207 protein-coding genes, 3 tRNA genes, 8 pseudogenes and 1 riboswitch (2 of these 219 running past the window's edge) are annotated in these 224880 nt (G+C 72.9%); of the genes and pseudogenes, 75 read left to right on the plus strand and 143 right to left on the minus strand.

The annotated features are described in order from the left end of the window. Both ACZ597_RS14400 and ACZ597_RS14405 read left to right on the plus strand, forming a co-directional pair. On the plus strand, positions 1-396 hold the 3' end of the coding sequence (locus ACZ597_RS14400) for a molybdopterin-dependent oxidoreductase (protein WP_471328970.1). Its footprint begins 816 nt before the window's first position; the window shows 396 of its 1212 coding nt (coding positions 817-1212); its start codon lies off the left edge, out of view; the stop codon is at positions 394-396. Then, complete coding sequence (locus ACZ597_RS14405) at positions 393-845, plus strand: hypothetical protein (RefSeq protein ID WP_471328972.1); 453 nt, start codon at positions 393-395, stop codon at positions 843-845. The genes ACZ597_RS14400 and ACZ597_RS14405 overlap by 4 nt, the downstream gene beginning before the upstream one ends. On the opposite strand, the gene ACZ597_RS14410 is transcribed toward ACZ597_RS14405, so the two are convergent. Genes ACZ597_RS14410 through ACZ597_RS14420 form a run of 3 tightly spaced genes read right to left on the minus strand, consistent with a single transcriptional unit; the run spans position 824 to position 2852 of the window. Next, the gene (locus tag ACZ597_RS14410) at positions 824-1525 is read right to left on the minus strand and encodes a class I SAM-dependent methyltransferase (protein WP_471328974.1); all 702 of its coding nucleotides are present in this window, start codon (positions 1523-1525) and stop codon (positions 824-826) included. The two genes, ACZ597_RS14405 and ACZ597_RS14410, sit on opposite strands and share 22 nt — an antisense overlap. Further along, positions 1522-2151: a TIGR04282 family arsenosugar biosynthesis glycosyltransferase gene (locus tag ACZ597_RS14415; RefSeq protein ID WP_471328975.1), complete on the minus strand. Its 630-nt coding sequence runs from the start codon at positions 2149-2151 to the stop codon at positions 1522-1524. Before ACZ597_RS14415 ends, ACZ597_RS14410 begins: the two co-directional genes overlap by 4 nt. Next, positions 2148-2852, minus strand: a complete 705-nt coding sequence (locus ACZ597_RS14420; protein ID WP_471328977.1) for a glycosyltransferase family 2 protein — start codon at positions 2850-2852, stop codon at positions 2148-2150. The genes ACZ597_RS14415 and ACZ597_RS14420 overlap by 4 nt, the downstream gene beginning before the upstream one ends. A gap of 124 nt (positions 2853-2976) precedes the next feature. Here ACZ597_RS14420 and ACZ597_RS14425 point away from each other — a divergent pair, with 124 nt between their 5' ends. Together ACZ597_RS14425 and ACZ597_RS14430 are read left to right on the plus strand one after the other, a co-directional pair. After that, entirely contained in the window at positions 2977-3699 is a 723-nt protein-coding gene (locus ACZ597_RS14425; RefSeq protein ID WP_471328979.1) for a response regulator transcription factor, read from the plus strand. After that, positions 3696-4814: a sensor histidine kinase gene (locus ACZ597_RS14430; protein ID WP_471328981.1), complete on the plus strand. Its 1119-nt coding sequence runs from the start codon at positions 3696-3698 to the stop codon at positions 4812-4814. Before ACZ597_RS14425 ends, ACZ597_RS14430 begins: the two co-directional genes overlap by 4 nt. A gap of 104 nt (positions 4815-4918) precedes the next feature. Here ACZ597_RS14430 and ACZ597_RS14435 read toward each other — a convergent pair whose 3' ends face one another. The 5 genes and pseudogenes from ACZ597_RS14435 to ACZ597_RS14455 all read right to left on the minus strand — a co-directional run bounded on the left by ACZ597_RS14435 (position 4919) and on the right by ACZ597_RS14455 (position 11188). After that, positions 4919-5980 carry an NAD-dependent epimerase/dehydratase family protein gene (locus ACZ597_RS14435; RefSeq protein ID WP_471328983.1) on the minus strand — a complete coding sequence of 354 codons (1062 nt, stop codon included), beginning with the start codon at positions 5978-5980 and terminating at the stop codon, positions 4919-4921. 76 nt (positions 5981-6056) lie between these two features. Next, positions 6057-6768: pseudogene (locus ACZ597_RS14440) on the minus strand (SulP family inorganic anion transporter); the annotation flags it as partial. A gap of 38 nt (positions 6769-6806) precedes the next feature. Continuing rightward, positions 6807-7355, minus strand: coding sequence for a DM13 domain-containing protein (locus ACZ597_RS14445; RefSeq protein WP_471328985.1), 549 nt, complete (start codon positions 7353-7355; stop codon positions 6807-6809). A gap of 123 nt (positions 7356-7478) precedes the next feature. After that, complete coding sequence (zapE, locus tag ACZ597_RS14450; RefSeq protein ID WP_471328987.1) at positions 7479-8564, minus strand: cell division protein ZapE; 1086 nt, start codon at positions 8562-8564, stop codon at positions 7479-7481. A 53-nt stretch (positions 8565-8617) separates the two neighbouring features. Continuing rightward, positions 8618-11188 (minus strand): PEP/pyruvate-binding domain-containing protein, encoded by a 2571-nt coding sequence (locus ACZ597_RS14455; protein WP_471328989.1) that lies wholly within the window; start codon positions 11186-11188, stop codon positions 8618-8620. Positions 11189-11478: 290 nt separating this feature from the next. Here ACZ597_RS14455 and ACZ597_RS14460 point away from each other — a divergent pair, with 290 nt between their 5' ends. From ACZ597_RS14460 to ACZ597_RS14470, 3 genes and pseudogenes are all read left to right on the plus strand, one after another. Then, positions 11479-11856, plus strand: coding sequence for a PadR family transcriptional regulator (locus tag ACZ597_RS14460; protein WP_471328991.1), 378 nt, complete (start codon positions 11479-11481; stop codon positions 11854-11856). 4 nt (positions 11857-11860) lie between these two features. After that, positions 11861-13210: pseudogene (locus ACZ597_RS14465) on the plus strand (PAS domain-containing protein); the annotation flags it as partial. A 410-nt stretch (positions 13211-13620) separates the two neighbouring features. Continuing rightward, positions 13621-13785: a hypothetical protein gene (locus ACZ597_RS14470; protein WP_471328993.1), complete on the plus strand. Its 165-nt coding sequence runs from the start codon at positions 13621-13623 to the stop codon at positions 13783-13785. Between the two features lie 6 nt (positions 13786-13791). Here ACZ597_RS14470 and ACZ597_RS14475 read toward each other — a convergent pair whose 3' ends face one another. Further along, the gene (locus ACZ597_RS14475) at positions 13792-14955 is read right to left on the minus strand and encodes a PP2C family protein-serine/threonine phosphatase (RefSeq protein WP_471328995.1); all 1164 of its coding nucleotides are present in this window, start codon (positions 14953-14955) and stop codon (positions 13792-13794) included. A 196-nt stretch (positions 14956-15151) separates the two neighbouring features. Here ACZ597_RS14475 and ACZ597_RS14480 point away from each other — a divergent pair, with 196 nt between their 5' ends. From ACZ597_RS14480 to ACZ597_RS14490, 3 genes are read left to right on the plus strand one after another with little or no spacing between them, the layout of a single operon-like run. Then, entirely contained in the window at positions 15152-18013 is a 2862-nt protein-coding gene (locus ACZ597_RS14480; RefSeq protein WP_471328997.1) for a peroxidase family protein, read from the plus strand. Positions 18014-18026: 13 nt separating this feature from the next. Further along, positions 18027-19406: a hypothetical protein gene (locus ACZ597_RS14485; protein WP_471328999.1), complete on the plus strand. Its 1380-nt coding sequence runs from the start codon at positions 18027-18029 to the stop codon at positions 19404-19406. A gap of 17 nt (positions 19407-19423) precedes the next feature. Continuing rightward, complete coding sequence (locus ACZ597_RS14490) at positions 19424-21139, plus strand: thiamine pyrophosphate-binding protein (RefSeq protein ID WP_471329001.1); 1716 nt, start codon at positions 19424-19426, stop codon at positions 21137-21139. 6 nt (positions 21140-21145) lie between these two features. Here the strand turns inward: ACZ597_RS14490 and ACZ597_RS14495 are convergent, their stop codons facing one another. Beyond that, complete coding sequence (locus ACZ597_RS14495) at positions 21146-23809, minus strand: DUF6185 family protein (protein ID WP_471329003.1); 2664 nt, start codon at positions 23807-23809, stop codon at positions 21146-21148. Positions 23810-23932: 123 nt separating this feature from the next. On the opposite strand from ACZ597_RS14495, the gene ACZ597_RS14500 reads away from it, so the two are divergent. The 4 genes from ACZ597_RS14500 (at position 23933) to ACZ597_RS14515 (ending at position 27339) form a co-directional block, all read left to right on the plus strand. Next, complete coding sequence (locus ACZ597_RS14500; RefSeq protein ID WP_471329005.1) at positions 23933-24310, plus strand: hypothetical protein; 378 nt, start codon at positions 23933-23935, stop codon at positions 24308-24310. A gap of 73 nt (positions 24311-24383) precedes the next feature. After that, positions 24384-25010 carry a HalD/BesD family halogenase gene (locus ACZ597_RS14505; protein WP_471329006.1) on the plus strand — a complete coding sequence of 209 codons (627 nt, stop codon included), beginning with the start codon at positions 24384-24386 and terminating at the stop codon, positions 25008-25010. A gap of 174 nt (positions 25011-25184) precedes the next feature. After that, on the plus strand, positions 25185-25943 hold the full coding sequence (locus tag ACZ597_RS14510) for a DUF4142 domain-containing protein (RefSeq protein WP_471329008.1): 759 nt from the start codon (positions 25185-25187) through the stop codon (positions 25941-25943). A 4-nt stretch (positions 25944-25947) separates the two neighbouring features. Continuing rightward, a complete protein-coding gene (locus tag ACZ597_RS14515) occupies positions 25948-27339 on the plus strand; it encodes a DUF1996 domain-containing protein (protein WP_471329010.1) in 1392 nt (463 codons plus the stop codon). Positions 27340-27424: 85 nt separating this feature from the next. Here ACZ597_RS14515 and ACZ597_RS14520 read toward each other — a convergent pair whose 3' ends face one another. Further along, complete coding sequence (locus ACZ597_RS14520) at positions 27425-28669, minus strand: PucR family transcriptional regulator (protein WP_471329012.1); 1245 nt, start codon at positions 28667-28669, stop codon at positions 27425-27427. Between the two features lie 455 nt (positions 28670-29124). Here ACZ597_RS14520 and ACZ597_RS14525 point away from each other — a divergent pair, with 455 nt between their 5' ends. From ACZ597_RS14525 to ACZ597_RS14545, 5 genes are all read left to right on the plus strand, one after another. Then, positions 29125-30114: a hypothetical protein gene (locus ACZ597_RS14525; RefSeq protein WP_471329014.1), complete on the plus strand. Its 990-nt coding sequence runs from the start codon at positions 29125-29127 to the stop codon at positions 30112-30114. Continuing rightward, entirely contained in the window at positions 30111-31562 is a 1452-nt protein-coding gene (locus tag ACZ597_RS14530) for an NADH-ubiquinone oxidoreductase-F iron-sulfur binding region domain-containing protein (RefSeq protein ID WP_471329016.1), read from the plus strand. The genes ACZ597_RS14525 and ACZ597_RS14530 overlap by 4 nt, the downstream gene beginning before the upstream one ends. A gap of 154 nt (positions 31563-31716) precedes the next feature. Beyond that, positions 31717-32754, plus strand: coding sequence for an SCO0930 family lipoprotein (locus ACZ597_RS14535; protein ID WP_471330083.1), 1038 nt, complete (start codon positions 31717-31719; stop codon positions 32752-32754). Between the two features lie 99 nt (positions 32755-32853). After that, positions 32854-33300, plus strand: a complete 447-nt coding sequence (locus tag ACZ597_RS14540; RefSeq protein WP_471329017.1) for a hypothetical protein — start codon at positions 32854-32856, stop codon at positions 33298-33300. A 182-nt stretch (positions 33301-33482) separates the two neighbouring features. Then, on the plus strand, positions 33483-35051 hold the full coding sequence (locus ACZ597_RS14545) for an alpha/beta hydrolase (RefSeq protein ID WP_471329019.1): 1569 nt from the start codon (positions 33483-33485) through the stop codon (positions 35049-35051). Positions 35052-35061: 10 nt separating this feature from the next. Here the strand turns inward: ACZ597_RS14545 and ACZ597_RS14550 are convergent, their stop codons facing one another. The 7 genes from ACZ597_RS14550 to ACZ597_RS14580 form a co-directional block, all read right to left on the minus strand. Further along, positions 35062-35475 (minus strand): PaaI family thioesterase, encoded by a 414-nt coding sequence (locus tag ACZ597_RS14550; protein WP_471329021.1) that lies wholly within the window; start codon positions 35473-35475, stop codon positions 35062-35064. Between the two features lie 46 nt (positions 35476-35521). Beyond that, positions 35522-37546, minus strand: coding sequence for an NADPH-dependent 2,4-dienoyl-CoA reductase (locus ACZ597_RS14555; protein WP_471329023.1), 2025 nt, complete (start codon positions 37544-37546; stop codon positions 35522-35524). A 172-nt stretch (positions 37547-37718) separates the two neighbouring features. Then, positions 37719-38084: a hypothetical protein gene (locus ACZ597_RS14560; protein ID WP_471329025.1), complete on the minus strand. Its 366-nt coding sequence runs from the start codon at positions 38082-38084 to the stop codon at positions 37719-37721. 139 nt (positions 38085-38223) lie between these two features. Then, positions 38224-41247, minus strand: coding sequence for an alpha-mannosidase (locus ACZ597_RS14565; RefSeq protein WP_471329027.1), 3024 nt, complete (start codon positions 41245-41247; stop codon positions 38224-38226). A 50-nt stretch (positions 41248-41297) separates the two neighbouring features. Beyond that, positions 41298-42140 carry a carbohydrate ABC transporter permease gene (locus tag ACZ597_RS14570; protein ID WP_471329029.1) on the minus strand — a complete coding sequence of 281 codons (843 nt, stop codon included), beginning with the start codon at positions 42138-42140 and terminating at the stop codon, positions 41298-41300. Continuing rightward, positions 42137-42958, minus strand: coding sequence for a carbohydrate ABC transporter permease (locus ACZ597_RS14575; protein ID WP_471330085.1), 822 nt, complete (start codon positions 42956-42958; stop codon positions 42137-42139). Before ACZ597_RS14575 ends, ACZ597_RS14570 begins: the two co-directional genes overlap by 4 nt. A gap of 149 nt (positions 42959-43107) precedes the next feature. Beyond that, a complete protein-coding gene (locus tag ACZ597_RS14580; protein ID WP_471329031.1) occupies positions 43108-44442 on the minus strand; it encodes an ABC transporter substrate-binding protein in 1335 nt (444 codons plus the stop codon). A 189-nt stretch (positions 44443-44631) separates the two neighbouring features. On the opposite strand from ACZ597_RS14580, the gene ACZ597_RS14585 reads away from it, so the two are divergent. From ACZ597_RS14585 to ACZ597_RS14625, 9 genes are all read left to right on the plus strand, one after another. Beyond that, positions 44632-44706: transfer RNA gene (locus tag ACZ597_RS14585), tRNA-Arg, on the plus strand. Further along, positions 44706-47093 carry a hypothetical protein gene (locus ACZ597_RS14590; RefSeq protein WP_471329033.1) on the plus strand — a complete coding sequence of 796 codons (2388 nt, stop codon included), beginning with the start codon at positions 44706-44708 and terminating at the stop codon, positions 47091-47093. Before ACZ597_RS14585 ends, ACZ597_RS14590 begins: the two co-directional genes overlap by 1 nt. Before the next feature lie 151 nt (positions 47094-47244). Then, positions 47245-48219: a GMC oxidoreductase gene (locus ACZ597_RS14595; RefSeq protein WP_471329034.1), complete on the plus strand. Its 975-nt coding sequence runs from the start codon at positions 47245-47247 to the stop codon at positions 48217-48219. 137 nt (positions 48220-48356) lie between these two features. Continuing rightward, complete coding sequence (gene mdlC, locus ACZ597_RS14600; RefSeq protein WP_471329036.1) at positions 48357-49967, plus strand: benzoylformate decarboxylase; 1611 nt, start codon at positions 48357-48359, stop codon at positions 49965-49967. 55 nt (positions 49968-50022) lie between these two features. Continuing rightward, entirely contained in the window at positions 50023-51438 is a 1416-nt protein-coding gene (locus ACZ597_RS14605; protein WP_471329038.1) for an FAD-binding oxidoreductase, read from the plus strand. Beyond that, positions 51435-52787 carry a cytochrome P450 gene (locus ACZ597_RS14610; protein WP_471329040.1) on the plus strand — a complete coding sequence of 451 codons (1353 nt, stop codon included), beginning with the start codon at positions 51435-51437 and terminating at the stop codon, positions 52785-52787. The genes ACZ597_RS14605 and ACZ597_RS14610 overlap by 4 nt, the downstream gene beginning before the upstream one ends. A gap of 13 nt (positions 52788-52800) precedes the next feature. Then, positions 52801-54165, plus strand: coding sequence for an alpha/beta fold hydrolase (locus tag ACZ597_RS14615; RefSeq protein WP_471329042.1), 1365 nt, complete (start codon positions 52801-52803; stop codon positions 54163-54165). Positions 54166-54174: 9 nt separating this feature from the next. After that, the gene (locus ACZ597_RS14620) at positions 54175-56091 is read left to right on the plus strand and encodes a peroxidase family protein (RefSeq protein WP_471329043.1); all 1917 of its coding nucleotides are present in this window, start codon (positions 54175-54177) and stop codon (positions 56089-56091) included. Then, the gene (locus ACZ597_RS14625; protein WP_470961951.1) at positions 56088-56297 is read left to right on the plus strand and encodes a hypothetical protein; all 210 of its coding nucleotides are present in this window, start codon (positions 56088-56090) and stop codon (positions 56295-56297) included. The genes ACZ597_RS14620 and ACZ597_RS14625 overlap by 4 nt, the downstream gene beginning before the upstream one ends. Positions 56298-56328: 31 nt before the next feature. Here ACZ597_RS14625 and ACZ597_RS14630 read toward each other — a convergent pair whose 3' ends face one another. The 3 genes from ACZ597_RS14630 to ACZ597_RS14640 all read right to left on the minus strand — a co-directional run bounded on the left by ACZ597_RS14630 (position 56329) and on the right by ACZ597_RS14640 (position 58407). Then, positions 56329-56688, minus strand: a complete 360-nt coding sequence (locus ACZ597_RS14630) for a hypothetical protein (protein WP_471329046.1) — start codon at positions 56686-56688, stop codon at positions 56329-56331. 120 nt (positions 56689-56808) lie between these two features. After that, the gene (locus ACZ597_RS14635) at positions 56809-57729 is read right to left on the minus strand and encodes a serine/threonine dehydratase (protein ID WP_471329047.1); all 921 of its coding nucleotides are present in this window, start codon (positions 57727-57729) and stop codon (positions 56809-56811) included. 21 nt (positions 57730-57750) lie between these two features. Beyond that, positions 57751-58407, minus strand: coding sequence for a TetR/AcrR family transcriptional regulator (locus ACZ597_RS14640; protein ID WP_471329049.1), 657 nt, complete (start codon positions 58405-58407; stop codon positions 57751-57753). 191 nt (positions 58408-58598) lie between these two features. Between ACZ597_RS14640 and ACZ597_RS14645 the strand changes: the two genes are divergently transcribed. The 4 genes from ACZ597_RS14645 (at position 58599) to ACZ597_RS14660 (ending at position 63336) form a co-directional block, all read left to right on the plus strand. Next, positions 58599-60284, plus strand: coding sequence for a ricin-type beta-trefoil lectin domain protein (locus ACZ597_RS14645; RefSeq protein ID WP_471329052.1), 1686 nt, complete (start codon positions 58599-58601; stop codon positions 60282-60284). A 179-nt stretch (positions 60285-60463) separates the two neighbouring features. Further along, positions 60464-60643, plus strand: a complete 180-nt coding sequence (locus tag ACZ597_RS14650; protein WP_471329054.1) for a hypothetical protein — start codon at positions 60464-60466, stop codon at positions 60641-60643. Between the two features lie 40 nt (positions 60644-60683). After that, entirely contained in the window at positions 60684-62261 is a 1578-nt protein-coding gene (locus tag ACZ597_RS14655) for a molybdopterin-dependent oxidoreductase (protein ID WP_471329057.1), read from the plus strand. 151 nt (positions 62262-62412) lie between these two features. After that, positions 62413-63336 carry an SDR family oxidoreductase gene (locus ACZ597_RS14660; protein WP_471329060.1) on the plus strand — a complete coding sequence of 308 codons (924 nt, stop codon included), beginning with the start codon at positions 62413-62415 and terminating at the stop codon, positions 63334-63336. On the opposite strand, the gene ACZ597_RS14665 is transcribed toward ACZ597_RS14660, so the two are convergent. Then, on the minus strand, positions 63327-64073 hold the full coding sequence (locus ACZ597_RS14665) for a class I SAM-dependent methyltransferase (RefSeq protein ID WP_471329063.1): 747 nt from the start codon (positions 64071-64073) through the stop codon (positions 63327-63329). The genes ACZ597_RS14660 and ACZ597_RS14665 overlap by 10 nt on opposite strands. A gap of 273 nt (positions 64074-64346) precedes the next feature. On the opposite strand from ACZ597_RS14665, the gene ACZ597_RS14670 reads away from it, so the two are divergent. Beyond that, entirely contained in the window at positions 64347-65093 is a 747-nt protein-coding gene (locus tag ACZ597_RS14670) for a TetR/AcrR family transcriptional regulator (RefSeq protein ID WP_471329066.1), read from the plus strand. A 59-nt stretch (positions 65094-65152) separates the two neighbouring features. On the opposite strand, the gene ACZ597_RS14675 is transcribed toward ACZ597_RS14670, so the two are convergent. From ACZ597_RS14675 to ACZ597_RS14685, 3 genes and pseudogenes are all read right to left on the minus strand, one after another. Continuing rightward, on the minus strand, positions 65153-66217 hold the full coding sequence (locus tag ACZ597_RS14675; RefSeq protein WP_471329069.1) for an enoyl-CoA hydratase/isomerase family protein: 1065 nt from the start codon (positions 66215-66217) through the stop codon (positions 65153-65155). 54 nt (positions 66218-66271) lie between these two features. Continuing rightward, a pseudogene (locus tag ACZ597_RS14680) lies at positions 66272-66472 on the minus strand (helix-turn-helix transcriptional regulator); the annotation flags it as partial. Between the two features lie 45 nt (positions 66473-66517). After that, positions 66518-67075: a DUF6434 domain-containing protein gene (locus tag ACZ597_RS14685; RefSeq protein ID WP_471329071.1), complete on the minus strand. Its 558-nt coding sequence runs from the start codon at positions 67073-67075 to the stop codon at positions 66518-66520. A gap of 83 nt (positions 67076-67158) precedes the next feature. On the opposite strand from ACZ597_RS14685, the gene ACZ597_RS14690 reads away from it, so the two are divergent. Next, positions 67159-67755 carry a hydrolase gene (locus tag ACZ597_RS14690; RefSeq protein ID WP_471329074.1) on the plus strand — a complete coding sequence of 199 codons (597 nt, stop codon included), beginning with the start codon at positions 67159-67161 and terminating at the stop codon, positions 67753-67755. Here ACZ597_RS14690 and ACZ597_RS14695 read toward each other — a convergent pair. Beyond that, a complete protein-coding gene (locus ACZ597_RS14695) occupies positions 67727-68182 on the minus strand; it encodes an ATP-binding protein (RefSeq protein WP_471329077.1) in 456 nt (151 codons plus the stop codon). The two genes, ACZ597_RS14690 and ACZ597_RS14695, sit on opposite strands and share 29 nt — an antisense overlap. Before the next feature lie 77 nt (positions 68183-68259). Further along, positions 68260-68625 (minus strand): STAS domain-containing protein, encoded by a 366-nt coding sequence (locus ACZ597_RS14700; protein ID WP_471329079.1) that lies wholly within the window; start codon positions 68623-68625, stop codon positions 68260-68262. 386 nt (positions 68626-69011) lie between these two features. Between ACZ597_RS14700 and ACZ597_RS14705 the strand changes: the two genes are divergently transcribed. The 4 genes from ACZ597_RS14705 (at position 69012) to ACZ597_RS14720 (ending at position 73235) form a co-directional block, all read left to right on the plus strand. Further along, complete coding sequence (locus ACZ597_RS14705) at positions 69012-69548, plus strand: hypothetical protein (protein WP_471329082.1); 537 nt, start codon at positions 69012-69014, stop codon at positions 69546-69548. Positions 69549-69619: 71 nt separating this feature from the next. Further along, a complete protein-coding gene (locus ACZ597_RS14710) occupies positions 69620-70465 on the plus strand; it encodes a DUF4097 family beta strand repeat-containing protein (protein ID WP_471329085.1) in 846 nt (281 codons plus the stop codon). A 57-nt stretch (positions 70466-70522) separates the two neighbouring features. Then, positions 70523-71572, plus strand: coding sequence for an ABC transporter ATP-binding protein (locus ACZ597_RS14715; RefSeq protein ID WP_471329088.1), 1050 nt, complete (start codon positions 70523-70525; stop codon positions 71570-71572). 193 nt (positions 71573-71765) lie between these two features. Then, positions 71766-73235 (plus strand): amino acid permease, encoded by a 1470-nt coding sequence (locus ACZ597_RS14720; RefSeq protein ID WP_471329091.1) that lies wholly within the window; start codon positions 71766-71768, stop codon positions 73233-73235. Between the two features lie 81 nt (positions 73236-73316). Here the strand turns inward: ACZ597_RS14720 and ACZ597_RS14725 are convergent, their stop codons facing one another. The 5 genes from ACZ597_RS14725 to ACZ597_RS14745 form a co-directional block, all read right to left on the minus strand. Then, complete coding sequence (locus tag ACZ597_RS14725) at positions 73317-74429, minus strand: carboxylate-amine ligase (RefSeq protein ID WP_471329094.1); 1113 nt, start codon at positions 74427-74429, stop codon at positions 73317-73319. Between the two features lie 144 nt (positions 74430-74573). Beyond that, positions 74574-74906, minus strand: a complete 333-nt coding sequence (locus ACZ597_RS14730) for a hypothetical protein (RefSeq protein ID WP_471329097.1) — start codon at positions 74904-74906, stop codon at positions 74574-74576. 82 nt (positions 74907-74988) lie between these two features. Next, a complete protein-coding gene (locus tag ACZ597_RS14735) occupies positions 74989-75663 on the minus strand; it encodes an HAD family hydrolase (protein ID WP_471329100.1) in 675 nt (224 codons plus the stop codon). Between the two features lie 24 nt (positions 75664-75687). Beyond that, the gene (locus ACZ597_RS14740) at positions 75688-76011 is read right to left on the minus strand and encodes a plasmid stabilization protein (RefSeq protein WP_471329103.1); all 324 of its coding nucleotides are present in this window, start codon (positions 76009-76011) and stop codon (positions 75688-75690) included. Further along, positions 75983-77272 carry a cytochrome P450 gene (locus tag ACZ597_RS14745; RefSeq protein ID WP_471329106.1) on the minus strand — a complete coding sequence of 430 codons (1290 nt, stop codon included), beginning with the start codon at positions 77270-77272 and terminating at the stop codon, positions 75983-75985. Before ACZ597_RS14745 ends, ACZ597_RS14740 begins: the two co-directional genes overlap by 29 nt. 82 nt (positions 77273-77354) lie before the next feature. On the opposite strand from ACZ597_RS14745, the gene ACZ597_RS14750 reads away from it, so the two are divergent. From ACZ597_RS14750 to ACZ597_RS14765, 4 genes are all read left to right on the plus strand, one after another. Next, on the plus strand, positions 77355-78083 hold the full coding sequence (locus ACZ597_RS14750; protein WP_471329109.1) for a nucleotidyltransferase family protein: 729 nt from the start codon (positions 77355-77357) through the stop codon (positions 78081-78083). Further along, positions 78080-78334 (plus strand): hypothetical protein, encoded by a 255-nt coding sequence (locus ACZ597_RS14755; RefSeq protein ID WP_471329112.1) that lies wholly within the window; start codon positions 78080-78082, stop codon positions 78332-78334. The genes ACZ597_RS14750 and ACZ597_RS14755 overlap by 4 nt, the downstream gene beginning before the upstream one ends. Next, the gene (locus ACZ597_RS14760) at positions 78331-79113 is read left to right on the plus strand and encodes a metallophosphoesterase family protein (RefSeq protein ID WP_471329115.1); all 783 of its coding nucleotides are present in this window, start codon (positions 78331-78333) and stop codon (positions 79111-79113) included. Before ACZ597_RS14755 ends, ACZ597_RS14760 begins: the two co-directional genes overlap by 4 nt. A gap of 106 nt (positions 79114-79219) precedes the next feature. After that, positions 79220-79768 (plus strand): hypothetical protein, encoded by a 549-nt coding sequence (locus tag ACZ597_RS14765; RefSeq protein WP_471329118.1) that lies wholly within the window; start codon positions 79220-79222, stop codon positions 79766-79768. Here the strand turns inward: ACZ597_RS14765 and ACZ597_RS14770 are convergent. Continuing rightward, on the minus strand, positions 79765-80277 hold the full coding sequence (locus ACZ597_RS14770) for a SixA phosphatase family protein (RefSeq protein WP_471329121.1): 513 nt from the start codon (positions 80275-80277) through the stop codon (positions 79765-79767). The genes ACZ597_RS14765 and ACZ597_RS14770 overlap by 4 nt on opposite strands. A gap of 82 nt (positions 80278-80359) precedes the next feature. On the opposite strand from ACZ597_RS14770, the pseudogene ACZ597_RS14775 reads away from it, so the two are divergent. Further along, positions 80360-80662 (plus strand): annotated as a pseudogene (locus ACZ597_RS14775) (glutathione S-transferase family protein); the annotation flags it as partial. Between the two features lie 4 nt (positions 80663-80666). Here the strand turns inward: ACZ597_RS14775 and ACZ597_RS14780 are convergent. Both ACZ597_RS14780 and ACZ597_RS14785 read right to left on the minus strand, forming a co-directional pair. Further along, positions 80667-81167, minus strand: a complete 501-nt coding sequence (locus ACZ597_RS14780) for a hemerythrin domain-containing protein (protein WP_471329124.1) — start codon at positions 81165-81167, stop codon at positions 80667-80669. A 94-nt stretch (positions 81168-81261) separates the two neighbouring features. Then, the gene (locus ACZ597_RS14785) at positions 81262-81705 is read right to left on the minus strand and encodes a flavin reductase family protein (RefSeq protein WP_471330088.1); all 444 of its coding nucleotides are present in this window, start codon (positions 81703-81705) and stop codon (positions 81262-81264) included. Positions 81706-81924: 219 nt separating this feature from the next. On the opposite strand from ACZ597_RS14785, the gene ACZ597_RS14790 reads away from it, so the two are divergent. Further along, positions 81925-82470 (plus strand): type 1 glutamine amidotransferase domain-containing protein, encoded by a 546-nt coding sequence (locus tag ACZ597_RS14790; protein ID WP_471329127.1) that lies wholly within the window; start codon positions 81925-81927, stop codon positions 82468-82470. Between the two features lie 88 nt (positions 82471-82558). Here ACZ597_RS14790 and ACZ597_RS14795 read toward each other — a convergent pair whose 3' ends face one another. Further along, the gene (locus tag ACZ597_RS14795) at positions 82559-82714 is read right to left on the minus strand and encodes a hydrophobic protein (RefSeq protein WP_470962035.1); all 156 of its coding nucleotides are present in this window, start codon (positions 82712-82714) and stop codon (positions 82559-82561) included. A 115-nt stretch (positions 82715-82829) separates the two neighbouring features. Here ACZ597_RS14795 and ACZ597_RS14800 point away from each other — a divergent pair, with 115 nt between their 5' ends. Beyond that, complete coding sequence (locus ACZ597_RS14800; protein WP_471329130.1) at positions 82830-82994, plus strand: hypothetical protein; 165 nt, start codon at positions 82830-82832, stop codon at positions 82992-82994. 13 nt (positions 82995-83007) lie between these two features. Here ACZ597_RS14800 and ACZ597_RS14805 read toward each other — a convergent pair whose 3' ends face one another. Together ACZ597_RS14805 and ACZ597_RS14810 are read right to left on the minus strand one after the other, a co-directional pair. Beyond that, positions 83008-84381: an esterase/lipase family protein gene (locus ACZ597_RS14805; RefSeq protein WP_471329133.1), complete on the minus strand. Its 1374-nt coding sequence runs from the start codon at positions 84379-84381 to the stop codon at positions 83008-83010. Then, a complete protein-coding gene (locus ACZ597_RS14810) occupies positions 84378-88856 on the minus strand; it encodes an NACHT domain-containing protein (RefSeq protein WP_471329136.1) in 4479 nt (1492 codons plus the stop codon). The genes ACZ597_RS14805 and ACZ597_RS14810 overlap by 4 nt, the downstream gene beginning before the upstream one ends. Before the next feature lie 103 nt (positions 88857-88959). Between ACZ597_RS14810 and ACZ597_RS14815 the strand changes: the two genes are divergently transcribed. Beyond that, positions 88960-89961, plus strand: coding sequence for a translation initiation factor 2 (locus tag ACZ597_RS14815; protein ID WP_471329138.1), 1002 nt, complete (start codon positions 88960-88962; stop codon positions 89959-89961). A 110-nt stretch (positions 89962-90071) separates the two neighbouring features. Here ACZ597_RS14815 and ACZ597_RS14820 read toward each other — a convergent pair whose 3' ends face one another. The 3 genes from ACZ597_RS14820 to ACZ597_RS14830 form a co-directional block, all read right to left on the minus strand. Beyond that, positions 90072-90866: a hypothetical protein gene (locus ACZ597_RS14820; protein WP_471329142.1), complete on the minus strand. Its 795-nt coding sequence runs from the start codon at positions 90864-90866 to the stop codon at positions 90072-90074. A gap of 137 nt (positions 90867-91003) precedes the next feature. Then, a complete protein-coding gene (locus ACZ597_RS14825; RefSeq protein ID WP_471329146.1) occupies positions 91004-91234 on the minus strand; it encodes a hypothetical protein in 231 nt (76 codons plus the stop codon). Positions 91235-91237: 3 nt separating this feature from the next. Then, positions 91238-91633 carry a carboxymuconolactone decarboxylase family protein gene (locus ACZ597_RS14830; protein WP_471329149.1) on the minus strand — a complete coding sequence of 132 codons (396 nt, stop codon included), beginning with the start codon at positions 91631-91633 and terminating at the stop codon, positions 91238-91240. A 401-nt stretch (positions 91634-92034) separates the two neighbouring features. Here ACZ597_RS14830 and ACZ597_RS14835 point away from each other — a divergent pair, with 401 nt between their 5' ends. Beyond that, entirely contained in the window at positions 92035-93243 is a 1209-nt protein-coding gene (locus ACZ597_RS14835; RefSeq protein ID WP_471329152.1) for an NAD(P)/FAD-dependent oxidoreductase, read from the plus strand. A 71-nt stretch (positions 93244-93314) separates the two neighbouring features. Here ACZ597_RS14835 and ACZ597_RS14840 read toward each other — a convergent pair whose 3' ends face one another. The 9 genes and pseudogenes from ACZ597_RS14840 to ACZ597_RS14880 form a co-directional block, all read right to left on the minus strand. Beyond that, positions 93315-93611 (minus strand): hypothetical protein, encoded by a 297-nt coding sequence (locus ACZ597_RS14840; protein ID WP_471329156.1) that lies wholly within the window; start codon positions 93609-93611, stop codon positions 93315-93317. A gap of 467 nt (positions 93612-94078) precedes the next feature. Then, the gene (locus ACZ597_RS14845) at positions 94079-95197 is read right to left on the minus strand and encodes an LLM class flavin-dependent oxidoreductase (protein ID WP_471329159.1); all 1119 of its coding nucleotides are present in this window, start codon (positions 95195-95197) and stop codon (positions 94079-94081) included. A gap of 12 nt (positions 95198-95209) precedes the next feature. After that, positions 95210-96013 (minus strand): annotated as a pseudogene (locus ACZ597_RS14850) (LLM class flavin-dependent oxidoreductase); the annotation flags it as partial. A gap of 14 nt (positions 96014-96027) precedes the next feature. Next, the gene (locus tag ACZ597_RS14855; RefSeq protein WP_471329162.1) at positions 96028-97413 is read right to left on the minus strand and encodes an NtaA/DmoA family FMN-dependent monooxygenase; all 1386 of its coding nucleotides are present in this window, start codon (positions 97411-97413) and stop codon (positions 96028-96030) included. Positions 97414-97440: 27 nt separating this feature from the next. Beyond that, entirely contained in the window at positions 97441-98586 is a 1146-nt protein-coding gene (locus ACZ597_RS14860; protein WP_471329164.1) for an LLM class flavin-dependent oxidoreductase, read from the minus strand. A 126-nt stretch (positions 98587-98712) separates the two neighbouring features. Next, positions 98713-99423 carry a GNAT family N-acetyltransferase gene (locus tag ACZ597_RS14865; RefSeq protein ID WP_471329167.1) on the minus strand — a complete coding sequence of 237 codons (711 nt, stop codon included), beginning with the start codon at positions 99421-99423 and terminating at the stop codon, positions 98713-98715. Between the two features lie 7 nt (positions 99424-99430). Further along, on the minus strand, positions 99431-100456 hold the full coding sequence (locus ACZ597_RS14870; RefSeq protein WP_471329170.1) for an ABC transporter substrate-binding protein: 1026 nt from the start codon (positions 100454-100456) through the stop codon (positions 99431-99433). A 53-nt stretch (positions 100457-100509) separates the two neighbouring features. After that, positions 100510-101295, minus strand: a complete 786-nt coding sequence (locus tag ACZ597_RS14875) for an amino acid ABC transporter ATP-binding protein (protein WP_471329173.1) — start codon at positions 101293-101295, stop codon at positions 100510-100512. After that, positions 101292-102287 (minus strand): amino acid ABC transporter permease, encoded by a 996-nt coding sequence (locus ACZ597_RS14880; RefSeq protein WP_471329176.1) that lies wholly within the window; start codon positions 102285-102287, stop codon positions 101292-101294. The genes ACZ597_RS14875 and ACZ597_RS14880 overlap by 4 nt, the downstream gene beginning before the upstream one ends. 539 nt (positions 102288-102826) lie before the next feature. Here ACZ597_RS14880 and ACZ597_RS14885 point away from each other — a divergent pair. Beyond that, on the plus strand, positions 102827-105067 hold the full coding sequence (locus ACZ597_RS14885; RefSeq protein WP_471329179.1) for a sulfatase-like hydrolase/transferase: 2241 nt from the start codon (positions 102827-102829) through the stop codon (positions 105065-105067). 79 nt (positions 105068-105146) lie between these two features. On the opposite strand, the gene ACZ597_RS14890 is transcribed toward ACZ597_RS14885, so the two are convergent. Next, positions 105147-106046 carry a formylglycine-generating enzyme family protein gene (locus tag ACZ597_RS14890; protein WP_471329182.1) on the minus strand — a complete coding sequence of 300 codons (900 nt, stop codon included), beginning with the start codon at positions 106044-106046 and terminating at the stop codon, positions 105147-105149. Positions 106047-106127: 81 nt separating this feature from the next. Beyond that, the gene (locus ACZ597_RS14895) at positions 106128-107531 is read right to left on the minus strand and encodes a sulfatase family protein (protein ID WP_471329185.1); all 1404 of its coding nucleotides are present in this window, start codon (positions 107529-107531) and stop codon (positions 106128-106130) included. 697 nt (positions 107532-108228) lie between these two features. On the opposite strand from ACZ597_RS14895, the gene ACZ597_RS14900 reads away from it, so the two are divergent. The 3 genes from ACZ597_RS14900 to ACZ597_RS14910 all read left to right on the plus strand — a co-directional run bounded on the left by ACZ597_RS14900 (position 108229) and on the right by ACZ597_RS14910 (position 112092). Continuing rightward, positions 108229-109074 (plus strand): hypothetical protein, encoded by an 846-nt coding sequence (locus ACZ597_RS14900; protein WP_471330090.1) that lies wholly within the window; start codon positions 108229-108231, stop codon positions 109072-109074. Positions 109075-110029: 955 nt separating this feature from the next. After that, a complete protein-coding gene (locus tag ACZ597_RS14905) occupies positions 110030-110653 on the plus strand; it encodes a hypothetical protein (protein WP_453609610.1) in 624 nt (207 codons plus the stop codon). Between the two features lie 17 nt (positions 110654-110670). Further along, positions 110671-112092, plus strand: coding sequence for a hypothetical protein (locus tag ACZ597_RS14910; protein WP_471329188.1), 1422 nt, complete (start codon positions 110671-110673; stop codon positions 112090-112092). 73 nt (positions 112093-112165) lie between these two features. Here ACZ597_RS14910 and ACZ597_RS14915 read toward each other — a convergent pair whose 3' ends face one another. The 4 genes and pseudogenes from ACZ597_RS14915 to ACZ597_RS14930 form a co-directional block, all read right to left on the minus strand. Next, the gene (locus tag ACZ597_RS14915) at positions 112166-112603 is read right to left on the minus strand and encodes a DUF4259 domain-containing protein (RefSeq protein WP_471329191.1); all 438 of its coding nucleotides are present in this window, start codon (positions 112601-112603) and stop codon (positions 112166-112168) included. Between the two features lie 55 nt (positions 112604-112658). Then, positions 112659-113808: pseudogene (locus ACZ597_RS14920) on the minus strand (ISL3 family transposase); the annotation flags it as partial. Between the two features lie 818 nt (positions 113809-114626). Next, positions 114627-115084 (minus strand): annotated as a pseudogene (locus ACZ597_RS14925) (hypothetical protein); the annotation flags it as partial. Positions 115085-115234: 150 nt separating this feature from the next. Further along, positions 115235-115308, minus strand: a tRNA-Pro gene (locus ACZ597_RS14930). A gap of 117 nt (positions 115309-115425) precedes the next feature. On the opposite strand from ACZ597_RS14930, the gene ACZ597_RS14935 reads away from it, so the two are divergent. Beyond that, the gene (locus ACZ597_RS14935; RefSeq protein WP_471329194.1) at positions 115426-115896 is read left to right on the plus strand and encodes a DUF309 domain-containing protein; all 471 of its coding nucleotides are present in this window, start codon (positions 115426-115428) and stop codon (positions 115894-115896) included. 13 nt (positions 115897-115909) lie between these two features. Here the strand turns inward: ACZ597_RS14935 and ACZ597_RS14940 are convergent, their stop codons facing one another. From ACZ597_RS14940 to ACZ597_RS14955, 4 genes and pseudogenes are all read right to left on the minus strand, one after another. Beyond that, entirely contained in the window at positions 115910-116305 is a 396-nt protein-coding gene (locus ACZ597_RS14940; RefSeq protein ID WP_471329197.1) for a VOC family protein, read from the minus strand. A 4-nt stretch (positions 116306-116309) separates the two neighbouring features. Then, entirely contained in the window at positions 116310-116936 is a 627-nt protein-coding gene (locus tag ACZ597_RS14945; protein ID WP_471329199.1) for a LutC/YkgG family protein, read from the minus strand. Further along, entirely contained in the window at positions 116933-118411 is a 1479-nt protein-coding gene (locus tag ACZ597_RS14950; RefSeq protein WP_471329202.1) for a lactate utilization protein B, read from the minus strand. Before ACZ597_RS14950 ends, ACZ597_RS14945 begins: the two co-directional genes overlap by 4 nt. Continuing rightward, a pseudogene (locus tag ACZ597_RS14955) lies at positions 118408-119164 on the minus strand ((Fe-S)-binding protein). Before ACZ597_RS14955 ends, ACZ597_RS14950 begins: the two are co-directional and overlap by 4 nt. Before the next feature lie 18 nt (positions 119165-119182). On the opposite strand from ACZ597_RS14955, the gene cobF reads away from it, so the two are divergent. Further along, positions 119183-119935 carry a precorrin-6A synthase (deacetylating) gene (cobF, locus tag ACZ597_RS14960; protein ID WP_471329205.1) on the plus strand — a complete coding sequence of 251 codons (753 nt, stop codon included), beginning with the start codon at positions 119183-119185 and terminating at the stop codon, positions 119933-119935. Here the strand turns inward: cobF and ACZ597_RS14965 are convergent. Together ACZ597_RS14965 and ACZ597_RS14970 are read right to left on the minus strand one after the other, a co-directional pair. After that, positions 119922-121079, minus strand: a complete 1158-nt coding sequence (locus ACZ597_RS14965) for an aminotransferase class V-fold PLP-dependent enzyme (protein WP_471329209.1) — start codon at positions 121077-121079, stop codon at positions 119922-119924. The genes cobF and ACZ597_RS14965 overlap by 14 nt on opposite strands. Positions 121080-121258: 179 nt before the next feature. Next, positions 121259-122893 (minus strand): glycoside hydrolase family 71 protein, encoded by a 1635-nt coding sequence (locus ACZ597_RS14970; protein WP_471329212.1) that lies wholly within the window; start codon positions 122891-122893, stop codon positions 121259-121261. 241 nt (positions 122894-123134) lie between these two features. On the opposite strand from ACZ597_RS14970, the gene ACZ597_RS14975 reads away from it, so the two are divergent. Beyond that, entirely contained in the window at positions 123135-123611 is a 477-nt protein-coding gene (locus ACZ597_RS14975) for a hypothetical protein (RefSeq protein ID WP_471329215.1), read from the plus strand. Positions 123612-123696: 85 nt separating this feature from the next. Here ACZ597_RS14975 and ACZ597_RS14980 read toward each other — a convergent pair whose 3' ends face one another. The 6 genes from ACZ597_RS14980 to ACZ597_RS15005 form a co-directional block, all read right to left on the minus strand. After that, positions 123697-125916 (minus strand): NADP-dependent isocitrate dehydrogenase, encoded by a 2220-nt coding sequence (locus ACZ597_RS14980; RefSeq protein WP_471329218.1) that lies wholly within the window; start codon positions 125914-125916, stop codon positions 123697-123699. A gap of 183 nt (positions 125917-126099) precedes the next feature. Continuing rightward, a complete protein-coding gene (locus ACZ597_RS14985; protein ID WP_471329221.1) occupies positions 126100-126453 on the minus strand; it encodes a DUF805 domain-containing protein in 354 nt (117 codons plus the stop codon). 166 nt (positions 126454-126619) lie between these two features. Then, positions 126620-127465, minus strand: a complete 846-nt coding sequence (locus ACZ597_RS14990) for a chitosanase (RefSeq protein ID WP_471330092.1) — start codon at positions 127463-127465, stop codon at positions 126620-126622. 153 nt (positions 127466-127618) lie between these two features. Next, on the minus strand, positions 127619-128203 hold the full coding sequence (locus tag ACZ597_RS14995) for a GNAT family N-acetyltransferase (protein WP_471329224.1): 585 nt from the start codon (positions 128201-128203) through the stop codon (positions 127619-127621). Between the two features lie 173 nt (positions 128204-128376). After that, a complete protein-coding gene (corA, locus tag ACZ597_RS15000; protein ID WP_471330095.1) occupies positions 128377-129459 on the minus strand; it encodes a magnesium/cobalt transporter CorA in 1083 nt (360 codons plus the stop codon). 98 nt (positions 129460-129557) lie between these two features. Next, positions 129558-131228: a serine/threonine-protein kinase gene (locus ACZ597_RS15005; protein ID WP_471329227.1), complete on the minus strand. Its 1671-nt coding sequence runs from the start codon at positions 131226-131228 to the stop codon at positions 129558-129560. A gap of 226 nt (positions 131229-131454) precedes the next feature. Between ACZ597_RS15005 and ACZ597_RS15010 the strand changes: the two genes are divergently transcribed. Next, entirely contained in the window at positions 131455-132102 is a 648-nt protein-coding gene (locus ACZ597_RS15010; RefSeq protein WP_471329230.1) for a hypothetical protein, read from the plus strand. A gap of 36 nt (positions 132103-132138) precedes the next feature. Here the strand turns inward: ACZ597_RS15010 and ACZ597_RS15015 are convergent, their stop codons facing one another. After that, the gene (locus ACZ597_RS15015) at positions 132139-132759 is read right to left on the minus strand and encodes a dihydrofolate reductase family protein (protein WP_471329233.1); all 621 of its coding nucleotides are present in this window, start codon (positions 132757-132759) and stop codon (positions 132139-132141) included. A gap of 131 nt (positions 132760-132890) precedes the next feature. Here ACZ597_RS15015 and ACZ597_RS15020 point away from each other — a divergent pair, with 131 nt between their 5' ends. Then, positions 132891-133784 (plus strand): hypothetical protein, encoded by an 894-nt coding sequence (locus ACZ597_RS15020; protein ID WP_471329236.1) that lies wholly within the window; start codon positions 132891-132893, stop codon positions 133782-133784. A gap of 24 nt (positions 133785-133808) precedes the next feature. Further along, entirely contained in the window at positions 133809-134246 is a 438-nt protein-coding gene (locus tag ACZ597_RS15025) for a GNAT family N-acetyltransferase (protein WP_471329238.1), read from the plus strand. Here the strand turns inward: ACZ597_RS15025 and ACZ597_RS15030 are convergent. After that, complete coding sequence (locus tag ACZ597_RS15030) at positions 134243-134581, minus strand: outer membrane protein assembly factor BamB family protein (protein WP_471330098.1); 339 nt, start codon at positions 134579-134581, stop codon at positions 134243-134245. The genes ACZ597_RS15025 and ACZ597_RS15030 overlap by 4 nt on opposite strands. Before the next feature lie 102 nt (positions 134582-134683). After that, entirely contained in the window at positions 134684-134986 is a 303-nt protein-coding gene (locus tag ACZ597_RS15035; RefSeq protein WP_471329240.1) for a hypothetical protein, read from the minus strand. Between the two features lie 61 nt (positions 134987-135047). On the opposite strand from ACZ597_RS15035, the gene ACZ597_RS15040 reads away from it, so the two are divergent. Then, positions 135048-135482 (plus strand): DUF1398 family protein, encoded by a 435-nt coding sequence (locus tag ACZ597_RS15040; RefSeq protein ID WP_471329242.1) that lies wholly within the window; start codon positions 135048-135050, stop codon positions 135480-135482. Here ACZ597_RS15040 and ACZ597_RS15045 read toward each other — a convergent pair. Next, on the minus strand, positions 135479-136384 hold the full coding sequence (locus ACZ597_RS15045; RefSeq protein ID WP_471329245.1) for a LysR family transcriptional regulator ArgP: 906 nt from the start codon (positions 136382-136384) through the stop codon (positions 135479-135481). The genes ACZ597_RS15040 and ACZ597_RS15045 overlap by 4 nt on opposite strands. Positions 136385-136452: 68 nt before the next feature. Between ACZ597_RS15045 and ACZ597_RS15050 the strand changes: the two genes are divergently transcribed. The 4 genes from ACZ597_RS15050 (at position 136453) to ACZ597_RS15065 (ending at position 139471) form a co-directional block, all read left to right on the plus strand. After that, the gene (locus ACZ597_RS15050; RefSeq protein ID WP_471329248.1) at positions 136453-137076 is read left to right on the plus strand and encodes a LysE/ArgO family amino acid transporter; all 624 of its coding nucleotides are present in this window, start codon (positions 136453-136455) and stop codon (positions 137074-137076) included. A gap of 14 nt (positions 137077-137090) precedes the next feature. Then, a complete protein-coding gene (locus ACZ597_RS15055; protein ID WP_471329251.1) occupies positions 137091-138212 on the plus strand; it encodes an NUDIX domain-containing protein in 1122 nt (373 codons plus the stop codon). Between the two features lie 106 nt (positions 138213-138318). Continuing rightward, positions 138319-138741: a DUF6153 family protein gene (locus tag ACZ597_RS15060; RefSeq protein ID WP_471329254.1), complete on the plus strand. Its 423-nt coding sequence runs from the start codon at positions 138319-138321 to the stop codon at positions 138739-138741. Positions 138742-138814: 73 nt separating this feature from the next. After that, on the plus strand, positions 138815-139471 hold the full coding sequence (locus tag ACZ597_RS15065) for a DUF305 domain-containing protein (RefSeq protein WP_471329257.1): 657 nt from the start codon (positions 138815-138817) through the stop codon (positions 139469-139471). Here the strand turns inward: ACZ597_RS15065 and ACZ597_RS15070 are convergent. From ACZ597_RS15070 to ACZ597_RS15095, 6 genes are all read right to left on the minus strand, one after another. Then, positions 139416-140513, minus strand: a complete 1098-nt coding sequence (locus ACZ597_RS15070; RefSeq protein WP_471329260.1) for an NAD(P)-dependent oxidoreductase — start codon at positions 140511-140513, stop codon at positions 139416-139418. The genes ACZ597_RS15065 and ACZ597_RS15070 overlap by 56 nt on opposite strands. A 31-nt stretch (positions 140514-140544) precedes the next feature. Next, complete coding sequence (locus ACZ597_RS15075) at positions 140545-140643, minus strand: DUF1963 domain-containing protein (RefSeq protein ID WP_471329263.1); 99 nt, start codon at positions 140641-140643, stop codon at positions 140545-140547. Further along, the gene (locus ACZ597_RS15080) at positions 140643-140807 is read right to left on the minus strand and encodes a hypothetical protein (protein WP_471329265.1); all 165 of its coding nucleotides are present in this window, start codon (positions 140805-140807) and stop codon (positions 140643-140645) included. The genes ACZ597_RS15075 and ACZ597_RS15080 overlap by 1 nt, the downstream gene beginning before the upstream one ends. A gap of 50 nt (positions 140808-140857) precedes the next feature. After that, positions 140858-142921: a SpoIIE family protein phosphatase gene (locus tag ACZ597_RS15085; RefSeq protein ID WP_471329267.1), complete on the minus strand. Its 2064-nt coding sequence runs from the start codon at positions 142919-142921 to the stop codon at positions 140858-140860. A gap of 617 nt (positions 142922-143538) precedes the next feature. Next, complete coding sequence (locus ACZ597_RS15090; RefSeq protein ID WP_471329270.1) at positions 143539-145368, minus strand: ABC transporter ATP-binding protein; 1830 nt, start codon at positions 145366-145368, stop codon at positions 143539-143541. A 374-nt stretch (positions 145369-145742) separates the two neighbouring features. Further along, positions 145743-146825 (minus strand): hypothetical protein, encoded by a 1083-nt coding sequence (locus ACZ597_RS15095; protein WP_471329272.1) that lies wholly within the window; start codon positions 146823-146825, stop codon positions 145743-145745. Between the two features lie 443 nt (positions 146826-147268). On the opposite strand from ACZ597_RS15095, the gene ACZ597_RS15100 reads away from it, so the two are divergent. Both ACZ597_RS15100 and ACZ597_RS15105 read left to right on the plus strand, forming a co-directional pair. Then, positions 147269-147844 (plus strand): RNA polymerase sigma factor, encoded by a 576-nt coding sequence (locus tag ACZ597_RS15100; RefSeq protein WP_471329275.1) that lies wholly within the window; start codon positions 147269-147271, stop codon positions 147842-147844. Continuing rightward, on the plus strand, positions 147841-148161 hold the full coding sequence (locus tag ACZ597_RS15105; RefSeq protein WP_471329278.1) for a hypothetical protein: 321 nt from the start codon (positions 147841-147843) through the stop codon (positions 148159-148161). Before ACZ597_RS15100 ends, ACZ597_RS15105 begins: the two co-directional genes overlap by 4 nt. Before the next feature lie 54 nt (positions 148162-148215). On the opposite strand, the gene ACZ597_RS15110 is transcribed toward ACZ597_RS15105, so the two are convergent. From ACZ597_RS15110 to ACZ597_RS15285, 36 genes are all read right to left on the minus strand, one after another. Beyond that, complete coding sequence (locus ACZ597_RS15110) at positions 148216-148980, minus strand: tyrosine-protein phosphatase (RefSeq protein WP_471329280.1); 765 nt, start codon at positions 148978-148980, stop codon at positions 148216-148218. Next, on the minus strand, positions 148977-149828 hold the full coding sequence (gene thiD, locus ACZ597_RS15115; RefSeq protein ID WP_471329282.1) for a bifunctional hydroxymethylpyrimidine kinase/phosphomethylpyrimidine kinase: 852 nt from the start codon (positions 149826-149828) through the stop codon (positions 148977-148979). The genes ACZ597_RS15110 and thiD overlap by 4 nt, the downstream gene beginning before the upstream one ends. Next, complete coding sequence (gene thiG / locus ACZ597_RS15120) at positions 149825-150601, minus strand: thiazole synthase (protein WP_471329285.1); 777 nt, start codon at positions 150599-150601, stop codon at positions 149825-149827. The genes thiD and thiG overlap by 4 nt, the downstream gene beginning before the upstream one ends. Continuing rightward, positions 150594-150791 carry a sulfur carrier protein ThiS gene (gene thiS, locus ACZ597_RS15125; RefSeq protein WP_471329288.1) on the minus strand — a complete coding sequence of 66 codons (198 nt, stop codon included), beginning with the start codon at positions 150789-150791 and terminating at the stop codon, positions 150594-150596. Before thiS ends, thiG begins: the two co-directional genes overlap by 8 nt. Next, the gene (gene thiO / locus ACZ597_RS15130; RefSeq protein WP_471329291.1) at positions 150788-151843 is read right to left on the minus strand and encodes a glycine oxidase ThiO; all 1056 of its coding nucleotides are present in this window, start codon (positions 151841-151843) and stop codon (positions 150788-150790) included. Before thiO ends, thiS begins: the two co-directional genes overlap by 4 nt. Next, positions 151840-152319 (minus strand): nucleoside 2-deoxyribosyltransferase, encoded by a 480-nt coding sequence (locus tag ACZ597_RS15135; protein ID WP_471329294.1) that lies wholly within the window; start codon positions 152317-152319, stop codon positions 151840-151842. The genes thiO and ACZ597_RS15135 overlap by 4 nt, the downstream gene beginning before the upstream one ends. Further along, the gene (locus ACZ597_RS15140; RefSeq protein ID WP_471329297.1) at positions 152319-153062 is read right to left on the minus strand and encodes a class I SAM-dependent methyltransferase; all 744 of its coding nucleotides are present in this window, start codon (positions 153060-153062) and stop codon (positions 152319-152321) included. The genes ACZ597_RS15135 and ACZ597_RS15140 overlap by 1 nt, the downstream gene beginning before the upstream one ends. An 11-nt stretch (positions 153063-153073) precedes the next feature. After that, the gene (locus ACZ597_RS15145) at positions 153074-154066 is read right to left on the minus strand and encodes a thymidylate synthase (RefSeq protein ID WP_471329300.1); all 993 of its coding nucleotides are present in this window, start codon (positions 154064-154066) and stop codon (positions 153074-153076) included. Positions 154067-154074: 8 nt separating this feature from the next. Further along, positions 154075-154770, minus strand: coding sequence for a thiamine phosphate synthase (gene thiE / locus ACZ597_RS15150; protein WP_471329302.1), 696 nt, complete (start codon positions 154768-154770; stop codon positions 154075-154077). Positions 154771-154774: 4 nt separating this feature from the next. Beyond that, a complete protein-coding gene (locus tag ACZ597_RS15155; RefSeq protein WP_471329305.1) occupies positions 154775-155278 on the minus strand; it encodes a nuclear transport factor 2 family protein in 504 nt (167 codons plus the stop codon). Between the two features lie 15 nt (positions 155279-155293). Further along, entirely contained in the window at positions 155294-155950 is a 657-nt protein-coding gene (locus ACZ597_RS15160) for a DsbA family oxidoreductase (protein WP_471329308.1), read from the minus strand. Continuing rightward, positions 155947-157179 carry an NAD(P)/FAD-dependent oxidoreductase gene (locus ACZ597_RS15165; RefSeq protein WP_471329311.1) on the minus strand — a complete coding sequence of 411 codons (1233 nt, stop codon included), beginning with the start codon at positions 157177-157179 and terminating at the stop codon, positions 155947-155949. Before ACZ597_RS15165 ends, ACZ597_RS15160 begins: the two co-directional genes overlap by 4 nt. After that, complete coding sequence (locus ACZ597_RS15170; protein ID WP_471329314.1) at positions 157176-157370, minus strand: ferredoxin; 195 nt, start codon at positions 157368-157370, stop codon at positions 157176-157178. Before ACZ597_RS15170 ends, ACZ597_RS15165 begins: the two co-directional genes overlap by 4 nt. A gap of 24 nt (positions 157371-157394) precedes the next feature. Continuing rightward, the gene (locus ACZ597_RS15175) at positions 157395-158576 is read right to left on the minus strand and encodes a cytochrome P450 (RefSeq protein ID WP_471329317.1); all 1182 of its coding nucleotides are present in this window, start codon (positions 158574-158576) and stop codon (positions 157395-157397) included. Between the two features lie 34 nt (positions 158577-158610). Beyond that, entirely contained in the window at positions 158611-159630 is a 1020-nt protein-coding gene (locus ACZ597_RS15180; protein WP_471329320.1) for a methyltransferase, read from the minus strand. Between the two features lie 31 nt (positions 159631-159661). Then, positions 159662-160342 carry an antibiotic biosynthesis monooxygenase family protein gene (locus tag ACZ597_RS15185; protein WP_471329322.1) on the minus strand — a complete coding sequence of 227 codons (681 nt, stop codon included), beginning with the start codon at positions 160340-160342 and terminating at the stop codon, positions 159662-159664. An 83-nt stretch (positions 160343-160425) separates the two neighbouring features. Continuing rightward, a complete protein-coding gene (locus tag ACZ597_RS15190; RefSeq protein ID WP_471329324.1) occupies positions 160426-161910 on the minus strand; it encodes an FAD-dependent monooxygenase in 1485 nt (494 codons plus the stop codon). Positions 161911-161917: 7 nt separating this feature from the next. Beyond that, positions 161918-163432, minus strand: a complete 1515-nt coding sequence (locus ACZ597_RS15195; RefSeq protein WP_471329327.1) for an FAD-dependent monooxygenase — start codon at positions 163430-163432, stop codon at positions 161918-161920. A 2-nt stretch (positions 163433-163434) separates the two neighbouring features. Then, positions 163435-164388 carry an aromatase/cyclase gene (locus ACZ597_RS15200; RefSeq protein WP_471329330.1) on the minus strand — a complete coding sequence of 318 codons (954 nt, stop codon included), beginning with the start codon at positions 164386-164388 and terminating at the stop codon, positions 163435-163437. Between the two features lie 14 nt (positions 164389-164402). Beyond that, positions 164403-165188 (minus strand): 3-oxoacyl-ACP reductase FabG, encoded by a 786-nt coding sequence (gene fabG / locus ACZ597_RS15205; RefSeq protein WP_471329332.1) that lies wholly within the window; start codon positions 165186-165188, stop codon positions 164403-164405. Between the two features lie 44 nt (positions 165189-165232). After that, on the minus strand, positions 165233-165493 hold the full coding sequence (locus ACZ597_RS15210) for a phosphopantetheine-binding protein (protein WP_471329335.1): 261 nt from the start codon (positions 165491-165493) through the stop codon (positions 165233-165235). 10 nt (positions 165494-165503) lie between these two features. Next, positions 165504-166712 (minus strand): ketosynthase chain-length factor, encoded by a 1209-nt coding sequence (locus ACZ597_RS15215; protein WP_471330101.1) that lies wholly within the window; start codon positions 166710-166712, stop codon positions 165504-165506. Between the two features lie 23 nt (positions 166713-166735). After that, a complete protein-coding gene (locus ACZ597_RS15220) occupies positions 166736-168007 on the minus strand; it encodes a beta-ketoacyl-[acyl-carrier-protein] synthase family protein (RefSeq protein ID WP_471329337.1) in 1272 nt (423 codons plus the stop codon). Then, complete coding sequence (locus ACZ597_RS15225; RefSeq protein ID WP_471329340.1) at positions 168004-168333, minus strand: TcmI family type II polyketide cyclase; 330 nt, start codon at positions 168331-168333, stop codon at positions 168004-168006. Before ACZ597_RS15225 ends, ACZ597_RS15220 begins: the two co-directional genes overlap by 4 nt. After that, the gene (locus ACZ597_RS15230) at positions 168318-169079 is read right to left on the minus strand and encodes a 4'-phosphopantetheinyl transferase family protein (RefSeq protein WP_471329342.1); all 762 of its coding nucleotides are present in this window, start codon (positions 169077-169079) and stop codon (positions 168318-168320) included. Before ACZ597_RS15230 ends, ACZ597_RS15225 begins: the two co-directional genes overlap by 16 nt. A 3-nt stretch (positions 169080-169082) precedes the next feature. Further along, positions 169083-169337 (minus strand): acyl carrier protein, encoded by a 255-nt coding sequence (locus tag ACZ597_RS15235; RefSeq protein WP_471329345.1) that lies wholly within the window; start codon positions 169335-169337, stop codon positions 169083-169085. A 72-nt stretch (positions 169338-169409) separates the two neighbouring features. Then, positions 169410-170153: a 3-oxoacyl-ACP reductase FabG gene (fabG, locus tag ACZ597_RS15240; protein ID WP_471329348.1), complete on the minus strand. Its 744-nt coding sequence runs from the start codon at positions 170151-170153 to the stop codon at positions 169410-169412. A gap of 14 nt (positions 170154-170167) precedes the next feature. Then, on the minus strand, positions 170168-171250 hold the full coding sequence (locus ACZ597_RS15245; protein WP_471329351.1) for a beta-ketoacyl synthase N-terminal-like domain-containing protein: 1083 nt from the start codon (positions 171248-171250) through the stop codon (positions 170168-170170). Then, complete coding sequence (locus ACZ597_RS15250; RefSeq protein ID WP_471329353.1) at positions 171247-172497, minus strand: beta-ketoacyl-[acyl-carrier-protein] synthase family protein; 1251 nt, start codon at positions 172495-172497, stop codon at positions 171247-171249. Before ACZ597_RS15250 ends, ACZ597_RS15245 begins: the two co-directional genes overlap by 4 nt. 8 nt (positions 172498-172505) lie before the next feature. Beyond that, positions 172506-173330, minus strand: coding sequence for a hypothetical protein (locus tag ACZ597_RS15255; RefSeq protein ID WP_471329356.1), 825 nt, complete (start codon positions 173328-173330; stop codon positions 172506-172508). Beyond that, positions 173327-174283, minus strand: a complete 957-nt coding sequence (locus ACZ597_RS15260; protein ID WP_471329359.1) for a 3-oxoacyl-[acyl-carrier-protein] synthase III C-terminal domain-containing protein — start codon at positions 174281-174283, stop codon at positions 173327-173329. Before ACZ597_RS15260 ends, ACZ597_RS15255 begins: the two co-directional genes overlap by 4 nt. A 40-nt stretch (positions 174284-174323) precedes the next feature. Continuing rightward, positions 174324-175301, minus strand: coding sequence for an NAD-dependent epimerase/dehydratase family protein (locus ACZ597_RS15265; protein WP_471329362.1), 978 nt, complete (start codon positions 175299-175301; stop codon positions 174324-174326). Beyond that, positions 175298-176632, minus strand: a complete 1335-nt coding sequence (locus tag ACZ597_RS15270; protein WP_471329365.1) for a nucleotide sugar dehydrogenase — start codon at positions 176630-176632, stop codon at positions 175298-175300. The genes ACZ597_RS15265 and ACZ597_RS15270 overlap by 4 nt, the downstream gene beginning before the upstream one ends. Before the next feature lie 29 nt (positions 176633-176661). Continuing rightward, positions 176662-177654 carry a Gfo/Idh/MocA family protein gene (locus tag ACZ597_RS15275; protein WP_471329367.1) on the minus strand — a complete coding sequence of 331 codons (993 nt, stop codon included), beginning with the start codon at positions 177652-177654 and terminating at the stop codon, positions 176662-176664. Then, positions 177651-178997, minus strand: a complete 1347-nt coding sequence (locus ACZ597_RS15280) for an NDP-hexose 2,3-dehydratase family protein (RefSeq protein ID WP_471329370.1) — start codon at positions 178995-178997, stop codon at positions 177651-177653. The genes ACZ597_RS15275 and ACZ597_RS15280 overlap by 4 nt, the downstream gene beginning before the upstream one ends. Positions 178998-179038: 41 nt before the next feature. After that, positions 179039-180100, minus strand: a complete 1062-nt coding sequence (locus ACZ597_RS15285; protein ID WP_471329371.1) for a glucose-1-phosphate thymidylyltransferase — start codon at positions 180098-180100, stop codon at positions 179039-179041. Between the two features lie 459 nt (positions 180101-180559). Between ACZ597_RS15285 and ACZ597_RS15290 the strand changes: the two genes are divergently transcribed. Beyond that, complete coding sequence (locus ACZ597_RS15290) at positions 180560-181207, plus strand: hypothetical protein (RefSeq protein ID WP_471329375.1); 648 nt, start codon at positions 180560-180562, stop codon at positions 181205-181207. A gap of 62 nt (positions 181208-181269) precedes the next feature. On the opposite strand, the gene ACZ597_RS15295 is transcribed toward ACZ597_RS15290, so the two are convergent. Both ACZ597_RS15295 and ACZ597_RS15300 read right to left on the minus strand, forming a co-directional pair. After that, entirely contained in the window at positions 181270-181839 is a 570-nt protein-coding gene (locus ACZ597_RS15295; RefSeq protein WP_471329377.1) for an NADPH-dependent FMN reductase, read from the minus strand. Between the two features lie 79 nt (positions 181840-181918). Next, positions 181919-183055 (minus strand): nucleotide disphospho-sugar-binding domain-containing protein, encoded by a 1137-nt coding sequence (locus tag ACZ597_RS15300; RefSeq protein ID WP_471329380.1) that lies wholly within the window; start codon positions 183053-183055, stop codon positions 181919-181921. Positions 183056-183465: 410 nt separating this feature from the next. Here ACZ597_RS15300 and ACZ597_RS15305 point away from each other — a divergent pair, with 410 nt between their 5' ends. Further along, a complete protein-coding gene (locus ACZ597_RS15305; protein ID WP_471329382.1) occupies positions 183466-184380 on the plus strand; it encodes an alpha/beta hydrolase in 915 nt (304 codons plus the stop codon). 2 nt (positions 184381-184382) lie between these two features. Continuing rightward, on the plus strand, positions 184383-185639 hold the full coding sequence (locus ACZ597_RS15310) for an MFS transporter (RefSeq protein WP_471329385.1): 1257 nt from the start codon (positions 184383-184385) through the stop codon (positions 185637-185639). Between the two features lie 56 nt (positions 185640-185695). On the opposite strand, the gene ACZ597_RS15315 is transcribed toward ACZ597_RS15310, so the two are convergent. The 5 genes from ACZ597_RS15315 to ACZ597_RS15335 all read right to left on the minus strand — a co-directional run bounded on the left by ACZ597_RS15315 (position 185696) and on the right by ACZ597_RS15335 (position 192513). After that, positions 185696-186403, minus strand: a complete 708-nt coding sequence (locus ACZ597_RS15315) for a response regulator transcription factor (RefSeq protein ID WP_471329388.1) — start codon at positions 186401-186403, stop codon at positions 185696-185698. A 6-nt stretch (positions 186404-186409) separates the two neighbouring features. Then, positions 186410-187465 carry a response regulator transcription factor gene (locus ACZ597_RS15320; RefSeq protein ID WP_471329389.1) on the minus strand — a complete coding sequence of 352 codons (1056 nt, stop codon included), beginning with the start codon at positions 187463-187465 and terminating at the stop codon, positions 186410-186412. Positions 187466-187571: 106 nt separating this feature from the next. Further along, positions 187572-188699, minus strand: a complete 1128-nt coding sequence (locus ACZ597_RS15325) for a cytochrome P450 (protein WP_471329392.1) — start codon at positions 188697-188699, stop codon at positions 187572-187574. A gap of 336 nt (positions 188700-189035) precedes the next feature. Further along, a complete protein-coding gene (locus ACZ597_RS15330) occupies positions 189036-189230 on the minus strand; it encodes a ferredoxin (protein WP_471329395.1) in 195 nt (64 codons plus the stop codon). 619 nt (positions 189231-189849) lie between these two features. After that, the gene (locus tag ACZ597_RS15335; RefSeq protein ID WP_471329398.1) at positions 189850-192513 is read right to left on the minus strand and encodes an ATP-binding protein; all 2664 of its coding nucleotides are present in this window, start codon (positions 192511-192513) and stop codon (positions 189850-189852) included. Positions 192514-192626: 113 nt separating this feature from the next. On the opposite strand from ACZ597_RS15335, the gene ACZ597_RS15340 reads away from it, so the two are divergent. The 3 genes from ACZ597_RS15340 to ACZ597_RS15350 all read left to right on the plus strand — a co-directional run bounded on the left by ACZ597_RS15340 (position 192627) and on the right by ACZ597_RS15350 (position 195374). Beyond that, a complete protein-coding gene (locus ACZ597_RS15340; protein WP_471329401.1) occupies positions 192627-193901 on the plus strand; it encodes an FAD-dependent oxidoreductase in 1275 nt (424 codons plus the stop codon). A 160-nt stretch (positions 193902-194061) separates the two neighbouring features. Then, on the plus strand, positions 194062-195078 hold the full coding sequence (locus tag ACZ597_RS15345) for an NAD(P)H-dependent flavin oxidoreductase (RefSeq protein ID WP_471329403.1): 1017 nt from the start codon (positions 194062-194064) through the stop codon (positions 195076-195078). A 20-nt stretch (positions 195079-195098) separates the two neighbouring features. After that, positions 195099-195374, plus strand: coding sequence for a hypothetical protein (locus ACZ597_RS15350; RefSeq protein ID WP_471329406.1), 276 nt, complete (start codon positions 195099-195101; stop codon positions 195372-195374). A 540-nt stretch (positions 195375-195914) separates the two neighbouring features. Here ACZ597_RS15350 and ACZ597_RS15355 read toward each other — a convergent pair. Continuing rightward, positions 195915-195988: transfer RNA gene (locus ACZ597_RS15355), tRNA-Pro, on the minus strand. Positions 195989-196145: 157 nt separating this feature from the next. On the opposite strand from ACZ597_RS15355, the gene ACZ597_RS15360 reads away from it, so the two are divergent. Together ACZ597_RS15360 and ACZ597_RS15365 are read left to right on the plus strand one after the other, a co-directional pair. Beyond that, the gene (locus tag ACZ597_RS15360; protein ID WP_471329408.1) at positions 196146-196847 is read left to right on the plus strand and encodes a transketolase; all 702 of its coding nucleotides are present in this window, start codon (positions 196146-196148) and stop codon (positions 196845-196847) included. A gap of 21 nt (positions 196848-196868) precedes the next feature. Then, positions 196869-197765 carry a transketolase family protein gene (locus ACZ597_RS15365; RefSeq protein WP_471330103.1) on the plus strand — a complete coding sequence of 299 codons (897 nt, stop codon included), beginning with the start codon at positions 196869-196871 and terminating at the stop codon, positions 197763-197765. Here the strand turns inward: ACZ597_RS15365 and ACZ597_RS15370 are convergent, their stop codons facing one another. From ACZ597_RS15370 to ACZ597_RS15390, 5 genes are read right to left on the minus strand one after another with little or no spacing between them, the layout of a single operon-like run. Next, positions 197766-198311, minus strand: coding sequence for a GAF domain-containing protein (locus ACZ597_RS15370; RefSeq protein ID WP_471329410.1), 546 nt, complete (start codon positions 198309-198311; stop codon positions 197766-197768). After that, entirely contained in the window at positions 198308-198928 is a 621-nt protein-coding gene (locus tag ACZ597_RS15375) for a GTP-binding protein (RefSeq protein ID WP_471329413.1), read from the minus strand. Before ACZ597_RS15375 ends, ACZ597_RS15370 begins: the two co-directional genes overlap by 4 nt. Continuing rightward, positions 198906-199343: a DUF742 domain-containing protein gene (locus tag ACZ597_RS15380; protein WP_471329416.1), complete on the minus strand. Its 438-nt coding sequence runs from the start codon at positions 199341-199343 to the stop codon at positions 198906-198908. Before ACZ597_RS15380 ends, ACZ597_RS15375 begins: the two co-directional genes overlap by 23 nt. Beyond that, positions 199340-199771 (minus strand): roadblock/LC7 domain-containing protein, encoded by a 432-nt coding sequence (locus tag ACZ597_RS15385; protein WP_007267614.1) that lies wholly within the window; start codon positions 199769-199771, stop codon positions 199340-199342. Before ACZ597_RS15385 ends, ACZ597_RS15380 begins: the two co-directional genes overlap by 4 nt. 23 nt (positions 199772-199794) lie before the next feature. Then, positions 199795-202293, minus strand: a complete 2499-nt coding sequence (locus tag ACZ597_RS15390) for a sensor histidine kinase (RefSeq protein WP_471329418.1) — start codon at positions 202291-202293, stop codon at positions 199795-199797. 805 nt (positions 202294-203098) lie between these two features. Here ACZ597_RS15390 and ACZ597_RS15395 point away from each other — a divergent pair. Then, positions 203099-204346, plus strand: a complete 1248-nt coding sequence (locus tag ACZ597_RS15395) for a helix-turn-helix domain-containing protein (RefSeq protein WP_471329421.1) — start codon at positions 203099-203101, stop codon at positions 204344-204346. Between the two features lie 15 nt (positions 204347-204361). On the opposite strand, the gene ACZ597_RS15400 is transcribed toward ACZ597_RS15395, so the two are convergent. From ACZ597_RS15400 to ahcY, 12 genes are all read right to left on the minus strand, one after another. After that, positions 204362-205009, minus strand: coding sequence for a hypothetical protein (locus ACZ597_RS15400; RefSeq protein ID WP_471329424.1), 648 nt, complete (start codon positions 205007-205009; stop codon positions 204362-204364). 40 nt (positions 205010-205049) lie between these two features. Beyond that, positions 205050-205901, minus strand: coding sequence for a hypothetical protein (locus ACZ597_RS15405; protein ID WP_471329426.1), 852 nt, complete (start codon positions 205899-205901; stop codon positions 205050-205052). A 52-nt stretch (positions 205902-205953) separates the two neighbouring features. Then, on the minus strand, positions 205954-206787 hold the full coding sequence (locus ACZ597_RS15410) for an ABC transporter permease (RefSeq protein ID WP_471329428.1): 834 nt from the start codon (positions 206785-206787) through the stop codon (positions 205954-205956). 11 nt (positions 206788-206798) lie between these two features. Beyond that, positions 206799-207566 (minus strand): ABC transporter permease, encoded by a 768-nt coding sequence (locus ACZ597_RS15415; protein WP_471329430.1) that lies wholly within the window; start codon positions 207564-207566, stop codon positions 206799-206801. Next, on the minus strand, positions 207563-208522 hold the full coding sequence (locus ACZ597_RS15420; RefSeq protein ID WP_471329432.1) for an ABC transporter ATP-binding protein: 960 nt from the start codon (positions 208520-208522) through the stop codon (positions 207563-207565). Before ACZ597_RS15420 ends, ACZ597_RS15415 begins: the two co-directional genes overlap by 4 nt. Further along, a complete protein-coding gene (locus tag ACZ597_RS15425) occupies positions 208519-209592 on the minus strand; it encodes a nucleotidyltransferase family protein (RefSeq protein WP_471329433.1) in 1074 nt (357 codons plus the stop codon). Before ACZ597_RS15425 ends, ACZ597_RS15420 begins: the two co-directional genes overlap by 4 nt. Further along, on the minus strand, positions 209585-210445 hold the full coding sequence (locus ACZ597_RS15430; RefSeq protein WP_471329436.1) for a hypothetical protein: 861 nt from the start codon (positions 210443-210445) through the stop codon (positions 209585-209587). Before ACZ597_RS15430 ends, ACZ597_RS15425 begins: the two co-directional genes overlap by 8 nt. Continuing rightward, entirely contained in the window at positions 210442-211803 is a 1362-nt protein-coding gene (locus tag ACZ597_RS15435; protein WP_471329438.1) for a M16 family metallopeptidase, read from the minus strand. The genes ACZ597_RS15430 and ACZ597_RS15435 overlap by 4 nt, the downstream gene beginning before the upstream one ends. 123 nt (positions 211804-211926) lie before the next feature. After that, positions 211927-214125, minus strand: a complete 2199-nt coding sequence (locus ACZ597_RS15440) for a hypothetical protein (RefSeq protein ID WP_471329440.1) — start codon at positions 214123-214125, stop codon at positions 211927-211929. After that, positions 214122-215381: an aminotransferase class III-fold pyridoxal phosphate-dependent enzyme gene (locus tag ACZ597_RS15445; RefSeq protein WP_471329441.1), complete on the minus strand. Its 1260-nt coding sequence runs from the start codon at positions 215379-215381 to the stop codon at positions 214122-214124. Before ACZ597_RS15445 ends, ACZ597_RS15440 begins: the two co-directional genes overlap by 4 nt. A gap of 31 nt (positions 215382-215412) precedes the next feature. Next, positions 215413-216384, minus strand: coding sequence for a cupin domain-containing protein (locus tag ACZ597_RS15450; RefSeq protein WP_471329444.1), 972 nt, complete (start codon positions 216382-216384; stop codon positions 215413-215415). Between the two features lie 21 nt (positions 216385-216405). Next, complete coding sequence (gene ahcY / locus ACZ597_RS15455; protein ID WP_471330106.1) at positions 216406-217872, minus strand: adenosylhomocysteinase; 1467 nt, start codon at positions 217870-217872, stop codon at positions 216406-216408. 564 nt (positions 217873-218436) lie between these two features. On the opposite strand from ahcY, the gene ACZ597_RS15460 reads away from it, so the two are divergent. Continuing rightward, the gene (locus ACZ597_RS15460) at positions 218437-219102 is read left to right on the plus strand and encodes a guanylate kinase (RefSeq protein ID WP_471329447.1); all 666 of its coding nucleotides are present in this window, start codon (positions 218437-218439) and stop codon (positions 219100-219102) included. Between the two features lie 255 nt (positions 219103-219357). Here the strand turns inward: ACZ597_RS15460 and ACZ597_RS15465 are convergent, their stop codons facing one another. From ACZ597_RS15465 to ACZ597_RS15475, 3 genes are all read right to left on the minus strand, one after another. Next, positions 219358-220560 carry an MBL fold metallo-hydrolase gene (locus ACZ597_RS15465; protein ID WP_471329449.1) on the minus strand — a complete coding sequence of 401 codons (1203 nt, stop codon included), beginning with the start codon at positions 220558-220560 and terminating at the stop codon, positions 219358-219360. 121 nt (positions 220561-220681) lie between these two features. Then, positions 220682-221467, minus strand: a complete 786-nt coding sequence (locus ACZ597_RS15470) for an SGNH/GDSL hydrolase family protein (protein ID WP_471329452.1) — start codon at positions 221465-221467, stop codon at positions 220682-220684. Positions 221468-221629: 162 nt separating this feature from the next. Next, on the minus strand, positions 221630-222637 hold the full coding sequence (locus ACZ597_RS15475) for a LysM peptidoglycan-binding domain-containing M23 family metallopeptidase (protein WP_471329455.1): 1008 nt from the start codon (positions 222635-222637) through the stop codon (positions 221630-221632). Between the two features lie 4 nt (positions 222638-222641). Continuing rightward, positions 222642-222804: riboswitch (cyclic di-AMP (ydaO/yuaA leader) on the minus strand. A 317-nt stretch (positions 222805-223121) separates the two neighbouring features. Between ACZ597_RS15475 and ACZ597_RS15480 the strand changes: the two genes are divergently transcribed. Further along, the gene (locus ACZ597_RS15480; RefSeq protein WP_471329457.1) at positions 223122-223943 is read left to right on the plus strand and encodes a tyrosine-protein phosphatase; all 822 of its coding nucleotides are present in this window, start codon (positions 223122-223124) and stop codon (positions 223941-223943) included. A 51-nt stretch (positions 223944-223994) separates the two neighbouring features. Here the strand turns inward: ACZ597_RS15480 and ACZ597_RS15485 are convergent, their stop codons facing one another. Then, positions 223995-224880, minus strand: the 3' portion of a protein-coding gene (locus ACZ597_RS15485) for an aspartate aminotransferase family protein (RefSeq protein ID WP_471329460.1). Its footprint extends 542 nt past the window's final position; the window shows 886 of its 1428 coding nt (coding positions 543-1428); its start codon lies off the right edge, out of view — the gene reads right to left on this strand; its stop codon occupies positions 223995-223997.

Genomic DNA, 224880 nt, shown 5'->3' on the forward strand with positions numbered 1-224880 from the left:
CGGGACTGGCACCTGGAGGTGCTGGGGCCGAGGCCGTACCGGCTGTCCCTCGCGGACCTGGGAGCGCTGCCGCAGGCCGGGTCCCGGCTTCCGATCGCGTGCGTGGAGGGCTGGAGCGTGGACGCCCGGTGGAGCGGGGTGCGGATCCGAGACCTGCTGGGGCGGGCAGGGGCCGCGCGCGGCTCCGGGCTGCGGGTGGTGTCGCTGGAGGCGGCCGGGGCGTACCGGGTGATGGAGATGGGCCGGGAGTACGCGGAGGACCCTCTGACCCTGCTGGCGCTCCGGCTGAACGGCGAGGTGCTGTCGATGGACCACGGATACCCGGCGCGGATCATCGCGCCGAACCGGCCCGGTGTGCTGCAGACCAAGTGGGTCACCCGGCTGGAGGTGCTGTGAGCTCCTCGGTGTCCGGGTCCGTCTCCGCGGTGCGGTGGGTCCTGGGTGGGCTCGGCCTGCTCCTGATCGGGATCGGCGCGTGGCAGCTGGCGGCGCAGCCCGACCCGTACGACGCGCTGGTGTGGCTGGCGGGTGCCCTGGTGCTGCACGACGCGGTGCTCGCGCCGCTGGTGCTCGCCGCCGGTCTGCTGGTGGCGGCGGTCCCGGCCCGGCCGGTGGTGCGCGGGACGCTGATCGTCTGCGGGGCGCTGGTGCTGGTCACCCTGCCGCTGCTGCTCCGGCCGGGTGCGCCGCCGAATCCCTCGGCGCTGCCCCTTCCCTACGCGCGCAACCTCCTGGTCGTCCTGGCCGTCGTGACGGCTGCCGCCGTGGTTCTGGCGGTCCTGCCGCGGCTGTGGCGGCGGGCGCGGAGGACCCGGTCGCGGCGTCAGGCCCCGCCCCGGGTCTGAGGTCCGGGAGCGGGGGCGAGTTCGGCGAAGTGCCGGCCGGCGGCCGACCAGGTGTGGCCGAGCCGCCAGCCGGCGGTCCCGGCGTGGCGGGCCAGGGCCCGGGGCCCGACCCGGGCCCAGGGGAAGGCCGTACCGAGTGCGCCGTGTCCGTCGTCGAGGCGTACCTCGCAACGCTCGTCCACGTCGAGCGGTGCGGCCTCCGCGATCAGGCGTCCGCCGGGGGCCAGCAGATCGGCGGTCCGGCGCAGCAGGGCCGCGGGGTCGCCGCCGATGCCGATGTTGCCGTCGACGAGCAGGGCGGTGTTCCAGCGCCCCTCCCCGGGCAGGCGTTCGAACACCGACCGGCACAGGGCGCTGCCGCCCCGGCGCACGGTGCTGGTCACTGCGGCCGGGCTCACGTCGACGCCGAGCGCCCGGTGGCCGCCCCGGGCCAGCGCGGCCACGAGCCGGCCCGGTCCGCATCCGATGTCGAGGACGGCACCCCGGCACCGGTCGAGCACGTTCCTGTCGGCCGCGTCCGCATCGGCGCACCAGCGTTCGACTTCCAGGGGCAGCAGCCGGCCGTCCGCTCGCCGCAGGTAGAGCGGGCCCCGACCGGTGCGCAGGGCGCGGGCGTACGGGTCGTCCCGCCAGGCCCGGCCCGGGGCGGTGCGGGCGTCCGGGACCGCGGACGCGGTCACCGCGCCGCCCGTACGCCGGCGGTGAGGCGCTGGTGCAGCGCCGCGAAGCGTCCCGCCGGGGGCCGGGCCGCCACCTCGGCGGCGTCGGCTGCCGTGTCCACGTCCCGCAGGCACGGCAGCAGGGCCGTCCGCAGCCCGGCCGCGCGCAGCCGTTCGTACTGCACGGCCCCGGTCTCCCGTACGGACATGGGTACGCCCAGCAGCAGGGCGGGGTCGGGTTCGGCGAGGCCCAGGGCCCAGAACCCGCCGTCGGCAGCCGGGCCGAACCAGGCGTCGTACCGGTCGAAGGCGAGGGCGGGCGCCAGGAGGCCGGGGGTGACCTGGGGGGTGTCCATGCCGATGAGCAGGGCCGGGCCGGTACATGCGGCGAAGGCGGCGGCCAGGCGCTCGTCGAGGCCGCCGGTGCACTGGGGCAGGACCTCGAAGCCGGGCGGCAGCCACGGCCCGGGGTCCCCTTCGAGGACCAGGACGTGCCGGTCGGCGGGAGTGGCGGCCGCGGCGTCGAGGGTGTCGGCCAGTGCCGCCTCGGCGAGGGAGGCCGCCTCGTCCGGGGTGAAGGGAGGTGTGAGGCGGGTCTTGACCCGGCCGGGGCGGGGCTGTTTGGCGATCACGAGCAGTGTCGTCATCGGGAACCCCCGTGGGCGGTCGCGTGCGGGGGTTCGGCGAGGACGGCGCGCATGTCGCGGACCGCCTGCCAGGTGCCCCGCCAGGTGCCGGTGACCTTGGACTTCCCGGCCCGGGGGAGGTAGGGCACGTCCTCCTCCCGGATCCGCCATCCTGCGTCGGCGGCCCGCACGACCATCTGGAGCGGGTAGCCGGAGCGCCGGTCGGTGAGGTCCAGGGCGAGGAGCGCCTCGCGCCGCACGGCCCGCAGCGGCCCGAGGTCGTGCAGGCGCAGCCCGGTGCGACGGCGCAGCATCCGGGACAGGGCCAGGTTTCCGGCGCGGGCGTGCGGCGGCCAGGCACCGCGGCCCTGTGGCCGGCGGCGGCCGAGGACGAGGTCCGCCTCGTCCGCGGCGACGGCCCGGACGAACCCGGTGAGCAGGCCGGGGTCGAGGGAGGCGTCGCAGTCGCAGAAGCAGACGAACTCGGCACCGGCGGCGAGCAGTCCGGCGTGGCAGGCGGCGCCGAAGCCGCGCCGGGACTCCGGCACGACGGTGGCGCCGAGGGAACGGGCGATGTCGGCGGAGCCGTCGGTGGACCCGTTGTCCACGACCAGGGCCCGCCAGCCGACGGGGATGCGGGCGAGGACCCAGGGCAGCGCCTCGGCCTCGTTCAGACAGGGAAGGACGACGTCCACGGTGACGTCCAGGGGGCGATCGGTCACGCCTGTCACCGTAGGAACTCCTGGCGGACATGGCGGACATCGACTCCTTACGAAACGCGGACGTCGGCCGTACGGGTACCGCGCGTGAAGACGGGGCCGGGCCGCGGGTGCGAGGCTGGGCACCATGAGTACGCCCCTGCCACCCGCCCGGATCCTCGTCGTCGACGACGACCCGACCGTCGCCGAGGTCGTCGCCGGCTACCTTCACCGGGCGGGCCACGACGTCACCCGGGCGGCCGACGGCCACGCCGCCCTGGACCGGGCCGCCCGCGAGCGCCCCGACCTGGTCGTCCTCGACCTGATGCTGCCGGGCGTCGACGGGCTGGAGGTGTGCCGCCGGCTGCGCGCCGACCGCCCCGTGCCCGTGATCATGCTGACGGCGCGCGGGGACGAGGACGACCGGATCGCGGGCCTGGAACTGGGCGCGGACGACTACGTGACCAAGCCGTTCAGCCCCCGGGAACTCGTCCTGCGGGTCGAGTCCGTGCTGCGCCGCAGCCGCGCCGCGGCGCCGGCGGGCCAGCGGGCGGCGGTCCTGCACGGGGCCGGCATCCGGCTCGATCCGCAGACCCGCCTCGCCACCCGGAACGGCGCTGAACTCACGCTCACGCTGCGGGAGTTCGGCCTGCTCGCGCACTTCCTCGCCCACCCCGGCACGGCGCACGGGCGGGAGCAGCTGATGCGGGAGGTGTGGGGCTGGGACTTCGGGGACCTGTCCACGGTCACCGTCCACGTCCGCCGGCTGCGGGCCAAGATCGAGGACGATCCGGCGGCGCCCCGGCTCATCCGGACGGTCTGGGGTGTCGGCTACCGCTTCGACGTGCCCGCCGAGGGGGAGGCGCGGTGAAGGACGTCCTGCTGATCGCCCTGTTCGCCTTCGGGGGCGCGGCCTGCGCGGGCGTCCTGGGAGCCGTGGCGCTGCGCCTGGTCCGTCACCGGTCGGTCGCTGTGTCCCTGGCCGTCGTCGCCGCGGTCACGGTCACCGCCATGCTCGCCGGCACCCTCGCCGTGGCGTGGGCGATGTTCCTCTCGCCGCACGACCTGACCGTCGTCACCCTCGTCGTGGCCATGGCGGCGGCCGTCTCCCTGGCCGCCGCCCTGCTGCTGGGCCGGTGGGTCGTGGCCCGCAGCCGCGACCTCGCGCGGGCCGCCCGCGATTTCGGCGAGGAGGGCAGCTTCGCCGCCCCGCCCGCCAGGGCGACCGCGGAACTGGCCGAACTGGGCCGTGAACTGGCCGCCACCAACGCCAGACTCGCCGCCTCTCGGGAACGCGAACGCGCCCTGGAGACCTCCCGCCGGGAGCTGGTCGCCTGGATCTCCCACGACCTGCGCACGCCGCTCGCCGGGCTGCGGGCCATGGCCGAGGCCCTGGAGGACGGGGTGGCCGCCGATCCCGGCCGCTACCACCGGCAGATCCGTACGGAGGTGGAGCGCCTCGACACCATGGTCGGCGACCTCTTCGAGCTCTCCCGCGTCCATGCGGGAGCGCTGGGGCTGAGCCCCAGCCGGGTCTCCCTGCGCGACCTGGCGGCCGACGCCCTGCTGGGGGCCGGCCCCGTGGCCCGGGAGCGCGGGGTGCGGCTGCTCGGCGAGGACATCGCCCACGTGCCGGTGGAGGTCGACGGGAAGGAGATGACCCGGGTCCTGGCCAATCTCCTCGTCAACGCCATCCGCCACACTCCGGCCGACGGCAGCGTCGCCGTGGCCGTCGACCGGCGCGCGGACACCGCCGTGCTGTCCGTCACCGACGGGTGCGGCGGCATCCCGGAGGAGGACCTGCCACGGGTGTTCGACACCGGCTGGCGGGGCAACCCGGCCCGCACGCCGCCGTCGGGCGCCGGGCTCGGGCTGGCGATCGTACGCGGCATCGTCGAAGCCCACTCCGGACGGGCGGAGGTCCGCAACGTGCCGGGCGGGTGCCGCTTCGAGGTGACCCTGCCGCTCGCGGCCACGGCCGGCTGACCGGGCGGGCGCGGGCCGTGCATGCCGTGCGCCCCCTCCCGGGCTCCCGGCCCCGCGGGTGGGTCCCGGACGGGAGGGGCGCACGGCCGCGGGACGGTCCGGCGTCACACCGCTCCCGCAGGGGCCCTTTGTGCGGCCCGGGCGAATTCGGCCATCCCTTCGGCGAAGCCGACGGTCGGATGCCACGCCAGGTCACGGCGCAGCCGGGAGGAGTCGGCCGTGATGTGGCGGACGTCGCCGAGCCGGAACTCGCCCGTCACCACCGGCTCCGGGCCGCCGTGCGCCTCCGCGAGCGCGGCCGCCATCTCCCCCACCGTGTGCGGTTCCCCGCTGCCGACGTTGTAGGCGGTGTGCACGCCCACGGCCGATCCCCCGAGTCCGGCCAGCGCGGCCGCGTTCGCCCGCGCGACGTCCCGGACGTGGACGAAGTCCCGCCGCTGGCCGCCGTCCTCGAACACCCGCGGAGCTTCACCGCGAGCCAGCGCCGACCGGAAGAACGACGCCACCCCCGCGTACGGGGTGTCGCGGGGCATCCCGGGCCCGTAGACGTTGTGGTAGCGCAGCGAGACCGCGCGCCCGCCCGCGACCCGTGCCCAGGCGGCGGCCAGGTGCTCCTGTGCCAGCTTGGTCGTCGCGTACGCGTTGCGCGGGTCGGCGGGCGCGTCCTCGGCGACCAGGCCCGGCACCAGGTCGGCCCCGCAGTGCGGGCAGCGCGGCTCGAACCGGCCGGCTTCCAGGTCCTCCACGGCCCTCGGCCCCGGCCGGACCACCCCGTGGGCCGGACACTCGTAGCGCCCTTCCCCGTACACCACCATCGACCCCGCCTGCACGAGGCGCCGCACTCCGGCCTCGGCCATGGCGGCCAGGAGGACGGCCGTGCCCAGGTCGTTGCACGACACGTAGGCGGGGGCGTCCGCGAAGTCCTTCCCGAGGCCCACCATCGCCGCCTGGTGGCACACGGCGTCGATGCCGCGCAGCGCGTGGCGCACGGCGTCCGCGTCCCTGACGTCACCCCGTACGAACTCGGCGTCCGGCAGGTCGGGGGCGGTGGGGTGGGCCGCGGGGAGCAGTGCGTCGAAGAGCACGGGTTCGTGCCCTTCGGCCGCCAGTGCGGCGACCGCGTGCGAGCCGATGAACCCGGCTCCTCCTGTAACGAGTACTCGCATGGCGGGCACGCTACGGACTCCGGCCCGGTGGCGGTCGTTCCCGCACCGGGCCGTAAGGGTTCCGTCATCGCCCGGCTCAGTGGCTGCCGGTGAGTTCACCGCTCGGCTTGCCGTGGATGTGCGCGCTGGGGGGTGTCGGGACCCGTGATCTCGACCGTCTTGCCGCGCTGGGCGTACGTGGTCCCGATGGCGTCGAGGGCTGCGGCGGACGAGGCGTCCCAGACGTGCGCCGCCGACAGGTCGATGACGGCCCTCTTCGGGTCACCCGCGTGGTCGAACCGGCCGGCGGGCTCGTTGGAGGAGGACGAAGAACAGCGCGCCGGTCTCCCGGTGGACGACCGCGGCGCCGTCGGGGTCGGTCGCCGCGGTGACGTCCGCGACGTGGGCGACCCGCTTGGCGAAGATGACCACGGCGGTGACGGAGCCCACGACGACGCCGACCGCGGGGTCGTGGGTGAGGACGACGCGGGCGACGGTGACCGCCATCACGGTGATCTCGCGGGCGGGCATCCGCCGGAGGGTCTTCGGGGCGATCGAGTGCCGGTCGAAGGCCGCGAGCGTGACCATGACCATGACGGCGACCGGCGCGGCCATGGGGATGTCGGAGACGCCCGGGCCGAAGACGATGCAGAGCACCATCAGGAACGCACTGGCCAGGAAGGCCGACAGGCGGGTACGGGCCCCGATACCTTCACGTTGATCATCGTCTGGCCGATCATCGCGCAGCCGCCCGTGCCGTCGAAGAAGCCCGTGACGATGTCGGCGACGCCCTGTCCGGTGGACTCACGCTCGAACGGATGCACGACACTCGCGGTACCCCGGGGCGTCAGGCCGGGGACAGGGCGGCAGCGCCGAAGGAGACGTCGAAGCGGTCGCACCAGATGGTGACACTGGTGTACTCGGCCGGCTCCACGCCGGCCGGGATCGGGTAGTTCTGGTCGCCCTTGTTCCCCTTGAGCTTGCCCAGGCTGACGTACTTGCCGTCGTCGAAGACGCGCCAGCCCGCTGTTCCCTCCTTCACCGGGGCGTCGGTCAGCCACACCCGGAGGTCCGGCCCGTTGCTGGTGTCGAGCCCTTCCAGCCGGAGGGTGTGGGAGCCGTCGGGGAGCCGGACGATCCTCGCGGTGCCGGTGGTGGTGTGCTCGTGGCTGATCAGACTTCCCCGGGCGAGCGTCCGCGGGCCGGCGGGGGCGGACGGCACGGCCGGCGCGGGCACCGACGCGGCCGGCGCGGTGCCGGGCAGTGCCTCGCGGACCGTCTCGTCCTGCCAGAGCTTCCACGGCTCGAACCAGTACAGCCCCACGGCCACCAGCACCGCCACCAGCGCCGCCACACCCGTCACCAGCGGCCCGCGCCGCCTGCCCTCACGCCCCATGACCTGCTCCTTCGTCCTCGCTCTGGACGCATTCAACGGCATGCGGAGCAGCGCGGGCCACAGGTCCGCCCATGACGGAAGTATTACGGCGGGTACGCGTCCGGGCGGCTCCGCACAGGTCTTTCAGGGCCCGCGCCGGCCCTCTGCCCGGGCCGGCCGCCGGAGCATCGCCAGGCGGCTCGCCGTGCGGTCCAGGTCGCGGGTGAGGGCCTGGCCGGCGGGAAGGGTGGTGAGGGGGTCGGAGCCGATGAGGACCAGCCGGACGTCCCGGTCGCAGGCGACGTCCACGAGGTTCGCGAACCGCTGCCGTCCGTCCGCGGAGGCCTCGGCCAGTGGGGGTACGCCGTCCAGGACGAGGGTGGTGAACCGTTCGGCGAGCGCCAGGTAGTCGGGTACCGCCGTCGTGGTCTCGCACAGCGCGTCGAAGCCGAACCAGACGAGGTCGCCGCGCACCGCGCGGGCCGGCAGCCGCCGCAGGTGGGCCTGGACTCCGGCGGCCTCCGCGGGGGCGGGGGCGGTCAGGTCGAGGTCCTCCCCCGCGGTGGCCCCCGGGGCCAGGCACAGGCCCGTCGCGAACCTGCGGCCGCCGCTCGCCGGCCGGGGCGCGTCGACCCGGCGGAAGTCCACCGGCCCCGTGACGTCCAGCACCTCCATCCGCTCCTCTATGAGCCTGATGGTCGGCTCGAACAAGTGGTGGTAGAGCGGGTCCGGCATCAGTCCGGCAGGCGGGTAGTTGGAGGTGGTGACGAGGGTGATCCGGCGGTCCAGCAGCGTGCGGAAGAGGCGTGCGATCAGCATGGCGTCGCCCGCGTCGTGCGCGTGGAACTCGTCGAAGACCAGGACCCGGCTGTCCCCGATGAGGTCGTCGAGAGCGCTGTCGACCGCGCTCTGCCCGTCGCGGCGGGCGGCCGGCCCGGTCACTCCTTCGTGCAGCCGGCGGAAGAAGTCGTGGAAGTGCAGGCGGCGTTTGCGGCCGGTGGGCAGTCCCTCGTAGAAGGTGTCCACCAGCCAGCTCTTGCCGCGTCCCACCGGACCCCAGACGTACAGGTCGCGGGGCCGCCTGGGGAACGTCCAGGCCGGGCGGGCGAGTTCGGCCGCGAGACGGGCCAGCCGCTCGACGGCGGGCTCCTGTTCGGGAGCGACCGTGAATCCGCGCTGTGCCGCGGCCTCGTGGAAGTGGCGGCGCATGGCCTGGTCGTGCTGGTGCACCGGGCAGCTCATCCGTTCGTGGGGTCGATGTCGTCAGGGCGTCGGCGGAGCGGTCAGGCGGGGTCGGAGTCCGCGGCCGCCGGCTCCAGGACGTCCACCGTCCCGCGGCCGCCGTCCACCCGGATCCTGTCCCCCGTCCGGATCCGGGTCGTGGCGTTGCCGCATCCGACCACCGCCGGAATGCCGAGCTCGCGCGCCACGATCGAGGCGTGCGAGAGGTTCGCGCCGACGTCCGTCACGATCGCCGAGATCCGCGTGAACAGGGGTGTCCAGCCGATGTTCGTCACCGTGGTCACCAGGACCTCCCCGGGCCGGATGGCCCCGCCCTCCTCGACGGTCGCCACGACCCGGGCGATGCCCTCGACCACGCCGCCGGACGCGGGCGAGCCCGCGACCGTGTCCCTGGCGGGCGCCGTGTTCTGCGCGTCGAACAGGTCGGCCCGCCGGTTCGGGTCAGCGGCCCACGTGGCCGGGTCGAACTCCCCCCGGATCAGGGTCGGGTAGACGGGGAGCGCGCGGTAGGCGTCGTACGCGGCACGGCGGGCCGGCACCGCGGCGAGCGGGGCCCGGTCGCCGCCGAGCACGACGAGGATCTCCTCGCGGGACAGGAAGAACAGGTCCTCGCCCGCCCCGCTGACCTCGCCGGCGCGCAGGACGAACGTGCGCAGCAGCCAGAAGACGCGGGCGACCTCGGTACGGGCGGCCTCCCGGAGCCGCGCCGAGGCCGCCCAGGCGTCCACCGCGCCGCGTATGCCGGCGACCCGCCGGGGGTGTGCGGCGGCCAGCCGCTCCCATGCCGCCGCGCGCGCGGTGTTCTGCCGTGCGAGCCGCAGGGCCGCGTCCTCCTCGACGGTGCCCAGCGCGGCGAGCTGCCGGTCGATCCACTGCGCGTCCTCGGCGGGCCGCGGGAGGGACACCTCGAACTCGTGCGGGCCCCGGTGGCCGTACGTCCGGGTGTAGGTGTCGCGGTCGGTCTCGCCGCGGGCGAGCCGTTCCAGGCCGAGCAGCGGTCCCATGCTGGCCAGCCGTCCCTCGTCGCCGAGGCCGGTGGTCATCAGGTCGGCGTCCGCTTCGCCCACCAGGGACTCCAGGGTGCCGCGTACCTTGACGAGGGAGTCGCCGCCCTGGCGGGTGGCGGCCTGGAGCATGTGGCAGCAGCGACGGAAGTACGGCGCCACCTGCGACCGCCACAGGGCCGTCAGGTCCTCCGGGGTCGCCGTGGCGGCTACCCGGGCCCGCAGCTCCTCGCAGCGTCCGGGCGCCTCCTCCAGGAACGCGGGCAGCTGCCTGCCGTTCGCGCGGATCCGGCTCATCACCGCGAAGGCCTCGCCGACGGTGTCCCGCCAGACCCTCGGCCTGGACGCGGGGAGCAGCGGGACGACCACGCCTTCCGGGAGGCGCCCGAACACCAGCTCGTTGGCCCGGGCGAACTTCCTGCCCTGCCCGAACGCGGCCGCGAGGGTGGCCGTGACACTGAGGTTCATGTAGAAGCGGCCGCCGATGTTCCCGTACATCGGGCGTCCCTCAAGGCTGGCGGCGACCATGACGTCGCCCATGAACGCCTTGACGAACGACCAGGTCGCGGGCGTCATCACGTCCGGGACGGCCTCGCCCAGGTTGGCGCTCGTCCACAGGGAGTCGGTGCCGGTGCTGTCGTTCCACACCTCCGGCCGGGGCGCCGCGGCCGTGGTGACCGGCCGCGCCTGGAGGATGCGGAAGGAGCCCGCCTCGCGCGCCCATTCGACGTCGCGCGGCTCCCCGTACAACTCCTCGATCGCGAGTCCGAGCCGGGCGAGTTCGGCGGCCTGCGCGGGGGTGAGGACCGGGGCCGCGCGCAGTTCGGCGGGGACCGGCTGCTCGGCGGTGCCGTCGGCGGTCGGTACGGTCATCACCTCCTTCGCGGCGATGCGTTCCTCCACGACGGCCAGGCTCGCCCGGTCGACGACCAGGGTGTCCGGGGTGACCAGTCCGCTGACGACGGCTTCGCCCAGTCCCCAGGCCGCGTTGACCACGAGCCGGTCGGTGCGTCCGCCGAGCGGGTCGACGGTGAACATCACCCCGGCGGCGTCGGCGGCCACCAGTTCCTGCACCACCACGGCCAGCGAGACGTCCTCGTGCGCGATGCCCGCCCTGGCCCGGTACGCGAGGGCGCGGTCGGTCCACAGCGAGGCCCAGCAGCGCCGGACGGCGGCCAGCAGGGCGCTCTCACCGGTGATGTTCAGGTACGTGTCCTGCTGGCCGGCGAAGGACAGCTCCGGCAGGTCCTCCGCCGTGGCCGAGGACCGTACGGCGACGGTCCGCGCGCCGTCGCCGAGTTCCGCGTACGCCTTCGCGACCGCCCGTTCCAGGGCGGAGGGCAGCGGGCCCTCCTCGAACAGTGCCCGGATCCGGGCGCCCGCCCCCGTGCCGGGAGCGCCGTCCGGTCCGGACGCGGCGGTGAGTTCGGCGCGGATGCGGCCGGCCACACCGGTCGAGGTGACGAACTCCTGGTACGCGGCGGTCGTCACGTGGAACCCGCCCGGCACCGGCAGCCCCGCGCGGGCGAGCTCGGACAGGGCCGCTCCCTTGCCCCCCGCGGTCTCCAACGTCGCGGCGGCAGCGTCCAACGACAGCACGAAGTCCATGCCCTGTTCCCCCAACTCGGCGCCTGAGAAGGGATCATGATCGCACCGGGACGGCCGTGTGAACAGATGCCCCACCCGACGCGGCCCCCGCCGGCGAGCGGGCGGGGGCCGCCCGGGGTCGGGTCGGGTCGGTACGGCCGCACCTCGACCCGCTGGCCCCAGACCCTCCGGCTGGTTCACCACGACCGCCCGGGAGTAGAGCGAACTGCCCTTCGCCGTACGTAAGTTCTGGCATTCGGATGCTCCCGCTCAGGTGGACGGCCCGGCTTCTACCTAAGTAGATTTCCGCCATGCCGGACGTGAAGCTGACGTTGCATACGCAGACCCTGCTGCGCACCCTCCTCGGTCAGGGCGTCGACACCGGGCAGCGCTCGGTGGTGCTCGCCGAGGGGTTGTACGGGCTGGAGCTGTCCCGGCGTACCGACCTGCCCAACGGCACGCTGTTCCCCATCCTCGAACGGCTGCGCCAGGCGGGCTGGGTGGAGCGGTACTGGGAACAGGACGACATCGCCGAGGGCGAGGGCCGCCCCCGCCGCCGCTTCTACCGCATCAGCCCCAAGGGAGCCGCCCTCGCCCCGCAGGCCCTCGCCGAGGCGAGCGCCGCGGCGGCGGCGGCCTCGCGGCCGGGCCACGCCCGACCCGGACTGGCCGGAGGCACCGGTGAGTGACCACATGGGCGCCGCGAGCGCCGCACGGCCCGGCGGGCGGGTGGCGCCGGTCCTCCTCTCCGTTGTCTGCGCCGGCTACGCGGCGGGGTCCGCCTGGGGCTGGGGTTCCCGTCAACTCGCCCTGATCATGGGTGATTTCACGTTGAGCGCCGTCGCGGCGACCGCCGCCGCGGCCTGTTTCCGCCAGGGGCGGAGCCGTGACGGCCGTTCCCGGCACGCCTGGCTGCTGGTCGCGCTGTCGTTCACGCCGGCGGCCTTCGGCCACCTGCTCTCGGGCTGGTACGCGACCGCCCCGGGGCCGGGGCCTGCCGGCCCGCTCTTCGTCTGCTTCGCACCGCCCGCCGCCGCGGGACTCCTCCTCCTGGCCAAACGGCCCGTGACCAGGGCCGGCTTCGTCTGCCTGGGACTGGACGTCCTGCTGGTCGGCAGCTCCCTGTTCGCGCTGTACCGGAGCCTGTCCCCGGACGGCACCGTCCATCACACCGTGCTCGCCCCCGTCCGTCCGCTGCCGGACATCGCCCTCGTGTCGCTGGCACTGATCCTGCACTTCCGCCGTTCCGGGGCGGGCCGGCCGGCCGTCGGCCCGGCCGCTGCCGCACTGGCGTCGATCGGGGTGGGCGACCTGCTCGTCACGACGCCCCTCCACGACGCCGCCTGGTTCGGCGGCCCGCTCTTCGTCGCGTACGCGCTCCGGGGCTCCCGGCGGACGGGCCCGTCCGGGGCTCCTCCCCCGCTGCCCGGCGGCCCGACGGACGGCCGCCCGGTCGGTGCATCGCTGCCCGCACTCGCGCCGTTCGCCGCCGCCGCCGCCTGCACCCTCGCGATCCTCTACGACACCTTCGGCGGCCGCCGCGTCGACGGCGCGGTCCTCCTCGCCGGTGCCACCGTCGTCCTCGGCCTCGTGGTCCGGCAGGGGATCACGCTCCTCGACAACATCGCCCTCACCCAGGAACTCGCCCGGAAGGAGCAGCACTTCCGCGCCCTGATCCAGGGCTCCAGCGACGTCATCATGATCGCCGCGCCGAACGGTGTGCTCCGGTACGTCAGCCCCGCCTCCAGCGGGGTCTACGGGCGCGACGCCGAGGAGCTCGTGGGGCAGGAACTGGCCGCACTCGTCCACCCCGAAGACCTCGCCTCCCTGGTCCACGAGGTCCGCCGGTTCCTCGGCCCCGGCGCCGTGGGGGAATCCACCACGCGCATGGAGTACCGCTTCAGGTCCGGCGACGGCAGCTGGCTCGACGTGGAATCGACGGTCAGCCGCCACCAGGGCGGCCTGATCTTCAACAGCCGGGACGTCACCCCCCGCCTCCGGTTCCCGGGCCGCCTCGACCGGCAGGCCGTGGTGGACCTCCCGCCCCCCGCTCCCGGATTCGCGGCCGCCGACCCGCAGAGGGGCGAAGGCGACACCGGCGAGCCGTCGGGCGCGGACGCGCCCCAGGAGGACATGGTCCCCGCAGGGCCCGGGATGCGCACGGACGGCCGGGGACGGCCGGGCGGCCGGGTGCTCCAGCTCGGAGCCCTGCTGCTGCCCACGGAGGAGCGGGCCGAGTGGCTGGAGGAGCAGTCCGGCTACCTGGCCGACCTCCCGGGGCGCGGCGAGCGGTGGAGATGGATCCTCGGCCAGCTCTCCGCCATGCCCAGGTACGCCTACACCGTCCGCAGCGGCCGCGAAAAGGAATCGGCATGACCACTCCGTCGCCTCCTCCCCCGCCCACCCGTCCGGAGCCGGCCCCGGCACCGCCGCCTCCCGACTCGGAGCCCCTGGTGAGCCAGCGGACAGCGCTGGTGCTGCTGACGGCGGCCTTCATCGGCACGGTCGTCGGCGCCCTCACCGCCCTGTCCACGGGCAATGCCGCCGGGGCCCTGCTCGCCGCCCTGACCGGCTTCGGGTCGGCCACCCTGGGTCTGCACAAGCTGATCGGCCGCTGACGGCGCTCACCGCCCCTCCGGTTCGTGGCGGTCCACGACGAGCAGGGCCACGTCGTCCGAGAGGCGGCTGTGCGTGTGGCGCAGGACGGCTTGGCGCACACCCTCCAGGAAGCCCTCGCGCGAGTGGTCGCGCAGGCTCGACATGGTTCCGGCCAGGTCGAAGAAGGCCCTGTCGCGGTCGCGGGCCTCGATGACGCCGTCGGTGTGCAGCAGGAGGCGGTCCCCCGGGGTGAAGGGGTAGCTCTCCGTCCGCGCGGGGGGCCCGGTGAGGAATTCCTCCAGGCCGAGCGGCGGCAGGGGGGCGGCGGGCGCCAGGGAGCGGACCGTACCGTCGTGGAGCAGCAGCGGCGGGGGGTGCCCGCGGTTGACCAGCTCGATGTGGGGGCCGTCGGGAACCTGGGCGACGAGTGCGGTGACGAAGCCCTCCAGGAGGGCGTCCGCGCCGTCGGCGGGATCGGTCTCGGCGTTGACGCTCGTGCTCGCGAGGGCGGCGTCCCGCCGTAGGGCCGCCGCGCAGTGGTTGACGACCTCGACCAGGTCGTCCTCGTAGTGCGCGGACTCCCGGAAGGCGCCCAGGACCACCGCCGCGGCCCGGACGGCGGGCAGGCCCTTGCCCCGGACGTCCCCGACGATCATCCGGACCCCGTACCGGGTCTGGACGGCGTCGTACAGGTCGCCGCCGATCTGGGCGCCCGCCTCGGCCGCCAGGTACATGCTGGCCGCCCGTACGGGCCCCAGCCGGTCCGGCACCGGTCGCAGCAGGACTTCCTGGGCGGCCGCGGCGATCCGGCGGACCTGGTTGAGCTGGGTCTCCCGGCGCGTGCGGGCGGCGCGGCTCGTCGTGAAGCTCGCCGCCGTGACCAGGGACAGGGCGAGCAAGTTGGTGTAGACCTGTTGGCCGCCCCAGGCGTGGTTGTGGGTGGCGGTGATCACGCTGACGACGACGGCCACCCCCGCCGCCGCGAGGGTGCCCCTGGGGCCCGTCGTCACCGCCGCCAGGGCGGGTGTCGCGACCAGCAGGGGCCCGGTGTAGACGACGTGCGCGGGCGTGAGCTCGATCAGGAGCACCAGCAGGGCGATCGCGAAGGGCACGCACTGCGCGAGGGCGAAAAGGACCTGGTGGTGACCGCCGGCTCCCGGTCCCGGGGGCGAGCGCACGGGCGCTCTCATGAGTACAGCCTGCCCCTACCGGACGCGCGGACGCCACTCCGTGCCGCCGGGGCGCCGCCGGGTGGCGCCCCGGCCACCCGAAGGGGCCACGCCGGGAACCCGTCTGCCCCGCTCCGCACGACATCGCCCCGCGGGTGGGGAAACGTCGTGGGGAGCGCAGGAAATCCCCGGAAGCCCCCTTCGTGAAGAGGCACGCATGGACGAGGTCGAGCGGTACGAGCGATACGTCGGCGGCAGCCCGGAGACGGAGCGGCTGGCCTTCGAGCGGCTGGTGAAGGAGCTCCTGCGGGTACAGCTCAAGGTGAAGCGGCGCAGTGGCGCGGCCGCCCTGGAGCGGACGTTCCACGCCAAGGCGGTCCTCGGCGTGGAGAACGGGCGGCTGCGGTTCCGCGACGACCTGCCCGAACCGCTGCGGACCGGGTTCGCCCGGCCCGGCGCCGAGTACCCGGTCACGGTCCGGCTGTCCAACGCCGGCGGGGTCCGGCGCCCCGACTCCACGCCCGATCTGCGCGGGGCGGCGCTGCGCGTCGAGGTGGGGCCGGAGGAGACCCACGACCTGCTGATGACCAGCTTCCCGGTCTCCCACGCCCGCGACGCGCGCGAGTTCGTGGCCTTCGCCAAGGCCATGGCGGGCGCCGAATCCCGGCCCGCCCGGGGGTTCGCCCTGTTCGTCAGGCTCCCCCTGGCGGTCGGCTGGTCCACGGCGGCCCGGATGCGGCGCAACGTGATCGCGGGAACCAGGCGCACCGTGTCCAGCCTGGCGCTGGAAACGTACTGGAGCCGGGGCGCGATCCTGTGGGGCGGCGCGGGGCCGGTGCGCTACCAGCTGCGGCCCGCCCCGGGCACCGCCCCGGCCCCGGCGGGGCCGCCGGCCGGTCCCGACGGCCTGCGGCACGAGCTCGCGCGGAGGCTGGCCGCGGGCGACGTCGTCTTCGAGCTGTGCGTGCAGCGCTACGTGGACCCGCGGCGCACCCCGATCGAGGACGGCGCGGCGGAGTGGAGCGAGCGGGACGCGCCCGTGGTGCCCGTGGCCACGCTGACCGTCCCCCGCCAGGACGTCCACACGGCCGAGGCGCGCGCCGCCGGGGCCCGGGTCGAACTGCTCGCCTTCAACCCCTGGCACACGGCGGAGGCCTTCCGTCCGCTGGGGAACCTCAACCGTGCCCGCAAGCTCGCCTACGAGGCCAGCAGCGCGCACCGCCTGGGCCGCCGCTTCGTGACCGTGGAGCCGCGCCGCAACGCCCTGCTCGGGACCCCGCTGCGGGCCGCCTTCCGCTCCGTGAACCGGGTCGTCCCGTGGCACCGGCTGCCCACGCCGGTCGCGCTGCTGAACCTGATGGCGTTCCGGCAGACGCTGCGCCGGCACAACCTGATCGACACCGAGGTGCACGAGGCGCCGCCCAAGGCGGGCCCGGTGGAACCGCCCGTGGACGAGGAGCTGCTGGTCAGGCGCAGCTACGACGGCAGCCACAACGACCTGTCCGCGCCACGGATGGGCGCCGTCGGCGCGACCTTCGGGCGCTCGATGCCGCCCGACTACCGGCCGGACCGGTTCGACACCCCGAACCCGGTCGTCGTCAGCAGGGAACTGCTGCGGCGCGAGGCCTTCGTACCGGCGAAGTCGCTGAACGTGATCGCGGCGGCCTGGATCCAGTTCCAGGTGCACGACTGGGTCAACCACAAGCGGTTCCCGGTGGGCACCCGGAGCGTCGAGGTGCCCCTGCCGCCCGGCACCGACTGGCGGAACACCCCGGGCGGGCCGCGCGAGAAGGTGATGCGGTTCGGCGACGACGAGCCGCTGGACGCGGCCGGGAGCGGGCGGCCGCCGATCCGGTTCGCCGGCGGCGTGTCGCACTGGTGGGACGGTTCCGAGGTGTACGGCGGCGACCAGGCCGTCGCCGCCTCCCTGCGCGAGCCGGGCGGCGGCGCCGGGCTGCGGCTGGAGCGGGGGCACCTGCCGACGAGCGCGGACGGCCTGCCCGTCACCGGGTTCAGCGACAACTGGTGGCTCGGCCTGAGCGCCGTGCACACGCTCTTCGCCCGCGAGCACAACGCGGTGTGCGAGGCCCTGCGGAACGAGTACCCGCACCTGGACGAGGACCGGGTCTACCACACGGCGCGGCTGGTCGTCTCCGCTCTCATCGCCAAGATCCACACGGTGGAGTGGACCCCCGCGATCCTGGCCACCAGGACGCTCGACATCGGGATGCGGACGAACTGGGAGGGGCCGCCGAAGAAGTGGCTCGACCAGCTGGGCGTCTGGCTGCTGGAGGCGAACGGCAAGGACGGCATCCCCAGGACCCTGCCCGAGCACCACGGGGCCCCGTACGCCCTCACGGAGGAGTTCGTCACGGTCTACCGGATGCACCCGCTGATCCCCGACGACTACGAGTTCGTCGACCACCGCCTCGGCCGCCGGCTCGACACCCTCGGCTTCACCGACCTCCAGGGCGCGGCGGCGGAGCCGCTGATCCGCAAGACCGGTCTGGTGGACTCCCTCTACTCGCTGGGCATCGCCAACCCGGGAGCCATCACCCTCCACAACTTCCCGCGCGCGCTCCAGGCGTTCGAGCGCGACGGGGAGCTGATCGACCTGTCCGTGATCGACCTGGTGCGCACCCGCCGCCGCGGCGTCCCGCGCTACAACGACTTCCGGGCCGGGCTGCACAAGCCGCGGGTCCGGCGGTTCGAGGACCTCTCCGACGATCCGGAGACGGTCGCGCGGCTGCGGGACGTCTACCGTTCCGTCGACGACGTCGACACGGTGGTGGGGCTCTTCGCCGAGAACCCGCCCGCGGGGTTCGGGTTCAGCGACACCGCCTTCCGCGTCTTCATCCTGATGGCGAGCCGGCGGCTGCAGAGCGACCGGTTCCTCACGGTCGACTTCCGCCCCGAGATCTACACGCCGCTCGGCATGGACTGGATCGACCGCAACGGCATGACGAGCGTCATCCTGCGGCACTGCCCCGAGCTGGCGGGCGTCCTGCCGCGCGGGGCGAGCGCCTTCGCGCCCTGGCGCCCGGTCCAGCCGGTCCGCGACCACGACGGCCTCGGCTGAGCGGGGCGGGGCCATGTCCGCAACCGATGGCCGCGGCCGCCGCCACCCCGGCCTGGAGGAACTGCTCGCCCGGCCGCTGCTGGAGACGGTCTTCGGCCGGCGCACCCACCGGGTCAGCCGGGGCGCCTCCGTACCCGCCGGGTCGATGAGCTACAGCTCCCCGCACCGGCCGCGGCCGCTGGACGAGCTGGAGGAGGCCGTACTGATCTCCCTCACCGGCTCCTCGGGGCTCACCATGCCCGACCGGCCCTTCGAGGACCCGCGCGACCACAAACCGATCATGGCGAAGCCGAACCTGAACATGACCGGGCGCACCGCCGGCAGCCCCGACAACGCGCAGGCCACCCACTTCTTCATGATCAACGACAGTGGCACGTACTACCTGCGCAAACTGCCGCCCGCCCCGGAGCCCGCCTTCGACCCGGACACCCTGGTCGAGCGGGCCCGCCGGGCCAAGGTACGGGTACTGGACCACCGGCTGGACGTCGCCGAGGGGATGCGCGACTTCCCCGCCTACCTCGACTCCAACCGGTTCCTGTCCAACCTGCCGGGCACCACCCTGTTCCTGCCGGTGGTCGACCTCTCCCACCAGTACGTCAACGCCCTGATGTACCTGCTCACCCAGCCCGACGGAGCCCGGCCCACCCTCGTCGACGACCGCAACTTCTACCGCCCCGCCGGGGTGCGCGCATGGATCGAGAACGGTTTCCTCAATCCCGAAATCAAGATGCCGCTCGGCGCCCTGGGGCCGATGCGCACCCAGATCGAGGCCGACCTGCTGCTCCAGAACATGATGCTGGTCGCGGACGCGATGGGGCTCGGCGCCTGGATCCACGCCACGATCAGCCCGCAGATCATGCTCGGCGACCCCAAGTTCTCCCGCGCCTACGGCCGGATGCTGGGCTTCGACTTCGTCACCCCGAGGTTCCGCCCCCTCGACGTCCTGCGCTGGCACGTGCCGCTGCCGAAGTACGCGGCCCTGCGCGCCCACCCGGTGGGACTGCGGGCCGGCGGGGAACACCTCATCAAGGCCGCCTGCCCGCCCCACTACCCCTCGATGGCGGAAGCCGTCGACTCCGTCGTCCGGTCCAAGTTCGGCAAGGACGGCGTCTACGGCGACAAGGAGCTCTTCGGCCGCGTCTACAAGGACGACTACGCGCAGCGCTACCTCGCGGAGGCGAGCGAGTACGACCAGCGGGTCATCGACTGCGCACGGGACATCTGCGTGTACATCCACGAGACCCACGGCCGCTTCCCCGCGCACACCGACGCCGTCCACGTGCCCGGCGTCTGGCTGCAGACGCACCACGTCGAATCCGAGTACTACGACCGGTTCTTCCGGGGCGGCCTGACCGACGCGCACCGCCGGCACGCCGCGCACTGGGACGCGTAGGGAGGGAGGAGAGGGCGATGAGGGTCTACGAGGCCATCGTCAAGGGGCTGGAGGGCATCGGGGTGCGGGCGGCCTTCGGCGGTGCCGGGGAGAACGCCGCCGGCCTGATGCTGGCGCTGAAGCACTCGCGGCTGATCCGGCCCGTCATCACGCGCCACGAGCAGGCCGCCTCGTTCATGGCCTGCGGCTACGCCATGTACACCAACCGGCTCGGCTTCTGCTTCGCCACCGCCGGTCCGGGCGCGTTCAACCTGTTCTCGGGGCTGGCCGTGGCCATGTCGGACTCCTATCCCGTCCTCGCCGTCTCGGGGTACGCGTCGATGGAATGGCGCGGATGGGGCTCCCTCAACGAGACCTCGGGCCTGAACCGCACGCCCGACTCCCAGGCCATGTTCGCCGCCACGACCAAGAAGTCCTTCCTGCTCACCGATGCCGCCGACACGTGCGACGTGCTGGAGGAGGCGGTGAACACCGCCTTCGAGGGCAGGCCCGGGCCCGTGCACATCCACGTGCCCGAGAACCTCACGCACCGGGGCGTCGAGGTACGGAACTTCCGGCCGGTCGAACTCGACGTGGCGCCGGTGCTGCCCGATCCCGCGCGGGTGGAGGAGATCGCGGAGGTACTGGCGGACGCCCTCGCGCGGGGCCGGCGGATCGTCGCGCTCGTCGGCTTCGGCGCGGTGCGCAGCGGGGCGGGGCCCGAGGTCAAGCGGCTGATCGAACGCTTCCGGATCCCGCTGCTCACCACCCTGGACGGCAAGGGCATCGTCTCCGAGGGACATCCGCTGTCGGTCGGCGTCTTCGCGGACAGCGGCCACTCCAGTGCGTGGAAGGCCTTCCGCGAGGCGGACGTGGTGCTGTGCGTCGGCAACTCCCTCAACCAGCACGCGACGTTCAACTACCGCCCGGACCTCTTCGAGGGCAAGGTGCTCATCCACGTGAACATCTCCGAGGGCGAGTTCCACAAGGCCTACCCGCCCGACCACGCGCTGCTGTCCGACGCCCGTCCGGCGGTGGCCGCGCTGACCGACGCGCTGGAGCGGCGGGTCGGCGAGGTCCCGCCGGTGCAGGTCGACGGGCGGGACTACGAGGCCCGGCACATCACCCACCTGACGGGAGGGATCCACCCCGGGCAGCTGGCGCAGTCGATCGGCCGGATGCTGCCGCCGCGGGGGGTGCTGCTCGCCGACGCGGGGGCCCATCTGGCGTGGCTCGGGTACTACGTGGAACTGGAGGAGGGGCAGAACTTCCGCAAGGCCGGCTCCTTCGGGCCGATGGCCGGACACGTCAACGGGGCGATCGGGCTGAAGGTCGCCCATCCGGAGCGGGCGGTGGTCGTCGGCTGCGGCGACGGCTGCTATTCGCTGTCCGGCTTCGAGCTGATGACGGCCGTGGAGAACGAGATCCCGGTCATCTGGGTGATCTTCAACGACGGGCAGTTCAAGCTGATCAAGCTCTTCCAGCTGGTCACGTACGGGGAGTCCGCGCTGGTCGAGTTCCGCAACCCGGACTTCGCCGGGTACGCGCGTGCGTGCGGGGCGGAAGGCTACCGGGTGGAGACCCTGTCCGAGTTCGAGGAGGCCTTCCGCGCGGCCCTGGCCTCGGGCCGGCCCGCGCTGATCGACGCCCGGATCACGCGGTGGGCGGTGCCGCACTACAGCCCGTCGCCGGACGGGGTGATCGCGGGGCTGGTGGAGACGGTGGAAGCGCGGTTGCGGGGTGCGGTGGACTGAGCGGCGCTACCGGGGCGCCCGCGAGTCGCTGCCGACCAGGGAGCGCCAGACTCCTGCGACGATCGCCAACTGGGCCGCGAGGTAGGCCACCTGGGTGGACAGCCCGCGCAGCTGGTAGACCGACAGCAGCAGCCCGAGGCGGCTGGGCCAGAACTTCCGCTCCTCGCTGAAGGTCGCCATGTCCATCCAGATGCTGGTGAGGGTCAGGACCAGCAGCATGAGCGCGACGTGCAGGAAGACGTACCCCAGCGCTGTGTCGGTGACCTGGGAGAGCAGGGCTCCCGCACAGACGGGGATGGCGTAGGCGGCGGTCAGGCTCAGTGCACGCAGGGGACTGCGGCGCCCGGGCAGCACCCGCCACAGCGCTCCCAGGGCCAAGCCGGCCCCGGCCCATGCCACCTGCCACACGAAGCACTTCGCCACGATCTCCGGCAGGGCGATGAGGCTCTGCAGCGTGGCGAACTGGGTTCGGGGATCCTTGAGGTAGCTCATCCAGACCAGAGCGACGCTGGCCGGGATCCCGAAGCAGAAGGCCAGGCGAGCGGCGTGCCGGGCGTTCCCCCACCAGTCCGCGCCCGGTCCCCAGCAGAGGGCGGTGTCGAGCACGGAGATCTGCGGGCGGGGGCGGCGCCTGTCCCATCCGTCGAACAGCCAATCGTAGAGCCCCTCCAGTTTGTCTTCCAGGTCCTCACGGGTCACTCCGGCCTCTGCACGGCCCCGGTCCAACGAGTACAGCTTGTGATGCAGGTTGCGGAATTCGTGCGCCTTGGCCAGCAGCGCGCGGCGGCGGCGCCTCGTACCCAGCCGCCGCGTGCAGAACTCCTCTCCTGCGCGGCCCAGCAGGGAGAACCGATGGCCAATGGTGACGACGGCGTACATGGAGGCCATCACCAGCAACAGCCAGACACCGAACAGGAGGTTGTACCGCGCGAAATCGACCTGCCGGAATCCCACCGCCATGACGAAGACCGCGACCGTCAACAGGAGATCGGCGCCGACCGGTCCCAACGAGACCTCTTCACCCCTCTCCGAGTAGTGGGCCCGCCGGGTCTTGACGCGGATGTGCAGCAGCGCGATGAGAGCGAGGCCCGAAAGCATCCAGGCATAGGAGTAGACCCACGTGAGGCCGGAGAAGGCGGAAAGCGACAAGAACCTGCGCCACTCGAGAGGGGGGACGTTCTCGGTCGGGCCGATGAGCCAGAAGGTGCGCTTCCAGAAGCGCTCACGCGTCCACCAGAGCGAGGCGAACAGGGCCCCTGCGGCCACCCCCAGTACGGCTCCGACCAGCAGGGTGCAGCGGACCGGACACCTGTCCCACGCCGCGCTCCAGGACCTCCGGACCAATTCCCCCGCCCGCCCGAAGCGCCACCCCCATGCCAGCATCGCGGCCAGCCACAACCACAGCGTCGCCAGCGCCAGCAGCCTGAGCCCGACGACACTGAGGGTGTCCTGCGACCCGTCCCATGTCAGCCCCACCGTCAGGCCGAAGAGGCGATGCGCCACGACCGGCAGGAGCGCGAGCACGGCCACGGCCGCGGCCGTCACGGTGACGGCACGGGCCTGACGGCGTCGGGCACCCTCGACGCCGGCGTCCCGCTCCGTTCCGGTCTCCCGTGCGACGGGACAGGGCTGGATGCGGCTCCACGGCCGTGCGGCGAGCACCAGGACCAGACCCAGTGCGATGATGACGGCATAGCGCCATGCCAGACTGACGGATCGCGGCGGATCCAGGACGAACAGGCGCAGCGTCACCGCCACCCCCAAGCCGAGTCCGGCCCATAGCCGGATCGTCCGCTTGAGGTCGTCCCATCCCGGCGCATCGGGGCAGCACGCTTCCTGTGCCCGCACCGCACGGTGAAGGGCCACGAGGGTCAGTACCGAGGTGAACAGCCACCACGAGCCGACGCCCGCCCAGCTGAGGGACCGCCACCCGTCGGGCAGGTTGAAGGAGCGCTGCCACGGTGGATCCACGTCGAATTCCAGTGTCTTGGCGCTGGGTTTGTACCACACGTAGCGGTCCGGGTCGGAAGACGTCGGCCTGGGTTCGGTGTCGGTGGCTTCGAGTCCGTTCAATCGGACTTCGACCTGTCCCCAGGTGGAATTCCTCAGCGCCTTCGGCAACTGGAGGGAGACGTGCCAGATCTTGCCGTTGCCATCGACCTTGATCGCCCATGGTCCGAGCTCGAACGGGCGCGTGTGCTCGATCCATCCGATCGCCTCGTAATCCACCGTGACCAGATCGTCCCGTACGGTCACCAGCGGGTCTCGGAAGCGCCACTCGCGGCTTCGCGGGAAGCCGTCACCGCCGCGCAGGAGGCACGCCATGGCCGTCCGGTATTTGGGGGACTTCTCGCTGAGCACCAGATCCGCCGCCTTCGACCACTCCTTGGTCGAAACAATGACAGTGAGGTTCGAGACCAACTGGGTGTATTCGCGGTCGTGGTGGTCGAAATCGAGCTTCGCGGTCACATTGCGGGCCTTCAGCATGCCCGCCTCGCAGACGTCCGCGTCCGCTCCGTACGCCCGAGCCTCCCCTCCCCACCCCACGAGCGCGGGCAGGAGCAGGAAGACCAGACACCACCACCGGGTTTTCACGATCGCGCCCCGTCCGCACCGTCTCGTACAGCACCCCGTCCAGGGACCCTTAACACGCACCGTGACCCGCCGCACCGGGACACGCGGCCGCGGACCCGGCTCTCACCCTCCCGGCCGCCGCCGACCGGATTGCCGCGGGCCCGACTGCGGCCGATGATGGGACCGGGGGTTCCTGCCCGCATCTCCACGGGACGTGCCATGACCCAGCCCCAGGAAGCCACCACGCGCAAGCCCCTCCCCCGCTTCGAGGAAGCCGAAGGGCTCGGACCCTCGGACGCCGCCTTCGTGCGGGACCTCGTCGAGGTCCTCGACAAGCACGGGAACCTGGACCGCTTCGGCCTGTGCCTACTGCACGACCACTTCCCGCTCGCCCCCGACGAGGTCATGGTCGAGACGAACGACCCCGCCGCGCGCACCCTGCACGCCCGCGTGGAGAAACGGGACGGGACGCGCCACGTCAAGCCCTCCCAGTGGCGGTTCGCGCCCCACGGCGCGGAGCGCCCGGAGGGTGGCCCGTACCAGGTCGTCATGCTGTGCGACCCGCTCGACCTGTGCCCGGGGTGTGAGAACCACTGACCCCCTGCGGCCGACCGGATGGCCTTGACCGGCGGGCCGTCTGGGGCCGCTCGGCGCGGGGTAGTACCGGATCGTGCTGCTTCTCCCTGCCGACCACCGCGGCCTGCGCGAGCGCTTCGCCGCCGAGGGCTACGTTCCGCTCCCCGGGCTCGTACCGCCCGACCGGCTCGTGCTGCTCCGCCGCGAGGTCCGGCGCCTCGAATCGATGGCGGAGCACCAGGACCGCGGGGGGCCCCGCCCCATGACCACCCTCGGCGGGGGGATCATCGCCGAGGAGTCCGATCTGATCCCGCGCGTCTACCACGACCCCGCGCTGATCGAGCTGGTGCGCGCGATCTCCCAGCTGGAGGCCGTGCCCGTCGCCGACCCGCTGGAACGGCACGTGATCGACATCCTGCACCGGCACGACGACGCCCACGGCGAGCACACCCACGGCCACCCGCTGGCCCTCGTGGTCTTCTCCGAGGCGCCCGATTCGGCCCGGGACGGCGGGCTGCTCCAGTACGGGCCCAGGGGTACGGCCCTGCCCGCGGCGGCGGACGAGGTCGCGCGCCGGGCCCACCACCGGCCCGGGGACGGCTATCTGCTGCGCGCCGACACCACCGCCCACCAGGTGACCGGGCTGCGGCGGCCGGGGCTGCGGCGGGTCGCGCTGAACTTCGCGTACACCACGCCCGACCGGCAGCCCGCGGCAAGATAGCAGCCCTCCGAGGGCCCGCCCGGATGTTTGTCCGATGGTGATGGTCCTTCCGCAGCGGCCCCGCACGGGGCACTAGCGTCCCGTGGCACCCCAGGAGTTCGGGTGCGCACCGCAGGGCGCCTGCCGCCGCTGCCGCCCCGCTCCTCCTGCCGGCCCACGGAGCGAGGAGGCACTGTGCTGTCATTGCGACGGCGATCCGTCAGCGGCTTGTCGGTGGCCACGAGGTACACGATCGGGAGCGGTCTGGTCATCACCGCCCTGGCCGTCACGCTCATGGCGCTGCTGATACCCGTGTCGAAGTTCGGCGACCGGGCCTCGGCCACCGCGGCGGGAACGGCCGCGCGTCCGGGTACCGATGACGACGGCGCCGGGACCATGAGCACGGCGTACGGCCCCCTGTCCGCCGCCGACCGGGACTTCGTCCGCAAGGTGCGGCTCGCCGGGCTGTGGGAGCTGCCCGCCGGGCGGCAGGCGCTTCAGCGCGGGACCCGGCCCTCGGTGCGCACCGCCGGGATGCACCTGGTGGAGGGGCACACCGAGCTGGACCGGCAGGTGCTCCAGGTGGGCCAGGCCCTCGGCATGGACCTGCCCGACCAGCCCAGCGCCCAGCAGCAGGACTGGCTGAACCAGCTGACGAACGCCCCCAACGCCGAGTACGAGCGGCTGTTCATCCAGTTGCTGCGGCGCGCGCACGGCAAGGTGTTCGGCCTGCTGGCGCAGATCCGGGCGCAGACCCGCAACTCGATGGTGCGCTCCCTCGCCACCTCGGCCAACGCCACCGTGCTGGACCACATCACGGTCCTGGAGGAGAGCGGGCTGGTCGACTTCGACTCCGTCTCCGACGCGAGCCCCGCGCCGGCCTCCCCCACTCCGGTCCACCACCAGGGGGCCGCGCCCCCTCAGATGTCCGACCGACGAAACGAAGTGAAGTGATCGCATGAGTCACAAGGGCCACAGGCGCCCCCGGTTCAAGCTCCTCGCGGCGGTCTCCGCCCTGGTGCTGGGCGGTGGCGGGGTCGCCGTCGTCGCCGGCAACGCGAGCGCCGGGCAGGACGGCCGTTCGGGACAGGTCACGGCCACCATCGACTGCCCGGACGTGGGCGACCGGCTCACCTCGGTCCCCGACCGGGCCAGGGGCGAGGTCGACGAGAACCTCGCCCAGCTGGACGTCCAGGTGGCCGACGCCTACCGTCAGCTGGCGTCCGGGCAGGTGCAGGGCAAGACGCAGAAGGACGCCCTCCTCGGCCGGCTGCGGGACCAGCGCGCGACGACCATCAGCCGGGTGTCCGACGCGATAGGCCGCTCCTCCGGTAGCCCGGAGGAGCTGGACAAGCTCAGCGGGTGCGAGATGAAGGAGGCGCCCGCGGCGCAGGACGAGGCCGCTCCCGACGCCGCCGCGGCCGCGGCTTCGGGTGGGGACGCCGCGGCCCGGAGCATCGGACAGAAGGGCGGTCCGGCCAAGAGCGACTTCGTCGACATCACCAAGGTGAAGCCGAACGTACGGACCCCCGCGCCCTCGGGGGGCGCGTCCAAGGGCTCCTTCAGCTCCGAGTGCGGCCGCAACGAGAACGGCCACTTCAACCCCGACAACGTCATCGTGGCGCCGGGCGTCTCCAACGGCGCGCACCACATGCACGACTACGTGGGCAACAAGACCACCGACGCCTTCTCCACCAACGACAGCCTCGCCGCCTCCGGGACCACCTGCGGCAACGGCGACCAGTCCACGTACTACTGGCCGGTGCTGCGGCTGCGCGACGGCCGGGCGGAGAAGGACGCCAAGGCGCCGGGCGGCGGTCAGGACGCCAACGTGGGCACGATCCTGCGGCCCAAGCAGGTGACGATCAGCTTCAAGGGCAGTCCCGTGGGCCAGGTGAAGGCGATGCCCCGGTTCCTGCGGATCATCACGGGTGACGCCAAGGCCTTCAGCAACGGCACGGCGAACGCCAACGCCTCCTGGAGCTGCACCGGCTTCGAGGACCGCCAGCTGAAGGACAAGTACCCGGTGTGCCCGAAGGGCAGCGACGTGGTGCGCACCTTCACCTTCCAGAGCTGCTGGGACGGCCGCAACACCGACAGCGCCAACCACCGCACCCATGTGGCCTTCGCGGACCGGAACGGCCGCTGCAAGAAGGGCTTCACGGCCATTCCCCAGCTGGTGCAGCGGATCACGTACGGGGTCTCGCCGGGTGCGCGCATCGCCGTGGACAGCTTCCCGGAGCAGCTGCACAAGCCGGTGACCGATCACGGTGACTTCATCAACGTCATGTCGAACGGCCTGATGGCCAGGGCCGTGAGCTGCATCAACAGCGGCCGCACCTGCCGCTGAGACGGGCCGGCAAAGGCGGTGGCCCGGAGCCGGGGGGCTCCGGGCCACCGCCCTTCGCGTGCTCGCGGGGGACGCGGCGCGCGGGTCACAGTCCGTTGACGCGGGCCATCCGTCCGACGACCAGGGGGGTGAAGTCGGCGGTGACCACCCGTCCGTTCCTGCGGCCGGTACGCGAGTTCAGGCGGCGGACCTGGGCCATCAGCCGGCGGCTGCGCAGGGCCATCTCCAGTTCGAAGCGGGTCCGCGGGTCGCGCAGTCCCGGCCCGAAGAGCTTCTCCAGCTGCCGCATCCGGTAGCGCACCGTCTGCGGGTGCACGCTCAGGGCCTTGGCCGCCTCCGGGGCGCCGCCGCCCTCCAGCCAGGCGAGCAGCGTGACCTCCAGCCGCTCGCTCTGACGGGGGGTGAGGTCGGCGAGCGGCTTGAGCCAGCGGGCGGCCAGGGCGTGGGCGAGGGGTTCGTCCTGGAGGAGCAGGAGGGTCGAGAGGTGGTCGTCGACGAAGACGGCGCGGGCGTCCGGGGCGCCCCGGTTGGGGGTCAGGGTCAGCAGGCGCAGCGCCCAGCGCAACGAGGAGGCCGTGTCGCGCGGGGCGACGGCGTGGCCGACGGCCGCGAACCTCCCGCGGAGGGGGAGTTCGAGGGCGGCGCGGGCGTCGGGGTCGGGGCTGGGGAGCAGCAGGCAGGGCCGGCCGGCGAACATGCCGGCGAGGGCGTCGTCGAGCACGGCCGCCAGCTGCTGCGTCTCGCCGGGGGTGGCCAGGGCGACGGCCCGTACCGCGGGCGGGAGGGGCCAGTGGGCCGCTTCGGCGAGTTCGGCGAGGGAGCCCTCGCACGCGGTGCGGTCGTCGGTGAGGGCCCTGAAGAGTTCCTGCCGGGCCCGGTCCGGCGGGGCGGCGGGCACCTGCCGGAGCGGGTGGCCCGCGCCGTGGCCGCCGTCGGTCCGGTCGTGCTCGCGCGCGGGTTCGCGTACGTGTTCCCGTACGGCGCCCGCCGGTTCCTCGACGCGGCCGTCGTGGCGGTCCTCGTCCGGTGCCGGGCCGGTGCGGACCGGGGGCCCGGGGGTGCCGGTGGCGTCCTCCGCGGGGTCCGCGCAGTGCGGGTCGCGGTCGCCGCCGTCCTGGTAGCCGAGGGCGGAGAGAAGGGCCTCTTCCACCCTCAGCCTGAGCAGATCGTCATCGATGGCATCGTTGTCATCGACAAGGGCGGAAAATTCCGGAATTCCATGCAGAAGCTCCTCCACTATCTCCGCGGCCAGCGCGGGGAGTTCCCTGCGCAGGACGCGGGTCCACTCTCCGCGCGGGCGGGACCAGATGCGGTTCAGAAGTTCGCACATCGTTTCCTCGTTCTTGCCGGGGTGAGGCCTGTCCGGTGCAGGGGTGACAGGCCCGCCAGGGTTGTCCGTCTCGCCAACAGCCCTGTCTGCCAAGAGAGTTGCAGCCACCGCGTCCCCTTCTGGAGGGTTCCGGCCACTTTCGGGTCCACGGATTTGCCTTGTTTTTGCCGCCGGGACCGCATGGATGGCCGACGAGGCGGTGGCCTGTCGCAACCTCCACTGGAGGGGAATCTTCCGGGGTTGTTCGATGCGCTGTAGACGCGGTGCGAGAAATTATCACGTTTCGATAAATCCTGTGGAGATGCTGCGTAGCTCCACGATGCTGCTGCACTCCGGCCCCCGAGCCCCTCGGCCGGCGCGGGAATTCGCAGCGCTGCCGGCCGTCACCGTCCCCCAACCCCCGGGTGCCGAGCGCGAGGTGGACCGCTCGGAGCCCGGGTGCTCAGGAGAACCGCATGCCCCTGCCCCAGCCGCACATACCCCGCTCCCACAGGGCACGACGCAGGAGTCGCCACGCGGCGGAGGCCGCCGCGGCTCCGGCCGCCGGGCGGCGGGCCGTCCGGCGGCCCTCACTGCTGCCCGCCGCCGGAAGACTGCGCCCCAGCGCGCTGTGCGCCGCCGGCGCCACGCTCGTCTCGCTCCTCGTGGCGGCCCGCGCGGGGGCCCTGACCCGCCTGTGGGAGTTCCTCGACTTCGGCGCGGGCGTGCTCTCGCTCGTCTGCCTGACCTCCACCGTCCTGTGGGGGCTGGTGGCCACCGACCGGGTGCTGCTCGGGTCGGGCCACCGGCTGCTGGCCCAGGGCGTGCACCGGGGCCTCGCCGTTGCGGGGCTGGGCTTCCTCGGCCTGCACATCTGGGTCAAGGTGGCAGAGAAGCAGGCGGACGCCGCCGCTGCCGCGGTGCCGTTCGCGGACACGGACCGGCCCGTCGTCATCGGCCTGGGCACCCTGGCCGGATATCTCTTCGTGGCCGTGGCGGCCTCCGGCGCCCTGCGTAGTGTGTTCGCCACCAAGAGCCGCTCCCTGTGGTGGCGGGCCCTGCACATCGGCGCGTACCCGGCGTGGGGCGCGTCGCTGCTGCACGGACTGAAGGCCGGCCGCGCCGCCGACACCTGGGTGACGGCGGCCTACGGGCTGTGCCTGGCCGGGGTCATCGCCCTGCTCGCCTTCCGCCTCAGGGCCCGCGGGCTCGGCGCCGCCTGGCAGCCGTCCGTCCCGCAGAACACCGCCGCCGGGGAGGCGCCCGCCCAACCCCCGCGCGTACGCCCGTTCTTCATCCAGGACGTGCCGCTCGCGGACCTGCTGGTGCGGCCCCGCAGGAGCCCGGCCACCGAACCTGCGGCGGGGCCGCCGAGGACCGGGCGCGCGCCCTACGCGGCCGCCGCGGCGGGCCCGGGCGCCGACCGGCGGTCCGGGCCGCGCGGCGGCGGGGAGCGGTGGTCGTGAGCGGACCCGCGCGCCCCGGCCTCGGCTGCGTGGGCACCCCCCGGCTGCTGGCCGGGCTCGACCGGGACCCGCGGCTCGACCGCGACGCCCATCAGGCGGCGCACGGCCCGCTGCCGCGCTACGCCCCGGACGAACTCGTCGACCTGGCCGCGGACATCGACCTGCGGGGCCGCGGCGGGGCCGGTTTCCCTTTCGCCCGTAAGCTGCGCGCCGTCATCGCGTCCGCCCGGGAGCGGGAGGGGCCGACGGCCGTGGTGGTCAACGGCAGTGAGGGGGAGCCCAGTTGCCTCAAGGACACCGCCCTGCTGCTGCACGCCCCGCACCTGGTGCTCGACGGTGCCCTGCTGGCCGCCGCCGCGGTCGCCGCGGAGGAGGTGATGGTGGCCGTCACCCGGGCGGACGTGGAGCGCTCGGTACGGGACGCGGTGGCGGAACGCGGCCCGGGCGGACGCCGGGTGCGCGTCTCCCGGCTCCCCGAGCGCTTCGTCACGGGCGAGGGAACGGCCCTGGTCGGCGGGCTGAACGGGGGCGCGGCACTGCCGTCCGGCCGACGGGTGCGGACCAGCGAACGGGGGCTGGGCGGGGTGCCCACGCTGCTGTCGAACACCGAGACCTACGCGCAGCTCGCCGTCGCCGCCCGGATGGGCGCCCCCGACTACCGGGCGGCCGGCCTGGCCTCCGAGCCGGGCACCGTGCTGCTGACCGTCGCCGGGCACACGGTGGTGGAGACCCCGACGGGGACCTCGCTGGCCTACATCCTCGACCTGTGCGGGACCCGTACCGGGCAGGGGGTGCTGGTCGGCGGGTACCACGGCCGCTGGCTCGATCCGGGGGCGGCCCGCTCGGCGGACGTGTCCCGGGGGTCGCTGTCCGCCTTCGGGGCGGTGCTGGGGGCGGGGGCGGTGCTGCCGCTGCCCGAGGACACCTGCCCGGCCGGCGAGGTCGCGCGGGTGACGCGCTGGATGGCGAAGGAGTCGGCCGGGCAGTGCGGGCCCTGCGTACGCGGACTGCCCGGGCTGGCCGACGTACTGGAGGACGCCGTGCGGGGCGGGGGCCGCGGCGCCCTCGACGCGGTGGAGGCGCGGCTGAGGGCCGTCCGGGGCCGGGGTGCGTGCAGCCATCCCGACGGCACCTCGCACTTCGTGGCCTCCGCGCTCGCGGCGTTCCCCGACGAGTTCCGCGACCACGCCCTCGGCAGCGGCTGCGGGCGGCGGATCGTGGGGGCGCTGCCGCTGCCCCAGGACGAGAGCCCGCCGGAGCGGCTGGTGGTGGACTGGACCCTGTGCAAGGGGCACGGGCTGTGCGTGGACGTCCTCCCCGATGTCGTACGGCTCGACGCCGACGGCTACCCGGCGGAGGCGTCCATGCCGGTGCCGGGCCACCTGCGGCCCAAGGCGCTGCGGGCCGTGCGGCGCTGCCCGGCCCTCGCGCTGCGCATCCAGGAATGAGCGGGCGCACGTGTGCGGGACGCCCCCGAGTTCATTCTTGGCGCGATCTGACAAATTCCCGTGGATATCCGCTTCGGCCGCTGTTCTCCCCGTATCAATGACCGCAGGCAAAGAGCAGGACGGCACAGAATCCCAAGGAGAGATCGTGAAGACAATGCGCCGGGAGATAATCGCCGGGTCGGCGGTCGCGGTACTGCTGCTGACGGCCGGTTGCGGTGCCGCCGAAAAACCCTCTTCGAAGGCGGACGCGGTCCAGCCGGCGGGTTCCGGGAAACAGCTCGGCGCATACGGCTCCGACGGGGGTTCGGGATACGGGGCGGGATCCGGATCGGGTTACGGCGAGGGCTCCGGAGCCAATCCGGCGGGCGGCGCGGGGCAGAGCGGGCCGGCCGGGATGCTCCAGGTGCGGGAGATGGCGAACGTGGGCTCCGGCGTCGCCGACGGCGACGGGTTCACGCTCTACCGCTTCGACAAGGACACCGCCAAGCCGCCCAAGTCCAACTGTGAGGGCGACTGCGCCAAGGCCTGGCCAGTGGTACCGGCGGACGGGGCCGCGGCGGGGGCGGGCATCGACGCGGCCCTGCTCGGTTCGGTCACCCGGGCCGACGGCAGCAAGCAGCTGACGGTCGGGGGCTGGCCGGTGTACCGCTACGCCAAGGACACCAAGGCGGGCGACGCCCTCGGCGAGGGCGTCGGCGGCACCTGGCACGTCCTGGGCCCCGACGGGAAATGGGCCGCCGCCGGAAAGGGGACGGGAATGCAGGGACACGGGACGGAGCAGGAAGGAGGAGCGAAGGAAGGGGCGAAGGATACGGCGAAGGAGCCGTCGAAGGTCGCGCTCTCGGTCCGGCAGAACGCCCAGCTCGGAAATATCGTCCAGAATTCGGAGGGATGGACCCTCTACCGGTTCGACAAGGACAGCGCCTGGCCGATGAAAATCGGCTGCGTGGATTCCTGCACGGACACCTGGAAGCCCGCCGAGCCCGTCGACAAGACGCAGGTCTCGGGAATCGACCCCAAATTGGTCGGCACGGTGAAAAGGCCCGACGGCACGGAGCAGTTGACCATCGACTGCTGGCCGGTCTACACGTTCACCGGTGACAAGGCGCCCGGCGACGTCAACGGGCAGGGCAAGCAGAACCTCTGGTGGGCCGTCACCGACAAGGGCAAGAAGGCGAAGGCGGCCGGCTGAGCCGGCCGGGACGCCCATGAGCCGTGGTGCCCGGCCCCCCTCCCCTCCCCGCCGGGCACCACACCCCTTCTCCCTCCGATCCCTTCCAGTGAGGTCCCCATGCCCCCGTCCTACCGCCGAAGCCGCCGCGCCCTCGCGGCCGGTGCCGTGCTGTGCGGCACCCTGCTGGCCGGCGGCTGCGCCGCGGATCCGCCCGCGCAGGGCGGTGCGACCGCCCACGCGGCACACGCGGCGGGGAGCCCCGCCGGGAGGAGCGCCGCGGTGGAGGAACTCGCCTCCGCCCTGGGCTGCACCGCCGAGGTGAGCACGGAGGCCGACGAACTGCGCCAGGGAGCCTGTACGACCGGGCAGGGCGCCTACCGGCTGACGACCTTCGCCGCCGAAGAGGGCCTGCGCTCCTGGCTGGCGGAGACCCGGGTGTACGGCGGGGTCTACCTGGTCGGAGACCGCTGGGTGGTCACCGCCCAGTCTCCGGAGGCCCTGACCGCGCTCCGCGAACGCCTCGGCGGCACGCTGGAGACCGGCACGGAGCACACCGGGCACTGATCCCGGCGGCGGCCCCGCTGCCGCCCCAACAGACGCGGCGCGTCGGCCAGTTGTCCGGAACCTCCCTCATTCGCGAGGTGTACGAAGCAGCACGAGAGCCGCCCTGAGGGAGGATTCGCCCCGCCGCGCGCGTCATCCAAGGTGGGCACGGAATCGCCCCTCTCCGAAAGGAACGGCTCTTCGTGCGCATGAAACGCCTCGCGCCCCTGCTCGCCACCGCCGGCCTCCTCGCGACCTCCCTCCCCCTGCTCGCCGCCACCCAGGCGGCGGCGTCCCCCGCTCCCTCGGACTACCAGCCGCAGCAGCCCTCCTGGCACCGCTGCAGCCCGGACCAGCCGGCCTCGTACGAGTGCGCCACCATCAAGGTGCCGCTCGACTACCAGCGGCCCCGCGGCAGGACCATCGACCTCGCCATATCCCGGATCAAGAGCCAGGACCCGGCCAAGCGGCACGGGATCATGCTCCTCAACCCCGGCGGACCCGGCGGCTCGGGGCTCGACCTGCCGCTCATGATGGACGAGGCCATGCCGAAGGAGGTCAGGGAGCGGTACGACCTGATCGGCTTCGACCCGCGGGGCGTCGGGGCCAGCAGCCCGATCAGCTGCGGGCTGAACGAGGCGGAGCAGAACTTCGACCGCCCCTACCGCCCCGAGACCTTCCCCTCCGACGTCGCCTGGGCGCGCACCGTCGCGGACAAGTGCCGGGAGAAGGCCGGTTCGGTCCTCCCGTACATCACCACCCGCAACACCGCCCGCGACATGGACGCGATCCGCGCCGCCCTGGGCGAGCGCAAGATCTCCTACGTGGGCTACTCGTACGGGACGTACCTCGGCGCGGTCTACACGCAGATGTTCCCGTCCCGTACCGACCGCTTCGTGCTGGACAGCGGGGTCGACCCGCAGCTGCTCTGGCGCGGGATGATCCAGGTGTGGGCCACGGAGGCCGAGCCGGCCTTCGCCCGGTGGGCGCGGTGGACGGCGGAGCGCGACGGCGAGTACCGGCTCGGCGCGACGCCGGAGGCGGTGTCGGCGGCGTTCTGGGGGCTGGTGGCCCGGGCCGACCGCGAGCCGATCGAGTTCCAGGGCATGAAGCTGACGGGCGATGACATCCGGACCGCGCGCGCCCTGTTCTTCTACCCGCAACAGGCCGCGCCGCTCGTCGCCGCGCTGAAGGCGGCCGCCGAGGGCGCCCCGCAGCCCGCCGGCCCGGCCGTGCCGGACCTGAAGAAGCTGCTCCGCGCGTCGGCGCCGGCGTCCGACAACGGCACGGCCGTCTTCTGGTCCGTGCTGTGCGGGGACACCGGCGCCTGGCCGCGGGATCCCGGCCAGTACGCGCGGGACGCGGCCCGGGACAAGGCCCGCTACCCGCTGTACGGGGACTTCGCCTCCAACATCAAGCCCTGTGCCTTCTGGCAGCGGCCCGCCGAGGCGGCCACCCCGATGAAGACCCGGGCGAACGTGCTGACCGTGCAGAACGAGTGGGATTCCCAGACCCCGCTCGTGAGCGGGCAGGGGCTGCACCGGGCCCTGAAGGGTTCGCGGATGGTGCTCGCGATGGGCGGGGAGGGCCACGGCGTGTACCTGGCCGACCCCAACTCCTGCGCCAACGCCCCGGTCAACTCCTACCTGGCGACGGGCCGGCTGCCCGCCCGGGACGTGACCTGCCGGGCGGCTCCGGCTCCGGCCCAGCGGCAGGACGTGCTGCCGGCGCCGAAGCCGCTGCCGTTCCCGGCCGGCCCGCTGCGGTTCTGACGCCGCCGGGTCAGCCGAGCAGGGCGTAGACCGTGGAGGCCTTCGCCGCCGGATCCGCGGCCCCTTCGGGGGTCATGGTGACGTCGGCGAAGGCCATGCGCCTGCCCAGCTTGGTGACGCGTACGTCGATCAGCACGTCGGCGCCGGTCACCGGACGCTGGAAGCTCGTGGACTGCTGCACGGTGGTCATCGGGCCGTACGCGCCGCGCGCGGCGGAGATCGCGATGACGGTCGCGGTGTCGGCGGCGGCCATCAGGGCCTGCCCCGACAGGCCGCCGCCGTCACGGGCCAGGGTGTCCGACCAGGGCAGCCGCAGGACGGCGTGCCGCTCGCCGGTCTCCTCGACGGTGAGGCCGAGGGCCAGCACCCAGGGGGCGAAGTTGTCGGTGAGGATCTTGTCCGCGTCTGCCGGTGTCAACGTCACCCGGTGATTGTGGCGGCCCCGAACGGGCCGCCACAAGCCACAACCCCTACAGGGAGGCCGCCAGTTCGGTGCCCTGGCGGATGGCGCGCTTGGCGTCGAGTTCGGCGGCCACGTCGGCGCCGCCGATCAGGTGCGCCTCGACGCCCTCGGCGCGCAGCGCCTCGTACAGGTCGCGGCGGGGCTCCTGGCCGGTGCACAGGACGACCGTGTCGGCGGGCACGAGGTGCGGTTCGCCGCCGAGGGTGATGTGCAGGCCCTCGTCGTCGATCCGCTCGTACGTGGCACCGGCGACGGAGACGACCCCGCGGTGCTTGAGCTCCGCGCGGTGGATCCAGCCGGTGGTGGTGCCGAGGCCGGCGCCGACCTTGGTGGTCTTGCGCTGGAGCAGGGTCACCTGGCGGGGGGCGGCGGGCCGCTCGGGGGCGGTGAGGCCGCCCGGGCCGGCGTACGCGGTGTCGACGCCCCAGTGGCGGAAGTAGACCTCGGGGTCCTGGGCGGCGCCCTCGCCGCTGTCGGTGAGGTACTCGGCGACGTCGAAGCCGATGCCGCCGGCGCCGAGGACGGCCACGCGCTGCCCGACGGGGGCGCCGTCGCGCAGTACGTCGAGGTAGCTGACGACGTTGTCCCGGTCCACGCCCTCGATGGCGGGGGTGCGGGGGGTGACACCGGTGGCGACGACGACCTCGTCGTAGCCGCGCAGGGTGTCCACGTCGGCGCGGGTGCCGAGGCGGACGTCGATGTCGCGGGCGGTGAGCTGGGTGCCGAAGTAGCGGATGGTCTCCTCGAACTCCTCCTTGCCCGGGATGCGGCGGGCGACGTCGAGCTGGCCGCCGATGTGGCCGGAGGCCTCGAAGAGGGTGACGGCGTGGCCGCGTTCGGCGGCGGTGACCGCGCAGGCGAGGCCGGCCGGGCCGGCTCCGACCACGGCGACGCGCTTCTTCGTCCGGGTGGGCGAGAGCACGAGCTCGGTCTCGTGGCAGGCGCGCGGGTTGACCAGGCAGCTGGTGATCTTGCCGCTGAAGGTGTGGTCGAGGCAGGCCTGGTTGCAGCCGATGCAGGTGTTGATGGTCTCGGAGCGCCCGGCGGCGGCCTTGGCGACGAAGTCGGCGTCGGCGAGGAAGGGCCGGGCGAGGGAGACCAGGTCGGCGCGCCCGTCGGCGAGGATCTCCTCGGCCTTCTCGGGGGTGTTGATGCGGTTGCTGGTGACGAGCGGCACGCTCACCGCGCCCATCAGCCGCTTGGTGACCCAGGTGTAGGCGCCGCGCGGGACCGAGGTGGCGATGGTGGGGATGCGGGCCTCGTGCCAGCCGATGCCGGTGTTGATGATGGTGGCGCCGGCCGCCTCGATCTCCTTGGCGAGGTGGACGACCTCGTCGAGGGTGGAGCCGCCGGGGATCAGGTCCAGCATCGAGAGCCGGTAGATCAGGATGAAGTCTTCGCCGACGGCCGCGCGGGTGCGCCGGACGATCTCCAGCGGGAAGCGCACGCGGTTCTCGTAGGCGCCGCCCCAGCGGTCGGTGCGCTTGTTGGTGGCGGCGGCGATGAACTCGTTGACCAGGTAGCCCTCGGAGCCCATGATCTCGACGCCGTCGTATCCGGCGAGCTTGGCGAGGCGGGCGGCGCGGACGAAGTCCTCGACGGTGCCCTCGACCTCGGCGTCGGTGAGCTCGTTCGGGACGAACGGGCTGATGGGCGCCTGGATCGCGCTGGGGGCGACGAGGTCCTTGTGGTAGGCGTAGCGGCCGAAGTGGAGGATCTGCATCGCGATCTTCCCGCCCTCGGCGTGCACCGCGTCGGTGATCACCCGGTGCTCGGCGGCCTCCTCCTCGGTGGTGAGGCGGGAGCCGCCCTCGAAGGGGCGTCCGGCGTCGTTGGGCGATATGCCGCCGGTGACGATCAGGCCGGCGCCGCCGCGGGCGCGCTCGGCGTAGAAGGCGGCCAGGCGCTCGAAGCCGTGCGCGTGCTCTTCGAGGCCGGTGTGCATCGACCCCATGATCACGCGGTTCGGCAACGTGGTGAAGCCGAGGTCCAGGGGGCTCAGCAGGTGCGGGTACCGGCTCTGGGAACTCATGAGGGGGCGCCTCCTCGCGCGGGGGTGATGAACCTGTTCTAGCGAGGAGGGCCGGGTTTTGCAACTAAGTGCATAACCGGCTGGGCGCCCCCGGGACCGGGAATCCCGGGACCTGGGGCGCGTACCGCCCGGGGTGTGGCGCAGTTCACGCCCCGGCTCCGGCCGGGGCCCGTCAGTGGATGACCCTGAAGCTGCGCCAGGGCAGGCTGTGCGGGGCGGTCACGTTCGAGAGCTTCGTGGCCACGTAGACGCCCTCGGCGCCCTCGGCCCCTTCGGCCTCGGCCTTGCCGCAGTTCTCCGTCCGGTACAGGACGATGTCCACGAGGGTGTTGTTCTCGACGTGGGTGGCCCCCTCCGGAATGCGGATCTTGTGGCAGCCCTTGACCGGGGTGTTGGAGTAGCTCAGCTCGGCCGGTGAGTCGTGGCCGCGGAACGTGAGCATGCCCACGGTGCTCCGGCCCAGGCCGGAGCAGGCGGAGGCGGTCAGCAGCAGTGCCGCGACCCCCACGATGGTGCTGGTCCGTCGGCTGTGGGACATGGGGCGGTCCTCGTCTGTGCGGTGGTGGCGGTCCTCCCCACAGCCTTGCCCGGCGGAGCCCCGGCGGCCTGCGCTGCTCGGCCGACCGGATGAACGCGGCGGAGCCGGGCCGGCCGCCGGCCCGGCTCCAGGGGCGGACTCACCCGCGCCGGAGGCGGACCGTGACGATCTGGAACGGGCGCAGGGTGAGGGCGACCGCGCCGTCCGGGGCGGGGGCGCCGACCGCCGAGCCCGGCAGCGGCCGCTCCAGGAGGTCGCTCTCCACCGCCTCCGCGACCGCGAACCCGGGCCTCAGGACGGCCTTCGCCCGGCCGCCCCGGGACTCGTACAGCCGCACGACCACGTCCCCGGAGCGGTCCTCGGCGAGCTTGACCGCCTCCACCACCACGGCGTCGTGGTCGACGGCCAGCAGCGGGGCCACCGGCCCCGCGCCCCGCAGGACCCGCTCGGGCAGGTTGAACGCGTGCCCCTCGCGCACCGCGTCCGCGATCCCGGCGCCGGGCGCGAGGGAGAAGCGCAGGGTGTGCCGCCCCTGGTCGGTCTCCGGGTCCGGGTAGCGGGGGGCCCTCAGCAGGGAGAGGCGGACGGTGGTGGTCTGGCCCCCGTCCGCCCGGACGTGGCGGGTGACGTCGTGTCCGTACGTGGAGTCGTTGAGCAGCGCCACGCCCCAGCCGGGTTCCTCCGCGTGGATCCAGCGGTGGGCACAGATCTCGAACTTGGCCGCCTCCCAGGAGGTGTTGGTGTGGGTGGCCCGGTACACGTGCCCGAACTGCGTCTCGGAGGCGGTCCGTTCGGCCTTGACGTCGAGCGGGAAGGCGGCCTTGAGGAACTTCTCCGTCTCGTGCCAGTCCACCTCCGTGGCGATGTCCACCGTCTTGGCGCCGGCCCGCAGGGTGACGGCCTGGGCGACGGCCGAGGAGCCGAAGGACCGGGTCACCGTGACGGTGCAGGCGTCCGGCCCCCGCCCGGTGACCTCCAGGGAGTCGAGGGCGGTGAGGTCGGTGACCCTGTTGCGGTAGAAGGCGTCGACGTCCCAGGCGTCCCACATGTTCGGGAAGTCGGGGTGGATCTGGAGCAGGTTCGCGGCACCGCCCGGGGCGAGCGCCTCGCGGCCCTCCTCCAGGTCGTACGCGGAGACGATCAGGCCCCGCCCGTCGATCTCCACCAGCAGCCGTCCGTTGGCCAGGACGTGCCCGCCGCCGTGCCGTTCCTCCACCGTGACCGGCTGCTCGGCCGCCGGCGCCCGTCCCGCGCCGCCGGCCGGGATCCCGCGCCGCTCGTGCGGGGCGCAGTTGAAGACCAGCGCCTCCTCGCCCGCGCCCGCGAGGGCGGTCTGCGCCGCGCGGGTGATCGCGGTCAGCTCCTCGCGCACCTTCTCGTAGGTGGCGCGGGCCTCGCGGTGCACCCAGGCGATGGAGGAGCCGGGCAGGATGTCGTGGAACTGGTGCAGCAGGACGGTCTTCCAGATGCGCTCCAGGTCCTCGTACGGGTAGCCGAAGCCCGGTACGCGGACGGCGGCCGTGGCCGCCCACAGCTCGGCCTCGCGCAGCAGCGACTCGCTGCGCCGGTTGCCCTGCTTGGTCCGGGCCTGGGAGGTGTAGGTGCCGCGGTGGAGCTCCAGGTAGAGCTCGCCGGCCCAGACGGGGGCGTCCTCGTACTCGGCGCGGGCCTTCTCGAAGAAGGCGTCGGGGCGCTCGATCTCCACGCGCGGGGAGCCTTCGAGGTCCCGCTGGCGCCTGGCCCGGGCCAGCATCTCGCGGGTGGGGCCTCCTCCGCCGTCGCCCCAGCCGAAGGGCACCAGGGAACGCGAACCCCGGCCCTTCTCACGGTAGTTGCGGGCGGCATGGGCCAGCTGGGCGCCGCCGAGGTCGCTGTTGTAGGTGTCGACGGGCGGGAAGTGCGTGAAGACGCGGGTGCCGTCGATGCCCTCCCACCAGAAGGTGTGGTGCGGGAACCGGTTCACCTGGGACCAGCAGATCTTCTGGGTCAGGAACCACTGCGCGCCGGAGAGTTTGACGAGCTGCGGCATCGCCGCGGTGTAGCCGAAGGAGTCGGGCAGCCAGACGTTGCGGGTCTCGATGCCGAACTCGTCGAGGAAGAACTTCTTGCCGTACAGGAACTGACGGGCCATGGCCTCGCCGCCGACCATGTTGGTGTCGGACTCCACCCACATGCCGCCGACGGGTACGAACTGGCCGTCGGCGATCTTCTTCTTGACCCGCTCGAAGAGTTCGGGCCGGTGGGTCTTGACCCAGTCGAGCTGCTGGGCCTGCGACATGGCGAAGACGAACTCGGGGTGCTCGTCCATCAGGGCGACCATGTTGGAAGTGGTGCGCGACACCTTGCGGACGGTCTCGCGCAGCGGCCAGAGCCAGGCCGAGTCGATGTGGGAGTGGCCGACCGCGCTGATCCGGTGCGCGGAGGCGTTCGCCGGGGCGGCCAGCACCCCGGCGAGGCGTGCGCGGGCGGCGGCGGCCGTCCCGGCGACGTCGCCGAGGTCGACCTCGTCGAGGGCGGAGTCGACGGCGCGCAGGATCTCGTAGCGCCGTGCGTCGTCCGCGCCGAGCTGGGGCATCAGTTCGGCGAGGACGTCGAGGTCCTGTACGAGTTCCCAGACCTCGGCCTCGAAGACGGTGAGGTCCATCCGGGCCAGCCGGTAGAGCGGCCGGTCCCCGCTGGTCAGCCGGTCGCCCTCGTGGGTGGGGGCGTGCTCGACCAGTACGGGGTTGGAGGCGGCCTCGACGTACCACTCGACCCGCTCGCCGCCCGCCGCGGCGTCGGCCACCCGCACCCAGTCGTTGTACGGGTTCAGGGCCTTGACCTCGCTGCCGTCGGCCCGGTGGACCAGTCCCTCGCACTGGAAGCCGGGCATCATCCGGTCGAAGCCGAGGTCGAGGACGGCCTCGACGGTACGGCCGGCCCAGTCGGCGGGCACTTCGCCGGTGACCCTGAACCAGGTGGTGCCCCAGGCCGGCCCCCAGGCGTCGCCGGCCGCGCAGGGCCCGTACGGGGCGGCCAGAGCCTCGGCGACCGGGACCGGTTCGCCGGGGGCCTCCCAGCGCTCGACGGTGAGGGGGACCGGGCGGGAGTGGACGGCGGGCCGGATGCGCTCCCTGAGGACCCGGCGGAGGCGGTGTTCGGTGATGCTGCGGTCGTCGTGCACGAGGCGGCTCCAGGAGGACGGCGGACGGACGGAAGCGGGGGACGGGGTGGTCAGGTCTTGACGGCCCCCTCGCCCACTCCCTTGAAGAAGAAACGCTGGAGGAGGAGGAAGAGCAGCACCATCGGGACGAGGGCGGTCATCGCGCCCGCCGCGACGATCCGCTGGTCGCTGGTCGTGGTGGCCCCGGCGAGGGTCTTCAGGCCGAGCTGGAGGGTGTAGTGGTCGCTGTCGGTCAGGACCAGCAGCGGCCACAGGAAGTCGTCCCAGGCGCCCATGAAGCTGGTGATGCAGACCACGGCCAGGGCTCCCCGGGCACCCGGGAGGAACACCCGGGTGAACCGGGCCCACTCCCCCGCACCGTCCAGGACGGCGGCCTCCTCGATCTCCCGGGGGACGGCGAGGAACGCCGCCCGCATGATCATGATGTTGAGCACGGACACCGCGCCGGGCAGCCACACCCCGACGAGGGTGTCGACCAGGCCCATCTCGCGGACCGTGAGGAACATCGAGATCATCACGGACTCGAAGGGGAACATCAGGGTCGCCACGAGGACCGTGAAGACGGCCTTGCGGCCCTTCCAGCCGGCCCGGGAGAGGGCGTAGCCGCCCATCGCCGCGAACAGCGTGTTGGAGGCCACCGCGAGCAGCGCCACCACCAGGGTGTTGCCCACGTACTGGGCGAGCGGGAAGGACTCGGCGACGCGCAGGTAGTTGTCGAGGGTGGGGTGCGAGGGCAGCAGCCCGTCGTACACGTTCTCGGTGCGGCCGCGGACCGAGGTCAGGAACTGCCAGACGATCGGCCCGAGCATCAGCACGAGCGTGAGCACGAGGACGGCGTACCGGACGGCCAGGCCGCTCCGGCGGCGCCCGCGACGGGTCCCGGCGGCGCTCAACCCTCGTCCCCCTTCGACAGGCGGCGGCCCAGCAGGCTGAAGACCAGGGTCAGCAGGAACAGCAGCAGGGAGACGGCGCAGGCGTAGCCGGTCTCCCCTGCGAAGCCGAGGCCGACCTGCCGGATGAGGAAGGGCAGGGTGCGGGCGCCGCCGCCGGGGCCTCCGCTCTCGCCGCCGAGGATGTAGATCTCGGTGAAGACGCGCAGCGCGGAGATCGCGGAGAGGGTGCCGACGAGCAGCATCATCGGCTTCACCTGGGGGATCGTGATGCTGAAGAAGCGGCGGACGGGGCCGGCGCCGTCGAGGGCGGCCGCCTCGTGGAGGGAGGCGGGGACGTTCCCGAGGGCGGCCAGGTAGAAGACCATGTAGTAGCCGAGGCCCTTCCACACGGTCACGAGCATGGCGGAGAACAGCAGCATGGTGCTGTCGGTGAGGAAGGGGACCGGCTCGGAGATGACGCCGAGCGCCTCGAAGACGGTGTTGACGAGTCCGTCGCTGCGCAGCACCCACTGCCAGATCAGGCCGACGACGACGGCCGAGGCGATCACCGGGGTGTAGAAGGCGGAGCGGAAGAGGCCGATGCCGGGGACCTTCGCCTGGACGAGGACGGCGAGGGCCAGCGGCAGCAGGACCAGGCAGGGGACGACGACGGCCAGGTAGAGCACGCTGTTGCCGGTGGCGGTCCAGAAGTCGGGGTCGGCGAGGGCCCGGGTGTAGTTGCCGAAGCCCACGAAGGAGCCGCCGCTCAGGATCCGGGCGTCGGTGAAGGACAGCACGACGGTGTTGAGGAACGGCCAGACGCTGAACAGGGCCACCATCACCAGGCCGGGCCCGAGGAAGAGGTAGGGGGCCCACCACTTGCGGTGGACGAGGCCCGGGTCGGCCCCCGTGTCCCGTGCCGCCCGGCGCCGGCGTCTCCCGTCGGGCCGGTCCCGCACCGGAGCGGGAGCCGCCGGGGCGGGAGCGGTCACTTGCGCGTCCCGGCGGCCAGCAGCCGGTTGGCCTCCTCCTGGGCCTTGCGCACCGCCGTCCGGGCGTCCTGCTCGCCCTGGATGGCCCGCTGCACCTCCCGCACCACCGCGTCGCCGACCTGGTTGGTCCACTGGACGGGGGTGTTGGCGTCGAGGTCCGCCGTCTTCAGCTGCTCCGCGCCGACGGCCCGGGCCAGGGTCTCGGCGTCCTTGCCGTCGCCCCGGTCGGCGAAGCGCGGGTCGGCCAGGCCCTTGGCGTTGGAGGGGTAGATGGTGGCGTTCTTCGAGAACTCCACCTGGTTGGGTCCGTTGGTGACCCACTTGGCGAACTCGGCTGCCGCATCGGGGTGCTTGGTGTCCTTGCGGATGCCGAGGGACTGGGCGTAGATCCCTATGTGGCCGAGCGTGCCGGTGACGGCGCCCGCGACTGCCGTGCGCGCGTAGACCTGCGGGGCGTTCTGCTTGACGTCCCGGACGAAGCCCGGGGAGCCGGGGCCGAAGACGAGTTTGCCGGCGCCGTAGAGCTGGTTGATGTCGTCGGCCTTCAGGAGGGACTCCTTGGGCATGGCTCCCTTGGCGTAGAGGTCCTTCATCCGCTCGACCCAGGCGACGGCCCGGTCCGTGTCGAAGGTGAAGCGGTCCCGCGCGTCGTTCAGCAGGGGGACGCCCATCTTCTGCCAGTCGCCGGGCAGCCGGCCCTTGGGGTCGGCCATGAAGGCGGTGTACCGGCCGCCGGAGCGGGCGGCGATCTGTTCCGCGTAGTCGAAGAACTGCTCGACGGTGGTGGGCGGTTGGGCCGGATCCAGGCCGGCCGCAGCGAAGAGGTCCTTGTTGTAGGTGAGGATCTCGGGGGTGACGTACCAGGGGTAGGCGTACACGCCGTCGCCCTTGCCGGGCAGTTTGAACTGTTCCCAGGCACCCGGGACGTACTCCGCGGCGACCGCCCCGTCGAGGCGGGCCACGTCGGCGAGCATGCCGCGGTCCCCGAGGAGCTGGAAGGAGTCGGTGGAGAGGTTGACCACGTCGGGCAGGGCTCCGGCCTGGGCGTCGGCGACGAGCTTCTCGTTGTAGCCGTCGCCGGGGACGTCCTCCCACTTCACCTTCACCTTGGGGTGCTCGGCCTCGAAGGAGTCGATGACGCCCTGGACGTACGCGGTGAACTTGGGTTTGAGCTGGAGGGTGCGGAAGGTGATCTCGCCGGACACCTCGCCGGTTCTGCGGGCCTCGTCGGCGCCGGCGCCGCCTCCGCCCAGGCCGCATCCGGACACGGTCAGGAGGCCGGCTGCCACCAGCGTGGCGACGGCCGTGCGGGTCAGGGGGGAACGAGTCATCGTCGCCGCCTTCGGGGGAGGTTCCGGCTTCGCTGCCGGAGGGCGGTGCCCACGCTGACCGCAGGGCGGAGGGCCGTCAACGAGGCCCGCGCCCCGATGGCCTGAAGCGGTTTATCTCCCGCGTCGTACGGGCTGCCGCAAAAACCTTTGCGCGGCCGGATGGCCGGCGCCTAGGTTGACGGACTACCACGACGTGTAGCTCAGCAGCAGAGCGCCGGGCTCCGGACCCGGAGGGCGCAGGGGCGGAACCTGCCACGTCGGCCATGAACGCACACGCTGACAAGCAGCCTCCGAACCCGTCCCGGCCCGGCCCCGCGCCGGTCCCCGGACCCACGCCGACGCCCGTCTCCGGACCCGTGACCGTGTCCCCGTCGTACGCGGCGGAGCGGCTGGCCCGCGCCCTGCGGACCGCGCGGACCCACGGCGACACCGCCACCCGCGAACGGGCCGGGTCCCGTGCCCGGAAGTGGCAGAGCGTCCTGTCCGGCATCGCGGACGGCTCGCTGAGCATCGGCTCCCGCACCCCCGTCGCCGCGCTGCCCGCCTGGGCCACCCCCGAGGTGGTCACCGGCGGCTTCGCCACCGGAAGCCCCTCGGCCGGCGGGCCGCTGCTGCCGTACGAGGAGCAGGCCGCCCGGCTGGCCGGCGTGCCCGCGGACCGTGCGGAGCTCTTCGCGTACTTCCTCTCCGAGGACGGCCTGGCCCGCCTGTGGTCCCTGCTCGACAGCGGCCGCTACGAGGTGCGGGTGCCCGAGGAGGCGGCGCTGGCGACCGTGGCGTGGCTGGTGCGCGCCGGCGACTTCGACGCCGCCGCGGAACTCGTCACGGTGCTGCGGCCCTTCGCCGGCCGGCTGCGCTTCTCCCCGCGCCCCGCCGACCGCCCCGCCCCCGGGGTGGACTCCGTGCACCGCCGTACCGTTGGGGAGGCCTCGGCGGCGCTCGCCCGCCGCGGCCCCAACACGGCCGTGGAGACCCAGCGCGAGGCGCTCGCCGTCTGGCGCCCCTTCGAGGACGAGCTGCTCGCGCACCGGCTCCGGGCCCACGGGCGCGCGCCCGGCCCGGACTGGCACGCCGAGGGCGCCGCGCTGCTGGCGCGCTACAGGGCACTGGCCGCCGCGCACACCCTCTGCACGAAGCACCTGGACCCGAAGTCGAACGCCGCGATCCTGCGCCGGGCGCTGGAGGAGGAGGTCGCCGGCCGCGGGCCCGCGCCCCGGCTGGCCGGACTGCTGCGGGTCGCCGTCGAAGCGATGCTGGCCAAGCGCGGCGCGCCCGGCTCTCCCGGGCACGCCCGGCTCCGGGCGGTCCAGGCCCGCCAGGCCGCACTGCCCTCGCACCACGCGCTGGCCGGTCTGGTGCTGCGCCGGATCTCCGGTCTCGACCAGCGCGCCGGGACCCCGGACACGGACACCCCGGTGGCTCCGGTGAGCGCCGAGGAGGCCCGCGAGACCGGTCTGCCCGCCGGTGCGCGGGTGCCGGCGGCGGTCGGCGCGACCGTCCGGGCGGCGCTGAGCGCCCCGTTGGAGGTGCTGGTGGACCGGGGCGTGGTGCCGTCGGCGGAGGTGCTGGCCGAGCTGGTGCCGCAGCTCGTCGCGGCGGTCACCGCCGAGCGGTACGCGGACGAGCCGCTGCGGAACCTGATGGCGGCGACGTACCGCGCCTTCCGGGGCCGCCGTTCGCTGCTCCTGCTGAACCTGGAGTCGCAGGTACGGATCGAGGAACTCCCCTGGCTGCGGGCGGTCTCCGGCCACCGGCGCGCCGACGGCGCGGACACGGGACCGGCCGCGGAGGCACTGCGCCGGCTCGGCGGGCTGGCCGTACGCGCCTTCCCCGCCACCGTGCTGCCCAACCCGCTGGTGCGCGAGCTGGGCCAGCTGGGCCGGCAGGCGGAGCTGGGCGCGCCCTTCGTGGAGGAGCTCGCCGCCGACATCTTCATGGGCACGTTCAGCCCGAAGTTCCTCGTCGCCGCCCGGGTCGCCGGGGAGCTGCTGGAGGAGAGCCTGTACGCGCGCTACTACGGCATCGACTACGCGGGGCTGCGCCGGATGGCGGTCTCCCAGGCCGCCGAATCGGCGCGGAGCGGGCGGCCGGCGCGCACGGCGCCCGAGTTCGCCGCGCTGTGCGCCGAGCGGGCGGGCGGCGGGCACGGCTGGTCGCCGGCGGCGAACGGGAAGGTGATCGAGCAGGCCCAGATCCTCACCACGCACAACCTCGCCACCCTGGTCGGGCGGTCCGGTGTCACCGTGCCGGGCGGCTGGGCGCGGCCCGCCCGGGAGTGCTTCGAGACCGTGTGCCGGCTGGTGGCCCGGGTGGAGGGGAACCCGCGCCCGCTGCCCGCGATCAAGGACGCGGCGTACGCCTGGCGGCAGATGCTGTTCCACCTGTCGCTGTGCGACCCGGCCGAGCGGGCGGCCGTACTGGCCTGGATCGACGCGGAGTCGGCGCCGCGCCCGGCGCACGTCCGGGACCGGCTCGCCCCCGCTCTGGCGGGTCTGCGCCTGGTCGTCCGGGGCGGATCCTTCGGCCCGGACGGTACGGGCGAGGGCGGCCGGGCGCGCCGGCTGCTGGGCTGGAGCACGGACGGGCACTGGATGCGGGCGCCCCGGGCGGGCGGTGGAGCGGGGGGCCGGGGCTCCGCCCCCGCACCCTGAGCCGGGCGCGCCGGGGGCCGGGAGCAGCCGCTCCGAGGCGGCGCGGCTGCTTCCGGCCGCGCCACTCACAGGGGTGAACGCCCCCTGCCCGTACGGGTGGGGGGCGGCGCGGCGCGCGTACGCCCGCACGGGGGACCCCTAGGACGGGCGTATGGATCACGACTCCCCCACGCCCGACCCCCCGAACTCCCTTTCCCCCGGCCGCCGTACGGTCCTCGCCTCCACGGCGGCCGCCGTGGCCGCGGCACTCGCCGGCGCGGCGCCCGCGACGGCCGCCCGGCAGCGGCGCGACACCCCGGACGAGCACAACGCGACCGTCCTGATGTACCCGGAGCACACCGACTGGGCGTACATCCGCGATCTCACGGGGGATTCCGGCTGGGAGCGGCTCCTCGACGTGCTGTCCCGGCAACCCGCGAAGCTCTCCGTCGCCACGGACGCGCTCGCCGAGCGGATCGTCTGCGGGGAACGGCAGGGGGAACTGCGCGCCACGGCCGTCACCCACCTGTCGGGGCGACACCTCTACCAGGCCTCCCCCGGCGCCGCCCCCCGGACCGCGGCCGAACGGGACGGGCTGCGGCGCACCGTACGGGTGACGCGCGAGGTCATCGTCGCGGGCGGCGCCTTCAACACTCCACAGCTGCTGATGCTGTCGGGCATCGGCCCCCGGGAGCACCTCGCGGAGCACGGCATCACCCCCCTGCTCGACCTGCCGGGCGTCGGCGGCAACCCAGGACCGCTACGAGGTGTCGGTGGTCTCCGCGCTCAACCGGGACTTCACGGCCATCGCGGGCTGCACCTTCGAGGACCGGGACGACAGGGGCGGGGACGCGGACGTGGCCGCGATGATCGAGGCGGTCCGCTCGATCCGCAGCACCAACGCCAAGGCCGGGTTCCCCGACCCGGTACGGGAGGTTGGGGGCACCACGCGTACTGCACCGTCGCGATCGGCCCGGCCGGGCGGAGCGGTTCCGTCCTGGACGGGCAGCTGCGGGTGCGCGGCACCGCCAACGTCCGGGTGGTCGACGCTTCCGCCTTCCCCCGCATCCCGGGCCCGTTCATCGTGGCACCGACCCTGGTGCTGGCGGAGAAGGCCAGCCAGGACATCCTCCGGGCCGCCGGGTGAGCCGATAACACGCGGGGCGGGCGGTCGCCAGGGCTTCTTCGGCGTCCGACCCGAACGGATCATGGATTTTGCCTTGGTCAACGCAATGTGATGGATTGATCACCCACCGCTTCCGCCCGCTCCGCGAAGGAACCCCCATGCGCACGGTCCGCGAGTCGGCCCTCGACGTCCTGCGAGCCCGCGGGATGACCACGGTCTTCGGCAATCCCGGCTCCACCGAACTGCCCATGCTCAAGCATTTCCCCGACGACTTCCGCTACGTGCTGGGGCTCCAGGAGGCCGTGGTCGTCGGCATGGCCGACGGCTTCGCCCTCGCCTCCGGCACCACCGGCCTGGTCAACCTGCACACCGGCCCGGGCACGGGCAACGCGATGGGCGCGATCCTCAACGCCCGGGCCAACCGCACCCCCATGGTGGTCACCGCGGGCCAGCAGGTCCGCGCCATGCTCACCATGGAGGCCCTGCTCACCAACCCGCAGTCCACCCTGCTGCCGCAGCCCGCCGTGAAGTGGGCTTACGAGCCCCCGCGCGCGGCGGACGTGGCGCCGGCCCTGGCCCGGGCCGTGCAGGTCGCCGAAACCCCTCCGCAGGGGCCGGTGTTCGTCTCGCTGCCGATGGACGACTTCGACGTGCTCCTCGAAGAGGACGAGGACCGGGCCGCCCAGCGGACCGCGGCCCGCACCGTGACGCACGCCGCCGCCCCCTCCGCCGAAGTGGTCCGGGAGCTCGCCGCCCGCCTGGCCGGCGCCCGCAGTGCCGTCCTCGTCGCCGGCAACGACGTGGACGCCTCGGGGGCCTGGGACGCCGTCGTGGAACTGGCCGAGCGCACCGGCCTGCCCGTCTGGTCGGCGCCCACCGAGGGCCGGGTCGCCTTCCCCAAGTCCCACCCGCAGTACCGGGGGATGCTGCCCCCGGCCATCGCACCGCTGTCCCGCTGCCTGGAGGGGCACGACCTGGTCCTCGTGATCGGCGCCCCGGTCTTCTGCTACTACCCCTACGTCCCCGGCGCCTACCTGCCCGAGGGCACCGAGCTGGTGCACCTGACCCGGGACGCGGACGAAGCGGCCCGCGCCCCCGTCGGGGACGCGATCGTCGCCGACCTGGCCCTGACCGTACGCGCCCTGCTCGCGGAGCTGCCCGCCCGGGAGGCCGCCGCCCCGGCCGCGCGCACCGCACGGGCCGAGTCCACGGACGAGGTCGACGGGGTGCTCACCCCGCTCGCCGCGATGACGGCCATCGCCCAGGGAGCCCCCGCCAACACCCTCTGGGTCAACGAATCCCCCTCCAACCTGGGCCAGTTCCACGACGCCACCCGGATCGACACCCCCGGCTCGTTCCTGTTCACGGCGGGCGGCGGTCTCGGCTTCGGCCTCGCCGCGGCCGTGGGCGCCCAGCTCGGCGCGCCCGACCGGCCCGTGGTCTGCGTCATCGGCGACGGCTCCACCCACTACGCCGTGCAGGCGCTGTGGACCGCGGCCGCGTACAAGATCCCGGTCACCTTCGTCGTCCTCAGCAACCAGCGCTACGCGATCCTCCAGTGGTTCGCCCAGGTGGAGCGGGCCCAGGGCGCCCCCGGACTCGACATCCCCGGCCTGGACGTCGCGGCCGTCGCCACCGGCTACGGGGTCCGCGCCCACCAGGCGACCGGCTTCGGCGAACTGTCCAAGCTGGTCCGGGAGTCGGCCCTCCAGCAGGACGGCCCGGTGCTGATCGACGTACCGGTCACCACCGAACTCCCGACCCTGTAGCCCCCACCCCCACCCCCAGCCGTTGCACCGCACCGCACCGCCCCGGAAGGCCGGCATGCCCCAAACCAGCGACACCCCCTCCCTGCTGCTCGAACGGCTCCGCTCCGCGCTCCCCGCAGAGGTCCTGCTCACCGGACCGGCGGAACTCGCCGCCCACTCCCGGGACTCCGCCCCCTTCTCCGAGTGCGGCACCCCCGCCGTGGTCGCCGTCCCCCGCACGACCGAGCAGGTCGAGCACATCATGCGCACCGCCTACGAACTCGACGTCCCCGTCGTCCCGCAGGGCGCCCGCACCGGCCTGGCCGGCGCCGCCAACGCCGTCGACGGCTGCGTGGTGCTCTCCACCTCGGCGATGGACCGGATCCTGTCCGTCGACCCCGCCAACCGCCTGGTGCGCTGCGAGCCCGGCGTCACCACCCGGCGCCTAGCGGAGGCCGTGGCCGAACACGGGCTGACGTACCCGCCGGACCCGGCCTCCTGGGACCGCTGCACCATCGGCGGGAACATCGCCACCGGCGCGGGCGGCATCTGCTGCGTGAAGTACGGCGTCACCGCCGACTACGTGCTCGGGCTGGACCTCGTACTGCCCGACGGGCGGCGGATGCGCACCGGCCGGGACACCGCCAAGGGCGTCGCCGGGTACGACCTGACGCGCCTGATCGTCGGCTCCGAGGGCACCCTGGCCGTGGTCGTCGGCGCCACCCTCGCGCTGCGGCCCGCCCGGCCCCCGGCCCTGTCGCTGCTGGCCCAGTTCCCGACCCTCACCGCCGCCGGGAACGCCGTCGCCGCGATCACCGCCGCCGGCCACACCCCGTCCGCGCTCGAACTCCTGGACCGGGCCACGACGCAGGCGATCGTGGACCTCGGCACGCACCCGCTGCTGCGCCCCGGCAGCGCCGCCACCCTGATCGTCGAGAGCGACTCCGCCGACCCCTCCTCGGAGCTGTCTGCCATGGAGATCCTCTGCAAGGAGGCCGGCGCCGAGCACATCACCACGTCCGCCACCGCCGAGGAGGCGTACGAGATCATCGAGGCGCGCCGGCTGGTCAGCCCGGCCCTCGCCGCCTACATGGCCTCGCGGGGCGGCGGGCTCACCGCGTTCATCGAGGACGTCGCGGTGCCGAGGAGCGCGCTCCCCACGCTGATCGGGCAGATCGAGGAGATCGCCGAGCACTACGACCTGAAGATCTTCACCCTCGGCCACGCGGGCGACGGCAACCTGCACCCCACGGTCGTCTTCGACGAGTCCGACGCGGACGAGTTCCGGCGCGCCCAGGAGGCGTACGACGCCATCATGGCCGCCGGCCTGGAACTGGGCGGCACCACCACCGGCGAGCACGGCATCGGCACGCTGAAGCGGGAGTGGCTGGAGCGCGAGCTGGGCCCCGTCTCGCTGGAGCTCCAGCGCGGCCTCAAGCGGCTGTTCGACCCGAAGAACCTGCTCAACCCCGGCAAGGTGGTCACGGTATGACCCAGTCCACCGAGGCCCCGGACACCACGCGGGGCGGCGCCCCCGGACTGCCGCCCGTCCGGGCCGGCCTGGCGGAGACCGTCCGCTTCGTCGCCACCCACACCCTGCCCGTCTTCGTGCGCGGCGTCGCCAACCCCCGCTTCCCGGTCATGGCGCTGTACTCCCGCGTCAACCAGCCCGCCTGGTCGAACGCCACCCTGCGCGCGATGCGGGCCCGGCACCGGGGCGCGCCCGTGATGGTGCGCGCGCTCTCCGGCGAGATGCTCGTCCTGTTCGACGAGGGCGACATCCGGCGGTTCTTCCAGGAGCCGGTCTCGGACCTCGCTATGGACGCCGACGACAAGTACGCCAGCCTGTCCGTGTTCGAACCGACCGGGGTGATCTGCTCGCACGGGCAGGTCCGCGAGGACCGCCGCCGGGTCAACGACCACGCCCTCGCCGCCGACCGGCCGGTGCACCCCTCCTGCGGGGAGTTCCAGACCGTCGTCGAGGAGGAGTGCCGGCGGCTCACCTCCCGCTCCGTCGTGGACTTCCCGCTGCTGTGGAAGACCCTGACCCGCATCTCCCGGCGGGTGGTCCTCGGCGACCGGGCCTCCGACGACCAGGAGCTGTCCGACTGGCTGGCCACCCTGCGCGGCCGGGCCAACTGGATGGGCCGCAGCAAGCCGGACGCCGCCAAGGCGCTCTACTCCAAGATCGAGGCCCGGATCACCCGGTACGCGGCCGACGCGCCCGCGCACACGCTGGCGTCCCGCGCCCTGGCCGAGCCCTCCCCGGAGGGCACCGACCCGCTCGGCCAGACCCACCACTGGCTGCTCGGCATCGACCTCGCCGCTCCGGTCGTCGCCCGCACCCTGCTGCTGCTCGCCCACCACCCGGCCGAACAGGAGGCCGCCCGTGCCGAGGCGGCCGACCGCGTCCCCGGACTGCCGAGGCTGCGGGCCTGCCTGGAGGAGTCGGTACGGCTGTACCCGATCGTGCCCGACCTCGTACGGGTCACCCGTACCGAGACCGAGTGGGGCGGGGTGCGCCACCCGGCCGGCACCAACGTGCTGGTGCCGATGGGGTTCCACCAGCGCGACCCCGAACGGGTCGACGGCGGGAACCTGTTCGCGCCGGGCCGCTGGCTGGCCCCGGACGTGCACCGGGACACCCGGGTGGCCCCGTTCAGCCACGGCGGCGCCCGCTGCCCCGGCGAGTACGTCGCCCTGCTCCTGACCTCCCTGGTCTGCGCCGAGGTGCTGCGCGGCCACCGCCTCACCGGGGCCCGCCCGGTGCTCGACCCGGGGCGTCCGCTGCCGGGGATCCTCGACACGGCCGGCATCCGGCTGCGCCTCGGCCGGGTGTAGGAGGAGTCCCGCCATGACCGAAGCCGAACCGTCCGTCACCCAGCCGGACATCGCCTCCCTGCACCACGTGTGCCGCGAGCTCGCCGAAGCCGCCGACACCGTCCGCGACGCGGCGCGCTACGCCTCCCGGGTCGCCCTCGGCTCCCGGCTGCCGCTGGCGGCGGCCGGGCCGCGCCGGGCCCGTGCCGCGCAGCGCGGGCTGCTGCGCACCCTGATGGACCCGAAGGGCCTGGGCTGGGCCCCGCAGGGCAGTGCCCCGCTCGCCGGGGCGCTCTGGCTGGCCGGGGTGCTGACCAGCCGGGAGAGCCTGGCGGTCAGCCTCGCCGTCACCGGCCTGAAGGCCCGGATCCGGGCGGCCGCCGTGCGCCACCCGGAGCTGCTCGACAACCCGACCACCTCGCGGGTGCTGCGCGCCATCGACGAGGACCGCCAGACCGAGGCGGTGCGGCTGTTCCGGGGCCTGCTGACGGAGAAGGGCGCGGAGTACGCACTCGCCCTGCTGGCGCCGTCCTTCACGGACATCATGGCCTGGAACGCGCTGACCGACGAGAACCCCTTCAACGACACCGCCGGCTGGCAGATCGCCACCGGGCGGCCGCTGACCTCCGACTACTTCGTCGGGGTCAGTTCCACGGTGTGGGCGTTCGTGAACCGGGGGAAGGGACGCGCCGAACCGCACACCCCCTCCGCCGCGCTGCTGGGCAGCATCGACACCTCGGGCACGATCGTCGGCTACGTCCGCAACATCGGCCGGATCGGCACGCGCGGCCTGCTGCTCGTCCAGCAGGTCGACGGACCGGACGGGGAGAGCCGCTACGTCGTCCAACTGGCCGGAATGGGGCCGAGTTTCAACCAGGAGAGTCCGCAGGACCTGCTGGGCGGCATCGACGCGGTGGGCTCCATCGACACCACCTACACCCGTGCGGTGGTCAGGGCCCTGCGCCGGCTCGTGCCCTCCGGTGCGCAGGTCGCGCTGGTCGGCCACAGCCAGGGCGGGATCACCGCGATGAACCTGGCGGCGAGCCGGGACTTCAACGCGCTGTACACGGTGACGCACGTGGTCGCGATCGGTTCGCCCATCGACCAGAAGCGTGCCGCCGATCCGCGCACCCGGGTGGTCTCGCTCGTCAACGAGCACGACATCGTGCCGAGCCTGGAGGGCCGCTCGTCGGTGTCCCCGTACGAACTGCCGAAGCAGTTCACCGAGTTCACCTGGACCGACGACACCCACGCCTTCCCGCTGTGCCATGCCGCCGAGCGGTACGCGCACAACCTCGAACACGACGTCCCCCACGCGCGCACGCACGTCGACTCGGAGCTGGCCGCCTTCCGCGGCCGGGTCACCGGCACGCACCTCTTCACCCTCCACGACCGCTGAGGACCCCTCATGACCGACACCGACTCGCACACTCCCCCGACGGATACGGCGCCGGCCGCGCCGGAGCTGCCGGCCCAGACCTCCCACCGGCAGCAGCCGCCGCCCGCGCCGCCGCAGCCGTACGGCCCGCCCGGACTGCTGGAGCGGCTGGAGTCGGCGGCCTTCGCCCGGGTCAACCGGACCCGCGAGTGGTACGAACTGCCGGCCCCGCTCGGCCTGCTGAACCTGGCCGTGATCCGCGAGGACCTGCGCCGCCACAACCTGCACGACACCTTCGGCGCGGGCGGCGAGCGCGACCGGCGGCCCACGAAGCACCTCGCGCCGTACCGCTCGTACGACGGCTCGGGCTACGACCCGTACGACGAGGACATGGGCCGGGTGGGCACCCGCCTGGACCGCAACGCCCCGCTGCACATGGCGTATCCGGACGAGGACGAGGCGCTGATGACGCCCAGTCCGCGCGAGGTCAGCCGGCAGCTGCTGGCCCGGCGCGGCTTCACTCCCGCGCCCACCCTGAACCTGCTGGCCGCCGCATGGATCCAGTTCCAGAACCACGGCTGGGCCAACCACGGCGACAACGAGGAGGCCGAGCCGTTCACCGTCCCGCTGGCCGCCGACGACGACTGGGCCGAGCAGGGCGGCGGCTGCCCGATGCGGGTGAACCGCACCCGCCCCGACCCGGTCGCGCACACCACCCCGGACGTCCCGCCGACGTACGAGAACACCGTCAGCCACTGGTGGGACGGCTCGCAGATCTACGGGTCGGACGAGGCGCGCTGCCGTTCGCTGCGCACCGGGGAGCACGGCCGGCTGATCGTGGACGGCGGCCGGCTGCCCGCCGATCCGCGGCCCGGGATGGACTGCCTCGACGCGACGGGCATGAACAGCGACTACTGGACCGGGCTGTCGCTGCTGCACACGCTCTTCGCCAAGGAGCACAACTCCATCTGCGACCTGGTCCGTTCGCAGCACCCGACCTGGGACGACGAGCGGATCTTCCACACGGCGCGGCTGGTCAACACCGCCCTCATGGCGAAGATCCACACCGTGGAGTGGACGCCGGGCATCCTCGACCACCCGGTCGTGCACCAGGCGATGCGCGCCAACTGGTACGGGCTGCTGCCCCGGTGGGTCACCAAGACCTTCGGCCGGGTCGGCGGCGAGGTCCTCAGCGGTTCCCGGGGGTCGGGCACGGACCACCACGCCGCTCCCTTCTCCATGACGGAGGAGTTCGTCTCGGCGTACCGGCTGCACCCGCTGATCCCCGACGAGATCACCGTCCGCGACCACCGGCGCGGGGCGCGGCGCGAGGTCGTCGGCTTCGACGACATGCAGGGCGCGACCACGCGCACCGCGGTCGACGCGTACGGGATGAGCGACCTGTTCTACACCTTCGGCGTCTCGAACCCGGGGGCGCTGGTCCTGCACAACCACCCGGACGCGCTGCGCAACCTGAAGCGACTGTCCGGCGAACACATCGACCTCGGGACCGTGGACGTCCTGCGCGACCGCGAGCGGGGCATCCCCCGCTACAACGCCCAGCGGCAGATGCTGCGCAAGCGGCCCGTCACCTCCTTCGAGGAGCTCACCGGCGGGCACCCGGGCGACACCCCGCTGCTGCGGGAGCTCTACGACGGCCGGCTCGACCGGGTCGACACCCTGGTCGGGAACCTGGCCGAGCCGCGGCCGGCGGGCTTCGGGTTCAGCGACACCCTCTTCCGGGTGTTCGCGCTGATGGCCACCCGCCGCATCAAGAGCGACCGCTTCTTCACCACGGACTACCGTCCGGAGGTGTACACGGCCGAGGGGCTGCGCTGGATCGACCGGAACTCGATGGTGACGGTGCTGCTGCGGCACCACCCCGAGCTGGCCCCGGCGCTGGCCGGAGTGACCAACGCCTTCGCCCCCTGGAAGGAGCGGTCGTGAGCGGACACCCCGCCGACGGCCTGCGCAGCCACGCCGCCGCCTTGCGCGAGCGGGCGGACCGGCTGCGCGGCGCCTGTGACGGCCTGGACTGGAGGGGTCCGCAGGCCGACGCCTTCCGGGCCCGTGTCGACGAGCTGGCCCGGCGGTGCGCGACGGCCGCGGACGGGCTGTCGCGCTCGGCCGCCCGACTGGACGGCCGGGGGTAGGGCCGGAGGGGGAAGGCCCGGTGCCGCGGTGCTACTTCATGCGGTACTGGGCCTTCTCCGCGAGCTTGCCGTCCTTGAAGCAGAAGCGGAGCACGTCCTCGGTCTGGCCGTCGGCGGCGGAGAGGTACCAGGCGCAGACGCTGCCGGCCGGCTCGGCGGGGCCGCCGTCCTTGAGGGCGTCCTTGACGAAGGTGTCGCCCGAGGGGAGCTTCGCGCGGACCTCGGCCTCGGCGTCGCCGACCTTCACCGCCTCGTAGACCTTCGGGTCGAGCAGGGTCTTGTCGGCTATGTCGAGGACCTTGGCCGCCCCGAAGAACAACGCCACGAGGAGCCCCGCCCCCAGCACCAGCGCGATACCGCACCCGATGAGACAACCCTTGCGCTGAGCCATGGCCCCGTTCCTCCGTGCCCTCGACGTTCCGGTGCGGTCCGCACCGTCGTCCGGAGCCTCGCAGGCGCTCGGGGGCCGGTGCCGTACTCGAAAGTCTCGGGCCCGGGCGACGATCGTCGCTCAGAGGTCCCCGGGGTCGGTGTTGGCCCCGCACAGGACGACGGCGACCCGCTCGCCCAGCGGCTGCGGCGCGGTGCGCAGGGCCGCCAGGGCGGTGGCGGCGCCGGCCTCGACGACGATGCGGTGCTCGTCCCAGAGCGCCCTGCGGGCGGCGGTGATCGCCTCGTCCGGGACGAGCACCGACACGGCGTTCCCGCGCCGGGCGGCGGCGAGGGCGTCGGCCGAGACCCGGGGGGCGCCGAGGGAGTCGGCGGCGACGGAGGACACCGGGACGTCGACGGGCTCGCCCGCCTCCAGGGCGGCGTTCAGGGCCCGGCAGTGCTCGGGTTCGGCGGCGACCACCCGTACGCCGTGCTCGTGGGCGGCGGTGGCCACGCCGGCGAACAGCCCGCCGCCGCCGACCGCGACGACGACGGTGTCCAGGCCGGGCAGGGCGGCCCGTACCTCGTCGAGCAGGGTCCCGGCCCCGGCGGCGACGAGCGGGTGGTCGTAGGCGTGGCTGCTCAGGGCGCCGCTGCCGGCGGCGAACTCCCGGCAGGCGGCGAGGGCTTCGGCGTACCGGTCGCCGACGAGCCGTACGTCGGCGCCGTAGCCGCGCAGCCGGTCCACCTTGACGCGCGGGGCGTTGCCGGGGAGGAACACGGTGGCGGGGACGCCCTGCGCGCGGGCGGCCCAGGCGCAGGCGAGGCCGGCGTTGCCGCCGGAGGCGATGGTGACGCCGGCGGCCGGGAGGCGGCCTGCCTCGCGGTGCGCGGCGAGGAAGTTGTGGGCGCCGCGGGCCTTGAAGGAGCCGGTGTGCTGGAGGTACTCCAGGGCGTACCAGACGCCTTCGGAGGCGGGTACCACCGCGGCGGGGCGGACGGCGCCGGCCGTACGGGCCGCGGCGGCGCGGACGGCGGCGTAGTCGAGCTGCTGTTCCATGGTCGGTTGCCTTTCGCTGTCTCAGGGCGCGGGCCGCGGGCCGGCGGGCCGGGCTGCCCCGATGAGCCGGCGCAGGGCGCCGTAGTAGACCTCGTGGTCGGTGAGCGGGGGCAGTACGTCGGCCAGTGCGCCGGTGAGGACGGGGAACTCCGCCGGGTCCAGGGCGGCGATGGCTGCGCGGGAGGCGGCGGTGGCCCCGGCCGGGTCGCGGTGGTCGACGAAGGCGGCGCTGCCCAGGGTGAGCAGGTACATCCGCCGGTAGGCGGTCATGGCCTCGGCCGGGGTCATCCCGGCGGCGATGCCGTCGGCGAGGACGGGTTCGACGAGGCGGGCCAGCAGTTGCCGGCCGAGCCAGGGGCGACCGCCGCGCAGGGCGAGCAGTCCGGGGTGGGCGGTGAGCAGCCGGTAGAGGGCGCCGAAGCGCCGTTCGCAGGCTTCGGCCCAGCCGGTGCCGGCGGGGACCTCGGGGAGCTGTGCGGCGAGGTGGTCGGTGCACAGGTCGAGCAGGCCGGCGAGGTCGGTGCAGCGGCGCTGGACGGTGGCGTGGGATACGTCGAGCCGCTCGGCGAGGGCGCGGAAGCTGAGGGCTCCGGGCCCTTCCTCGTCGAGGACGCGCAGCGCGGTGACGGCGATGGCCTCCGGGGTGGCGCGGTCCAGTGCTGGTGATCTCCTCGGCATGAGATACACCGTATCAGCCGACGTAACATACGGCGACTCTCAACCTTGCCCGCCACGGACGTGTGACATCGACTGCGGCCATATTGCTGGTCATTGAGCCATAACCATCGACTTGCATTGACAGCGGGTAGTCGCACCGCTGCACTGAGGCACGAATGTCCGCCGGTACTCCCCCACGCCAAGGAGACCCCGTGCCGCCTCGCCCGCGCGCCTCGCTCCCCTGCCTCACCGCGGCCGCCCTGCTCGCCCTCGCGCTCGCCCCCGCACCGGCCGCCGCCGAGCCGACCGCGACCTGGGACACCCCGCTCGCGCTCACCCCGCCCATGGGGTGGAACAACTGGGCGCACTACATGTGCGACATCGACGAGGCCAAGGTCGTCGCCAACGCCGACGCCCTGGTCTCCAGCGGCCTCGCCGCCAAGGGCTACGACACGGTGACCGTGGACGACTGCTGGATGCTCAAGGAGCGCGACGCGCAGGGCAACCTGGTCACCGACACCGCCAAGTTCCCGCACGGCATGGCCTGGCTCGGCGAGTACCTGCACGCCAAGGGGCTCAAGTTCGGCATCTACGAGGACGCCGGCTCCCTCACCTGCGAGCGCTACCCGGGCAGCGGCTCCCCCGACGGCGGTGGCCCGGACCACTACGCCCGCGACGCGCGGCAGTTCGCGTCGTGGAAGGTGGACTACGTCAAGATGGACGGCTGCAACCTGTGGGTGCCGCCCGGGAAGACGAAGGAGCAGGCCTACCGGGACGCCTACAACTCCGTCGCCCGGGCGCTGCGCGACAGCGGCCGCCCGATGGTGCTGTCCGCCTCCGCGCCCGCCTACTTCCAGCAGGGCGAATGGGGCGGCTCCGACTGGCACAAGGTCCTCGACTGGGTCGGCGAGACGGGCCAGTTGTGGCGCGAGGGCCGGGACATCAAGGTGTACGCCCCGAACGCCCCCGCCACCTCCCGCTGGAGCTCGGTGCTCGGCAACTACGGCTACAACCGCTGGCTCGGCCGGTACGCGGGCCCCGGAAACTGGAACGACCCCGACTTCCTGATCGCGGGCGCCCCCGGCCTCACGGACGCGGAGAGCCGCAGCCAGGTCGGGCTGTGGGCGATGATGGCGGCCCCCTTCATCCTGTCCTCCGACGTCTCCGCGCTCACCCCGGGCGGGCTCGCGGCACTCGGCAACACCCGCATGATCGAGCTGGACCAGGACCCGCTGGGCCGGCAGGGCGCGGTGGTCTCCTCCAACACCACCTTCGAGGTGCTGGCCCGGCCGCTGGCGAACGGCGACCGCGCCGTGGCCGTGCTCAACCGCTCGGGCAGCGCCCGGGACGTCTCCGTGCCCCTCTCGGACGTCGGGCTGCCCGCCGCGTGCGTGGCCGACGCCGAGGACCTGTGGACCGGGCGGCGCACCGAGGTGGTGAACGCCCTGACCGGGCGGCTCGGCGCGCACGACACGGCCGTGTGGCGGCTCACCCCGCGCGGCTGCGCCGAGGCGGTGCCCACCGGGCAGATCAACGGGCTCGGCGCCAAGTGCGCCGACGGGGCCAGCACCAGCGGGGTCGGCTCGGTCGTCCTCGGCACCTGCACCGCCGGGGCAGACCAGCGCTGGACCCTGGGCGGCGGCGGGCGGCTGCGGCTGGCCGGCGAGTGCCTCACGGCCCGTACGGGCGGCCTGGTGGAGCTGGCGGACTGCGCCCCGGGCCGGCAGGCGGGCCAGAGCTGGAGCCACCGGCGCGACGGGGCCCTGGTCGAGGAGACGAGCGGGCAGTGCCTGACCGCCCCGGCGGCGCCCGCGACCCCCGACGCGCCGGCCGAACGGCTGCGGCTGGCGGCCTGCGGCGACCACCAGGTGGACCAGGCCTGGTCCCTCCCGGTCTAGGAGTACTCCGGCAGGCAGCCGCCCGGCGCCGTCACACTTCCGGGGGAACGGGCGCCGGGCGGCACCCCGCCCGGCGCGGGTGCCGGTTTCACTGGCCCAGGCCGAGGGGCGGCCGCCGGAACGATTCGGCGGGCGCCCCTCCCCCGATGCGGGCCACGAGGCGACAGGAGTGCACCCACATGTCCGAGACCGCGCACGAGCGCACCCAGACCCCCTCGCCCGCCGCCGGCATCACCGACGGCGTCGTGGAGCTGCGCAAACGCCGCCCGGCCGGTCCCGCCCCCGAGGGGCGCGCCGCCGGCGGGGGCTGCGGCTGCGAGGCGGGACGGGCGCAGCCCCCGGGAGCCGCGCGCCCGTGACCGCGCCGGGGCTACCGTGGCAGGGCGGAGGAGGCTCCGGATGACCCGTGTACGGCAGGACCGAGGACCGCTCCGGGCGGGCGCCGTCGCCGGCCTGGCCGCGGCGTTCGCCGGGCTGGCCGCCGCGGAGCTCGCGGCGGCGTTCGTACGCCCCGAGGCGGCGCCGCTCACGGCGGTCGGCGGGGCCGTGGTGGACCGTACTCCGGCGGCCGTCAAGGAGTGGGCCGTACGGGCCTTCGGCACCTCCGACAAGCTGGTGCTGACCCTGGGGACGGTGGTCCTGCTGGCCGTGCTCGCCGTGGCGGCCGGGATCCTCTCGCTGCGCCGTCCCCGCGCGGGGTGCGCGCTCGCCGCCTCGGTGGGGGTGCTCGGGATGGCGGCCGCGCTCGGCCGGCCGGGCGCCGACTGGCGGGACGCGCTGCCCTCGCTCGCCGGCGGTGCCGTGGCGGCCGGGGTGCTGTGCCTGCTGGCGGCGGCCCTGCGCCGGCCCCGCCCGGCCGCGGGCCGCCCCGGCGGGACCTGGCCGATGGACCGGCGCGCCTTCGGCCGGCTGCTGGCGGCCACCGTGGCCGCGTCGGCGGCGGCCGGGTACGCGGGCCGACGCCTCGGCGCCCACGGCGCGGCGGGCGCCACCGCCTCCCGGGCGGACCTGGTCCTGCCGCCCCCCGCCGTCCCCGCGCCACCGGTACCCGCCGGGGCGGACCTGCGCGTGCCGGGCCTGGGGCCGTTCCTCACCCCCGCCCGGGACTTCTACCGCGTGGACACCGCCCTGGTGGTGCCCCGGGTCGACGCGGACACCTGGCGGCTGGACATCCTCGGGGAGGGCGTCACCAGACCCCTGACCCTGACCCTTCCGGAGCTGCTCGCCCGGCCCCTCGTCGAGCACGACATCACCCTGTGCTGCGTCTCCAACGAGGTCGGCGGACCCTACGTCGGCAACGCCCGCTGGCTCGGCGTACGCCTCGCCGACCTGCTGCGCGAGGCGGGGGTGCGGCCGCCGTCGCGCGGCGGGCCCGCCGACCAGCTGGTGGCCCGCTCGGTGGACGGGATGACGATCGGCACCCCCGTCGAGGCGGTCATGGACGGCCGGGAGGCACTGCTGGCCGTCGGGATGAACGGGGCTCCGCTCCCCTTCGCGCACGGCTTCCCCGTACGGATGGTCGTCCCCGGCCTCTACGGCTACGTCTCCGCCTGCAAGTGGCTGCGCGAGCTGCGGCTGACCACCTTCGACGCGTACGACGCGTACTGGGTGCGCCGCTCGTGGGCGCGGGAGGCGCCGGTCAAGACGCAGTCCCGGATCGACACCCCGCGCCCCTTCTCCCGGCGCCCGGCCGGCCAGGTCGCGGTGGCCGGGGTGGCGTGGGCGCAGCACCGGGGGATCGCCCGGGTGGAGGTGCGGGCCGACGGCGGCCCCTGGCGGGAAGCCCGGCTCGGGGCCGCGGACGGGGTGGACACCTGGCGGCAGTGGGTGTGGCCGTGGGAGGCGGTGCCCGGGCGGCACACCCTGGAGGTCCGTGCGACCGACGGCCGGGGCGAGGTGCAGCCGGAGCGGCGCACGGGCACCCTGCCCGACGGGGCGACCGGCCGGCACTCGGTCACGGTGGAAGTCCGCGCGTAGCGGCGGGACCGTGGCGGGCGGCTACCGCACCGTCAGGCGGGCGGGTCCCGGCCAAGAGTGCGGCCTGGAGGGGGTGTTGTACAAGCCCGGCCGGGACCTGTCCCGCCGCGCCGGACCGTGCCGGGGCGCCGGCACGGCGTAGGGTCGCGTCATGCCGAATGGAGAGCGGGACCTCGGAGGCAGGGTGGCCCTGGTGGCCGGGGCGACCCGGGGTGCGGGGCGGGGCATCGCGGTGCAGCTGGGGGCGCGGGGCGCGACGGTCTACGTGTCGGGGCGCAGCACCGCCGGGCGGCGTTCCGAGTACGACCGGCCGGAGACGGTCGAGGAGACGGCCGAGCTGGTCACGGCGGCCGGGGGCCGGGGGGTCGCGGTGGTGGCGGACCATCTGGAGCCCGCGCAGGTGGAGGCGCTGGTGGGGCGGATCGACGCCGAACAGGGCCGGCTCGACGTGCTGGTGAACGACATCTGGGGCGGGGAGCACCTCTTCGAGTGGGAGAGCCCGGTCTGGGAGCACGACCTGGACCGGGGACTGCGGCTGCTCCGGCTGGCCATCGACACGCACGCGGTGACGAGCCATTTCGCGCTGCCGCTGATGCTGCGCGAACCGGGCGGCCTGGTGGTGGAGATGACCGACGGGACGGCCGACTACAACGCGACCCGCTACCGGAACTCGTTCTTCTACGACCTGGCCAAGTCGGCGGTGCTGCGGATGGCGTTCTCGCTCGGGCACGAGCTGGGTCCGCGCGGGGCGACGGCGGTGGCGCTGACGCCGGGCTGGCTGCGTTCGGAGATGATGCTGGAGGCCTTCGGGGTGACGGAGGAGAACTGGCGGGACGCACTGGGGAAGGTCCCGCACTTCGCGATCTCCGAGTCCCCCTCGTACGTGGGGCGGGCGGTCGCGGCGCTGGCCGCCGACCCGGAGGTGTCCCGCTGGAACGGGCGGTCCCTCTCCAGCGGGCAGCTCGCGCGGGTCTACGGGTTCACGGACCTCGACGGGAGCCGGCCGGACGCCTGGCGGTACATGGTGGAGGTCCAGGACCCGGGCCGGCCGGCGGACGCCACCGGCTACCGCTGAGTCGGCTCCGGACGCCGGAACAGGGCCGTCCAGAGGAAGGGTTCGCCGAAGAGCGGGGAATCGGCGTCCTCGTCGCGCATCCGGCGCAGTTCGGCCTCCTCCAGGCCGGAGAAGATCAGGCGCAGCGACTCGGGGGTGTAGGCGAGGCCGCCACCGAGGCCGCCCTGCCGGTAGAGCTCGGCGTCGGGGAGTTCGCAGCCCATGGCGCCGGAGGCGAAGCAGGTGAGGGCGAAGTGGCCGCCGGGGGCGAGGACGCGGTCCAGGAGGCCCAGGTAGCCGACGCGGCGGTGGGGCGGCAGGTGGTGAAAGCAGCCGGAGTCGTAGACCAGGTCGTAGGGGCCGGCGAGTTCGGCGGTGGTGAGCCGGAAGGCGTCGCCGCGGTGGAAGCGGACGCCCGTGGCACCGGTCTCGCGGGCGCGCTCCTCGGCCCAGGCGATGGCGGCCGGTGACAGGTCGACGGCGTCCACCTCGAAGCCGAGGGAGGCGAGGTGGAGGGCGTTGCGTCCGGGTCCGCAGCCCAGGTCGAGGGCGCGCCCGGGGCGGAGCAGGCCCCTTTCGGTGTACGAGACCAGGTTCTCGTCCGGTTTCGCCACGAAGAACGGCACGGGCTTGGAGCGGTCGGCGTAGAAGCCGTCCCACCAGGAGGCGCCGCCGTCCGTCCAGCGGTCCGCGTCCTGCGTGAACAGCCCGTCCAGGAGGTCCAGTACGTCCTCCGCCGAGCGTATGGTGCGGTCCATCAACTCCCCTTCCCCTAGGGGGAGATCTTATCCCGGCGGGGTAAGTTTCCCCAGGTCGGAGGGGGTTCGCGGGGGCGGCGGTCGGGCCTGTGGAGGCCTGTCGGGGGAGGTGTGGACCCGCCGGTCCCGGCCGGGGTGCGGCGGCGCCCGCGGGCCCCTGGGAGGCCGCGGCGGGGGCAGTCCGGGGGCGCGCCGGAGCCGCTTTCCGGACGGATGTGGCGGACGGCCGTACGCACGCTGCGTACAGTGTCCGCACGAGGTTATGGTGAGGTCATGTCGTCCTCTTCAGAGCAACAGACCTCCGCGCCGGTGCCCTCCGTCTGGACCCGGCCCCGGCGCCAGAAGGAACAGCCGGCGCTCAGCCAGGAGCAGATCGTCGCGGCCGCGGTGCGGCTCCTGGACGCCGAGGGCATCGAGGCCCTCAGCATGCGCAAGCTCGGCGCGGAGATGGGTACCGCCGCCACCTCGCTCTACCGGCACGTGGCCAACAAGGACGAGCTGATCGAGCTGGTCGTGGACGAGGTCTACGGCGAACTGGACCTGCCCGCGGCCGACGGCCCGGAAGGCTGGCGCGAGGCCCTGGGCCAGTGCGCGCACAGCCTGCGCGCGATGGTGCTGCGCCACCCCTGGGTGGCCTCGGTCCTCGGCCAGGTCGGGCTGGCGTACCTGGGCCCGAACCTGATCCGGATGTCGGACCGGCTGCTGAGGCTGTCGCTGTCGGCGGGGTTCCCGGCGGGCGAGGCCGACCTCGCCGTGAAGGCCGTCATCTCCTACGTCATCGGCGCCACCACCAGCGAGGCCTCCTACCTCTCGCTCCTCGCCCGCAGCGGGAAGAGCGAGTCGGAGTGGCTGGAGTCGCTGCTGCCCGCCGCCGAGGCGGCCCTGGAGGACCACCCCGTGGTGAAGGACCACGCCTACTCCCGGCACGGCCACGACCCGGCGCGGCTGCGGGACGAGAACTTCGACTACGGGCTCCAGCGGGTCCTCGACGGCCTCGCGGCCCGGCTCGGCCGGGGCTGACGCGGGAGGCCGGGTGGCCCGGGCCGCGGCGAGCGGACCGGGACGCCCGGCGACCCGGATCAGCCGCGGCCGGCCCCGGACTGCGGGAAGGTCAGCTCGCGGCCCTCGCCGAGCGGGGCGAAGTGCCGGTCCACGGAAGCCTGGCGGACCTGGAAGAGGGCGGCCGGGGACCAGCGCGGCCGGCGGTCCTTGTCGATCACCTGGGCCCGGATCCCCTCCACCAGGTCGGGCGTGGACAGCGCCGCCGCCGAGACCCGGTACTCCTGCTCCAGCACCCGCTCCAGCGAGTCCAGTCCGCGGGCGCGGCGCAGCGCGGCGAGGGTGACCTTGAGGGAGGTCGGCGACTTGGCGTGCAGGAGCCGGGAGGCCTCCCGAGCGGCCGCCGGGCCCGATCCCAGCAGCCGCTGGTGGATCTCCTCCACCGTGTCGGCGGCGTAGCAGTGGTCGATCCACTCCCGTTCGGCGGCGAGCGGGGTCCCGGGGGCGGTGGCGCCGCGGAACTCGGGCAGCACCTCGGCGACGGGCGCCTTGGTGAGCTCGCGGGTGAACTCCTCCAGCCAGTCGGAGGGCAGGTAGTGGTCGGCGAGTCCGCACAGCAGGGCGTCGCCGGCGCCGACGGCCGTGCCGGTGAGGGCCAGGTGGGTGCCGAGTTCGCCGGGGGCGCGGGAGAGCAGGTAGGTGCCGCCGACGTCGGGGACGAAGCCGATGCCGGTCTCGGGCATGGCCACCTTGGACCGTTCGGTGACGATGCGGACGCCGCCGTGGGCCGAGAGCCCGACGCCGCCGCCCATCACGATCCCGTCCATGAGCGCCACGTACGGCTTGGGGTAGCGGGCGATGCGGGCGTTGAGCCGGTACTCGTCCCGCCAGAAGTCGAGCGAGCCGGTGGTGCCGGCCTTCGCGTCGGCGTGGATGGCCCGGATGTCCCCGCCCGCGCACAGGCCGCGCTCCCCGGCTCCGCGCAGGAGGACCTGGCGCACGGCGGGATCGTGCTCCCAGGCCGTCAGGGCTTCGCCGATCCTCAGCACCATGGGATGGGTGAGGGCGTTCAGGGCCTGGGGACGGTTGAGGGTGATCAGCCCCGTACAGCCGTCGGTCTCGATCAGAACGGTGTCGTCGGTCACGTCCGCCAGTATGTCTGGTCCACCGCCGTATGAAGATCGTTTCTGGTGGTCTTGTCAAGTCTGACCGGATTCGGGGTGAACCAGGGCTGTACCGGAGGCATCCGGACCTGCGGGCGAGCCGTCGGCTCCGGCTCGGGGTTCCGTGCGGTGCGCGCCCGGGGTGTGTCCGAAGGCCCGCCGGAACACGTCGATGAAAGCGCTCGCGGACGACCATCCGCAGCGGTGCCCGACGGCCGTCACGGGGGTGGCCTGGGCCCTGGCCGCCGGGGGCGGGGCCGGGGAGCTCCGCCTGAGCGGGCGTCAGTCGCGGGGGCGGGCCCGGTGTTCGCGCCAGGCGGCGAGGGCCCGGTCGCGGGTGCCGTCCGGGTGGCGGGCGTGCCAGTCGCGCAGGAACCGGTTGAACTCGAACTGGGCGCCGACCTCCTGGGGTTCGGCGGCCCGCTGCCGGGTGGCGTGCCAGTGGGCGACGGCCTCGGCGAGGGTGTGGCCCGCGCCCTGGGCGACGTACTCCCGCATGAAGGCGTCGAAGTGGAAGCCCGGCCCGATCTCCCGGAGGAAGAACTCCCGGAGCACCTGGCTGCACCGCTGCCCCTCGGGGATCACGCTGGTCCCGTCGACCGGCGCCTTCAGCTGCCGGCCGCCGCGCCGGGCCGCCGGGGCCGGGGCCGGAACGGCGCGACCGTCCAGCGCGGCGGCGAGACGCTCCGTCAGGGCGGCCTTGCCCCCGCCCACGGGGACGCCCGTCCGCCGGGCGAGCCCGGTCAGTTCCTCCAGCGTCCAGTACCAGCGCAGCAGCTCGGCCCCGGACAGCTCCGGGCCCGGCTCGGGCCGGACCCCCTCCACGTGATTCGTACTCATGTTCGCATTCTAGGGTGGCGACACGGCCCGGCCCCCGCCGGACACGCGTGCAACCGCGCCCGCCGTTTCCTACGGTCGTCCCCATGACCTCCACAACTTCCGCAACCTCCGCGCCGGCCCTCGACGGCAGCACCGCCCTCGTGCTCATCGACCTCCAGCAGGGCATCCTCGCCCTGCCCACCGCCCGGCCCAGTGAGGAGATCCTGCGCAACGGCATCGCCCTCGCCGAGGCCTTCCGCGCGCACAAGCTGCCGGTCGTCCTGGTGAAGGTCGCGTGGTCGCCCGACGGCTGCGACCTGCCCACCACCGACGTCGACCGCCCCGGCCCGGCCACCGCCCCGCCGGCCGCCTTCTCCGAGATCCCGGCCGAGCTCGCCGCACTGGGGGACGTGACGGTCACCAAGCGCCACTGGGGCGCCTTCACCGGCACCGAGCTGGACCTCCAGCTGCGCCGGCGCGGGATCCACCGGATCGTCCTGGCCGGCATCTCGACCAGCATCGGCGTCGAGTCCACCGCCCGCACCGCCTGGGAGCACAGCTACGGCCTGGTCTTCGCCGAGGACGCGACCGCCGACCTGGACGCCGACTCGCACGCCCACAGCTTCGGCAAGATCTTCCCCCGCATCGGCCGGGTCAGCTCCACCCGCGAGATCATCGCGGCACTGGACTCGCTCCACTGAGAGCGGCGGGGCACGCCACCTCCAGCCAGACGCACTTCCCGACCACCCCGGGCCTCGAACCCCAGGCCCGGGCCAGCCGGTCCACGATCATCAGCCCGTGCCCGCCCGGCGTCCGGGGGTCACGCCCACCCGCCGGGAGGACCGGCGGCTCCGGGTTGGAGTCGGTGACCTCTATCCGCAGCCGCTCACCCGTGCAGTCCAGGACCAGGGCTCCGGGCCCGCCGCCGTGCAGACAGGCGTTGGCCACCACCTCCGACACCAGCAGCATCACGTCCTCCGCCGTGTCCCGCGCCGCCGGGTCCCGCGGCGGCAGCCAGTGCCAGGCGGTCAGCGCCCGCCGGGTGAAGTCACGGCTGCGCAGGACCGGGTCGGGCATCCCGTCGAGCACCAGGAGCCAGTTGCCTCCGGCAGGCCCTCGCTGCTCCACCGCTCTCGCCCGCTTCCATCGGCTCCATCGGCCCGGGTTCTCAATCGGCCCCACCGGCCCTGAATTGTCGATCGGCTTCACCGGTCCTGGTTCGGACCCAGCGCCCGCGCCACATCGGCGTGGACCGGGAAGACCCCGTCCGCGCCGGTGATGCGGAACATCCGGGCCACCGGCCCGGTGAGCCCCGCCAGCTCCAGGCTGCCGCCGGCCTCCTGCACGGCGAGGCGGCCGTGCAACAGGGCGTTGAGACCGGTCGAGTCACAGAACCGCAGTCCCGCCATGTCCACCAGCAGCCGGCCGCCCCGGACGGCCGCCGCGTCGAGGGCCTCCCTCAGCGGCGCCGCCGTGTCGTGGTCCAGCTCACCTCCGAGGGTGAGGAGCACAATCCCGTCGACCGTCCCCACCGTGACGGTGAACCGCTTGTCGTCCGTTCCGGAGACCATCCGGCATCACCTTCCGTCAGCTGCCCCCTACGCCTTCCCTGGGCCCGACGCTATATGCGGCGCCGCCGCACTCCCCGGGACTCTCTCGGGACCCCGCGGGTTTTCCCCCGGGCGGCCCGGTCCGCGGACACGCGGCCGACGGTTTCCGGCGCGGGTGGACCGGGGGCGAGTGGCACCACATGACACCGGCCGACCCGGAGTGGTGCCAGATGGCGCCACACAGCGCCACTCGGCGCCAACCGAAGCGCACCACCCCACTCCGAAGTCTCACCATTCCTCTGATCATGGCCACGTTTTCGCAGCTCAGGGCGGATGGCGTCAGAATCGGCCCCGCCTGGCGCCATCGACACTTGCGAATGGCGCCACGATGGTGCCATCATGGCGTCATGGACCTCACGCCGTATATCGACACCCTCCGCCGCGAACTGGCGGTGGCCGCCGAAGCCGGCGGGGACGAAGCCCGCGAGCTGGCCGAGAGGCTCACCGCCCCCTTGGAGTCGGCGACCCGGCTGACCATGCTCAACGTGCTCTCCGCCGCGATGGACGAGATCACCCGCGAGCTCGCTCCCGGCTCGGTCGACGTACGGCTGCGCGGACTGGACCCCGACTTCGTGGTGACGCTGCCGACCGCCGGCGGCGCCTCCGCCGCGGAGCCGGGCACGTCGGCCGAACCGCTCGGCACCCCGGCCCCGGCCCCGGCGTCGGCGTCGGCCGAGGGCGACGAGGGCGGCACCGCCCGCGTCAACCTGCGCCTGCCGGCCCACCTCAAGGCCCGCGCCGAGGAGGCCGCCAACCGCGAGGGCACGTCGGTCAACGCCTGGCTGGTGCGGGCGGTGGCGGCGGCGGTCGACGGCGGCCCCCGCGCGCGTCCGGCGGAGCGGATCCAGACCATCGGCCAGAGCGTCACCGGCTGGGTGCGCTGACGGCGCCGGCCCGCCGCACCACCTCAACACCCGCACCACTCCACCCCAAGACCCAAGAGGACGGGACAGCCATGCCTTCTTTCGACACTCCCGAACCGATCTCGGTCACGGCGCACGTCGAGGCCGGCTCCATCCGCTTCACCGCGGTGGACCGCCGCGACACGGTCGTCGAGGTGCTGCCCCGCACTCCGGCCAAGGACCGGGACGTGCGGGCCGCCGAGCAGACCGAGGTCTCGTACGCGAACGGCACCCTGACCGTCAGGACTCCCCGGCAGCGCAACTCGCTGCGCCGCCCCGGCACCGTCGACGTGACGGTCGGGCTGCCCGCGGGCTCGGACGTCGACATGACCGGCGCCTGGACCCAGGTGCTCGGCGAGGGCCGGCTCGGCGAGGTCCGGGTGAAGACCTCGGCGGGCGACGTCCGGCTCGACACGACCGGACCCCTGCGGCTGACCGCGTCGCACGGCTCGATCACCGTGGACCGCGTGGAGGGCCCGGCCGAGATCACCACCAGCTCCGGCAGCATGCGCGTCGGGCTCGTGGACGGTCCCGGCGTGCTCAAGAACTCGCACGGCAGCACCACCGTCGGGGCGGCGACCGGCGAGCTGCGGGTGAGCGGCGCCCACGGCGACATCGACATCCGGCGCGCCGAGGACTCGGTCACCGCCACCACCGCCCACGGCACCCTGCGGGTGGGCGAAGTGGCCCGGGGCGCCGTGCAGCTGGAGACCGGCTACGGAACCATCGAGGTCGGCGTCCGCGAGGGCACGGCCGCCTGGCTCGACGTCAACTCGGGCTCCGGCCAGGTCCGCAACATGCTCACCGCGACCGGCGCCCCGGAGGACACCGAGGACACGGTCAGGATCCGCGCCCGCACCCGGCACGGCAACATCGACGTCCTGCGCGCCAAGGCCTGACCCCGCGCCGGCCCCGCCCGCACACCCGACCGCCCCAGCCTTCGAACGGAGGGCCCCATGCCTTCCTATGTCATGCCCACAACAATCCAGGAACCGCCGGCCGCGGTCCGCGCCTCGGGCCTGCGCAAGTCGTACGGCGACAAGACCGTCCTCGACGGGATCGACCTGCACATCCCCGCGGGGTGCGTGTTCGCACTGCTCGGGCCGAACGGCGCCGGCAAGACCACCGCCGTGAAGATCCTCTCCACCCTCGTCACCGCCGACGGCGGGCGGGCCCAGGTGGCGGGACACGACGTCACCGCCTCCCCGGACGGAGTGCGTGCCGCGATCGGCGTCACCGGCCAGTTCTCCGCCGTCGACGGGCTGATCACCGGCGAGGAGAACATGCTCCTGATGGCGGACCTGCACCACCTGCCCAAACCGGAGGGGCGGCGCGTCGCCGCCGAGCTGCTGGAGCGCTTCGACCTGGCGGAGGCCGCGAAGAAGCCCGCCTCCACCTACTCCGGCGGCATGAAGCGCCGCCTGGACATCGCCATGACCCTGGTCGGCGGCCCGCGGATCATCTTCCTCGACGAGCCGACCACCGGCCTCGACCCGCGCTCGCGCCACGACATGTGGCAGATCATCCGCGAGCTGGTCGCCGGCGGCGTCACCGTCCTCCTCACCACTGCCGCTGATCTCCAGCGCGTTCGTCCCGGTCCAGGCGATGCCCGGCTGGTTCCAGCCGGTCGCCGGGTACCAGCCCTTCACGCCGGCCATCGAGACCCTGCGCGGGCTGCTGCTCGGCACGGAGATCGGGAACAACTGGTGGATCGCCCTGCTCTGGTGCCTCGGCCTGACCGTCCTCGGCTACCGCTGGTCCAAGGCGGCGTACGACCGCGACGCCGGGTGACCGCCAGGACCGCTTTCCGCCCCTCCGCCCCCGCGGAGGGGCTTCGGCGTTCACGTTGCGTGATCGCGGGACCCCCGCGGCGGAACGCCGGTGGCACGCGTTGCCTCGATGTCATTGTGCGTTCGCTCAGCGGAGGCTCAGATCCGGATAACGATGACGTCACTGCGCAAGGGTCTTTGGGCCTGGTCACGGGCGAATGGCCGATTTGCCGGTGATGTTCGCCACGGTCCGGCGCCGGACACCGTGGTACATCTTCTCGACCGCCTGCCGGACCACCCACGTCCGGACAGGGGCGCTGAAGTCGGCCGACCGCCGGCATGCAACTCCATCAGCATCCGGGGGATCGGAACCCGATCCGCGGCCGAGCACGGCGGCGGGTCGGCATGGAGCGGAAAGGCGCACCAGAGCATGACCTCGACGCAGGTCGAACAGCACCACGGCGACGACAACGCCACCACGGGCACCACGCCCGAGGAAGGCTACGAGCGCGGCCTCGGCAGCCGCCAGGTCCAGATGATCGCCATCGGCGGCGCCATCGGCGTCGGCCTCTTCCTGGGAGCCGGGGCGAACATCGCCAAGGCCGGCCCCAGCCTCATCCTCATGTACGCCCTCGCCGGCGTCATCGTCTTCTTCATCATGCGAGCGCTCGGCGAGCTGCTCCTGTACCGCCCCGTCTCGGGTTCCTTCGCGGAGTACGCCCGCGAGTTCCTGAGCCCGTTCTTCGGGTTCGTGACGGGCTGGACGTACTGGCTCATGTGGGTGGTCACCGGCATGGCCGAGCTGACCGCCGCGGCCATCTACGTGCACTTCTGGTTCCCGGACGTCCCCCAGTGGGTGACCGCCCTGGTCTTCCTGGTGGTCCTGTACGTCGCCAACCTCATCTCGGTGAAGATCTTCGGCGAGATCGAGTTCTGGTTCTCGATGGTCAAGGTCACGGCCCTGATCGGCATGATCGTGATCGGCATCGGCGTGGTCACCTTCGGCTTCAGCCAGGCCGGTGACACCGCCGCCGTGTCCAACCTCTGGGCCTTCGACGGCATCTTCCCCAAGGGCGTCGGCTCCAGCCTGATGACCCTGCAGGGCGTCATGTTCGCCTACCTGGCCGTCGAGCTCGTCGGCGTCACGGCGGGCGAGTCCGAGAACCCGGAGAAGACCCTCCCCAAGGCCATCAACACCCTGCCCTGGCGCATCATCGTCTTCTACGTCGGTGCGCTCAGCGTGATCCTGATGGTCGTCAAGTGGACCGAGTTCCAGCCGGGCGTCAGCCCGTTCGTGGCGGCCTTCGCCAAGATCGGCATCCCGGCCGGCGCGGCGATCGTCAACTTCGTGGTGCTGACCGCGGCCCTGTCGTCCTGCAACTCCGGCATGTACTCCACCGGCCGCATGCTGCGCGACCTGGCCGCGAACTCCGAGGCCCCCAAGCTGCTGGGCAAGCTGAGCTCCACCAAGACCCCGGCCGTGGCCATCACCCTCTCCACCGCCCTCATGGGCATCGGCGTGGTCCTGAACTACGTCGTCCCGGAGAAGGCCTTCGGCTACGTCACCTCGGTGGCGACGGCGGCCGGCATCTGGACCTGGCTGATGATCCTGGTCAGCCACATCCGCTACCGCCGCGCGGTGGACGCGGGCAAGCTGCCCGCCTCCTCCTTCCCGGCGCCGGGCGGCACCATCTGCAGCTGGATCGCCGTGGCCTTCCTGCTGCTGGTCACCGTGATGATCGCCATCGACCCCGACAGCCGCGTCTCCCTGTACGTGGGCGCCGGCTGGGCGGTCTGCCTGGCCATCGGCTGGGCCGTCCTGAAGTCGCGCAACCCCGAGGTCGCGGCGCGTGCGGCGGCCTCCGCCGACGAGGCACCGGAGCCCGCGGCCCGGTCCTGACCGCTCACCGCACTCCCCCGACGGGGGCGTGCCGGCCCCACCCCCGGCCGGTACGCCCCCGTCGGCGTACCCGGTCCGGATTCAGGCGGCGTCCACCGCCAGGCTCCCGGTGGCCGCGTTCAGGCTGTCGACGACCGCCGCCAGACTGCCCGTCGCCGCGTAGACCGCCCGCTGGCGGCGCGCGCCGGTGCCCCGCCGGCGCAGACCGGCCCACAGGGATTCCACGGCGCCCAGGTCGCCGGCCCGCTCCAGCCCCGCGGCCGCCCGGTCCACCAGCCGGTCGACGAGCAGCCTGGCGGGTGCCCGCCCGCCGGTCCACACGTCCAGGCCCGGCCCGTCGATGCCGTGCCGCGCGGCCAGCCGGTGCGCGGCGCGCAGCATGCGGTCGGACGGTGCGGGCGGCGGTGCGCCCGCGTCCACCTCTTCGAGCAGGACGGACGCGAGACCGCGTACGAGGACGGCCGTCAGGACGACGGTGTCGAGGTCGGCGTTGACGTCGGCGACGCGGATCTCCAGCGTCGGCACGTGTTCGGAGGGGCGGGCGTGCCAGTAGACCATGGCGCGGTCGAGCAGCACCCCGGCGCCGACCAGCCCGTCCACGTACGCGAGGTACTGGCGCTCGTCGAGCAGGGGCGGCGGTCCCACGGTCGGCCAGCCGGAGTAGGCGACCGTGCGCCAGCTGTCGAGGCCGCTGTCGCGGCCGCAGACGAAGGGGGAGTTCCCGGTGATCGACTGGAGCGCCGGCAGCCACGGCCGCATCCGGTTCGCCAGCGCCAGGGCCCGCCCCCGGTCGAGGCAGCCCACGTGCACGTGGCAGCCGCAGACCAGCCGGTTGGGCCCCAGCAGCCCCGCGAACCGGCTCGCCATGAGGCGGTAGCGGGCGTTGTCGGTGATGGTGAGCGGCTCCTGCGGCGGGAGCACCAGGCTGCCCGAGGCCACCGCGAGGCAGCGGGCCGCCTCGGCGGCCTCCGCGACGGTGCACCGCAGCCGCAGCAGCTGCTCGCGCAGGTCCTCGCGATCGGCGGCGGGCAGGGTGCAGACCTCCACCTGGGTGTCGTAGAACTCGGCCTGGACCTGACCGCCCAGCACGCCCGCGAGCTCGCGGATCACCTCCGGAGCCCGGTTCACCGGCGCCCTGCTGTCGCGGTCGACGAGGTGGAACTCCTCCTCCACCCCCATGGTCAGAACGTCCATCGGATCCTCCTTGCCGAGTGCCCGGCACCTACCCGCCGGCCGTGCCCCCATGCGGGGCGCGGCCCGAAGGGGAGGCCTGCGGCGCCGCGGGCCTCCGCACCCGTGGTACCCCTCCATCATGCGCAGTACCGCGCCCGCGGGGCCCTACAGCCGCGTGTACGGCCGGGTCCCGGACGGGCGGGCCGGTCGGGGGCGAGCGGGGCGGTGTCCATGCCCCCGCCCGCGCGCAGGCCGTCGAGGAACTCCGCGACGGCCTGTACGGAGGTCCGGCGCGGCTCCCAGGACAGCTCCCGCCGGGCCCGCGGGGACCGGCAGGCTGCGGGCACCGAGGACCCGGCCGAGGACGGCGGCGTCCAGCGGTGGCTCGGCCGCCAGGTTGAACGCCCCGTCCACCGGGAGCAGGACGGCGGCGAGGTACGCGGCGGCCGCGTCGTCGGTGTGCAGGGCCTGGAAGCGCAGGCCGGGCAGGTCGGGCAACCGGCGGGGTCCCCGGACAGGGCCCGCACCACGCTGCTGCCGACGTTTCCGGTGGCTCCCGTCACCACGACGCGGATGCCGGTCATCGGACCGCCTCCCCCTGGGCGAAGGGACTCCGGTCGAGGTGGGCGAGGAGGTCGGCGGGGTGACGGTAGACGGCGCGGGCCCCGGCCTCCTCCAGATCGGCGCGCGGGATGCCCCCGCACAGCAGCCCGACGCAGGCGACGTCGGCACGGACACCGGCCCGCATGTCCCACACCGTGTCGCCGACGAGGACGGAGCCGCGCGCGGGCGCCTGCGCGAGGTCGAGCGCGTGGTGCACCGGGTCCGGTGCGGGCTTGCCTTCGCTCACGTCGTCGGAGCTGGCCGTGGCGGTGATGGCGTCGTCGGCGTCGACGGCCCGCCGCAGGGCGTCCAGCTCGGCGTCCTTGGCGGAGGTGACGAGCACCACCCGCCAGCCCCGCCGGTCCAGTTCGCGCAGGAGCCGGGCCGCCGAGTCGAACGGGGGCAGCCGGTCGAAGTAGGTGCCGTAGAGGGTTTCGTGCGCGGCGGAGAGCGCCTCGTCCCCGCTCTTGTCCCGGCCCTCGCCGAGCAGGTGCGCGATCAGGTCCTCCCCGGGGAGGCCGATCGCGCGGTGGATGTCGTGCATCGCGACGTCGTGGCCCGCCTGCCGCAGCGCCTCCCACCAGCAGGTGACGTGCAGGTGGTTGGTGTCGGCGAGGGTGCCGTCGACGTCGAACAGCGCGGCCCGGTTCATGCGCGCCTCCCCGGGGGTCGGGATTCAGTAGTCCAGCCTGCGCTTGAGTTCGGCCTTGTCCATGGAGGAACGGCCGTGCAGGTTGCGGCGCTTGGCCTCCGCGTAGAGCTGGTCGTACGTGGGACCCCGCGCCCCGCTGTGGGAGTGCAGCCCGCCGCGCCGGGCGGAGGAGATGTCGTCGATGGAGCTCTTGCTCGCGGTCTTGGACTCGCCCGCGCGGGCGCGTTCCTTGTTCACGGTGCGGGCGGCGATCTCCTTGGCCCGCTCGGGGCTCTCGCCGCGTTCTTCCGCGCTCTCCTTGATGTGCTCGTACTGCCGTTCACGCTTGGGACTGGAACCTCGGGGCATGTCGGCTCCTCTGCCGGGACGGGACCGACACGGTGAACCCGCTGCGCGGCCGTGTCGGGATGCGGTGGAGCGGGATCCGCAGGTCCTGCTCGGGGACGTCGGTGTCGAGGACGGCCAGGGCGGAGGCGAACTCCGCGAGCAGGCCGACGGTGATCTCCTCGCCGGGGCAGCGGTGGCCGGTGCGGGCGTCGCCGCCGCCCTGGGGGATGAGTGCGCCGGGGCCGGGCTCCCGGCCGAGGAAGCGGAGCGGGTCGAAGCGGTAGGGGTCGGGCCACAGCGCCGGGTCGTGGTGGTGGCCGTAGACGTCGAGGAGGACGAGGGTGCCCTCGGGGACGGCCTCCCCGCCGAAGCGCAGGTCACGGGCGGCGAGGCCGCCGACGAAGGGCACGAACGGGTAGAAGCGGCGCACCTCGTGGGCGAAGGCCCTGGCGTACGCGCCGTCGTCCGCCCGCAGCTCGTCGGCGAGCCGGGGCCTGCGGTGCAGGGCGTGCGCGGCGAAGGCCACCGGCCAGGCGACGGCGACGCACGGGCGGATGATGTTGAGCAGTTCCACGGCGGCGGTACGGGGGTCGAGGAGCCGGCCGCCGGCGTCGCGGTGCCGGGCGACCGCCTCCAGCGCGGTGTCCCCGCCGCCCGGAGGGAGTGCCTGGTGGAGGCGGGTCACTCCGCCGCGGAGCTCCTCGACGGTGCGCGCGAGGGAGTCCTCCTGCCGGGCCCGGGCCCGGCGCGCCCGCCAGTGGCGCGGTCCGGGCGTCGCGAAGCCGTCGACCATGGCCACGCAGTCCTCGGAGACCTCCCGGGCGGCGTCCTCCGGTACCGCCAGGCCCGTCCAGTCGCAGACGGCCCGGGCGAGGACCACCGCCGCCTCGTCGAAGAGGACGGCTCCCCGGCCCCGCCATCCTTCGACGGCGGCCGCCCAGTGCCGGCGTACGAGTGCGGTGAGCGCGTCCACCGAGTCGTCCCGCATCAGCACTGACACGAAGAGGTGCTTGCGGACCCGGTGGCGGTCGCCGTCCAGGGTGTGGACCGCGCCCCGCCCGAAGAGGGTGTCGAGCACGGGTCCGGGGAGCGCGCCGTCGCGGAGCACGTGCCGTTCGTCGTAGAAGAACTCCACGGCTGCCGGTCCGTGCAGCAGCAGGGCGGGCCGGCCCATCAGGCGGGTCCGGACGGCGGGCGGGTCGCCGTGGCGACGCCGCAGGTCGGGGGCCCAGGCGTAGCCCTGGGTGAGCAGCGCGAGCGTGCTGTCGATCGTCAGGGGCATGCCGGGCGCCTACCCGCCGCGCCCCGCGGCACTCCTCGCGCCCCAGGGGTTTCGACGGGCCCCGACGGGTTAGGCGGGGGCCATGCCCGACCGTGACATCGTGCAGGCGGAAACAGGGGGGCTCCCCGTGTCCGCTCGTACCTCCTCCGCCCTCGGGGGCGTCGCCCCGCCGGAGGGCCTGGGCCCTCCCGCACCGGCCGAGGGGGCGCTGCCCCAGGACCACACCCAGGCGATCCTGGAGACCACCAAGCGCGTGGCGGCCCTCCTCAAGCGGTCGGGGCCGCCCTTCGCCCTGGCCGGCAGCGTGGCGGCGTTCGCCCACGGCCTGCCGGCCCGCTTCCAGCACGACACGGACTTCTGCGTGCGGCCCGAGGACGCCGACCAGGCCGTCAAGGCCTTGGAGGACGGCGGCATCGCCATGCGCCGGGCGCCGGAGGACTGGCTGGTCAAGGGCCGCTCGGGCGGGGAGGAGATCGACCTGATCTTCGAACTGGCCCGGCGTCCGGTCGGCACGGAGCTGCTGGAGCGGGCGACCGTGAAGGCGGTGGACTCGGTGTGGATGCCGGTCCTCGCCCCCACCGACCTGATGGACAGCCGCCTCGCCGCGCTCTGCGAGCACTACTGCGACTTCGGGGACCTGCTGCCCATGGCCCGCATGCTGCGCGAGCAGATCGACTGGGCCCGGCTGGAGCGCGACCACCGGGCGGACCCGCTGCCCGACGCGTTCTTCCACCTCCTCGAACGGCTCCGCGTCATCGGCGCCGCGGGAGGGGACCCCGCAGCAGAAGGAGCGACGGGAGAAGGACCATGAGCTCCACCGGCATCATCGAGTACCGCATCGAGCACCTGCGGGAGCGGCTGGCCCGCGAGGAGCTCGCCGAGCTGGGCGTCCGGGTCGAGCTGCACGGTGCCCGCGCGGTCGTCCGCGGGTGCGTCGGCGACGAGGAGCGCAAGGCGGCCGTACTGCGGATCGTCGGCGAGGAACTGGCGGGCCACGACTGGTACGAGGACATCACCCTGAGCCGGGCCCGGCCGCCCGACCACGCCGAGGAGCTGTCGTGATCCGCGTCGCCGCCGTCGGGGACATCCACCTCGGCCCGGGCAGCGCCGGGGTGCTGCGGCCCGCCTTCGACACCCTGGGCGGCTGCGCCGACCTGCTGCTCCTCGCCGGCGACCTGACCCGCCACGGCACCCCGGACGAGGCGCGGGTGGTGGCCGCCGAGACGGCCGGGCTGCCGGTGCCCGTGGTCGCGGTGCTCGGCAACCACGACTACCAGAGCGACCGGCAGGAGGCCGTGGCGGACGTGCTCCGCGCGGCGGGCCTGTACGTACTGGAGGGCGACGGCGTCCTCCTCGACGTCGGCGGGACCCCCGTGGGGATCGCCGGGGCCAAGGGCTTCTGCGGGGGCTTCGCCGGGCGCAGCGGCAGCGAGTTCGGCGAAGCCGAGATGAAGTCCTTCATCCGCTGCACCCGCGCCAGCGCGGAGTCCCTCGGGCGGGCCCTGCGCGAACTGCGCGAGGCCGGCAGCGTGCTGCGCATCGCCCTCACCCACTACTCCCCCGTGCCGGACACCCTGGCGGGCGAGCCCCGGGAGATCTACCCCTTCCTCGGCAGCTACCTCCTCGCGGAGGCTGTGGACGAGGAGGGGGCCGACCTGGCCGTCCACGGCCACGCCCACCTCGGTACCGAGCACGGCATGACGGCCGGCGGGGTCCAGGTCCGCAACGTGGCCATGCCCGTCATCGGGCAGGCGTTCTCGGTGTACCACCTCTCCCCCGACGGCCACCGGGGCTCCGTGCCCGACGGCGCACCTGCTCCCGCCCGGGAGGCGGGCACATGACCCGCACCGCACCGGGCGCCCGGCGGACGCCGCCCTCCCGGCTCTCCGTACCGCCCGGCGCGCACCCGGACCGCGCCCCAGCACCCACCGACCCGGAGGAACCGTCATGAACAGCCGTCCCGCCGCCACCCGCCCGGCCCCCGACCTGCTGGGCGTCTACCTCAACGACCACCTCACCGGGGCGAACGCCGGCACCGAACTGCTGCGCCGCGCGGCCCGGGCCCAGCACGGGACGGCCCTCGGCCCGCCGCTGGCGGCACTGGCCGAGGAGGTCGCACAGGACCGGGAGAGCCTGCGCGGCATCATGGCCGGCCTCGGCGTTCCCGAGTCGCGGGGCCGGGCGGCCCTCGGCCGGCTCGCCGAGAAGGCCGGCCGGCTCAAGCTCAACGGGCGCCTCTTCACCCGCTCGCCGCTCAGCGACGTCCTGGAGCTGGAGGCGATGCGCCTGGGCGTCGAGGGCAAGGCCTGCATGTGGCGGGCGCTCCAGCCGCTCGCGGGCGCCGGCGCCCCGGTCGACGGCGCGCGCCTGCACGAGCTCCTGCGGCGCGCCGAGCGGCAGATCCGGATCCTGGAGACCCTGCGCGGGGAACGCGCCGCGCAGGTGTTCACCCCCGAGGTGGCCACGGCCCCGCCCGGCCGGGCCCACTCCGCCTAGGGTGTGTGCAGCGCGGTCAAGCGGCAGGCCCCGGGGGCGAGGTCCGACCAGCCGCCGGGGAAGTCCAGTACGACGACGGCACAGGTGGGCAGGCCCTTGCGGATCCGTTGCAGCAGCTCCTGCGGGCCGTCGCCGGGCAGGGCGGCGGCCAGTTCCTGGACACCGGGATTGTGGCCCACCAGCATCAGGCCGGACACGCCGTCGTCCGTCCCGGCCACGGCGGCGCGCAGGGTCTCCGCCTCCGCGTTGTAGAGGGTGTCCTCGTACACGACCGGCGGCCGGTCCGGCAGCGGGGGCTGCAACAGCTGCCACGTCTGGCGGGTCCGCTTCGCCGGGGAGCACAGTACGAGGCCCACCCCGAGCGGCGACCCGCCCAGCCGGTGGCCCATCGCCTCCGCGTCGGTGCGCCCCCGGTCGGCGAGCGGCCGGTCGAAGTCCTCCGTGTCGCCCTTCGGCACGGCCTTCGCGTGCCGTACGAGGACCAGTCGTCGTTCCCGCTTCCCGGACACCTCTGCCTCCTCCGGACCGGTACGGGACCCCTCGGGGCCCCCTCCGGGACAGTCCACCACGTTCGCCGCGGCATCGCGCGGGTGCAACCGGAACAAGCTCGCGGAGATGCCGGTGCTGTGGGAGTACGCGCGGGACCTGTTCCAGACGCCCGGTTTCGGCGACACCGTCGACTTCGACCACATCAAGCGGCACTACCACCTGGTGCACTCCGACATCAATCCCACCGGCATCGTGCCGAACGGGCCGGACGCGGAGACCTGGCTCGCCCCGCACGCCCGGGTGGGCCTGGGCGGGCGGCCCTTCGGCGACGGCACCCCGCCGGGGCCGCTGCGCCCCGCGGAACGGGTGCCCGCCGGCCACAACCCGCTCCCGGGCCCGGCGTAGCGGCTCACCGGTTCGCGACGGCCCGTACGTTCTCGATGCTGCCGCAGTCCGACTCCAGCTGCCGCTCGCGCTCCTTCAGGAACGCGGCGCCGAGCTCGGCCCTGCGCTCGTCCGGGACGTTCTCGCGGGCGCCGTTGAGGATCGTCCGCTCCTCCTCGTCCACGTGGTGGGACACGGCCTCGACGAGGTCCTCCAGTTTGGAGTCCCAGTCCTCGGAGCCGACCTCGTCCACCTCCAGGAGGGCGAGCAGCGCCTTGTTGCCCTCGTCGTGCTCCTCCACCCCGTGTTCGACCTCCTCGTCGTCGACGTTCTTGAAGCGCTTGAGCGCGCCGTAGACCTCGGCTTCCTCCGCCTCGCCGTGCGCGATGAGCAGGGCGGAGAACTTCTCCAGCGCTCCCGCGCGGTCGGCCTCGACGCTGCGCATGCTGCGGAACAGCTCTTCCATGGTGCGGTGGTCCTGGAGGATCACCGCTACGACGTCCTGTTCCCTGTGGTTCGCGGCCATGGCACAGCCTCCTGGCTCGGGGTCTCCGTCGTCTGGCGCGTGCTCGTTCACGGGCCGTTGAAACCTGCGTAGGGCCGTCCGGCGCAGTGGCCGGTCAGGCCGGGTGGCCGGCCTCCAGGTCGCGGACGGCGCCGTAGCGCAGCGGCCGGGGTGCCGCGGGCCCGGTGCTCCGCTCGACCGGGGAGAGCACGAAGCCGGCGTGGTCGCCGCCGACCGCGACCACCTCCTCGACCCGGCCGGTGAACCAGACGCGTACGTCCGACAGCACCGGGCTGCCGTCCCGGCCGGGCCGCCAGACGGTGCGGGCGAACTTGTCCACCTCGTCGCCCGTCAGCCCGCCGAAGAGGTCCGCCAGGGCCCGCTGCTCCCCGCCCAGTACGTGCACGGTGAGGTGGCGGGCCGCGCGGGCCACGCCGTACGTGTGGTTGGCGGTCGACAGCCACACCACGAAGCGCGGGGGGTCGATCGAGCACTGCGAGGCGAAGCCGACCAGGCAGCCGGACCGCCGCCCGCCCGAGGCGGCCGTGACGACGTACATCGTGCCGTCCACTGCCTCGGCGAAGCCGTCGAGGCCGGGGGCGGGATCCGGGTCCGGGTCGGTCACTGGGGCTCCCTGGCTGCCGGGCCGCGGCGGGGTGCCGCGGGCCACCCTCCCCATCGTCCGCCACCGCCCCGCGAACGCGGGTGCTTGGGCGGCGCGTGTCCGGGCAGGCGCGGGAGGTACGCCCGACCTGACGGACCGGAGGAGGTGGATTCGGTGCGCATCGCCTTTCTGACCGCGCCCGAGGGAGTCGAGGAAGTGGAACTGACCGCGCCGTGGAAGGCCTTGGAGGGGGCCGGCTGGAACCCGCAGCTGGTGTCGACCGAGGCCGGGCAGGTGCAGGCCTTCGACCACCTCGACCGGGCCGGCCGCTTCACCGTCGACCACGTGCTCGCCGGGGACACCTCCGATGCCTTCGACGCGCTCGTGCTGCCCGGCGGGGTGGCCAATCCCGACGCCCTGCGGATGAACGACCGGGCCGTCGGCTTCACCCGGAGCTTCTTCACCGCGGGCAAGCCGGTCGCCGCGATCTGCCACGCCCCGTGGACCCTGGTGGAGGCCGATGTCGTACGCGGCCGGACCCTGACCTCGTGGCCGAGCCTGGCCACCGACATCCGCAATGCCGGCGGCACCTGGGTGGACGAGGCGGTGCGGGTCTGCCGGGCGGCGCCGTCGACGCTGGTCACCAGCCGCAAGCCGGACGACCTCGACGTCTTCTGCGCCGCCGTGCTGAGGGAGTTCGACCGGGTCGCACGCGCGTGAGGACGGGCCCGTTGTCACCCGGACGGCGGCGGTGCTGCCCGGGGGCCCACCGTCGCCGGCGGGCCCCCGGGCAATGTGGTCCGGCGCGCTACCACCGGTACCAGCGCCCGCCGCTGCCGCGGGCGACGAAGCCCACGAGCCACAGCACCAGCACGGCGATGGCGATCCACCAGAGCAGCTTCACTGCGAAACCGGCGCCGAAGAGCAGCAGAATCAGCAGCAGGACCAGAAGGAGCGGAACCATGACCCACCTCCAGAGCAGGACGGCCGGGAAGGGGCGCCCGAGGGCCGGGCGCCCGCAGGGAGCGCCTGCCCCCGCTCTCCCGCTCCATGCGCGGGTCGGGTCCGCCGGAGGAGAGGTGAGTACCGCGACGCATCCGAACCCGCCACTGCCCGACGGCCCCGAGCCCGTCCCGTCCGGCCCCGAGCCGGTCCCCCGGGACCGGCCGGCGGACCCCCCGCAGCGGCCCGCCGGCCCCCCGGACGGCAACCCCGAGGAGCCGGTGCCGGAACCCCCCGACTGACCGCGCCGGCCGTCTACCCCTCCATCACCAGTACCGCGTCCCGGCAGGCGTAGCCGGTCGTCGGCGAGGACACCTCCAGGGTCCACGTCCCCGGTTCGGCCCGTACCTCCGCACGGAGGCGGCCGTCCCCGCTGGGCAGCATCGGATCGGCGGAGACGCATCCGCCGTCCTGCGTGAGGCGCCGGACGCGGAGGTCCATGGCGCGGTCCGCGTTCGTGGCCCACACCTCGATCGGCGCCCCCGCCAGGGCCACGTCCGGGAGTTCGATGCCGATGTCGTGGTCCGACGCCAGGAACCCGGGGCGTTCGACGCCGTTGCAGATGTTGCGCAGCTGGTACTGCACGGGTGCGGCGTCGAGGAGCGAGGCGTGGCGGTGGGGGAACCACATGGTCGACGCCGTGGTCCGGTGCTCCGGAGGGGTCGCCGACAGCTGGGGGACGGTTCCGTCCCCCAGCCACGGGCCGCGGTCGCCGGGCAGGCCGTCGTGGAACCGGGGGTGGCCCGCGGCGTCGAACGAGACGCCGTGCGCGGTGCGGTGCGTGGCACCGCCCAGGGGGATGAGGTCGTAGGCTGCGGCCCTCCCGGCCTCGTTCGCCCTGGCGGCCTTCTGCATGTCGCGGTGGAACTTGAAGGCGTCCACGACCGTGGCGGTCGCGAGCCCCGCGACCGGCGGGATCCCGCTGAGGAGGGACGGGTGCCCGTCCTCGGTCACGACCGCCTTGTAGACCGGGAGCAACTGGTGCAGGGACGGGTACGTCGAGCAGACCTCGGCCATCGCCTCCCGCCACCGGCCCGGCAGCGGTCCGAGCCCCTCGCCCAGCAGGAACCGCAGCGCCTTCACGCTGCCCAGGTAGGGCGTGCCGAGGGAGGCGACCGCGCGCGTCACCTCACGGCGGCCGAGCACCTCCACGTAGTGCCGTACGACCAGCCCGCCCATGGATCGGCAGACGAAGACCACCTTGGCGTCCCGGGCGCCCGGGAACCGCTCCGGGTCCGCGGTGGTCCGCCACCGGGTGAGGCGCTCGTCGACGAACCGGTCGAGCTTCATGGCGGAGTTGACGTTGCTGAGCCGCCAGTCGTACGGGAACACGGCGAGCCGCTCGCGCGCGATCCCGAGCCGCTCGGCCAGTCCGCCGTAGCCGAGGTGTGCCACGAGTCCGGGCAGGACGCGCTGGGTCCGGATCGGGCCGCCCAGGGACAGGGTGTGCCGCGGCTCCGGGTCCTCGTGCCCGATCCCCTGCTGGAGCCGCATCCGCTCCAGCAGCCTTCCGGGCCGGAAGACCCCCTCGGCGGCGGCCCGCGGGCTGAGGTTCCAGACGTCCGCGCCTTCCCAGGTCAACGCCGTGCCCATGATGCCCGGCACGACAACGACAAGGTCGTCCTTCACGGCTGGTGCTCCTCCACGAGTGAACGGAACGGGGTGGCGCTCCCCCCGGTGACCGGAACGCCGAGACGGATCAGGTTCTCCGGGGTCAGCAGCAGCTGGTCGCAGCGCAGGGCGGCCTGCGGCCCGCCGCGTACCAGGAGGGTGATCCCGGCGTCGCCGAAGGCGGGGACCACCTCGGAGACGTCGTAGCCGCGGGGTTCGACGTCGGGGAGCGCCCGCTCGGCGACGACGTCCCACAGGTGGAGGCGGCCGGAGGTGTTCCGCCAGCCGACGAGCAGCGGCCGGTGGGCCGGACCGGCCAGGGCGAGGCCGTCGAGGGGTCCGCCGCCGGGCGGTGGCGGAAGGGTGGTGGCCGCGCCGAAGAACCAGCCCTCGCACTCGGCGATCTCGACCTCGTTGCCTGACGCGACGGCCACCAGCGGGATCGTCCTGCTGCCCCTGCGCAGGACCCCGGTGGCGACCGCGTGGATCAGGACGGAGTCCACGGCGTAGGGCTTGGCCCCGGCGGCGGAGAGGTCCCAGACGCGCACGGCGTCGCCGCCCCACGCCGAGAGCCAGGACCGGCCCTCAGGCGTGCCGGCCACGGCGAGGCGCTGCACGCTGCCCGAGGCGCCCATCGGCCGTGTGGTCCCGCGGCTCCAGCCGGCCCCGGGCGCGGGACCGCGTTCCCAGCAGGCCACCCCTTGTCCGGAGGGCCAGAACAGTTCGAGGCGCTGCCCGGAGGCCGCGCGCAGGGCGACCGAGGGTACGGGCACGTCCCGTGCGCCGTCGAGGTGGAGCTCGTCGGCGGCCTCGGTGTCGAGGCCCGGGCCGAGGGTCCACACGCGGGCGGTCCGGCGGCCGACGGCCGTCACCGTCCACCGCTTCCCGTACGCCACGGCGGCGAGGGCGGTGACCGGGTCGCCGTGGGTCAGCACCGGGCCGGCGAGCCGGGGTCCGGCCGGGGTGTGCAGGCTCACGAGCACGTCCGTGTCCTGCGATCTGCACAGCAGGAACTCGCTCGCCGCGCCGGCGGCGACCGCCCCGCGCGGGTTCGCCCGGGGGTCGCCGCCCCGCGTCCGCCGTCCGGCCGCGGGCGCCTCCCGCTCGCCGGGAGAGTGCGGCTCCCAGACCCGGACGCGCGTCTCGTCCGCCACGGCCAGCCGCCCGGAGCCCGAAGGGTCGAACGCCAGCGACCTGTGGTGGCTGGTGCACGGCAGGGGCACGTGCTCGGTGCCCGATCCGGACCAGACCCGCACCTCGGAGCCCTCGCGCACCGCGACGAGCAGTCCCGCCGGCCCTTCGCCGACACTGACCGCCTGCCCCGCGCTGCGCGTGTGGAGGAGGAGTTCACGGCCGTCGTCGAACAGCGGGTCGGGCATCCGCCAGACGGACAGCGCACGGCCGTCCAGGGCCGCGAGGACGGCGCCCCGGCCGTCCGGGAGGGCGAAGGCGGACAGCGCCCGCACGGGCTGGCCGGTGCCCAGCAGCGGTGCCGCGCCGTGCAGGGGTTCGCCCGGCACGCCGCCGCGGAACGGGACGGCCCACAGGGTCAGTCCCCCCGGCCCGCCCGCGACCGCGGCGACGGCGCCCTCCAGCGGGAGCAGCGCCACGGACGACACGGCGGCGGGCAGCACGCGTAATCGCAGCAGTTCGCGGGCGTACGTGCCCTTCCCGTCCCACTTCCACAGCCACAGCCGGCCGCCCTCCACGGCTCCCAGGTGCACCAGCCCGTTCCACCGGACGGCGGCGACCGCCTCGGGGGAACCTCCCCAGTACAGCTCTTCGAAGGGCTGTCTCTCCTCGCCGCGCCAGAGCCGCAGCGCCCGCCCGTCGTGCGTCGCGATCACCCGGTCGGCGCCGCCGCCGGCCACCGCCAGCCCCCGCTGCCGGCCGGCGGCGGTCCAGCCCGCCGGTCCGGTGTCGCGACCCCGGACCTCCTGGCCTCCTGCGGTCCAGGATCTGATCACTCCGGCGCCCGCAGCGTGGATGACGCCCTCGCCCCGCCCCGGGCCGTGCCCCGTGCCCTGTCCCTCGCCGCTCCCCTCCCAGTGCACCGCCAGCGCGCCGCCCATCGGCGCCGGCCAGCTCCGTTGCAGCGGGAGCCGGTCCGCGCTGCTCCACACGTCGTCCCAGAAGACCTCGGGGGGCTGGGGAATGCCCCGGAGGACCTCGGCGGGGAACACCGCGAGAGCGGTCGCACGCAGCACGGCCCACCGCGCGGCGGATGCCGGATGGGTGCGGAAGTGGTCGGCGACCTGCACGTAGAGAGCCGGTCGGGGCGCGACCGCAAGGCGGGTGGCGACCAGTGGTTCGAGGACGTCCGGGGAGGCGTGCACGGCGAAGTGGTAGTCGCTCGTCAGCTCGTCCAGGGTGGCGTCGCCGGCGAGTGCGGCGTGCGCGGCCACGTAGTGCGCCACGTAGGGTTCGGCACTCGCCCAGTCCTCGCTGCGCGGCGGCCGCAGGGCCAGGACGACGCTCCGGTGGAGCCGTCGCTGGTGGGCCTCGTCGCCGAGCAGGTGGGCGCCGAAGCTCGGATGGTGCAGCCGGTGGACCTCCGTGCCGAACTCGCCGTCCCGGGCGATGACCACTCCCGTGGCCACGTCGATGACGTGTCTGAGGTCGTGCTCGGTGTACGCCCTGTTGCCGGGCGGGCGCACGGCGTCGGCCATGGCCAGCCAGACGCGGGGCTGGGGCAGCCCGTTGCCCTGGGCCAGCGCCAGGGGGCGCAGCAGGTCGCGGACACGCGCGGGTTCGGCCGGGTCCAGCCGGTCGAGTTCGTCGCCGAGCAGTGAATCCAGGACGGCGGTTCCGTGCCGCAGTTCGGCGTCGATCCGGTCGGGCTCCGGCAGCTCGCTCAGGCCGGCCAGCCTGCGTGCCCAGAGCGTGGCGACGAGGAAGAGGCCGTTGCTGCGGGAGGCTATGTGGCGGGCGGCGGTACGCCGTGCCTCCTCGGCCCCGGCGGGCCGGTAGGGGGAGTCGTCCTGGCCCAGCAGCCGCTCGACGTGCCGTGCGATGTCGCCCTCGGTCTCGGGAAGCCGGTCCAGTTCGACCGGGTCCTCGCAGTGGAGGGCCTCCAGCAGGGTCTCGGCGGGGAGTTCGCCGGGCAGGTTCCTGCGCGCGTTGGGGCGGGTGGTTACCACCACCTTCACCAGGGGTGTTCCGGCGAGGGGGTTGAGCAGCCCGCGCGCGATGTCGAAGGCGTGCCCGGCGGCCGCCTCGTCCAGTCCGTCGAACAGCAGGGTCAGGCTGCCCTTCCGCTGTGCGAGGGCGGCGATCCGTTCGACGAGGAGGTGCGGCGCCGCCTGTCCGGGGTCGGCGGGCCGGCCGAGGCCGAGGGCGCCCAGCCGGCGGCCGAGTTCCTCGCAGAGGGCCGCGAGGGTCTTGCCCCGGCAGTGCAGTGCGGCGTGTACGGAATAGAGCTCGGGCTGGATCCGCGGCCGCCGGTCGGCGGGCAGCGAGGCCGGGAAGCCGCGCGTCGTCAGGTGGGCCAGATAGGTCAGCAGTGTGGACTTGCCGGCGCCGGAGGCACCGGAGAGGGCGAACAGGCCCGTGCTCCTGGTCGCCATCCAGGTGACCAGCTCTCCGAGGATCCGGTCGCGGGAGGCGAAGTCGCGCAGGTTCCGGCTCTCCCCGGAGCCGGAGAAGACCGGCATGACGTCGTCCCTGAGCTCCTCGCCGATCCACGACTCGTCGTCCGACGGGCGCAGGGCGGGCTTCACGCGCTCGGAGCAGTAGGGGTTGAGCAGGAAGTCGGGCCGCAGGGTCCGTACCTCGGACCATTCGGGTGCCTGGTCCTCCAGCAGGGCCCGGACGGCCAGCATGAGGTGCGTGAACGCGACGACGGGGTTCTCACGGTGGAAGAGCGGCACCGCGCGCGTCTGCGCGTCGGCCGTGTCCAGCACCTGGCGCAGCCGGGCGACCCACCGCCCCTCGACCGCCTCCTCGTCGGCCTCGGCGGTGGCGATCACCGCGAACCCGGCGTCGCTCCGCCTCCCCTCCCCCGCCCGCCCCCGGGCGGCCTTGACCTGTTCGTTCACGTCGTCCAGCGCCGTTCCGGAGAAGCAGGCGTCCAGGACGAGGAGGGTGTCCGTGGTGTCCTCGGCCAGCCAGGAGACGAGTTCGGCGGCGGATACGGCCCGCGCGGGGTCGAACTGCCCGGCGGCATAGGAGTCCTGGCAGGCCAGGTAGAACGTGCCGCCGATCCGTTCACCGTGCCCGGTCCAGTAGAGGATCTTCCGGCCGGCCGGCTGCTCGCGCAGTCGCGCCACCAGTTCCCGGACGCGCTCGCGCACCAGGGGCGGGCCCGTGGTGTCCGCCTCCCCCGTGGCGGCCGCCCGGAGGGGCGGCGCGTCGAAGCCGAGCCGCTTCGCCTGCTCGGTGAAGTGGCCGGCACTGCGGCGCAGGTAGGAGCGGTCGCGCCGGCGGAGGACGTCACCCCGGTACTGGTCCACCACCACCGTGGCCACGACGCCGTCGTGCGGGACATCGACCATCCGGAACCGCCCTCCCCCGAGAAGCCCAGCCGGAACGCCTTCGTGCGCCGTGCGGCGCATGGCACGATTCTCACTCAACTCGACATCACACCAAGGGGTTTCGGTGACGCAGCGAGAGGGATTCATCGTTGGGCATCTCCTCACGGACTGTTACGTCTTCGAGGGGGACGGCACCCGCCCGATCCTCGAAGAGAACGTGAAGGTCATCCACGAGCCGGGGCTCCGCCGGGTGTCGCTGCCCCTGGAGGTGCAGCGGTGGCGGCAGGCGATCCAGGCGGAGGAGGAGCGCAAGCAGGCGGCGGGCGAGCCCCACCGGTGGAACAACCCCCGCTTCGCCGTGGAGAGCATCGTGCTCTCCCGTACCAACGAGGACGAGCTGCCGATCGTGCAGCTGAGCCTGTGCGACGCCGACTACTTCGACTTCCTGGCCACGTCGGTCAACCTCGACACTCCGCTGCGCGAAGGCGAGCCGGCCACCTTGCGCACGCAGTACCTGGAGGACACGGACCCGGTGACGGCTCCGGCCTTCCTCTCCTGCAGCTTCGGCATCAACGTGGCGGTGCGGACCGGGCCCGACCGGCAGATGGTCTTCGCCCGCCGCAGCGCCACCGTGGCGGGCCACAACACCGAGCGCTGGAACTCCTCGGCGAACGAGGGCCTCGCCGCCATCCACGACGTTCCCGCGGACGGCTCCCCGATCAGCCTCCACGCCGTGGCGCGCCGCGCGCTGCGGGAGGAGCTCGCCGTCCAGGACGACGACGAGGTCGAACTGGAGCTGCTCGCCTTCGCCCTGGACCTGCGCAACCACCAGTGGGCGGCCTTCTACCGCGCCGTGCTCCCCGGACTGACGGCGGACGACCTCACCAGGCGCCGCAGCAGGGGCGTGGAGGACAAGTGGGAACACGACCAGTTCCGGTTCGTGCCCGCCGACCCGGACAGCGTCCTCGACTTCCTCCTGGAGGAGGGCCGGGTGTGGACCCCCTGCGCTCCGGCACTCTTCTACATGGCCCTGGTACGCGAAGCCGTCACCGCCCGCGCCGGCAGCCCTTCGGGCCGCCTGGACGTGGAGGCGGCCGAACGCAGGGCGATGGCCCGGCGCGCCTAGCGGGAGGACGGGGAAACGCCGCCCTCAATCAGGCCCACAACGACACCCGGGAGGGCTGTCGCGTGGAGGAGACCACCCCGCTCCGCGCACACTTCCCCGCCCGTCGGCTGTCAGGAGCGCGGTCGGGCGATGTGCATCCAGGTGTGGAGCCAGCCCTGGGCCTCCTTGCCCGCCGGGTCCTCTCCGCGCGCGAGGACTTCGGCGACCACCCGGGCCTGTTCCGCTTCGTCGGTGAAGCGGCGGTGCCGGTACGTGACCTCGGAACGCCGGTCGGTCAGGCCGTACGCCTCCAGCGCGGCTGCCACGGCCCCGTAGTCGTGGTGGCGCACCACCGCCGAGGCCACCGTGATCCGGCCGCCGGAAGCAGCGACCAGCGGGCCGTAGGTGCGGGGCGTCAGGAAGCTGCTGCCGCCGGTCACGGTGAGCAGCGACGCCTCGGCGGCGGCCCGCAGCAAACCCTTGCTCGGCTCGACGCCCTCGGTTTCGAGGTTCTCGGCGTAACCCTCGGCGAGCAGTCCGACCGCCAGGGCGTAGTCGACGGCAGGCCGTGAGGCGTCGGCGCCGACGACACGCACGGCCCCGGGCAGCCGGCGCTCCGCGTAGAACGCGCGGTCGCGGTCGATGAGTTCGTAGGTCCCTAGCCGGGCGAGAGCGGGTGAGGTGTAGCGCTCGTACAGGTCCTCCAGGGTGACCGCGCACGTCAGCAGCGCCGCGTTCACGCCGTAGGAGCAGCACAGGTCGAGCACCGTGAGCGGACCCGGGCCAAGCCGCGCCAGCAGGCCCTTGAACAGGCGCTGGGCGTGGTGCGGGCTCTGGTAGTCGTACGGGCGGAGCGCGGTGAAGTATCCGCGCGGGTCGGGTAGGGAGTAGACCTCGTCGAAGCCGGTCATCAGGGCGGGCGCCATCGGGGAACCTCCAGCTGGTGGGCGCCGGCCATTGTGAACCCCCGCCCGTGGCCCTGCACAGGCCGCGGGTACCGTTTCCGGCCAGGCCGAGTCTCGAGGGGGCCTGTTGAAGTGGACATGGGCGGCATCTCTGCCGTTCACGTTGCCGCCGCAGGGCCGCCTCCTGTCGGCTCGGCGGCCGCGGCCGGCAGGTCTTGCACCTGCCGGTCGTAATCGTCCAGCAACTGGCGGAGACGGTCCAGCGACTCGGCCGGCACGTCGGCCGGAGCGGACTCCACGACGTAGCGGGCCGCCGTGACCAGTGCCGACAGTTCGTACACGTGGAACGTGCCTCGAAGCACCGCCGGGCGCAGCCTCTCCAGCAGCATCGGTCAGCCCTTGGAACGTACGTACTCGACGACCTGGCCCAGCTCGGAGGCGAACTGGTCGTAGTCCTCCTGCATGCCGTTGATGTAGGCGCTCCAGCCCAGACTCGCCTTCGCGTAGTGCACGGCTTCCTGGATCTCCTCGTCCGTGGCACCGAAGAGCTTGGCCGCCTCGGCGTGGAACAGGCTGCAGTACCGGCACTTGGTCTCGGCATGCAGCCCGACGCCGATCAGCTCCTTGTACTTGTTCGGAATCAGCGTCTCGCCGAGTTCGATCCGCTTGAAGATCTCCCACTCCGGGCCCAGCAGCTCGGTCGGAATGCTCTGGAAGAAGTGCGGCACCAGGCCCAGGGTTTCCTTGATGTCCGCTTCGACTTCGGCGCGACTGACCGTGGTCGTCATGACGACAGCCTCCTCCGAAGGCTCCGCGTGCCCGACCAAGCTCGCCCGCGCTGGTCGCGAGCGTGTCGGCACCGGTCATCGACGGGCTCGGACCGCCGTTGCGCCGCACCCCACCGCCCCGGCGGAGAGAGCCCTCTGGCACCGGCGGGCCCTCACCTCAAGCCTACGCACCTCCGCCGTCTCCGGCGATGGGCGGAGAGGCCGCCCCACCGGGACGCCCGGCACGGATGGTGATCGTCCGGCTACAGGTGTTTCACGGCCGGGACCCCCGGACGCGCGGCCGCCGGACGAATCCGGCCCCGTCCGTCCGCACAGTCGGCCGAGACCGCGGGCACCTCTCCGGGGCGCGCCGGCCGGGGTTCGCGGATAGCGTGGAAGAACAGCAACCTGCAGGTGAGGCCATGACGAACAAGACCTACGACGCCATCGTCGTCGGGGGCCGCTGCGCGGGTGCACCAACCGCGATGCTGCTGGCCCGCCGGGGCCACCGGGTGCTCCTGGTGGACCGCGCCCGCTTCCCCAGCGACACCGTCTCCACGCACCTGATCCACCCGCCGGGCCTGGCGGCCCTGGACCGCTGGGGCCTGCTGGGCCGAGTGACCGCCGGCGGTCTGCCCGAGATCACCACCTACTCGTTCGACCTCGGACCGCTCACCCTGGCGGGTTCCCCGGCCGGGTGCGGGTTCTCCGGATCGTACGCACCGCGCCGCACCGTTCTGGACAAGATCCTCGTGGATGCGGCCTCGGAAGCGGGCGTCGAGGTGCGTGAGGGATTCTCCGTCGAGGAGTTGGTGACCGACGGCGAGGGTGCGAACGGCACCGTGACCGGGATCAGGGGCCGCGGGCACGAAGGCCCCCAGGTGACGGAGCACGCCCAGGTGGTGATCGGCGCGGACGGCGCCCACTCGTTCGTCGCGCGGACCGTCGGAGCCGCCTCGTACGCTGAGAAGCCGAAACTGCAGGCCAGCTATTACACCTACTGGTCAGGGCTCGGGTTCGAGCACTTCGAGGCCTTCCTTCGGCCCGACCGGGGGTTCGCGGGCTGGCCGACCAACGACGGCCTGACCCTGCTCATCTGCGGCTGGCCGATGCGCGAAGCCGAGGCGCACCGGGCCGACGCCGAGGCGGAGTACCTGGCCACCATCGCTCTGGCTCCCTCCCTCGCCGAACGGACCGCCTCGGCCAGCCGCGTGGAGCGGCTCGTCGGGGCCGCCGTCCCGAACTACTTCCGCACGCCGTACGGACCGGGCTGGGCCCTGGTCGGGGACGCCGGCTACCTCAAGGACTTCATCACCGCGCAGGGCATCCAGGACGCCTTCCAGGACGCGGAGCTGTGCGCCCGGGCCGTCGACGAGGGCCTCACCGGACGACGCCTCTTCGCGGAGGCCATGCGGGACTACCAAGAGGCCCGCGACGCGCGGGTACAGGAGATGTACGAGTTCACCGCCGACTTCGCCCAGCTGGCCCCGCCGACCCCGCAGATGCAGCAGGTGTTCGGCGCCATCGCGCAGCGGCAAGAGGCGATGGACGGGTTCGCCCGGGTGATCGCCGGGGTGACCGCTCCTTCGGCGTTCTTCTCCGACCCGGCCTTGGCCCCCGCGGCCGGCTAGGAAGTTCCGTGGCATCCCCCGATGGTCCGGAACGGACCGACGGCAGGGTTCGTGCGACAGCCTCCTGGGAATCAGGTGCCAGAGTTGTCGACGAACCCCACGATATCGAGGTATTCGATTCTGGGCGGGCCGCCATAAATCCCCGTCACCTTGTCGACGAGCTCCTCCGTGAAGAAGGCACGGGCCTTCTCCTCGTCATCCCACACGTAGAAGTTCCTTGCCTGAGCGCCGTCTTCGTCGAGCATGAAGCTCTTGAAGCGAAGGCCGGCCATGCCTTCGAACGGCCCTCGGAGTTCGCCCGCAATCTTTGCGAGAGTTGAACGGTCGAACTTGTCGGTCTGCGTGAAAGTCACGAGCACGCCGATCATCGGACCTCCTACCGATTTGGGTGTGCAACGGTCGATCGAGTGGTGCTAGCGGCGGATCCTAGTACACGCGGCCGGAAATTCTGGTCGTTGGGCCGCGAGTCGGAGGTGCGGCGCACAGTCGGCCCTACGGGCCAGGAGCGCGTCGAGATTCACGCGCGTGAACGTCCAGCCGATGCGACACAAGCCACGAGAAGCGGCCCCGCCGACAAAACGAGGAGCCGCCTGGAACACGGCACCGAGCGACGCCGACCACCCGCACGAGGGGCGATCCTGACGATCCGTTCACCGGGCTCGTCCCCTGCCGTCCCGACGGCAGGCCAATCGGGCCCCACCACGTCCTGGACCGGCTGCATCAACCGTCCGAAGAGGCCGGCGTCCCGCGGATCACCGTGCACGGCCCGCGGCACCCGGCGGCCACCATCGGACGACGCAGGCAAGCCGGCGCCCCGCACCGCCCGGCGGGCACGTCAGCGGCGGCGCCATTCCTCGGCCAGGAGACGGTAGGAGCGGACCCTGTCGGCGTGGTCGTGCGTGATCGTGGTGATCAGCAGCTCGTCGGCGCGAGTGGCCTCCTGGAGCCGTTCGAGGTGATCGGCGACGGTCCGCGGCGAGCCGACGAACTGTGTCTCCACCCGGTCGGCCACCAGCCTCCGGTCTGCGTCCGTCCAGGAGCCTGTCAGCGCCCGTGCCTCTCCCGGGGACGGGAAGGGGATGGCGCCTTCGGCCGTGCGGATGCCGCGTACCCAGGGCGCGTATCCGGCGGCCAGTTCGCGGGCCGTGGCGTCGTCCTCCGCCACGACCACGTCGGCGGACACGGTGACGTACGGGCGGTCCAGTTCGGCGGAGGGTTTGAACGCGGCCCGGTAGCCCTCGGCCGCCTCCAGCACGCTCGCCGGGCTGACGTGGTAGTTCGCGGCGAACCGCAGGCCGTTGCGGCCGGCCGTCTCGGCACTCTGGCCGCCGCTGCTGCCCAGGATCCACACCTGTACGTCGGCCCCCTCGCCGGGGACGGCGTGCGCCTCGATGCCCTCGCCGGACCGGTACTCGCCGCGCAGCAGCGCGAGGACGTCGTCGACCTGCTCGCCGTAGTCCTGCGGCTGGGCACCGGGCAGGTTCAGCAGCTTCTGCTGGAGCACGAACCGGGGATGGCCCGCCAGGTGCGCGAAGGAGAAGCGCTCCGGGATGCGCAGCCCGTTCGGGGTGTGTCCGACGAAGGGCTCCGCCTCCCCGGCCCGCTGCGGAGGCCGGCCCGCCGAGCGGCCCAGGCCCAGGTCGAGGCGGCCCGGGTGCAGGGCGTCGATCAGGCCGAACTCCTCGACCGTGGACAGCGCCGTGCGGTGGCCGAGCTGTACGGCCCCGGAGCCGATCCGGATCGTGGAGGTGGCGGAGGCGGTCAGGGCCAGCACCACCGCCGGGGAGGTCCCGGCGACACCGGGATTGAGGTGGTGCTCGGCGAACCAGTAGCGTGCGTAGCCGAGCCGTTCCGTCTGCCGGGCCAGATCGATGCTGTTGTGCAGGGCGTCGGCGGCGGTGGAGCCGGAGGGGATCGGGATGAGGTCGAGGACCCCGAGCGGGATGCCGGACATGGCCAGGTCTCCTTACAGATCGGCGAAGGGGGGATCGGGGATCTCGCGGCGCAGCACCGGCGCGATCTCGGACTGGAACAGCTCCAGCGAGGCGCGGTGGGCGGCCGGCGGGAGACCGCCCGGCTCGGCCTGCAGGTGCAGGACGGTGTGGCCGAACTGCTCGTGGTAGCGGTGCACCTTCTCGACGATCTGTTGGGGGCTGCCGATCAGCGCGGAGCTGCGCTCCACGAAGTCGTCCAGGTGCGGGAACACCGGTTCCACGCCGGCGTGTTCGTGGAAGGCGAGGTACTGCTCGAAGGCCGGCCGGTACGCCGCCACCGCCTGCTGCGAGGTGCGGGCCGCGTGGAAGCCGGCCGTACCCGCGCCCACCACGGCGAGCGCCGGGTCGTGCCCGTAGTGCTCCCAGCGCTCCCGGTAGTGGCGGATCAGCTCGGCGTACGGGCCGATCGGATGGGTGACGTTCGCGGAGAACAGCGGATCGCCGTAGCGGGCGGCGAGGTCCACGGACTCCCGGCTGGTCGCGCTGCCGTGCCACACCCGCGGGGGCGGCCCACCGGGGCGGGGCAGCACCTCGGCGTCCTTCAGCGCCGGCCGGAACCGGGGCTCCGCCGTCACCCGGTCCTCGCGCCAGAGCCGCCGCAGCAGCTCGTAACCCTCGCTGTTGCGCTCCCACTGGTCCTCGGGCGTGACGTGGAACAGCTCCCGCTGGGCCGTGCCGTTGCCCTTGCCGATCATCAGCTCCAGCCGGCCGCCGGACAGGTGGTCCAGCGTCGCGTAGTCCTCGTACGCCCGGACGGGGTCGAGCAGGCTCAGCGTGATGGCCAGGAACTTCACGAGGCCGTGGCCTGCCGCTCGCCGGCCGGCCGGACCGCCGGCACGTCGAGTCCGAGGTGGTCGCGCAGGGTGGTGCCGGTGTACTCGCTGCGGAAGACGCCGCGTTCCTGAAGGAGGGGGACGACGGTGTCGGCGAAGCCCTCCAGTCCGTCCGGGGTGATGTGCGGGACCAGGATGAAGCCGTCGGCGGCGTCCGCCTGCACCAGGCTGTTGATGGACTCGGCGACGGTCGCGGGAGAGCCGACGAAAGTCTGCTTGGCGGTGGTGGCGATCACCAGCTCGCGGATGGAGAGGTTCTTGGCCTCGGCGAGCTCGCGCCACTGACGCGCGGTGGCCAGCGGGTCGCGGAACTGCCGTACGCTCGCGCGGCCGAGGGCGATGGTGTTCTCGCCGGGGTCCGGGTCGACGTCCGGGAGCGGTCCGTCGGGGTCGTAGCCGGACAGGTCGCGGTTCCAGACGTGTTCCAGGTACTTGATCGCGGTGGCTCCGCTGACCTGGGAGCGCCGTACCTCGTGGGCGAGTTCGCGGGCCTGGGCGTCGGTGTCGGCCAGGGCGAAGGTGGCGGCCGGCAGGATCAGCAGCTCCTCCGGGCGGCGGCCGTACCGGGGCAGGCGTCCCTTGACGTCGGCGTAGAACTCCCGGCCTTCCTCCAGGGTTGCGTACCGGCCGAAGATGGCGTCGGCGGATGCGGCGGCGAACTCGCGGCCTTCGCCGGAGTCGCCGGCCTGGAAGACCACGGGACGGCCCTGGGGGCTGCGCGGCACGTTGAAGCGGCCCTCGATGTCGAAGTGGCGGCCCTGGTGGGCGAAGGCCCCGGCGCGTGCGTCGCGCAGGAAGGTGCCGGAGACGGGGTCGGCGGTGACCTCGGTGCCGTCCCAGGAGTCGAACAGCTCGGTCGCGGTGGCCAGGAACTCCCGGGCCCGGGTGTAGCGGTCCTCCCGGGGCAGGAATCCGCCGCGGCGGAAGTTCTCCCCGGTGAAGGCGTCCCAGGAGGTGACCACGTTCCAGGCGGCCCGGCCCTCGGAGAGGTGGTCCAGGGAGGCGAACTGGCGGGCCACTTCGTAGGGCTCGTTGAAGGTGGAGTTGATGGTTCCGGTCAGGCCGAGGTGCTCGGTGACGGCAGCCAGCGCGGCGAGCACGGTGAAGGTGTCCGGCCTCCCGACCACGTCCAAGTCGTATATCTTCCCGCCTTGTTCGCGCAGGCGAAGCCCTTCGGCGAGGAAGATGAAGTCGAACTTGGCGCGTTCGGCGGTCTGCGCGAAGCGGACGAAAGAGTCGAACTCGATGTGGCTGCCGGCCGCGGGGTCACTCCACACCGTGGTGTTGTTGACCCCGGGGAAGTGGGCCGCGAGATGGATCTGCTTGAGCGGCTTGGTGCTCATGGTGTCCTTCCGGTTCCGGATCCGAGGTCAGACCGTGAGGGCTGCGGCGGCGTAGCGGTTGGCGGGGCGTTCCAGACCCAGCAGCCCGCGCAGCGAGGACGCCTCGTACGTACTGCGGAACACGCCGCGCCGCTGGAGCTCGGGCACCAGCCGGCGGGTGATGGCGGGCAGGTCGTGGGCGATGACGCCGGGACGCAGCCGGAAACCGGTCAGGCCCGCCTCCCGCCACTCCTGAAGCAGGTCCGCGAGCTCGGCGGGGGTCCCGCTGAACGTGGCGGCGCCGGTGGGGGCCGGGGCGCCTGCGACCCGGTCGAGCCGGTCGCGGCGGGCGGCGGCCGCCGGGCCGTCCCCGTCCAGGAACACGGTGAGGTCGGCGAAGACGTGCCGAAGGCCGGGTGGCGGGGGCAGCACGGCGGCCGCGGCCCGTGCCTCGTCCAGGTCGCGCGGGGTGATGTACACGAGGTCGACCAGGGCGGCGCGGGGGGCCACCGTGCCGGCCGAGGCCGTGACAAGGGGCTGTCCCTGCGGCGGACGCGGGGTGATCGACGGCCCCCGGACGCTGAAGTGCGGTCCCTCGAAGTCGATGTAGTGCAGCTTGTCGCGGTCGACGAACCGGCCGGTGGCCACGTCCCGGATCTCCGCGTCGTCCTCCCAGCTGTCCCACAGCCGGCGCACCACCTCCACGTGGTCGGCGGCCTCCTCGGCCAGCTCGCCCACCGGCACCGGGAACTCGCGGCGCCCGAAGTGCCGTGCCTCGTACGGCAGTCCGGAGGTCTGTACGTGCAGGCCCGCCCGGCCCCGGCTGACGTGGTCGAGCGTGGCGATCGCCTTCGAGATGTGGAAGGGCTCGGTGTGCGTGGCCGTCACGCTCGGTACCAGACCGATGTGCCGGGTCAGCGGCGCGATCCGGGCGGCGGTCAGCACCGCGTCCAGACGCCCGCGCACCCGGTCCGTGCGCGCGTCGGGTTCCGCCGCCGCGGACGACTGGAGGGCCAGACCATCCTCGAAGGTGACGAAGTCCAGCAGCCCGGCCTCCGCCTCGGCGACGACGTCGGCCCAGTACCGGGCCGTCAACAGTTCAGCGGGCCGGGCGCCCGGCTCCCGCCAGGCAGCCGGGTGCCAGCCGGCGCCGTCGAGCGCGACGGCGAGGTGCAGTTCGGACACGTCGAACAACGCCTTTCTGATCGACCGTGGTGAAGGAAGGAAAAGAAGGGGGCTGGGGAAACGGGTCCGGGAAATCCTTCGGACCGGTTCGAAAAACGCTACGTCGTACGCAACAGCGGCACAATGACCGCAGCATTAAGGGAATTTGGCAGCCTTGTTGCCCGGTGTCCGGACCGCGAGGAACAGCGGCCGCCTGCGCGGCGTGAAGCCGATCGACTCGTACAGCCGGATCGCCGCGGTGTTGGACGCCCCGGTGTGCAGGAACGGCACCTCCCCGCGTTCCCGTATGCCCGCGGCCACCGCGCGCACCAGCCGGGTCGCCAGCCCCCGGCCCCGGTGGCCGGGGCGGGTGCACACCGCGCTGATCTCCGTCCAGCCGGGTGGCCGAAGCCGCTCCCCCGCCATCGCGATCAGTCGGCCCTCGTGGCGGATCCCGAGGTACCTGCCCAGTTCCACGGTCCGGGGCAGGAACGGGCCCGGCTGGGTGAGGGCGACGAGGTCGAGCATCTCCGGTACGTCGGCCGGACCGAGCCGCACCGCTTCGGGCGCCGGTTCGGCGCTCAGTCCGGTGTCGACGAGTTGTACGCCCGGGACCGAGCCCACGGTCTCCCAGCCGTCGGGCGGGTCCAGCAGGCCGGTGAGCCCGACGACCTGCCCGGGACCGGTCAGGGCCTGCAGATCATGCCAGGAGCGGGGGTCGCCGGGGTCGGCGAGGGCGGCGAAGGGGGAGACGTCGTCGCGGTAGCGGGCGGCGCGGCCGCCGCCGTCCGGAGCCGGCACGGCGAACGGGGCGTGCGGACCGCAGAGCGAGGCCCAGGCGGGGTTGTCCAGGATGTGGGGTGGCATCGGAGGCTCAGGAGTTGGTCAGGGGCAGGCCGGGCGGATTGACCTCGGAGGTCTTCACGGCCTCCTCGGACAGGTTCCAGGCCGCCAGCAGCTTCGCGTACTGCCCGTTCTGGATCAGGTGGTTGATCGTCGCCGCGACGGGCTCGGCCAGCTTGCCGTCCTTCTTGGCGGTCGCCGCGATCAGCCCCTGGAGGGTCTCCCCCGCGCCGGAGAACCGGCCCGCGTTACGGGTCGGCGTGCCGCTGTTGGCGGTCTGGGTGATGTGGTACGCGCTGGACGGGTTCGGCACGAAGGTGATGTCGATCTTCCTCCCGCTGAGCGCCAGGTAGGTGCTGTTGCTGTCCGGGAAGTACTTGACGTCGATGTCCTTGCCCTCGGACCGCAGTCTCGCCTGCCACTCCAGGAGGATCTTCTCCTGGTTGGTCCCCCGGGCCACCGCGACCGACTTCCCCGCGAGGTTGCGGTAGTCGCCGCCGAACTGCCAGGGGTTGTCCTTCAGCACCTCGAAGGCCAGGTTGTCCTGCCGGTACGAGGCGAACTCGTACTTCTTCTTCCGCTCCTCGGTGACGGTGACGTTGGAGAAGGCCACGTCGACCTTGCCACTGTCGATGCCGACGAACAGGTTCTCCCAGGTGGAGTTCTTCACCACCGGCTTCAGCCCGAGCGTTGCGGCCACCAGCCTTCCGAGGTCCGGCTCCGCGCCGGTCAGGGTCTTCTGGTCGGTGCCGACGTACGCCAGCGGCGGGAACCCTGCGGGCAGCGCGCCCACCCCGATGACCAGTTCCCCCCGTTCACGGACGGCCTCGGGCAGTTTCGCCCGGAGGGACTCCTCCACCGGGACGGTGAGGTCGGTCTGCTGCGCGGCGCCGTTGGACAGGGCGCCGACGGTGACCGTGGCGGTGCCCGCCGGGGCACCGGTCCCGCCGGCTCCGGTGGCTGCGCTCTTGCCGCCGCAGGCGGTGAGCCCGGCGACGAGGGTCGCGGCGGCGGCCGCGGCGGCGAGGGCTCTGCGGAATGGCTTCAGGTGGTGCATGGGGTGACGTTCCTTCGACTCGCGGGGTAAGAGGTACGGGGCGGGGTAAGCGGTCAGAGCACTTTGCTCAGGTACTCCCGGGTCCGGGGGTGGACCGGGTTGTCCAGGACCTGCTCGGGCGGGCCCTGCTCGACGATCCGGCCGTCGTCCAGGAAGACGATCTCGTCGGCGACTTCGCGGGCGAAGCCGATCTCGTGCGTGACGATCAGGAGGGTGGTCCCGCCGCCGGCCAGGTCCTTGATGACGGCCAGCACCTCGCCGACCAGTTCCGGGTCGAGCGCGGAGGTCGGCTCGTCGAAGAGGATGACGCCGGGCCGCAGCGCGAGCGCGCGGGCGATGGCCACCCGCTGCTGCTGCCCGCCAGAGAGCTGCCGCGGGTAGGCGTCGGCCCGGCTGCCGAGACCGACCCGTTCCAGCAGCTCACGGGCGAGCGCACGGGCCTCCGGCCTGGGCAGCCGTCCGGTCGCCACCGGCGCGGCGGCCACGTTGTCGAGCACGGTGAGGTGGGGGAAGAGGTTGAAGTTCTGGAAGACGAAGCCGATCCGCCCGCGCTGGGCGAGGATCGCGCGTTCGCTCAGCTCCTTGAGCCGTGTCCCGTGCCTCCGTACGCCGACCAGCTCGCCGCCCACGCTGACCTGACCGGCCTCGGGCTTCTCCAGGTGGTTGACGACCCGCAGCAGGGTCGACTTGCCGGAGCCGGAGCGACCGATCACCGCGGTGACCGTGCCCGGCGGGACGTTCAGGCTCACCCCGTCCAGGACCCGCCGGTCGCCGTACCACTTGTGCACGTCGTGCACCTCTATGGCGGCGGGTGGACCCGTCGTGGCGGTGGTGGTCATCGTGCGGTCTCCTTCCGGAAGCGTGCCCGCAGCTCGCGCAGGCCCGCCCGGGCCCGCTGCAGGGGGGTGGGCGGCATGGTCCGCAGTGCCCCGCGCGCGTAGTACCGCTCGACGTGGAACTGCACGACGGACACGACGCTGGTCAGGACCACGTACCAGGCGGTGGCGACCAACAGCAGCGGCACCACGTCCCCGGGGTAGGTGGCGCCCAGGCTCTGCACCGAGCCGAACAGGTCCAGCAGCGAGACGTAGAACACCAGCGAGGTGGCCTTGACGAGCCCGATCAGCTGGTTGACGTAGCTGGGCACGATGGAGCGCAGGGCCTGCGGGAACACGATCCGGGCGAACTGGTAGCGCTTGGGCAGTCCGAGCGCGGCGGCGGCCTCGTGCTGGCCCTGGTCCACGGAGAGCAGCCCGGCCCGGACCACCTCCGCGGCGTACGCCGCTTCGACCAGGCTCAGTCCCACGACCGCCACGGCCATGTCGGTGGCCAGCTTCGACTCGTCGAAGGTGACGAGGGCCGGACCGAACGGCACCCCGAGGCTCAGCGTGGGGTACAGGGCGCTGAGGTTGTAGAGGAAGAGCAGGACGACGATCAGCGGCACGGAGCGCAGCAGCCAGATGTACGTCCAGCTCACCGTCCGCAGTACCGGGCTGGCCGACAGCCTGCCGAGGGCCAGCAGGATGCCGCCCAGCAGCCCCAGGACCGCGCTGTACGCGGCCGCCTGGAGTGTGACGAGCAGACCGTCCAGGATCACCGGCCGGGTGAGCCAGTACGCGAACCGGTCCCACTGGTAGAAGGGGTTGGTCAGCAGCCCGTGCGCGGCCTGGGAGGCCAGCACCAGCACGACGAGGGTGGCGACCCACCGCCCGGGCCGCCGCAGCGGCAGCACCCGCTCTGCCGGAGCGGGCGGACCGGACCGTCCGGAAGGGCCGGACGGCGCGGTCAGGAGAATCGATTCGGTCAAGGACACTCCCGCAGGCTCGGTCATATTCGGAATTCCGGGAACGGGTATCCGGCCGGCTGTACCGGCGAATTCACGGGCGGGACACACAACGCCTCCGACGGAAACAATGCACAGCGGTTCATTCGAATGCGGCGGCCCTTCGCTTCGCCGACGCTGAGGGTGGGGGAAACGCTCATGGCGGAACCGGTCCTTGGCTGAGTCGGAACGGGCACGGCCACCGGGTCCCATGGGGCCCAGGCCGTGCGGGGATGTTAGGCACCTCCGGGCCGCCCGGACGGGAGGCCCGGACGACTGCCATGAGGTCGCCATGCAGCGGCAACAACCGGGGCTCGCCCGGACGTCTCAACAGGGCGTTCATCGTCGATGCCGTGGGACACCGGCGGGGCACGGGGACGGTGGCGGACGTCCGGCTCGACGACGGGTGCGCCAGGGCGGGCGAAGGAAACGGCTCCGCGGCGCAGGGCGCCGACACATGTTCTTCATGCCCTGTGCATGGAACAGGTTTGGTTCGCCGACCCATGATCGGCTGAACACCCGCAGCCGCCATCGAGGAGCAGTCACCCATGCCCAGCCGCCGTACCTTCCTGGCCGGTTCGTCCGCCGTGCTCGGCCTGACCGCCGCCACCACCACCGTCGCCGGGTCGGAGCAGGCAGCGGCCTCGGTGGCGGTCCCGGAGACGGGGGACGGCCCGGTCGGCAGGCCGCCGAACTTCGTCGTCGTCCTTGCCGACGACCTCGGCTACGGCGAACTCGGTGCCTACGGCCAGAAGCTGATCACCACACCCCGCCTGGACCGGCTCGCCGCCGAGGGACTGCGCTTCACCGACGCATACTCCACCGCCGCCGTGTGCGCACCCTCCCGCTGCTCCCTGCTGACCGGACTGCACACCGGCCACTCCACCGTGCGTGCCAACCCCTCGTCAGGCGGCCAGGGTTCACTCACCGCCGCCGACACCACCTTCGCCCAGGTGCTCCGGGCCCGCGGCTACCGGACGGCCCTGGTCGGCAAGTGGGGCTTCGGACCGGAGACGGCCGGCCAGGAAAGCCATCCGGCCGCCCGCGGCTTCGAGGAGTTCTACGGCTACATCACCCACGGCCACGCCCACGAGTACTACCCCGAGTACCTGTGGCACAACGATGCCAAGGAACCCATCGCCGCCAACATCGGCGGCGTCAAGGCCGTGTACGCCCCCGACCTGCTGGAGCAGCACGCCCTGGAGTTCATCGACGCCCACGCCGCCGAGCCGTTCCTGCTGCTGCTCACCCCGAACGTGCCGCACGCTCCCAGCGACGTACCCGACAGCAGCGCGTACGCCGACCGCGGCTGGACGGCCGCGAACAAGGGGCACGCGGCCCAGGTCAGCTACTTCGACGCGCTCGTCGGCAAGGTGGTCGACCGGCTGCGCGCCCGCGGGCTGGAGCAGGACACCGTCGTCCTCGTCACCAGCGACAACGGCCCCCACGAGGAGGGCGGAGTGAACCCCGACCTGTTCGACGCCAACGGCCCGCTGCGCGGCTACAAGCGCAACCTCTACGAGGGCGGCGTACGGATCCCGCTCATCGCCTGGGGCCCCGGCCGCGTCAGGCAGGGCACCAGCGACCGTCCGACCCCGCTGACCGACGTGCTCCCCACCCTGGCCGAGCTCGGCGGCGCCCCCTCTCCCACCGATGTGGACGGCCTGTCCGCCGCTCCCCTGCTCGCCGGCAGCACCGACTCGGCCCGCCACGGACACCTGTACTGGTTCCGCGACGAGTGGGGCGTCACCAGCCGGGCCAACGCTCAGGACAACAAACGTGCCACGTGGCTGGCCGAGGCAGTCCGCCGGGACAACTGGAAGGCAGTTCGCTTCGCCCCCGAGCGGGACCACAGCCTCCCCGACGACAAGTGGCAGGTGGAGCTGTACGACTTGGCCGCCGATCCCGCCGAGACGCGCAGCGTCATCGACAAGCACTCGGCGAAGGCCGGCGAACTCGTGGCGCTGATGCGCTCCTCCTGGAAGGACACCTATCCCCGCAAACCGTTCGGCACTCGGCTGACCCTGCCCAGGCTGGCCGTCCCCGGTGAGGCGTTCACCGTGACCGCCACACTGGACAACGGGTCCGCACGGCCCTGGACCAACGCCGTGCTCGCGCTGCGCGCCCCCACCGGCTGGACCGTGACCCCCGCCTCCCCGACCACGGCGGACCAGCTCGCCGCCGGCGGTCGCCTCACCGCCTCCTGGCAGGTGACCCCGCCTGCGAACGCCACCCCGGCGACCGCGTGGGCGCTCACCGCGGAAGGCACCGCCGACACTCCATCCGGGCCGGTCGGCTACCCGGCGACGGACACCGTCCCGACCCCACCGGCCGCTCCTGCCCGCGACTCGTACCTCTCCGACCTCACTTGGATCAGCGCCACCAACGGCTGGGGGCCGGTGGAGCGCGACGCCTCCAACGGCAAGAACGCCGCCGGCGACGGCCCGCCGATCTCGTTCGGCGGTACGACGTACCTCAAGGGCCTGGGCGTCCACGCGCCCAGCGACATCGCCTACCACCTCGGTGGTGCTGCCGTCCGGTTCACCTCTCTTGTCGGCATCGACGACTTCTCCGCCAAGCAGAGCAGCGCCGGTGCCACCCGGGCCAAGGTCTACGGCGACGACCGCCTGCTGCTGACCACCCCGACACTGACCGCGGCCGCCGGCGCGTTCCGCGTCGACCTGGACGTCCGCGGGGTACGTGTACTGCGCCTCGTGGTCGAGGACGCCAACAACCGCACGTCCTTCGACCACACGTCCTGGGCCCTGGCCCACGTCACGGTGGAGTGAACACTCCAGCCCACAGGCCGCGGAGGCCGTTCCGGAGCGTCGCTCCCGGAACGGCCTCCGCGGCACGCGTCGGACCGGATCAGGCAGGGTGGGCGGCCACCCGGAACCCGGTGTTGCCGGTCGAACTGTCGGGCGTATTGGAACTGCGCGCGGCCACCCGGTAACGGTTGCAGTAGGAGTCGTGGCACAAGTACGAACCGCCGCGCATCGCCCGTGCGGTCTCCTCACCCGGTGTGAACCAGTCCGCGCACCACTCCCAGACATTGCCGACGGTGTTGTAGAGCCCGAAGCCGTTGGGCCGGAAGGACTTCACCGGCGCGGTGCCCGCGTACCCGTCGGCGGCGGTGTTGTGCACCGGGAAGTCGCCCTGCCAGATGTTGCACATGTGGCGGCCGTCGGGCATGAGCTCGTCTCCCCACGGGTAACGGCACTGCTCCAGGCCACCGCGTGCCGCGTACTCCCACTCGGTCTCGGTGGGCAGGCGGGTCCCGGACCAGTCGCAGTATGCCTGGGCGTCGTGCCAGGACACGTGGACGACGGGGTGGTGCTGCCGGCCGGTGACGTGCGAGCCGGGCCCTTCGGGGTGGCGCCAGCTGGCCCCTTCCACCGCCCGCCACCACGGGACGGCCGCCACGGACGGGGAGACCGCGGCGACCTCCTCGGCGAGGAACGCCCCGAAGGTGAAGGAGAAGCCGAAGCGCTCAGCCTCGGTGGTGTGGCCGGTGGCCTTGACGAAGGTGGCGAACTGGGCGTTGGTCACGGCCGTGGCCGCGATACGGAAGGAGTCCACGGCCGCCTCGCGGACCGGCCCCTCGGCGTCCGCGGGGAAGCCCTCCGGGTCGTCCGTGCCCATGAGGAAGCTGCCGCCGGGCAGGCTGAGCAGCTGCCGGGCCACGCGGGAGAGCGGCGGTGTGGGGGGCGGCGGGGCGAGGGTGAGCGTCGGGGCGTGGGCGTGGCCGGGGGTGCAGCATGCGGGCATGACGGCTCCGTCGGGACGGTAGGCGGCCGGGCGCCCGTGCCTCGCGGTACGGGCGCCCGGCCGGCGGTGCGGGTGTACGGGTCAGGACACGCGGTCGACGGCGAGCTGGGCAGCCAAGGCGGGGATGCCGAGGGCCTGCTCCTCGGCGGGGGTGGCCTGGTAGAGCTTGTTGGCCAGCTGGTACGGGTCGCCCGCCAGGTCGTAGTACTCGCGGAACCTCACCTGGCCGGTACCGGACACGGTGCCGTTCGCGTCGGTGGTCAGGTCGTAGTACTCGGTGTACTGCCTGTCCTTGGCCACGTACGAGGACCAGGTCGGTGCCCCGCCGGTGCCGGTGCCCTGCTTCCACCACTCCACCAGCAAGTGGTCGCGGCTGTAGGAGGAGAGGAGGGAGCGGCCGTCCTGGGGTGCGGCGGGGGTGATGCCCGCCGCGTCGAGGATGGTCGGCGCGATGTCGATGTTGGCGACGATCCGGTTGTCCGCGGTCCCCGCGCCGCGGCCGCCGGCCGGCCAGGAGAGGTAGAACGGCACCTCGTGCGCAGGGCGGTACGGCACTGACTTGGCGGTCCAGCCGTGGTCGCCCCAGCTGAACCCGTTGTCGCCGATGTAGATGACGAGGGTGTTGTCGAGCTGGCCCAGGGCCTGGAGCTTGTCCTTGAAGGCCTGCACCGCGTCGTCGACGGAGAGCAGCGTGCGCAGTTGCTCGGCGCGGATGGCCTGACCGTCGGCGAGGGTGCCGGTGGCGTTCCGGATGTACGCCGGTTTGTCGCTGCGGTCGTTCTCGGGGACCGACGGTCGGCCGTTCCAGTCCGGTACGGGGGTGCCCGCGTGTTTCGCCTCGGGGGTGCGCGGGCCGTGGGAGGCGTAGGGGGTGACGTACGCGAACCAGGGCCTGGTGTCGGTGGCGGCCTTGTCGAGGAAGTTCAGCGTGCGGTTCTTGATGATGTTCGTGGTGTAGCCGTTGATCGTCTGGACGGTGCCGTTGACGTTCCACTGGGCGTCGACGTAGCCGGGCTGGAGGAGGGCGAACTCCTCGAAGTGCGGCGGGCTGTCCGCGAGGGTCCAGGAGTTGAGGTACTTCCCGAACAGGCCGGTGCGGTAGCCCGCCTGTTTGAGGTACTTCTGCACGGTGGTGCTCTGGTCGAGGGCGTGGGAGGCGCCGTTGTTGCGGACGCCGTGGTTGTGGGCGTGGCGGCCGGAGAAGACGCTGGACCGGGACGGCGCGCACAGCGGGGTGGTGACGTGGCCGTTGGTGAACTTCACGCCCTGGTCGGCGAGCCAGGCGACGGTCTTGGGCAGGGCCCACTCGGTGTGTTTGGGCTGGTCGTCGGTGACGATCAGCAGGATGTTCGGGCGGCCGGCGGCAGCGGCGGGACCGGCTCCGGCGACCTGCGCGAGGGCGGGTACGGCGGTGGCGGCCGCCACGGCGGCGGCACCGCCGAGAAAGCCGCGGCGGCTCACCGGGGATCGTCTGTTCTCGCTCATGATGTCCATTCCTCCTGGGTGCGTCGGCGCATGGAGGCACGGCAGGGCGGGCGGCCGGAAGCCGCCGACTGCGGTGCGGAAGGGGAAGAGACGGGAGTCAGGCAGGGGCGCCAGGTGGGGATCCCGTGGGGGAGGAAGGCGCGTTCAGCGCGCCGGGACGACCGTACACAGGGCGCTCGCCAGGCGCCCTTGGTCGACGTGGCGGCGCGCAGTGAGGATTCCTGCTGCCATGGCGATGAGACTAGGTGAACCGGAACCGCGGTTCCATGTACAGCAGATGAAATGGGAAGCGGGCGTGGGGCGCCGGCGCAGCCAGGGTACCCACCTCTCATTGCTCCACCGGTGAACCAGTGCACCGATGCGAGTGGGCAAGCTGCTGGAAGTAGTACGCGGCGGCGTCTGCCGCCGCTGCGGCTGGAGGGACACCCAGCACCACCAGCTCGGTGCCCACTGCCCCCACCTGGTCACCGACAGCGTGCACGGCACCTGGAGCTTCGCCGTTGACGTCCCCACCCCTGACCGCCGCCGCACCACGGTGCGCCGGGGTGGCTTCGCCACCCAGGACACCGCCGAGCAGGCCCTGGGCCGCTTCCTCGAGGGCGAGGCCGGCGGATACAACGCGGACCCGAACCAGACCGTCGCCGTCTACCTGAACGCGTGGCTGGGAGCGAAGGCCCTCGTGCTGAAGCCGACCACCATGGCCCGATACCGCGACTACGTCCGCAACGACCTCATCCCGGCCTTCGGCACCCTCAAGCTGGACCAGCTCGCCCACCACCACATCGCCGGCTTCACCACCGGCCAGCTCGCGGCCGGCCGCGGCGAGACCACCCTCTACCGGTGCCTGGCCACCCTCTCCAGCGCCCTCGGCGACGCCGTCCGGCAACACCGCCTCCCACACAACCCGGCCCGTCCCCCCACTAATGCGCCGCCCTCCGTCGCCGGAGCGACGGATCTGGACGGCGGAGGAGGCCGCCCGCTTCCTCGGCTACTGCCACCGCGCCGACCCCGAGATGGCCGACCTATTCGAGTTCCTCATCGGGCACCGGCCTGCGCAAGGGAGAAGCCCTCGGCCTCCACTGGGACGATGTCCACCTCGACCAGGGCGTCTTCTACGTGCGCTGCACCCTCTCCGCCATCGACAACAACCACCTCGTCATCACCTCACCGAAGACCCGGTCGAGCCGCAGCTGGGTCGCCATCTCACCCCGCGTCGCCAAACACGATCACCGGAGCCGAGCAGGCCAGCTCCGAAACGGGCCACATGGCGTGGCTGCGACCACCACGCGACCACATCCACCGGCTCCGCGAGGTTGTGCGCCGACTCGCTCCCCCGTCGTTGCAGGGTTCAGCGCCACGGCCGACCGGCGGCAGACTGGACGTGCGACCACATTGCGACCACCATGGCTCCGGACGCACGAGAGGCCGCCCTCTCACGGATGAGAGAACGGCCTCCGACCTGCGTAAACGCTGGTCGGGACGACAGGATTTGAACCTGCGACCCCTTGACCCCCAGATGGCTGCCCCAGGGTCAGAATCCTGACATACAGGGCTATTTAGGGGCGAGGAATGTACATGAATGCGCGTTTCGTGCACCTGCGGGCAGTGGCCCTGGTCCCCAACTGGTCCCCAAACACCCGTCACGCCGAGGTGCCTCCCGGGCGCCCGCTCGGGGTCGCCGCCACGGATTCGGCGTGCATCTCACACGCCTGTCGAACTTCCGGGCCAGCCCTCAAAGCGGGCTGGCCGCACCCCATGTGTGACGCTCGCCACCCCCACTGCCGACCTGAGATCGTGATGGCGGCGTAGGCAAGCCGGTCACGGGTGAGCAGCGTTCCCCGTCACTCGACCGAAGAAAGCCACGCCGCATCCGGTGGGCGTACGCCAGGCCGGGGCGACTCATCTTCGGCATCCCGGGGGCAGGAGCGCACGCGCGTCGCCACGAGCATTGCAGTACATGACGAGGGATTCTCCCCAAGGGCACGCGACGTTCCACTCGGCCCCTGGCAGAGATGGACGTACCGCTGTGGCAGAGAGCGACCGGCTCGCCGATCGGCTCGGCTCCGGCCACGACCTGGAGGCGTACTGCCAAGCGCTCGCGTTCCGGCTGAACGGCCCGGGAGGGAGTGACCCCAAGGACGCGACTCGTAGCCACCCACGGCCGCGTCACTCCGCTCCGCCCACCCCGACCAGCGGCGTCGACAAGATCAAGAGTGACGGAGGCGACACGGTTCAGGTCATGGGTCACTGGAGTGGGTGACGTGCGATCAAGACGGGTACTGACGGTGGATTCGAGTGGCATTTTGTTGCATTCCAGGGTGAATCCCCCGCCGTTATGGCGAGGAACGAGCCGTTCCTCACTCTTGGCTGGATTGGCCGCCTTGTCGGGCGTTCGGGGTCTTTCGGAGGATGGCGCGGCCGAGCACGACCGTGGTCGATTCCCGTGACGGCTACTGCACGTCCTGCCCTTTCCCCCAGTCTCCCTGGAGTGTGCTTCCGTGCCCGATGCCACGATCGATCTGCCGCTGAGCTTCGGAGTTCCGGAGCATTTTCAGGACATCGACTTCGCGGTATCCGCGGAGGTGAACACGAACCGGCTGATCGACCGGTTGAACATGGTCGACCCGCAGCCGTCGGAGGCGGAAATCGCGCACGCCGTCCTGGCACAGCAGTCGATGTACGAGATGCTCAGCGCGGCGGGCGCCGTCTACGCGGGCACCCTTCTCTCCGGGCCGACGCGCGAGGAACCGGAGAAGCAGCTGTCGTCCGTGACGCTGACGGTGACCGCGCGCCCCAGTGAGCTGTCGAACGAGCTGACCGTGCACCGTCTGGCCCGCACCATGGGCGCCCTTTACCCGGATGCCGAGGTGGGTGTCGTCCGCCTCGAAGCCGGGCCGGCGGTGCTGCTCACCGAGGAGAGGAAGGTGGAGCGGCCGGTGAACCTCCTGGGCGAGGGAGGTGGCGCCACCGTCGTGCGCCAGCTCCACGTCTTCGTACCCATCCCGGGCCGGCTGGCGATGGCGGACTTCGCCATCGCCACGGAGAACACCGCCGAGTGGGAGGACTGCGTCGAAATCCTCGCCCAGGTCTGCCGCACCATCGTCTTCGCCGAAGCCGCCTGAGAAGGGATCAGCCCGCTATGCGCATCTCGTACCAGATCAGCGAGCAGCTCTACAGCCTCGGCTTCGACCCGGGCAGCGACAAGTACGTCGGCGCCATCCACTCCGAACTCAACATGTACACCGACAACGAGCGGGACGCCCTGAGGATCTGGGGCTGGGACCCGAACACGCTCACCGACGCCGAACGCTACAAGATCGACCAGCTGCTGCGGATGTTCGTCTTCCAGGAGAACCAGATCCTCTCCGCCCTGCAGCGCCTGGACCAGGAGTATGGCGAGTACCTGAACTCCAGCCCGGAAGCGGCTGAGCAGGCCGAAGCATTCACCGCCTCACTCCGCACCGACCTGGAGAAGCAGGCGGAGCAGATGAGGAACTGGCAGCCGACGGAGGAGGAGCTGGCAAGGGGCGAATTCAACCCGCCGGACGAATCCGACTTCTGGAGGCTCAGGGACTCGGTGCAGGGCGTGATGTCCTTCATGCACCCGGAGATCGCCCGCAACACCGGCCCCAACTACTCCCTCGCCATGGGCGGCATGAGCTTCACCGGGAACTACTGGCGGCTCAAGGACAACGGTTACGCCCGGGACCGGATCCCCGACGGCTACCTCTACGACCTCATCGACACCGCCATCGCCCTCCAGGCCGAGTTCCAGCTCCAGGCCCTGCTCACCGACCGCGAATTCACCCGCATCATCACGATGCGGGGCCGAGAGTTCGAGTGGCTCAAGGCCGAGGCCGCGCGCAAGGCGGCTGCCGAGCAGGGCAGCGGCTTCTGGTCCCTGTTCGGTGACATTCTGGGCATTGTCTCCGCGGTCGCCGGCGTACTGGCCCTCATCCCGGTCTTCACCCCGATCGCGGGGCCGATCGCTGTCGTCACCGCCGTCGCCTCGCTCGGAGCGCACACGGTGGACGCGTCCATCAAGGGCGACTGGGACGCCATGACGTTCGTCGGTCTCGGCGCCGACGCCCTCGCGGCCCTCCCCGGGATCGGCGCGGTCGCCAAGAGCCTGAAAGCCGGCCGAGCCGCCATGAAAACCATCGGCACCGCCGGCAACGCGGTCTCCAAGGCCAGCGTCGTCTCCAAGACCGCCGGCCGCACCTTCCTCGCCACCACCGGCGGCTCCGCCGCCTCCGACGCCTCGGCCGTCTTCAACTACATCGGCACCAAGGGCGCCAAGGTCGTCGGCACGTCCACCAGCAGCGGAAAGATCGCCGGAAAGGTCCTCCAGGGCTCCGTCAACCTCTCCACCCAAGTCCCCCTGGTTGTGGAGCTGGCATCCGGCACGGACATGTCCGACCCGAAGACCGCAGCCACGGGTACCGCTCTGACGGCCAACTACGGGCAGTCCATCGGCAGCTGGGGCGCCGTCGGCGCGGCTGCCAAGAAGTCCGGCACCGTCTCTCTGGCACTGTTCGCGGGGATCATCGGCCGCCGCTGACACCGGCCCCTGGCTTTGTTCACGAGAACGGGTTCTGGCTCAAGTTCTGTGGTCTGTGACTTTGGGTCACCGATTAGATCTCGAAGAGGGCTTCCTCTTGTGGCGGGATCGGAGGGTCAAGGGCGTCGCGGAGGTGGGTGATCTCCTGACGCCACTTCGACCAGTTCGCAGCTTCGGCCCACTGTTCGGCGAGTTCAGACCGGTCGGAGACCACTTGGTCCAGGGCGTCGACGGCGAGCATTCGAAGGTCTGCGGGCAACTCTGGTAGCGGCTCTGATGGGCCATGGTTCAAACACGCCGACTCGCCGTCAGGATGCTGGGCGACGACCAGGGCAGCTGCGGCCACTGCCCGCTCGCCGTCGTAGATACCCAGGAAGTCCACGGGGCTGGCGGCACGTACGAGCACGCCCCGGATCATGGGTTCACGTTCTTCCAGCGCGGCCTCGTCCAGATCACCCCCGAAGTCGGCGGCGGTGTCATTGTCGAAGGGGCCGGTGTCCCAGGTGCCCATATCTCTCCTTGCATGGCCGTCTGGGGGATCGTCGCACTACCCACCGACAACGAGGTCACGAGGCAAGCAGCACCCGCTTGCGCAGGAGCTTGAAGCCAGCACGTCCGTACATCTGTCGCTTGATCATTTTGATGCGGTTGACATGGCCTTCCACGACACCCGAGCTCCAGGGCAAGGTCAGGCCGGCAGTGACAGCTGCGAGGTCGCGTTCGAGGCCGTTGATGAAGGTGTGCATGCTGGGCAGGTCGTCGGCCCGGACTGCCGCAATCCACTCGGGAAGCCGTTCTCCTTGGAGCTGGGTGAACATCTGCCCGAAGGAACGGACGTGCCCGGCGAGGTCGTCCAGCTCGGGGCAGTGGGCCAGAACGGACTTCAGCTTCAGCCGGTCCTTCTCCGCAAGGGTGTCCGGGGTGGGTCAGGATCCACCCGGCCACGGTCCTGGGCGACGGCGGCCGACCCTCCGGCGCGGTGTCCCGCAAAGGACGAAGGTAGGCACGGACGGCACCGTATCCACCTGCGTATCCGTGGCTCTGGATCTCCTTCCAGAGGGTCCAGGCGTTCGTGCAGCCCTCGGCCCGCCGCTCGTGCAGGTACGGCTTGAAGTCGTCGAGCTTCGTCCTGCGGTTCTGACATTGGCCTTGGAAGAGGTCTTCCGGGCTTGCCGCGTCGGCCAGGCGCTGAACGGTTCGGTAGGTCATTCGGAGTTCGCGGGCGACCGCCCGCCGGCTGTGCCCTTCGCCGAGCATTTCGTGCACGATGGCGTGCTGCTCGTGAGTTCGATCGGCGAAGCGGTGTCCAGTCGGCCACGGGGACGTGCCAGCTTCGGGAGCCGGTGATGCGGTGACGCTCTCGGAGCCGGGAACCGTGAATGGCGCTCGCAGACAGGTCCGATGGCGCGATACGCATCGCTCGGTGGCTTCGCCGAGGTTGCGCCAGAGATGGAAACGGTCTGCGACCTGCACGGCGGTGGGAGCCCCGGTGCTGGCGCCTTCGGCGAAGAAGCGGGCACGGTCGCGACAGACCACCTCAACCTCAGGACACTCAGCAAGCCAGGCGGCGACAGTGGCTGCCTCACCGTCCGGCAGCAGATCCACTGGTCTACCGGTTTCGACATTGACCAGCACGGTCCCGTAGATACGGCCCTTGCGCATCGCGTACTCGTCGATACCCACCACCCGCGGGGCCGATGGCTGAGGGTCAGGCATCGCATCGACCAGCCGAAGCACCGTGCTGCGGCTGACGGAGATTCCGAAGACGTCCGCAAGACGGGCTCCAGCGCGTCGGCCAATGCAAGACCCACCTCGGTCAAGGCCGAACGCAGCCGGTCAGTCCGCTGAGCGTGACGGCGGGTCAGTCCCGGGATCTGCTCAACGAAGGTCTGCCGTCCACAGGAGGCGTCCGCGCAAATGAACCGGCGGACCTGGAGGCGCAGCACCACACCTTCCCGCGCTGGGCAGATCAGCAGGAAACCTCAGGTAGGACCCATGAAGCCGGTTCGACCACCTTCCACAGCCGGGACACTCAGCACCAGCCGACTTGCAGGCGATTCCAATCCAGATCGCCTCGCCGTCGTCCTCCGCTGACATCACCGCGACTTCAGGGTCCGACAGGAACAGGAGCTCTTCCAGACGCAGCAGCACTTCGTTCACGGCCCCGAACTTTCGGGCACGACAAGGCGGCCATGGGGCAATTCAGGACGATCGAGTGAGAGCCAATATGGGGATCAACAGTCACGGAGCGTGGATGCTCCACAGAAGTTGAGCCAGAACCCGTTCTCGTGAACAAAGCCAGGTAGCCGAGCTTGACGCCCACGGCCACTCCCAGTCCCAGTCAAAGCTGATGGCGTGCGTCTGGGTCTGCTGGTAGACGGCGGCGCTGGCCAGCGCGCCGATGAGGAGGCTCCCCAGCGTGATCTCTCCGACGCATGCGTCCCAGAAGCAGTGCCCGGTGGGGTCGGTGCCGTTGAGAGGGCCGCCGAAGGGGTGGTAGTTGCGGGAGCCGGCGACGGCGGTGCCGTCGGGGTTCAGGCTGGCGACGAGGTCGCTGTGCTGATCGGGGAGTTGCCGGAAAGGACGCCGTCCCCGCCGGAGCCGGTCATGCGACCGGCCAAGTCGTAGGAGAGGGTGCGGGGGCGAGTGGCTACTGCCGTTCCGGTGCGGGTCTCGTTCGTGAGCGGCCGAGGGCGTCGTAGGTGCGCTGGCGCTTGACGCCTCCGGGGAGGAGTTCGGTGACTGGCTGTCCTGCGGCGTCGTAGACAGTGGTCCAAGTACGGACGTCCGCGGTCCAGTGCTGGGTGGTTGCGGGTTCGATGGTCGACTCCGGCAGGCTCCACGGTGTGAACGTGTGGTACGTGGCCTTGCCGCGGCCGTCGGTCAGGCGCGTGCGGTTGCCCGCCGCATCGTAACCGAAGGTCGTCGTGGTGGAGTCCGTCGCGCTGACCGGTTCTACCTGCTGGGTCATCCGACCGAGCGCGTCGTAGCTGCTGGCGAGGGACGGGTTATCACTCCCCTTGACCGAGTCAAGGCGCGCTTCTGGTCAGTCAAGTGCGCTGGTCCCCAAATGGTCCCCAGGAATGATCAAGGGGCCGTTTTGGATTGCTCCAAAACGGCCCCTGACCTCGACTCTTTCGAGTCGGGACGACAGGATTTGAACCTGCGACCCCTTGACCCCCAGTCAAGTGCGCTACCAAGCTGCGCCACGTCCCGTTACTGCTTCGTGCCCCTCACCTGGGGTTTCCCCCCTCGTGCCGGGCACATGCAGAACATTACCCCACGCCGAGGGGTGCGTGTGCACGGGTGATCGGCGGCGGGCAGGATGGCCTGGTGGACGAACGGGAACGCGACCGGGACGGTGAGGGGCGGGCGCGCAGTGCGCGGCCGCGGGACGGGCTGGGGCGGCCGCTGCCGTACGGGGCCGAGGGCGTGGCGCGGCAGCCCGAGGGGGTGGTGAGGACGCCGGAGCGGACGGTGGCGGAGGCGCAGCGGCTGCTGGACGCCGGGATGCCGTTCCACGCGCACGAGGTGTTCGAGGACGCGTGGAAGTCCGGGCCCCCCGAGGACGCCGGTCTGTGGCGGGGGCTGGCGCAGCTGGCGGTGGGGCTGACGCACGCCGCGCGGGGGAACGCCGTCGGCGGGGCGCGGCTGCTGCGGCGCGGGGCCGGTGCGCTGGCCGGGCACGGGGACGCGTACGGGATCGACGTGGCCGGGCTGGTCGGGTGGGCCCTGGGGCTGGCCGGGCGGGTGGAGGCCGGGGAGCCGGTCGACGCGGCGGCCGAGGCCCCCCGGCTGGTCTAGGGCCGGCCAGGCCCTAGCCGGCGGCCGGCTGGAGGAGGTCCCAGCGGTTGCCGTAGAGGTCCTCGAAGACGGCGACGGAGCCGTACGGCTCGTGGCGCGGCTCCTCCAGGAAGCGGACGCCCTCGGCGGTCATCCGGGCGTGGTCGGCGGCGAAGTCGGCGGTGTAGAGGAAGAAGCCGACGCGGCCGCCCGTCTGGTCGCCGACGCGGGAGCTCTGGGCCTCGTCCTTGGCGCGGGCCAGCAGCAGGGCGGACTCCTTGGCGCCGGGCGGGCGGACCACGACCCAGCGGGAGCCGTCCGGGCGGGCGGTGTCCTCGGCGAGTTCGAAGCCGAGGGCGCGGATGTAGAAGTCGATGGCCTCGTCGTAGTCGTGGACCACGAGTGCGGTGAGGGCGATGTGGGATGGCATGGGCCTATTGTGCGCCGAGGAGGACGACCTCCAGGGTGCGGGGGCCGTGCACGCCCTCCACCCGGTCCAGTTCGATGTCGCTGGTGGCCGAGGGGCCGGAGATCCAGGTCAGCGGGCGGGCCGGGTCGAGGCGTTCGAGGGCCTGCGGGACGGAGTCCACGAGCTGGTCGGGGACGCGGACCACGCAGACGTGGTGGTCCGGGACCAGGGTGATGCGCCGCCGGCCCTGGTCGGGGCCGCCGTCGAGGACGATGGTGCCGGTCTCGGCGATGGCCAGGGCACAGCCGGTGACCACGCTGTCGACGCGGTCGAGGTCGTGCGGGGTGGAAGCTGCGTGGTCGTGGATCCGGGTCGCGCCGGCCGCGGAGAGCCAGTGCGGGGGCAGGGCAGGCGGTACGAGCACCGTTCGCGAGGCGGAGAGCAGCCGCTCCAGCAGCAGCGCGATGCCGTCCTCGTCGGTGCGGTGGACCTTGGCCCGGTACTCGGTGAGGTTGGCGGCGAGGAGGCCGGCGGTCTCGGCCGGGGTGCGGGTGCCGTGGACGCGGAGGTAGTCCCGGGGGACGGGCGGGGCGTCGGGTGCCTCCGCCGTGGCCCGGCGGATGCGGGACAGGATGCGGTCCTTGGTGCTCAACCTCGGTTCCCCCGTTCTCGGAGCCACCAGTCGCGGAAGGATTCCGCCGGGAGGGCGGGCAGTTCGCGGGTGTCGGTCCAGGCCCGGCCCGGGCCCGGGAGCCTGCGGGGTGCGAGTCTGCGGGCGCGGGCCAGCAGCCGCTCCCCGGCCCGCAGCGCGCCGGGGCGGTCGAGGAGCAGCCGGGCGGCGCGCATGGCGGCCCGTTCGGCGGTGTGGCCGTGCGCGGGGCGCAGGTGTACGCGGACGCCCTGGCGGGTCACGGGGCCGCCCTGGACCACGCGTTCGCGGAGGTGGAGGAGGACCTCGGGGATGTCGATGGCGACGGGGCAGACCTCGTAGCAGGCGCCGCACAGGGTGGAGGCGTAGGGCAGGGTGGCGTCGATGGCGCTGCCGGTGCCGCGCAGTTGGGGGCTGAGGACGGCGCCGATGGGGCCCGGGTAGACGGAGCCGTAGGCGTGGCCGCCCGCGCGTTCGTAGACGGGGCAGACGTTCAGGCAGGCGGAGCAGCGGATGCAGCGCAGGGCCTGGCGGCCGGTGGCGTCGGCGAGGGTGTCGGTGCGCCCGTTGTCGAGGAGGACGAGGTGGAAGGCGGAGGGGCCGTCTCCCGCGTGGGTGCCGGTCCACATGGTGGTGTACGGGTTCATCCGCTCGGCGGTGGAGGAGCGCGGCAGGGTCTGGAGGTAGACCTCCAGGTCGCGGAAGGTGGGGACGACCTTCTCGATGCCGACGACCGAGATGAGGGTGTCGGGCAGGGTCAGGCACATGCGGCCGTTGCCCTCGGATTCGAGGACGACCATGGTGCCGGTCTCGGCGACCATGAAGTTGGCGCCGGAGACGGCCACCTTGGCGCGCAGGAACTTCTCGCGCAGGTGGAGGCGGGCGGCTTCGGCGAGTTCGCGCGGGTCGTCGCCGAGGTCCTCGGGGGCGGGGCGGCCCCATCGGCCCATCTCGGAGCGGAAGATGTCGCGGATCTCGCCCCGGTTGCGGTGGATGGCGGGGACCAGGATGTGCGAGGGGCGGTCGTGGCCGAGCTGGACGATGAGTTCGGCGAGGTCGGTCTCGTAGGCGGCGATCCCGGCGGCTTCCAGGGCTTCGTTGAGGCCGATCTCCTGGGTGGCCATGGACTTGACCTTGACCACCTCCCGTTCGCCGGTGGCCCGGACCAGGTCCGTGACGATGCGGTTCGCCTCGTCGGCGTCGGCGGCCCAGTGCACGGTGCCGCCGGCCGCGGTGACGGAGGCCTCCAGCTGGAGCAGGTAGCGGTCGAGGTGGCGCAGGGTGTGGTCCTTGACGGCCTTGCCCGCGGCGCGCAGCCGGTCCCAGTCGGCGAGTTCGGCGACCGCGCGGGCGCGCTTGTCCCGGATGGTGTGGGTGGCGTGCCGGAGGTTGGCGCGCAGTACGCCGTCCCGTACGCCCTCCCGGGCTGCGGAGGGGAACGGCGGGAAGGCGGGCATGCCGAGGTGCGTACCGGTCATGGCAGGGGGTCCTCCTCCGTGGCGGCCAGGATCTCGGCGAGGTGCAGGGTGCGCATCGGGTCCCCGGCGCGGTGGAGGATGCCGCCGAGGTGGGCGAGGCAGGAGTTGTCGGCCCCGCACAGCACCTCGGCGCCCGTGGCGAGGGCGGCGGCGGTCTTGTCGGCGCCCATGGCGGTGGACACGTCGGGGTTCTTGACGGCGAAGGTGCCGCCGAAGCCGCAGCATTCCTCGGCGCCGGGCAGCTCGACCAGTTCCAGGCCTTTGACGGCGGCCAGCAGCCGCCGGGGGCGCTCGCCGAGGCCCAGGGAGCGCAGGCCCGTGGCAGGAGGGGTGGTAGGTGACGGTGTGCGGGAAGTACGCGCCGACGTCGGTGACGCCGAGGACGTCCACGAGGAACTCGGTCAGCTCGTGGACGCGCGGTACGAGGTCCCCCGCGAGTTCCGCCAGCCCACTCCCCCGCCCCTCCTCGGCGGCCCTGCGGCCGATGCGCGGGTAGTGCTCGCGGATCATCGCGGCGCAGGAGCCGGAGGGGGTGACCACGTGGTCGTAGCCGGCGAAGGCCGCGGCGGTGCGGCGCAGCAGCGGTTCGGCCTCGCGGCGGTAGCCGGTGTTGTACTGGGGCTGGCCGCAGCAGCTCTGGGCGGCGGGGAAGTCCACCTGGACGCCGAGCCGCTCCAGCAGCCGTACGACGGCGGTGCCGGTCCGGGGGTACAGCGCGTCGTTGACGCAGGTGACGAACAGGGCGGCGCGCATGATGGGCACAATAGCCCGGTGAAGAAGTTCTCAGTCATCGGCATAGGCGCGGGCGACCCGGACCACCTGACCCTCCAGGCGGTCAAGGCGATCGGCGCGGCGGACGCATTCCTCATCCTGGAGAAGGGGGAGGAGAAGTCGGACCTGACCGGTCTGCGGCGGGCGATGCTCGACGCGCACGCCCGTCCCGGGCACCGGCTGGTGGAGGGCCGCGACCCGGACCGGGACCGCACCCCGGCCGACTACACCCCGACGGTGGACGGCTGGCGCAGCGCGCGGGCCGAGATCTTCGAGCGGTTCATCGCCGAGGACCTGGCGGAGGGCGAGACGGGCGCGTTCCTGGTGTGGGGCGACCCCTCCCTGTACGACTCCACCCTGGCGATCCTCGACGAGGTGCTGGAGCACGGCCGGGTGGCGTTCGAGCACGAGGTGGTGCCCGGCATCAGCAGCGTGTCGGCGCTGCTGGCCAGGCACCGGACCAACCTGAACCGGGTCGGGCGGCCGGTCCAGATCACCACCGGCCGCCGGCTCGCGGAGGGCTGGCCGCAGGACGTGGACGACGTGGTGGTGATGCTGGACGCCCGGCACGCCTTCACCGCCCATCTGGACCAGGACCTCTACATCTACTGGGGCGCCTACGTCGGCACTCCGGACGAGATCCTGGTCCAGGGGAAGCTGGCGGAGGTGTCCGGCCGCATCGAGGAGCTGCGGACCGAGGCCCGCGCCCGCAAGGGCTGGATCATGGACACCTACCTGCTCAGGCGCTCCTGAGGAAGCCGGGCAGGACCGCGGCGAGGCGCTCGTACTCCTCGGCGCGGTTGTAGAGCTGCCCGCAGACCCGGATGCCGCCGCCGCCCGGCCGGGCCCAGACCAGGGTGCGGATGCGGGCCTTCGCCGCGATCTCCTCGCGCATGGCCGCGGCGGCGTCCTGGGTCTCGGCGGTGCCGGGCGGCAGCAGCAGGGAGCGCATGGCCAGGCCCGGGGTGTGCGGGAGCGGGGTGAGGCCGGGGATCCGGGCGAGCAGCTCCGCCCCGTAGGCGGCGAGGGCGCTGTTGTGCGCCCGGACCTCCGCGGCGCCGAGCCGTTCGATGAGGTCGAGGCCCTCGGGGGCGGCCAGCCAGCCGGTGTAGTCGGCGGTGGCGCGGAACTCGACGGAGCGCGGGTAGCCGTGGTGGTCCTGCCAGGACGGGGAGAGGGAGCGGACCCGGGCCCGGTGGGCGGGGGCGACGGCGAGGAGGGCGGTGCCGGAGGGCGCGTAGCCCCACTTGTGGAGGTTGCCGAACCAGAAGTCGGCGCCGGCGGCGACCGGCTCGGCGAGCATGCCCGGGGTGTGGGCGCCGTCGACGACGGTGGTGACGCCGCGCGCGGAGAGCTCGGCGAGCAGCCGGGGTGATGCGATGAGGCGGGCGGTGGGCGAGCTGACGTGGTCGAGCAGGGCCGCCTTGGTGCGGGGCGTGAGCGCGGCCAGCACGGTTTCGCGTACGGCGTCCTCGTCGGGCAGGTGCGGGTCCAGGGCGACGGTGGTCACGCGGGCGCGGCGGGCGGCGGCCGCGGTGACGGTGCCGTAGCCGTGGTCGGTGACGAGCACCTCGTCGCCCTCGGCCAGCGGGATGGCCTCGAAGGCGAGGTTGGCGCCCTCGGTGGCGTTGGAGATGAACGCGAGACCGTCCGGGTCGGTGCCCAGCCGGGCCGCGATCCGGGCGCGGGCGGCGGCGAGCCGGTCGGGGAGGGCCTGGAAGAAGGCGTCGGGGTCGGCGTGGGCCTCCGTCCGCAGGGCCTCCTGCGCCTCCTGGACGGGCAGCGGCACGGCGCCGTAGGAGCCGTGGTTGAGGTGGGCGACGGCGGGGTCCAGCCGGAAGAGGCCGGGGCCGCCGGGGTAGGCGGGCGGGGCTGAGGGGGCGGACGGCGCGGGCACGGGTACCTCCGGACGGGACGAGTCGGGTGCGGGCCTCGTGAGCCCGCATCCGGAGCATGGGGTCTGATCGCCCGGGACGGAAGGGCCGCTTGCGCCGGATTGGCCTGCCTGGCGCAAGCCACGGCCCGGGGGCAGGTCGGGCCCCCGGCCCCGCGTGCAGTCCTCCGCGGGGTGTTCCGTCACCCCGGGCGGCCGCTGGTCGCCGCGTAGTACTGGAGGTCCTGCACCGGCACCTCGTGGTCCACGGCGTACGGCAGCTCCACCCGGGCCGTGCTCCGCCCGCCCCGCACGACCTCCGCCGAGCTGGTCCCGGGCCGCAGCGGCAGCAGTTCGGCGTGCACGCCGGCCGGGGCCGCGTGTTCCCGCGCGGCGGGGCCGACGGTGCTGCGGACGGTCGCGGGCCCGGTCAGGAAGCTGAGCACCTCCACCGTGTCCCGGGCGGCGGCGCTGCCCTCGCGCAGCGACATCAGCAGTGACTGACCGCCCGTCGGGCCGGCGGCCGCGAACTGGGTGCGGCCGGTGAGGTAGAGCGTGTCCCGGACGATCGGGGGCCAGTCGCCGGTCTTGAAGCGGGTCAGGTAGTACGAGGTGAGGTCCAGGTAGGCGTGGCCGTTGTGCTGGGACGGGGCGAACTGGCTGCCCTCGGAGTAGTCGTTCCAGGTGGTCAGCTGCACCCAGTCGGCGCCGTCCTCGATGGCGTGGGTCCAGGTGGAGCGCAGGGTGGCGGTGTTGCCGGCCTCGTCGTAGATCCCCTGGTTCGGGCGGGCGTCCTGGACGGACACGGGCTGCATCCAGATCCTGCCCTTGCCGTGTGCCCGCCGGACGTCGTCGGCGGCGCCCTCCTGGCCCGCGTAGCTGCGGCTGCCCCACTCGGAGAACCCGTGGCTGATGGGCGTGAAGGCGTCGGCGTTCGCGCCGAAGTCGAGGAAGAGCGGGACGAAGGCGGTACGGACGCCGTGCCCGGACTCCAGCAGGTCCAGGACCCGGCGCCACCAGTCGGGGCCCTTCTGCTCGGCCTTGAACGGGGAGACGACGAGCCGGCCGTCGTCGACCCGGTGCGCGGCGGGGTTCGCGCCGAGGGCGGCGAGGGCGGCGGCGAGGACGGCGGGGTCGTCGGTGTCCAGCGAGGTCATGTCCGGCATCAGCATGACCTTGAAGGCCGGGTCGACCTCGTGGGCCGCCCTCATCAGCAGGTCCGCGCGCTCCCGGTTCTTCCCGGAGAGGGAGAGCAGGTCGAGGGTGAAGCCGTCGATGCCCGCGTCGCGGGCGGTGCGGACCTCCTGGCGGAGGTTGGCGTACTCCCAGTCGCCGCCCTTGGGCGGGACGGGCAGCGGGCGGTCGCGGAGCAGGCCGCCGTAGCGCTGGTGCTTGCCGTTCTCGCCGCGGGGGTCGAGGTAGTTGCGGGTGTAGTAGTCGGCTTCGGCGCTCGCGTTGTCGAGCGAGAGGGGGTACGGGGTGAAGTAGTGGGCGAACACCAGCTTGCGGCCGGCGTCGCCGGAGCGGAGCACGGCCGGTGCGGGCAGGTCGAACGGCAGGGGGCCGGTGGCGGGGCGGGCGGGGGTGCCGCTCGGCGCCGGGGCCGGCACCGGCGGGGAGGACGGGGCCCGGCCCGGCCCGCCGGTGCCCGACGGGGCGGCGGGGCCGGTGGTCCGGGGTGCGTCGGCGGCCGGGCGGGTTCCGTCCTGGCCGGCCGCGGCCGTGAAGGGGTCCCAGGCGATGCCGGCGGCGGCGCAGAGGGCGGCGAGGAGGCAGGCGGCGACCAGCAGGGCGGGCCTGCGTCCTGGTAAGCGGGAGCGCCGCCGGTGCCCTGCCATCCCGACCCCTCCCCGTGGACCTGCCCCGCCGCCGGGGCCGTTCAGCAGTACAGCCGATTACCGCCCTGCCCACAACCGTCGGCCGCGACCGGCGGGGCACCCGCTGACCAGGGCGTTCCCGGACCATGCGCCGGAATACGGCATTCCCCTAGCTATACAGCCGAATTGACGCATAATCGTCGTCACGCGGCGCGAAACAACCCTCGTGCCGCACTGGGTCACGCATGCAACGGGGGGCATCGTGATGATGGGGGACTCCCGGCCGACACCACCGGGCGGAGCGACCGGAACACTGCCGACCACGTCCACCGAGCTCTCCCGCCTGCTCACCGCCGTCCGGCGGGGCCGGGTGCTGACGGTCACGGGCCGGTTCCACGAGGCTCGGAGCCTGCTGGTGCGGGACGTCGCCCGGCGGCTGGCGTCCAACTTCTGCGACGGGGCCGCGGTGGTCACCGTCAGCCCCGACGGCGGCGTACGCCGACTCGTGGCCGCCCTGGGCTGCGTACCGGGCATGCCCTTCCTGCCCTACGGCACGGCCAACGCCGCCTCCTGGCTGGCGGAGCGGGACATGCTGCTGGTCCTGGACGGCAGCGACCGGCTCGGCCCCGAGGCGCTGACCTGGCTGCGGGAGCTGCTCGCCGCGGCGCCCGGCCTGCGCATCCTGGCGGCCGGCCGGCATCCCCTCGCCGTGGGCCAGGGGCGGGTGCACCGGCTCTGAGCAGCGGGCGTCCGGATACGGGTCCGCCCCGGCCGGGCACGGGGCCGGGCCGGGGCGGAACGCGTACTGCCTACTGCTGCGGGTGTCAGCCCAGGATGGCGAGCGCCTGGTTCAGCGTCGCGGAGGGACGCATCACCGCGGCCGCCTTGGCCGGGTCGGGCTGGTAGTAGCCGCCGATCTCGGCCGGGGAGCCCTGGACGGCGTTCAGCTCGGCGACGATGGCCGTCTCCTGCTCGGCCAGCGTCTTGGCGAGCGGCTCGAAGGCGGCCGCCAGCTGCGCGTCGTCGCTCTGGCCGGCCAGCTCCTGCGCCCAGTACAGGGCGAGGAAGAAGTGGCTGCCGCGGTTGTCGATGCCGCCGAGGCGACGGGTCGGCGACTTGTCCTCGTTGAGGAAGGTGCCGGTGGCGCGGTCCAGGGTGTCGGCCAGGACCTGGGCGCGGGCGTTGCCGGTGGTGGTGGCGAGGTGCTCGAAGGAGGCGGCCAGCGCGAAGAACTCGCCCAGCGAGTCCCAGCGCAGGTAGTTCTCCTTGACCAGCTGCTGGACGTGCTTCGGGGCGGAGCCGCCGGCGCCCGTCTCGAAGAGGCCGCCGCCCGCCATCAGCGGGACGACCGACAGCATCTTGGCGCTGGTGCCCAGCTCCAGGATCGGGAAGAGGTCGGTCAGGTAGTCGCGCAGCACGTTGCCGGTCACCGAGATGGTGTCCTCGCCGCGGCGGATGCGCTCCAGGGAGTACTTCGTGGCCTCGACCGGGGAGAGGATCTCGATGGTCAGGCCCTCGGTGTCGTGCTCCGCGAGGTACGTCTTGACCTTGGCGATGAGCTGCGCGTCGTGGGCGCGGGTCTCGTCGAGCCAGAAGACGGCCGGGGCGCCGGTGGCGCGGGCGCGGGTGACGGCGAGCTTGACCCAGTCCTGGATGGGCAGGTCCTTGGTCTGGCAGGCGCGGAAGATGTCGCCCGCGGCGACCTCCTGCTCGATGACCACGTCGCCCGCGGCGTCGACGAGGCGGACGGTGCCCGCGGCGGCGATCTCGAAGGTCTTGTCGTGGCTGCCGTACTCCTCGGCCTTCTGGGCCATCAGGCCGACGTTCGGCACCGAGCCCATGGTGGCCGGGTCGAAGGCGCCGTGGGCGCGGCAGTCCTCGACGACGGCCTGGTAGACGCCCGCGTAGCTGCTGTCCGGGAGGACGGCGAGGGTGTCGGCCTCGGCGCCGTCCGGGCCCCACATGTGGCCGGAGGTGCGGATCATGGCCGGCATGGAGGCGTCGACGATGACGTCGGACGGCACGTGCAGGTTGGTGATGCCCTTGTCGGAGTCGACCATCGCGAGGGCCGGGCCCTCGGCGATCTCGGCGTCGAAGGAGGCCTTGATCGCCTCGCCGTCGGCGAGGCCGCCCAGGCCGTTCAGGATGGTGCCGAGGCCGTCGTTCGGGGACAGGCCGGCGGCCGCGAGGGCCTCGCCGTAGCGGGCGAAGGTCTTCGGGAAGAAGGCGCGGACCACGTGGCCGAAGACGATCGGGTCGGAGACCTTCATCATCGTGGCCTTGAGGTGCACGGAGAACAGGACGTCCTCGGCCTTGGCACGCTCGATCTGGTCGTTCAGGAAGGTGCGCAGGGCGTCGACGTGCATGACGGACGCGTCCACGACCTCGCCGGCGAGGACCGGTACGGACTCGCGCAGGACCGTGGTGGCGCCGTCGGCGGCGACGTGCTCGATGCGCAGCGTGCCGGCCTCGGCGATCACCGCGGACTTCTCGGTGGAGCGGAAGTCGTTCTCGCCCATGGTGGCGACGTTCGTCTTCGACTCGGGGGTCCAGGCGCCCATGCGGTGCGGGTGGGCCTTGGCGTAGTTCTTCACCGAGGCGGGGGCACGGCGGTCGGAGTTGCCCTCGCGCAGGACCGGGTTGACGGCGCTGCCCTTGACCTTGTCGTAGCGGGCGCGGATGTCGCGCTCCTCGTCCGACTTCGGGTCGTCCGGGTAGTCCGGAAGGGCGTAGCCCTGGCCCTGGAGCTCGGCGACCGCGGCCTTCAGCTGCGGGATCGAAGCCGAGATGTTGGGCAGCTTGATGATGTTCGCCTCGGGGGTCTTCGCCAGCTCGCCGAGCTCGGCGAGGGCGTCGGCGATCCGCTGCCCCTCCTCGAGGTACTCGGGGAAGACGGCGATGATCCGACCGGCCAGGGAGATGTCACGGGTCTCGACATTCACACCGGCCGTCGACGCGTAGGCCTGGATCACAGGCAGGAAGGAATACGTCGCGAGGGCCGGGGCCTCGTCAGTGTGCGTGTAGATGATGGTCGAGTCAGTCACCGGATGCTCCGCTCCACAGTCTGCGTCTCTCGTCTGCAACATTGCTCGACATCAAGATATCTCGTGATCGGGCATGTCTGGACAGCCCCCTGCCGGAAGAGCGGGGAGACGCGCGTCACGGAAACGCGAAAGGCGCCGCCGCCGGCCTCCGGGGCCGGCGGCGGCGCCGCTGCGCCGCGTGTTTCAGGCGGTGACCTGCTTGGGGCTCGCGCCGTACTCGTTCGGCCCGGCGTCGCCCTCCAGGGCCATCAGGACGATGATCCCGATCCAGCCGATGAAGGGGATGAAGCCGATCAGGTACCACCAGCCGGACCTGCCGGTGTCGTGCAGCCTGCGGACGCTCAGGCCCAGGGTGGGGAGGAAGACGGCGAGGTTGTAGATGTAGAAGACGACCGGGTAGCTCCCGAGCGCGAAGTCGAGCGCGATCGCCACGAGCATGATCGGGATGCTGCACAGGACGAACATCCAGTACTCCTGGCGGCGGGCGCGGCCGGAGAAGTCCGCGTAGCGCTTGATGACGTCGACGTAGTAGTGCACGAGTCCCCCCTAAGGACGGCATCGACGGCCCTCGGCCTGAACGGGGCCGGGCCCGACTTATGCCCTCGGGTCGTCGCGCTCAAGCCACCGCCGGGTGCCTGAATTGCGCCACCGGCCTCGGTTTCAAAGGGAGTTGACCACGTCCACCACAGGGGTCCCGGGCGCCTCAGCCGATGCGGTAGGAGTCCCCGTAGACCTTCCACTCCAGGGGCGTGTCGAGGTTCAGGTTGCCCTTCTTCAGGAAGACCCGCTGGGCGGTGTCGACCCGGCTGGTGTCGCTGTGGGCCTCCTCCTGCTTCATGGCCCAGACCCGGGCGTCGAGGAAGGCGTTCAGCCAGGCGGTCTCGTTGCCGCCCTGGGCCGGGGGCTTGGCCTTGGCGAGGGCCCGCTTGCGGATGTTGCGGAAGGCGGTGGGGTCGCTCCCGTCGCCGTGCATGACGATCGCGTCGTAGTAGATGAACTGGCCGAGGGTGCCGACCCCGTCGGACTTGCCCTGCTTGACGGCCGGGTCGAAGTAGACCCGGTCCCGCTCGTGGTCCTGGGCCTTCTTGAACTCCGCGTCCTGGGCGGCCCTGGCCCAGTCCCGGGCGAAGTCCGGGTCGAGTCCGGCGTGCGAGTCGCTGCCGTCGACCTTGCGGAGTGCGGGGAGGTACTTGGCGAGCACGTTCCCGGGCTTGACCTGCGTGTAGTACTCGACGAGGTCGAGCATGTCGCCGGTGCCGGAACAGAAGCCGATGATGCCGGCGGTGTAGCCGCGGCCGTCGCCTATGTCCTCGATGTACTTGTACTGGGCCTTCCAGTCGAGCGAGGAGTTCTCGGCGCTGGAGACGATCCGCATGGCGATGTCCTTCTTCGCCGGGTCGTCGAGTCCGGCCGGGGCGACGGCCGCCACGGCGGCACCGGGGGCGGGTGCGGCGGCGCCGCGGGCGGCCGCGGCGTCCGGGGCCGCGGTGGCGTGCGCCGCGACCGGGGCGGCGAGGAGGGCGGCGGCGAGCAGGGCGCCGACGGCCATCGTCTTGCGGCGGGGAGTGAACACAGGGCCTCCGTGGGGTGGTTGAGTCTTCCCTGATCCGTTAGGAAACTTTCCTACCAGACATCGGAGACAGGGAACACCCCTGCGGACGAGACGTCCGGAATCCGCCCGTCCGCGAGCTCAGCCCTGCGCTCAGCCCTCCTGCCGGGCCGCCAGCCGCTCGATCAGGGCACGCTTCGCGTCAGGCCATTCCGGGCGGGTGAGGGCGAAGACCACCGTGTCCCGGACGTGGCCGTCGCGCATCACCATGTGCCGGCGCATGATCCCCTCCTGGGTCGCGCCGAGCCGGGCGATCGCGGCCCGCGAGGCGGCATTGCGCACGTCCGTCAGCAGCTCGACCCGGTTCATCCCGAGGTCCTCGAAGGCGTGCGTGAGCATCAGCAGCTTGGCCTCGGCGTTCACCCCCGTGCGCTGCCAGGTCCGGCCGAGGAAGGTCCAGCCGATCTCCAGCCGCCGGTGCGCCGTGTTGATCGTCATCAGACGGGTCGAACCCGCGATCCGGCCCGTGGCCAGGTCCACCGTCGCGTACGCGAGCTCCCGGCCGGCCTCGCGCGCGGCGACGGCGTCGGCTATGAAGCCGCGTACGTCCTGCGGGTGCGGCACGAGGGTCACCGCGAGCTCCCACAGGTTGCCGTCGCGCACCGCCTCGCACAGCCCGTCGTGGTGCCGCTGCTCCAGCGGCTCCAGCCGCACCCGCCCGCCGACCAGTTCTGCCATGTCCGACCTGCCCGTTCCCGAAGATCCGCTGTTGCCGACGGCAACCTACGCGGCGACCGCGCCGGGCTGCACCCGGGTTTCGCCGTCGGGCAGTCCCGTCGGGCGGTCCCGTCGGGCGGTCCCGTCGGGCGGTCCCGTCGGGCGGTCCCGTCGGGCGGTCCCGTCGGGCGGGTTCAGATCCAGCCGTTGCGCCGGAACCCCCGGTGGATGACGTAGCAGGCGACCGCCATCACGGCCAGGACCAGCGGGTAGCCGTAGGTCCAGTGCAGCTCGGGCATGTGGTCGAAGTTCATCCCGTACACCCCGCAGACCATGGTCGGCACGGCCACTATGGCCGCCCACGCCGTGATCTTGCGCATGTCCTCGTTCTGGGCGACCGTCACCTGCGCGAGGTGGGCCTGGAGGATGGAGTCGAGGAGCCCGTCGTAGGCGCCGATCTGCTCGGTGGCCCGCGTCAGGTGGTCCGAGACGTCGCGGAAGTACGCGCGGACCTCCGGCGGGATCACCGGTATCGGCTGCGTGGCCAGGTGCTGGAGCGGACGGCCGAGCGGGGCCACCGCCCGGCGCAGTTCCAGGAGTTCGCGCTTGAGCTGGTAGATCCGGCCCGCGTCGCCCCGGCCGCCGTGGTCGCTGAACACGGCCGTCTCCACGGCGTCCATGTCGCTCTGCACCGCGTCCGTGACGGCCACGTAGTCGTCGACCACGTGGTCCGCCATGGCGTGCAGGACGGCCGCCGGCCCCTTGGCCAGCTGCTCCGGCTCCGCCTCCAGGGCCTCGCGGACGGGGCCGAGGGTGCCGCGCCCGCCGTGCCGGATCGTAATGACGAAGTCCCCGCCGATGAAGGCCATCAGTTCGCCGGTCTCCACCACCTCGCTCGTGGCGGTCAGCTCCTCGTGCTCGACGTAGCGCACGGTCTTGAAGACGGCGAAGAGCGTCTCGTCGTAGCGCTCCACCTTCGGCCGCTGGTGCGCGTTGACGGCGTCCTCGACGGCGAGGGGGTGCAGTCCGAAGAGCTCGGCGAGGCCGGCCAGCTCCTGCTGCGAGGGCTCGTGCAGGCCGATCCAGACGAACCCGGCGCCCGTCTTGCGGACCCGGCGCAGGGCCTCCTCCGCCTCGGCGCAGCCGTCCTGGCGGATGCCGTCCTGGTAGACCACGCAGTTGACGACGGCGCTGCCGAGCGGGGAGCGGGCGGGGTGGCTGAGGTCGACGGCCCGCCGGTAGCCGCGGCGCACGGCACGGCGCAGGTTGCTGAACATGGACACGGGCGCACTCCCCTTCGGCGGATCAGCGGCCAGTCTGCCACCGCCCCGCCGACGGCTCCGCCACGCACCCTCGCCGCGGCCCCGCCCCGGGGTCAGCAGGCCGGGGAGGAGCCCTTCTGGCCCTTGAGGTCGCGGTTGTAGAGCCACCCGGTGGCGTTGGTGCCCTCCACGCGCACGAACGTCCACTGGTTGCCGTACGAGTTGACGATGTAGCAGTGGTACCAGAGCTTCGTGCCGTCCTTGACCAGGGCGCCCTGTGCGCACTGCTGGTACGGCGCCGCCAGCAGGTGGTGGTCGCCGGATATGTAGCCGTACGTCCCCGGCTTCGGGTCCCGGTGGGTCCAGCCCGCGCAGCCCGTCGGTACGGGCTTGGGCCCGCCCGGGGCGGGCGAGGACGGCTTCCCGGAGGGCGACGGCGTGGCCGGCTTCTTCGAGGCGCTCGCGGAGGGCCTGGCCGTGGGCCCGGAGCCGGAGGGCGAGGGGGCCGGGGTGGTCGGGCCCGGCTGCCCGCCCGCCGTCGGCGAACCGCCGGGCGCCGGGGTGGGCGCCGCGGTCGTGGAGCCGCCGCCCGAGGTCACGGCGTACGTGACCCCGCCCGCGGCGAGTACGGCGACCACCGCGACGGCGATCGCGGCACGGCTGTGGCGGCGCGCCCGGTCCGCGTCCGCCGGGCCGGACCGGGCGACCGTGGGGGGCTGGCCGGGCGGGGGGCCCTGCGTCGGCCCCTGCGTCGGGAAGCCGGGCTGCGGGGCGGGGGCGTAGGGCTGCGGAAACGATCCGCCTCCGCCGGGGCCGGGGCCGGCCGACGGCGGGGGCCCGAACCCGGGAGCCGGCGCCGCCGCGGGTCCGGGCGCGTACGGGGACGGCGCGGGCGGCGCCGCCACCGGGGCCGCGCCGCCCGCCGCCACCTGCTCCAGCATCGCGCGGGCCTGTTCGGCGGTGGGCCGGTGCTCCGGCTCCTTCGCCATCAGCGCACGCAGCACCGGGGCGAGCGGGCCCGCGCGCCGGGGCTCGGGCAGCGGGTCGCCGACGATCGCTGCCAGCGTGGACCACACCGAGGTGCGGCGGAACGGCGATACCCCCTCCACCGCCGCGTACAGGGTCATCCCGAGCGACCAGATGTCCGAGGCCGGTCCGGGCTCCCTGCCCTGCGCGCGCTCCGGCGGCAGGTAGTCGAGCGAGCCGACCAGCTGACCGCTGCGGGTCAGCTTCGCCAGGGCGTCGTCGTCGGAGGACTCGATGGTGGCGATGCCGAAGTCGGTGAGCACGACCCGCCCGCCCCGCTCCAGCAGCACGTTGCCCGGCTTCACGTCCCGGTGCAGGACGCCCGCCCGGTGCGCGGCGTCGAGCGCGTCCATCAGCTTGGCGCCGATCGCGGCGGCCTCCTGCGGGTCGAGCGCCCCGTACCGGGTCACCGAGTCGTCGAGCGAGGGGCCGTCGACGAGTTCCATCACGATGACGGGCAGGCCCCGCTCGTGCGTGACGTCGTGGACGGTGACCACGCCGGGGTGCCGGATGCGGGCGGCGGCCTGTGCCTCGCGCTCCATCCGGGTGCGCAGGTCGGTCAGTTCGGCGTCGCCGGCGTCGGTGTAGGCCCGCAGGACCTTGACGGCGACCTCGCGGGCGAGCAGTTCGTCGACGGCGCGGGCGACCACGCCCATGCCGCCCCGGCCGACCACGGAGGTCACCCGGTAGCGCCCCCCGAGCACCTTGCCGACGAGGTCCCCGTCGTTCGCTTCCTCCGTTTGGCCCGCTGGCACCACATGCTCCGTTCCACGACCGGTCGCCCGACTCGACGCTCTGACGGGGCACAAGCGTAGATGCATGATCGGCGGGGCGGCCGGGCGGCCGTACCACCCGCACCTGGACGTCGGCTTCGGCCCGCTGCGCGGAGACGGTCAGCCGGAGGCCGACGGCCACGGCCGGGCAGCATGACCTCGGCGGAAGGGCGGCGATCGGTCATCGGATCGCCGATGGCAAGATCGGGCCATGGGATTGAACATGGCGGTCGGGGTCCTCGTCGACTCCGAGGACGACGGATACACCGAGATGGTCCGCGCTGACTTCGCCACGATCGGCGAGCTACTGGAGCGTGCGGGAGCGCGGCAGTGGACTGAGCCCGACCTCGATGAGGAGGAGAGCGCGGAGTTCGAGGCGTGGGGTTACTCGGGCCTGCACGCCGTTCGCCGCCTCGCTGTCCACCTTGCAGCGAGCGGGCGCCTGCCCGAGCCGCTGAACGACAGCCGGCGGCCGACCGACGACCCGCTCCTGGGCAAGGCGTACGAGGCCCTCCCGAGTGATCCTCCTGGACCGTTCGACCATCTGATCCATCATTCGGACTGCGAGGGCTACTACGTCCCCGTCGACTTCACCCAGGTCATCGTGGACAAAAAGGCACCGGGCGGCTACCTGGGGTCCTCGGTGCGCCTGCTGGAGGAAGCCCGTCGACTCGCTGAAGCCCTCGGTCTTCCAGAAGACCTCGATCCGCACTCCGAAGAGGTCTTCGCGGCCGCCGATGCCGAGATGCCGGCCACCGAGGGCTGGCAGCGCTACGGCGTCGAATCCTATGTATGCCTGCAGCTCCTCCACGCTGCGGGACTCTCGATCTCGACCGGAGCGGCCATTGCCTTCACCTGAAACACGACCACCCCCACGACACCAGCCGACGAAGCGCTACTGGCGTCCGGCCCGTGGCAGATGGGCCTTCGCCTCCTCGTAGCCGGCGCCGCCGGGCCGCTCGGCCGGGGCGTAGAAGAGGTTGAGCACGCCGGTGTCGAAGGCGTCGCAGGAGAGCAGTTCGAGCGGGATCGCCGGCTCGCCCTCCTCGAAGAGGCGCATGCCCTTGCCCAGTACGACGGGGTGGACGAGCAGCTGGAGCCGGTCCAGCAGTCCGGCGGCCAGCAGCTGGCGGACGACGGACACCGAGCCGCTGATCACGATCGGGTCCTGGCCCGGCTCGTTCTTCAACGCCGTGACCGCGTCGACGAGTTCCCCGTCGAGCCGTTCGGAGTTGCGCCAGGTGGAGTCGAGCGGCTGCCGCGAGACGACGATCTTCCGGGCGTCGCCGAGGCGCCTGGCGAAGTCGGCGTCCTCGCCGCCCGCCGCTTCCCGCCCCGGCCAGGCCCCGGCGAAGCCGTCATAGGTCCTGCGGCCGAGGAGCAGGGTGCCGGCGGAGCCGACGACGGCGTCGACGGCCGCGCCCATCCGGTCGTCGAAGTAGGGGAAGTGCCATTCGTGGGGCGCCTCCACGACGCCGTCGAGCGAGATGAACAGCTCTGCGGTGATCTTCCTCATCGGGACGCTCCAGGGACGGCGGCGGCTCTCCTCCCCAGTAGACGCCCCGCGGCGGACCGCCACACCCGGGCCGCGCGGGGGGCAGTAGAGTCTCCTGTCGATCTTGATCGACTCGGGGGCGGGAGCAGCTGGTGGCACGGTGGGACGAGGACGCTCGGCAGTCGGGCGCGGGGTGGCGGACGGGGCCGACGCCCGGGGCGGCGCCGTACGGGGCGGCGCCGTACGGGCCGCCCCCGGTACGAGGGCCGGGCGGGGACGGGGCCGGGCGGCGCGGGCAGCGGCGCCACGGCTGCGTGACGGCGCTCATGACGCCGTTCGTCCTCGCCGCCCGCGTCCAGCGGCCGGGGCGCCCTGACCGGCTGGCCGACCCCGCGATCGACCGGGCCCAGGTGGCCCGTACCGGGATCGGGCTGGCCGCCACGGCCTGGCTGTTCTACGCGTTCTCGCTGCGGCACGGGGCGAAGGACGTGCTCGACGACAAGCTCACCGAGATGCTGATCAGCGCGGCGGTGCTCATGGTCGTCGGGCCCCTGGCCGTCGCCGCCTTCGTACTGGCGGCCCGGCCGCACCCCAGGGCCCTGTACCGGCGGCGGCTGCGCGGCCCGCTGACCGCCTTCGCCGGCCTGGCCGGCGGCGCCGCCCTCCAGTGGTTCGCCCTCGCCTCCGACCTGCGGGACGACCTGTTCGCGGCCGCGGGCGACGTGGGCTTCGTCCTGAGCCTGCTGACGGGGCTGGCGAGCCTCTTCCTGCTCCCGTTCCTCCTCGCGTCCTCGGTCCTGTGCGTCCACCACTCCTTCCGGACCGCCGACGTCCACGAGGTGCTGCCGCCGCTGCTCTCCCCCGTGGTCGTGGTGGTGATGTCGGCGCTCCAGGCCTTCGAGGGGCCGCCCGTGAACGCCCCGCAGGGCGTGTGGCTGCTCTTCCTGGCGGGCGCGCCCCTGTCCGTGACCGCCCTGTCCTTCTGGGAGCTGCGCAGGTTGCGGACCCGGTACGGGATCACCGTGCGCAGCGCCCTCGGCCGGTAGCGACGGGGGCGGTATCGTGCGGGCGTGAAGATCATCGACTTCGAGCCCGGCGACCCGCGCCTGATCGGCGACCTCCTGCCGGTCCTGCGCGAGCTGCGCCCCCACCTCACCGAAGAGCTCTTCCGGCAGGTGTACGAGAACGGGCGGGCGCAGGGGCTGCGCTTCACCGCCGCCTACGCGGACGACGGCACCTGCGTCGGTGCGGCCGGCTGGCGGATCATCGACAACACGAGTTCCCTGCGCAAGCTCTACGTCGACGACCTGGTGACCGCCGGGGCCGCCCGCTCCACCGGCGTCGGCCACGAACTCCTCGTCCACCTGGAGTCCCACGCCCGCGCCGCGGGGTGCCACGAGCTCAACCTCGACTCGGGCACCCACCGAACCGACGCCCACCGCTTCTACTTGCGCGAGCGCATGGACATCGTCGCCTTCCACTTCACCAGGGAACTGGGGCCGGCCTAGGCCGTCTCCTCCGGATCCTGCCCGTCGGCGGGATCGAGGAGCACCGCCTCGCACCCGCTGCCGGTCAGCACCCCGCCGGCCCACGCCAGGGTGCGTACTGACGTCACCGGCGACGGTGTCGTCCACCGGACGCCCCCGTCGGCGAGGTCCAGGCCACTCATCGGGGTGTAGCCGCGCCAACCGCCCATCACCACCGTGTCCGAGTGGACCGTGAGGTTCCCCGTCCACCTCGGTGTGGGGGCGCTCCACAGCGACGCACCCGTCCGCAGATCGATGCAGGACAGCAGGTTCGGTGCTTGCGGCAACACCAGCACGCGGTCCCCCGCGAGGACGATCCCGCGCGGCCAGGTACCGAGCGGCCGGGTCCGCCAGGGCGTTCAGCTCGGCCAGGAGTTCCCGGACCGGGTCGCCCGCCGCCGCCTCGCCCTCGCCGCGGCTCACGATCCGTCCTCCGCCCCGCGGCCGGTCGCGGCGCGGGAGCGTGCGACGCGCCGCGCACCGGCGGGGCCGGTGCCGCGGCCGGCGTCGGCCTCGCCCTCGGCCCACTGGTCCGTCTGCCGCGTCAGCCGCCGCAGGAGGGCCCGTACGGCCGCGAGGTCGGCCCGGGCCAGCCCCTCTCCCATCACCCCGTGCGCGGCCTCGGCACGGAGGGTGATCGCCGCCAGTGCGCGCCTGCCGCCGGGGGTGAGGGCGAGCAGGGGTGAGGTGCGGTGGTCGGGGTTGTCGTGGAACTCCCCCATATCCGGCGCGCACTCCGCGCTGGAGGATCGCGCACCCCCACCGGAGCATCAGGGAGACACCATGGCCACCACCGTCGCGATCGGCCGACTCCAGGCCGCGCTGGAGCGCGGCGCCGCCGTCCGCCCCGAGGTCGGGGGCTTCCCCTACCTGGCCGAGAGCCTGCGCCAGGCCGGCGTGACCCGGTGCCGCATGGCCGTCCCGTCCAACTCGTTCCTCTACCTGACGGAACACGGCGACGTCGTGGTCCAGGGCGAGCCGCTGGTCACCGGCCCCGTGCAGGCGCCGCCGTTCGACCGGGAGGTCCTGGTGGCGGCCCTGCGCGCGGACCAGGCCGGGAAGACGACGTTCCCCGAGTTCGCCCGCGGCTGCTGGGACGCCGGGGTCGCCTGGTACGACGTCGACACCGCGGCGCGCACCTGCACGTACTACGGCTCCGGCGGCGACTCCCACACCGAGGACTACCCGGCCGTCACACTGCCCGCGGAAGCCCCCTAGACGGGCCGCAGCTCCTCCATGGCCGTTTCGGCGACCACCCGGGCGACCAGCGCGAGCGCGGGCGAGTCGAGCTTCCACTGCTGCCAGTACAGCGGTACGTCCAGCCACCGCCCCGGCGCCAGCGGCACCAGCGCCCCGGTGTCCAGCAGCGGTTCCGCCTGCGGTTCGGGGACGAGCCCCCAGCCGAGGCCCGCCGCCACCGCGTCCCGGTAGCCCTCCGAGGTGGGCACGAGGTGCCGTGCGGCCGAGGCGGGCGAGGCACCGCCGGTGAGCGCGCGGACGAAGCGGTCCTGGAGGACGTCGCGCCGGTCGAAGACGATCAGCGGCGCCTCCCGCAGGTCCCGGGCCGGGGCCACGGTCAGGTGCCGGGCGGCGAAGTCGGGGCTCGCCACCGGCAGGTAGCGGGCCAGTCCCAGCGCCCGTACGCTGCACCCGGCCACCGGGTCGGGCGAGGAGGTGACGGCCGCCATGACCTGGCCCTCGCGCAGCAGCGCCGTCGTGTGGGACTCGTCCTCGCGGTGCAGCTCGAAGCAGATGGGCGGCTGCTGCGGCACCCGGGTGAGCGCGGGCAGGAACCAGGTGGCCAGCGAGTCCGCGTTGACCGCGATCGGCATCCGGACCGGGCCGAGGCCGTCGGCCATGCCCATTCCCAGTTCGGCGCGCGCGTCCCGCTCCAGCCGGGCCAGCTGCCGGGCGAAGCGGATGACCACCTCTCCGGACTCCGTCGCCCGCACCGGCTTGGTCCGCATCAGGAGCACCCGGCCGGTGCGCTGCTCCAGGGCCTTCACCCGCTGGCTGACGGCCGACGGCGTCACGTGCAGGGCGGCGGCGGCCGCGTCGAACGTGCCTTCGTCCACGACCGCGAGCAGGGTCCGGACCTGTTCCAGTGGCAGCTCGTCCATCACGGGCGCTAATGATACGTAAAAATCTTTAGCTGTACGCAGAGGCGCGCGGTCCTTACGGTCGGACCATGACGAACGGCATCACCACAGCACTACTGGCGGGTTTCGGTACCGGCCTCTCCCTCATCGTCGCGATCGGCGCGCAGAACGCCTTCGTGCTGCGCCAGGGCGCGCGCCGGCACGCCGTCCTGGCGGTGGTCGCGATCTGCGCCGTCTCCGACGCGGTGCTCATCTTCCTCGGCGTGGCCGGGGTCGGCGCGTTCGTCACCGCCTGGCCGGCCGCCCTGACCGCCGTGGCTGTCGCCGGCGGCGGCTTCCTGATCTGCTACGGGATCCTCGCGGCCCGGCGGGTGCTGCGCCCCGCCCCCGGGGCCGCGCTCACCGCCGAGGGCGCCACGGCCGGTTCCGTCCGCGCGGCAGTGCTCACCTGCCTCGCCATGACCTGGCTCAACCCGCACGTCTACCTGGACACCGTCCTGCTGGTGGGCTCGCTCGCCGCCGACCGGGGCGACCTGCGCTGGGCCTTCGGGATCGGGGCCGGGCTCGCCAGCCTGATCTGGTTCGCCACCCTGGGCTACGGGGCCCGGCTGCTCAGCGGCCTGCTGTCGCGCCCCGGCGCCTGGCGGGTGCTGGACGGGCTGGTGGCCGCGACGATGGTCACGATGGGCGGACTCCTCCTCGCCCGGGCCTGAAGCCGGGCCGGGACGTGGTACTGATTCCGGTACGCCGCCCCTCCCCCGACCCCCACCCCGGAGCCGCCGCCGTGCCCGACCGCCCGTCACCCGAGGCCGTGCGCGCCTACTACGCGGCCCGCCCGTCCCCGCTCGTCGCCGCGACCGGCATCGTGCTGGACCCCCGGGGGCGGGTCCTCGTACTGACCCCGTCGTACAAGGACGGCCTCGAACTGCCCGGCGGCACGGTGGAGGACACCGAGACCCCGGAGCAGGGCCTGTCCCGGGAGCTCAAGGAGGAGCTGGACCTGTCCGTCCCCGTCGGCCGGCTGCTGGCCGTGGACTCCTGCCCGCCGGGCGCGCTCGGCCGCTCGCTCGTGGTCCACGTGTACCTCGTGGGGCCGCTGACCGGCCCCGACACGGAGGGGATCGCCTTCGCGGACGGCGAGGTGGCCGAGGCCCGCTGGCTCACCCCGGAGGAGGCCGCGGAGCAGCTGCCCGACCGGCTCGCGCCCCGGCTGCGTGCCGGGCTGGCCGCCCTGTACTCCGGATCCGTCGCGCACCTGGTCGACGGCGTCCCGCAGCCCGGCTCCCCCGCCGGGCTGGACCCGGCCGCCCGCGCCGCCCTGGAGCACGCGGGCCGCTACGACCCCGCCGGCCACCGCGCGGCCCGGCCGAAGGCTCTCACAGCGGCGAACGTACTGTTCACCGACGGGGCCGGCGGGGTCCTGCTCGTCCGGCCCGGCTACGGCGAACCGGGCCGCTGGCTGCTGCCCGGCGGCGGCGTCGACAGCGACCTCGGCGAGACCCCGAGGGACGCGGCGGCGCGCGAGGTCCGCGAGGAGACCGGCCTGGACCGGGTCCCCGGCCGCCTCCTCGCCGTCAACTGGACCCACCGGCCCGGCTACCCGGCGCGGATCCGCTTCCTCTACGACGGCGGGGTCCTCGACCCGGCCGAACTCGCCGCGGTCCGGCTGCCGCCCACCGAGCTGCTGGAGTGGCGCACGGCGCGCCGCGAGGAGCTGCGGGGGCTGGTCAAGCCCAAGCTGCGCCGCCAGATCGAAGCCTGCCTGACCGCTCTGGCCGAGGGCACCGGCCCGCTGGAACTCCACTCGGGGCGGCCGGCGGGACCCGCCCGAGCGACCCGTTCGAGATGACCGGCAGGCGGCACCGTGAGCGCCGCGGACCGGTGCGGGCGGCCTGGGGAACGCCATACCCCCTACCCCTTTGGAGTATCCGACAGGGGTCCTCTACGATGCCGCCATGAGTACGAGTACGCGGGCCGGACGCGCGAGGAGGCCCTCCGGGCTGCCCGCACGCCTGCTCCTCGTACTGGCCGTGCTCATCGGGATCGTCGGCATGCACGGCCTCGGCCCGGGGCCGCTCCCGCCGGCCGCGGCGCATCCCGCGGCCCATGCGGGCGCAGCGGAGAACCCCTCCGCCGACCCGTGCGGCTGCGTCCACGCGGGTGATCCCGGGGGCGGCCCCTCCGACGGGCACGCGCAGCACGCCGACCCCACCTGCGCGGCGTCCGGCACCAGCGGGGGCCCGGTCCTGCACGCCCCGGCGGCCGCGCCCGGCGGGATCCCCGCCACGGCCGGCGCCCCGCACGGCACCGTGCTCGGGGCGACGGCGCACGGGCGCGCGCCCCCGGCACTGAGCGAACTGCAACTCCTGCGCGTATAGGCGCGGCCCTGTCGGCGTTCCCGTCGGCCGAGCCCGCACGCCCGTACGTACCTCAAGCAGGAGGAGCACCACCATGACCGTCAAGCGTTCCCTGATCCGCCGTGCCACCGCCCTGGCCGCGGCGGCCACCGCCGCCCTCGTCCTCGCCGCCTGCGGCGGGAAGGCCGATACCGGCTCCACGGCCCACGGCGACCACGACGGCGCGGCCTCCGCGTCCGCCGAGCCCTCCGCACCGGCCTCCGCCGGCCGGGCACAGGCGGCGAACAACGCCGCCGACACCGCCTTCGCCAAGGGGATGGTCCCGCACCACCGGCAGGCGGTCGAGATGGCCGGCCTCGCCACGACCCGCGCCGAATCGGCGGAGGTCAAGGAGCTCGCCGCCGAGATCAAGAAGGCCCAGGACCCGGAGATCAAGACCCTGTCCGGCTGGCTGACGGCCTGGGGCGAGCAGGTCCCGGCCACCGATGCCGCGCAGGGCGGGCACGGCGGGCACTCCATGTCCGGGATGATGACCGGCGAGGAGATGGACCGGCTCACGAAGGCCTCCGGGAAGGCCTTCGACACCGCGTTCCTCGACCTGATGGTCAAGCACCACGAGGGTGCCGTGGCCATGGCGAAGACGGAGCAGTCCGACGGGAGGTACCAGCCCGCCAAGGACATGGCCGGCGCCATCATCAGCTCGCAGAGCGCCGAGATCGGCCGGATGAACAAGCTCCTCGGCAAGAGCTGACGCCGACGGCCGGGGAGCCCGCGCGACCGCGGGCTCCCCGGCCTTCCGGTCCTGCGGGCCCCGGGTCGGTCAGAACTGCCGCGCGGTGCGCCAGGTCGCCTGGCTGGACGGGTTGGTCAGGTCGTACGTCGTACCCGAGAGGCGGCCGTCCGGGCCCCGCGTTCCGGTGTAGCGGCCCACGGGACCGTGCGACCAGGCGATGACGAAGTAGATCTGCTGGCCGTCGACCGATGCCGCCCCGGGCCGTGTTGAGCAGCACCGACCCGGGGCGCATCAGCGCCAGTTCGGCCCTGCCGATCATCCCCCGGGTGCTCCCGGTCAGCGGTACGTGGAGGGAGACCACGTCGCTGGTCGCCAGCAGTGCGGGGAGGGACTCCGCCAGGGGTACCGGTGCCCCGCCGTCCGGCGTGCGGCGCGCGAGGCCGCGTACGTCCATGCCGAGGGCGGCGGCCCGTTCCGCCAGGGCCAGCCCGATCCGGCCGAGCCCGACGATGCCGAGGGCCAGCTCCGACAGGCCCCGGGGCGGTGCTGCCGGGGAACGCCACCGGCCCTGGTGCGCGGCCTCGTCGTACGCGCGGAAGTCGCGGGTCAGGGCGAGCAGCTGGGCCAGCGCGAACTCGGCGACAGCGGTCGCGTTGGAGCCCGGGGTGTGGGTGACCGCGATCCCGTGCCGGGCGGCGGCGGCCCGCTCGACGTGGTCCGTGCCGGCGCCGGCCCGGCCGATCACCCGCAGCCGGTTGGCCTGCCCGGGGGCCGTCGCCGCCGCGAGGAACCCGGCGCGCATCGGCACGCCGCCCCGGGATTTGACGGCGTGGTAGCCGGCGCCGTCCGGGAGGACCTCGGCGAGCAGCGCCTCCCCGTCGAAGGCGTCGAAGTCGGTGAACTCCACCCGCCCGGCCCACGCGGCCCGCGCCGCCCCGGGATCGGCGACGCGGCGCAGGTTCAGCGTCACCTCCAGGCCGTGGCCGAGGAGCCGCTCCAGCTCCCGTCCGAGCAGCTTCCCCGGCGCCGCGTCCAGCACCAGCACCCTGTTGCGCGCCATGCGCGTCCCCCGTTCTCCGTACTCGTGCGGATCAGCAGCACTGCCAGGTGAACACGGCCCGGTCGAAGCGCCGTTCGGCGAGGTCCTGCGGCCGGATCAGCCAGTACAGGGCCCCGCAGTCGCCCCACATCAGGCGGCGTCCTCGCTGTCGAACTGGGCCAGCAGCACCCAGCGGCCGGCCTCCTCGGCCAGCCGCGGATCGTCCCAGCCGGCGTCCCCGTCCAGCAGGGCGTGCGCGACCTCCAGCTCGACCGGGCCCAGGTCGCGCAGGGCTTCGGCGGATCCGTGTGTCATGCGTCCGATCATGCACGGGGCCACTGCCAACGGCCCCTCCGGGTGGCGGGTCAGCCGCCGACCCGGGCGACCATCAGCGCGATGTCGTCGTCGGCTGCCGCCGGGACGAGGTGGGTGATCAGCGAGTCGCACAGGTGGTCCAGCTGGCGCTGGGGGTCCGCGAGCAGCTGGGTCAGCTCTCCGAGCCGCTCGTCGAGGTCGCTGCCGCGCGCCTCGATGAGGCCGTCGGTGTAGAGGACGAGGAGGCTGCCCGGGGGCACTTCGACCTCGGTGGGGGTGAACGCGATGCCGCCGACGCCGAGCGGGACCCCGGGCGGGGTGTCGAGGAGGCGGACGGTGCCGTCGGGGAGGGCGAGGGCGGGCGGCGGGTGGCCGGCGCGGGTGACGGTGCAGCGTCCGGTGGCCGGGTCGACGACGACGTAGAGGAAGGTGGCCAGCATCGGTTCGGCGAGGTCGGCGAGGGCTGCTTCGAGCTGGTGCAGCAGCCGTACGGGCGAGAGGTCCAGGCGCGAGAGGGACCGTACGGAGGCGGAGAGGCGGCCCATGACCGCGGCGGCGGCGATGCCGTGGCCCATCACGTCGCCGATGAGCAGGGCGGCCTTGCCGCCGGACAGAGCGAGGACGTCGTACCAGTCGCCGCCGACCTCGTTGACGTCGCTGGCGGGCAGGTAGCGGTGGCTGACCTCGATGCCGGGCGGCGGGGTGATGTGCTGCGGGAGCATGCTGCGCTGGAGGATGACGGCGGTCTCGTGCTCGCGGTGGTAGAGCCGGGCGTTGTCGATGCTGAGCGCGGCGCGGGCGGCGAGTTCCCCGGCGAGGGTGACGTCCTCGGCGGTGAACGGCCCGACGGGGCGGGTGCGGTAGAAGGTGGCGACGCCCAGCACCGATTCGCGGGCGACCAGGGGGGCCATGACGAAGGAGTGCACCCCGGCGGTGACCAGTTGGGCGGGTTTCGCCGTGTGGCGGGCGGCGGGGGCGACGACCTGGTCGTCGAGGCGGGCGATGAGGAAGGGCTGCCGGGCGGCGAGGGCCTGGGTGTAGGGGGCGTTCGCGGGGAAGGTGAGGGTCCGGCCTAGGGGGGCGAGGATGTCGGTCACCCTCGATCCGGACAGCGGGGCCCGGCCGAGCCTGCGCAGGGCGACTCCGCCGGTCAGCCCCATGCCGGGCTCGTCCCCGCGGGCCAGGGCGTCGAGGACGTCGACGGTGACGGCGTCGGCGAGGCGCGGTACGGCGAGGTCGGCGAGTTCCTGTGCGGTGCGCTCCAGGTCGAGGCTGGAGCCGACGCGCATGCTGGCCTCGCTGAGCAGGGCGAGGCGGCGCCGGCCGGCTTCGGCTTCGACGTGGTCGCGCTGCTGCTCGGTGATGTCGACGAGGGAGGCGATCACGCCGATCGGCATGCGGGCGGGGTCCTCCACCCGGACGTAGGAGCAGGACCACACCCGGTCGTGGTCCGGTTCGGAGGGGGTCCGGCCGACGCGGCGGCGGTCCAGGAGGGGTCTGCCGGTCTCCAGGACCTGCCGCATGGCCTCCTCCATCTCCAGGGCGTTCACCTCGGGGAGGATCTCGGCGAGGCGGCGTCCGACGTGTGCCGATTCGGGCAGGCCGTTCATGGTTTCGAGGGCGGCGTTGACCTGGAGGAAGCGGAGCTGCGTGTCGAGGATGGCGATGCCCACGGGCGAGCGGGCGAAGAGGCCGTCCCAGACCGCCGAGGACCCCCGGATACGGCGGGCGGCGTGAGCGTCGGCCGCGAAGACCAGCACCGTCGAGCCGTGCTGCCGGTCGGACACCGGGGAGGCCCAGATCTCCACCTCCAGGGGGTGCCCGTCGCGGTGCCAGGCGGTGACGGTGCCCATCACCCCGCGGCCGGAGGCGGCCGCCTCCCAGAGGGAGCGGCCGAGGCTGCGGTCGGATCCGGGGTGCAGCAGGTCGGCGATGTTGCGCCCGAGCATCTGGGGCGGGGTGTAGCCCAGCAGCTCCTGCGCGACCTGGTTCCAGCGCACGATGGTCCCGTCGGCGCCGGTGGCCACGAGCGCGACGGGCAGCGCGCCCAGCCAGCCGCCGGCGGCCTGCGCGGCGCTGCTGATCAGCTCGTCGACCGGGACGTGTTCGTTCACCGGGCCTCGCTCATCGGGGCCGGGTCACGGCGGCCGGCTCGTGTGGCACCTGCACGCCTCCATCGTCTGCCGGTCCGGGTGCCGCCGCCTCCCGGAGGGGTCTACCGGGGGCCCATCCCAGCCTCAGGGGCCCGGCGTGGAGGGTGAGCTCGATGCCGGGTTCGGTGACGCGTACGGCGGGGGGTTCCAGGGCCGGTCCGGGCGGATGCGGTGATCCGCCGGACGGCGGTGTCCACGGTGCCGCGTACGCTCGCGCGCAGGGCGATCCCGCCGAGGCTCAGCCGTACGGCGGCACCGGTGACGGAGCCGAGCGGGCCGCCGTCCCCGGAGAGGTGACCCCGGCGGCCCCGGCCCCGGGCGAGGGCGGTCGGCGCTGGTGGGCCCCAGGCGTGGCCGCAGGGCGTCCTCGACGCGGTCCTCGACGACGGCCGTGGCGGCGGCCTCGGCGGCGCCGGTCGGCAGGGCCTCGGCCAGGGCGTCGGCGAGGAGGAGCCGGGCGCGCCGGCGGCAGGGTGCGGCCGGCGGCGCGGTCTTCACCCTCGCCCTCCCCGCCGCGTCGGGGTGGCCCCGTACCCCGTGCCGTGCCCGGCGGCACGGCACGGCGCGGGGGTCCGGGGTCACGGGCGCAGGTCGGCCCCGGCCGTGGGGGTGTCGTCGAGGAAGCCGCCCGACTGGTGCTGCCACAGCTTGGCGTAGGCGCCGTCCGCGGTGAGCAGTTCCTGGTGGGTGCCCTGCTCCACGATCCGGCCGCGGTCGAGGACGACGAGCCGGTCCATGGTGGCGACGGTGCTGAGCCGGTGCGCCACGACGAGTGCCGTCCGCCCTTCCATGAGCCGCCAGAGGGCGTCCTGGACGAGGATCTCGCTCTCGGAGTCGAGGGCGCTGGTGGCCTCGTCGAGCAGCAGGATCGGGGCGTCGCGCAGGATCGCCCGGGCGAGGGCGACCCGCTGGCGCTGTCCGCCGGACAGCTTCACCCCGCGCTCGCCCACCATGGTGTCGAAGCCCTCCGGCAGGGCGTCGGCGAACTCCGTCACGTGCGCCGCCTCGGCGGCGCGGCGGATGTCGGCGTCGGTGGCGTCCGGGCGGGCGAAGGCGATGTTCTCGCGCAGGGTGCGGTGGAACATCGCCGGCTCCTGCGGCACGTATGCCATCAGGCCGCGCAGGTCGGCCTGGGAGAGCCGGCTGATGTCCTGCCCGCCGACGGTGATCCGCCCGCCGTCGATGTCGGTCATCCGCAGCAGCAGCCGGGTGAGGGTGGTCTTGCCGCCGCCGGACCGGCCGACGAGGCCGATCTTCGTCCCGCTGGGCACGGCCAGGTCGAGCCCGGCGAAGAGCGGTTTCCCGCCCGCGTGGGCGAAGTCCACCCCTTCGAAGCGCACTTCCGCGCCCTCGCACAGCAGCGGTTCCGGGGACTTCGGGTCGAGGACGGTGGGCGGGGTCAGCAGCAGTGCGGTGAACTGCGCGGCCTCCGTCATCGAGCTTTCCAGGCGGCGGTAGATCTGGTTGAACTCGAACATGATCCGGGTCGCGTTGCCGTAGTAGGTGAAGGCGACGACGACCGTCTCGACCCCGTGCCCGCGTGCGGCGAGCCCGACGGCGACCAGCAGGCCGAGCGCGTTGGTCAGTACGGACATCGGCGCGACGATCGTGTCGATGCGCAGGTTGCCGTAGTCCCACGAACGCAGCATGAGCCGCCGCGACTCGGCGACCCGCGAGCGGTGCTCGGCGGCCTCGCGTTCCTCGGCGGCGAAGGCGCGGACCGTGTCCATGTTCATCAGGCTGTCGGCGACGTGGCCGGAGACCCGTGCGATGGCGGCCTCGCGTTCGTCGACGAGCCGCTGCCGCCGGCGGATCAGCGGTGTCACGAGCAGCCCGGTGAACGCGATCATCGTCAACAGGCCCACGACGAGCAGCGGTTCGTACTGCCACAGCACCACCGAGCCGAAGATCAGGGGCACGAACTTGCCGACGATCTGGAAGGTGAGCGTGTCGACGAACTCCTCGAAGCGGGAGGCGAAGCTCAGGACCCGCTTGGTGAGCGAGCCGGCGAAGTTGTCGTGGAAGAAGGCGGCGTCCTTGGCGAACAGCTCGTCCATGCCGAGCACGTAGAGCCGCTCGACGCCGAGGGCGTCGAGCCGGTTGAGGCAGTGCAGGCCGAGGCGCCAGAAGGCCTCGGCCAGCAGCAGGGCGCCGGCGAACCCGAGGACGTAGGGCAGGACCGGGCCGATGCCCGAGGCGACGGCGCCTCGGTCGGACGCGATCCGGCCGACGAGTTTGGCGACGACCAGCGGCGCGACGTAGTTGATGCCGATGTTGCCGAGCGCCGGGAGCAGCATGGCGGGTGCGGCCAGTCGGCGGAGCCGGAACAGCTCCCGTCCGTAGTGGCGCAGTGCGAGGAGGACCGGGCCCCTGCCCGGCGGACTTTGGTGTGATTCGGGAGATCCCATACCAACCCTGTGCGGTGTGAGCGGTGGCAGGACAGGAGTCGCAGTGTTCCGCAGTGCCGCTCGCCCCGTCCAAGCGTTTTCTCCGTCTTTCCGCCGATCGGATGGCGTCTGCACCGTCACCGGCCGGGAACGCCCGTGGCGGCCCTCTGTACCCGCAGAAGCAGAGCGGACTGCGCCCAATACCTGGCAGATGCTGGCCCCTATGGCCCATTTGCATCTCTGATGAGAGACTGAACCCGCGCGGGCCGTACCGGCCCGTGCCGCCGGTCCTGGGCGGACGAGCGGCTCTCGCCGCCGCGGGACGAACGGCAGGAGGCCCCCGCGTACCGATCGCGGTGTTCGGTACGCGGGGGCCCTGCGCCGTCAGGGCGCGCTCAGAAGCACTGCTTGTAGTAGGTCTTGATGTTGGGGAGCGACTCCAGGTCCGCCCGGCGGTGCGGGTGGTTGGTGAGGATGTAGGTGATCCGGGCCTCCAGGTCCGTGCCTCCCGCGACGAAGGGCTTCGGCTTCGCCGCCTTCAGGATGTCGCAGAACTCCTTGATGAGGCCCAGCTGCACGTGGTTCGCCGCGAGCGGGCAGAGGGTGGCCGCCACGTCGGCCTGCCACTGCCCGGGCATCTCGGCCGGCTTGCAGTCGAGGTTGTCGACGCCCGGCATCCACGCGCTGCCGACGATCTGCGCCGAGTGGACGTTCTGCCCGATCGTCTTCTGCCCGCCGGGGCCGGGGACGGTGCCCTGGGTGATGAGCGTCGGCATCAGCGATTCGACCCAGCCTGCCGTGCAGTAGGGGGTGTTCCAGGTGATCGAGCGGAAGGCGCCGCTCTTGGTGATCACGTGCACCAGCCCCTTCGGGGTGTTCAACGGGCCGCCGGCCGAGCTCTCCCACTCGACGACGCCCGGGGCGCCGAGGGCGTCGTACCCGCCCGCACCCGTGGCGGCCACGACGGTGAAGACTTCCTGGACGGTGGCGTCCTGGTTGTTCTTGCGGAGCCACAGCTTGAGGGGGTGGTTCGCCGAAGCGACGTACAGCCGCCCGCCGTTGTCGGCGGAGAGCCGCATCCGCGTGTTCGAGGTCTTTCCGTACACGGTGCCGCCCTTGTAGCGGAGCACCCCGTCGGGGGCGGTCCACAGGTACGCGCGGTTGAAGGCGTCGCGCGGCTGGGCGAGGGAGGTGAGGCAGACGGGTCCGGCCGTCTTCAGCGTCGGTGAGGTCACCGCGGTCAGGCTGCCCGGGGCCTTCGAGAAGTCGCGCTTGTCCAGGGCGGTCTGCGGGAAGGCCGCGAGCAGCGCGGCCTGGAAGGCGGCCCGCTCGTCCTCCAGGTCCAGCAGGAACCGCTCGTAGTGCTGCTTGTCGGCCATGGCCTTGAGATCGGCGGCGATCTTCGTGGTGTCGGGCGCTCCACCGGCCAGCCAGCTCAGCAGGCTCGGGTACGAGACGGGCGGGGTCTGGGTGCTCATGGTCTTCCCTTCGGTCGGACGCGGAACGGTGGACCGGGTGGGGGGAGGATCGGGGCACGGCAACGCACACGGGTCCGGACGGGACTCGTTGTGGTGTGGGCGCTTTCACGCTACCGCGCGCCTTCGCGCCACGCGGCCGAATCGGTCGAACCGGCCGAACCAGTCGAACCGGGGCCCGGGGCCGGAGCCGGGAGTCCGGAGCCGGGGAGTCCGGAAAGAATCTTCGGCCGGGGGCGAATCCTCTGGGAGCCTCCCCGCCTCTTATCCGCGTACCGACCCACCGGACACACCGGAACGCCTGGAGGAACCATGCTGATCACTGCCGTCGCCGTCGTCGGAGCCCTGCTCGTCGGCGCCTGCACCTGGCACCTGCTGCGGCGCTTCAAGAGCCGCGGCTGAGCACTGACCGCACCCGAGGCACCCGTCGGAGACGAGCAGCACACATGAAACAACGCTTCACCTGGCCGGACGACCGGCTGATCAAGGCCGCCCAGGACGGTGACGTCACCTCGCTCACCGCCGTCGTCATGGAATCGCAGCCCCACGTACGCAAGTTCGCCCTCTCGCTGTGCTCCTCGCCGCAGGACGCGGAGGACGCGGCGCAGGAGGCGCTGATCATCCTCTACCGGAAGATCGGCACCCTGCGGGCCACCGGCGCGCTCGCCTCGTGGATGTTCCGGATCGTGCGCAACGAATGCCTGCGCCAGGTACGGCTGCTCGCCTCGCGGAGCGGTGACGCCCCGGCCGCACCGGACGCCCCGGCGGAACCGTCCGCCGAGGAGGCGGTGCTGCGCGGGCTGGAGGCGGAGCGGATCGCGGCGGCGGTCAGCGCCCTCCCCCGGGACCAGCGGCAGGTCCTGATCATGCGGGACGTACAGGGCCTGCCCGGCAGGACCGTGGCGGACGCGCTGGGCCTGAGCACCACCGCGATGAAGTCCCGGCTGCACCGGGCCCGCACGACGCTGCGGCTCTCCCTGACACAGGCCGACCGACCAGGGACAGGAGACCCACGACCATGACCACGACCACGACCACCACGAAGCCCGCACGACCGGCGGCCCCCCGCCCGGACTTCGCCAGCAGCTCCGTCCCGCGCCACCTGGCGCGGGGCGCCATCGGCTTCGGCCTGATCATCGGCTCGATCGCCCTGGTCCCCACGCTCGGCCCGGCCGCCCTGCTGGCGGCCCCGCTGTCCCTGATCGCCTTCCGCGGCTGCCCGACCTGCTGGATGGTCGGCCTGGCCCAGACCGTCTCCCGCGGCCGCCTGGAACGCCGGTGCACAGACGGCGTCTGCACCCTCGAGAGGGCACACCCGGCGACAGGGCCCCGGAAATGACCGACGGGCCGTTTCGGATTCCTCCGAAACGGCCCGTCGGCCTGCGGTGCCGGGTCAGGCGTCCAGCAGTGCCCTGCGCAGCCGCTCGACGGTTTCCCGGCCGATGCCGATGTGGGCGGCGAAGTCCTGGACCGATCCGTGCTCTTCCTCCACCCGTCGGAGGAAGAGCAGCATGTTGGCCGGCGGGGCGACCAGCATGGCCGGCGGGACGTACGCCCACGCGGTCTGGGTGTCGTCCTCGTTGCCGCCCGACAGGGAGGCCTCCCACCGGGCGGTCGCCTCATCGCTGAGGGCGTAGTCGGCGGCGATCGTCGCGGCGGGCACGCCCAGCAGCCGCAGCACCAGGGCCGCCAGCACCCCGGTGCGGTCCTTCCCGGCGGCACAGTGGAACACCGCGGGCAGCCCCTCCGGCTCTGCGAGCGCCTCGACCGCGGCCTTCAGCCCGGCGGCGCCGGTGACGGCGGTGTGCCAATAGTGCCGTGCGGCGAAGTCCTCGCGTTCGAGGTCCGCCGGATCCCCGGCCGACCAGTCCGGGGTCTGCGCGAGCAGCGGGAGGGGAAGCCTCCGGCCCGACCAGCCCGCCGGCGGGGTCCAGGCCCGGGTCTCGGCCTCGACGGGGGTCCGCAGGTCGATCACGGTGGCCACGCCCAGCGCGGCGAACGCGTCGGAACCGCACGCCGTCATCCGGTGCAGGCCGTCGGAACGGAACAGCCTCCGCCAGGCCACCGTCCTGCCGTCCGCGGTGCGGTAGCCGCCCAGGTCCCGGTAGTTGAAACAGCCGTCGACCTCGACGAAACGGGAGGGAGAGGTTCTGCTCATGACGGTTCTGGCTCCTGGCCGGCCGGGCCCGTGCGGTCCCCTTCGTCGTGAGGGGGCCACCAGGCGTGGAAGTGGGAGGGCGGGCCGTGCCCGGTGCCGACGCCCAGGGCGTCGGCGTGGCGCAGCGCCTCCGTCAGATAGCTCTTGGCATCGGCGATCGCGCTGTGCCAGTCCGGACGCTGCGGGCGCAGCGCCGCGATCGCCGAGGACAGGGCGCATCCGGTGCCGTGGGTGTTCCTGGTGCGCACCCGGGGCGCGCTGAGCCGGCGGATCCGGCCCTCCTCCACGAACAGGTCGACGCTGTCGGCACCGGTGAGGTGCCCGCCCTTCAGCAGGACCCGCGGGCACGACTCCGCGAGGCGGCGCGCCTGCTCGAACATCGCCGCCTCGTCGGCCGCCTCCTCCTCGCCCAGCAGCTCTGCTGCCTCCGGAAGGTTCGGCGTGACCACGTCGACCAGCGGCAGCAGCCGCGTGCGCAGCGCGGCCACGCTGTCGGCGGCGAGCAGCCTGTCACCGCTCTTCGCCACCATGACGGGATCCAGCACGACGTACGGCGGGCGGTGCCGGGTCAGCCGGTCCGCGACGATCTCGACCAGGCGGGCGTCGCCCAGCATCCCGATCTTGACGGTGTCGACGCGGACGTCGGCCAGGAGCTCGTCGAGCTGGCTCTCCAGGAAGTCCGGCGGCGGGTGGTGCACTGCGCTCACGCCGCGGGTGCTCTGGGCGGTCAGTGCCGTGACGACGCTGGTCCCGTAGGCCCCGAGGGCCGAGAACACCTTGAGGTCGGCCTGCAGGCCGGCCCCGCCGCTGGGGTCGCTGCCGGCGATGGTGAGGGCTACGGGGATCATGCGGTCGCTTCCCGGTCCGACAGCGACGGGGACGAGGCCATCGCCCAGAACCGCTTGGGGATGCGGCCCGCGCGGCGCGCGTCGAAGCCCGCGGCCACCCCGGCGGCCATCGCCCGGGCCATGCGCTCGGGGTCCTTCGCCCGGGTGATGGCGCTGGCGAGCAGCACGGCGTCGCAGCCCAGCTCCATGGCGAGGGCGGCGTCGCTGGCCGTGCCGATGCCGGCGTCCAGGATGACGGGCACTCCGGCCGACTCGACGATCATCTCGATGTTCTGGGGGTTCGCGATGCCTCGTCCGGTACCGATGGGCGAACCCAGCGGCATGACGGCCGCGCAGCCCACGTCCTCCAGCCTGCGCGCCACCACCGGGTCGTCGGTGGTGTACGGGAGGACGATGAACCCCGCGTCGACCAGCTGCTCGCACGCGTCGACGAGTTCCGACACGTCGGGCAGGAGGGTCCGCTCGTCGGCGACGACCTCGACCTTGATCCAGTCGGTCTCCAGTGCCTCCCGGGCCATCTTGGCGGTGTAGACGGCCTCGGCCGCGCCACGGCACCCCGCAGTGTTGGGCAGGATCCCGATGTCCAGCTTCCTCAGGAGTTCCAGGACTCCGCTGCCGCCGCCGGCGTCCACCCGGCGCAGGGCGACCGTGGTCATTTCCGTGCCCGAGGCCACCAGGGCCCGCTCCAGCACGGTCAGGTTGGCGGCTCCGCCGGTACCCGTGATGAGTCGGGAGCCGAACCGGCGCCCTGCGATCGTCAGTTCCTCAGCCACCCTGCACCGCCGTCAGTATCTCGATGTTCGTGTTCTCGGCCAGTTCCACGTCCCACTGGCCACGGGGTAGCACCTCGCCGTCGACAGCGACGGCGACTCCGCGTTCCGGCACTCGCAGCTTCATGACGACGTCGGCCGCTGTGCAGCCTTCGGCGACGGTCTGCCGTTCTCCGTTGACGATGACGTTCATGCGAATCTCCTCGGACGGGCCGCTGCGGCCTCGGGAAGCGGTCGGTCGTCGAGTTCGGCGAGGACCGCCTCCGCGGTGAGCGGGGCGAGCAGCAGGCCGTTGCGTCCGTGTCCGGTGGCCAGCACGGTCCTCGCGTCGACCCGGCCGATCAGGGGCACGTTGTCCGGGGACATCGGCCGCAGGCCGGCGTCGGCGGCGACGAGTTCGTACTCGGCGATCGTCGGCAGCACGGTCTCCGCGTCGGCGATCAGGTCCCTGACTCCGCCGAGGGTCACCTCGCGGTCGTGGCCCACCTCGTACTGGGTGGCGCCGATGACCAGTCCGTCGTGGCGCGGTACGAGATACACCCGGCGTCCGTGGACCAGGCCGCGGACGGTGCGTCCGGGCGGTGGCAGCACTCCGGTACGGGACCGCACCCGCAGGATCTCCCCCTTGGCGGCCCGGACCCGGGCCATCGGGTGCAGGGCCGCCGAGTCCACCCCGGCCGAGAGCACGATCTGGTCGGCTTCGAGGAGGGACAGGTCCGTCACCCTCTCCCGCACCAGCCTCACCCCGGTGGCGGCGCAGGCGGCCGTCAGCGCGGCGAGCAGCATCCGGTTGTCGGCCGCCAGGTCTTCGGGGACGTCCAGTGCGGCCCGGATGCCGTGGGACAGGGCGGGTTCGCGGCGCCGCAGCTCCCGGCCGGTCAGGGTGGCGACCGGCCTGCCGTTCTCGGCCAGCCAGTCCGCGAGGACGTCGAGTTCCTTGAGGTCGGCGGAGTCCATTCCGACGATCACGGTGCCCTCGGTGCGCAGCCCGGACGGCTGCCCGGACTCGACGGCCAGGCGCTCGGCGAACTCCGGCCACCGGGCCAGCGACAGCGCGCTGATCTCCAGCAGTTCTTCCTCGCCGGGCCATCCCTCCGAGGAGGAGGCGAGCATGCCGCCCGCCACCCAGGAGGCGCCGCGGGCGGGCTCCGGGTCGTACAGGGTGACCGTCCAGCCCGCGGCGGCCGCCCGCCAGGCCACGGTCAGGCCGATGGCGCCGGCTCCCACTACGGCCAGCTGCTTCATCCGGCCGCCCCGGACACCGCCCGGCGGACGGCCGCCGACACCTCGTCGGCGAGGGCCAGGTCGTCGTCGCCGACGGTGATGACGGTGACGTCGGCGACGGTGTGCAGCCCGCGCACCAGGAACGCGTATTCGGCGTCCGGTTCGAGCAGCAGGACGACCGGCTTGCCCAGGGCGGAGGCCCAGCCGAGCTCCACGTGGGTGCCCGGCGAGGCGGGGGCCCCGGGGAACGCCACGAAGACGTCGCTGGCGGATATCTCGTCGAAGTCGAGGCGGGTGCATTCCTCGGGCGTCAGGAAGGCCGCGCCCCAGCTCTCCCGGCGGTGGGCGTTGTGCACGACGTGTCCCTCGGCGTCGAGGCGGTCGAGCAGGGTCTCGAAGCGCAGGCGGTGCTTCTTGTCCATCTCTCCGGTGGCCGGGTCGACGATTCCCTTGAAGGGGCCGCCGAGGAACACGGTGCCGGTGGGCGATTCGGTCATCACTTCACTCCTGTGACGATGAGGAAAGGGGCGTGGACGCGCTCGGCGGTGAGTTCGGGGTGCAGCGCCGGGTCGGGCTCGACGTCGCCGAGGACGGGTTCTCGGGAGCGGACCTGGGTGAAGCCCGCTCCGGTCAGCGCGTCGAGGTAGACCTCTCGGGGCCAGTGGTGGTCGATGAGTTCCAGGGTGCCGCCGGTGGGGATGTCCAGCAGGACCCGGCGGAGTTCCCCGGTGGTGTAGTCCTTCCCGGGGTCGCCGTTGCGGAACTTCGAGAACTGCACGCCGGTGGTGGCCGGGTTGGTGTCGAGCACCGTGTAGCGGGCGCCGGGCCGCAGGACCCGGTGGACCTCGGCGGCGATGGCGCGGATGGCGTCGCGGTCGCCGATGTTGATGAACACGTAGCAGGACATCGCGGCGTCGACGGATCCGGACGGCAGGAAGTCCAGCCGCCCGCTCTCCACCTGCCGGTAGGTGATCCTGGGGTGCGGGCGCTTGGCGCCGGCGATGTCGATCATTCGGGCGGAGATGTCCGCGCCGACGACGTCGACGCCGTCGAACGCCTCGACGACGCGGCGGGCGACCTTGCCCGGCCCGCAGCCGTAGTCGAGTACCGTGCGCACCCCGGTCGTGCCCAGTCCCAGCTCGGCGAAGACCGCCGGATAGCCCACGACCCGCTCGGGCAGGTCGTCGTAGGCCTCGAAGCCGGACGCGATGTCCGGGGTGTCCTTCCAGTTGGTGCCCAAGGGAGCGCCTCTCAGTTCTGCGGACGGCCCGCGGCGGCCGCCAGTGACGGCCAGCGGTGGGCCACGAGCCAGCGGTGGACGGGCCAGAGCCGACCGAGGAGGGCCTCGTCAACCGGTTCCTCGCGGCGCAGCCGCCGCTGGACCTCGAACAGCAGCACCACCTGGACCCAGTAGTCCGGCAGACCGAGGCTCTCGTCGCCCAGCCGGTGCTCGTCGCGCCGCAGGGCCTCCTCGATGCGGAACACCTCGCGCAGGTAGGGCCAGTTGTCGCCTTCGGGCATGGCGGGGAAGGAGTACTCCGGCTCCCGCTCCGACGCCGGGTCGGCCAGTACGGCGGCCACCCGCTCGCGGTCCGGGTCGTACACGTGCAGCGATCCGGCGAAGTGGGTGTACTCGCCGAGCTGGACGCCGAGCTCCCGCGCGAGAACCTCCTGTAGGAAGGTGAAGGAGAACACGTCGCTCGACATGCCCCGGTAGGCGTCGTTGGCCCGCATCATGCCGACCGCGTGCAGGGCCCCCTCGCGGAGCAGGAACTGGAGTCCGAGCGTGCACGAGACGTCCGGGTTGCCGGGGGTGAGCAGCTCCTCGCCCCGGAAGATCTGCAGTACGGCCCGCTTGCTGTCCGGGTCGCGGCGCAACTCGTCCACGACCCGCTGCCACTGGCTCGGTGCACCCCCGGTCGTGCCGAACAGCGGCCGGCCGTAGGCGGTGCCGGTCAGCCGTACGCCGTCGGCGGAGTACTTGCGCATGCCGGGTGCGTAGTACGCGATGAAGTCGAGGTCGTCGCGGCCGGACAGGTACCACAGGGCCTCGGCGTAGTTGAAGACGATGTTCAGCCGCCGGGACGGTGCCAGCGGCACCCGCTGGGTGGGGTCCAGCAGCCTGTACCGCACCCCGAGCTGTTCGACGCTGGGGAACCCCCGGGGGGAGTTGCGGAACTCGGGTTGCTCGAACACCGATCGGATGACGGCCGGGTAGGCGTGGTGGAAGGTCTTGAATTCCATGGGATCGCTCAGTTCTGTTGCGTGGGCCGGCCGGCGGGACGCGCGGTGATCACCGACTTGAGGTGTGCGGCCGCGCTCCGCGGATCGTCGGCCCCGGTGATCGCCCGAACCACGGCGACCCCTCGGGCGCCCGCGTCGAGCACGGCGGGCAGCCGGCCGCTGTCGACCCCGCCGATCGCGAACCAGGGGCGGGGGTCCCCGGTCGCCGCGGCGGCGCGCACCAGGTCCAGGCCCGCCGCGTACCGTCCGGGTTTCGTCGGGGTCTGCCAGCACGGCCCGACCGCGACGTAGTCGAGGTCCGGGTCGGCCAGGGTCGCGGCCAGCTGCCCGGCGTCGTGCGTCGAGCGTCCGATCGCCGTCCGGCCGCCCACGATCTCGCGGGCACGGGCGAGCGGCAGGTCGCCCTGGCCGAGGTGCAGGACATCGGCCCGCGCGGCCCGGGCGAGGTCGGCGCGGTCGTTCACCGCGAGCAGGGCCCCGTGCCTGCGGCAGGCGGCGCGCAGCACCTCCAGCGCCTCCAGTGCTTCCCTGGCTTCCAGCGGCCCGTACTTCCGTTCGCCCGCGGACCCCTTGTCGCGGAGCTGGAGGACGTCCACGCCGCCGGCGAGGGCCGCGTCGGCGAATTCCGCCAGGTCGCCCGAGTCCCGGCGGGCATCGGTGCAGAGGTACAGGGTGGCCGTGGCCAGGCGTTCTCGTGCGTCCACCCGGTCAGACGTCCGATCCGTGTCCGGGCCCGCGGCCGGTCTTGGCGAGCGGGCCGTTCCCGGCGTGCCACACCAGGTCGAAGGAGAACTCGCTGATGCGCCACCCCTCGGGTCCGCGGACCGTCTCGGCTTCGTAGTGGCCGCCGATGGTGAAGTGCTCTCCCGGGTTCTCGCGGTGCGGTACGTGGACGGCCATCAGGTGCGCCCGGACCCGGGCCCGGTCGCCGTCGAGGCGGATGTCGTAGTTCGACGCGATGTGATGGGTGCGCTCGAAGTTCTCCCGGGCCATCTTCTGGAAGGCGACGAGTCCGTCCCGGCCGGTGAACTCGCCCATGGGGAAGGTGAGGTGGACGTCGGCGGTGAACACCGCGTCGAGCCAGTCGTCGTTGTCCCGGTCCTTGTCGAGGTGCCGGAGGTAGCGGTCGCACACGCCGGCGATCTCGATGCGGTCGGTGTGGGCGCGGAGCCCGGCCCGCAGGGAGGCCACTGCTTCGTCGATGGGTGCCATGTCCTGTGTTCCTCTTCAGTCCTGGTCCTGGGTGGGTCGGGAGGCACGGCGGAGGGCGCTGATCAGGACGTCGGTCCCGGCAGCGCCGCTGACCCGTTCGCCGCCCGGGAAGACGTAGGTCGGCACGGCGGAGACGCCGTCGGCGCGGGCCGCCGAGGCCTGCTCGCGGACCTCGGCCGCGCCCTCGCCGGACGCCAGGAACTCCTTCGCCCGGGCGCCGTCGATGCCCGCCTCCTCGGCCAGCCGTACCAGCTCGGAGTGGTCGGCCACGTTGCGGCCGGCGCGGAAGTGGGCGTCGAAGACGGCCGTGGCGAGAGCGGCCGCGGTGGCCGGCCCGTGCTCCCGGGCCGCGAACCACATCAGGCGGTGCGCGGGCAGGGTCCCGACCGCGAGGGCCCGGTCGAAGCGGTACTCGACGCCTTCGGAGGCGCCGAGCCGGGTCATCCCGTGGAGCATGGACTCCGCCTGCTGCCGGCTGCCGAATATCCCCGCCATGACGTCGAGGAGCGGCGCGGGTTCCTCGGTGCCGTCCACCTCGGGGTTGAGCAGGAACGGGCGGTGGACCAGTTCGACGTCCTCGCCGATTCCGGCCTCCGCCACGGCGCGCTCGAACCTGTGGGCGCTCAGGCGGCACCACGGGCACGCGAAGTCCCGGTAGACATCGACCTTCATTTCTTTCCCTTCGTAGCGGAAGACGACATGACGGAGCGGCGGGCGTGCGCGAGGGCCTGCGACCAGCCCGCCCCGGTCCGGAGCGCACCGCGCAGCCCGGGAACGGCTCCGCGGTGGTTCACTGCCAGGGCTCCGGCGAGCCGGTCACCGGAGCGGTACAGGGCGATGAAGCACGGTGCGCCGGCGTCGCCGACGATCTCGACGTGCTCGCCCTCGGGCATGCCGACGAACTGGATGCGGTGCCCGTACCACTGCGACCAGAAGTACGGGACGGTGACGCAGGGCCGGGCCGCTTCCGGGCCGACCGCGTTCCGTGCGGCCAGGGCGCCCTGCTCCGCGGCGTTCGTCCAGTGCTCCAGCCGTACCTCCCGCCCGTACCCGGGGTGCTTCCAGCGCGCGACGTCACCTGCGGCCCACACCCCCGGGATGCCGGTGGCGAGGTACTCGTCGCAGATCACCCCGTCGCGGAGGGCGACTCCCGAGCCCGCGAGCCATTCGACGGCGGGCTCGGCACCGATGCCGACGACGACCAGGTCGGCATCGACCGTGGACCCGTCGGAGAGCAGGACCCGCTCGACCCGCCCGTCCCCCTCGATGCCGGTGACGGTGGTGCCGCAGCGCAGATCAGTGCCGTGCGCGGCGTGCAGGTCCGCGAAGACCGCTCCCGTCGCATCGCCCAGGGACCGGGTCATCGGGGCGGGGAGGGCTTCGACCACGGTGACGTCGAGTCCGCGCCGGCGCGCCAGCGAAGCCACCTCGGAGCCGATGAACCCGGCGCCGACGACCACGGTGCGGGCACCGGCGTCCAGTGCGCGCCGGACGGCCCGGGCGTCGTCGAGGGTCCGCAGGCCGTGCACGCCGTCGAGGGGCGCGGGCACCGGCAGGGTGCGCGCCCGTGCCCCGGTCGCGATGACGAGGGCGTCGTAGGGGACCTCGTCGCCGCCCGCGGTCACGGTCCTCGCCGTCGGGTCCAGCGCCGTGGCCGGCGCTCCGAGCCGCAGTTCCACGCCGAGGCCGTCGCGCAGATCCGCGGCATCGGGGTGAGTGGGCGGGGGCGGCTCCCCTCCCGCTGCCAGGAAGTCCTTGGAGAGCGGCGGCCGGTCGTACGGAAGGTGTTCCTCGGCGCCGATCAGGACGATGCCGCCGTCGAAGCCGCAGCCCCGGGCGGCGGTGACCGCCCGCAGGCCCGCGAGCGAGGCGCCCACGACCACCAGCCGCCGAGAGGTCACCGCTGCCTCAACGCGTTGACCGGGCAGAGCCGCATCGCCGCGGCCGCGGCCTCGTGCTGGCCCCGCGGCACCTCGTCGCCGTCGAAGAGCACGACGAGGTCGCCCTCGTCATCGATGCGGAACAGCTCGGGCGCTGCCTCCTCGCACACGCCGTGGCCCTCGCAGCGCTGTTCGTCCAGGAATATGTTCATCGTCGTGCGCTCCTGACGCTCGGCTCACACATGCAGTGCCGTGGGCAGGGAGGACATCGCCCTGATGTGGTTGTTGACCCGCCAGACCGGCTCACCGACCTCGATGCGCCGCACCCGCTTGGCGAGGGCCGTGAGCAGCGCGGCGCCCTGCAGCCGGGCCAGGCCCTGGCCGACGCATCCGTGGATGCCGTGCCCGAACCCGACGTGGCTCTTGGCGTCGGCGCGGGTCACGTCGAACACCTCGGGGTTGCCCCAGTACCGCTCGTCCCGGTTGGCCGAGGCGTACAGCATCAGGACCCGGGAGCCGGCGGGCAGGAACTGGCCACTCAGGTCGCAGTCGCGGGTCACGAGGCGGGAGAAGGCCCGGATCGGCGACTCGCAGCGGACCGTCTCGTTGAAGGCGTTGTTCACGAGCGAGAGGTCGCGGCGGATCGCGTCCCACTGCTCCGGGTGGTTGCCGAGCAGCCACAGGGCGCTCGACAGCGCGGAGATCGTGGTGTCCAGCGAGGGAAGCAGGTAGTCGCCGATCAGCGAGGGCAGCAGCCGGTGTTCGACCCGCCCGGCCTCGGCCGCGGCCACCAGGTCGGCTCCCCAGCTGCCGTCCCGGAGCCGGCCCGGCCGGGCCATGTCCGCGATGTACTCCCACATTCCCTTCATCAGGGGTACGTCGGCGAGGGAGCGCTCGTTCATCGGACCGATGGTGTTGAACGCCGCGGACGCCCAGTCGAGGAACTGCTCGCGCCCCTCGGCCGGCCAGCCGAGGAGGTCGGGGACGACCGAGGTGGGGAAGACGTGGGCGAAGTCGGCCACGCCGTCGAAGCCGCCCTGCCGGATGAGCCTGTCGACGAGGTCGTCGGCGAGCTGCTCGAAGTGCTCGCGGTGCGCGCGCAGCGCCTTCGGGGTCAGCGGGCCGCTGATGATGCCGCGCACGTGGTCGTGGTAGGGCGGATCGCTGGCGAGGGTCGTGCCGCGCATCCGTTCGTTGATCGGGTCGTTGAGCGCGACTCCCGACCCGGAGGAGAAGGTCTCGTAGTCGTGCAGGGCCGCGTACACGTCCTTGTACCTGGACACGGCCCACACCTGGTACTGCTCCAGCCAGACTGCGGGTCCGGTGTCCCGCAGGACGCGGTAGGGCTCGTAGGGCGAGAGGATCGCCTCTTCGGAGTACGGGTCGATGTCGCTCTTCGGCTCGGTCGCCGTGGCCATGGTGGTCCGTCCTTTCCTTCGGTCCGGGAGGTGGTCAGGCCCGTACTGCTTCGACGACGCTGCAGAGGCCACCGGGGACGATCCGGTTCAGTTCGAGTCCCGCCTTGCGGAACAGCGCCCGGAACTCGTCCTCGGTCCGCTGGTGGCCGTCGCAGAGGACCAGCATGTTCAGGTCCATGAGCTTGACCGTCGGCGCGGGCACGGGGCCGGTCGGCATGACCGCCTCGACCAGGAGCACGCGTCCGTCCGGGGTCATCGCGTCCCGGCAGTTGGACAGGATCCGCACGGAGTGCTCGTCGTCCCAGTCGTGGATGATGTTCGACATCAGGTAGGCGTCCCCGCCGGCGGGGACGGATTCGAAGAAGTCACCCGGGTGCTTGTGCACCCGGTCCGCCACCCCGGCCTCGTCGAACGCCCGGCCGCCAGCGGCGATCACTTCGGGCTGGTCGAAGAGCACGCCCTCGGCCGCGGGGTTCGCGGCGAGCACGGCGGCGAGCAGCGCGCCCTGTCCGCCGCCGACGTCGACGATCCTGCGGAAGGAGCCGAAGTCGTAGGCGTTCACGACGGGGGCGATGAGCCCGGAGGACGCCTCCGTCATCGCTCGGTTGAACACCCCGGCCGTGTGCTCCTCCTCGCGCAGGTACTGCCATACGGAACGGCCGTGCACGCCCTCGAAGGCGGACCGGCCGGTACGCACCGACTCCGCCAGCCCCGACCAGGAGAAGCGGTCGGCCGGCTCGCCGACCCACCGGGCGAAGTTGCGCATGGAACCCGGCACGTCGCTGCGCAGGGCCTCCCCGGTCTCCGTCAGGGCGAAGACCCGTCCCTCCTCCTCCCGGAAGAGGCCGAAGTCCGCGCAGGCGCGCAGCAGGCGGTACAGCGTGGGGGCGTGCGCGTCGACGGCCTTCGCGATGTCCTCCACCGTCCGCGGGCCCCGGCCCAGTTCGTCGGCGACGCCGAGTTCGGCCGCGGCGCTCACGGCCGCGGACATCCAGCCGGCGGTGGCGAGCTGGAGGATGCGCGCCGAGGGAGGTATCTGGGATTCGGTCTGCACGGTGGCACAACTCCTAAGGGGAAAGGTCGGATCAGCTCTGCGCCGAGCGGGAACGCACCACGCGGTAGGTGTTGGCCGAGCGGGACGTCACCAGGGACCGGGCCCGGACGCGGCCGTCGCGGACCTCCCGGGGGCGCTGCTCCTCGGGCAGCGTGTGGAAGGCGTCGTACGCCTCCTTGCTGTCCCACTGGGCGTAGTTGACGACGCACGTGCCGTCGAGACTGCGGAAGTAGGTGTGCGAGCGGTAGCCGGGCACCTCGGTGAGCCATTCCTCCGGCTTGGCGAGGGTGGTCAGCAGTTCCTTCTGGTTCTCCTCGGCGACGCCGAGCACGATGATCACCGTGTAGTCGTCGCGGGAGGGCGAGATCTCGGTGACGCCGTCCAGGGCGGGGTGCCGCTGGACGAAGTCGACCTCCGTCCTCAGCAGGCGTACGGAAGTGGCCAGTTCGTTGAACTGCGGCACGGTCCTGCGCTTGAAGCCCTCGCCGGCGTAACGGGCCTGCAGGGCCTCGAGGCTGGTCCACTGGATGTAGTTGGCGGTGCCGGGGCTGTCCTGCCCGGCGTGCAGGGTGGACGACACCCAGCCGGGGTAGCCGGCGTTGTCGATGATGTCGCGCATGGCGTCCAGCACTTGCTCCTGGCCGGCCGCCGTCTCGGTCTCGAAGAGGTTGAACACGGTCAGGTAGCCGTCTTCCGGCGAGATCAGGGGCACAGGTGTTCCGTTTCTGCGTGTTCTGTGGGTTCTGCGTGTTCTGCGTGTTCTGCGCGTGCTCGGCGCATTGCGCGGACGCGGGGCTACGGGAGGGGTTCGCCGAACCAGCGGCGGAGCGCCTCCGGCAGCGCCGTCCGCTCCTCCGGGGACGCCCAGGCCACGTACCCGTCGGGGCGGATCAGCAGGGCTGCGGCGTCCGCGAACGCGCCGGGGGCCGTCGGCACGACGGTCGCCGTCGTCACCCGGTCCTTCCATCCGGCCGCCGTCTCCCGCAGGCCGGCGTCGTCGACCAGGTCGAGCAGCACGCCCAGGCCGGGGTGGAGGAGCCGGGTCGTGCTCGTGGGACCGGTCTCCGTGCGCAGCGCGTGATGGCCGATCCGGCGGCCGAGGAGCGGGTGGCCCCCGTCTTCGTCCCCGTAGCGGATGTCGAGATGGCTGACGGTCCCCGCGAGGTGCCGCTTGACCGCGTCGTGGGCGATCAGGTCGCCGAACAGTGCGCGCAGCGGGTCCATCTCGGGGCCGCCGAGGAAGAGCATGCCCTGGGCCCGGGTGTTCACGAGCAGCCGCTCGCCCACCGGGTGGCGCTCGCCGTGGTAGGTGTCGAGGAGCCCTTCGGGGGCCTGGCCGCGCACCTCCGCGGCCAGCTTCCAGCCCAGGTTGGCCGCGTCCTGGACCCCCGTGCTCAGGCCCTGACCGCCGGCCGGCAGATGGATGTGCGCCGCGTCGCCCGCGAGCAGTACGCGGCCCCGGCGGTACTCGGTGGCCTGACGCGTGGCGTCGGTGAACGCGCTCACCCAGTCGGCGCTCCCGCCGCTGATGTCCTCACCCGTGAGGCGCCGCCAGGCGTCGGCGACCTCCTCGTACTCGGGCGTCTCGCTGCGGTCCGGCGGCGGGGTGCCGTGCTCGCACACGATGATGCGGTCCACGCCCTCCGCCAGCGGGGCGGCCATCACCATGCCGCCCGGGAGCCGTTCGCCCAGGAACCTGGGCTTCAGCCCGCAGCCGACCACATCGGCCAGGTACATCCCGCGCGTCGCGTCCGTGCCGGGGAAGTCGAAACCGGCGGCCTTGCGGACCGCGCTGTGACCGCCGTCGCAGCCGACGAGGTAGCGGGCCCGCAGGGTGCGCACCCCGTCAGGGGTAGCGGCGGTGACGGTCACGCCGTCCTGCTCCTGGTCGAGTTCCAGCAGCTCCCAGCCCCGGCGGAGGCCGGCTCCGAGGGACAGCGCCCACTCCTCGAGCACGGCCTCCGTCTGCGACTGCGGGATGCCCCGGGCACCGAAGTGGGCGCCCTCCAGCACGGTGTAGTCGAACTGGATCCCGCCGAAGTGGCCCACGGGGCTGGTCTGGAGGTCGCCGAAGCGCGACAGGAGTCCCCTCTGGTCGAAGACCTCCATGGCCCGTGCGGTGAAACCGAGTCCGCGGGACTGGCCGGTGGGCCGGTCCAGCCGTTCGAGGACGATCACCGACGCGCCGCCCAGGCGCAGTTCGCCCGCCAGCATCAACCCGGTCGGGCCGGCGCCCACGACGAGGACGTCCGCGTCGAACATTTCCTGCTGCGTCTCCATGCCTGTCCTATCTCTTCCTCGGATGACGTGGGGTTCCGGCGGGCTCCCCGAACCAGCGGCGCAGCGCTCGCAGCAGCCCCGGCTCGTCGGTGTCGGTGTCGGGGCCGACCCATGCGACATGGCCGTCGGGCCGTACGAGTACGGCGCCGACTGCGCTCAGGGGCCCTTCGGGGACGGGTTCCGCCGCCACCACCCGGACCCGGTCGGCCCAGGGACCGGCGAGCGCGTCCAGCCCCGCACCGCCGGCCGGCCCGGTGAGGCAGAGCAGCACGCCGCCCCCGGAACGCAGCAGTTCGTAGGTGCCGTACGCGTCCGCTCCGGCCGTCAGCCGGGCGTACGGGAGCCGCATGCCGAGCAGCGGGTGGCCGTCGCCCAGGTCGTACCGGACGTCGAGCCCGGACACCATCCCGGCCAGGTGCTCCCGTACCCCGTCCAGGGTGATCAGCGCCGCGAGGGTGCCGCGCAGCGCTTCCACCTCGGGCCCGCCGAGCAGCAGGCCGGCCTGGGCGCTGATGTTCTCCAGGACCCGGCCCCCGATCAGGTGGCGTTCGCCGTGGTAGGTGTCCAGCAGGTCCGCGGGGGCGGTGCCGGCCACCTCGGCGGCAAGTTTCCAGCCGAGGTTCACGGCGTCCTGCAGACCGAGGTTCAGTGCCTGCCCCCCGATGGGCATCTGCTGGTGGGCCGCGTCCCCGGCGAACAGCACACGGCCCGACCGGTAGCGGGCGAGCCGACGGGAGGCGTCTCCGAACGCGTTCACCCAGACCGGTGTCCCGTGGGAGATGTCCTCCCCGGTGACCCGCTTCCAGGCGTCGACGACGTCGGCGAACCGCGGCTCCGTCCCGGGAGGGCGGACGGTGCTGCCGAAGGCGTGGACCATCACTCGGGTGACGCCGTCGCCGCGCCGGGCGGCGACGGCGAGTCCGTCCGGCAGGCGCTGGAACCGGCGGTCCGGTACGTCGATTCCCGCGACGTCGGCCCGCAGCAGCTCCCTCTGCGCGTCCCGGCCCGGGAAGGCGGTGCCGGTGATCCGGCGCAGGGTGCTGTGCTCACCGTCGCAGCCCACCGCGTACCGGGCGCGGATCCGCACCGGCTGCCCGGTAGGGCCCACGGCTTCCGCGGTGACCCGGTCCGCGGCCACGTTCAGGCCGTTGAGTTCGTGCCGGCGCCGGATGTCCGCACCGAGGCCGCGCGCCCAGGTCTGGAGCAGCTCCTCGGTGCGGGTCTGCGGAACCTTCCACTGCCCCGGGTACGGGGTGGGGAGGCTCAGGTCGAGGGGGATCCCCGCGAAGTGCCCGCGGCGGTCGCTCGGCGGAGTGCCGAGCTCCGCGAGCAGTCCCCGGCCGTCCAGGATCTCCATCGTGCGGGCGTGCAGCGTCGATGCCCGCGACTCGGTCGTCGAGCCGCCACGGCGGTCCAGGACGACCACGTCCGCGCCGCCGAGCCGGAGTTCACCGGCGAGCATCAGCCCGACGGGGCCCGCGCCGACCACGACGACCTGGGTGTCCACGTACTCGACGGCCATCGTCAGCGCCGGGTCTCGGCGTGGTTCTTGGCGTGGTTCAAGGTGGCGAGGCTGTTGGTGCTCAGCGCACCGTGGACGTACTCCCGGGCGTCGGCCACGGTCGCTTCGGCCCCGAGGATCCTGGCGATGTTCTCGGTGTTGATCACGACGGTGTGCTGGGAGGTGGCGACGACTCCGCCCTCGGCGTCCCCGGCCTCCTCGAAGGTCCAGTAGCCGGTGTGCAGGGTCATCAGGGCCGGCAGCGTGACCTGCTTGTAGGCGATCTTCCGCTCGGGGAAGGTCACCCGGTAGGACTTCGTGGTGTGCGTGGAGCCGTCCTTGGCACGGGTGTCCATCTCCAGGACCTGGAGGCCCGGGGTGTCCTCGGTGAGGCGGACGCCTGCCACGTGCGGCAGCCGCTCCTGCCACAGGCCGGCCTCGTTGACGAAGTCGTAGACGTCCTTGGCGGAAGCGGCGATCCGGACCGAGTCCTCGAAGGAGAAGGCCAGTTCCCCGGTGCGGTGCGCGAGCTCCAGGTTCGTCTTCAGCGCGGCCAGCTCCGAGCGGGAGTTCTGGTCGACGGCCTCGTCGATCCACTTCAGGGACTCCGGGTCGTCGTCGACGGCCCGGTAGTCGTGCAGCAGCCGGATCCGGGACTCGGTGTCCGACAGGGCTTCGATCACCCAGGCCCCGCCCATCGACGCGACGGGCGCCGCGGAGACCTCCTGGCGGAAGTCGATGCGCAGACCCGCGGGGTCGAGGGTCCGGCGGGACGTCCAGTTCTTGGCCTCGCCGTTGGCGGTGGCCCAGATCCGGATCCGCTCCGTGCCGTCCCCGTGTTCGAGCTGCTCCACGTGGATGGTCGGCGGGAAGATCTGGGGCCAGTTCGCCACCTCGGCGATCAGGCGGTAGACGGTGGCGGCGGGGGCCGAGACCGTGATCTCGTGCTCCACTTCGCGCAAGCCGTGCTGCACCATGTTCTTTCTCCTGATCAGAAGTTGCCGAGGCCGCCGCAGACGTTCAGCGCCTGCGAGGTGATGGACGCCGCGGTGTCGGAGGCGAGGTAGCCGACCAGCCCCGCGACCTCGTCGGGCGTCGAGTAGCGGCCGAGCGGGATCTTCGCCTGGAACTTGGCGAGGACCGCTTCCTCGGTGGTGTCGTAGGCGGCGGCGTAGCCCGCGCGCACCCGCTCCGCCATGGGCGTCTCGACGTAGCCGGGGCAGACGGCGTTGACGGTGATCCCGGTCGGGGCCAGCTCATTGCCCAGCGACTTGGTGAAGCCGACGACGCCGTGCTTGGAAGCGGTGTAGGGGGCACCGAGCACGACGCCCTGCTTGCCCGCGGTGGAGGCGATGTTGATGATCCGGCCCCACGGCTTGCCGCGCAGGCCACCCGTGGTGAGGACCTCCCGGGTGACCCGGAAGACGCTGGTGAGGTTGGTGTCGATCACGTCGTTCCAGAGCTCGTCCGCGATGTCGGCGGTGACGCCTCCCCCGCTGCGCCCGGCGTTGTTCACGAGGATGTCGACGCCGCCGAAGCGGTCGACGGCGCCCTGCACGAACGCCTTGACGTCGTCCGCGGACCGGACGTCGAGGGGCGTGCCGTCGACCGTGAGGCCCTCCTCCCGGAGCTGCTTGACGGTCGAGGTCACGTTCTCGGCGTTGCGGGCGCCGATGAAGACCTGGTGGCCCTGGGTGGCCAGGAGCCGGGCCACGGCCAGGCCTATGCCGCTGGTCGCTCCGGTCACGAGGGCGACCCGCGGGTTCTGCTGCGTCATTTCTTCGTCTCCAGTTGGGGGCAGGGCCCGGTGGGGGTGCTGGTTCAGCCGACCTGGACGGTCAGCTGTGAGTTGACTGCTTCGAGGAGCACGCGCGGGGTGGCCACGTCCGTCAGGGCCGAGTCGTCCAGGATGACGTCGTACTCGCGCTCGATCCGGCCGCCGGTCTCCAGTAGTGCCAGGGACTCGTAGCCGAGCTGCCCGAACTCCGTGTCCAGGATGTCGCCGTCCAGCGCGCCGTCGGCCGCGCCGGCACCTTCCAGAAGGATCTTCTTGAGGTCGTCGATGGTGAAGCTGCCGTACACGGGGACTCCTTCATGATTGGTTCTGGGGATGCGGGTCGTCGGCGCGGACGACCATGGCGGAGTTGAACCCGCCATGACCACGGGCCAGGACGAGCGCCGTGCGCACTTCGGCGGCGCGCGGCCGTCCCACCACCAGGTCGAGGTCGTACTCGGGGGCCGGCCGTACGTGCAGGGTCGGCGGGATCAGGCCCTCCCGGATGCTGAGGAACGCGGTGGCCAGGTCCAGCGGGGCGCCGCCGGAGTACAGCCGGCCCGTCATCGTCTTGGGCGCGGTGACCGGGACGCCGCGGGCACCGAAGACCGCGGTGATGGCCTCGGCCTCGATCCGGTCGTCCTGCGGGACGCCCGCCGCGTCCGCGAAGACCACGTCGACGTCTCCGGCACCGACTCCGGCGTCCGCCAGGGCCAGCTCGATCGCCCGTCGCAGACCGGGCTCGCGGCCGCTCCCCGCACGGGGGTCGAAGGTCGTTCCGTACCCGCAGACGAATCCGTGGATCCTGGCACCGCGCCGGCGCGCGGCAGCGGCGTCCTCCAGGATGAGGATGGCCCCGCCCTCACCGGGTACGTGCCCCTGGGCCGCCGCGTCGAACGGCAGGTAGGCGCTGGAGGCCTCCTCACTGCGGCTCAGCCGGCCGGAGCTCATCTGGGCGACCCAGCCCCAGGGGCAGACCGAGGCGTCGACGCCGCCGGTCACCAGCAGCGGCGTGCCCTTGCGGATCAGCCGACGGGCCTGCGCCACCGCGTCGAGTCCGCCGGCCTGGTCGCTGACGACCACGCCGCTCGGGCCCTTCATCCCGTGGCGGATGGAGATCTGGCCGCTGTTGACGGCGTAGAACCAGGCGAACGACTGGTACGCGCTCACATACCGGCTGCCCTTGCTCCACAGCTGTTGGAGCTCGTGCTGCCCGAACTCGAACCCGCCGGAGGCGCTCGCCGTGACGACACCCATGTCGAACTCGGGGAGGTCCTCGGGACTCACTCCCGCGTCGGCGAGGGCCCAGTCCGCGGCGGTCAGGGCCAGCCGTGTCATGCGGTCGGTCTGGGGCAGCAGCCGGCTGGGGAGGTGGTCCTCGGCCGTGAAACCGGGTACTTCTCCGGCCAGCTTCGCCGGATACTGCGCCGGATCGAAGCGCGTGATCCGGCCGATGCCGCTCTTGCCGCCGCGGGTGGCAGACCAGTAGTCCTGTGTGCCGAGGCCGTTGGGCGCCACGATGCCCATGCCGGTGACGGCTGCCGAGACGGTCACGCCGCCCTCCTGTCGGGTCGTGCCAGCACCATCGCGCTCTGGAAGCCGCCGAAGCCGCTGCCCACCGTGAGCACCGAGTCGGTCAGCTGGTCCCGGGCCGTCAACGGCACGTAGTCCAGGTCGCATTCGGGGTCGGCGGTGTGCAGGTTCGCGGTGGGAGGGACCACGTTGTGCTCCATGGCGAGGACGGAGGCCGCGATCTCGATGGAGCCGATGGCGCCGAGGGAGTGCCCCACCATGGACTTGATGGAGCTCACCGGCGTCCGGTAGGCGTGCCCGCCCAGGCTCAGCTTGAAGGCGGCCGTCTCGTGGCGGTCGTTCTGCTTGGTTCCGGAGCCGTGCGCGTTGACGTAGTCGATCCCCTCGGGATTCATCCGGGCCTCGTCGAGCGCCGCGGTGATGGCCGCGGCCATCTCGGCGCCGTCGGCGCGGAGCCCCGTCATGTGGTACGCGTTGCTGCGGGTGGCGTAGCCGGCGATCTCCGCGTAGACGTGCGCGCCGCGGCGCCGTGCGCTCTCGAGTTCCTCCAGGACGAACACGGCAGCGCCCTCCCCGAGGACGAAACCGTTGCGGGTGGCGTCGAAGGGACGTGAGGCGTGCTCGGGGTCGTCGTGGCGGGGGGTCGTCGCCTTGATCGCGTCGAAGCAGGCCATCGTGATGGGTGAGATCGGCGCGTCGGACGATCCGGCGACGACGACGTCGGCGGTTCCCTCGCGGATCAGCTCGACGGCGTAGCCGACGGAGTCGATGCCCGACGTGCAGCCGGTGGAGACCACGGTGCACGGGCCTTCAGCGCCCACGGCCCAGGCCACCTCGGCGGCGAAGGAGCTCGGTACCAGGAAGTTGTAGAGGTGCGGAACGGCGTAGCCGTGGTCCACGAGGTGGAGCCGGCCGCTGTCGCTGACGGTCCGGTACTCCTCGTCCAGTGACATGGTGGCGCCCACCGCGGTGCCGATGGTGACGCCGACCCGGTGGGGGTCGAGTGCCGCGAGCTCGATGCCGCTGTCGGCGACCGCGCCGCGGGCCGCGACCACGGCGAACTGCGCGGCCCGGTCCATCCGCCGGACTTCCTGTGGCGTCAGGCCGTGTGCCTCGGGAGAGAAGTCGATCTCCGCGGCCACCCGGGAACGGAAGGGCGTCGGGTCGAAGAAGGTGATGCCGCGCGTCGCGGTCCTGCCCTCGTTCAGCAGGCGCCAGAAGTTCTTGGTGCCGACACCTCCGGGAGCCAGCACCTCTACGCCGGTGATGACTACGCGCCGGTCGGTCACGCGGACGCCTCCCACGTGTAGAAGCGCCGGGCCATGGCGTCGGCCGGCGAGCGCCAGGTGCTGGGGTCGTACGCCTCGATGTACGGCTTGAGGTCGTCGCTGATCCGCTGGAAGCGAGGGTCGGCCTTCGCGTCCTCGATCCGCTCCGCGCCGTTGTCCGAGTCGAAGTCCTGCAGATGGAAGTAGAGACCTCGGTAGCTGAACAGTTGGCGTCGGCGCGTGCCCATGCGGTGCGGCATTTCGGTCGCGTCGAAGCCACCAAAGAGTTCGGCCACGTCGAGGCTTGCTTCGGGGTCCATTCGGGCCACGATCAAGGTGCTGTGCATTGCGTTCGCTCCTTTCCGTAATCGGAGGCGTGGAGCCAGTTGTCCGGCAACCACCTGAGACTCATCGGGATGTGTTCTTGCGAAGTCCGCAGCACGGCGGCCGCCGCGTGCTCCGGGGGTGCGGCCACATCGCTGACGGTCCAGCCGCGGGGGTGCCTGTGGGGTGCCGCGACTCCGAGGTAGTCGGTCCGCAGGCCCCGGGTCAGCCCGCTGCCCGTCGCCTTGAGGAAGGCTTCCTTGCGGGTCCACAGGCGGGTGAAGGCGGCTGTCCGCCGTGGCACGGGGAGTGGGGTGAGCTCGGCCTGTTCCGCCGGGTGCAGCCGGTGCAGCACGGTGGCCACCCGCGAGGGGCGGGCCACCGGCTCCACGTCGACGCCGATCGGATCCGGCGCCACTCCCAGCATGACCGTGCCGGCTTCCCCGCTCTCGCAGTGGGAGAGCGAGAAGTGCAGCGGCGCGTCCTCGACGGCGGGCCGTCCGTGCGGGCCCCCGCAGCCCGGGCAGGGTTCCCGGACCATGCGGAGGTCCGCCGGTGCCGCGCCGAGGTACGTGGAGAGCACCCGGCGCAGCATGAGGTGCGAGGCCACGTAGAGGTACCGGGCCGAGCGGCGGGTGTGGCGGGCTGCCCGCCGCCGCTCGGCTTCGTCGAGGTCGTCCTCGGCGAGGTCGTACTCGGCTCGGTCACCGCCGGACGGAGGCCGGACCCTCAGGAACCACAGATCCGCTCCCTCCGGCCAACCGGACACCGGTCAGGCGGCGGTGGCGGACTGAGCGTCGGCGAGCACCGCGTAGACGCCGTTCAGGTCCACCAGGCGGGAGACGTCCGACTCCTTGATGCTGACGCCGAAGGTCAGCTCCAGCGAGGACACGATCTCGATGAGGCGCATCGAGTCGGCGTCGTGCTCGTGCATGAAGTCGCTGTCCTCGGTCAGCTCCTCCTCCTCGATCTCGAGGGTGTCGCACACGATGGTCTTGATCTTGGCCTTGACGCTGTCGTCCAGCATTTCGACTCCTTTGATGAGAACTGCCTGGGGAGGAAGGCACACCGCTTCCGGTGCGGATGTGCCGGGGGGAGGTCACATGACCAGGCCGCCGTCGACACGCAGGACGGTGCCGGTCATGTAGGTCGCCGACAGCAGGAACATCACGGCGTCGGCGGCCTCGTCCACGGTGCCGAAGCGGCCGAGGGTGGTGTTCGCGAGGACGGACTCCCGTACGCGCTTGGAGAGTTCGGCCGTCATGTCGGTCTCTATGAAGCCGGGGGCGAAGGCGTTCACCCGGATGTTGTAGCGGCCGACTTCCTTGGCGAGCGCCTGCGTGAAGCCGTGGATGCCGGCCTTCGAGGCGGAGTAGTTGGTCTGCGAGGCCTGGCCGGTGAGGCCCACCGTGGAGGAGATGTTGACGATGGTGCCGGACTTCCGCTTCATCATCGGCGTGATCGCGGCACGGCAGACGTTGTAGATGCCGTTGAGGTTCACGTCGATCACGCGGGACCAGTCCTCGTAGGACATCATGAAGATCGGGGCATCGCGCACCACGCCGGCCGAGGTGATCACGGCCTGGACGGGGCCCACCGCGGACTCCACCTCGTTGACCCACGCCTGGACGGCGGTGGGGTCGGCGACGTCGACGCGGGCGGACACGGCGCGGCCGCCCAGCTCCACCGCCGCCTTCTCCACCTCGTGCGCGGCATCCGCGTCGGACTGGTAACAGAAGGCGACGTCATAGCCGTCCTGGACCAGGCGGAGGACGGCGGCGCGGCCGATGCCGCGCGAACCACCACTGACCAGGGCGACGGGTCGGGTCTCTTCAGTCGTCATTGCTTGCTTGTCTCCTAGTTGCCTCGGCGGTCGCTCAGCCGCAGCAGCACCGCTGCGACCGGACCGCTGACGTCGACCGATGTGATGACGGCGAGCCGCCCGGCGGCGGTCGGTTCACGCCGGGCCCTGTCGAGCACCTGGGCCAGCTGGAACGCGGCCGACACGGAACCGGTGTCACCTATCACGCTCGGGAGCGGGTAGGTCAGGGTGTGCGGACCGAACATCTCCGACAGCACGGACAGTTCCTGCCGCCCCGTGGCGTCGTCCGTGCCGGACGGAGAGGCCGTCCACACGTCCGCGGCCTCGGCACGGGCCGTGGCGAGCACCCGGCGGACGGCCGCTCCGACCGTTTCCACCACCCGGTCGGGACCGGGACAGATGCGCGTGTCCACGGCGAGGACCTCGGCCAGCACCTCGTCCTCCGGCCCCGGTGCCGACCGGAGCGCGAACATGGCGCAGCCCTCGCCGAGGACCGGGCGGCTTCCCGCCCGGTCGTGGTACGCGATCCACGAGCGCGCCCGGGAGTATTCGTCGGCGGCGCCGAACAGGACCGTGGTCGCGCGGCCGGCACGGATCAGCCGGCTGGAGTAGCCGAGCGCGTGCAGGGCCGTGGGGCGGCCCCCCGCGATGGTGCTGTTGGGACCCTTGAGCCCGTACCAGATCGCGCACCGCGCCGCTGCCGCGTTCATGACGGTGTAGGGGATGACGGCGGCGTCGACGTGATAGGGCAGGTCCGCGGCCAGGGAGCTGCGGGTGAACTCCATGGTCGACTGCAGGCTGCCCGCGGTCGTGCCGAGCACCAGGCCGACACCGGGTCCGGGACCGGGCTGGATCTTCTTCAGCAGGTCACCGGTGGTGGCCACCGCGAGGCCGGTCACCCGGCTCATGGCCCGGGTGCCCTTCTTCCCGAGCAGGGTGCGCAGTTCGAAGTCAGGTACCAGGCCGACGAGTTCGTCCTGCGTGTCCCAGGCCTTCCGGTCGCAGGGGGTGAGCGCCACCCGCGCCGAGCCGACGCCGTCCTGGAAGGCCTGCTGGCCGATGCCGTACGGGGATATGGCCGACCAAGCAGTGATGACGGGGTTGCCGGAGGTGCTCACGCGGTGGACTCCTGGAAGCGGCCGAGGACGATGACCGAGTTGTTGCCGCCGAAGGCCAGGCCGTTGCTCTGGACGACCTTCAGATCGGCGGGCACCGAGTGGTTCGGGACACAGTCGATGTCGCACTCGGGGTCGGTCTCGACGTGGTTGATGGTGGGGGGAATGAACCCGTGGGTGATGGCCAGCGTGCTGGCCACGGCCGCCAGTGCGCTGGCGGCTCCCATCGTGTGACCGATCATGGACTTCAGTGAGACCGTCCGGGGCGGGTCCTCTCCCCAGATCTCCCTGATCGCCGCGACTTCGGTGACGTCGTTGGTCTTGGTGCCGGTGCCGTGCGCGGAGATCAGGTCCACCTCGTGGGGGGCGACTCCGGCGTCATCCAGCGCCAGCCGCATGCAGCTGGTCAGACTGTCCTGGTCCGGGGCCACCGGGTGGTAGCCGTCGCAGTTCAGCCCGTATCCGAGGACCTCGGCGTAGATCCGCGCGCCCCGGCGGACCGCGGACTCGGCGCTCTCCAGCATCAGGATGCCGGCGCCCTCACCGGTGAGGATGCCCTGGCGGTTCTTGTCGAACGGGCGGCAGTAGTCGGGGGCGATCGTCCGGAGCCGGTAGAAGATGTTGAACGTCTTGCGGCACACGGCGTCGGCGCCGCCGCAGAGCGCGAACTCCGCCTCGCCGGACCGGATGGCGTCCAGGCCGTTGCCGATCGCGTAGTTGCCGGCCGAGCAGGCGGTCGTCAGTACGGCGGTCTCCACGTCGGACAGGCCGAGCTCACGGGCGATGGCCGTGGACAGCCGGTCGGCCGGCAGGCGGCCGGCGAGGGCGGGGTCCATGGCCTCCGGGCCGCCGGCGAGGTCCTGTCCGGCCAGCGCGTCCAGGTCGCGGGTCTCCGCGTCGGAGGTGCCGATGGTGATGTGCCCCCGCTGCCCCTGCAGATCGGCTTCGGTGAGGCCCGCGTCGTGCATGGCCATACGGGCCGCGGCGGCGGCGAAGGTGCCCGCCCGGCCCAGCTGGTCGCCCAGGGTGTGCACCATGGGCTCGGGGTCGAACCCGATGACCTCGCACCCGTTGGTGTGTTCGTAGCCGGTGGTGTCGAAGGCGGTGAGGGGGGAAGCGCCGTTGCGCCCCTGCCGCAGGCCTTCGGTGAACTCGGGCGCGCCGATTCCGATGCTGGACACCACGCCCAGGCCGGTCACGACGACTCGGCGGCGCAGGTCGGCCGCGGGCGGGGAGGAAGAAGCAGACATGTGAGTCCTTACCTGTTACCGGGCATGTGCAGTACGGCGGCACAGACCTCCGCGGCGTGGCCACTGGTCAGCACCACGGCGTCGTGCCGGGAGCTCCAGGCGTCCCAGTGCTCGGCGAGGGCGAGCCATACGGCGGTGCAGTAGGAACCGGCGGCCGTCGTGTGGTGGTCCGCGTCGGCGGCGGCCGACCTCACGCGGCCCGCGTCGATCCCGGGTCCGGACACGACCAGGGGGTTCGCGGACCCTTCGAGCGCCTCGTCGAGCAGCTCCCCCAGGTCGTCCGCGGACCGCCCCGTGTGCACGGCGCCGAGCCGGGCCCCGGGGACGTCGCCGGTCTCCTCGGGTGCCAGGGAGACCAGCACGCCGGAGTCCGTCAGTCCGTCGCCGAAGGGCAGCGGCTGCGGCAGCGTGGTCTGCTCCACGACCGCGAGCACGGTCCGGGACGGCCGACCGGTCTGCTCGTGCGCCGCCGCGATGCGCAGTGCGGTGAACGGAGCGCAGGCCCCCTGCCGGGACAGGGCGAAGCTCTGCGCGTTGCCACCGGTGCGGTGGTTGAAGTAGGAGGCCACCGCCCGGTGCAGGTGCATGTCCGGCACCGCGTAGGCCAGCATCGCCAGGTCGGGGGCGAACCCGCGGACCGGGTCCCCCTCGACGAGGAGGTCGACGAGGTCCGTCTGGCTGACGTTGGTCCCGCTGCGCATCAGCTCCTCGTGCGCGGGCGCGCCGAAGGCTGCGGCGAGGTCCTCGTGGTAGCGCGTCTGCCAGGGGTCAGGCACATGGGGCCGGGGGGCGGGTGAGATGACGTGGGACAGCACACGCAGTGACAGGCTCATGCTGCTCCTTTCGGAACGAACACGCCGGCGGCATAGGTCATGCCGAGACCGAAGGACAGGAACAGGTGGGGGCGCCCCGCCGCCAGACGTCCCTCGTCTCGCAGCGTCACGTAGTTGATGAGGGCGTCGGCCGCCATGCAGTGGCTGTAGCGGGGGATGTTGTCGAAGAAGAACTTGTCGACGTCGAACTTCATCTGGCGGATGGCCTCGGCCCAGAAGTTGGTGTTGGAGTTCGTCGGGAGCACGAGGTGCAGGTCCTCCAGGGCGAAGCCGGACTGCTCGACCGCCGCCTCGATGACCTCCCGGACCACTCGGGGCCGTTCGCCGCCCGATTCGCGGTGCTGGGCGGGCGTCATGTGCACGCCGTCGAAGTGCTCACCGAACGTCCGGGTCACCAGGGAGCGCAGTTCCGCGCCCTCTCCGGACAGACCCACCAGGGCGGAGGCCGCGCCTTCGGCGAAGACACAGGAGTTGAAGATGATCCGCATGTCGCGGGCGAACAGCTTCTCCCCGGAGACGACCAGCGCCTTGGCCGCCGGGTCCCCGTCGGCCCGCAGCAGGGTGCCGGCGATGTCGATGGCGCTGAGTGTGGTGGAGCAGCTCTGGTGGGTCATGGAGAGGGCGGTGGCACGGTGCAGGCCGAGCCGCTGCTTGATCTCCTGGGCGACGTCCGCTTCGGCCGGCGCGACCTCCGTGGTCGCGTGCACGTACAGCACGTAGCGCACGGATTCGGGCGGCGTCCCGTCCAGCACCTCAAGGGCCGGCGGCAGGACGAGGTCGTACAGGCTCCCCGCCGGGTCGACGTGCAGTACGTCCAGGCCGTGCATGTTGCGGAACAGGTTGACCTGGGCGTCGTTGAGGCCCAGTTCCCGGGCCCGCTCCTCCACGGTCATCGTCTGCTCGGGGAAGTAGGAAGCGACCGCCTCCAGTGTGGTCGCACCGCTCAGTGGCATGTTCCCGCCCTGTCTCGTCGTCGGTTGCGGTTCGGGCGGCTCATGAGGCGCCGCTGCCGGGCAGGGCGAGCCACCACGGGTTCTGACGGGCCCAGTCGAGGGTCTGTGCCAGGCCGTCGTCCACGGAGGTCGTGCACTGCCAGCCGAGGAGCTCGCGGGCCTTGGTGTTGTCCGGCATCCGCCGGCCCAGGTCCTCGTACGCGGACCCGAGGTGCCGGGCGGTGTCGGCGGTGATCGGCGGGGCGCCGTCCCCGGCCAGCGAGACGATCAGGTTGATGATGTCCCTGACGGTGAGTTCCGTCATGCTGCCCAAGTTGAACGCCTCTCCGGCGGCCTTGTCGGTGGACGCGGCAAGCAGGGTCCCGGTGACGATGTCGTCGATGTAGGTGAGGCAGCGGGTCTGGGCGCCGTCGTCGTAGATCACGGGGGGCAGGCCGTTGAGCACCCGGTGGACGCTCCGGCTCACCAGGTAGGCGGGCCGCTGGCCCGGACCGTAGGCGTTGAAGTAGCGCACGATGGTCGCCTCGAGACCGTGGCGGTCGGCGAAGGCCAGGGTCATGTGCTCGGCCAGCGCCTTGCTGGTGGAGTACGTCCATCGGGACGCAGAGGTCGGGCCGAGCACCCGGTCCGCGTCCTCGGCCCACGGGACCTGCGGGTTCTTGCCGAAGACCTCGCTGGTGCTGGCCAGCACGACCTTGGCGCCGACGCGGTCCGCGCATTCGAGGACGTTGCGGGTGCCGGTGACGTTGATGTCGATGACGTCCAGCGGGCGGGCCAGGTACTGGTCCACCCCGACGACGGCCGCGAGGTGGTAGACGACGTCCGTTCCGGGCGGGATGGCGCCGGAGAGCTGCTCGCGGTCTCGGATGTCGCCCGTGACGCGGCGTGCCCCGTCCTCTTCGGACGGGAAGGCGGTGTCGAAGACCGTGACCTCGTCGCCCCGGGCCAGGAGCCGCTTCACGAGGTGGCTGCCGACGAATCCGGAGCCTCCCGTCACGACGCTGTGGGTCCTGCTCATCGGCGTCCAATCCCCCTGTAGACGTAGCCGTCGCTCCGGAGCGCGGCGATCTGTTCCTTCGAGTAGTACGCGCGCCCGTCGAGGAGCACGCACCGGTCGCGGACGGGCAGGGCGGCGAAGTCGATGCCTTCGAACTCCCGGTGCAGGGCGAGGACCGCCACGCAGTCGGCATCCCTCACCGCCTCGTCGAGGTCAGCGGCGGGGGTGAGTCCGAACAGGCGCCGGGCGGCCTCCGCGTCGACGAGCGGGTCGAAGATCCGCACTTCGCAGCCCGCTTCCCGCAGCCGGCGGACCACGCCCTCCACGGGGGTCGACCGCAGGTCTCCGGTGTTGTTCTTGAACGCCAGGCCCAGCACCGCGACCACGGAGCCGGCCGGCTCCTTCCCCGTACCCGTGAGCTCGTCGAGGACCAGCCGGGCCGCGTAGGCCGGCATGTCGTCGTTGACGGCGCGGCTGACCTGTGCGGTCCGGATCTCCAGGCCCCGGCTGCGGGCCGAGGTGGAGACCATCAGCGGGTCCTTGACCAGACAGGAGCCGCCGACACCGACGCTGGGCATCAGGATGTTGACGTTGCCGTTGCCCTTGGGAATGGTGTTCGCCGCGCTGATCACGTCGAGCACGTCGACCCCGAAGAGGGCGCAGTACTTGGCCATCTCGTTGGCCAGTGCGATGTTGAGGTCGATCCACCAGTTGTCGGCGAGCTTGACGATCTCCGCCGCCTCGACGGTCTCCTGGGGCAGCACCTCTACGTTCAGCGCATCCTTCCAGAACTCCGCGGCCCGCTCGGTGCCGCGCGGGCTGAGGGCTCCCACCACGATGGGGAAGGTGCGCAGCTCCCGCAGGGCCGTTCCCTCGGCGAGGCGCTCCGGGCTGAAGGCGACGTCGAAGGATTCGTCCGCCTTCAGGCCGCTGCGCTCCAGCACGGGCGTCAGGACGTTCCGGGTCGTACCCGGGGGGACGGTGCTCTTGAAGACCACCATCTGGCCGGCTCTGAGGTGCTCGCTCAGCGCCCGGCAGGCGCCGAGCAGCTGCCGGTCGTCCAGCGCGCCGTCGTCGCCCACCGGGGTGCCGACCGTGACCAGGACGACGTCGGCCGCCGTTGTCGCGGCGTAATCGGTGGTGAAGGTCAGCTTGCCGTCCTTCACCACGCGGAGCAGGGTGTCCTCGAGGTCGGCCTCCTTGAAACGGACGTAGCCGTCGTGGAGTTCCTCGATCAGCGTGGTGTCGGTGTCGACTCCGATGACGTCCAAGCCGCGGTCGGCCAGGGTCGCGGCAAGGCACGACCCGACGTATCCCAGGCCGATGACGGCCACCTTCACATGTCCAGACACGGAAAAGGCTCCAAGAGAGTGTGTGGGTGTCACAGTCCGGCCGCGGAGGACGTCCCCGCGGCCCGTCGGACGGCGCTCATCAGTTCCGCCTGCCTCAGCGACGCCTCGGCGAGGCCGGCCGGGACGGTCCGGTCCCGGACCGCGGAGAGGAACACGTCGAGGGTGCGGGCGACCTGGTCGTCCGGCGGCAGTACCGGGGTTTCGGTCCCGGCGCCCGTCACCAGGCGCAGCAGCGGGGCCTGGCCGGCCGGGGGCGTGAAGGCGTGGTCCACCTGGATCCGGCCCTCGCTCCCCCGGATCTCGTACTGGGAGGCGTAGGAGTGCTCCATGCCGAAGGTCAGCTGGGCGGTCACCCCCCGGGGCCCGGTCAGCAGCACGGCGCCGGAGGTTTCGACGAGCCTGCCCTCGCCCTGCGTGAGCGCCGCGCCCACCACGCGCAGGTCCCCGCCCAGGAAGTGCAGGGCCGCCCGGATCGGGTACAGGCCGACGTCCCACAGGGCTCCGCCGCCCAGTTCCGGCACGTGCCGGATGTCGTGGTCCGGCAGCCGGGGGATGGCGAAGGTGGCGTGCAGCGACCGGAGTTCACCGATGGCTCCGTCGGCCACGAGCTTCCGCGCGTACGCGTGCTGGGCGTGATGGACGAACATGACGTTCTCCATCAGCGTCAGGCGCAGGCTCGCGGCGAGTTCCAGGAGCCGCCGGGTCGTGGCGGGGTCGGCGGACAGCGGCTTCTCCGCCAGGACGTGCTTGCCCGCGCGGAGCGCCGCCTCCACCCACGGTGCGTGCAGGGCGAGCGGGAGCGGGATGTACAGGGCGTCCACGTCGTCGAGGTCGAGCAGCCCGGCGTATCCGGCGACGGCCCGGCAGCCGTACGCGTCGGCCAGCTCGCCGGCCTTCTGCGGGTCCCGGCTGGCCACGGCGGTGATCTCGGCGCCGTCGGCGGCGGCGACGGCCGGCATCACGCGCCGTCGGGCGATGCTCGCCGTGCCCATGATGCCGATGCGCAGCGGCCGCGCGGTCACGCTGCCCGCCCGGTCGCGACGGCCTGGGTCTCGCTGCCCGGCCGCGTGTTCGGGACCGCCAGGTTCAGGCAGGCCAGCAAGGTCCGGGCCTGCATGTTGAGGTAGTGGCCGTGCCGGCCCAGCGAGGTCAGCTGGGCCGGGGTGGCCCAGCGGAAGTCTGCGGGCACGTCCAGCTCCGGGTCGACCTCCACGACCATGTACCGGCTCTCCGCGTTGAGGAACCGGCCGCCTTCCTCCGAGTGCACGGCGTCGTAGATGATGCGGGGTTCGCCCGCCGCCGTGACGAGGTCCAGGAAGGCGGGCCGCTCCTGGCGCGGGAGGTGCGCGTGGTTGCCCGGGGTGCACTGGACGGTGGGTCCGATCTTGACGGCATCGCCGAAGCCGGCCTCGGTCCTGGCGTGTGCGAGCACCTGCAGGGTGCCTTCGTGACGGCGCGCCAGGAAGCAGGCGGTGCCCCGGCCGACCGGTTCCAGCAGCGGCTGGGTCCAGCCCGTGACCTCACGGGTGTCGGCCCGCACGGACGCGGCCACGATGCGGAAGTAGCGGCCGTGCTCGTGGTCGACGGCCCACTCGTCCCGGTTCCAGGAGGGCAGGCCCTCCAGGGGGACGAGCCGGGACGACACGTGGTAGCGGGCGCGCACCCCGGTGAACCAGGACAGCAGCTCGGTGTCCGCCTCCTCCTCGCCCGCCCCCGGGATGCGGCCCTGCGGGAGGCAGGACAGCACGGACCGGGTGTCCATGTTGATGACGTTGTCGAGGCGGAGCAGCTCACCGATCCGGGAGAGCGGGATCCACCGGTAGTCGTCGTGGGCGGGCACGTCGCCGGTGACCTCGACGATGATGTTGCGGTTGGTCTTCCGGTCGAACCACGAGCCCTGCTCGGACAGGAGGGCATCGGCGAGGACCCGTCCGTGCTCCCGGGTGGTGAAGTACTCCAGGTACCGCACCGCGTTGCCCCGGTGGACGCGGGTGTAGTTGCTCCAGGTCGCCTGCACGGTGGGCGAGAGCTGGAGCAGGTTGATGTTCCCCGGCTCCATCTTCGCCTGCAGCAGCGCGTGGAGCTCTCCGTCGATCTCCTTGACGAGCACGCCCAGGATGGCGTGTTCGGGCTGGTTCAGGATGGGCTGGTGCCACTCGCGGGGCGGTGTCGCACCGCTGCGGTCCTCCACGACCACGTGGTAGCCCTCGACGCTGAAGTACCTGCCGGTCCGGTGGACGAGGTTGCCCGTGCCGGCGGCGAACTCCCAGCCGTCGAGGTCGGCGAACGGGATCCGGGTGACCTGGAAGGCGCTGCTCTCGGCCCTCTGGGCAAGCCACTCGACTATGTCGTTGGTGCTCGTCATCTGCTCTTCTGCTCCGGAAGTCGGGTGCGCGGGCGGGCGCGTCAGGCTTGGATTTCGATCCGGCTGTCGTCGCCGACCAGGAGCGTGCGGCGCACACCGGGTGCCTCCGTCACGGATGCCGCACGGCCGATGACCGACCCGTGCAGGCCCTTCACTCCGATGACGGACGCCTGGTCGAGGACGATCGAGTACGAGATCTGGGAATCGCGCATCGTGCAGTGGTCCCCGATGGAGGTGTAGGGACGGATGTGGCTGTCCTCGATGCGGGTGCCCGCGCCGATGACGGCGGGGCCCTCGACCCTCGACCGGATGATCCGCGCCCCGGGCCCCAGGGTGACGGGGCCGCTCACCTCACTGTCCCGGTCCACCTCGCCGCGCAGTTCGGTCCGCAGGCCCTCCAGGACGACCCGGTTGCAGTCCAGGACGTCCTCCACCCGCCCGTTGTCCTTGTAGACACCGGTGTAGACGGTGGCGTGGACCTCCGCGCCGCGGGTGAGGAGGAGCTGGATGGCGTCCGTGACCTCCAGTTCACCGCGACGGCTGGGCCTGATGGCCGCGATGGCGTCGTGGATGGCCGGGGTGAAGAAGTACACGCCGGTCATGACGAGGTCGCTGGCGGGGTTCTCCGGCTTCTCCTCGAGGCCCGTCACCGCGCCGTCGGCGTCGACCTCCACCACCCCGAAGGCCCGCGGGTCGCCGACCTTGCACACGACCAGGTGGGCCTCGGGACGGGTGGCCCGGAACGTGTCGGCCACGTGCGCGGCGCCCTCGGTGAGGACGCTGTCGCCGAGGTACAGGACGAAGTCGTCGTCCCCCAGGAAGTCGCGGGCGACGGCCACCGCGTGTGCCAGGCCGAGAGCCGCGTCCTGTCGGATGTAGGTGATCCGGAGCCCGAGCCGGGTTCCGTCCCCGATCCGCTCCTGGACGGCCGGGGCCCACTGGTTGACGATGATGCCGACGTCGGTGACGCCCATGGCCCGGATGTCTTCGAGTACGTACTCGAGCACGGGCTTGTTGGCGATCGGTACGAGCTGTTTGGGCATCGAGTGGGTCAGGGGGCGCAGCCGCGTCCCCGTACCGCCCGACAGGACAAGGGCCTTCATCCGAGTATCTCCTTCGGTCGCGTGCAACATGAGGGGAATTCGTTCCACACCTCATCCAGATGCACGTGTCCGGACGATAGGAAAACTATTCTTCGGAACTGCGGGAAGCACAAGAGGAATCCCGCTAACTTGCCTCTAAGTTTCGATTCAGATGCCTTAATGGAGACTTTATTAAGTGACCTGACTGGGTGTTTGCCCGGGCCATCGCCATCGCTTACGTTGTCCTTCATGGAAAAAATGAACACCGAATCGGGCGCAAATGGAACGTGCGCCGGTGTGCACTGCGGGGATTCCATCGCACCGAGCACGGACGGATCGCGGCTGTGCCCTTCCTGCCGGCAACGTCTGGCGGAGGGCCTCGCGCTCCTGCCCGAGCTGCACGCGGCCTGCGAGCAGGTGCTGGGGGGAGCGTCGCGGCTGCCCGGACATCAGAAGACGACGGGCGGCAGCACACGGAACATGCCGTTCAACACGGCGGCGGCCGACGTGCGGGCGGACATCCTCGCCGTCCTCGGCGCGTGGACCTCCCTGGTGGCGGAGGAACGGCCGGCCGCGGCGCCGCCACGAGAGGTGGCCGCACGCTCGGGCTTCCTGGTCCGGCACGTGGCCTGGATCGCCGCGCATGCGGCGGCCGGCGAGGCCGTGGAGGAGATATCGGGCCTGGTCCGCAGGGCTCGCAGGCTCAGTGGCGACACCTGGCACCGGGTCCGGGTGGGCGCCTGTGCGCAGGAGGGGTGCACGGGGGAGCTGACGGCGACGCTGCCCGTACCCGGCTCGGACCTCGTTCCGGAGGTGCGGTGCTCCGTGGAGGGCGCGCACCGTTGGCAGACCCGGGAGTGGGTGCGGCTGGGGCGGCGGGCCGGCGCCTCGGACGGCGACGGTCCCGCGGAGCGGTGGCTCCGGGCACCGGACATCTCGCGGCTGTGGGGGACCCCGGTGGGATCGGTGTACCGGCTCGCCGGCGAGAACCAGTGGCGGCGGCGCGAGGGCGGCGGCAGGGGCAAGCTGTACCACGCCGAGGACGTCGAGCGGACCTTCTCGCAGCGCGCGGCCAAGAAGTCCAGGGGCAGGAGCGCGCCGACGCCGGTGACCGCGCCGACGGCGTGACCGAACGGGACCCGGGCCGGCTCACCACGGTGAACCGGCCCGGGCCGGCGTTACGGTGTGTCTCAGGCCGCCCGGCCGAACCGCTCCAGGAGCGCGTCGAGCACGACCAGGACTTCCTTGCTCCGGCGGGCCGCCGGCTTGAACACGGTGAAGTTCTCGAAGTCCTCGGGGAGCGTGAGCTCGACGGCCGGCTCCACCGCGGCGACCTCCAGGTCCCCCAGGACAACGCGCAGGTGCGCGACCGCACGTACTCCGCCCTGCGCGCCGTAGCCGACGAAGCCGGCCGGCTTGCCGCCCCACTCGGCGCTGAGGTAGTCGACGGCGTTCTTGAGCACGCCCGGGATCGAGGCGTTGTACTCCGGGGTCACGAAGACGAAGCCGTCCAGCGAGCGGACCTTCTCGGCCCAGGCCTGCGTGTGCGCGTTGGCGTACGCGGTGGTCATGCGGGGCGGAACGGGCTCGTCGAAGTGCGGCAGGGCGAAGTCCGCGATGTCCACGACCTCGAAGACCGCCGCAGGACGTTCCGCGGCGATGCCCTGGACCCACTGGGCGACGGTTCCGGCCTTGTGACCCGGGCGGGTGGCGCCGACGATGATCCCGATCCGGGGTGCGTTCTCGGGCGAGGTTTCCATGGTGATCGTGCTGCCTTTCCTGTTGTCGGTTTCTTTCGGTGGGCGCGTGGGGTACGCGCCGTGGAAGCGGTGGCGGCCGTCAGCGGGCCGCGAGCTCCTCGAGCGGAGCGACGAATTCGGCCGGGCCGGGCATGGCGCCGATCTCCCGCGAGAGGTCTGCCGCGCGTTCGCGGTACCCGGTCCGCGTCAGCAGGTTCCGGCAGGCGGCGATCACGCTCGCCTCGGACTGCTGCTCCGGCATGAGCACCTCGGCCGCCCCCTGGTCCGCCAGGCGCGCCCAGGAGTCCCCGAAGGTGGGGAAGCTCGGCAGCACCAGCTGCGGCACCCCCGCGTGCAGCGCGGTCATGGCCGTGACCCCGCCACCGTGGTGCAGGACCACGTCGCAGGTGGGGGCGAGAACGTCCAGTGGGATCCAGCCGGTCCGCACGCCGGGGACCGCGGCACGCAGCTCGGCGGCCACCTCCTCGGGCGCGGGGACCACGATCTCGACGTCGAGGTCCTGGACGCTGCTCGCCAGGCTCCGGAGGAACTCCTGGCTCTCGGTGACGGCCACCCGGCTGCCGGAGGTGACGCACACCCGCGGCCGCTCGGGCCGGGTCAGCGTCCACGGCTCCAGCTTCTGCTGCATGTTCCCCGGGACCCAGCGGATCCCGCGGGCGCCGGCGTCCTCGGGTGCCCGCAGGCTCGGCGGGCAGACGTCGAGGAACAGATCGGGGCGCGGCAGCTCCTTCAGGCCCAGGGCGGCGAGCTCCGGCGCCAGTTCCTCGTCGGCGTGGCCGTCGATCACCTCTCCCGTCCGCAGGGTGTCCCAGGTCTGGCGGACGTGCGGGACGCCGAGGTGGGCGGAGAGCAGTCCCGTCACGTACGAACTGGTGCCGCCGACGACCAGGTCGGGACGCCAGTACCGGGTCAGCTCGAGCAGGTTGTCCAGCGTGTAGGCCGCCAGCCGGGCGAACCAGCTGCCGGCGAACCGGCGGTGCTCGGCGAGGGTCTGCGGCAGGGGCAGCACCGCTCCGGTCCGGTCGGTCGTCAGCAGGCTGCCCAGGGTGCGGTCGGTGACCGTGGTGAACGGAATCGCGAGCCGTTCGGCGACCGGCACCATCTCCTCCGTCGTGGCCATGATCACTTCATGGCCGGCGGACCGGACCGCCTGGGCGAGCGGTGCGAGCGCGAACAGCGTCGCGGAACTGGGTCCGGCGACGAACAGAACCTTCACAGTGAGCCTCCTGGTTCGGGCGCGGCCCGGCGCAGCGAACCTGCACCGGCCGTTCCCCTGCCGACGAATGCGACCCGCGCGAATCAACGATGGCGTTCGCCATGGACTCACGTGGACTCAACGGACCGGTGGAGTTCTCCGAGGCGTGCAATTGCGTTCTTCTGGCGCTGACCGGCCGCCTTTACCGGGAGTTCCGGGGCGGCACGGCAGGAGCTACGGTGAAGCCTTCCCGCTGGACCGGCGGCGATCAATGGCTGCAAAGTCAGAGCAATGTCAAAGTCCGTCAGAGGGTTGTGACGATAGGTCATGCCGCCTTGCTGCCCCGGAGGGCGAATGCCAGCCTGTGACGGCCCCATGGCTCCGTATTCGAAGTATTCCCGGCCGAAAGGCCTCCCCTGCGCAGGAGACCCATGTCCCGTCGTGCACACCGCTCCGTTCCCACCGCGGCCGATCCCGTTCCGTCCGATTCCGTCCGCCGGATCGTGCTGGACGCCGCCGGCACGCCCGTTTCGGGGCTGCTCGCCGAGCCGGAGCACGGCGCCCCCCGGGCGGTGGTGGTGGCGCTGCACGGCGGCGGGATGACCTCCGGGTACTTCCACAGCCAGGCCGCGGGCGGGCTGTCGCTGCTGACCCTGGGGGCGAGCCTGGGGCTGACCGTGCTCGCCGTCGACCGTCCCGGCTACGGGGCCTCGGCCCTGACCCATCCCGAGGGCCAGACCCTGGCCGAGCAGACCCTGACCCTGCGCGCCGCCCTCGACGACTTCTGCGACCGGTACGACACCGGCCGCGGCCTGCTCCTGCTCGCACACTCCTACGGCGGAAAGCTGGCGCTGACCAGCGCGGCCGACGACGCCGGGGGCCGCATCCTCGGTCTGGAGATCTCCGGTTGCGCGCGGGACTACACCATCGCCCCGGAGGCGGTCATCGACAAGGGCGGGCATGTCCGCTGGACGCGCAGCTGGGGGCCGCTGCGGCTGTATCCGCCCAGCACCTTCCGCCACAGCGGGAGCGTGGTCACCCCCATGCCGCCGCGCGAGCAGGAGGAACTCCCCCGCTGGCCCGGCCGTTTCCCCGGGATAGCCGCACGGGTCCGCGTCCCGGTCCGGCTGACCTTCGCGGAGCACGAGGCGATCTGGCGGCACGACGAGGAGGACCTGGCCGGGATCCGGTCACTGCTCGCGGCATCGAAGGTCGTCGTCGAGCGGCAGAGCGCCGCGGGGCACAACATCAGCCTCGGCTGGACCGCCCGCGCCTACCACCTGCGGGCCCTTGCCTTCCTCGAGGAGTGTCTGGCGGGGCACGAGGCAGCGGTCACGCCCTGCTGACCATGGAGAAGAAGCCCACCGGCATGTTCCGTTCCCTGTCCGTACGCAATTTCCGGCTGTTCACGGCCGGACAGGTGCTCTCCGCCACCGGCACCTGGATGATGATCATGGCCCAGGACTGGCTCGTCCTGTCGCTGACCGGCGATTCCGGCATCGCGCTCGGCACGGTCACGGCCCTCCAGTTCGCGCCGGTACTGCTGCTGACGCTGTACGGCGGCCGGCTCGCCGACCGGTACGACAAGCGCCGGCTGCTCATGGCGGCCAACCTGGCGTCCGGGGCCCTGGCCGGCCTCCTCAGCCTGCTCCAGCTGTGCGGCGCCCTCCAACTGTGGCACGTGTACCTGTTCACCCTCGGACTCGGCGTGGTCAACGCCGTCGAGATCCCCACCAGGATGTCCTTCGTCGGTGAACTGGTCGGTCCCGAGCTGCTCCCCAACGCCTCGGCACTGAGCGCCGCGTACTTCAACGTGGCACGCATCACCGCCCCGGCGGTGGGGGGCCTGCTCATCGCGTCGGCGGGCGTCGGCCCGGTCATGCTGCTCAACGCCGTCAGTTATCTGGCCACGGTCGTCGCGCTGCGGCGGATGCGGCCGTCGGAGTACCGCGTGGTGGCGCGACGGCCGGATCGCCCCCGGGTCGTCGACGGGCTGCGGTATGCCAGGAGCAGCCCGGACCTGCTGCTCGTCCTGGCGCTGGTGGCCGTGGTCAGCCTGTTCGGGCTGAACTTCCAGCTCACCCTGCCCCTGATGGCCAAGACCGTGTTCCACACGGACGCCACCACCTTCGGGCTGCTGACCACGGCGTTCGCCGTGGGCTCGCTGCTCGCCGCGCTCGCCACCACCGCGCGCCGCGGCCGGCCGTCCAGCGGCACCGTGATCTTCACGGCGTTCGTCTTCGGACTTCTCACGGCAGCCGCCGGCTGGGCTCCGGGCCCGCTCTCCGCCGCTCTGCTCCTGGCGCTCACGGGCTTCAGCGCCAGCTACTTCGCCCAGGCGGCGAACCACCGCGTACAGCTCGGCAGCGCTCCCCAGTACCGAGGCCGGGTCATGGCCCTCTACACACTGGTACTGCAGGGATCCACGCCGTTCGGCGCCCTCCTCGTCGGCTGGCTCTCGCAGTGGCTCGGGGCCCGGTCCGGGCTCGTCCTGGGCGGTCTGGCGTCACTGGTCGCGGCGGTGGCCGCGTACGCCGTGCAGCGCGCGCGGGACCGGCGTGCGCAGCCCGTGCCGCTGTCCGCCTCTCCGCCCTCACCCGCGTGAGGCGCGGGTCGCCGGGGCCGGCCCGGACCGCGTACCGAGGTCCCGGCCGGCGGGTGTCAGCGGCCTCCGAACTGAAAGCCGACACCCCGGACGGTGAGGATCCACTCGCTGCTGCCGAGCTTGCTGCGGAGGCTGCTCACGTGCGTGTCGATGGTGCGGCGGGACCACGTGTCGCCCCAGACCTGCTGCATGATCTCCTTCCGCAGCAGAACGGCCTCCGGGCGGGACGCGAGGAGATGGAGCAGATCGAATTCCTTGGGGGTGACGTCGATCCGGCGGTCGCCCACGGTGACCTGCCGGGTGGCCCGGTCGATGCACAGGGTTCCACGGCGGATGACCGGGGACGCGGCGGAACGGACCTGGACCACCCGTCTCATCACGGCGTCTATGCGCGCCATCAGTTCCAGGAAGCCGTAGGGCTTCACCAAGTAGTCGTCGGCGCCCGCCCGCAGGCCGAGGACGCGGTCGAGTTCGCTCCCCCGGGCGGTGAGGGCGATCAAGGGGATGGTGCTGTCGGAGCGGAGGCGCCGGCATACCTCGAGACCGTCCAGATCGGGCAGTTCCAGGTCGAGCAGCAGCAGGTCCGCGTCCACGTACTCACGCAGTGCGGCGTCGCCGCTGCGCACCCAGGTGGGCTCGTGCCCGTGCCGTCGCAGGACGTGCATCAGGTCCTCCGCCTCCGAGGCGTCGCTCTCGGCGACCAGTACCCGCCAGGCGGCGGGTGCCACGGGTACGACACCGCGGTGGGTCAGTGTGTCCGTCACCGACGCTCACCCGCCCACGGGCTGCGGGTCGCAGAGGCGAAGCCCCACGCCCCGCACGGTTTCGATCAGGTCGGGTTTCCCCAGTTTCCTGCGCAGGTTGCAGACGTGGACCCCGAGGGTACGCACGTCACCCGCTCCGTCGTGTCCCCATACACGCGTCATGATCCGGTCGCGGCTCACCACCTCGCCCGATTCGGATACCAGGAGGGAGAGCAGGTCGAATTCCTTCCGGGTCAGACTGACCGCGCGCCCCTCGACCGCAACGGCCCGCCGGGTCATGTCGATGCGCACGCCGGACAGTTCGAGCACGTGCCGCCGGCGGGGGCTTCGCTCCTGGTACCCGGAGGCACGGCGGACCACTGCCTGGATCCGGGCGACGAGCTCACGGGGCGCGTACGGCTTCAGGACGTAGTCGTCCGCGCCCATCTTCAGGCCCAGCACGCGCTCGAACTCATCCCCCCGGCTGCTGACGATGATGACGGGCACCGGAGATTGCGACCTGATGGCTCTGCAGAGTTCGAACCCGTCCACGCCGGGAAGCGAAACATCGAGGAGTATCGCGTCCACGGAGTTGGAGAGATGAAGAGCCGGCAGCCAGGAGTTCACGAATTCCACCCGAAATCCGTGACCGGAAAGATCTCCACTGAGTTCCTCTGCCGATTCTGGACAATCGTCTACGATCAAGATACGCACGAGCTTTAGCCTGGAATCCTTCTGTTGCAGCGGCTTCGACCACTGACGACCCATGGGGATTCGGGAAGGCGGCAGCCGCCGAAGACACCTGAGAGAACACCGGCGGCAGGACCGCATCCGGCCGATCACTGCAACAGGTCCTTCGCCTTCGTCGGATTCCCCCGAATCGCCAACTGAAAAGCGTTTCCTGTTCTGACGCTGAAGCCCCCACTCTTCGCACGGTTCCGCAGATGAAGAATCCGAAAAGGGCGCCGCGCGGCAACGGCCTGCGGGCGCGCCAACGAGGCCCGACGACGTGGGCCGGCATACACCTGGCGACGGCACCGGACGCACCAAACCCCCGGGCGACTCCATCGTCCCCGTGACCATACTTCCGGTATGCGGAAATTATCTTCTGACTAGTGAAAGAAACATAACCGGCCACTAGAGGACCGGTCAAGTCTGAATCCAGCAAGTACCGCATACAGGAAGGGGGTTACCGAATTCCGGAGGGCGGGTCGGCAGCGGGAACGGCCAGGCGCAGCCCGGGGATACGGGCGAACAGCGAGCTCAGCGCGATCTCCATTTCGGCCCGCGCCAGGTTCTGCCCCAGGCACTGGTGGACTCCGAAGCCGAAGGCCAGGTGCTGGCGCTGCCCCCGGCGCACGTCGAACAGATCGGGATCGGGGAAGACGGCGGGGTCTCGGTTGATCGTCGACGTGGCGAAAAGCAGGCCGTCTCCGGCCCGGACCGTCTCCCCGGCGATCTCGATGTCCCCGGTGGCCACGCGGGGCACCAGGTCCGCGATGGCCGTGTACCGCAGCAGCTCCTCGACCGTCTCCGCCACCGCCTCCGGTTCCGCGCGGAACCGGGCCAGCTGATCGGGGTGTTCGAGGAGCGTGAAGGCGCCCAGGGAAAGCATGTTGGCCGTGGTCTCGTGTCCGGCCACGAGCAGGACCATGATGAGCGTGGCCAGGTCCCAACGGTTGATCAGCCCGGGCTTCAGCTGCTCCTCGACCAGTTCGTCGAGGAGCCCGTCACCGGGAGCCGTCTCCTTCTCGACGATCAGCTTGTCCAGGTACTCGCGCAGCCTCCCCCTGGCGTCGTGCACGTCCTCGGCGAGCGGTCCGCGCAGCATCCGTCGCGACTGCTCCTCGAAGAACGCGTGCTCCTCGTAGGGCACACCGAGCAGTTGGCAGATCACCCTCGACGGGACCGCCAGCGCGAACGCGGGCACCAGGTCGGCCCCCGGGCCCTTCTCCAGCATCTCGTCCAGCAGTTCGTCGACCACTGCCTGGATGCCCGGCCGCATCCCGGCGACCCGCTTGAGCGAGAAGGCCGGGATCAGCATCCGGCGGTTCGGCCCGTGCTCCGGCTCGTCCACCCCTAGCAGCGGATTGCGCACCCGGCGGACGAACTCCGCCGCGTACTCCGCCAGGATCGGGAAATCGGGATTCTGTCGGTCGCACGAAATCCGCGGATCGGTCATCAGCGTCCGCGCCTCCTCGTGCCCGGACACCAGCCACACCAGCCGCCCGTCGTACAACGCCACCTTGGTCAGCGGCCCCTTTGCCGCCATCTCCCGGTATCCGGCGGGCGGGTCGTACGGGCACGTACGGTCCATGGGGAAACTGGGAACTTGCGACTCAGGGGTCTTCAAGGAATCCGACAACGGTCCACCTCCGTAATTCTCGCACCGGCCCGCCCGACCTCTTGGTCCGAGGTCGCGCGGGCCGCCGCCAAACTGGTCGCGCCCGGTGGAACACTACAGGCCCTCTCCGGCAGTTGATCCCCTCCGGCAATTCCCGCCGGCTCGGCCGACTCGGGTCCATGAAGAGCAGGGTCGTGCGCTCATTCGGACGGTACCGGCGTCCGGTATTTCGTCGTGCGCCCGACAGAATGGGAGCACGCACTCCGAGGTGAATCCGGAAATCGGACGCGCCGTGCGAATATCCGGATCTCAGTCCTCGGAGACGGTGACCGCCCGCACCGGACAGCTACGGGCCGCCTCGCGCACCAACGGGTCCCCGCCCCCGTGCTCCATGCCCGGGAGCAACACGGAGAACCCGTCGTCGTCTTGCGTGAATACTCCGGGCGCCGTCAACACGCACTGTCCGGCGCCGATACACGTGTCGTTGTCGATGGTGATGCGCACACTCTCTCCTTCGCGAAACAATGATCTGGGCAGCGGACAGTGCTCAGCCGGTGCCCGGGTGGGTTCAAGGGGTCGCCGCGGCACCTGACCACGAAGACGGCACGCGGGAAGAGGAGCCTGACGGCATGTCAGGCGACGCGTGCCGACACGGCCGCCGGCCCGTCGGGTGGAGCGAGGCTTCCGGGTGGAGACGACGGGGCGGGCGGGGGGCCGCGACCACGGTCCGGTCGCGCAGGGTGAGGCGGAGCTGATGGCCCGGCCTCCGACAACGCCCAGGCTGGTCGCCAAACGGGCGGCTGCGGCACGGCACCGACCGTGCGGGCGTCGAACAACAGCACCACACCACACGGACCACCCGAGTGTACAGGAGCGCGTTGGACGCCGTCGTCCGCGAACGGGGCCTCCCCGGGGGCGATTTGGGCGATGCCGCCGACAACCGCTCTCGGAAGCCTTCCCTGGACGGGGAACCGGGTGACGGCGCCGATGCGCTGCAGGGCGTGCAGGTACGCACCGGGCGTCCAAGCGGCCCGGCACCCGTTTCGGCGTACGCGGGGTGGACGCACCATCGCAGTCCTCGTGGTCGCCGGGCTCCGGACCGAAGGCGTTTCCGGTTGCTCGGTCACGGTGTCAGGGGCGACGGGGACGACGGGGGCACGATCGGCCGGCGAGCGGTCACGTCGTTTCGCCGGGCGTACCGAGCGGCTTCCGACCGGTTCGCCACGCCGAGTTTGCGCAGCACGGCGGCGACGTGGTGCTCCACGGTGCGCCGCGACAAGAACAGTTCGTCGGCGATCTCGGCGTTTCGGAGTCCGTCGGCCAAGAGGGCGAGCACCTCCTGCTCGCGCGTGCTCAGCCCGTCCGGGCCGGCACCGCGGGACGGCCGTCTGGGGATGTCGCGCACCCCGAGCCGACGCAGGCGGCGGGCCGTGATGTCACGCATCGGGCGTGCTCCCAGGCGGTCGAAGGCCGCGAGTGCCTCGCGCAGCATTCCCTCGTCCGCGGTGTCGGCGAGCGCGAGCGCGGCCTCGTAGGGGCAGCCGATCTCCTGCCATCGCTCTGCCGAATCGCGCGGGCGGCCCGAGAGCTGGAGCCGGTACGGTTCTGCTGCCCGCGCCGGGACTGAGGCCGGTCCGTCGGCGCGCGATAGCCAGTAGGCCAGCTCGCCGAGGAGCCACGGCTCGCCCTGCGCCGCGGCGGCGGGCAGGGCCGGGGTGGCCACCGTGCGTACCTCGTCGAGGTCGCCGGTGTACGCCGCGGCTTCCGCCAGCGCCGGCGTGGATCCGATGATCCAGCCGACGACCGGCTCGGCCGTGACCATGACCGAACGCACCCGGGTCAGCAGGGGTCGGGGATCGGCGTCCCCCCGGCGTGACCGCAGCCGGCCCAGCACCACCATGGCGATCATCCTGCGCCCGTCGTCCACGCCCGCCGTACGCAGCACCTCCGAGGCGAGCGCCTCGGCCTCGTCCCACCGTCCCTGGTCGAGCAGCGCCCGCGACCGGAAGGCGCGCAGCCACTGGCGCCACACCTCCTGCCCGCGTTCTTCGGTGAAGGAGAGGGCCTCCCCGTACCACCGCTCGGCCTCGCGGTACCAGCGGCGGGTCACGCAGACCAGCTGGAGCCAGAAGTAGCCGAGGCCGGCCTGATCGTGTGCGGATGCCCCGCGTGCCAGTCGGACGCTCTCCCCGATCAGGTCGAGGCCGGCCGGGTCGCCGTCCTGGGCGCGGCCGATGCCGATGGGCAGCAGCGCGAGCGCCCGTTCCAGCGGTCCGGTGCCTTCGCCGGCCATCGCGAGGAGCCGCTCGCCCCACGCGACCGCGTCGGCGTTGCGGAACGCCATTGCGGAGAGCTTGCCGCGGATGGCGCAGGCGAGTGCGTACTCGGGCCCTGGTGGCTGCCCCGCCAGCAGTGCGAGTGCCTCGTCGCACGCCTTCTCGCCGAGCGGGATCTCCCGGGCCAGGTGCGCGGCGGTGATCGCCAGCCCGACCAGCGCCCCGCCCCGCCTGCGGTCGTCGCCGACCTCTCGCCACGCCTCGACGGCCTCCTGCCGGGCGCGCAGGGCGCCGTCGAGGTCATCGGCGAGATGGCACTGCCGGCCGAGTTCCTCCAGGAGCCCGGCCCGGTCCGCGTCCGGGCCGCCCGGGAACGCTCGGAGTGCACGGCGGAGGTGTGCCGCGGCCTCCGTGTGGGCCCCGAGCGTGGATGCCCGTTGTGCCGCGAGGGGTGCGTAGGCGAGCACGGCGGCCCGGTCGTCGGCACGCTCCGCGTGATCGGCGAGCCGCGCCGGTTCCACCTCGCCGGGCGGTCGTGCCCCGAGTACCGCCAGTGCCCGCCGGTGCAGGGCCGCCGCGCGTCCCGGTGGGATCGCCTCCAGGACCGCAACACGGACCAGCTCGTGGCGGAACGTGACCGCACCGTCATCGGCGGCGACCAACCCGCGGTCCACGCAGGCGTCGAGGTCGTCGGCCGCCCGGCCCGAAACCGCCTCGACCAGCCATGGGGCTGCCCGGGTCCCGAGACAGGCGAGGGCGTCGAGCGCCTCCCGCGCACCGGGCTCCAGGCGGGCGGCGCGGGCGAGCACCGCGTCCCGGACCGTGGAGGGAACGGTGGCCCGGCCATCCCCCAGGACCTGGGTCACGAAGAACGCGTTGCCGCCCGTGCGGCGGTACAGCTCGGCCGGATCGACGTCCGTTCCCGCCGCGAGCCGTGCCACGGCCGCCTCGGACAGCATCGGCACGGTCAGCCGGCGTACGACGGGAAGGGCCGCGAGGTCCCCGGCCAGGACTCGCAGGGGGTGGCGTGACCCCACTTCGTCCTGCCGGTAGACCACGACGAGCATGGCCGGGCAGGTCTCGATGCGGCGGCCCAGGAATCGCAGCAGGTCCAGCGTTGCCTCGTCGGCCCAGTGCGCGTCGTCGAGCACCACGAGGGTGGGGTCTGCGCCGCCGCGCAACTCGTCGAGCATCAGTCGGCGTGCCTCCACCGGATCGGCCGGGCCGGTGAGCTTCTGCCGCAGCGGTGGCGACAGGCTGGGGGCCATGTCGCGCAGCGGACCGAACGCAAGCGGCGTGGCGAGGGGTTCGCAGCTGCCACGGAGCAGGCGCACGTCACCCAGCCTCCGGCCGAACTCCTCGACCAGGACGGTCTTGCCCGCCCCCGCGTCACCGCCGACGAGAACGAGCCGTCCGGTGCCGACGCATGCCTCACCCCACCAGCGGGTCAGCGACACGATCTCGCCGTCCCGTTCCTCGAGCGTGCAGGGGCCGACCGTCACCTTGTCCATGGTAGGCAGGCTTCCGCCACGAGGTTGGGTATCGACTACCGATGTCCTCGGCCGGCCCGGCTGCGCATGCTGCGTCATGACCGAAGCAACGGAACGCAGCGGCGGAGGCAGTCATGGACGACTACGACGTGATCATTGTCGGCGCGAGCATCGCGGGCTGCACGGCGGCCACGGCGTACGGCCGGGCCGGGCTGCGCGTGGCACTCGTCGAACGGCATCGCAGCCCCCGGGCGCACAAGACGCTGTGCGGCCACTTCGTGCTGGGCGGCACGCACGACGTCCTGGAGCGACTGGATTTCTGGCAGCCCATGGTCACGCACGGCGCGGCCGTGACGAGCGGACTCGGCGTGTGGACGGAGCACGGCTGGATCGTCCCGCGGCCGGACAGTGCGGTTCCGCCGGCGATCAGCCTGCGCCGCAGCAAGCTGGACCCTCTGCTGCGGGAGATCGCCGCTGCTGCTCCGGGCGTGGACCTCATGCCGGGACACCGCGTCGTCGGCCTCCTCCAGGACGATGCCGGCGGCGTACGCGGTGTGGTCGCCGCGAACGGCGAGGCCGAGCGCACCGAGCTCCGCGCCCGCCTGGTCGTCGGCGCGGACGGCCACCACTCCACCGTCGCCCGACTCGCGGAGGTCCCCGAGGACCACGCCCCGAACGAGCGCTTCCTGTTCTGGACGTACTACGAGGGAGCGACGATGAACGGCCCCGGCGACGGCCAGGTCTGGCCCGTGGGCCGGGACGTCGCCGTCTGCATCCGTGTCGACGACGGGCTCACCCAGGTGGGTGTCTTCCCGGCGAAGGACCGACTGCCTGAGTTCGCCGCCGAGCGGCAGGGCGCGTTCGACCGGTTCGTCAGGTGCCTGCCGGACGGGCCCTCCCTCGTCGGCGCCCGGCAGGTGTCGAACCTCATCGGCACCACCGACTACCCGTGCATACGCCGGGACCCCGTACCGCGGCCCGGGCTGGCCCTGATCGGCGACGCGGCCACCGCTTCGGACCCGGTTCCGGCCGTGGGCTGCGGCTGGGCCTTCCGCAGTGCCGCCTGGCTGGCCGACGCGACCGCCGAGCCCTTGGCCCAGGGCCGGGACCTGCACCGCGCGCTGCGCGGCTACCGCCGGGCACACCGGTTCATCGACGCGTACGACGCCATGGGCCGGCGGGAAGCACTCGCCAGGCCACCCGGCTCGCTCCAGCGGGCGATCCGCACGGCAGCCGTGTCCGACCCGGACATCTCCCGTCGGCTCGCGGCGTTCGCGATGCGGGCAGCACCCCCATCGGTACTGCTGAACCCCAGGGTCATGATCCGGGCCGCGGTCGGCTCGTGGGCGCCCGGCCGGCGGGGACGGCGCCCCGCTGCCCCCGCTCGGCAACCCGCGGGACCTCGCTGACAGCGACTGCGTGCGGCCGTTCCCGGCGGGCATCCGCCCGTTCCCCGGCGCGTGCCGGCGCAGGGTCCACGCAGCGGACGTGTCCGGCCGATCATGATCGGGCTCTTCACGAGGCCCGGGACGGCGGCGTACGGAATGATGGGACTGAGAAGCATGTGCCATGGCCGCTCGCCGCAGGACTGTCGCGAGCCCGCTGGAGATCCTGATGCTGACCACCCCTGTATGCCGCCTTCTCGGTATCGATGCCCCGATCGTCTGCGCGCCCTTCGGCCCCTGGGACGAGGTCGGTCTCGCGGCCGCGGTGTGCCGGGCCGGTGGGCTCGGCAGCCTCGGCACGGCGGTGCGGCCCCTCCCGGAACTGCGGGAGCAGTGGGCTCGGCTGCGGCGGCTGACGGACCGGCCGTTCGCGATCAACCACACGAGCCGCCCCCTCGACGAGGAAGCGTTCCAGGCGACGATCGAGGAGCGACCGGCAGCGATCTCTTTCCACTTGGCGGTGCCGCCCGACCTGATCACCCGGGCCCACGATGCCGGCATCCTCTGGATCCAGCAGGTTTCCAGCCGCGGTCAGGCCGACGAGGCTCTCCGGGCCGGAGCGGATGTGATCGTCGCGCAGGGCGGCGAGGCCGGTGGGCAGGGCGGGGACGTCGGCACGATGGTGATGGTCCCCGATGTGGTCGACATGGCGGGCGAGGTACCCGTACTCGCGGCCGGCGGGATCGCCGACGGCCGTGGCCTGGCCGCGGCACTCGCCCTGGGCGCCCAGGGTGTGCTGATGGGGACGCGGTTCCTCGCATCGGAGGAGATGAGTGTGTCCCAGGCCTGGAAGAGCCGGATCGTCGAGTCCGCCGCCTCGGACGCGGTGAAGGCCCTGGGCAGCGAGCGGATCCTGCCGCCGTTCAACCTCCCCCGCAGTGCGGGGGTGCCGCGCTGCCTTCGCACCCCCCTGGTGGACGCCCTGCGCGAGCACCCTGAACAGGTGGACCCCGCGGAGACCGTGCCTCGCGTGATGGCCGCGATCCTCGGCGGCGGCGGCGAGGAGTACCTCCCCTTCACCGGCCAGTCGACCGCCCTCGTGCACGAGATCCTGCCCGCCGGCGAGATCGTCCGCCGGACCGTGAGGGAAGCCGAGGCGGCGCTGGCGGCAGCGGCCCACGCCATCGGCCCAGGGCCGTGACGGCCCTCAGCCCCCGAGACGTGGAAGCTCTGACCGCCCTCGACGGCACCGCCCAGGCGCAGCTCGTCGTACGAAGGCTGCGCGCCGCCGGGCTCGTCATCCTCGGCGAGACCGCCGGCCGCCGGGCCGCCGGGACCGTTCGCCGACCAGGCCTCGGCGGACACGAGCGGGCCCGCGGCGAGAGCGGCGGCCACGACCGGCGCGGCGGAGCTGTAACGCAAGGTCGAACGCACTTCGGCTCCTTCAAAAGGCACGTGAAACGAACAGGAGCAGTCCCCGGCAGCCGGGCACCGTGACGGCGCCGCCGGGCACCGGCGCGCGGGCACGCTCGGGTACCCGGGCGCCGGGTCGGGGTCAGAGGCCGCAGGTGTGCAGGGGGTGACGCGGGGGGCTGGTGACGCCCGGCCCGGTCAGCGCGTGCGAGGGGCCATTCTCACCCGTCCGGTCGGTGGTACACACAGGACTTGGTCCCGGTAGCGGGACGACGTCGTCGCGGAACTCGGCTTCGAACACCTCCGACGGCACGGCCTGCGCCACACCGGACCGACCTGGTTCGCCGACGCCGACGTGCCGCCCACGTCATGCGCGAGCCGGCCACGGCTCACTGACCACCGCTCAGCGCTACCTGCACCCCGACGCCGGCCAGTTCACCGCAGCCGCTGCCGCGCTGACTGCGCACCTCGTGGTGCTCCGTGCACCTCGTTCGCTGCCCGTCGCGGCCGTCACCGCAATCTGACCCGCACTGCGCGCCCTGGTCCCCCGCAGGTCCCCAAAAACGATCAAGGGGCCGTTCTGGATTGCTCCAAAACGGCCCCTTGATCTGCGACTCTTTCGAGTCGGGACGACAGGATTTGAACCTGCGACCCCTTGACCCCCAGTCAAGTGCGCTACCAAGCTGCGCCACGTCCCGATGCCTGCTGACCTGGGGTTTCCCCTGGCCTGACCGGCACGAGAACAATACCGCACTTCCGGGGCTGGTCGCGCGCACCTTTCCGCGGGCGGGTGCGGCGGCGCGGTCGCGGGGGCGGGGTTGACCTCAAGCCTGCTTGAGGTTGCACGGTTGCCGCATGACACAGGCATCCGCGGACACCGGGCTCCGCTACGAGGATCTGGACCGGCTGATCGCGCTCATGACCGGGGCCGAGAAGCACGGGCCCGCCGCCACTTCCACCCTCGACGTGCTGTGGGTGCTCTACGACCGGGTGCTGCGCGTCGGGCCCGGGAGCGCGCGGGACCCCGGGCGGGACCGGTTCCTGCTGTCCAAGGGGCACGGGCCGATGGCCTACTACGCCGTGCTCGCAGCCAAGGGGTTCTTCCCCGTCGACTGGCTGCCCGGATTCGGGGCGTACGACTCCCCGCTCGGCCACCACCCCGACCGCACCCTGATCCCCGGTGTGGAGATCGCCAGCGGCTCCCTCGGGCACGGGCTGCCGCTCGCCGTCGGCAGTGCGCTCGGGCTGCGGGCCCAGGGGCTGGACGAGGCCGACGTGTGGGTGCTGATCGGGGACGCCGAGCTCGACGAGGGCAGCAACCACGAGGCCATCGCCCACGCCGGCTCGGCCGGGCTGGAGGCGCTGCACACCGTGGTGATCGACAACGACTCGGCCACCCACGGCTGGCCCGGGGGGATCGCCTCCCGCTTCGAGGCGGCCGGCTGGAGCGCCGTCACCGTGGACGGGCGGGACCACGCGGCGCTGCACGCCGCCTTCACCACACCGCATCCGGGCCGGCCGCACGCCGTCGTCGCCCGCGTCGAGAAGAAGTTCTGAGGGGGAAGGGCCATGGACGTCATGGACACCATGCGGGAGCGGTTCATCTCGGTCACGTCGCGGCTGCTCGACGAGGACCCCCGGCTGGCGCTCGTGCTCGCCGAGATCTCCATGGACGGGTTCCGGCCCGCCCGGGAGCGGCACCCGGACCGGGTGATCAACGTCGGGATCCGGGAGCAGCTGCTCGTAGGAGTGGGCGGCGGGCTGGCGCTCACCGGGCTGCGGCCCGTGCTGCACACCTTCGCCAGCTTCCTCGTCGAGCGGCCGTTCGAGCAGGTCAAGCTGGACTTCGGGCACCAGGGCACGGGCGGGGTGCTGGTCAGCGCCAGTGCCAGCTACGACTGGCCGGCCGGCGGGTTCACCCACATGTCGCCCGGCGACGTGGCGCTGCTCGACACCCTCGACGGCTGGACCGTCCACGTGCCCGGCCACCCGGACGAGGCCGAGGCGCTGCTGCGCCACGCCTACGCCGCCGGGGACGACCGGGTGTACGTGCGGCTCTCCCAGCAGTCGAACGCCGCGCCGCGCCCCCTGGGCGACCTGCGCTTCCAGACCGTACGGGAGGGGCGCGCGGGGGTGGTGCTCGCCGTCGGGCCGCTGCTCGACAACGTCCTCGCGGCGACCGAGGGGCTCGACGTCACCGTCCTGTACGCGGCCACGGTGCGCCCCTTCGACGACGCTGCCCTGCGCGCCGCAGCCGGACGGGCCGCGGCCGACGTCGTACTGGTCGAGCCGTACCTCGCCGGCACCTCGGCGGCGGCCGCCGGGCAGGCCCTCGTGGAGGTCCCCCACCGGGTGCTGCCGCTGGGCGTCGGGCGCGCCGAGCTGCGCCGCTACGGGACGATCGACGAGCACACCGCCGCCCACGGCCTGGACGCGGGCTCCCTGCGGCAGCGGATCACCGCCTTCCTGCGCTGATCACCCCCGGCGGTCCGGCCGGGCGTGCAGCAGCTCGGCCAGCTCGGCGGCGAGCGCCTTGACCGTCGCGAGGCCCTGCGTCCCCCACCGCCTCGGCACCACGTCCACCGCGCACACGGTGCCGAGGACGAAGCCGCGCCGGTCGGTGAGGGGCGCCCCGAGGTAGGAGCGCACCCCGCTCTCGTCGACGACCGCGTTGCCCGCGAAGCGCGCGAAGTCGCGTACGTCCTCCAGCACCAGGGCCCGCCGCCGCACCACCACGTGCGGGCAGTAGCCGTGGTCCCGGGGCAGCACCCGGGCCGGGTAGCCGCTCGCGGCGGCGTCCGGGCCGTGGTGCAGGCCCGCGAAGAACTGCCGTTCCTCGCCGACGAAGTTGACGCCCGCGTACGGCGCCTCCAGCGTCCGGGCCACCCGGCGTGCGAAGTCGTCGAGTTCCGGGTCCTCCCGTTCGCCGAGGTCCATCTCGCGCAGCCGGACGGCCCGCGCGGGTGCCTCCCGGTCCACCGGGGTGAGCAGCAGGTGGCCGGTCGATTCGTAGTAGGTCATGGCGGTTCCCCCGGATCCGAATGTGGTGGGCGGCCCTGCCGGGCCGTGGACAGCAGGTGGTGTACGAGGGCGGCCAGGGTCCCCGTACCGGAGCGGCTCAGCCGGGCGTCGCACCGGACGACGGGTACGTCCGGGCCCAGGCCGACGGCGTCGCGGACCTCCTGGGAGGTGTAGCGGTGGCCGCCGTCGAACTCGTTGACGGCGACGACGAAGCCGATCCCGCGCCGCTCGAAGAAGTCCACGGCGGGGAAGCAGTCGGCGAGGCGGCGGGTGTCGGCGAGGACCACCGCGCCGAGCGCTCCCGCGCACAGCTCCTCCCACAGGAACCAGAAGCGCTCCTGGCCGGGCGTGCCGAAGAGGTACAGGACGTGCCGGTCGTCCAGGGTGAGGCGCCCGAAGTCCAGGGCGACCGTCGTCGCCGTCTTCGCCGTCACCCCGTCGAGCCGGTCGGAGCCCTCGCCGAGTCCGCTCAGGAGCTCCTCCGTGCAGAGCGGTTCGATCTCGCTGACCGCGCCCACGAAGGTGGTCTTGCCCGCCCCGAAGCCGCCCGCGACGAGGATCTTCAAGGTCGCTGGCAGGGCCGGGGCGGCCACCTCACAGCCTTCGGCGTAGGCCATCGAGCACCGCCCGGAGCAGGGAGAGGTCGTCGGCGGCGAAGGAACCGCCGCCGTTCGGGAAGCGGGGGGACTGCGCCATGACGGCCCCGTACTCCATCAGGTCGGACAGCAGCACCTTCACCACCACGGCCGGGAGCCGCAGCTGCCCGGCCACCTCGGCGACCGTGACCGCCGCCGCGCCCGCGCACGCGCGCAGGACGAGGGTGTGCTCGGCTCCGAGGGGGATGCCGGGGCGGACGCCGGTGGCGGTCATCCGGGACAGCAGGTCGAGCGCGACGGCGGGGCGGGTGCGGCCGCCGCAGGCCGTGTACGGGCGCATGACCCGGCCGGCGGAATCGTCCAGCCAGGGCGTGTCCCGGGCCGTGGGAAAGCCGGCCTGCGGGAAGCCGTGGACCCCCCTCGCCCAGGCCCTCATCGCTCCGCGTCGGCGACGGGCCGGCGCGGCGGGGCCGCCAGGTAGGGCCGTACGCTCTTGACCAGCATCGCCATCTCGTAGCCGAGGACGCCGGCGTCGGCCTCCCGGTCCGCGAGCACCGCCAGGCAGGTGCCGGAGCCTGCCGCCGAGACGAAGACGAGGGCGGTGTCGAGCTCCACGACCACCTGCCGGACCTCGGCCCCGTCCCCGAAGCGGGCTCCGGCGCTGCGGCCGAGGGAGTACAGGCCGGAGGCGAGGGCGGCCATGTGGTCGGCGCTGTCGGAGTCCAGGCCGTGTACGCAGGTGACGAGTCCGTCGGCGGTGAGCAGTACCGCGCTGCGGGTGTAGGGCACCCGTTGGACCAGCCCGCTGAGCAGCCAGTCGAGATCGGAGAGGCTGCCTGTCTTCGTCGCCAGTTCGCCGGCCATGGGGGTGTGCTCCTTGCTGGGGTTCATGCCTGCTCGTCCGACTGGGCGAGGCCGAAGCCCCGCTGGAAGGCCGCCATCAGGCCGGGGTCGTGCACGGGCTGTTCGGTTTCGTCGGCCCGCCGGGGGGCGGGGGCCTCGCGGAGCTGCGGCGCGAGGTGCTGCTGGGCGCGGCGCCGGGGCAGGGGCGGCCGGGCTCCCTCGGGTGCGGGGCCCTGCGGTGGGATCCGGTGCGGCAGGGGGGCGGGGGCGGGTGTACGGGTCCCGGGCGCGGGGCCGGGGTCCGGCTGCGGTTGGGCGGCGCGTACGGCCGCCCAGCCCTGCGCGGGACCGGGCCGCGTGTCCGGAGCCGGTTCCGGGGCTCCCGGGCCCAGCGGCCGGGCCGGCTCCAGGGCCGGACCCGGGTCGGTGCCGGTGTCCAGGGGCCAGGCCGGGTCCGGTACCGGGTCCGGGTCGTGCTCGGCGGCGGGGCCCCAGGCCCAGACCGACCCGCCCGGGCCCCGAGTCAGGGCCGGTCCGAGTTCGGGAGCACCGGTGCGGTGGGGTTCCGCACCCCGGCCGAGGTCCGCTTGCGGGACCGGGGCCGACTCCGGGGCGGGGGCCGGGGCCCAGGCCGCCGGCGGACCGCCGGGCCGTTCGGAGCCCCGGGCCGGGGCCGGGGCCGGAGGCGGCAGGGCCGGGGCCGGGGCGAGGACGCCGTCCAGTCCCCCGGCCGGCGCCGGGCGGGCGGCCGGGGCCGCTTCCACGGCTGGAGCGGACGCCGGGGCCGGGGCGGACGCCGGGGCCGAAGCGGACGCCGGGGCCACAGCGGACGCCGGGGCGGACGCCGGAGCCGGGGCGGAAACCTGGAGGGGTAGGGACGCCTGGGTCGGGCCGTCTTCCGGTGCCTGCCAGAAGGCCCGGGTGGTTTCCGTGCCCGGCACCGGGCCGCGGGCGCCGCCCGTCCCCGCCGGATCCGGGCCCCCGTACGGAGCGGACCCCGCGACCGGGGCCGCGTACGGCATCGGCGCCCGGACCGGGTCTGGGTCGGGTCCCGGGCCCGCGGCGGGCCCGGGCACCGGGACACCGGCACCGCCCGCGAGCCGGCCAGGAGCCTCGTACGGCGCCCGGACGGAGGCCGGCTCCGGGGCCCCGTACGGCGTCGGCGCGGGGTACGCGGGCCGGGCCGGTTCCGGGGCCGGGCCCGGCAGCGGGGGCCGTACCGCGGGGGTCAGGGGCTCCCGCCGGGCGGCGGGGGGCGGCGGCGCGGGGCGGGCCGTGTCCGGCCAGGAGACGGTGCCCCACGAGGTGGCCCGCGAGCCGCCGGCGGCGTCGGCCGCGCCCGGGGCCTCCGCACCCAGCAGACCCTGGGGCAGCACCAGCACGGCGAGGACCCCGCCGTAGATGTTGGACTTCAGCTCGACGGCGATCCCGTGCCGCCGGGCCAGCGCCGAGACCACGTACAGCCCGATCCGCCCGTCGGCCAGCAGGTGCCGGACGCTCACCTGGTCGGGATCACCGAGCAGGGTGTTCATCCGGTGCTGCTCCTCCGCCGGCATGCCCAGCCCGCGGTCCTCCACCTCGACCGCGATGCCGGCCGTGACCCGCTCGGCCCGCACCACCACGTCCGTGTCGGGGGCGGAGAACACCGTGGCGTTCTCCACGAGTTCGGCCAGCAGGTGCACCACGTCGGCGACGGCGTGGCCCCGGACGGTGCCGCCCGCGGGGGGCACCACCTTGACCCGCGTGTACTGCTCGACCTCGGCGACCGAGGACCGCAGCACCTCGCTCAGGTCGATCGGCCGGGTCCACTGGCGTCGGGACGCGGCCCCGCCCAGCACCGCGAGGTTCTCGGCGTGCCGGCGGATCCGGGTGGCGAGGTGGTCGACGTGGAAGAGCTCCTTCAGCAGCTCGGGGTCCTCGACGGTGTCCTCCAGCCCGTCGAGCAGTGAGATCTCGCGGTGCACGAGCGACTGGAGCCGGCGCGCGAGGTTGACGAAGACCTCCACCTTGCGGTCGCTGTCGGTCGGCGCGGGCGGCAGGGCCAGCCGCACGAGGGTCGTCTGCGCCTGCTCCCGGGCGCCCCGCAACTCCTGTGCGAGCAGCCAGAATTCGTCCACTCCGGCCTGGTCGCCCTCCGGCGGCGCGCCGCCCCGGTCCCCGCGCACGGGCCGGACGGCGCCCTCCCCGCGTTCGATCCGCTCGGCGGCGGTCCGCAGCTCCTCGCGCCCGCGCACGCTGGAGCGGCGCAGTGCTTCGCAGCGGTCCCGAACGGCCTTGGCTGCGCGCTGGGCCCCGAGCAGGGCGGCGGCGAGCGCTCCGACGGCGAGCAGGGCGCAGCCCGCGAGCACCGGCCACAGCCGGTCGTCACGCGACCCGGAGCCGCCGCCGAGGTGGAGGGTGAACATGACCGCGGCCGCGCCGCTGAGCCCGGCGGCGAGCGTGGGCAGTACGGCGGCGCGGACCAGCTGGGGGCGTATCTGCCGGCCCGGTCCCTTGACGGCGTGTCTCGACGGGGAGTGGCGGGCGGCGCGGAGTCCGGACATCGGCGTCCTCGTTACGTGGGGCCCGGCCCCCAGCGAGTCGCGGGGCCCGGTGTTGATCACCGGATACCCACGCTAGACCGCACGATCCCGCAGCTGTTGCCCAGTTGGGGAACTTCACCGGGGTGCTTCCCGCTCCCGATGGAGCGCTCGCACGACAGCCCGAATGCGCCGGGAGCGCGTACTCCCGCACGGCCGGCGGCGTGCGCCGCCGGGCCGGTCCCCCGGGTCACAGCTCCCGACGTTGAGCTGCCGGGCGGGCTCCCGACGTTGAGCTGCCGGGCGGCCGCGGCCGAGTTGGGAGTTCCGCCGCGACCAGGACGGCATCGGTGTAGAGTGCGGCCAGCTCCCAGTCGGCCAGTCTCTGCCGCATCCAGGTGGTCCACTCGCCGAATGCGGCGGCGTCCCCGGACCGTCCGGCGAGGAGCTCGCAATGGCGTGTGGCGGAGGGCGGAGCCTCCATGACGACCAGTCCTCTCGGTGCCGCCGCCTTCCGTGACCCTGCGCCTGCCCACGGCCCCCCATCCGCTCCCCGCCGGCGAGTCACCGTCATTGCTCCACCCGCGAAGCCCGGCAAGCCCGCCGCCTGACGGCGGGGCCCACCACCTCCAGCCCGCTGGACCTCCTCGTGCCCGACCGTCGTCAGCGGAACGTTAGCCGTGCGTAAGCGGTGCGCCAGTGGGCCCGCACAAGCTGGTGCCCACGACGGTATCCGCCCTGGACCATGCAGGCGCCGGGCGCGCAGCCCCTTGCTCGCACGAGGGGAGGCGACCGTCGCAGATGCAATCGAGGATTGGGGCAACCGCATATGGCTTTCGGGCACGAGCTGCGGGAACGACGGTTGGGGCAGGGAGTCTCCCTCACCGAGCTGTCGAAACTGACGCATTACAGCAAGGGGCATCTCAGCAAGATCGAGACCGGCGGCAAACGGGCTTCGGAGGACCTGGCCCGCCGGTGCGACGAGGCCCTGGAGGCATCCGGTGCACTGCTCGCCGCGCACTCCTCCGTGAGCACCGCGCGAAGTGCGCGCACGGCGTTCCAGCGACCCGCGCAGCTTCCTTTGGACAGGGCCCATTTCATCGGGCGCCGTGGGGAGATGGCCGCGTTGGACAGGGCCGCGTCACGGCCGGACCACCCGCACCGCGCCATGCCCTTGGTCGTGATCGACGGGATGCCCGGCGTCGGGAAGACCGCCCTGGCCCTCAAGTGGGCGCATCGGAACGCCGCCTTGTTCCCCGACGGTGTGCTCTTCCACCACCTGCGGGCGCACGGGCCGGCCGCGGCGCCCGCCGACCCGGCCGATGTCCTCGCCGCCAGTCTGCGCGCGGTGGGGATCGATGACCACGCGATACCGGCCGGCCTGTGGGACCGGGCCGCGCTGTACCGGACCGCGCTCACCGGGCGCCGGATGCTCATCGTCCTGGACGACGCGGCCACCGCCGACCAGGTCCGCGCGCTGCTTCCCGGCGCCCCCGGCTGCATGGTGCTCGTCACCAGCCGGGGCCGGCTGGCCGGGCTGGTGGCGCGGGACGGCGCAGCCCGGCTGTCCCTGGGGCCGCTCTCCCGCGAGGACGCCTCCGTACTCCTGCACGGCGTCGCCGGCGCGGCGCTCCGCGATGCGCGCCCCGAGGCGGTTTCCGCCCTCAGCGACCGCTGTGGCCACCTGCCGCTGGCCTTGCGCATCGCCGCCGAACACTTCTCGGCCGGCCCGCAGGACTGCCTGGAGGGGGTGGTCGGGGAGTTGTCGGACCCGCGGGGCCGGCTGGACTTCCTCAGCTGCGCGGGCGACACGGCCGCCTCGGTGCGCGCGGTGTTCTCCTGGTCGTACCGGGGCCTGCCGCAGGACGTGGCACGCGCCTTCCGGCTGATCGGCGCGTCCGCGGCGGAGGACATCTCGCCGCAGGACGTGGCCCGCGTCCTCGGAGTTCCCGAAGACCTGGCCGTTCGTCTGGCGCAGTTCCTGTGCCAGGTCAACCTCCTGCAGCCGACGGCCTCCGGCGGCTATCGCTGCAACACCCTGCTCGCCGCCTACGCGGCGGAACTGGCCGCCGCGTAGGCGTTCCCCAGGTGGTCAGCGCCCGACCAGGGCCAGCGCACGGGTGATCGCCTCGTCCAGCTGATCGTCCGTCATGCTCTTGTCCCGGCGCTGCTCGGGCGTCTCGTGTTCCGCGCCGTACACCCAGTAGCTGGTCCGCTTCGCCCGGTCGACGAAGAGCAGCCGGTCCTTGGCTGCGGGCCCGCGGACCAGCAGGGAGGCCGTGCCGACGCCGGCCTGGATGGCGTGCACGCTGTTGTGGTGCAGCACGTAGCCGGCCCCCTCGCCCTCCACCCGCTGGACGAGCGGCTCCAGGGCATCGGAGTCGACCCCCTCGATCAACTGGTCGTCCCGGCCGTACAGGCGGTGCACGTAGCTGCCCCGCAGGATCTTCGTCGCGAAGGTCCACCGGTGGTTGTGCGGGCGGTCGAAGTATCCCGGCCGGAACAAGTGGACGCGTATCCGGATGTTGGCCTTCTGGTCGTCGTAGAGCACGAGCTTGTCCATGAAGTCGTAGCTCTCGCACATGGGGCGCAGGTGCTGGTCGGTGCGCAGGGACCGCAGCATGCGCGGCAGCAGGTCCGGGTCTTCGTCGAAGGCGGCGAAGGCCTCTGCGCTGAACTTGGCCACGGAGTCGACGTCGTTCCAGTCGGCGAGCGCGAGGTCGACGAAGGTGGGGTGCATCGTGGTGTCTCTCTCTTCTGGGGGAATGCGCTTGCGGCGGTCAGCGCGATCGGGAGTCCAGGAAGCCCTGGAGCGCGGGGTGGCCCATGACCATGGCCCTGCCGCGGCGGAGGTTCGGCTCGAGGCCGGCGCCGTCCACCTGGTGGACGAGCCAGTCCCACTGTCCGGCCAGCCGCCGGAAGACCTCGACCGACTCCTGCTGCATCTGGAGGTACCCGGCCTCGCCGCTGTCCCCCGCCACGCGGTAGTCCTCCAGGACGCCGACCTGTCCGGACTGGGCCATCCGCCACTGGAAGGCCATGTCCAGCGGTCCGTCGACCAGCACGCCGACGTCAGGCTGGAAGACCCGGCTGCCGAAGAGGTCCTCGACCATGACCTGCATCCGGTCCAGAACCGCGGTCCAGCCGGGGTCGTCACCGACGATGCGGCGGCATACGAAGATCTTCTTGAGTACCTGCTTGAAGGGGAAGGTCTCCTGCAGCACGACCTCGCCCCGCTCCAGCGCGGGCTCGACCGCGTCCCCGGCGAGCAGGACGCCTCCGGCCAGGCCCACCAGGGCGGAGGCCAGCGGGCCGGCGGGCCCGACGCCGTTCAGCTCCGTCTCCGCGAGGGTCGTCTCCCAGCCGCCGGAGACCCATTCCCCGTAGTCGCGGGGCAGGCTCAGCGGTCCCGAGGCCGTCCGGGCTCCGCCGACCAGCGTGCGGAACGCCTCGAGCCACAGTTCCTGGAGACCGTCCACGGGCCACGAGGTGTCCGGTTCCTCGATGACCCGGCGCCAGGAAACGTGGCGCACCTTGACGCCTTCGGCCTCCAGGGATTCCGCTATGGAGTCCACCAGAGTGGACTTGCCGATCCCGTCGGCACCGAGAAACGAGACGAGAATGCCGCGCACGGGTGACTGCCTTTCATTTGTACGAGTGGGGGGTGAGGACCGGGGCGGGGTCTCAGGACGCGAAGTCGATCGTCCCGGCCCGTCTGCCCCGTCTCAGCAGGGATTCGAACATCAGGTGGGCGGCGCCGAGCCATGCCAGCCCCACGAGCAGCCCCACGGCCGCCTCGCCGGAGACCGTGGCGAGGTCCGCGCCGTCGGTGAGGCAACGCAGGGCCCCGAGGAGGTGGGTGAGCGGGATCGCCTGGGCGATCCAGCCGACCCATTCGGGCCAGTAGCCGACTGGCACCTGGACCCCGCACACCGCCATCATCAGCAGGTAGCCGGCGTTGGAGACGATGTTGCGCACACTGCCCGCGTTCAGTACGAGGGCGGCCAGGAACAGCCCGAGGAAATACGTACCGACCGCTGTGAGCACGACCAGGACGACGGCCACCGGCACCTGGGCGGCACTCCAGCTCACTCCGAATGCCGGGCCGAGGACGAAGAGGGCCACCAGCGAGGTCCCGGTGCCGCTGATGGGCCACTGGAGGCTGCGGCCGAGGAAGACCCAGGTGGGTTTCGCCGGCGCCGCGGCCAGGAGCGGAAGCGTACCGGCAGCGCGCTCCCACGTGGAGGACGCCACGACCGTCAACGACTCGATCACGCAGGTCATCAGGGCGTTGCCCACGATCAGGTACCTGGCCTGGTCCGGGCCTCCGACCAGCCGTCCCAGCAGGACGAAGAAGGTGACCTGTGCCAGCATCCGGCCGAGCCAGCCGAAGGTCCAGGTCTTCCACGTGTAGACGGCCCGCATGTCGGCGAAGGCGTTCGCCGCGCTGTGCCTGACCACCCGCAGGGGGTGTACGGGCTGCATGGGCTGTACGGGCTGTGCTGCTTGTGCGGACAAGGCTCGCCACCTCACGTCTGGGACAGCGTGCCGAGGCGGCACACCCGGTCGAGGACCCGGCGCAGCAGCACCAGGCCCAGCCCGAACCCGACGGCGCCGAGGCCGAGGATCACCGCGAGCCGGAGTACGGCATCGCTGACGGGGGCGGGCGCGAGACTGTCGCGCAGCAGATCGGCGGACCAGGACAGGAACACGGCCCGTGACTCGGGCTGCAGCCAGGCGGGCAGCGAGGCGACCGGCACCAGGACGCCGCCCAGCAGGTAGAACGGGTAGCTGAGGGTGTTCTGGATGATGCGCGCGGAGGGCATCAGGACGAACAGGGAGGTCAGGATGCTCGCGGTGCCGGCCGTGGCGAAGCCGGTCGCCAGCACGCAGGCCGCGGTGACGGCCGGGTGCGGGAATGCCAGCCAGCGGTCGAAGAGCAGCCCGGCGACGAGCCACGACTCCGCGAAGGAGACCGCGCCGATCGCGGTGACCGCGCACATCCGGCCCATCACGAGGACCTCGAAGCGGGCCGGAGCGGCGACGAGTCCCTCCAGGGTACCGAGGGACCTCTCCGTGTTGATGAGTTCACCCGCGGTGTAGAGGGCGAGGAGCCACAGCGACATCAGGGTGGGCGCGACCACGGCGTACGGCGAGAGGTCCGCGCGCCCGGCATGGTCACTGATCGCCAGGAAGACGACGGTCAGCAGGGGGGCGGTCACGCACACCTGGACGGTGTCGGGCGACCGCCAGGCCAGCCGGAGCTGGAAGCGCGCGGCGGTGAGGAACAGCCTCATCTGTCCACCGCCATGCCCCGCTCGCCGATGACGTGCAGATAGACCTCTTCCAGCGTGGGGCGGCCGGTGGAGATGGCTGTCACCCCGGCCTCCAGCAGGAGCCTCAGGACCACGTGGGTGGCCCGCGCGTCCCGCGTCTCGATCCGGGTCCGGTCCCTCTCGAGGGCCCGGACCGCGACGACACCCGGGACGTCCGCCAGGGCGGCGGCGGTCCCGGCGGGGACACCGACGGCGTCCACCTGCTCGTAGCGGGAGATCAGAGCGCCGATCTCGGCCGGTGCGCCGGTGGTGACGATCCTGCCGCGGTCGAAGACGGACACCCGGTCGCACAGGGCCTCCGCCTCGGCCATGTCATGGGTGGTGAGCACGACGGTGCGCCCGTCCGCCTTGAGTCCTTCGACGAGGACCCGGAAGTCCTGGGCTGCGACCGGGTCCATGCCGACGGTGGGCTCGTCGAGGATGAGCAGCGGCGGATCGGCGACCAGGCCCCGGGCCAGGTGCAGTCGCTGCTTCATGCCCCGGGACAGGGTGTCCACCCGGTCGTCGGCCCGGTCGCCCAGGCCCATCCGCTCCAGGAGCGCGTCGCAGCGGCGCCGCAGGTCGTTGCCGCGCAGTCCGTAGAGCGCAGCCCAGAAGCGCAGGTTGTCGCGGATCGTGAGCCGCGTGTACAGCCCGCGCTCCCCGCCGAAGACGATGCCGATGACGCCCTTGACCCGGTCGGCGTCCTGGACCACGTCGTGGCCCATGACGCGGGCGGTTCCCGAGGTGGGGAGCAGGACGGTCGACAGGATCCGGCAGAGGGTGGTCTTGCCGGCCCCGTTGGGTCCCAGCAGGCCGTACACCTCGCCCCGTTCGACCGTCAGGTCCACTTCGCGCAGGGCGGGGACCTCGTCCTCGGCGCCCCGCTTGGCGTTGCCGTACCGCCGCGTCAGCGCACGGGTCTCCACGGCCGTCACGGCGTCTCCTCCGCCAGCAGGCCGACCTCCTGGAGCGCCGCGTCGTACTGCTCCTGCGCGACGGTCTCGCCCGCCACCAGGAGGTAGTCCCCGACCGGGGTGAGCAACAGGGCGGCCTCCCCGAAGTGGTGGACGCGCGCGCGGTCCCAGTCCGTACGGCCGGAGACGCGCCCCAGCGGCATCCCGTACAACGGCACACCGGCCTCGAGGGCCGCGCGGACGTCGGCGGCCGGGCCCGGTGACACCGGGCGGGTGGCGCGGCGCGCCCGTTCCTCCCGCTCCGCCGCTTCCAGGGCCGGGCCGAGGACGGAGAGGTGGCCGACCGGTGCCCGCTGCGCGGCGTAGTCCAGCAACTCCCTGAGCTCGGGCGCCAGATGGTATGCGGCCGCCGCGGAGACGAGGGCGTCCAGGCTGCGCGGCTCGGCGTTCCCGAGCATGTGGACGTCGATGGCGTCACGCGCGTGGAAGGGGCGCTGGAACCGCTCTTCGGCCAGGGCCAGCAGATTGGCGGTCAGCGTATCGGCGGGCATCGCGGACCGGATGGGCACGGCCTCCTGGTCACCGACCAGGGCTGCCGTGGCGATCTCGACGCGGAGTTCGGGATCGAGCAGGGGGTCCTCGGGCTGCCAGGTCAGCGTCACCACCACGTGGCGGGTGGGCGCGCCCAGCACGGAGACGCCCGCGTACTGCGGCGGGTTGTCCTTCGTCAGCAGCCGGACCGCGTTCCACAGGTCCGGCTCGCCCTCGGTGACCAGGTCCAGGTCGCCCTGGGGGCGGAGCAGTCCTTCGGGGTAGGTACGGGCGAGCAGCGGCCCCTTGATGACCTGCGCGGGCACCTGGGCGGTGACCCGGGTGAGCACCTCCTCGTAGTGGCGGGCGCGCCGCCGGGCCCGGGCCAGTTCCCCACGAGCGGCCGCGCTCATGGGGGAGCCCTCCCGCTCCAGCGCGGACAGCACGAGGTACGGCAGGGTGTAGTGCGCCTTGCGCGCGGTGAAGAGCAGCCGGCCCGGCCCCTGTTCCGGGGACACGTCCAGTACGTCGTACAGCATCGCGAGGTCCATCTCACGCACCGCCCTTGTCGTGGCTCCGCCGCCAGAAGACGTGGTCGACCGCCCAGCCGCGTGCGACGAGGGAGGCCACGATCCTGTCGCCGTGCCCGGCGGCGACGTGCGGGGCAGGGTGGACGACGTGTCCGATCAGGGGGAGTCCCGCCCGGTGCGCGTGGGCCATCGCGGCCGCCGTCAGCGCGTGGGCGGCTTCGCTGCGCGGCCCTTGCGGTTCCTCGACGAGCACGTCGACGAGTTCCACGTGGTCGCGGCCGGTCACCGGATCGCCGGCCGCACACAGCAGCGTGGCGTGGCCGACCGGGCGTCCTTCGCGGCAGGCCACGTAGGAGAAGCGGTCCGGGGCGTCCAGGACCTCGCGCGCGAAGGCCTCGGCCGCTCCGGTGCTGGTCGCGACATCCTGCTCGGCGCTGCCGTTGGCCAGGGCCTGGGCGAGCCAGCGGAAGAGGTCGGCGGTGTCGGTCCCGGGGTCGGCCGGGCGGATGGTGAGGGGCGAGGACGCCCGACCGTCCTGCGCGGACGGGCCCGCGTACCTCAGGTAGGTGAGGTGGCGCTGCCACGGGCCGGCGAGCCGCAGATCGGCGGAGGCCCGTACGGTGACCACGCGCGGGCCGGCCTCGGAGAGCCCGGCGACGGCCAGGGCCTCCTCCAGCCACGAGGGGTCCGACAGGAGTTCGTCCGCGCAGAACTCGACGAGGAGTTCCCGCTCGCCGAGCTGGGGGTCGTGGTGCTCCCCCGCCACGAACGGGTGGCCGTGCAGCCGGTGGAGGAGTCCTGCCTCTTCCGCCTCGGCGAGGTAGCGGGGCGAGGGCGCCCGGGAGGCCGGACCGGTCCCGGCGGTCGCGTCGGCGGTGTTCACTTCGCCTCCGGGCGGACCACGGTGACCAGGTCGTCGCGGAGCGACGCGGCCGCGGCACGTACGTCGTCCCGGGTGACGGCGGCGATCTCCCGCAGCTCGCCGTCCACGTCCCAGGCCTCGTGGAAGAGGCCTCGCGACGCGAGGAGCCGCGCGTGTTCCAGGGGCGTCTCGGTGTCGCGCAGCAGACCCATGCGGGCGTGCCGGCGGGCGGCGTCGAGGTCCGCCTCCGTGGGCCCGGTCGCCGCCAGTGCGTCCAGTTCCCTGATGGCGATGGCGACCGCCTCGGGGCCGTTCCCGCTTTCCACGCCGATCAGGACGCGCCAGGCGCCTGCCTCGACGTAGCCCCGGTCCCATGCCTGGAAGGAGTAGGCGATGCCGGCGGCAACCCGGAGCTGACGGTAGAGCACCGAGGAGGCGTGGCCGCCCAGGAGGTTCGCCAGCACGGCGTAGTGGTGGCGGTTCCCCTCGGTCAATCCGGTGGACCGGCCGCCCACCGCCACCCAGGCGAACTCGTCGGGCCAGACGGGCTCGGCCCGGTGGGGCGGGCCCAGCGGGACCGGCGGGCGGGACGCTGCGGTGGCGCGCGGGGCGGTAGCGGTGACGGGCAGCCCGCGGGGAACCCTCGGGCCCACCACGGCGAGGGTCATGGGGCTGGTGAGCAGGACGTCGCGGTGTCCGCGTGCCACGCCTTCGAGGTCCATGGCGGCGATCTCGGCGACGGTGCCGCCCACGGGCCGGCCCAGCGGGTGGCCGGGGAAGAGCGCGGAGAGGAAGGCGTCCTGGACCGTGTCCATCGGGTCGGCTTCGGCGGCCGCGAGCTCCTGGAGCACGGCGGCGCGTTCTGTGTCGAGGGTCGCGGCGTCCAGTTCGGGCTCGAGCACGGCGCGCAGCAGCAGCTCCACGGCCTGGTCCGCGTCGTCCGCGTCGACCTGGAGGTGGAAGAGCATCTGTTCCAGGCCGGTCTCGGCGTTGGCGCTGCCTCCGAGACCTTCGATGTGCTGCACGAGGGGGCCGACACCGGGAAGGGGTGCGGACATCAGCACGTGCTCCAGCACATGGGCCAGACCGCCGCGGTCCGGCGGGTCGTGGCGCGCTCCGTATGCCACGCCGAGGCAGATGCTCGTTGTCTTCAGGCGGCCATCGACCGCAGTGATGACCGATATCCGATCGGCAGGTGTCATCAGGAATCCTCGCACAGAGAAAACAGAGAAAGGAGAAGTACGGAGAGTGCCGCCGCGGCCATGCGTCGCGGCGGCACTTGGGTCAATTCGACTCGGCTCAACGGCCGGTCTTGACCTTGTCCAGACGCGGGCGGAGGCCCACAGCGTGGTTGCGCATTTTTCTTCACCTCCTTTCATGAACAGAACAGTCAGCCGACGGGAATTCAGTCCCGGATTCCCTTGGTGGTTTTCCGGAGCGGCTTCCCCCTCGCAACAAAGTTTTGCTTCTCAGGCGGAGATCATCAAGAGGTTGTCCGTTTCCTAGTCGATGGACAACAATTTCTCGACTTCCTTCCCCGTGAATTCGGCGAGCCGCTCGGTGAGCGCTGCCGGGGGGCGGCCCGGAATCGGCCGCGTGGTACGCGCTCCCCCGCTCCGCGCGGATGCGGCGTGCCGGGCGCAGAACAAGGCGTCGGTGAGGCGCCCGGCGGCCAGCAGGCTGCCGGCGTCGGCGAGGACACGGCGGTCGGTGCCGCCGGCCGTGCTCGCTTCGTGGAGCTCTGCCCGCACCCCCGCCTCGTCCGGATCTCCCACCTGCCACGCCCGGCGCAGCAGGTCCCAGAGCTCCGGCCGCCCGGCGGAACGCAGGTCCGCGGGTACCCACTTGGGTTTGTGGAAGCGGGTCGGCCCGACGGTCAGCGCGGCGACGGCGAGCGCGTAGGCGGCGGTACGGACCTCCTCCCATCCGGCCGGTGCGGCGTGGCGGGCCGGCTCCACCCGGCGCAGCACGTCCTCCAGCCAGGCGGCCAGCAAGGCGGTCGGCGCCTCCTGCCGTGCGGCCCGCTCGGCCAGGCGCCGGCCGTGCCCCTCGGGATCCACCAGGGGCAGACCGCCGAACCTGGCTGCGAGGCCCAGCCGGTGCGCGGCAACGGCGAACGAGCTCGCGGAGGCGATGTGCCGGCCGCCGGTCAGGAACTCGGCCCGGTCGAGCGCGAGCCGCTCGACCGTCACCGCCACTCCGTCCACCGTCCGGCGGACGGAGCCCGTCCGGGCGGACCCGGCCGGCCCCGGCCGTACGAGGACGAGCAGGTTGAGGTCGGAATCGGGGCAGGCGAGGTTGCGCCCCACCGAGCCGGTCGCGAGCACCGCGACCGCCCCTGGTTCCTTTCCGAGCCGGTCGGCCAGACCCCATGCCAGATCCACCCGCCGTACGCTCTCGGCGCTGCCCGGGAACTCGTCCACCTCGCAGAGGCGGGCCGGTGTCAACGCGGCGACCGCCGCGGTGGCCGCGAGGCCGTCGGTCACGCTCGCCACGGCCCGCCGCCGGCCGGCCCGTTCGAGGAACGGACGGGCCAGCACGGCATCGGGGTCCAGCCCGGACGCCAGGAACGCCTGCCCGGCCACGGTCTGCGCGGGGGGCAGGCCGAACCAGGTGCGCGCGTCCTGGAGGGCCTCGACGGCGCCGTTGCTCAGGTGCACTCCGTTGTTGGTGCGGCGCACCGGTTCGCCCGCCGGTCCGCGCAGCGGGAAGAGGCCGGTGAGGGCGTCACCGCGCAGGCTGCCGGGCAGGGCCCGGGCCGGGTCGGTGACCCCGCAGAACTCGCGGCGCATCCGTGCCCAGTCCAACGGCCGCTCACCGGCCGGGGCCACCAGGACCGCCACCGCCCGGTGACCGGTTCCCTCCAGGTGTCCGAGCACGCCGGGCATGTGGGGGTTGACGACGACCACGGCTTCTTCGTCCTTGGCCACGGGATCCTGGTACACGTTGACGAAGAGGCAGTCGCCGATCTCGTTCGGGCCGTCCACGGCCCCGCTGTCGAGCCCGCGCAGTTCGGCGGAGGCCGTGCTCCACTCCTCCATCTGCCCGGCGGACAGCCGCCCGCTCGCGAGCAGCTCGTAGGCGCACTCCACGCTCAGGTCCTGCGGCCGGGCGCCGAACCGGCTCCGGAACTCCGGCCGGTCGTAGATCCGCAGGAAGGCGATCCGCTCCTCGGCGGTCAGCGACCCGCGCCGGGCCAGCTCGGCGTGCGGGAGGTAGTGGTCGGCCGCGAGACCGCCACGGACGATCTCCTCGTCCTCCAGTACGCGGGCCCGGTCCGCGCGGTAGCCGCATTCGGCCAGCCGCTGGGCCAGCTCCCGCAGGGTCTGCGGGTCCACGGCCATTCCGGGTTTGAACAGGACCACGCCGGCGGCGTCCACCGGGTCAGGCGGCGAGTCGGGGTGCCGCCACCGGCCGGTGCGCAGGACGGACTCCAGGCTCGGGGAGGCGCAGGCCTCGGCGTCGGGCACCCGCCGCAGCCGGCGGCGGATCACCGACGCCGCCCACCGGGCGGCCTCGCAGGGCAGCCGGTCGGGCACGGCGAGGCCGAGGTCGAGGTCGAGGTCCGTGCCCTCGACGCGCAGCGCGGTCGGGGCACTGCCGGTCACGGTCACCCGCAGGTCGTCCGGCCCGCCGGACAGCCAGGAGACGAGGCGGTCGGCGTCCAGTTCTCCGGTGATGGTGACGGTGACGGTGCTCACGCGCCGCCCAGGTCTTCCCGGGCCCGTACGATCGCGCGTGACGCGTGGTCCAGGCTCTGCTCGATGACCTCGTCGTCGTGGGCAGCCGAGACGAACCAGTTGTGCATGGGGTGGACGAAGGTTCCCTCGGCCGCCATGTGGACCGCGAAACGGCGCATCCAGGCGAAGTCCTGGTCGCCGTCCACGGTGACGGTGGGCATCGTGACCGGGCCGGAGACCCGCAGCGGCACCCCGTTCAGCTCGCCGAGCGAGAGCAGGCCCGCCACCAGCTTCCCGCCGGAGGCGTGCATCCGCTCGACGCTGCGCTCCTCCTTCATCAGCCGCAGGTTGGCGATCGCGCCGGCCATCGAGGAGCCGGAGTTCCAGTAGGTACCGGCCACGAAGATCCCTGCGGCGGCCTCCCGCAGCGCTTCGGTGCCCGTGACGGCGGCGACCGGCCAGCCGTTCGCCAGCGCCTTGGAGAAGGCCACCAGGTCGGGACGGAAGCCGAAGTAGGCGTGCGAGCCGCGCAGATCGAGGTGGAACCCGGCGCGGACGTCGTCGGAGATGAGGAGGGTACCCGCGCGGTCGCAGTGCTCGCGCAGGGCGCGCAGCCACGCCGGGTCGGGCAGGACCGCGCTGCCGCCGATCGGATGGTGGAAGGGCGTGATGACGACGGCGGCCAGCCGGGGGCCGTGCTCGGCGAAGAGCTGCTCCACCCCGGCGACATCGTTCCAGCGCAGGGTCGTCACGTCGTGGGAGTCCGACGGCCGGCGGCCCTCGCCCGGGTTGCACCACGCGCACCAGCCGTGGGAGCCGTGGTAGGCGCCGTCCACGCAAGCCACCATGGTCCGCCCGGTATGCGCCCGCGCGGTGAGCAGGGCGATCCAGGTGGCGTCGGAGCCGCCCTTGCCCCAGGCCGCCCAGGCCGCGCCGTCCACCGTGTCCACGAGCAGCTCGGCGAGTTCGACCGACCGCGCGGTGGCCTGGCTGAGGCAGTCGCCGGAGCGGGCCTGCTCCATGACGGCGTTGTCGACCTCGGGGCGGGCGTATCCGTTGACCATGGTGCCGTAGCCGCACATGAAGTCGACGTACCAGTTGCCGTCGACGTCCTTCAGCCGGGCACCCTCACCGCGTTCGGCGAACCACGGGTACTCCGTGGGGTCGTACACGGCGGGGAACTTGTTGTGGCCCCAGACACCGCCGGGGATCACCCGCTCGGCTCGGGCCAGCAGCTTTTCGGAGGCGGGGAACCGCCCGTGCGTCGTGTCGTTCATCAGATCTCCAGTGATGGGGTGCGGCGCCGTCTCAACCGCGGATCGAGGGGCGCAGCAGCCCGATGGCGGCGGGGTACCGGTCGGCGATCCGGTCGGCGCTGGCGAGGGACTGGTCCCGGTAGTCGAATCCGGGCGCCACGATCTCGCTGATCAGCCCGTGGGAGACGTCTTCCGGCAGACGGCTGGACTTCCACCAGCCGCCCGGGCAGGTGAAGACCAGGACCTGACCGGCTGCCGCGTCCTCCCCCATGACCACCTCGTGCACCTCGCCGTCGGGCGAGAGCATCAGGTACTGGATGGGCCCGCCCGAGTTCAGGAAGTGGGTGATGTGGGCTCTGTTGAGGTGCAGGTATCCGACCGGTGAGTCCCGGTCGAGCAGGTAGTGGATGGTGTTCGCCAGCGGTCGCCGCCCCCGGGGGGTCTCCAGGCCGGCGGTGCACTCGTAGTACTGGCGGAAGTAGCCGCCCTCGACATGGGGGGTGAGCCCGAGGAGCTCGTGCAACGGCTGCCCGTTCGACCCGGCCCGCCGCACGTCCCGCTGCTCCGCCGCCCCCGCCGTGGGCGGCCGGGGAGCCGCCGGCTGCGTGCCCTCCCCGAAGGCAATGCCCGGGACGACGGCCTCGCTCCAGAGCCCGGCCTCCCCCTCCAGCAGTTCCAGGGCGTACCACTGGCCGCCGGGCACGGTCAGCTGGAACGGCTCGTCCGGGGACGGGTGACCGCCGAGCGGGCGGGCGGTCGGCCGCCCCCGCCCGTCGCTGGTCCACAGCCGCAGCACGGTGTCCGGCCCGTGCGGCGGATGGCGCACGAGTACGGTGTCGGCGTCCGTGCGCCGCCAGCCGGTGCGGGGGCGGTCGGCGTCCAGCAGCCGGGTGCGGAAGGCCATGACCCGGTGGTCCAGGAGGCTCCCGTCGTAGGAGTCGTGCCCGGCGGGAGCACTCGCCCAGCCGCCGTCGGCGCAGGGCTCCAGGCCCAGCCACCGGGTCAGGTCATCGGTTCGAGACATGCGTGAGACACCCCACATCCATCAGTAGCGGTACGAGTCCGGCTTGTACGGGCCGCCCACCGGTACGCCGAGGTACTCGGCCTGCGCTTCGCTCAGGGGGGTCAGCTCGGCCCCCAGCGCGTCCAGGTGGAGCAGGGCGACCTTCTCGTCGAGGTGCTTGGGCAGGGCGTGCACGCCCAGCGGGTAGCTGCGGACACCGGTGTACAGCTCGACCTGCGCGAGGACCTGGTTGGCGAAGGAGCTCGACATCACGAAACTCGGGTGCCCGGTCGCGTTGCCCAGGTTCAGCAGCCGCCCCTCGGACAGCACGATCAGGGAGTGCCCGTCCTCGAACGTCCACTCGTCCACCTGCGGCTTGATCGTCTCCCGTCGGACGCCGGGCACCGCGGCCAGCTGCGCGAGGTCGATCTCGCCCTCCGCGTGGCCCATGTTGCCGACGATCGCCTGGTGCTTCATGCGCGCGAGGTGCCCGGCGGTGAGGACGTGCCGGCTGCCCGTCGTGGTCACCACGATGTCGGCGCGCTCCACCACGGAGTCCAGCGTCGCGACCTGGTAGCCGTCCATGGCGGCCTGGAGCGCGCAGATCGGGTCGATCTCGGTGACCACCACGCGCGCGCCCTGGCCGCGCAGCGCCGCCGCACAGCCCTTGCCCACGTCCCCGTAACCGCACACCACCGCCGTCTTGCCGCCGATCAGGACGTCGGTGGCCCGGTTGATGCCGTCGATCAGGGAGTGCCGGCAGCCGTAGATGTTGTCGAACTTCGACTTCGTCACCGAGTCGTTGACGCTGATCGCGGGGAAGAGCAGGGACCCCGACGCGGCCAGCCGGCGCAGCCGGTGGGCGCCCGTGGTGGTCTCCTCGGTGACCCCGCGGATACCCGCGGCCATGGCGCTCCACCTGCCCGGTGCGGTGGTGTGGGCAGCGGCCAGCAGCCGCAGCAGGGCCGTGTCCATCTCGTCGTCGTCCGGCCCGGCGGCGGGAACGGCGCCCGCCTGCTCGTACGCGACGCCCTGATGGAGCAGCATGGTGGAACCGGCCGCGTCGTCGAGGAGCATGTTCGGACCCGAACCGTCGGGCCAGCACAGCGCGCGCTCGACGCACCACCAGAACTCCTCGGCGCTCTGGCCCTTCCAGGCGAACACCGGGACGCCCGGCCGGTCGTCGCGGCCGCCTCCGGGACCCACCGCGACGGCGGCCGCCGCCGCGTCCTGGGTCGAGAGCACGTTGGATCCGGCCCAGCGCACCTGCGCGCCCAGCGCGACCAGCGTCTCGATCAGCACCGCGGTCTGCACCGTCATGTGCAGCGTTCCGGTGATCCGGGCTCCGGACAGCGGCGTCTGCCCCGCGTATTGCTCCCGCAGCGCCATCAACCCCGGCATCTCGTTCTCCGCCAGGCGGATTTCGGTGCGGCCGCGGAATGCCAGGGACAGGTCCGCCACCCGCAGGTCCGGGCCCGCGGCTCTTTCACCGAAGGGTGTACGCGGCATTGGGTCCGCGGCCGACTGCGCGGTCGACTGCGCGCTCTCGCTCGTTGCCGAGGTCATGGGTGGCTTTCCCCCTCTTCTGTGGTCATCTCCTGGAGCGTCACTCCGGGACCACCCGGGCTCAAGGGGTTTCCCGTTGCCCGATGGAATCGGCAACCGGCCGGAGCGTGCGGGCCCCTGGAAATCGCGACGCCCCACCGGAAATACGCGGGGCGTGCGGCACCGGTGGCGTTTCCGTGTTTCCGGATCGGGACAACCCCTTGGCCCCGGAGCGGGGCATCGGAAATCATCGTTGCAGAGAGAACGCCGCTACCGGAATTCCCCGGGCAGTGGCTTTCTCACCGGATATGGAGAGGGGGATTCGACATGCGCAACCACGCTGTGGGCCTTCGCCCGCGCCTGGACAAGGTCAAGTCCGGCCGCTGAGCCGCACTCTGATCCTTCGGCGAGTGCCGTGAGCCCCGGCTCACGGCACTCGCCGACATGCGTCACGTGTCGCTCCCCCTGGCCGAGAGGCGCGAAAGGACCGCGGCGCGACTTCCTTGAATCACGAGGTGAATACCAGTCATGCCAGTCGATCCCAAGCCGTTCCTCACCCGCCCCACCGGCTGCCTGTTCGTGTTGTCCGGGCCTTCCGGCACAGGGAAGACCTCACTGGCGCGCGCCATGGCCGAAGCCGATCCGACGCTGGTCACCACCCGGTCCGTGACCACGCGCCGGCCCCGGCCCGGAGCCGGCGAGGAGCACTACGACCACGTGTCCCGTGACGAGTTCCTCAAGATGGCCGGCAACGGCGAGTTCGCGCAGTGGATCCACCCGTCCTTCGACGAGTACTACGGCACCCTGCGCGCTCCCCTCGAGGAGGCGCTCGGCCGGGGCCAGGACCTGCTGCTCGACTACTGCCCCGAGGGCTACCTGAACCTCCGGCGCTGCTTCCCGGAACAGACCGTCGGCATCTTCATCATGGCCCCCAGCGTGGAAATGATGGACCGGCGGCTCGCGGGCCGGGGCAGTGAGAACGAGGAGGAGCGGGAACTGCGGCACACGATGGCGCTGCGCGACTTCAACTTCGTGGCGGAGCACGACTACCACGTCGTCAACGACGACTTCGAGGAGGCGCTGGGCACCCTGCTGGCGATCCGCCGGGCGGAGAAGGCCCGGCTCGCTCACCAGGGCCTGGCGCTGGGGGCGTACGCACGCCACGCCGAGCCGACGCTGCTGCGCTACTACTGACCCCTGCGGGCCGGCCCTGCGCGCCGGGACCGGGATCGGCCCGGTGGCCCTCGCCCTGGCGGTACCGCAACAGGGCGGGGGCCGTCCGGGCTCGTGCCGGCCGCCGGAACCGCCCCGCGGCCGCTGCTGACTCCGGCCGGCGGGGCGGGGCGGCGGACCGCCGGCCGCGTACGAGGGTGCCGGTGGTCGCCACCACCGTGTGCGGGTCGGTACAGGAGCTGGCCTGCGTACTGCTCTGGTCGGGGGCGGCCGGGGTCAGCGCTCCCCCGCCAGGTCCAGATCACTGGCCCGGGGCCCGCTCGGCGCCGGGTCCGCCGGGTCCGTCGGCTTCGGGTGGCGCCAGGGGCGGGCGATGGGGGTGGAGACCGGACGCCACCAGGGCTCGACCGGCAGCTTGCCGGCGGGCTCGAAGGGCTCGCCGGGGCGCGGGACGGCGACGCGCTGGCCCGCGCCCTCGGCTGCGTCGAGCGTCCATTCGGCGGGCTCGGCCCAGGCGTGGAAGGCCAGGTTGAAGGTGCCCCAGTGGATCGGCAGCAGCGTGCCGGCCGGCACACCGCCCTGGAGGTCGAGGTGAGCCCGCACGCCCTCCTCCGGGGTCATGTGGATGTCCGGCCAGTACTCGGAGTACGCGCCGATCTGGATCATCGTGGCGTCGAACGGCCCGTGCTCGGCGCCGATCTCCTTGAAGCCCGGGAAGTAGCCGGTGTCCCCGCTGTGGAAGATCCGGTGCTCGCCGCTGCTGACGACCCAGGAGGCCCACAGGGTGACCTGCTGGTTGCGCAGGCCGCGTCCGCAGAAGTGCCGGGCCGGGGTGGCGGTGAGGGTGAGACCGGCGACCTCGGTGGCCTCGTTCCAGTCGAGCTCGCGCAGCCGGTCCGGGGAGACGCCCCAGCGTTCCAGGTGCGCGCCGACGCCGAGCGGGACGGCGAAGACCGTGTCCGTGCCGGCCAGGGCCTTGATGGTGGGGAGGTCGAGGTGGTCGTAGTGGTCGTGGGAGATCACGACGACGTCGACGGCACCCAGCGAGGCCAGCGGCACCGGGACCGGGTGGAGCCGCTTCGGCCCGGCGAAGGGGAAGGGGGAGCACCGGTCGCCCCACACGGGGTCGAAGAGCACGCGGCGGCCGTCGATCTCCGCGAGCACGCTGGAGTGGCCCATCCAGGTCAGGCGCAGGCCGCTCGCCGGCGGCTTGGCCAGGTCGGCGAGGGTGGTCGGGTGCACGGGGATCGGCGCGTCGGGGCTGCGCAGGACCCGCTGCTCCTTGTGGAAGTAGATCTTGGCGAACTCCGCCATCGATCCGGAAGGCCTGGTCCGGGCCCCTACCGGGTTCTGGAAGACGCCGTCGGCGAAGTTCGGCGAGCGCAGGATCCGCTCCAGCCGTGCGCCGGAGGAATCCGCGCCGAAGGCTTCGGGCCGCAGGGCGCGCAGCCGGGGACGCAGGGGAAGGGAGCCGGTCAAGGCGCCTCCTGGGAAGGTGCAGGATGGGACGGTCGTACGTCTACGACCATCCCAACGCACACGGGCCCCGGAGGATTCCGCCGCGCGGTACCGGCCCCGCATCCCGCCCCCTGCGCGTCCGCTACAGCGGCAGCAGGTCCGGGCGCTTGGCCTCGACGTGGTCGCCGGAGGACTCGCCGCGCAGCCGGCGGCCGATCCAGGGCACGAGGTACTCGCGCGCCCACTGGATGTTGTCGCGGGTCACGTCGACCGAGCCGCGCGGGGGGACGGGCGGCCAGGGCTGGTCCGGGTCGGCCGGCACCTCGTAGCCGAGGACCTGCGCGGCGCGCAGCGCCACGCGGGTGTGCCCCTCGGGCGAGAGGTGCAGCCGGTCGGCGTCCCAGGCCCGGCGGTCCTGGACGGTCTTGAGGGACCAGAGGTCGAGCACGGGGCAGCCGTACCGGTCGGCGATGGCTCGGACGTGGACGTTGTACGTCGCGATCTTGCCCCGCAGGTGCTTGAGGACCGGCACGCCCCGCGTGTCGAAGCCGGTGGTGATCATCACGAGGCCCACGGAGGCCTTGAGGTCGGCCAGGGCCGCCTCGAACCGCTCCGCGAGGTCGTCCGGGTCGCTGCCGGGGCGGATGATGTCGTTGCCGCCCGCACAGAAGGTGACGAGGTCGGGTGCGAGTTCCTTGGCTCTCGGGACCTGGTCGGCCACGATCTGGTCGAGTACTTTGCCCCGCACGGCCAGATTCGCGTACCGGAAGTCGTGCTCGTCGCGCTGATCGGCCAGGAGTACGGCGAGCCGGTCCGCCCAGCCGAGATGGGAATCCCCGGGTCCCGGGTCCCCCACGCCTTCGGTGAAGCTGTCCCCGATCGCCGCGTACGAGCCGATGGTCTTCAGTGTCGTCTTCGTCGCTGCCACAGGAAGACATCCTTCACCTTGGCAACCAACCTACGCCAACGTAATGAGGGGTTGACGGACCGTGATCTATACCACGCGGGGGATAAGGAATAAGTACACGTGGGGCCGGGACCCCCCTCGGGTCCCGGCCCCACGCGTGTCCTCGTGCCGACGGCGGTGCCGTCAGATGCTCACGCCCTTGGAGCGGAGGTAGGCGAGCGGGTCGACGTCCGAGCCGTAGGACGGGCCCGTGCGGATCTCGAAGTGGAGGTGCGGGCCGGTCACGTTGCCGGTCGCGCCGGAGAGGCCGATCGTCTGGCCGCCGGTGACGCTCTGGCCCACCGAGACGGAGAGGGAGGAGAGGTGGCCGTACTGGGAGTACTTGCCGTCGGCGTGCCTGATGACGACCTCGTTGCCGTACGCGCCGCCCCAGCCTGCGGAAACCACGGTGCCCGCGCCGACGGCCCTGACGGTGGTCCCGGTGCTCGCGATGAAGTCGACGCCGGTGTGGTAGCCGGAGGACCACATGGCACCGCTCGCCCGGTACTGGGTCGAGACGCCGCCGCCGACGGGGGCGGTGAACCCGGACGCGGCGGCGGGCGCGGCGGCCTTCTCGCTCTTGGCGGCGGCGCCCGAGCCCTGCGCGGCCGCGCCGCCGGAGGTGCGGGCGGCCTTGCCCGGGGCCTTCGGGGACTGGGCCTTGCCGCCCACGCCCTCGGGGGCGGCCGGAGCACCGCTGGAGGATTCCTCGGCCGGGGCCGCAGGGGCCTTCGGCGCGGCGGCCGGGGCCTCGCCGCCGACGAGGGTCAGCTTCAGGCCCGGGTGGATGAGGGACGGGTCGGCGCCGACGGCCTCGTGGTTGTCGGCGTACAGCCGCTCCCAGCCGCCGTCGAGGTGGCGCTCGGCGGCGATCTTGGAGAGGTAGTCGCCCGGCACGACCGTGTAGACGGTGGGCTCGGCGGCCGCGGGCGCGGCCGCGGGCGCGGCCGCGGGGGCCGCGGCGCGGAGGGCCTCCGGGGCCTGCGAGCTCTGCGCGGGCGCGGACTTGGCCGGGGCGGCGGCCGGGGCCGCGTTGGCGCCGGCGGCACCCATCAGCGGGAGCGCGAGGGCCGCTCCGCCGGTTCCGGCGACGGCGAAGCCGCGGGATATCGAACGGGACTTCGGACGGCGGTGCTTACCCTTTCCGGGCATGGCGAATTCCTCTCCGGCGCCTGCGAGGTGAGCTGTCGGGTTCGGACTGGAGATGTCCGGCCGTACGTGCGGAGCACGGGTTCGGCTTCACCCCTAGCTGAGCCGGAAATGATCCGGAGCAGCGGCCTACCTGGTTCCCCCGCTCCTGCCGCGCGCGATGGTCGGGTGCGGTTCCCGGGCGGCGGCAGGATTAGGCGGTCCACCCGGATCGATCGCGAAGGTAATCGAGCGGGGCACCGGGCAACAAGCCGCGAATTCCCTGACGGATTCGCAGATATGGGGGATCAATGGAATTCCGGTCACCCTGCGTCCATTCCGCACCATCAACAACCGTCCCCACAAGGCAATTCGGTTCCCGCGATCAGGCACGCACGGTCACCGTATGATCTGGCTCACGGAGCCCGGCCCGATCTCGCCTCCACATATGGCAAGTTGTTCCCAACCAGGCCAATTCGGACACCACGAACCAAGCGGAGGAGTACACGTGACCCAGCAGATACCCCAGCCCCTTCCCACCGGGCCCGAACCCGGCGCGGAACTGACCGGAGTGCGCAACTTCCGTGACGTGGGCGGGTTGCCGACGACGGACGGACGGAGGGTCAGGCCGGGACGACTGTTCCGAAGCGGACATCTGGCGCATGCCACCGAAACCGACGCAGAGTTCCTCGCGTCGCTGGGGCTCCACACCGTCTTCGACTTCCGCAACGGAGCCGATCAGGCCCTGGAGGGCCCGGACGTCGAACTGCCGGGTGTACGAAACGTGAACATCCCGCTGACGGATCCGGCCGACGGCCGCGAATTCTGGAGGATGGTCCGCGACGGCGAGCTCGACCAGCTCCGCGGCCTCCTGGGCGGGGGCAGGGCCGCCGCCCGCATGACCGACTCCTACCGCACGATCATCCGCACCCGCACCGCCGAGCACAGCCGCGTCGTGCACGCCCTCGCGCTGGACAGCGTGCCGGCGCTGATGCACTGCGCCGCCGGCAAGGACCGGGCCGGGCTGTCGGTCGCGGTGACCCTGCTCGCGCTGGGCGTCGAGCGCGAGGCGATCGTGGCGGACTACCTGGAGTCCAACGCCCCGCACAACCGCTACCGGGTGCGCCGGGGCAGCGACGCGCCCGAGGCCCGCTCCCCCGAGGTGATGGAGCTGCTGGCGCCGCTGTTCGACGCCCGCGCGGAGTACCTGCTCGCGGCCTTCGCGACCATCGACGAGCAGTGGGGCGGGGTGGAGCGCTACCTCGCCGAGGGGCTCGCGCTCGCGCCCGGTTCCCTGGACCGGCTGCGGGACCGGCTCCTGGAGGGCTGACCCCGGCCAGCCGGAGGGGGCCGCCCGGGCCCCCTCCGGCGCCGCCGCGCCTCAGCGGTTGCCGACCGCCTGCTTCACGAGGGTCCGGCCGAAGTCCCACATCAGGGCGCCGCCGCCGTGCGCCTCGTCCATGACCTCCTGGAAGGCCCCGACGAACCGCTCGACGTCCGCCTCGTCCACGATGAGCGGCGGGATGAGCTTGATGACCTCCAGGTGGTCCCCGGAGACCTGGGTGAGGATCCGGTGCCTGCGCAGCAGCGGCACCACGACCATCTGGGCGAACAGGCCCTTTCGGGCGGCCTGGAGCACGGCCCAGCGGCTGCGCAGCCCCAGGGAGGAGGGCTTGCCGAACTCGATGCCGATCATCAGCCCGCGCCCGCGCACCTCGTGCAGCAGCTCGTACCGGTCCACGAGCGCCGCCAGGCGTCCGCGCAGCAGGTCGCCCATGGCCCGGGCGTTGGCCACCACCTGCTCGTCCTCCATGACCGACAGGACCGCCAGCCCGGCCGCCATCGCCTGGGCGTTGGAACCGAAGCTGGCGGAGTGCACCAGCACCCGGTCCATGGACGAGTACACCTTCTGGAAGATCCAGTCCTTGCCCAGGGTCGCGCCGACGGGGACGTACCCGCCGGAGAGGGCCTTGGCCACGCACACCAGGTCCGGTTCCACGCCCGGCTCGTGCTGGTACGCGTAGAAGTCACCGGTCCGTCCGAGGCCGGTCTGCACCTCGTCGGCGATGAGGAGGGCCTTGTGCCGGTGCAGGAGCTCCTGCGCGGCGCGCAGGAACCCGGGCGGGGCGGCGTGCACCCCCTTGCCCTGGACCGGCTCCACCACGAAGGCGGCCACGTCCCCGCGCGCGAGTTCGCGCTCCAGCGCCGCCAGGTCCCCGAGCGCGATCTTCGTGTCGGGGAGCAGCGGGGCGAACCCGTCGCGGAAG

The sequence above is a fragment of the Streptomyces sp. NPDC040718 genome (genome assembly GCF_055593565.1).

Bases quoted from the DNA above. Each gene is read 5' to 3' on its own strand.
- ACZ597_RS14725 (WP_471329094.1), bottom strand. From the start codon at position 74,429: ATGGACGTTCTGACCATGGGGGTGGAGGAGGAGTTCCACCTCGTCGAC.
- ACZ597_RS14780 (WP_471329124.1), bottom strand. From the start codon at position 81,167: ATGGCCGCGAACCACAGGGAACAGGACGTCGTAGCGGTGATCCTCCAG.
- ACZ597_RS14910 (WP_471329188.1), top strand. From the start codon at position 110,671: ATGCGCATCTCGTACCAGATCAGCGAGCAGCTCTACAGCCTCGGCTTC.
- ACZ597_RS14540 (WP_471329017.1), top strand. From the start codon at position 32,854: ATGCCCCCGTCCTACCGCCGAAGCCGCCGCGCCCTCGCGGCCGGTGCC.
- ACZ597_RS15145 (WP_471329300.1), bottom strand. From the start codon at position 154,066: ATGGAATTCAAGACCTTCCACCACGCCTACCCGGCCGTCATCCGATCG.
- ACZ597_RS14460 (WP_471328991.1), top strand. From the start codon at position 11,479: ATGCCGGACGTGAAGCTGACGTTGCATACGCAGACCCTGCTGCGCACC.
- ACZ597_RS14555 (WP_471329023.1), bottom strand. From the start codon at position 37,546: ATGAGTTCCCAGAGCCGGTACCCGCACCTGCTGAGCCCCCTGGACCTC.
- ACZ597_RS14830 (WP_471329149.1), bottom strand. From the start codon at position 91,633: ATGACGACCACGGTCAGTCGCGCCGAAGTCGAAGCGGACATCAAGGAA.
- ACZ597_RS14865 (WP_471329167.1), bottom strand. From the start codon at position 99,423: ATGCCACCCCACATCCTGGACAACCCCGCCTGGGCCTCGCTCTGCGGT.
- fabG (WP_471329332.1), bottom strand. From the start codon at position 165,188: ATGACGCAGCAGAACCCGCGGGTCGCCCTCGTGACCGGAGCGACCAGC.
- ACZ597_RS14970 (WP_471329212.1), bottom strand. From the start codon at position 122,893: ATGGCAGGGCACCGGCGGCGCTCCCGCTTACCAGGACGCAGGCCCGCC.
- ACZ597_RS15095 (WP_471329272.1), bottom strand. From the start codon at position 146,825: ATGAGCACCCAGACCCCGCCCGTCTCGTACCCGAGCCTGCTGAGCTGG.
- ACZ597_RS14715 (WP_471329088.1), top strand. From the start codon at position 70,523: ATGCCTTCCTATGTCATGCCCACAACAATCCAGGAACCGCCGGCCGCG.
- ACZ597_RS15075 (WP_471329263.1), bottom strand. From the start codon at position 140,643: ATGTGGGGCGACTGCGGGGCCCTGTACTGGCTGATCCGGCCGCAGGAC.
- ACZ597_RS15345 (WP_471329403.1), top strand. From the start codon at position 194,062: ATGGCCGCTCGCCGCAGGACTGTCGCGAGCCCGCTGGAGATCCTGATG.
- ACZ597_RS15250 (WP_471329353.1), bottom strand. From the start codon at position 172,497: ATGTCTGCTTCTTCCTCCCCGCCCGCGGCCGACCTGCGCCGCCGAGTC.
- ACZ597_RS15255 (WP_471329356.1), bottom strand. From the start codon at position 173,330: ATGAGCCTGTCACTGCGTGTGCTGTCCCACGTCATCTCACCCGCCCCC.
- ACZ597_RS14580 (WP_471329031.1), bottom strand. From the start codon at position 44,442: ATGACTCGTTCCCCCCTGACCCGCACGGCCGTCGCCACGCTGGTGGCA.
- corA (WP_471330095.1), bottom strand. From the start codon at position 129,459: ATGTTCAGCAACCTGCGCCGTGCCGTGCGCCGCGGCTACCGGCGGGCC.
- ACZ597_RS15450 (WP_471329444.1), bottom strand. From the start codon at position 216,384: ATGTCTCGAACCGATGACCTGACCCGGTGGCTGGGCCTGGAGCCCTGC.
- ACZ597_RS15170 (WP_471329314.1), bottom strand. From the start codon at position 157,370: ATGAACATATTCCTGGACGAACAGCGCTGCGAGGGCCACGGCGTGTGC.
- ACZ597_RS14755 (WP_471329112.1), top strand. From the start codon at position 78,080: ATGAGCTCCACCGGCATCATCGAGTACCGCATCGAGCACCTGCGGGAG.
- ACZ597_RS14605 (WP_471329038.1), top strand. From the start codon at position 50,023: ATGCCCCAAACCAGCGACACCCCCTCCCTGCTGCTCGAACGGCTCCGC.
- ACZ597_RS15400 (WP_471329424.1), bottom strand. From the start codon at position 205,009: ATGCACCCCACCTTCGTCGACCTCGCGCTCGCCGACTGGAACGACGTC.
- ACZ597_RS14660 (WP_471329060.1), top strand. From the start codon at position 62,413: ATGCCGAATGGAGAGCGGGACCTCGGAGGCAGGGTGGCCCTGGTGGCC.
- ACZ597_RS14875 (WP_471329173.1), bottom strand. From the start codon at position 101,295: ATGACCACCACCGCCACGACGGGTCCACCCGCCGCCATAGAGGTGCAC.
- ACZ597_RS14615 (WP_471329042.1), top strand. From the start codon at position 52,801: ATGACCGAAGCCGAACCGTCCGTCACCCAGCCGGACATCGCCTCCCTG.
- ACZ597_RS14810 (WP_471329136.1), bottom strand. From the start codon at position 88,856: ATGGTCGATGTCCCGCACGACGGCGTCGTGGCCACGGTGGTGGTGGAC.
- ACZ597_RS15065 (WP_471329257.1), top strand. From the start codon at position 138,815: ATGACCGTCAAGCGTTCCCTGATCCGCCGTGCCACCGCCCTGGCCGCG.
- ACZ597_RS14610 (WP_471329040.1), top strand. From the start codon at position 51,435: ATGACCCAGTCCACCGAGGCCCCGGACACCACGCGGGGCGGCGCCCCC.
- ACZ597_RS14640 (WP_471329049.1), bottom strand. From the start codon at position 58,407: ATGCCGAGGAGATCACCAGCACTGGACCGCGCCACCCCGGAGGCCATC.
- ACZ597_RS14560 (WP_471329025.1), bottom strand. From the start codon at position 38,084: ATGTCCCACAGCCGACGGACCAGCACCATCGTGGGGGTCGCGGCACTG.
- ACZ597_RS15155 (WP_471329305.1), bottom strand. From the start codon at position 155,278: ATGGCACCCATCGACGAAGCAGTGGCCTCCCTGCGGGCCGGGCTCCGC.
- ACZ597_RS15325 (WP_471329392.1), bottom strand. From the start codon at position 188,699: ATGGACCGTACGTGCCCGTACGACCCGCCCGCCGGATACCGGGAGATG.
- ACZ597_RS15435 (WP_471329438.1), bottom strand. From the start codon at position 211,803: ATGAAAGGAGGTGAAGAAAAATGCGCAACCACGCTGTGGGCCTCCGCC.
- ACZ597_RS14795 (WP_470962035.1), bottom strand. From the start codon at position 82,714: ATGGTTCCGCTCCTTCTGGTCCTGCTGCTGATTCTGCTGCTCTTCGGC.
- ACZ597_RS15010 (WP_471329230.1), top strand. From the start codon at position 131,455: ATGGGATTGAACATGGCGGTCGGGGTCCTCGTCGACTCCGAGGACGAC.
- thiS (WP_471329288.1), bottom strand. From the start codon at position 150,791: ATGAACGTCATCGTCAACGGAGAACGGCAGACCGTCGCCGAAGGCTGC.
- ACZ597_RS14940 (WP_471329197.1), bottom strand. From the start codon at position 116,305: ATGCCATCCCACATCGCCCTCACCGCACTCGTGGTCCACGACTACGAC.
- ACZ597_RS15290 (WP_471329375.1), top strand. From the start codon at position 180,560: ATGCCGTTCAACACGGCGGCGGCCGACGTGCGGGCGGACATCCTCGCC.
- ACZ597_RS14825 (WP_471329146.1), bottom strand. From the start codon at position 91,234: ATGCTGCTGGAGAGGCTGCGCCCGGCGGTGCTTCGAGGCACGTTCCAC.
- ACZ597_RS14595 (WP_471329034.1), top strand. From the start codon at position 47,245: ATGGATCACGACTCCCCCACGCCCGACCCCCCGAACTCCCTTTCCCCC.
- ACZ597_RS15060 (WP_471329254.1), top strand. From the start codon at position 138,319: ATGAGTACGAGTACGCGGGCCGGACGCGCGAGGAGGCCCTCCGGGCTG.
- ACZ597_RS15380 (WP_471329416.1), bottom strand. From the start codon at position 199,343: ATGAGGGCCTGGGCGAGGGGGGTCCACGGCTTCCCGCAGGCCGGCTTT.
- ACZ597_RS14590 (WP_471329033.1), top strand. From the start codon at position 44,706: ATGAACGCACACGCTGACAAGCAGCCTCCGAACCCGTCCCGGCCCGGC.
- ACZ597_RS15200 (WP_471329330.1), bottom strand. From the start codon at position 164,388: ATGGTGCAGCACGGCTTGCGCGAAGTGGAGCACGAGATCACGGTCTCG.
- ACZ597_RS14915 (WP_471329191.1), bottom strand. From the start codon at position 112,603: ATGGGCACCTGGGACACCGGCCCCTTCGACAATGACACCGCCGCCGAC.
- ACZ597_RS15390 (WP_471329418.1), bottom strand. From the start codon at position 202,293: ATGTCCGGACTCCGCGCCGCCCGCCACTCCCCGTCGAGACACGCCGTC.
- ACZ597_RS14485 (WP_471328999.1), top strand. From the start codon at position 18,027: ATGTCCGCAACCGATGGCCGCGGCCGCCGCCACCCCGGCCTGGAGGAA.
- ACZ597_RS15135 (WP_471329294.1), bottom strand. From the start codon at position 152,319: ATGACCGAATCGCCCACCGGCACCGTGTTCCTCGGCGGCCCCTTCAAG.
- ahcY (WP_471330106.1), bottom strand. From the start codon at position 217,872: ATGCCGCGTACACCCTTCGGTGAAAGAGCCGCGGGCCCGGACCTGCGG.
- ACZ597_RS14950 (WP_471329202.1), bottom strand. From the start codon at position 118,411: ATGACCGGTACGCACCTCGGCATGCCCGCCTTCCCGCCGTTCCCCTCC.
- ACZ597_RS14845 (WP_471329159.1), bottom strand. From the start codon at position 95,197: ATGTCCGGCATCCCGCTCGGGGTCCTCGACCTCATCCCGATCCCCTCC.
- ACZ597_RS14720 (WP_471329091.1), top strand. From the start codon at position 71,766: ATGACCTCGACGCAGGTCGAACAGCACCACGGCGACGACAACGCCACC.
- ACZ597_RS14710 (WP_471329085.1), top strand. From the start codon at position 69,620: ATGCCTTCTTTCGACACTCCCGAACCGATCTCGGTCACGGCGCACGTC.
- ACZ597_RS14765 (WP_471329118.1), top strand. From the start codon at position 79,220: ATGAACAGCCGTCCCGCCGCCACCCGCCCGGCCCCCGACCTGCTGGGC.
- ACZ597_RS14650 (WP_471329054.1), top strand. From the start codon at position 60,464: ATGTCCGAGACCGCGCACGAGCGCACCCAGACCCCCTCGCCCGCCGCC.
- ACZ597_RS14690 (WP_471329074.1), top strand. From the start codon at position 67,159: ATGACCTCCACAACTTCCGCAACCTCCGCGCCGGCCCTCGACGGCAGC.
- ACZ597_RS14995 (WP_471329224.1), bottom strand. From the start codon at position 128,203: ATGGCAGAACTGGTCGGCGGGCGGGTGCGGCTGGAGCCGCTGGAGCAG.
- ACZ597_RS14630 (WP_471329046.1), bottom strand. From the start codon at position 56,688: ATGGCTCAGCGCAAGGGTTGTCTCATCGGGTGCGGTATCGCGCTGGTG.
- ACZ597_RS15175 (WP_471329317.1), bottom strand. From the start codon at position 158,576: ATGGCCACGGCGACCGAGCCGAAGAGCGACATCGACCCGTACTCCGAA.
- ACZ597_RS15100 (WP_471329275.1), top strand. From the start codon at position 147,269: ATGAAACAACGCTTCACCTGGCCGGACGACCGGCTGATCAAGGCCGCC.
- ACZ597_RS14870 (WP_471329170.1), bottom strand. From the start codon at position 100,456: ATGCACCACCTGAAGCCATTCCGCAGAGCCCTCGCCGCCGCGGCCGCC.
- ACZ597_RS14890 (WP_471329182.1), bottom strand. From the start codon at position 106,046: ATGCCCGCATGCTGCACCCCCGGCCACGCCCACGCCCCGACGCTCACC.
- ACZ597_RS15305 (WP_471329382.1), top strand. From the start codon at position 183,466: ATGTCCCGTCGTGCACACCGCTCCGTTCCCACCGCGGCCGATCCCGTT.
- ACZ597_RS14500 (WP_471329005.1), top strand. From the start codon at position 23,933: ATGACCCAGCCCCAGGAAGCCACCACGCGCAAGCCCCTCCCCCGCTTC.
- ACZ597_RS14435 (WP_471328983.1), bottom strand. From the start codon at position 5,980: ATGCGAGTACTCGTTACAGGAGGAGCCGGGTTCATCGGCTCGCACGCG.
- ACZ597_RS15285 (WP_471329371.1), bottom strand. From the start codon at position 180,100: ATGAAGGCCCTTGTCCTGTCGGGCGGTACGGGGACGCGGCTGCGCCCC.
- ACZ597_RS15070 (WP_471329260.1), bottom strand. From the start codon at position 140,513: ATGGCGCGCAACAGGGTGCTGGTGCTGGACGCGGCGCCGGGGAAGCTG.
- ACZ597_RS14575 (WP_471330085.1), bottom strand. From the start codon at position 42,958: ATGGTGGCCCTGTTCAGCGTCTGGCCGTTCCTCAACACCGTCGTGCTG.
- ACZ597_RS15320 (WP_471329389.1), bottom strand. From the start codon at position 187,465: ATGGTCACGGGGACGATGGAGTCGCCCGGGGGTTTGGTGCGTCCGGTG.
- ACZ597_RS15110 (WP_471329280.1), bottom strand. From the start codon at position 148,980: ATGAGCAGAACCTCTCCCTCCCGTTTCGTCGAGGTCGACGGCTGTTTC.
- ACZ597_RS14670 (WP_471329066.1), top strand. From the start codon at position 64,347: ATGTCGTCCTCTTCAGAGCAACAGACCTCCGCGCCGGTGCCCTCCGTC.
- ACZ597_RS15160 (WP_471329308.1), bottom strand. From the start codon at position 155,950: ATGAAGGTCGATGTCTACCGGGACTTCGCGTGCCCGTGGTGCCGCCTG.
- ACZ597_RS14740 (WP_471329103.1), bottom strand. From the start codon at position 76,011: ATGCCCCGAGGTTCCAGTCCCAAGCGTGAACGGCAGTACGAGCACATC.
- ACZ597_RS15375 (WP_471329413.1), bottom strand. From the start codon at position 198,928: ATGGCCTACGCCGAAGGCTGTGAGGTGGCCGCCCCGGCCCTGCCAGCG.
- fabG (WP_471329348.1), bottom strand. From the start codon at position 170,153: ATGACGACTGAAGAGACCCGACCCGTCGCCCTGGTCAGTGGTGGTTCG.
- ACZ597_RS15040 (WP_471329242.1), top strand. From the start codon at position 135,048: ATGGCCACCACCGTCGCGATCGGCCGACTCCAGGCCGCGCTGGAGCGC.
- ACZ597_RS15385 (WP_007267614.1), bottom strand. From the start codon at position 199,771: ATGGCCGGCGAACTGGCGACGAAGACAGGCAGCCTCTCCGATCTCGAC.
- ACZ597_RS14655 (WP_471329057.1), top strand. From the start codon at position 60,684: ATGACCCGTGTACGGCAGGACCGAGGACCGCTCCGGGCGGGCGCCGTC.
- ACZ597_RS14855 (WP_471329162.1), bottom strand. From the start codon at position 97,413: ATGAGCACCAAGCCGCTCAAGCAGATCCATCTCGCGGCCCACTTCCCC.
- ACZ597_RS14750 (WP_471329109.1), top strand. From the start codon at position 77,355: ATGCCCGACCGTGACATCGTGCAGGCGGAAACAGGGGGGCTCCCCGTG.
- ACZ597_RS15460 (WP_471329447.1), top strand. From the start codon at position 218,437: ATGCCAGTCGATCCCAAGCCGTTCCTCACCCGCCCCACCGGCTGCCTG.
- ACZ597_RS14745 (WP_471329106.1), bottom strand. From the start codon at position 77,272: ATGCCCCTGACGATCGACAGCACGCTCGCGCTGCTCACCCAGGGCTAC.
- ACZ597_RS15015 (WP_471329233.1), bottom strand. From the start codon at position 132,759: ATGAGGAAGATCACCGCAGAGCTGTTCATCTCGCTCGACGGCGTCGTG.
- ACZ597_RS14620 (WP_471329043.1), top strand. From the start codon at position 54,175: ATGACCGACACCGACTCGCACACTCCCCCGACGGATACGGCGCCGGCC.
- ACZ597_RS15050 (WP_471329248.1), top strand. From the start codon at position 136,453: ATGACGAACGGCATCACCACAGCACTACTGGCGGGTTTCGGTACCGGC.
- ACZ597_RS15080 (WP_471329265.1), bottom strand. From the start codon at position 140,807: ATGACACACGGATCCGCCGAAGCCCTGCGCGACCTGGGCCCGGTCGAG.
- ACZ597_RS15340 (WP_471329401.1), top strand. From the start codon at position 192,627: ATGGACGACTACGACGTGATCATTGTCGGCGCGAGCATCGCGGGCTGC.
- thiO (WP_471329291.1), bottom strand. From the start codon at position 151,843: ATGAAGCAGCTGGCCGTAGTGGGAGCCGGCGCCATCGGCCTGACCGTG.
- ACZ597_RS14785 (WP_471330088.1), bottom strand. From the start codon at position 81,705: ATGTACGTCGTCACGGCCGCCTCGGGCGGGCGGCGGTCCGGCTGCCTG.
- ACZ597_RS14835 (WP_471329152.1), top strand. From the start codon at position 92,035: ATGACGAACAAGACCTACGACGCCATCGTCGTCGGGGGCCGCTGCGCG.
- ACZ597_RS15235 (WP_471329345.1), bottom strand. From the start codon at position 169,337: ATGCTGGACGACAGCGTCAAGGCCAAGATCAAGACCATCGTGTGCGAC.
- ACZ597_RS14820 (WP_471329142.1), bottom strand. From the start codon at position 90,866: ATGGCGCCCGCCCTGATGACCGGCTTCGACGAGGTCTACTCCCTACCC.
- ACZ597_RS15190 (WP_471329324.1), bottom strand. From the start codon at position 161,910: ATGGAGACGCAGCAGGAAATGTTCGACGCGGACGTCCTCGTCGTGGGC.
- ACZ597_RS14515 (WP_471329010.1), top strand. From the start codon at position 25,948: ATGAGTCACAAGGGCCACAGGCGCCCCCGGTTCAAGCTCCTCGCGGCG.
- ACZ597_RS14840 (WP_471329156.1), bottom strand. From the start codon at position 93,611: ATGATCGGCGTGCTCGTGACTTTCACGCAGACCGACAAGTTCGACCGT.
- ACZ597_RS15195 (WP_471329327.1), bottom strand. From the start codon at position 163,432: ATGGCCGTCGAGTACGTGGACACCCAGGTCGTCGTGGTCGGCGCGGGC.
- ACZ597_RS14525 (WP_471329014.1), top strand. From the start codon at position 29,125: ATGCCCCTGCCCCAGCCGCACATACCCCGCTCCCACAGGGCACGACGC.
- ACZ597_RS14415 (WP_471328975.1), bottom strand. From the start codon at position 2,151: ATGACGACACTGCTCGTGATCGCCAAACAGCCCCGCCCCGGCCGGGTC.
- ACZ597_RS15045 (WP_471329245.1), bottom strand. From the start codon at position 136,384: ATGGACGAGCTGCCACTGGAACAGGTCCGGACCCTGCTCGCGGTCGTG.
- ACZ597_RS15475 (WP_471329455.1), bottom strand. From the start codon at position 222,637: ATGCCCGGAAAGGGTAAGCACCGCCGTCCGAAGTCCCGTTCGATATCC.
- ACZ597_RS14885 (WP_471329179.1), top strand. From the start codon at position 102,827: ATGCCCAGCCGCCGTACCTTCCTGGCCGGTTCGTCCGCCGTGCTCGGC.
- ACZ597_RS15295 (WP_471329377.1), bottom strand. From the start codon at position 181,839: ATGGAAACCTCGCCCGAGAACGCACCCCGGATCGGGATCATCGTCGGC.
- ACZ597_RS14735 (WP_471329100.1), bottom strand. From the start codon at position 75,663: ATGAACCGGGCCGCGCTGTTCGACGTCGACGGCACCCTCGCCGACACC.
- ACZ597_RS14700 (WP_471329079.1), bottom strand. From the start codon at position 68,625: ATGGTCTCCGGAACGGACGACAAGCGGTTCACCGTCACGGTGGGGACG.
- ACZ597_RS14535 (WP_471330083.1), top strand. From the start codon at position 31,717: ATGCGCCGGGAGATAATCGCCGGGTCGGCGGTCGCGGTACTGCTGCTG.
- ACZ597_RS15415 (WP_471329430.1), bottom strand. From the start codon at position 207,566: ATGAGGCTGTTCCTCACCGCCGCGCGCTTCCAGCTCCGGCTGGCCTGG.
- ACZ597_RS14425 (WP_471328979.1), top strand. From the start codon at position 2,977: ATGAGTACGCCCCTGCCACCCGCCCGGATCCTCGTCGTCGACGACGAC.
- ACZ597_RS14445 (WP_471328985.1), bottom strand. From the start codon at position 7,355: ATGGGGCGTGAGGGCAGGCGGCGCGGGCCGCTGGTGACGGGTGTGGCG.
- ACZ597_RS15445 (WP_471329441.1), bottom strand. From the start codon at position 215,381: ATGAACGACACGACGCACGGGCGGTTCCCCGCCTCCGAAAAGCTGCTG.
- ACZ597_RS15395 (WP_471329421.1), top strand. From the start codon at position 203,099: ATGGCTTTCGGGCACGAGCTGCGGGAACGACGGTTGGGGCAGGGAGTC.
- ACZ597_RS14635 (WP_471329047.1), bottom strand. From the start codon at position 57,729: ATGGAACAGCAGCTCGACTACGCCGCCGTCCGCGCCGCCGCGGCCCGT.
- ACZ597_RS14520 (WP_471329012.1), bottom strand. From the start codon at position 28,669: ATGTGCGAACTTCTGAACCGCATCTGGTCCCGCCCGCGCGGAGAGTGG.
- ACZ597_RS15280 (WP_471329370.1), bottom strand. From the start codon at position 178,997: ATGACGAGCACCAACGACATAGTCGAGTGGCTTGCCCAGAGGGCCGAG.
- ACZ597_RS14665 (WP_471329063.1), bottom strand. From the start codon at position 64,073: ATGGACCGCACCATACGCTCGGCGGAGGACGTACTGGACCTCCTGGAC.
- ACZ597_RS15105 (WP_471329278.1), top strand. From the start codon at position 147,841: ATGACCACGACCACGACCACCACGAAGCCCGCACGACCGGCGGCCCCC.
- mdlC (WP_471329036.1), top strand. From the start codon at position 48,357: ATGCGCACGGTCCGCGAGTCGGCCCTCGACGTCCTGCGAGCCCGCGGG.
- ACZ597_RS14455 (WP_471328989.1), bottom strand. From the start codon at position 11,188: ATGGACTTCGTGCTGTCGTTGGACGCTGCCGCCGCGACGTTGGAGACC.
- ACZ597_RS15035 (WP_471329240.1), bottom strand. From the start codon at position 134,986: ATGGGGGAGTTCCACGACAACCCCGACCACCGCACCTCACCCCTGCTC.
- ACZ597_RS14685 (WP_471329071.1), bottom strand. From the start codon at position 67,075: ATGAGTACGAATCACGTGGAGGGGGTCCGGCCCGAGCCGGGCCCGGAG.
- ACZ597_RS15260 (WP_471329359.1), bottom strand. From the start codon at position 174,283: ATGCCACTGAGCGGTGCGACCACACTGGAGGCGGTCGCTTCCTACTTC.
- ACZ597_RS14880 (WP_471329176.1), bottom strand. From the start codon at position 102,287: ATGACCGAGCCTGCGGGAGTGTCCTTGACCGAATCGATTCTCCTGACC.
- ACZ597_RS15365 (WP_471330103.1), top strand. From the start codon at position 196,869: ATGGACACCATGCGGGAGCGGTTCATCTCGGTCACGTCGCGGCTGCTC.
- ACZ597_RS15090 (WP_471329270.1), bottom strand. From the start codon at position 145,368: ATGGGATCTCCCGAATCACACCAAAGTCCGCCGGGCAGGGGCCCGGTC.
- ACZ597_RS15335 (WP_471329398.1), bottom strand. From the start codon at position 192,513: ATGGACAAGGTGACGGTCGGCCCCTGCACGCTCGAGGAACGGGACGGC.
- ACZ597_RS15310 (WP_471329385.1), top strand. From the start codon at position 184,383: ATGGAGAAGAAGCCCACCGGCATGTTCCGTTCCCTGTCCGTACGCAAT.
- ACZ597_RS14475 (WP_471328995.1), bottom strand. From the start codon at position 14,955: ATGAGAGCGCCCGTGCGCTCGCCCCCGGGACCGGGAGCCGGCGGTCAC.
- ACZ597_RS14705 (WP_471329082.1), top strand. From the start codon at position 69,012: ATGGACCTCACGCCGTATATCGACACCCTCCGCCGCGAACTGGCGGTG.
- ACZ597_RS15360 (WP_471329408.1), top strand. From the start codon at position 196,146: ATGACACAGGCATCCGCGGACACCGGGCTCCGCTACGAGGATCTGGAC.
- ACZ597_RS14480 (WP_471328997.1), top strand. From the start codon at position 15,152: ATGGACGAGGTCGAGCGGTACGAGCGATACGTCGGCGGCAGCCCGGAG.
- thiD (WP_471329282.1), bottom strand. From the start codon at position 149,828: ATGATCCCCGTAGCCCTCACCATCGCCGGCAGCGACCCCAGCGGCGGG.
- ACZ597_RS15370 (WP_471329410.1), bottom strand. From the start codon at position 198,311: ATGACCTACTACGAATCGACCGGCCACCTGCTGCTCACCCCGGTGGAC.
- ACZ597_RS14490 (WP_471329001.1), top strand. From the start codon at position 19,424: ATGAGGGTCTACGAGGCCATCGTCAAGGGGCTGGAGGGCATCGGGGTG.
- ACZ597_RS15215 (WP_471330101.1), bottom strand. From the start codon at position 166,712: ATGGGCATCGTGGCGCCCAACGGCCTCGGCACACAGGACTACTGGTCT.
- ACZ597_RS15225 (WP_471329340.1), bottom strand. From the start codon at position 168,333: ATGCACAGCACCTTGATCGTGGCCCGAATGGACCCCGAAGCAAGCCTC.
- ACZ597_RS14990 (WP_471330092.1), bottom strand. From the start codon at position 127,465: ATGGCCGTCGGCGCCCTGCTCGCCGCCGCCCTCCTCGCCGCCCCGGTC.
- ACZ597_RS14895 (WP_471329185.1), bottom strand. From the start codon at position 107,531: ATGAGCGAGAACAGACGATCCCCGGTGAGCCGCCGCGGCTTTCTCGGC.
- ACZ597_RS15265 (WP_471329362.1), bottom strand. From the start codon at position 175,301: ATGAGCAGGACCCACAGCGTCGTGACGGGAGGCTCCGGATTCGTCGGC.
- ACZ597_RS14900 (WP_471330090.1), top strand. From the start codon at position 108,229: ATGGCCCGATACCGCGACTACGTCCGCAACGACCTCATCCCGGCCTTC.